Source organism: Nonomuraea sp. NPDC049646 (assembly GCF_044465525.1).
In the GTDB taxonomy this organism is placed as follows: domain Bacteria; phylum Actinomycetota; class Actinomycetes; order Streptosporangiales; family Streptosporangiaceae; genus Nonomuraea.
Map to the genome: position 1 here is coordinate 501,070 of NZ_JBITLU010000001.1, position 228,931 is coordinate 730,000.

Below are 228,931 nucleotides of genomic sequence, written 5' to 3' on the forward strand. Positions count from 1 at the left end.
GGCGCGGCGGAAGATCGCCTCGCGCAGGCCGGGCAGCCCGCCGAAGTGGTAGTGGATCAGGCCGGGGTTGGTGCCGGCCCGCTCGGCCACGGCCCGCGTGGTGACTCCGGGCCACCCGTGCTCGCCCAGCAGCGCGATTCCGGTCTCCACCAGCTGCTCGCGACGGCGGTCGCCGCGCGCCGAATTTGGCCGGTCGGCCAAGTTGGTCATACGGCCAAGTTAGCACGGCGAAAATGGCGTGCGCCACGGCGGCGGCCGGTGTTGCATGTCCGGATGATCGACGAACCGCTGGACCGCCTCCGCGCCGCCGCGCGACGTACCCGCGAACTGGCCCTGGACCGGGGGGCCACCGGCGTGGGCCACGAGGACGCCGACGACGACGCCGGCACGATCGGCACCGACGGCGCCCTCGGCTTCGACCCGTTCCCCCTGCTCGAAGCCCTGCACCGGCATGGCGTCCGGGCCGCGGTGATCGGGCAGGTCGCCGGCATCATGCACGGCTCCGCCGAGCTGACCGGCGACCTCGACCTGCTCTGGGACGGCCGCCCCGCCCACGCCCCGGCCCTGGCCGCCGCCTTCGCCTCGGTCGGCGCCCGGCTCGCCGACGAGACGGGCCGCCCGCTGCCCTTGCGCCCGGACTCCCTGCTGCGCCCGAAGACGCAGTTCACCTCGCCGGGGGCCGGCGGCGACTGCTGCACCCCGGCGCTGCCCTGGGGAGGGCTTCGGGTCGGCGAGTGCCTGGACCGCGCGCTGACCGCGACCGGCCCCGGCGGCCTGGAGGTCCACTACGTCACGCGCGAGGACCTGATCCGGATGCGCCGCGCCCTGGGCCGGCCGAAGGACCTGCGCCGGGCGGCCGAACTGGAGGCGTGACCAGCGGCGTCCCGGCGGAAAACGAGTCGTCGGGCGTGCGGCGTTCGAGTAGGTTCGCCGTTCATGACCCCTACTCTGCGCACCGAGCGGCTGCTGCTGGAGCCGTACGTCCCCGCCGACGAGGAGGCGTTCGTCGCCATGTTCCAGGATCCGCGGGTCACGCGGTGGATGGGGGACGGCACCGCCACCGAGGCCGAGGACCGCGCGCTGTTCGGCCGCATCTTCAGCAAGGTCTACGCCCAGGACCTGTTCGCCGTCTGGGCCGTGCGCCGGGACGGCGAGCTGGTCGGGCACGCCGAGATCAAGCCGACCGACACCGTGCCGGGCCACGAGCTCATCTACGCGCTGGTCCCGGCGGTGTGGGGGGTGGGCCTGGGCCGGGAGCTGGCCGAGGCGATCGTCGGCCACGGTTTCGGCGCCCTCGGCCTGACCGAGGTGCACGCCACCGTCGCGCCGGACAACCTCGCCTCGCTGGCCGTGCTGCGCAGGATCGGCTTCGAGCACGTACGCGACATCGCCGAGGACGACGGCGGCACCACCCGCGTGCTGACCCGCCGCCGTCCGCCGGTCACTCCACCGCGCCCGTCCGCGTGAGCAGGTCCTGGTACCAGGCGTCGTACGGACGGTTGGTGGCCGGGTAGTTCGCCGGCGGATCGGTCGCCTGGCCCGCCGAGTCGAAGTCCCAGCCGCGGACGAGCCGGCCCGCCCGCCGCGCGTCGGTGATGAACGACGACTGCCCGGCGGGCGCCGCGTAGAACAGCGCGTCCTGCCGCAGCTCGGCGCTGTCGCCCTGCTGGAACTCGGTGAAGGCGACCTGCCGGTAGCGGACGCGGTCGCCGGTGACCGCGTCGGTGTCCACCCGCAGGGTCCGCGCCGGGGTCGGGCCGTCGGCGCCGGTCCACACGTGCACGCGGGGCGCGCCGCCGTAGGAGGTGGTCTTGTCGTGGCGGGCGTCGGAGGTCCTGGCGTTGCCGCTCCACGCGACGCTCGCCGCGCCGGCGTCGAGCGTGCCGGACCACTCCCAGTTCTGGCTGTTGCTCTGGCTGCGGTGGATCTCCCGGAGCCGGGTCCCGCCCGCGTCGGTGAAGCGGACGGTCGGCAGGACGCCGTTGTCGTACTGGCGGCTGGCGGACCAGGTGATCTCGCCGGCGGCGTCCAGGCGTCCCACGCGGTACCAGAGCGTGGTGGCGTTCTGCGACTGGTGGACCTCGACCAGGTCGCCGTTGTCGTTCAGGGCGACGGCGGGGGTGAGGCCGCTGTCGTACCTGCCGTGGCGCAGCCAGGTCACCCGGCCGTCGGCGCCGTACGCGCCGGTCCAGTACCACAGCGCTCCGGCGCCGGAGTCGTGCACCTCCACGACCTGCCCGCGGGCGTTGGCCGCGACGGCCGGGTTCGAGCCGAGGTCGCGCTTGTACAGCGTGCGGGTCGTGCCGTCGCCGGAGATCACCGGGAGCACGCGGCCGCGCAGCGCGTCCACCGTGGGCGGGGTCGCCGGGTAGTCCTCGGCCCGCAGCAGCCGCGGCCCGAAGGCGGCCACGAGCTCGTCGTTCAGCGCGGCCGGGTTGCCCGCGGCGTGGGACGGGTTGTCGGTCAGGTCGTCCTTGAGGTCGAGGGCGACGACGATCGGCGCGGCCGTGGGATGCCCCGCCGACCAGCCGGCGATCACCGCGAGCCAGTCGCGGAGGAGGTTGGCGGCCGGGTTGCCCGCGTGGTCCACCTCGTCGCCGGGGGCGTCGTGGCCGACGGAGTAGTCGCGGGCGGTGGCGTACCCGTTGTCGTGCACGTCGAGCTCGACGAAGCGGACGCCGTGGTCGAGCTGGTAGGCGATCGAGTTCCGGGCGCCGTTGACGTTGCCCGAGTAGCTGTTGTGCGTGGCGCGGAAGACCGCCGAGGGTAACGGCACGTCCGCCGCCGCCTCGGCCGATCCGCTCGCCGCCAGGACCGTGGCCGCGGCGGCGAGGGCTGACAGGACGGCTCTCGAACGGGGCATGCGCTGATCCTCACGTGGGGGGGTGATCCCCCCAGACAATACGATCACGGCCCGCCGGCCAACCCCGCCGGACGAACCGGCGGGGCGGCACGGGGTGGCACGGGGTGGCACGGCGGGGCGCCGCGCGCCGGAGGTCAGCGGTCCTCGTGGACGCGGCCGAACTCGACCGCGGGCGCGGCGCCGGCGAAGTTGCGGTCCACCTCGGCCCGCTCGGCCGCGCTGGGGGTGGCGTTCGTGCAGCTCACGGGGGCGCTGGAGCCGGACATCAGGTCGCCGCAGAGCCCGGTGCGCCGGTCCGGCAGGCCGAGGATGTGGCCGATCTCGTGGGTGGCGATCCGCAGCGGGTAGTAGCCCTGGTCGACCGCCTGGCGGCCCATCCAGATCGTGCCGCGGCCGAGGCCGGTGGGCAGCGTCCTGGGCCAGTTGTTGTCGGCCAGGACGACGAAGCTGGCGGGCGTGCCCTGCATGAGCCGGACGTTCACCACGTTCGCGTTCCAGACCTGGGCGGCCTGGTTGACCACGTTGACGAACTCCGCCGACCGGGAGGCGTCGTACCGCAGCACCCGGACCAGCACGGCGGCCTGGGCCGGGGAGGTGACCAGCAGGAAGGAGAGGGCGAGGACGACGGAGAGCGTGACACGGAGAGACCTTGACACGGATCCTCCTCCAGAAGTTGGGGGGTCCTGTCACGGTAGGCGCGCGGTCACGGGTCGGAAAAGTAGCGATTAGTGCATATTGCCGCGATATGCCGACGACGGCCCCGGCTCGGCGGACCGAGGGATACTGAGGCGGTTTGCATGCTTAAAAGGAAGATTGTCCTGAGTTGATCAGGGCAGTGGGGCCGGGATGTCCACCCCCGATCTCGTCCTGGCCCTCGGCGGCGCCGCCGCGCTGCTCGCCGCCGTCCTGCCCGGCCTGCTCGCCCGCCGGGCCTTCTCCCCGCCCCTGGTCTACCTGCTCGGCGGCATGGGGCTGTACCTGCTGCCGATCGGGCTGCCCGAGCCCGACCCCGTCGCCCACCGGGCGGCCGTCGAGCACATCACCGAGATCTGCGTGCTGGTCTCGCTCATGGGCGCGGGGCTGGCGCTCAACCGGCGGATCGGGTTACGGAGCTGGTCGACGACCTGGCGGCTGCTCGGCTGGGCGATGCCGCTGACCGTCGCCGGGGTCACCGCGGCGGCGACCGGCGTGCTGGGCTGGCCCGTCGCCGCCGCGCTGCTGCTCGGGGCCGTGCTCGCGCCGACCGACCCGGTGCTCGCCTCCGACGTCAGCGTGGGCGAGCCCGCCGACGCCGAGAACGCCGACGACGAGGTCCGCTTCGCCCTCACCTCGGAGGCGGGCCTGAACGACGGCCTGGCCTTCCCCATCGTGTACGCCGCCATCGCCCTGGCCACCGCCGGCGGCCTGGGCTGGACGGGCGAGTGGGCGCTGACGGACGTGCTCTACCGGATCGTCGCCGGGGTCGTCTGCGGCCTGCTGATCGGCCGCCTGCTCGGCCGGCTGTTCTTCCACTCCCCCGCCGAGGAGCTGCGCCTGGCCGAGCGCCGCGACGGCTTCGTCGCCCTGGGCGCCACCCTGCTCGCCTACGGCGTCACCGAGCTGGTCAGCGGCTACGGCTTCATCGCCGTGTTCGTCGCCGCCTGCGCCATCCGCCGGGTCGAGCACGGGCACGGCTACAACAACGTCCTGCACGGCTTCGTCGAGCAGCTCGAACGGCTCTTCACCTCCTGGCTGCTGCTCCTGCTGGGCGGATTCGTCGCCGCCGGCGGCCTGGCCCCGCTCACCTGGCGCGGCGCCCTCGTCGGGGCGCTGCTGATCCTGGTCATCCGCCCGGTGGCGGGCTGGCTCTCCCAGGTGCGGGGCCCGGCCGGGCCCCGCGAGCGCCGGGTCATCTCGCTGTTCGGGATCCGGGGGGTGGGGTCGCTGTTCTACCTGGCGTACGCGCTGGGTCACGCCGACTTCGGGGTGCCGCCCGAGGAGCTGTGGGCGGTGACGGCCTTCACCGTGGTGCTCTCGGTCGTCCTGCACGGCATCACCGCGACCCCGGCCATGGCCCGCCTCGACGCCCTCCGCGAGCGCCTGACCACGGGCGCCCGGGGGTAGGACGCGGCCTCGCGGAGAGGGGGCCGCGAGGCCGCGTCACCATCCGGCTACCGCAGGACGGACGTCCACCCGGGGCGGCCGGGCAGCGGGCTCGGCGCCGGGACCCGCCTGAGCGACAGCTCGTCCGGCGGGACGGCCGGGCAGCGGGCGCCCCGGGCGGGCAGGTCACGGGAGACCAGGTAGCGGTCGAAGGCGGCCGTCGTGCACTCGCCGCGCCCGTAGATGCCGTGCCCCCACCCTTCGTAGGTCAGCAGCCGGGCCTGCCGGCCGGCCTGCAGCGCCGTGGAGGCCGCCCACACGTACGGCGTGGCCGGGTCGTGCAGGGCGTTGCCGAGCAGCAGCGCCGGCGAGCCGTCCACCCTGAGCCGGTGCTGCCGGTTGGGCGTGGCCGTGCCCTGGCAGGACAGCGCGAGCGGGTGCGCCGCGGCGCTGACCAGCATGTCCGGCGCGACGGCCGCCGACCTGCGGAGCAGCCGGTCCCAGTCGCGGTAGCCGCGGACGGGCAGCGCGTAGTCCTGGCAGAAGACGAAGGTGGCGTCGTTGACGGTCTCCCCGGCGGCCCGGACCGGCGGCGCGAACAGCGGGCTGACCGGGCCGGCGCCGCTCTCCATGGCGGCCAGCAGCTCGGCGAGCTGGCTCCAGGCCGGCCCGTAGAACGCGCCGAAGGCCAGGCCGATGAGGTCGAGTTTGCGCAGCTTGACGTCCGGCTGCCCGGGGAAGGTCAGCTCGCCCCGGTCGGCCCTGGCCAGCAGTTCGTGCCACACCGCGCGGACGTCCCGGCCGTGCAGCGCGCACGAGCCCGTCCGGCCGCACCAGGCCACGAACTCGTTGAAGGAGTCCTGGGAGGTCCATGCCTCGGTGTCCAGGAACGCCTGGGTGCCGAGGCTGTGGTCCATGTTGCTGTCCAGCGCGAGGGCGCGGACCCGGCGCGGGTAGCGCTCGGCGTAGAGCTGGCCGATCAGGGTGCCGTACGAGACGCCGTAGTAGGTGAGCTTGTCGTCGCCGAGGGCGGCGCGCAGGGCGTCGAGGTCGCGGATCACGTACCCGGTGTGGACGTTGTCGAACAGCGGGCCGGTGCGCCGGCGGCAGTCGTCGCTGTAGCGCCGGTTGAAGGCGAGCAGGGCGTCCCAGCCGGCCTGGTCCTTGATCGACAGCGGGTCGGGCGCCTGCTGGGCGAGCTCCAGCGAGCAGGTGACGGGATGGCTGCGGCCCACGCCGCGCGGGTCGAAGCCGACCACGTCGAAGCGGCTGGTGATCTCGGGGGTGAAGCTGAGCCAGTTGTTCACCACGACGTCCACGCCGGAGCCGCCGGGGCCGCCGGGGTTGATCACCAGCGACCCGATGCGGGCGGCCGGGTCACTGGCCCGGCGCCGGGCGAGGGCCAGCTCGAACGTCCCGGCGCGCGGGTCGTTCCAGTCGACCGGCACGGTCAGCGTCCCGCAGTCGACCGCGGGGTCCTCCGCGCATGGCGCCCACGGCACGGCCGGGGCGGCGGTGGCGGCGATGGTCGCGGCGGTGGTCGCGGCGGTGGTCGCGGCGGACGCGGGGACCGGCGCGAGCGGCGCCGCGAGGGCCGACAGGAGGGTGAGGATCAGGACTGGTCTTCGCATCGGCGACTCCGATCGTCGGGGACCTGATCATCGATCAGTTCCTCCGACAAGACCATCCGACTGGAGGAGGAGACCGGAGTCATCCCTGAGGACCTTCCGCCCCCGGCGGGGCAGCCTCACCCGGGACGCCGTGCGGTCAGCGGGTCACCACGACCACATGCCCACGCGTACGTCCACACCCGGGGAGGCGTGCAGGAGGGGCGGGCCGGCCGGGCCGGGCAGGCCGGCGGCCCGCAGCAGGTCCTGGTCGAGGCCGGTCAGCTCGACGTGCTGCAGCGGCCACGGCGGGTGCTCGACCTCGGCCGCGGCCAGCCGGCCCGCCACCCTGGTGAACAGCCGGTGGCGGGCGGTCAGGAAGTGCGCGAGCTCGTCCTGCTCGTCCTCCCGCAGGACGCCGCCCACCTCGGCCTCGGCGTCGCACCGCACGTCCGGCGTCCCAGGCCGGCGCCGGCGGCAGCGGTAGCGGCGGCGTCCCCGGTCGATCCGGACCGACATGTCGGACCAGTGGTAGGGCAGCCCGTAGCCGGCGCGCCCGCCGAGCGCGGCCGGCAGCCGTCCCGCGTCCAGGGACAGGAACCAGACGCCGGAACGGCCGCGCGCGTCCCGCACGTACGTGCGGCAGTTGGTCTCCGGGAACGTCGACAACCACGGCACGGCGGGCAGGCCGGGCACCCGTACGTCCTCCATGAGGAACGGCGTCACCCCCACCCACGCCGACCCGTCCATGGTCTCGACGGCGAGCTCGTCCGGCACCAGCTCACGGACCACCTCGGCGGGGTAGCGCCAGTGCAGGAACGTGATGTGCGCCCACCGGTGGCACATCACCGGCAGCGCCACGCGCGGCGACGGCGGCGCCTTCACGCGCTGCGGCGGTGCTCGGCGAGGACCCGGCCGTCCCGCCGGATCCGGGCGGCCCGGTAGGGCGGGACCGGGCGGGTGACGCACGCCCGCGCGGTCGACTCGGCCTCCGCCTGGTCGATCCCCCAGCCGATGGTGTGCCAGCGGTCGCCCGCCGCGTCCAGGGCGGTGATCTCGTAGAGCTGTCGCGCCGGACGCGGGGTGCAAGGGGTGTGGCGGTGCTCCATCCAAGTCTCCTCACGACGGGGGCGGACCGCCGCCTGCCCTACCCGGGGCGTTCCGTCCCAATCCCCCGTTTCCGGAACGCGTGACGGGAAGGCCGGAGGCGAGAGAACCTGAGGGCGGCGGCGAGGACGCGAGAGGGTCGGTGCACATGCCTGAGTGGCTGGAAGCGGGGACATGGGGGCTGGTCGCCGGCGGCGCGCTGGTCCTCGGCGCGGCCGTGGCGATGCTGGTGCGGGTCCCGGCGCGGGCGATCGCCACCGTCATGGCCTTCGGCGCCGGGGTGCTGATCTCGGCGCTCTCCTTCGAGCTGCTGGACGAGGCCGAACGGTCGGGCGGGCTGCTGCCCACCGCCGTCGGCTTCCTGGCCGGAGCCTGCGCGTACGTGGCGGCCAACGCGATCCTGGCGCGGTACGGCGCCCGGCACCGCAAGCGCTCCGGCGACCAGCAGCCCAGCGAGGCCGACGCGCAGGGCAGCGGCGCCGCCATCGCCGTCGGCGCGCTGCTCGACGGCATCCCCGAGTCGGTGGTGCTCGGGCTGTCCCTGCTGCACGGCGGCGAGATCGGCCCCGCCGTGGTGGCGGCGGTGTTCGTCTCCAACGTCCCCGAGGGCCTGTCCAGCGCGGCCGGCATGCGACGGGCCGGGCGCAGCCCCGCGTACGTGTTCGGCGTCTGGGGCGGCATCGCCGTGATCAGCGGCGTGGCGGCCATGGCCGGTTACCTGACCCTCCGGTCGGCCTCCCCCGAGGCCATCGCGCTGATCACCGCGATCGCGGCCGGCGCCATCCTGGCGATGGTGGCCGACACCATGATCCCGGAGGCGTTCGAGCAGGCGCACGTCCTCACCGGCCTGATCACCACCGTGGGCTTCCTGTCCGCCTTCGCCATCGAGCGCCTGGCCTCCTGACGGCGTGCGCGGCTCACCCCGGCGTCCGGGGGCCGGGCGGGAGGTGGACCGTCATGATCATGTCGCAGGGGCCGTCGCCCTCGCCCCGGTAGCCGTGCGGGGCGTCGCCGTCGAAGGTGGCGGTCTGGCCCGCCTCGACGGGGTGCTCGACGCCGTCGAGGACGAGCGTCATCCGCCCGGAGACGACGCTGAGGGTCTCCACCACCCCCGCCTGGTGGGGCTGGCTGGGGTACTCCTCGCCGGGCTCCAGCCGCCAGCGCCAGACCTCGGCCGGGGCCGGGTCGGTGGTGGTCAGCATGAGCCGGGCCTGCCCGCCGCGCGGCCCGGTCCACAAGGGGGCCACGGCGTCGGCGGACACCACGCGCAGGCGGCCCTCCGGCGGCCCCTGCATGAGGGCCGAGACCGAGATGCCCAGGGTGTCGGCCAGCCGGACCAGGGTGGACAGGTTGGGGTTGCCCTGCGCCTTCTCCAGCGCCACCAGCGCGCCCTTGCTGACCTGGGCGCGCCGGCCGAGCTCCTCCAGGGACAGGCCGGCGCGGGTGCGGGCGGCCTTGACGTTGTGGGCGACCGTGCGCAGGGCGCGGGCCGGCTCGGCCATCTGTTCACCTTCCTCGCTTCGCGGGCGGACCGGTGAAATGTACTGCGCGGTCGGTCCGTTGCACTCCTGCGGTCATTCTAATGTACTCTCTGGTCGTTCCGTTGAATGTCCGGGAGGTGTCGTGATCGCTCTGCTGCTGGCCCTGGGCAGCTCGCTCGCCTACGGCTGCGCCGACTTCCTCGGCGGCCTGGGCGCCCGCAAGGCCCATGTGCTGCGTACCGTGATGGTCGCGGCCCCGGCCAGCCTCGTGGTCGAGCTGCTGCTGTGGCCGTTGCTCGGCGCGTCGTTCAGCCCCGCCGCGCTGGGCTGGGGCGCGGCCTCGGGCGTCGCCTCGGCCGCTGTGTTCGCCCTGCTCTACCGCACGCTGGCGATCGGCCCGATGAACGTGCTGTCGCCGGTGACCGCGCTGGTGTCGGCCGCGCTTCCCGTCGCCGTGGGGCTGCTCCAGGGCGAGCGCCTGTCGGCCGCCGGGCTGGTGGGGCTGCCGCTCGCGCTGGTGGCGGTCGTCCTGGTCAGCGCGGGGCACGGCGCGGGGTCGGCGCGACCGTCGCGGACGGCGCTGCTGCTGGCGTTCGGCGCCGGGTCGGCGATCGCCCTCCAGCTCGTCTTCCTGCACCAGGCGCCGTCCGGCAGCGGAGTGGCGCCGTTGATCGTGGGACGCGCGGTCTCCTCGGCCGTCACCCTGGCCGCGGCCGGGCTGCTGCGCCGCCGGCTGGGCCCCGACCGGCCCGCGTACGCGCTGTCGGCGACCGCTGGCGTGCTCGACTCGGTGGCCAACCTGCTGTTCCTGCTCGCCGCCCGCAGCGGCGACCTGGCCGTGGTGGCCGTGATCACCGCCCTCTACCCGGCCGGCACGGTGCTGCTCGCCCGGGGCGTGCTCGCCGAGCGCATCCACCGCGGCCAGCTCGTCGGCCTCGGCGCCGCCGCCCTCGCCGTCAGCCTCCTCGCCCTCCCCTGACCCCTGGCGGCCGGCGTCAGGAACGCGGCGCCGCCGGGGTGCCGGAACGGGCGCTGGGCGGGGTGCTCGTGCGGCAGGCGGTCATCGCGGCGGTGCCGGTGTGCGTGGTGGCGGCCGTCTGCGGGGTCGCCCTGGCGGCCCGCCCCCTGTTGCGCGGCGCGCTGCGGTCCGGCACGCGGACGTGACCGGCGTTCGCTGACACCGCCTGCTCCTGACCGGCTACCGGTGGGCCGCCTCCGCCGGGCGGGCGGCGACCGGCTGCCTGAGCAGCGTCTTCGGGTCGGGGTCGGTGAAGTCGGTGAGATAGATCTCGTGGTGCAGCCCGTTGGGCACCAGGCCGTGCTCGGCCATGAACGCCTCCATCACCTCCAGCGACCTCTTCTCCTCGCTGTAGGGCCCCTCGTGCAGCAGCTCCACGCACTCGCCCTCGGTGAAGGTGACGACCTGGACCCGGTCCACGGCCGCCCCGGACGGGCGGGCCCGCTCACGCGCCGCCTCGGCCGCCCCCGGCTCGGGCATCCCGGGCAGCGGCAGCAGCAGGTGCCACCGCCACTGGTCGCGCGGGGTCTCCAGCGGCGGCAGCGAGGTGTCCTCCACCCACCACCGCCCCTCCAGCGGCCCGGCGGCGCCGCCCATGGCGGAGGCCACGGCGTACAGGGCGCCGATGGCCGACAGGTGCTCGGCGCCGCCGGGCTCTCCCATGCCCGTGACGTTGAGACAGGTGACGGGATGGCAATGGACCAGTCGCGGGGTCATGGATCCTCCGGGTAGATCTGGGTGGAATCCCCCATAGCGTGGGGTCTCCCCGCGGGGGAGAGTCCAATCAGCGTCATCGTGGCGGCGACGTCCGTCCTGACGTTCGCGTTCGCCCGGCGCGCCCGGCGTGGCGGCGACCGGGCGCTGCTGCGCCTGAGGATCGTGCTCGTCGTGATCCTCGTCGCGGTGGTGGGAGTGCTGCTGTTCCTGCCGCTGCCGGGCTGGATGGTCGCCGAGCAGGGCGTCTGCGGGGTGCTGCTGCTCTGCGCGGCGGTGCTCGCCTTCCGCTTCCGCGCCACTCCCACCGGCTGACCCGCGGCCGGCCCCTAGGTTCGCCGGGGCCGTCGCGGGGGTGTGGGGGGTCGCCCACGCCGTCAACGGCGCCACGCAGGCCGGCGGGGAGATCGTCGTTCGGGTCGTCCCCCGCCCGGAGGCGGCCGAACTGCTCGGGCTGAGCGGGGTGAGGCTGCCCCGCGGCCTCTCCCTGGGCGGCGGGGAGCTGACGCTGCGGGCCTGGGACTCGACGGCGGCCGAGCAGGTGCTCTTCCGGGCGGACGTGCTGGTGGGCGGCCTGTGCGCGCTCGTCGCCGCCCTCCTGGTCGGGCGGCTGCTGACGTCGGTGTTCGAGGGTGAGCCGTACCGCGGGGGCAACGCGGCGCGGGTCGCCTGGCTCGCCGTCCTCGCGCTGGTCTCGGGAGCGGCCCAGGCGCTGCCCGCGCTCGCGGTGGCCGCGCTGCTCGACCGGGCCGGGGCCGGCGGGACGTTCGGGCCGCCGTCCGGGCTGTCGTGGCCGCCGTTCGCGGGCGCGGCGCTGCTGGCGGCGCTGGCCCTGGCGCTGCGGGCCGGACGCCGGGCGCGCGCCGACGTCGCATCCGTCACATAGTGTCGCGATCATGACGATCGAACTGCGTGCCGTCCGGGAGGACGACCTGGCGTTCCTGACCGGGCTGATCGGCGACCCGGACAGCAGCGGCGAGTACCAATGGTACGGCTGGCAGGACCCCCACCGCCTGCGCCGCCTGTGGGACGAGAACGGGATGCTCGACGAGGACGGCGGCATGCTCGTGATCGCCTCCGGCGAGGACCGGGCGGGCCTCGTGTCGTGGCGCAGGCAGCTCACCTCCCGGGTGTCGTACTGCTGGGAGATGGGCCTCATCGTGGCGCCCGGCTTCCGCGGCAAGGGGCACGGGACGCGGGCGCAGCGGCTGCTGGCGCGCTACCTGTTCGACCACTCGCCGGTCAACCGGGTGCAGGCGACCACCGAGGTCGGCAACGTGGCCGAGCAGCGGGCGCTGGAGAAGGCCGGGTTCACCCGGGAGGGCGTGCTGCGCGGCGGCGGCTTCCGCGCCGGCGAGTGGCGTGACGGCGTCATGTACGGCATCGTCCGCGCCGACCTGGACCGGATCCCGGCGTCTCCAGGCGCCTGACCGGCGGCGGCGCGGGCCTCGGCGGAGATCAACGCGGGCTCAACGGATCCTCAACACCGGCGCCCCTACGTTGCGATCACACGATCTCGCACCAAGGGGGAGCACATGCGTAACCTTGCCGCCCTGGCGGTCGCCGCGATGACGGTCAGCGGCGTCCTGACCCTCGCCTCGCCCGCCGGCGCCTCCGTCCAGGACGCCCGGCAGGCGTCGCGGACGCAGGCCGCCGGCCCGATCAACTACTCGTGCGGCGCGCGGCTGCGGGTCAGCCGGGACGTGCCCAAGCCCTGGCACCGCATGACGAAGGCGAAGGGCCGCCGCGGCATGGTCTACCTGTACGAGGCCGACGGCGTCTACCGCGGCCGGAACGTGTGGTGGGCGTGGGGCACCAGCCTGCGCTCCGGCGACCGCATCTCCATCGACTGGACCGACGACGGGGGCCGCACCTACCACGCCTGCCACGCGGTGGTCAGGGGCGGCGGACGCCGCAGCGTCACGTCCTTCGCGGTGGACGCCCCGGACGGCCGCAAGTTCCGCGCCTGCGTGAAGGCCGCGGGCAAGTGGTCGTGCACCCGCCGCTGGTGGGAGATCAGGTACTCCTGACCGACGGGTGCGCCGGGTAGGGCGTGCGAGCTGCGGCTTTGCGACCGCGACCGCTTGACATACCGGACAACCGGCACATAGTGTCCCGTCAATCGGCAGGCACAGACGAAGAGATCCCTGTCAGTGGTCTTCGTCTGTGCCTTTGTCGTATCCGGACCGCTGGCAAGGGATCACACCCCCCTGAAAGGCGGCTGGGCATGAGCGACGCCCCCGTGCAGAACACCTCGGTCACGCGGATCCGCAACGCCGGAGACGCGGCCGACGTCATCAACACCCTGACGAGGCTGGCCGGCCGGGCCAACTGGATCTGGTTCCTCGCCCTGGCGGGCCTGTTCCTGGACGCCTACTCCAACGCGGCCCTGGGCGCCGGCCTGTCCCCCATGGTCAAGCAGCTCGGCCTGTCGCCGGGCCAGGTGGGCGTGCTCACCGCCATGGCGCCGGCCATCGCCATCATCTCCAACCCGTTCGGCGGCTGGCTGGCCGCCCGGATCGGCCGGGTCAAGCCGCTGCTGCTGACCAAGGTGGTGTTCGCGCTCGGCGCGCTGCTGACCGCGGCCGGCTCCGACTTCCAGACCGTCTTCGCCGGCCGCGGCCTGGTCGGCATCGCGTACGGCATCGACTTCGCGGTGGCCATGGCGCTGCTGGCCGAGTACACGCCGTCCGCGCTCAAGGGCAGGCTCAACTTCTGGCAAGGCGTCTGGTACACCGCCACCACCACGAACCTGCTGCTCACGCTGGTGTTCTACCGTTTCGACGTGGGCGCGGACATCTGGCGCTGGTCGGTGGGCTCCTCGGCGGCCTTCGCCGTCGTGCTGCTGGTCCTGCAACTCACGTTCCTGGTGGAGAGCCCGACGTGGCTGGCCGCCAAGGGCCGGCTGCGCGAGTCCGCCGCGGCCCTGCGCCGCATGTACGGCTTCGCCGTCCAGGAGGACGGCCGCGAGGGCGGCGGACCGGCCGAGCAGGGACGCCAGGTGGGGTTCGGTGACGCGGGCGTGCTGTTCCGCAGGCCGTACCTGCCGCGCACCGTGTTGTCCACGGTCATCTCGCTCACCCAGGCCATGCAGTACTTCGCGGTCGGCTGGTACCTGCCGGTGATCAGCCTGGAGCTGTTCGGCAAGGAGTTCGAGAAGGCCACGATCGGGTCGATGGCGTTCAACGCGGTCGGCATCGTCGGCGGGTGCCTGGCCGCCTACACGGGCCGCCGTCTCGGCCTGCGGATCAGCTCGATGGCCGGGTACGCGGTGGTGTTCGTGGCGCTGCTGGTGATGGGCGCGACGTTCAAGGAGCTGCCGGTCGCGCTGGCCGCGCTGCTGCCCGTGCTGTTCATCTTCTTCCACTCCGCCGGGCCCGGCCCGAACGGCAAGTCGATCGCCGCGCTGTCCTACCGCAGCGACATCCGCACCCTGGGCACCGGCGTGACCGGCATGCTCGGCAGCCTCGGCTCGGTCGCCGGCCTGTACCTGTTCCCGCAGTTGCAGGCGGGCATCGGGGTCGGCGCCAGCCTCATGGTGCTGTCGGTGGTGCCGCTGGTCGGCCTGGTCACCTGCCTGCTGATCAAGTGGGACCCCACCCGCGTGGCGGTCAACCTGGAGGAGGAGGAGATCGCGCTGCGGAAGAGGGACGAGCGCCGATGACCGGCCCTACCCGGCGGGGGATCCTCAGCGTCGACGAGGGCACCACGGGCACGCGCGCCGCGGTCGTCCTGGACGACGGCTCGGCGGCCCCGCCCGCCTACCGGCCCATCTCGGTCCACTCCCCCGACCATCTGCGGGTCGAGCAGGACGCCATGGAGATCTGGGCGAAGACCGCCGAGGTCTGCGCGCAGGCCCTGGAGTGGGCGCGGGCGCACGACGTCGAGGTCACCGGCGTGTCGATCGCCACCCAGCGCGCCACCGTGCTGCTGTGGGACACCGTCACCGGCGAGCCGCTCACCCCCGCCGTGGTCTGGCAGGACCGCCGCTACGCCGCCCGGCTGCGCGAGTGGGAGCCCGCCTGGGACGCCCGCCTGGTCGAGCACACCGGCCGGCCGGTCGGCTCGCGCGCCCCGCTGCTGTGGGCCGCCGACGTGCTGCGCGACGACCCGGCCGCGCGCCGGGCGCACGAGGCGGGACGGGTGGCGTTCGGGTCGGTCGACACCTGGCTGGTGTGGCGGCTGACCGGCGGCGCGCGGCACGTCATGTCCGCCACCAACGCGGTCGCCGCCGGCGCCTACGACCTGCGCACCGGCGACTGGTACGAGCCCTGGCGGGACTTCCTCGGCTGCCCCCGCGACGTCCTGCCGCAGATCCTGGACGAGGACGGCGACTACGGCCACACCGACCCGTCCGTGCTCGGCGTGCGGCTGCCGGTGTTGTCGGTGATGGGCGACCAGCACGCCGCGATGATCGCGCTCGGCGCGCACCGGCCGGGCCAGGCGATGTGCGTGCACGGCACGGGAACGTTCCTGGACGCCGTGGCCGGCGACCGGCCGCCCGCGCATCGCCGGGCGGTGCCGGGGGTGCTGACGCTGGTCGGCTGGCGTTCGCGCGGCACGGCGGTGTTCAGCCTGGAGGGCTACGCCGCCACGACCGGCTCGGCGGTGCGCTGGCTGTGCGAGGAGATCGGGCTGTTCGACTCGCCCGCCCAGCTCACCGCGCTGGCCCGCGAGCATCCCGGGCCCAGCCGGGTGCGTTTCCTGCCCGCGCTGGCCGGGATGCGCACCCCGGTCTGGTCGCCGGAGGCCACCGGCGTCCTGACCGGGCTCAGCCTGTCCACCACCCGGGCCGAGCTGGCCCGGGGCGTCCTGGAGGGCATCGCGCACTCGGTGTGCGACCTGCTGGACGGGGTGGAGCAGGCGCTCGGCGCGCCGGTCACCGATCTGTTCTGCGGCGGCGGCCTGGCCAGCAGCGACGTGCTGATGGCGAGCCAGGCCGACCTCGTCGGGCGGCCGGTCCGCCGCGCCCGCGCCAACGAGACGGCCAGCCTGCGCGGCGCGGCCTACCTCGGGGGCGTGCGCGCGGGGCTCTGGCCCGACCTGCCCGCCGCCCTCGCCGGGCTCGGCGACGTCCCCGTCTTCGAGCCCACGATGCCCGACGCCGCCCGCGAGGAGGCCCGCGCCGCCTGGCGTGACCTGCTCACCCGGCACATCCCGTACCAACAGGAGGAATCCCCCTCGTGATCCGGCTTCCAGAACGCAAGCCCAGATCGGAGACCAGGAGCGCCATCCGGCGCACCCCGCTGCGGCTGGACCGTCAGGCGCAGATCGAGCGGCTGGCCGCCAGGCCGGTGGACGTGCTCGTCGTCGGCGGCGGCGTGACCGGCTGCTACGCCGCGCTGGACGCCGCCACCCGCGGCCTGCGCGTGGCGCTGGTGGAACGCGACGACTTCGCCTCGGGCACCTCCTCCAAGTCCTCCAAGATGGTCCACGGCGGCCTGCGCTACATCGAGCAGGGCAACCTGCCGCTGGTGCGCCGCTCGCTGCTGGAGCGCCAGCGCTTCCGCCGCAACGCCCCCCACCTGGTGCGGCGGCTGCCGTTCGTGCTGCCGATCCTGGCGGAGGACGGCGTCTTCGACGCCCGCATCGCCAAGGCGTTCGAGGGCCTGCTGTGGACCTACGACCTGGCGGGCGGCTGGCGCATCGGACGGCTGCACCAGCGGCTCAGCGTGGCCGAGGTGCTGGCCAGGGCGCCGCGGCTGCGCGCCGACCGGCTCAAGGGCGGCCTGCTCTACTACGACAGCCGCACCGACGACGCCCGCCTGACCCTGACCATCGCCAGGACCGCCGCCCACTTCGGCGCCACCGTGCTGAACGGCGCCACCTGCCGCGAACTGGTCAAGGAGGGCGGCCGGGTGCGCGGCGCCCGCGTCGAGGTGGACGGCCGCACGGTCGAGGTGCGCGCCGCGGTCGTCGTCAACGCCACCGGCGTGTGGACCGACACCGTGGACGCGCTGTCCGACCCGGCGCACCGGCCGCGGGTGCGTCCGGCCAAGGGCGTGCACATCGTGGTGCCGTGGACGCGGCTGCCGGTGGACGGCACGGTGACCGTCCCGGTGCCCGGCCGGGCCCGCCGCGCCACCTGCACCCGCTGGGGCGACGTGGTCGTGGTCGGCACCACCGACACCGACTACGACGGCTCGCCCGACGAGGTGCTGTGCACCCGCGAGGAGATGCAGTACCTGCTCGACGGCGCCAACACCGCCTTCGACGCCGACCTCACCCCGGACGACGTGATCGGCTCGATCGCCGGGCTGCGCCCGCTGGTCGGCGAGAAGGAGGGCGCCACGCTCGACATGAGCCGCGACCACCGGATCACCACCGACGGCTTCGGCCTGGTCACGGTCACCGGCGGCAAGCTGACCACCAGCAGGCACATGGGCGAGCTGGCCGTGGACGAGGCGCTGAAGGTGCTCGGCCGCAAGGCCCGCTGCCGCACCGCGCGGCTGCCGCTGCTCGGCGGCGCGGGCTACGACGCCGAGGCGACCACCGCGACCGGCGGGCTCGGCGCCCACCTGGGCGAGCGGTACGGCACCGAGGCCAGGTTCGTCGCCGACCTGATCGGCGAGGACCCGTCGCTGGCCGGGCCGGTCGTGGAGGGCAGCGAGTACCTGCGGGCCGAGGTGGTCTACGCGGCCCGCTGCGAGCTGGCCAGGAACGTGGACGACGTGCTGTCGCGGCGCACCCGGATGCGGGTCTTCGCCCGCGACCTGTCGGTCAAGGCGGCTCCCGAGGTGGGCCGGCTGCTCCAGCGCGAGCTCGGCCTCTCCGACGACGAGGTGGCCCGGCAGGTCGAGGACTACGTACGCGGCGTGGACCGCGAGAAGAGCGTTCTGATGGAGGGACTTTCATGATCAGCAGGCAGACCGTCACCCACCCGTTCAACCGCGGCGACTACGTCGTGGGCGCGCCCACGCCGCCGCGCTGGGCCGCCGACTGCCCGCCAGGGAAGGGCCCGGCCAGCCTGCAGGACCAGGTCGTGCCGGTTCCCGAGAGCGTCGTGGCCGAGCTGCGCGCGCTGGGCGTCGCCGTGCACACCGAGCGGGACGAGGTGGTCCTGCGCACCCGCGACTGGTGGGCGGGCACCTCCATCGGCGAGACCGACGGCCGCCCGGCCACGCCGGAGGCGGTCGTCGTCGAGGTGGACGACGAGCAGCAGGTGGCCGCCGTGGTGCGGATCTGCCACGAGCACCGCATCCCGCTGACCGTCTCGGCCGGCCGCAGCAACGTGCTGGGCGCCGCGCTGCCCGTGCACGGCGGCGTCGTGCTGGACGTGTGCCGGCTCAACCGCATCCTGTCCTTCGACGCCGAGTCCATGATCGTCGAGGTGCAGGCGGGCATGTTCGGCGACCTGTTCGAGAAGGAGCTGCAGGAGACGCACGGCGCCACCACCGGCCACTGGCCGTCGGCGTTCGCCATCTCCACCGTCGGCGGCTGGGCCGCCTGCCGCGGCGCGGGCCAGCTCTCCACCCGCTACGGCAAGATCGAGGACATGGTGGTCGGGCTGGACGTGGTGCTGCCCGACGGCACCACCGCCAGCTACGGCACCTACCCGCGCGCCGCGGTGGGCCCCGACCTGCGCCAGCTGTTCATCGGCTCGGAGGGCACGCTCGGCGTCATCACCCGGCTGCGGCTGCGCACGCACCGGCTGCCCGACTACGCGGTGGGCATCGCCTACGGCTTCGACACCTTCGCCGCCGGGCTCGACGCCTGCCGGGAGATCCTGCAGCGCGGCGCCACCCCGGCCGCGCTGCGCCTGTACGACGCCCACGAGAGCGGCACCCACTTCGGCGAGCCCGGCACCAACCTGCTGCTCGTCGCCGACGAGGGCGACCCGGTGCTGGTCGACGCCGTCATGAAGATCGCCGAGGAGGTCTGCGCCGAACGCGCGTCGGTGAAGCTGGACGGCGACGCCGTCTTCGCCCGCTGGCTGGACGAGCGCATGATCGTCGGCAAGGCCGCCGACGGCTTCGTCCGGGGGCCGGGGTTCGTCTCCGACACCTGCGAGATCGCCGGGCCGTGGGCCGCGCTGCCCGCCCTGTACGACGAGGTCGTGGCCGCCATCGAGGCCGTCCCCGGCACGCTGCGCGCCTCGGCCCACCAGTCGCACGCCTACACCGACGGCGCGTGCCTGTACTTCTCGCTGCGCGGCGACGTCGAACGCGACCAGCGGCGCGCCTGGTACCGGGCCGCCTGGGACGCCGCCGCCGAGGTGCTCGTCAGGCACGGCGCGGCGATCAGCCACCACCACGGCGTCGGCCTGCTGCGCTCGCCGTACATGCGGGACGCGCTGGGCAGCGGCTATCCCACGCTGGTGGCGGTCAAGCAGGCGCTGGACCCGCGGGGCATCATGAACCCCGGCAAGCTGGGGCTGCCCGCGTCCTTCGAAAACCCGGCGCACTAAGGTGGATGCGGTGAACGCTCGACACAAGGCCCCGCTGGATCAGCGCCTGCTCGCCGCGCTGGCCGAGCATCCCGTCGCCGCGTCGCTGGTGGGGGTGGAGATGGTCGAGCGGTTCACCGCCTCCCCCACGCCGATCGGCATCCTGGCCTCGATCCCGCTCGGCGACCTGGCGGCCACGGTCAGTCGCACGGTGGCCGCCCGCAAGATCGGGCTGGTCAACATCGACTCGACGCCCGGCCTGGGGCACGACCCCGGTGCGCTGGCGTACCTGCAGAGCATCGGCGCGGTCGGGATCGTCTCCACGCGGCAGGCGATGATCGAGCGGGCCGCCGGGCTCGGGCTGCTGACCATGCAGAAGGTGTTCGTCACCGACCGGTCCAACCTGCGGCGCAGCCTGCAGTCCATCACCCGGTCGCGGCCCGACCTGGTGCAGCTCATGCCGGCCATGGTGCTGCGGCACGTCGAGCGGCAGGTGCGGGCGGTCGGCGTGCCGTGCCTGGCCGCGGGGTTCGTGCAGAGCGCGGACGACGTGGTGGAGGCGCTGCGGCACGGGGCCGTCGGCGTGTGCACCTCCGACGAGGAGCTGTGGGGGCTGCGCCGCTCGGCCCTGCGCGCCTCCTGATCCGTCTTCATCCGGAAGGACCTTGCGATGACGCCTGCCCGCGTGCGGGAGACCGCCGCCCCCACGGCGCCCGTCGGGCGCGCCGGGAGGCGGTGGCCGGTGGCGCCCGGGGTGTTCGTCGTCCTGTGGAGCAGCGCGTTCATCGCGGGCATCCCGGGGGTCAGGGCGGCGCCGCCGCTGTTGCTGATGTTCGGCAGGTTCGCCGTCGCCGGGGTGCTGCTGGGGGCGTACGCGCTGGTCAGGCGGGTGCCGTGGCCCCGGGGGCGGGACCTGGCGCACGTGGCCGTGGCCGGGCTGCTGATCCAGGCCGTGCAGTTCGGCGCCTTCTACAGCGCGCTCGGCGCCGGCCTGCCGGCCGCGGTCGTGTCCCTGGTGCAGGGGCTGAACCCGGTGGTCATCCTGCTGGTCGGCCGGGTGCTGGGCGAGCGGGTCGGCGCCGGGCAGTGGGCCGGGTTCGCGCTCGGCCTGGCCGGGGTGGTCCTGGCGGTGGCCGACCGGATCAGCCTGTCCGCCTCCGGGGTGGCGCTGTGCCTGCTGGGGCTGGCCGGGCTCAGCGCGGGCACCCTCTACCAGCAGCGGTACGCCCCCCGCATGGACGCGCTGAGCGGCACCGCGGTGCAACTGCTGGTCAGCGCCCCCGCCGCCGGGCTGGCCTGCCTGGCGCTCGGCCCGGTCCGGGTGTCGGACTGGACGGCGTTCGGGCTGTCGGTCGGCTGGATGGCGCTGGTCAACTCCATCGCGGCGTTCATCCTGCTCAACCGGATGCTGCTGCGCTCCCCCGCCAGCCGGGTGAGCACGGTGTTCTTCCTGACCCCGGCCGTGACCGCCGTCCTGGCCTGGTCGCTGGCCGGGCAGCCGCTGCCCCCGCTCGCCGTGGCCGGGCTCGTCCTGGGCGGCTGCGGGGTGCTGCTGGCCAACCTCTCGACACGAAGAAGGGCGAACTGATGCGCATTCGCGGCGCGGTCCTGGAGGAGATCGGCCGGTCCCGGCCCTACGCCGGGTCGCGGCCCCTGACGGTCTGCGACCTCGAACTCGACCCGCCGGGGCCGGGCGAGCTGCTGGTGCGGGTCGAGGTGGCCGGCGTGTGCCACTCCGACCTGTCGGTGGTGGACGGCAACCGGGTGCGTCCCACGCCCATGCTGCTCGGCCACGAGGCGGCGGGCGTGGTGGAGCAGACCGGGCCGGGCGTCGACGACCTCGCCCCCGGGCGGCGCGTCGTGATGACCTTCCTGCCCAGGTGCGGCGGCTGCGCCGGCTGCGCCACCGAGGGCGTGACGCCCTGCGTGCCCGGCAGCGCCGCCAACAACGACGGCACCCTGCTGAGCGGCGCGATCCGCCAGCACAGGGACGGCGTCGCCGTGCTGCACCACCTCGGGGTGTCGGCGTTCGCCACGCACGTGGTGGTCGACCGGCGCTCGGTCGTCCCGGTCGATCCCGACGTGCCGGCCGAGGTCGCCGCCCTGCTCGGCTGCGCCGTGCTGACCGGCGGCGGCGCCGTGCTCAACGCCGGCCGGCCGCGCCCCGGGCAGACGGTCACGGTCGTCGGGCTGGGCGGCGTGGGCATGGCGGCGCTGCTGACCGCGCTGGCCCTCGACGGCGTCCGGGTGATCGGCGTGGACGCCAACCCGGCCAAGCTCGCCACCGCCCGCGAGCTGGGCGCGCACGAGGTGTACGGCCCGGACGACCTGCCCGGCGAGGCGGACGTCGTGGTCGAGGCGGCGGGCAGCGCGCGGGCGTTCGAGACCGCGGTGACCGCGACGGCCCCCGGCGGCCGCACCGTCAGCGTGGGCCTGCCCGCGCCCGGCGCCCGCGCCTCGATCTCGCCCCTCGCGCTGGTGGCCGGCGGGCGCAGCATCATCGGCAGCTACCTGGGCTCGGCGCTGCCCGCCCGCGACATCCCGGTGTTCGCCCGGATGTGGCGCGAGGGCCGGCTGCCGGTCGAACGGCTGGTCTCGGCCCGGATCGGCCTGGCGGCCGTCAACGAGGCGATGGACCAGCTCGCCGAGGGCGCCGCCCTGCGCCAGCTCATCGTCTTCGACGGCTGACCGCCGGGCCGGGCGCTACGCCGAGGCGACGACCAGCGTCTGGGGGGCCGCCTGCTTCATCCGGCCGCGGGCCCACGTCATCTGGGTGGCGGTCTCGTCCTCGCAGTCGCGGACCGCCGCCAGCAGCGGCTCGTCGCGGGCGCCCTGCGCGGCCTGGCCGATCAGCGTCCAGCAGACGTCGCACTCGGCGGCCATGAGGTAGAGGTCGTGCAGGTCGCGCAGCAGGCCGAGGCCGCCGCCGCGGGTGCCGGAGAAGAGCGTCGAATGCAGCCGCTCCGGCTCGTCGGGGGCGTCCTCGGAGTAGCGTGCCACGAACGGCCGCAGCCGCCGTACGTGCTCGTCGCACTGCTCGGCCAGCCGCCGGCAGATGTGCACCACGTCCGGCTCGTCGCCGTGGGCCGCGGCCACCTCGCGGTAGGCCGCCGCCAGTTCCTCCTCGGATCGGTGCAGCAGCCCCAGGTAGTGAGCCAGCAGCACGGTCATCCTCCCGCTCTGGTCACCCGGACCGCGGTGACCTTGTAGATCGGTTGCTTGGAGACGGGGTCCCAGGTCGTGTTCGTGACCTCGTTGGCCGCCCGGGGGGCCGCTCCCGGCTCCAGGTCCCAGTAGCCGTAGTGGAACGGCACGAACACCACGCCCTGCCGGATGCCGGTGATCCGGGCCGGGGCCTCCAGCCGGCCGCGCGGTGACTCCACCCGCACCAGGTCGCCTTCGCCGATGCCGAGCCCGGCGGCGTCGGCCGCGTTGAGCTCCACCCACGGCCCGGGGGCGGCGGCGTCGAGCTGCGGGACGCGGCCGGTCTTGGTCCGGGTGTGGAACTGGTGGACGGTGCGGCCGGTGGTCAGCAGCAGCGGCAGGTCCTCGCCGGTCACCTCGGGCGAGGGGTGGTAGGCCGCGGCCCGCAGGAAGGCCCGTCCGCCGGGCTCCTGGGCGACGTACTGCTCGCGGGTGTGCTCGGCGCCGGTGACGAGGTCCTGGCCGTAGGTCTCGCAGTAGTCCGGGTCGGTGTTGAAGCGGCCGTCGCCGTACAGGCGCTCGGTGCCGCCCGAGCCCGGCGGGCACGGCCACTGGACGCCGCTGCCGCCGCGCAGGCTCTCGTACGTGATGCCGGTGTAGTCGCAGGGACGGCCGGCCGAGCACGCCTTCCACGCCTCGAACGCCGACTCCGCGTCGTGCCAGCCGATCAGCGGCTTGCCGTCGCGGTCGCGGAAGTCCATGCGGCGGGCGTAGTCGAGGAAGATGTCCAGGTCGGCCCGCGCCTCGCCGGGCGGTTCCACGGCCTTCTCCGACAGGTGCACGGTCCGGTCGGCGTTGGTGAAGGTGCCCGGCTTCTCCCCCCACGTCGCCGCCGGCAGCACCACGTCGGCCAGCTCCGCGGTCTCGGTGCGGAACAGGTCCTGCACCACGACGAACAGCTCCTCCCGGGCCAGGATGCGGCGCACCCGGCCGAGGTCGGGCAGCGAGACCGCCGGGTTGGTGCCCGAGATCCACAGCAGCTTGACCGACCCCTGCTCGGCGTACCGGAAGACCTGCATGGCGTGGGTCGGCGGCGCCCAGTGCGGGATGACGGCCGGATCGACGTTCCACAGCTCGGCCAGCTCGCGGATGTGTGCGGGGTTGTCCCAGTTGCGCAGGCCGGGCAGGTCGCCGTCGGCGCCGGTCTCGCGGGTGTTCTGGGCGGTGGGCTGGCCGTTCATCTGCAGCACCCCGGCCCCCGGACGGCCCAGCATCCCGCGCAGCAGGTGGAGGTTGTTGACCTGGCAGGCGGCGGCCGTCGCCTGGTTGGACTGGTAGAAGCCCTGCAGGACGGTCGAGACCAGCCGCTCGCCGGCACCCAGGATCTCGGCGGCCCGCTCGATCAGGGCCACGGGCACGTCGCAGATCTCCGCCGCCCGTTCCGGCGGGCACTGCTCGACCACCCGGCACAGCCGCTCGAACCCGATCGTGTGCTGCTCGACGTAGCGGCGGTCGATCCAGCCGCGTTCGATCAGCCGGTGGATCAGGGCGTTCATCAGGGCCAGGTTCGTGCCGGAGCGCACCGGCAGGTGCACGTCGGCCTCGCGGGCGACGGGCGTGGGGCGCGGATCGACGGCGATCATGGCGGGCGCGCGCGGGCCGCGGCGGCGGTCGAGCATCCGGTCCCACAACACCACCTGGGTCTCGGCGACGTTGTGCCCCCACAACGCGATCACGTCGCAGTGGTCGATGTCGGTGTACGAGCCGGGCTGCCCGTCGGTGCCGAAGCTCGCCTTGAGCGCGGCGGCGGCCGTGGCCGTGCACAGCCGGGTGTTGCCGTCCATGTGCGGGGTGCCGAGGCCGGCCTTGCCGATCACGGCCAGCGTGTAGTACTCCTCCAGGAAGAGCTGCCCGCTGGTGTGGAAGCCGAAGTGCCCCCATCCGCCGGGGCCCCGCAGCAGCTCCTTCGACCGGGCCACGATCCGGCCCATCGCCGTCTCCCAGTCGGTCTCCACCAGCGTGCCGCCCTCGCGGACGAGCGGGCGCAGCAGCCGGTCGGGGCTGTTGTTGGCCTGCCAGCCGTACAGGTCCTTGGGGTCGAGCCGGCCGTGGTTGACCCGGTCCACGGCACGGCCGCGCACGCCGACGATGCGTCCGCCCTTGACCGCGATGTCCATCGCGTCGCCGTTGGAGTGCAGGACGGACGCCGACTGGGCCCACGACTCGACGTCCTGCTCGGTCAGCCCGTCCGCCAGGCAGGCGTCCACCCGGACCGGCCAGTCCTCGGCGCTGCCGTCCTCGCGCGGCCCGTACGGCGTGCGCGAACCCCACGGATCGGCGATGCGGTCAGACATTCCGGCGGCTCCTTCCGGGGCGGGAGATCCGGACCGCATACCCTCACCTGGCCGTCCCATGCCTGCGCCGTGGCCCGGCCGGAGAAAACGGGATGCGGGCGGCGGGCGTCCGGGGTGAGGATGGCCGCGCACGGCCGTCGGAGCCGTCCCCCGGGCGAGGAGCGTGCCATGAGCGCCGCCGGAACCGTTCATCCGCAGGTCACCGTGCGCACGGGCCGGCTGCGCGGCCGGTTCGAGGGCGGCGTGGCCGTCTTCCGCGGCGTGCCGTACGCGCGCCCGCCGGTGGGCGGCCTGCGGCTGGCCGCCCCCGCGCCGCCCGAGGCGTGGGACGGCGTGCGCGAGGCCGCCGCGTTCGGCCCGCCGCCGCCGCAGTCCAGGCTGCTGGGCGCGGCCGCCCCCGGCACGGACGGCGACTGGCTGACGGCCAACGTGTGGACCCCCGACCCGGGCGCGGCCCGGCTGCCGGTGATGGTGTGGATCCACGGCGGCGGCTACATGTACGGCTGGTCCGGCGACCCGCTCTTCGACGGCGGCGTGCTCGCCCGCGACGGCGTCGTCGTGGTCACCGTCAACTACCGGGTCTCCGCCGAGGGATTCGGGCACTTCCGCGGCGCGCCCGCCAACCGCGGCCTGCTGGACCAGGTGGCCGCCCTGCGGTGGGTGCGCGAGAACGCGGCGGCCTTCGGCGGCGACCCCGACCGGGTCACCGTCTTCGGCGAGTCCGCCGGAGCCGGGAGCATCGCGGCGCTGATGGCGATGCCCGGCGCGGCCGGCCTGTTCCACCGGGCGATCGCGCAGAGCGTGCCGGGCCTGTTCTTCACCCCCGAGCTGGCCGCCGACCTCGCCGCCGCGGTGGCCGCCGAGCTGGGAGCGGCCCCGCACGCGGACGAGCTGGCCCGCCTGCCGCCGGAACGGCTGATCGAGGCCGGCGACGCGGTGGCGGCCGGGATGGGCGGCAGCCCGCGCTGGGGGCCGGCCGCGCACGTCCGCACGCCGTTCGCGCCGGTCGTGGACGGCGAGGTGCTGCCCGCGACGCCCTGGCGGTCGACGGCGGGCGGGGTGGACCTGATCGTGGGGCACAACCGCGAGGAGTACCGGCTGTTCATGGCGCTGGGCGGCGAGCTCGGCCAGGTCACCGCCGAGCAGGCGGCCGCCGCGCTGCGGGCGCTGGCCCCCGACCCGGCGGCCTACCGGGCCGCGTACCCGCAGGCCGGCGACGAGCGGCTGTACGAGCTGGTCCACTCCGACTGGCTGTTCCGGATGCCGTCCGTACGGCTGGCCGAGGCCCACGGCGGGCACGGCCGGGCCCACCTGTACGAGCTGACCTGGCCGGCCCCCGGCATGGGCGGGACGCTCGGCGCCTGCCACGGGCTGGGCCTGCCGCTGACGTTCGGCAACCTGAGCGCGGGCGTGGCCGGGCTGCTGCTCGGCCAGGAGCCGCCGCCGGAGGCCGCCGAGCTGTCGGCCCGGGTGCGGGCGGCGTGGACGGCCTTCGCCGCGACCGGGGACCCGGGCTGGCCGGCGTACGAGCCGCGCGAGCGGCTGACCTGGATCGTCGACGCCGAGCCGGGCACGGCGGCCTACCCGGAGGAGGCGTCGCGCCGGTTGTGGGCGGGGCACGCCTTCGACCCGCTCCCGCTGCCGGCGTCCGGGCGGGCGTGAGCGCCGGTCGCCGCGGGGGCGGGCCGGGGTCAGTCGCAGGACTGGGTGCTGACGGAGTTCGTGGCCGTGGCGGCCTGGCGGGCGTCCGGCGCGACCTCGCCGGCGGTCAGCGCGTAGCCGGACTCCACCTGGCCGGCGACGGCGGCGAAGATCACGCCCAGCACGCGGCCGTCCACGGCGAGCAGCGGGCCGCCGGAGTTGCCCTGCTGGATCTTGCCGCGGACCTGGTAGACGTCCCTGGTCACCTGCGAGGTCCCGTAGATGTCGGGGCTGCCGGCCCGCTGCCGGGCGGCGACGCGGGCGGGCTCCGGCGTGAAGCCGCCGCCGTTCGGGTAGCCGGCGACCAGCGCGTCCTGGCCCTCCCTGGCCCGGAGGTCGAAGGAGAGCGGGGGCAGCCCGAGGCCGGGGACGTACAGGACCGCGACGTCCCGCCGGGGGTTGTACCAGACGACCTGCGCCGGGTGCGGCCGCTGCTCGTGGTCGACCACCTGGAGGTCCGTGTCCACCCCGGCCACGACGTGCGCGTTGGTCATGATGTGGTCGGGCGCGTACGTGAAGCCGGTGCCGGTGATGCGCTTGCCGCAGGAGGAGGCGGTGCCCTGGACCTGGAGGATGCCCGTCCTGGCCTGCCGCAGCGCCGGGCTGCGCAGCACGGCCACGTCCGGCGGCGGCACCCGGACGGGGCTCATCCCGGCGATGGTGTCGAGCACCGGCGGGAAGCCGGACCGGTCGATGAAACGCTTGAAGGGCCGCTGCCAGTTCCGCGCCGCCTCGGGGGCGGCCGCGTCGAGCGTGGACAGCAGCGCCGAGCCGCGGATCTGCTCCACCACCAGCGTCCACGGGCCGGCGACCAGCAGGCTGCCCAGGAGCCAGGCGACCAGCAGCACGAACGTGGCGTTGACCAGCCCGCCGCCCAGGGAGTCCAGGATCCGGGCCGGTTCGCCGCGCAGGTACGTGCGTAACCGGGCCCCCAGCGTGGACGCGGCGAACTGGCCGGCCAGCGCGATCAGGAAGACGATGACGACCGCCAGGGCCGTCTGCGGGACGTCGCCGGTCACGAGCACGTCCGTCACGGCGGGGGCGACGGCGATGCCCAGCACGCATCCGGCGACGAACCCGATCGAGCTCGTCACCCCGACGACGAACCCCTGCCGGAACCCCGCCACGCCGAACCCGACCACCAGAACGACCAGGACGACGTCGAGCAGATCACCGGACACAAGCAAAGACAATCATCTTTTCCCCCACAAGGGAGGATCCAGTCCGGTACGCCGGATTTCCTTGATCGGCGGAGTGTCCCCCCGGCGAGCGGCCCGAGCTCAGAGCCCGGCCGTGACGTCGGGGACGTACCCCCCGGGGCGGCGCGGCGGACGCCGGTAGCCGGTGGCGGGCGGTCGCGGGGGGATCTCCAGCGGCGTCCGCTCGATCCGCCGGTAGGGGATGGTGGACAGCAGGTGCGCGATCATGTTGATCCTGGCCCGCCGCTTGTCCTCGCTCTCTACCTCGTACCAGGGCGCCTCGGGGATGTCGGTGTGCACCAGCATCTCGTCCTTGGCGCGGGAGTACTCCTCCCACCTGGTGATCGACTCCAGGTCCATCGCCGACAGCTTCCACCGGCGCATCGGGTCCGCCAGCCGGTCGCGGAAGCGCCGCTCCTGCTCGGCGTCGCTCACCGAGAACCAGTACTTGCGCAGCAGGATCCCGTCCTCGACCAGCAGCCTCTCGAAGATCGGGCATTGGTGCAGGAAGCGCGTGTACTCCTCCTGCGTGCAGAACCCCATCACCCGTTCGACCCCGGCCCGGTTGTACCAGCTCCGGTCGAACAGCACGATCTCCCCCGCGGCCGGCAGGTGCTCGACGTACCGCTGGAAGTACCACTGCGACCGCTGCCGGTCGGTCGGGACCGGCAGCGCCGCGATCCTGGCCACCCGCGGGTTCAGGTACTCGGCGACCCGCTTGATCGTGCTGCCCTTGCCCGCAGCGTCGCGCCCCTCGAAGATCACCACGACGCGCCGCCCCTCGGCCCGCACCCACTCCTGCAACTCCACCAGCTCCTGCTGGAGCCGGAGGAGTTCCTTCTCGTACGGCTTGCGGCGCAGCCTGTCAGTCCCCATGCCTGCGGATTCTAGAAGGACGCCGCGCTCACTCCAGGACGTCGGAGAGCGGACGCCGGGGCGTGCCCTTCTCCTCGAAGGTGACCCCCAGCCGCATGATCATCTGCGGGTGCTCGCCGGAGAACAGCTCCAGCCGCAGGAACTCGCGCAACAGGTCCAGCTCCAGGGCCTGCGTGTGGAAGGCGGCGCTGACCCCGTGCGCCGACGCCTGCAGCAGCACCCGCTGCAACGCCTGCCCGGTGGCCAGCCAGTCCCGCCGGTCGTCCGCCCGCGTGGTGAGCACGGCGACCACCCCGACCGCCGTCTCGTCCTGGCCGCCCGGCGCGCCCCAGCCCTGCCGCCACGCGTAGTGACGCTGGGGGAAGACCGCCTCGGTCGGCGCGGCCTCGCTCGGGTAGCTCCCGGCCGGCACCCCGTCGCCCCGCGTGCTGCCCGGCGGCCTGGCCCACCGCACGACCTCCAGGCCGAACCGCTGATCCTGCTCCTGCACGCCCTGCGCCGCCCGGGTCAGCGCGGCCAGCACCTCCACCGCCTCCGCCGACCGGACGGGCGTCAGCCTGACCCCCTCGCTCATCGCCGCCCGCACCAGCGACTCCACGAACCGGTCGGGGACCGGGACGTCGGCGAAACCCGCCCGATGCGTGTGACGCCGCTCGATCTCGCCCCCCAGCACCCGCGTCACCTCGTCCGGCTCGCTCTCCCGGCCCGGCCTGACCGTCGCCAGCAGCCCGGGCCGATCGGGATCCGGCAGGACCCGGACGACCGGCTCGAACCCCGCGCATCGCATCGCGACGCACATCGTGAACAGCGCCGCGCCACAACTGATCACCAGCTCCCGCCCGGTCACGTCACCGGCCTTGAGCTGCCTGCCGGTGTCGGCCTTCAAGGCGATCTCCACGTCGGAGACCGAGAAGGTCCACGGCTGGGTGTTGTGCACGGAAGGGGCCCATCGACCGGCCTCGACCGCCGCGTCCATGGCCTGTCTCGGCGAGCACGTGCTCATGGTCCACCTCCAGAAGACGACCGCGTCGAAATGTTCGGTCTTCTCTGTCCGGACTACCCCGCCAGGATGCGACCTCCCAGGACGCCCGCCACAGGGCCGGAGGACCCGCGCCACGGGGGTCCAAGGACCCTGCCGGGGCGCCGGGGCCGGTGCCGGAAGGCCACGGAGTTCAGGACGTCCGGCGGTGTCGTCCCGCGGTCGCGCGCGTCAGGCTGGGAGCAGGATCGTTCACGGGAAAGAGATGATGATCATGGTCCCGATCCGTTCCCTCGTCGCCGCCGCCCTGGCGGTGACCGTCACCGGCGTGCCGGCCTTACCCGCGCGGGCGGCGCGGCAGGCCGCCGTCCCCGTCCTGGCCGGCATCCGGGCCGCGCACCTGCCCGGCCTGGACCGGCTGGTCTTCGAGTTCCGCGGCCCGGTCCCGGCCCGGCACGACGTGCGCTACGTGTCCCGGCTGATCGCCGACGGCTCCGGACGGACGGTCGGCGCGGCCGGCGACGCCCTGCTCCAGGTCCGCTTCGACCAGGCCGACGGCCACGACCGCCGGGGCCGGGTCACCTACGGCCCCACCCGCCGGGCCTACGCGCTGCCCGGCGTCGTCCAGGTCGTCAACACCGGCGACTTCGAGGCCACGCTCACCTTCGGCGTCGGCCTGGCCAGGCGCGTGCCCTATCAGGTCCGCACGCTCACCCGGCCGAGCCGGGTCGTCGTCGACCTCACCACGTCCTACCGGACCGTGCCCGTACGCGAGCACTTCCTCGACACCACCGCCCGAAGCCCGCGCACGGCGGCCGTGACCCGCCCGGTGGCCCCGCCGGCGACCGCCTACGGCGCGCTGCAACGGCTGTTCGCCGGCCCGACCGAGGCCGAGCGGGCGCGCGGCCTGCGCTTCGTCAGCTCCGGGGCCACCGGCTTCGGCAGGCTGACCGTCGCGGACGGGATCGCCAGGGTCCACCTGACCGGCCCGGTCGACGGCCGCGGGTCGGCCTTCACCGTCGCCGACCAGATCAGGCCGACGCTCAAGCAGTTCTCGGCGATCCGGTGGGTCAAGATCTATGACGCGGCGGGGCGTACCGGGCATCCCGCCGGGCCGTCGGACTCGATCCCCCGCTCGCTGGAGCCCGGCTGAGCCCGGCGGGGCGTCTCGTGGCACGTCTTCCCAGGAGAACGGCCATGTTGATCTTCTTGGGTCGTTCATGATGGCGGGGTGACCACGCCTTGTCCTCCGTGATCCCGGACGCGGGGCCGCCCCGTCCGTCATGACGGCTCGGGACGAAGGTCCTCCCGTCAAGAGCCGCCCGCCCCTGCCGCCCCCGCCGCGGCGCCCGCACAGTGCTTCAAGGAGGTGCCCGTTGAAAGCGTTGATCGACCTGCTGGCCCGGCGCGTACGCCTGTACCGTCCCGACGGCAATCCCCTGCGCCGCCGTTCCGACCGGCTGGAGGCGCTCGCGGTGCTGGTGACCGGGCTCGTGGTGCTGGCGGGCGTCTGGCCCGCCGTCCTGGTGGGCCGGCTGGCCTACGAGGGCGCGCTGCGCGAGGAGAGCGCGCACGCCGTGGGGCGGCACCAGGTCAGGGCGACGCTGCTGGCCGACGCGCCGGCCGCCCGCGTCGCCCTCACCGAGATGCCGGTGGGCGAGCAGCGGGCGATGGCGACCTGGACGACGTCCTCGGGCGTGGCGCGCAGCGGCCCGCTGCCCGTCCTGGGGGTGGCCAGGGCCGGTTCGACCTTCCCGTTGTGGATCGACGCCGCCGGCCGGCCCGTGCCGCCGCCCACCGCCCGCGCGGTCCTGCGCACGAGGGGCGTGGCGACCGGCCTGCTGCTCATGTCCATGATCGCGCTGGCCGCCGCGGGCGGGTTCGCGGCGTTCCGGTGGTGGACGGACCGCAGGCGGTACCGGGAGTGGGAGGTCCAGTGGGCGCGAGCCGGCGAGGACTGGGGACGCCGGCGCAGCCCCTGATCGCCCCGCCTCGCGGCCTCAGGCGTCGTCGGCGGGACGGATCACCGCGACCGGGCAGCGTGCGTGGTGGAGCACCCCTCTGCTGACCGAGCCGAGCAGCAGCGAGCCGAACGCGCCCCGCCCGCGGGAGCCGACCACCAGCAGGTCGCAGGGCGAGCCGGTGAGCGCCTCGACCGGGTGGGCGCTCTGCACGTCCTCCCAGATCGTCACGTCGGGATGCCTCTCCCGCCAGCCGGCCGTCCGGTTCCTGATCACCGCACGCTGGGCGGCCCGGACCTCGTCCACGTCGTAGGCGATCTCCGGCGCGAAGGCGTGCACGGGGACCTGCCAGGCGTGGATCAGGCGCAGCGTGGCGCCGCGCAGCCTGGCCTGCTCGAAGGCGTAGCCGATGGCCGGCTCGCAGACGTCGGAGTCGTCGATCCCGACGCCGACCTCGCCGACCCGCTCCGGCGGGTCCGCGCGCACCACCACCACGGGACACCGCACCTGACCGGCCACCTGCATGGTCACCGACCCGAGCAGCGCCCCGGCGAACCCGCCCAGGCCCCGGTTGCCGATGACCACCTCGTCCGCCTGCCGCGCCTGGTCCTGCAGGACGGCCGCGGGCGTCCCCTCCACGATCTCGGCGTGCACCGGCACGGACGGCTGCCGCGCCCGCACGGCCGCCTCGGCCCGCTCCAGCACCCTGGACGCCGCCAGCAGCAGGTTGTTCCACTGCCCGAAGTCGGGGAACCTGCCGACGCTGTACGGCTGCCGGTCCAGGGCGTGCAGGATGTGCAACTCCGCGCCCGTACGCGCCGCGTCGTCGGCGGCCCACCCCAATGCGGCGTCCGACGGCGCGGAACCGTCCACGCCGACCATGATCCGTCCCGGCATGCTGCCTCCCGGACGTGGATCTTCCTCGGCCCTCGCCTGCCCAAAGTCAGGAGCGGGCGACGAAACACCAAGTTCGCGGGCCGGAAGCCGTGCGGAGCCGTCCCGGATCGCCGCCGCCGCCAGATTTCTCCAAGTTTTGGGGCTGGCGATCCTGTCCGCTCACCTCCCGGACGGCTGAATGAGTAAGGGAGGTATGAGCGATGTCTGAGCTGGTCGTGGTGGGTGTCGACGGATCGCCGTCCGGGTTCGACGCCGTGGCGTGGGCTGCCGATGACGCATTCCGGGCGGGGGCCGCGCTGCGGATCGTGTCCGTGGTGGAGACCTGGCCCTACCAGGTTCCGCAGATCGCCGCCGTCGAGTGGGAGAGCTCGATGACCGAACGCGCGCGGGAGATCCTGGCCAAGGCCCAGGAGATCGCCGGCGAGCGCCGGCCCACGGTCGAGGTGAGCACCCGGGTGATGACCGGGAAGGCGTCGGTCGCCCTCCGGGAGCAGGCGGCCGAGGCCGCCGAGCTGGTGGTGGGACGCCGGGGGGCGGGCGGCTTCGCCGGCGCCGTGCTCGGCTCGGTCAGCATGAGCGTGGCCGGTCAGGCGCCGGGCCCGGTGGTCGTCGTCCGCGACGGGGACGCCGCCGCCCACGACGAGGTCGTCGTCGGCGTGGACGGCTCCCCCGCCTGCGAGCCGGCCCTCGACTACGCCTTCCGGCAGGCCGAGCTGCGCGGCGGCAACCTGCGGGCGGTGCACGCCTGGCCGCTGCCGTTCGCGCTGGCGCCCGACTTCTCCTGCGACATCGAGGCCCTGCGGGAGAGCCACCTGCGCGTCACCCGGGAACAGCTCACCCCGTGGCAGGAACGGCATCCCGACGTCCGGGTGATCGCGGACGTCCAGTGCGGCCATCCCGTCAAGACGCTCGTCGCCGCGGGCGACCGGGCCGACCTGCTGGTGCTCGGCTCGCAGGGCAGGAGCGGGCTGGGCGCGTTCGTGCTCGGCTCGGTCATGCGCGGCGTCCTGCACCACGCGCGCTGCACCGTCGCGGTGGTGCGCGAGCGCCCCTGAACCGGTGGCGGGGACTCCCGGCCCGCCGTCCAGGGACCAACGCCCCTACGGCGGGACCGCCAAGCCGGATGGGATGGAGGCAGGACCGAGAACCCCCGAGGTGAACGATGAACCTGACCGTCGAGGACGTGATGACACGCGAGGTCGTCTCCGTGGACGCCGCCACCCCGTTCAAGGAGATCGCCGAGGCGCTGGCCGGCCGCGGGATCGGCGCCGTGCCGGTGCTCGACGACGACCGGCACGTCATCGGCGTCGTCTCCGGGTCCGACCTGCTGTGCAAGGAGGAGTTCCGCGAGCAGTTCCCCGGCGAGGACTACCGGCCGCCGCTGCTGTCCCGGGTGCGCCACCGGCCCGGCAGCAGGAAGGCCACCGCGGTCACGGCCGCGGACCTGATGACGAGCCCGCCGGTCACGATCACCGCCGAGAGGTCGGCGGTCACCGCCGCCCGGCTGATGAACGCCCGCGACGTGCGCCGGATCCCCGTGGTGGACCACAACGGCCGCCTGGTGGGCATCCTCAGCCGCGGCGACCTGGTCAGGATGTTCCTGCGCGGCGACGAGGAGCTCGCCGCCGTCGTCCGCGACGACGTCCTGCACCGGGCGTTGTGGATGGACACCGCGAACGTGCGGGTCTCGGTGCGGCAGGGCGTGGTCACCCTGTCGGGCCGGATGGACCGCCGGTCCGAGGCCGCGCACGCCGTCCGCCGGACCTGCGGCGTCAACGGCGTCGTCGGCGTGGTGGACGAGCTGTGCTGGCGGCTGGACGACGTGCCCGCCTGACTCCCGGCCCGTCAGGCGGTGCCCGGCGTCACCAGCCCCGACTCGTAGGCCAGGACCACGAGCTGGGCCCGGTCGCGCACGCGCAGCTTGGCCATCGCCCGGTTGACATGGGTCTTGGCGGTCATCGAGCTGATCGCCATGTGGGCGGCGATCTCGTCGTTGGACATCCCCCGCGCGACCAGGACGACGGCCTCGCGCTCGCGGTTGGTCAGCTCGCGCAGCTCCTCGCCGGCGGTGGCGGCGGGCGGCCGGGTGACGTACCGGTCGATCAGCATGCGGGTGATCGACGGCGCGAGCAGCGCCTCACCGCGGGCCGCCACGCGCACGGCGTGCAGGAAGTCCTCCGGCACGACGTCCTTGACGAGGAACCCGGCCGCGCCGGCGCGCAGCGCGTTGAAGACGTACTCGTCCAGGCCGTAGTTGGTCAGGATGACCACGCGCACGCCGGCCAGGGCCGGATCGGCGGCGATGCGGCGGGTCGCCTCGATGCCGTCCACGACCGGCATCTGGATGTCGATGAGCGCGACGTCCGGCAGGTGCTCCCTGGCCAGCGCCAGGCCCTGCGCGCCGTCGGCGGCCTCGGCGACCACCTCGATGTCGTCCTCCAGGTCGAGCAGCGCGCGGAACCCGCCGCGCAGCAGCGGCTGGTCGTCCACCAGCAGGACCCGGATCACGGCGTGCGGTCCATCGGCAGCTCGGCCTGGACGGTGAAGCCGCCCGCGCCGCGCGGGGCCGCCCGCAGGCTGCCGCCGAGCGCGGTGACGCGTTCACGCATGCCGATCAGGCCGACGCCGGGCACGGGGGCGGCGTCCGGCGTGGCCGTGCCGTCGTCGTCCACGCGGATCGCCAGCGCGTCCGGACGGTAGTCGATGCGGACCTCCGCGCTCGCGGCGGCGGCGTGCCGGGCGATGTTGGTCAGCGACTCCTGGACGATCCGGTACGCGGTCCGGTCCACCGCGGCCGGCACGTCCCGCCGTTGCCCCTCGATCGTCAGCGTCGCGTCGAGACCAGTGGTCCGGGCCCGTTCCAGCAGCTCGGGCACCCGGTCGAGGCCGTGCGGCGGAGCCGTGTCGTCGCGCAGCGCCTCCAGGGTCGCGCGCAGCTCCCTGGTCGCCTCGCGGCCGGCCTCCTGGATCACCAGCAGGGCCTGCGGCACCTGCTCCCCCTTCCTGCGGGCCACGTGCACGGCCACCTCGGCCTGCACCTTGATGACCGAGATCTGGTGGGTGAGCGAATCGTGCAGGTCCCGCGCGATGCGCAGCCGCTCCTCGTCGGCACGCCGCCGCGCGGTCTCCTCCCGGGTGCGCTCGGCCTCCTCCGCCCGTCCCTCCGCCTGCCGCAACGCCTCACCGGCGGCGCCGGCCGCGACCAGCCAGGCCAGCTCCAGCGCGCCCCTGGCCTGCGCGAACGCCTCGCCCGTGTCGTGCAGCCCGGAGGCCAGCGCGGCCAGGGGCAGCAGGGCCAGCACGAGCACGCTCGCGGCCACGGTGACCAGCCGCCTTCCGGCCCGCATCGCCGCGTACACCGCGAACAGGTACGCCACCGCCGGCACGTCGAACCCGGCCGCCTGGTACCCCACCGCGCACAACCCCGTCACGGCCAGGACGGGCACCGGCGCCCGGCGGCGCGCGGCCAGCGCCAGCCCGCCGGCCGCCAGCAGCGCGTAGCCGAGCGGCGCGAGAGAGGGGACGGAAGGCTGCCCGGACAACCCGGTGACCACCAGCGCCGCCGCCACGCCGGCCGCGATCAGCCAGTCGATCACCCCGGCTCCGACGCCGAGCCGCCTCATGCCCATACGCGCACCATAGCCGCATGTCCGGCGGTACGACTCCGGCAGGAGGATCACCCGCCGCCTACCGCGGACGCGGTACGCCCGCGCCCGCCTGCCGCCCCTGCGGTACCCGGCTGCGGCGCCGGCGGCACCCCGACAAGCCCGCTCCCGCCGGACGACCGGCGGCGGCCCCGGCGGCCATGCTCTTCCACGTCGACGTCCACGTCCACGTCCAGCCGAAAGGGACCTGCCATGTTCATCGACCACCTGCTCGCCGCCCAGGCCGACCCCGTCGCCGCGTACGCCATGACCACCGGCCGGATGTGGTCCCTGATCGCCGCCGGGGTGGGCCTGGCCGGCATCGCCGCCGGCGGCCTCGCCCTGGCCCGCTCCACCGGCCGCCTCCCCCGCCGCACCACCCCCGGGACCGGGAACGGTCCCGGCACCGGCACCGGCACCGGCACCGGCACCGGCACCGGGACTGTGCCCGCGACCGGGAAGCGCGGGGCCGTCGTCGCCCTGGCCGCGGGGGTGACCAGCATCGTCATCGGCGGCTGGGTCATCGGGGCCGCCAAGGGCGGTCCGGGCACCGGCTACGGCATCGTCGGCGGCTACCTGGACCTGATCCTCGGCCTGGCCGCCGTCGTCCTCGGCGTCCTCGTCCTGAACCGCGCCCGCCGCCCGACCTGACCGCCCGACCTGACCGCCGGGCGGCGCTGGCCGCGCCGGGCGGGGCCGCTGTACGCCGCGGCGTGCAGCCACCCGGGCCCGAGGAGCTGGCCGGATGGCTCGGCTCGTGAGCCGCGGGCCGCGCCCCCGTCAGATGCCGAGTTCCAGGACCTCGGTGTCGATGTCGTAGGCCTCCTGGAAGCGGCCCGTCGCGAAATGGTCGCCGGCCAGGTTGGTCCTGGCCGGCAACGTGCGCGGATGGTCGGGCTTCAGGACGTCGCTGAGCCCTCGACGGCCGTGCTGTCCCGCTCGAACGCCTCGGACGTCGTTCAGGAGGTCAAGGTCAGGGCAGTTGCGGGTCATGGACGAACAGGACAAGCTGCCCGAGGACATGCCGCCCGCGGTCGGACGGGTCAACGGGGAGAGCGACACCACCGCCGCGCGGGCGGCGGTCGAAGTCAGGGACACTCCCCGGCCGATCCCCGCCGAGCCGGTCGAGCCACCGCCGGACCCGGAGGAGAAGGTCGCGCAGGAGCGGCGCGAGGTGGCCGAGCAGTCCGGCGAGGACGAGGAACCGGACGTCGAACCGGACGCGGAGCCGACCGACTGATCCCCCTCCACCACCCGCCTGCCGGGACGATCCGCCGGGTCGTCAGGAGGGCAGGAGGGCGTGGGAGAGCTGGTCGGCGCTCCAGCTCTCCCATTGCGCCGGCGTCCAGCCGCACTCGCGGGTCATCACCAGGAACAGGTCCGGTGACAGCAGCCCGACGGTGATGTCGGTGGCCCGGCCGGCGGTCAGGCCGGGCCGCAGGGCGCGCAGGCGGTCGAGGATGGCGACGACCTGCCCGTGGGCGGTGTGCCGCTGCTCGCTGTTGACGGCCCACTGGGCGGCCATGTCGGCGTCCGTGGCCGCCGCGTCGCGGACCACGGCCAGGACGGGAGCGACCCGGCCGAGGATGACGCCGCTCTGGTGCACCCACCCCGTCACGACCTCCCTCGGGTCCCGCGACGCCTGCAAGGCCGCGAACCAGGGACGCTCCAGCAGCGGCACGGGCTCGTCGTCCCCGGCCGAGGCGACGTCGACCACGTGCTTGAGCAGCCCGCTCTTGGTGCCGTAGTGGAAGTACACCGTCTGCACCGAGACCTCGGCCGCGTCGGCGACCTGCTGGAAGGTCGTGCCGGCGTAGCCCCGCACGACGAACAGCCCCTGGGCGGCCCGCACGATCCGGCTTCTGGTCTGGGCCGAGCGCCGCTTGGGGCTCTTGACGTCATCCATCGATTTAGAGTACCACTTTAGAGTAGCACTTTAGAGTGATGCTACAAAGGGTGGTGAGGCATGACGTCCATCGCGATCCGGCTCCACACGCTGCGCAGACGACCATGAGCGCGCTCCATCTGCCCGCCGGCGGCGGCGCCGTCCATCCGTTCCTCAGCACCGCCATGACCGTGAAGGCGGGCGGGGCGGAGACCGGCGACCGGCTCACCGTCATCGAGCAGGAATGCCCGCCGGGCTTCGCCACGCCGCTGCACGTGCACCGGGACGACGACGAGGCGTTCTACGTGCTGTCGGGGACGGCCCGGATGCACTGCGGCGAGCGGTCGTGGCAGGTCGCCGCCGGGGCGTTCGTCCTGCTCCCCCGGCGGGTGCCGCACGCCTTCGCCAACGGCCGGGACGCTCCCCTGCGCCTGCTCCAGCTCACCTGGCCCGCCGGCTTCGAGCACTTCGCCGCCGAGGTCGCGGCCGGGGACGTCGATCCCGGCCGCCTCGCCGAGATCGCCGCCCGCCACGGCTACCAGGTCATCGGGCCGCCCCCGGACGACGCCGGCTGACCTCCTGCACACCTCTTCCCCCCCCAATGCCCCGAGGAGTCCTCATGAAAGGCGTCCGCAAGACCGCCGGCGTGCTCGTGTCCGCCGTCGTCCTGACGCTGTCCGTCACCGCGACGGCCGGCGCGTCCGCCCTGGAGCAGAAGACGTACGTCTGGCGCGGCTACCTCTCGGCGGGCCGCTGCACGATCGAGCCCGGCGCGACCTGGACCCTGTACTCGAACGGCACGGCGCGCCTGGACGCCACCGTCTCCAGCCTCGGCGACGAGGACGCCTGGCTGATGTGGGCGCACCTGAAGGACGGCGCCGGCGCCCTGCTCGGCGACATCCGGGTGTACGGCAGCACCAGCACCAAGTTCGTCAAGAACCTGCACGACCGCAGGACCTATCGCTGGATCGCCAGGGGACAGTTCGACCCCGACCTGTTCGACCTGGTCAAGCGCATGTCGCTGAGCAAGCACTGCTGAGCCCGCGCACGCCCGCCGCCACCTTCGACCGAGAGGACGCCCATGAGCCGCGCAGCCCCACCATCCCGAACCGGCCCGGCCGCCGCCGCCCTGCTCGCGGCGGCCTTCTGCCTCACCACACCGGCGCCCGCGGCGGCGGCCGGCAGCGCGTGCGACCCGTCGCTGGTGGCGCCGTCCGGCAGTCTCATCGGCGGCCTGTGGCGCTCCAACGGCGGCGAGCGCAGCGTGTACGGCTGCCCCACCACCAAGGAGTACGGATACCCGGACAAGAAGGGCTCCTGGCAACGCTTCACCAACGGCAAGATCGTCTGGTCGCCGAACCTGGGCGACGGCACGCTGGTCCGCGTCTACCAGAAGGGCCAGAACCTCGTCTTCAAGTGGAGCGGCCTCGGCCGTGACTGGGACTTCTTCAACGTCCGCTGGAGCAAGGACGGCGGCCGGGCCACCCAGGTCCGGACGGGCCGCCTGACCGCCTGGAGCGGCCAGTACGTGATGGCCCCCTACGTGCGGGACGGCGTCGGCACCACGACCAACGGCCACGAGGTCAACACGTTCGCCTTCGTCGTCCAGGGCTGCGACAGGGCGACCTTCGGCTCCGACTGCGGCCCCTGGAGCATCCCCACCTCCATCAGCCTGGCCCACTGACCAGGCCCTACGCCGGACGCCCGCCGCGCCGAACAGCGCGGTGGGCGTTCGCGCGGGGCATGGCGTCAGTGGGACAACGACGCGTCCGTGGTGTCGACCTGCTCGCAGTCGGCCACGGCCCGGGCGCACAGCGCGAACACGTCCTGCTCCTGCTTGCGGAGCCTGCCGAGCGCCCGCCGGACTTCGCCCAGCCGTTCGGCGTCGTCGATGCGCCCGACCAGTTCCTCGGCGAATGGTCGCGACGCCGAGCAGCCACGGCCGCAGCAGGTAGCCGTCGGGGTCGATCTTCGCCCGTAATCGCCAGGCGTCCAGGAACGTCAACGTTCACGACCGCGTTCGACGGCCCCCTGGAGGAACGGACCGATGCCCGCACGCCGCACGGAGAGGGCATCGGCCGATCCTGACTAGCGCCGGGGACGGCCGGCTTCACCGATGAAGGGCTCCTGACCACGGCCGAGGGCCTTCACCGGCGTCCTGCCGTCTTCCGGTTCAGACGCGGCGCTCGTCGACGCCCACCGCGCCGACGCCCGTGCCGAGCCGGCCGCAGACGCCCTGGGACTGCCCCGAACGACCCGGCGGCAGGTCGACCCAGTCGCCGACGACGTCGGGCGCCCAGCCGCAGGTGACCACGGCCCGGAACCGCCAGGTCTGGCCCGTCGGGTTGCTGCACATCGCGATGCCGAGGTAGTTGTCGTTGTTGTGGACGAAGGTGTCGCAGTCGAGCACCGTGGCGGCCGACGCCGGCGTGGTGAAGCCCAGCGACAGCAGGGCGACGGACCCGGCGACGACCGCCGCGACATGCCTTGTCTTGCGCAATGCCCCTCCTGAACGGGTGTTTGCCTGTCACTTACCGTCATGCAGCGTACGCAAAGAGTGGCGGAGGCGGAAGGCGCGGTCTCGTCAGGAGTCGCTTCCCCCGGAGCGTCGGCGGCAGGGAGGCGGGGGTTCAGGCCGTGTTGGTCGGCGAGGGCCGCGAGCGCCCGTTCCCCTGCCACGGCTGGTCGCCGAAGGGCGGGGTGAGCTCGTACAGGAGCCGTTGCGGGCCCTGGTAGAAGGCAGCGAGCAGCGGGGGCGCCGCCTCCAGCTCGGCGGCCAGGACGTCGAGCGCGGCGGGCAGGTCGACGTCCGCGGTCGCCACCGCGACGCAGGCACAACCGGTCAGCTCGGCGGCCAGCGGCTGGATCGTCTCCGTGAACAGGCCGGCGATCGGGTGCGGCACCACTTCCTGGCGCAGCGCGTCCAGGACGAGGGCGGCGATGCTGCGGAGGTGCGGGAAGCGTGCCGCGGTGGCGATCATCGCCTCGTGCACCGGTCCGGCGTCGGGGCCGGGACGGGCCACCACCCGCAGGTGCCGGGGCGTCAGGGGGAGCCAGGTCCAGTCGATGGTGTCGGCGTCGGCCACCACCACGTCGTCCCGGTCGTCGGTCAACGCCCGCAACGCCAGGACGTCGGCCCCGCCGCACAGCAGCAGCGTCGCCGGAGGCAACATCCGGTCGACGAGCGGAAAGACCGGCGGCGCAGGCGCAAGCCGCGGCCGCACCCCCTCCCCGACAACCGCACCCCCGCCCATACCCAACCAGCCCGCCACCTGCCCAAGAGGCGCGCCACCCCCCGCCGACCGATCTGCCTCCTGCCCGAGAGGCGCACCACCCCCCACCGACCGGCCCGCCACCTGCCCGAGAGCCGCGCCACCGGACGTCCCTGACCGGCCCGTCTCCTGGTCGGCGTCGCCCGGACGGGCCGGGGCTGGCACGAGGCCGGCACCGGCCCGCGGCAACGCGACCCGGTCCGCCGCCGCCCCAAGCTCGCCGAACGCCGCGGGCCCATCGGGCTCTGCGGGCCCGTCGCGCCACGGCGGTCCGGCCTGGTTGGCGGGCAGGGTTGGGCCGGTGTGCGTGGCGCGGTCCGGTGTGGGGGTGGAGCCGTTCGGGGCCGGTACGGGGGCGTTCGGGGCGGCGGCGGCGCGGAGGGGCTCGCCTGGCCGCCAGGGCCCGCCGGCGGCGAGCGGGGATGCGGCGGTGGCGGCGGGGACGATGGCGCGGACCAGCGCGACCGCGTCCTCGCCCGCCCCGCACTCCAGGAAGGCCTCCGCGCCGCGGGCGGCCAGCCCCCGGACGGCCTGCTGGAAGTGCACGGTGACGACCATGGCGTCGGCGGTGACGGCGACGGGGTCGTCGTCGGGGGTGAGCAGGCGTCCCAGCGCCGGCGAGAACACCGGCCAGCGCGCCGGAGCCGTCCTGACGCCGGACAGGCGGCCCCTCAGGTCGGCGGCCGCGGCGGCGACGGCGGGCGTGTGGGCGGGGTGCGGGACCTGGAGTGCGGCGCTCGTCCAGCCCAGGTGTCCGGCGATGCGGGCCGCCTGCGGCATCAGCTCGCGCGGCCCCGCCAGTACGCACCGCCGCGGCGCGTCGTCGCAGCCGACCACGAGATGGGGATGGTCGAGCAGCGCGACCAGCCGCCGGGCCTGCACGGCCGAGACGTCGAGGGACAGCATCGTGCCCGGCCAGTCCAGGCCGGTCAGTGCGCGGCTGCGCGCGCAGGCCAGGCGCGCGCCGTCGCCCGCGCTCAGCACCCCGGCGGCGACCAGGGCCCACAGCTCCCCGAGGCCGTGGCCCACCAGCGCGTACGGCTGGAGCCCTTCCCGTACGAGGGTGTCGAAGGTGGCTAACGACACCGCCATCAGGGCCAGGTAGTGGCTCTCGGGGCCGGGCGGGCGGGGGACGTCCGGGGTGAGGAGGTAGGCGCCGAGCGGTGGCGAGCCGTACTCGGCGGCGACGGCGTCGATCTCCCGCAGGAGCTCCGGGACGGCCGGCGTACGGGCGGCCAGGGGCGCCAGCACCCCGGCGGCGGGCATGGCTACGCTGCCCGGGAAGACCGCGACGACTTTGCTGCGCATGTAGTCCCTTCCTGGAGGCGGGGCTTTGCGGCACACGGGAAAGGACCGGCGAAGGGCGCGTCTCGGCGAACTGCTCGCGCCCGTCGCCGGCGTCCGTCCGGCCGAACGACTGATACCGCTCGCACACGATAAGTAGTCGTGTCATCGCGACACGTCACCCTATCGACGGAGAAACTCGCCTATAGCCGTCCGCACGTCTTGCGACCCGGGCCCCGAAGTGTGCACTCGCCTCGTGGCATCACGTGGAGCGATGGGTTAGTCACTTATGGCGGTCGGGATTCTGGGGAGCGCGTCCGTCGTGGTGATACGAACGGGTGGGTCAGTGCGACCCGGGGGGTGCGCGATGGAGATCTGCCCGGAAGAGCTCGGCGGCGGCCACGGTGACGACGTACGCGCCGGGCCCGCCGCCGGGCGCGGGGTGCTGCACGGCGCGTTCGCGGTGCTGGAGGAGCTCGCGCGGGTGGAGGAGGCCGGGCTGACGCAGCTCGCCGTGGCCACCGGCCTGCCCAAGGCGACCGCCCACCGGCTGCTGTGCCGGCTCACCGACCTCGGCCTGGTCCACCGCGAGGACGGCGGCCGCTACCGCATCGGCACGCGGATGTTCCGCTGGGGTCAGCGCTGGTCACCGGCCCAGGTGCTGAGCACGGCCGCCGTGCGACCGCTGCGCCGGCTGGCCGCCGCCGGATGCGCGGTGACCATCGCGGTCAGGGACGGCGACGACGTCATCGTCGTCTCGGGGATCGGCGACCCGGCCGTGGACGAGGTCTTCCGCATGCGTCCCGGCCTGGTGCTGCCGGTGGCCAGCGCCGCCGAGGTCGTGCTGGCGGTGGGCAACCCGGCGTCGGGCCGCCGTCCCGATCCCGGCTGGAGCCTGCCGGAGGGGCACTCCCCCGCCGAGTGGGCGCGGCGGGTCGGCGACGCCCGCGAGCGGCGGGTGGCGTTCGACTTCGAGGCGGCCCTGCCGCCCCTGGGATGCGTGGCCGCCCCCGTGCGGGCGCCGACGGGGGCCGTGGTGGCCGCGGCGGCCGTCGTGGTGGTCGGCACGAGCCGGCTGCCCTTGCTGGCCGACGCCGTACGCGAGACCGCGGCGTGCATCAGCGCCAATCTGGCCCGGGTGCCGGGAGCGGGCCGCGCCCTGAGCCTGCTGGCCGCCCCGGAAGGCCCGCCACCCGACCGGTAGGCCCGCCACCCGGCCGGTGAGCCCCGGCCGTCCACCGTCCCGAGGCCGTGAGCCGCGCACCGTCCCGAGGCCATGAGCCGCGTACCCGAGGAAGCCGTGACCGGCGGGGGGGGGCCCCCGGGCCCCCCCCGCCCCCCCCCGCCCGGGGGGCGGGGCGGGGGGGGGGGGGGGGGGCCCCCCCCGCCGCCCCCCCCCCGGGCGCGCGCCCCCCCCCCCGCCCCCGCCCCCCCGCGCCCGCCCCCGCCCCCCCCCCGGCCGGGGGGCCCCGCCCCCCCCCCCCCGCCCGGGCGGCGACGGCCAGGTGTGCCGTCCTGTGAGGTGGGTTCGGGTACGCGGCCGGCGGGTGGCTAGGCGTCGAAGTCGATCACCAGCCGCCCCAGCCGGGCGCGCAGCGGGACGCTGTCCGCGTGCGCGAGCCGCTCGCCCACCGGGATCCGCTCCGGCGCGCCGCCCCCGGCCGCGTCGAGGACGACCGTCTCGTCGGCCGTGCCGGGGGCGATGCGGTAGCGTTCGCGCTCCTCCACCAGGAGGCGGTACTGCCAGACGATGTCCAGCACCGCCGGGGGGATCACCGCCGACCACTGGTAGCCCGTCTGGGCCGTGCCGCAGGTCAGCTCGGCCGTGATCGGCGTGTCCGTCCAGTCGAGCTCTTCGGCGCTGGTGAAGGGCCGCCGCTGGACGGTCGCGGTCACACGGTGACTCGCCGCGACCCCGGGCAGCCCGGCACCGGCCCGCGTGCCGAGCTCGGTGGCGGCGGCGGGCCCGGCCAGGACGACGCGCAGCCCCCCGCCGGACACCTCCTCGACCGTCAGCGTCCGGCGCGGCACGAGCTGCGCGAACTCGGCCTGCACCACCGGCGACAGCTCCAGCCCGGTCAGCGCGTGCGGCTGGTAGCGGGCCAGGGCCAGGCGCAGGTACGGGAAGCAGGCCGACGCCTGCCCGGCGGCGCCCAGGTCCACGTCCACGTCGGCGGACCACAGGCGCTTGGCCGGGTCGTAGGACGGCTCGTACGCCACGACGGCCCCGGTCAGCTCGCGCCCCTCCCCGGACTCGGCCAGCCGCAGCCCGACGGCGGTGACCGGGCCGGGGAAGTTGCCGGGAGCGGGCGGGGGCAGCACGGTCGCGTCCGACCGGACGGGATCGCTGCCCCACCGGGTCGCCAGCCGGCCGGGCAGCGCGTCGCCCCCGGGCGGGTCGAGGACGACCGCCAGCAACTCGTCGTCGCCGGAGGAGAACCACGGCCGCTCCAGGTGGACCCGGACGCCGGCCCCGTCGCGTACCGACACGAAGCGCCGCTCGCGGCGGTCCTCCTGCCGGCTCCACCGGAAGGTGGGCAGCAGGTACGACGGCTTCGGCGGCTCCGGCCGCCTGCTCGCGGGCACCGGCCAGCCCCGCCCGGACGGCCCGGCGCTCGGCTCGCCGGCGCTGGTGACCAGGCCGGGATCGGCGGTGATCGACGGGTGGAAGTACTCGCGGAACCGGGTGGTGGCGGTCGGCCGGTAGACGACGTTGCGGTGCAGCGTGTCGCCGAAGTCGTGGCGGACCGGGGTGGCCGAGTGCGGCAGGCGCACCTCCTCGCGGTCGGAGTGGTCCAGCTCCACCTGGCCGACGTGGGCGTGCTCCCTGATCCGGCGCGGGGCCGGTTCGGCGAGGTCGTCGATCCAGCGCGTCCAGGTGGCGTCGATGTCGACGTGCCCGGTGCTGCGGGGGTGCGCGCGCAGGGTGCCGTGCAGGTCGGCGAAGGTCTGCTCGGGGTCGCGGGCGAAGTCCAGCCCGGCGAGCGCGGGCGGCGACAGCGGGCGTTCCACGGCGTGCACGAGACGCAGCTCCGTGTACGGGGTGAGCAGCCAGTTCAGCCCGGCGACGGTCTCCTCGGCGATCAGCTCGCGCTCGGCGTCGGTCAGGTCGCGCCAGAAGTCCGAGACGAGCAGGCGCTGCCAGACGGGCAGCAGGGCGAGGTCGGCCGCGGTGAGCCGGCAGCTGAGCCGTACGGTCGCCATCTCGGCCTTGGGCAGGTGGACGGTGAGCCGGCGCGGGACGTCCTGCCAGCGTGGCGGCCCGTCCCCCTCCTCGATCCGCAGCGTGAACGGCGCGGCGTCCGGCCAGACGTCGTGGAAGCCGTCGTAGAAGGAGACGGGGTGGATGGGCGGCGCGCCCGGCAGGCCGTACAGCGTGACGCCCCTGGCCAGGACGTCGGGCAGGTACGGCAGGATCAGCTCGGCGGCGGTGTGCACGACGAACTCGCCCCGCTTCAGCCCGGCGCCGCGCGGCACGGGGAGCTGGGTGACCGGCTCGGGGTCGGCGGCGTCGTGCTTGGCGACCGCGATCTCGCCGAAGAACAGCAGGTCGCGGGTGCGGCGCGGGTCGTCGGCGCAGCTGACCACGGTGTCGAGGAACGTGCCGGCCTCGCGGGCGGCGGCCGTGAAGAACCGGCTGCGCATCTCCTGCGGCCGGTCGCCGCCGATGGCGTCGTCGAACCGGCCGTGCCGCTCGGCCATCTGCAGCGACGTCTTGGGCGGGGCGACGAACCGCTCGTCGTAGTAGACGTACCGGCGGCTCAGGCCGTCGGCGGCGGGCGGGTGGTCGGTGTGGCCGGGGACGTCCTGCCGGTCGAGGGCCCACTCCCAGGCGGGCACGTCCCGTCCGGCGGCCGTGACGGTGCTCCGGATGACCAGGCACTGGCTGGACTCGCCCTCGTTGAACGGCTTGCGCTCGACGATCACGGGCGGCGGCACCGGCTCCCACCGCGAGTACGTGATCGCCCGCGACACCGCCGACGCGGGCGCCTCGGCCTCCGGGGCCAGGGCGTTGCCCGCCAGGTCCACGACGCGGGCCCGCAGCCGGTAGGTGCGCCCGTACCGGAGCGCCGGCAGCGAGCCGGGCACCGGCGTGAACTTGGTGTCGAGCGGGAAGTTCGCGTCCACCTCCGGATCGGCGACGACCGGCCGGCCGAACCTGTCCAGCGTGCGGCCGGGCAGCGGGGCGGCCAGGCTCCAGCCGTCCCAGCCGAACAGCGCCTGGTGCACGTACAGCTCGTCGGCCCTGGTGGCGTCGCGGGTGACGGCGCTCGCCCGGACCGCGCCCTCGTCGTCGGCGATCCCCTCGATCCAGTACGGCGGCTGCCCGCCGCGGCGGATGAGGTAGGAGCCGCGGCGGCGGCACAGGGAGAGCCAGCCGGTGACGGCGCCGTCCGGGCCGACGATCCCGGCGTCCACATGGAACCCGCGGACCAGGTGCCCGGCGTGCAGCTCGGGCACCGCGTCGTCCGATCCCCGCTGGTGGGCGGCGTCGTCTCCGATCTGGGCGGCCAGCCAGGCGTCGCGTCCGCGGTGGAAGACGGTGAGCCCGGCGCCCTGGAGCGCCGTCGTGCCGGCGCCCAAAGGCTGGGCGCTCGGCCGGCCGCTCGGCCCGCTCAGGCCGTGCATGCGCTCGATCAGCGCGGTGAAGTCGGCGGCCTTGATGGCCGCGCCGTCGATGTCGGCGTCGGTGACCGTCCAGTCGTCGCCGCCGAGGCCGAACCAGCCGCCCTGGACGGGGTGACCGGGCGGCGACGCGGCGGTGAAGCGCTGCTCCGGGGCGAAGTCGTAGAGCGTCCACGGCCGCAGCCGGTCGGTGTCGAACGGCGGGGGCACGTCCTCGAACGCCACCCGGAGCCGTCCGGCGGCGGCGAGCCCCGCAGGCACGGGGACGACGAGGTCGAGGACGAGCCCGAGCCGGCGGCACAGCTCCGGATAGTCGGCCAGGAAGCCGCAGACGCCGTGGAACTCGACCTCGGGCGGCTCCGGCCGGGGCCGGACGGCTTCCGCGTCCGCCGGGCCGCCGCCGTCGCCGGGGGGTTTGGGCCGGTCGCAGAACCTGACGGCCTCGGCCAGCGCGAACCGCGTCTCGTCGCCCCGGTAGGCCGCGCTCGTCCGGTCGAGGGTGGCTGGGCCCGGCTCGGCGGCGGAGCGGACGCCACCGCCGATCATGCCGTCGATGGCCCGGAAGGCGGCCTGGGGGTCGCCGCTGAACCTGCTCATCTCGCCGACCACAGGCAGTTCGCGGACCAGACCGGTGTACGGCTGACGCCAGGGCCGACGCGGGCGGCCGTCTCCGAGGGCGGCCTCGCCGCTTCCCGAAGGCGTGAGGCGGTCGCTGATCACGGCCTGGCCGATCTGGTCGTACAGCGTGGCGATGCGCTCGTGGACCAGCGCCGCGGGGAACGAGCGCAGCGCCCGCACGCCCGGCGAGCCCGCCGTGACCGCCGCGCCGAGGGCGCCGGCGGCGGCCAGGGAGCGCGACCGGACCGGCGAGGCGGCCGGGAAGAGTCTCCCCCACAGGTCGGAGTCGGGGGCCGGGGAGCGCGGGTCGGGGCGCGGGACGACCGCTGCGTGCCCGTCCCACACGATCCGCAGGGCCGGCAGCACCGTCTCGCGCAGCGTCCGCGGCCAGTCGGCGAACTCCGCGACGTCGTCGAGCCGGCCGCGCGGCGCCTCCAGCCGGGGCCCGACGGCGACCGACAGCCGCACCTCGCCCGGCCCGGCCGCCCCGGCCGGCAACGCCGTCCACAGAACCTTGAACGTGCCCATGCGCTCCCCCGTACTCTGTCCGGTCCGTTCGCTCATGTCAGACCACCTCCGCGAAGGCGGCGCACTACTCGGCCGACCGGGTCTCGTCGCGCGCCGGTGACCGGATCCCGGTACGGCGCCATCATCCGGGCGAAGGTCGCGGCGGAACCGGCCCCCTCGCCGCCGTCCGCGACCGCGTCCCCGGCGGGCTCCGCGGCGGCGGTCAGCGAGCGAGCGCCGCCGAACCGCTTCTCGCAGCCGATCTCGACGGACTCCTCGAAGAACCCGATCTCGATGGTGATCGTGATCCGCGCCCGGCCGACCGCGTCGCCGCCCTCGTACCCCAGCTCCAGGTAGAGCTCGATCGAGGCGGAGACCAGGCCGAGGGCGTCCACCCCGCCGCGGGCGCGGAAGTAGCGCAGCGCGCGGACCCCGTCGGGCGGCAGCACGATCCCGAACCAGCCGCCGCCGCCGAACAGCGAGACGGTGAGCCGGAACGGCGCGTCCCTGCGGCAGAACGCGAACCCGATCTCCAGCGGCCGGGTGCCCGCGAACGGCAGGTCCAGGTAGGCGTTCAGCGAGATGTTCTCCAGGCTGAAGACGCCGATCGCCAGGTTCGGCAGCGGCGTCCCGTACCTCGCCAGCACGCCGCGCGGGGAGACGTCGAGCGTCGGCGGGTCGCTGAACCCGTCGAGCGGGATGATCCGGCGCAGTGTCTCGGCGAACGACAGCGCCCCGACGAACTCGACGTTCCGGAACGCCACCTCGACGTCGGGCTTCTCACCGGCCCGCGCGGTGAACCTGATCCGCCGGAAGTCCAGCCGCATCGCCTCCAGCACGCCCGGCAGCAGCACCAGGTCGAACTCCTCCAGCGTGCAGGTCACGTCGGCGGCCGGGCGGATGTCGGGCCGCAGCGCGGCGCGCAGGTCGACGACCACGGAGAGGCGGCCCTCGCGCGCCGGGTCGCCGGAGCCGTCGTGCGGGACGAAGACCGGCTGCTCGCCCTCGCGCAACGACCAGGGCTGAATGCCGGGCGTCCACTCCAGCCGGACGGCGACGGACTCCGGCAGCCGCAGGCCGGCCCCGGCGCTCTCGATCGCCTGCCGCAGCGGCAGCACCCCGTCGGGGGCGTCGTCCCAGATGGCCAGGGCCTGCCGCAGGTGGCCGACCTCGACGGGCGGCGGCACGTACGGCCGGTGCCCCGGCTCGGTGAACGGCCCGCGGTCGCTGGTGAGGTGGACGAGCGCGGCCCGGTCGGTGGGCGTCAGCGACGTGGTGAGCGGGTCGGGCGGCGGATCGACCGGCGTGTCGCCGGGGAAGTCCCTGGTCCACACGGCCCTGGCCCGCGTGTCGCGCATCCGCGTGTGCCACAGCTCCACCCGGTCCGCGTCGTCGGCGGGGGCCGTGCGGTGGGTCCAGCGCGCGTCGGGGGGCGGTGACAGCAGCAGCCGGTACGGCAGCTCGATCGCGGTCCGCGGATCCCCCGCCGGGTCGCGCAGCGGGCCGGCCGGGCCCTCGTCGCCCACCGTGCGCAGCGGCAGCCGTCTCATGGCCGCCAGCAGGCCCTCGGCGGTGTACGGCACCTCGTCCTCGGGCCCCACGACGAAGACCAGCACGGTGCGCCCGCTGATCCGGGAGACGACGGGAGGCGCCGGATGGGGCTGCACCGGGACGGGATCGGGCGGCCCGGCCCCGGCCGACTCGAAGAACGCCTGCTCCACGACGTGCTGCGCGGCGAACGTGACGACGATCAGCCCCTCGCGCTCCGGCGCGGTCCTGACCAGGATCCGGCCGGCCGCCGGGCGCCTGAACGACAGGCCGGGAAAATCGAAGCGCAGATCCGCCAGGTCGGCGGTGCGGACCAAGCGGACCTGCTCCGGCTCCTCCGCGGGACCGGTCAAGGCTTCACCACCCTTTCCCGCTCAGCCGACGAAGGGGGACGCGAAGGCGAACTGCTCCCGGTGAACCAGGTCGGTGACCTGGACGGAGCCCACGGCGCGGTCGAACCGGAAGGGGTTGTCGTCCGGGATGCTCCGGGTGCCGCAGAACGCGGTCTGCCCGTTCTGGAGGTGGATGGCGGTGCACCGGGCGTTGCCGGGGAGCGGGTCGAGCGTGGCGGTCAGGGTCTCGACCTCCACCGCGGAACCCGTGCCGTTGAAGACCTCGGTCTGGGCCTGCTTCCAGGAGGCTCCGGTGCCCCAGATGCAGGCCCGGGCCGACAGGCCGGGGAAGACCGCGCTGGAGACCCAGCTCCCGCACGTCGGGTCGGCCGCCCGGACGCTGCTCGCCTGGGCCGCGCCGGGCGCCGTCATCGCCGCCCCTGCCACGGCCGTCGCGAGGAGGGCCCCGGACAGGGCCCTCGCCGTTCTGTCGTTCATCGTGCACGTCCTTCCGTGGGACGGTCCGATCGCCCGGGCAATCGTCGCTCTGCGTGAGTGATCGCTTACATCGCGTCCATGCTGTTGGTGCGGGAGGGCGGCGGGCAACGTTCGGTCCACTCAGTGGACCGGCCGCGCGCGGCGCGTCGGCGCAGCTCACAGGGGTATGGCCCCGGCATGCCCGAAGGACATCTCATCCACCGCCACGCCGCCGGGCAGCACGCGGACCTGGCCGGGCGGACGGTGCTCGCCGCGGGACCGCAGGGCCGGTTCGACGCGCGGCCGTGGGACGGGCGGGTGCTGACGGAGGTGGAGGCGGTCGGCAAGCACCTGCTGTACCACTTCGCGGACGCGCCCACCGTCCACGTCCACCTGGGCATGCGGGGCATCTTCCTGCGGTACGACGATCCGGGGACGTCGCCGCGGCCCGGCACCCGGTTGCGGCTGGCGACCGGCGAGGTGGCCTACGACCTGATCGCGCCTTCGCGGTGCGAGGCGCTGACCCGCGGGCAGGTGGCGGCGTTGCGGGACTCGCTCGGGCCCGACCCGCTGCGCGCGGACGCCGTGCCGGAGCAGGCCGTGGCCCGGCTGACCGCGTTCGGCGGGCCGGTGGGCGCGGCCGTGCTGGACCAGAAGGTGTGGTCGGGCATCGGGAACGCGTGGCGGGCCGAGCTGCTGTTCCTCGTCGGCCTGCATCCGAACGCCCGCGGCGTCTCCGCCGAGACCGCCGGGCGGCTGTGGGACACGGCGGTCAGGCATCTCGCTCTCGGCCGGGACGCCGGGCAGGTGGTGAGCGACCCGGACGCCCCCTCCGAGCGCTGGGTGTACCGGCGCGAGCACTGCCGAAGCTGCGGCGCACCCGTGCTGACCTGGCAACTCGCGTCCCGGACCGCATATTCTTGCCCCATGGAACAGCCGGAGCGGCCGTGACCGGCCTCCTCGACGTCCGGCGGATCTACGCCGAGCCCGCGGCGGCCGCGCTGCCGCGCGGCCGGGAGGTCCTCGCCAGGTTCCCCGGCGCGGAGATCGTCGAGGTCGAGAGCCACCACCGCATCCCCGAGCTGTACGGCGACGAGGCGAACGTGGCCCGCTGGGTGCGGATCAAGACCGAGGCGCTCGTGCTCGGCGTCAAGAAGTCGCTGACGGCCCGGCCCAACGGCCGCTCGGCCGACTTCATCGCGCCCTCCACGGCCAACGGCTGCGCGATGGCGTGCGCCTACTGCTACGTGCCCCGGCGCAAGGGTTACAGCAACCCGATCACGGTGTTCGCCAACATCGACCAGATCACCGGCTACCTGCGGCGGCACGCGGGCCGTCAGGGCGTCAAAACCGAGCCCAACCAGGTCGATCCCCGCCTGTGGGTGTACGACATCGGCGAGAACTCCGACTGCTCGCTCGACGCCACGATCTGCGACAACGTCCGGGACCTGGTCGAGCTCTTCCGCGACCTGCCCAACGCCAAGGCCAGCTTCGCCACCAAGTACGTCAACCGCGACCTGCTCGGCTGGGACCCTCGGGGGCGTACGCGGGTGCGGTTCAGCCTCATGCCCGCCGCCGACTCCAAGCTCCTGGACATCCGCACCTCGCCGGTCGCCGAGCGCATCGACGCGATCGACGACTTCGTCGCGGCCGGTTACGAGGTTCACGTCAACCTGAGCCCGGTGGTGGTCCGGGACGGCTGGCTGGAGGACTGGGCCGAGCTGCTGGAGCGGCTCGACGACGCGCTGTCGCCCGGGGCGCGCGCCCAGCTCGCCGCCGAGGTGATCTTCCTGACCCACAACGACCGGCTCCACCAGGTCAACCTGGGCTGGCATCCGAAGGCCGAGGAGGTGCTGTGGCGGCCTGAGCTGCAGCAGGCCAAACGGTCGGAGACGGGCGGCTGGAACGTCCGCTACCGCAACGGCCACAAGGGCCGCTACGTCGCCGCCCTCACCGGGCTGATCGCCGCCAGGCTCCCCTACTGCCGCATCCGCTACGCCTTCTGACGGCCTGACCCGGCCTCGGGCCCGGAAACCAGGCGCCGTCCGGGACGTCGAGCCAGTCGTGGGCGGCGGCCAGCTCGTCCCCGGCCTGATGGAGGGCGCGCAGGCCGGGATGGTCGTCGTCGGCGCGGAGTCGGCCGGGCAGCTGTGCGACCGCGCGTCCCGCGCCCTGGGGTGGCGCCGTCACGCCGGCGAACCGATCTGGGGCGCGCGGCCGGTTCTCGGACGGCCGCGTGACTCGCGGACGAAGGACAGCGCCACCGCGCCCGCCACCGGCCCGGCGGCCAGGGTGGCGAACGCGGCCGAGAAGGAGCCGCTGGCCTGGTAGACCGCCCCCACCACGACCGGCACGGTCACGCTGCCCAGTTGCGCCACCGCGTTCGTCGCGCCCGCCGCCGAGCCGGCCAGCGCCGTCCCCGACAGGCCGGGCACCATGGCGATCAGCAACGGCGAGTACAGGTACGCGCCCAGCCCCGCGAACCCGGCCGTCACCAGGAAGGCCGTCTCCGTCTCCATGCCGCCGAACAGCAGCAGGCAGCCGGCGAAGGCCACCAGCACGGCGACCGCCGGGCGTTTGCGTCCCCCTCCGGCCAGGTCGGTGGCCAGGCCGATGACCGGTTTGCCCACCGCGCCCGCCGCCGCGAACACCACGACGACCGTCCCGGCCGCCACCGGGTCGAGCCCGTGCCCCTTCACCATGAGGGTGTTGGACCAGGTCACGAAGCCGTACGTGCCCCACAGCCCGCCGAAGCCGGCCAGGCCGATCAGCAGCAGGTCGCGGTCGCGGGCCAGGCCGCGCACCGACGGGCGCGCGGCCGGCGGCTCGCGCCGGTCGCGCAGCAGTGTCAGGCACACCAGCGCGAGCCCCATCGACACGATCCCGAACAGGTGGTACGAGGCCCGCCAGTCGTACCACTGGATCAGCCGGGGCACGAGCACGTTGGCGATCATCGTGCCGAGCGAGGAGGCCATGGTGAACACCCCCATCGCCAGCCCGCGCTCCCGCTCGCCGAACCAGGACGCGATGAGCTTGACGCCCGCCGCGAAGTCGGCCCCCGCGCAGAGCCCGATCAGCGCCTGCACCGCGATCCCGGCCCCGGCGGACGGCACGGACCCGAACGCGATCATGAAGCCGCCCGCCGTGAACAGCGACCCCGACAACACCACCCGGCTGCCGATCCGGTCGCCGAGCAGCCCGCCGCCGAGGTTGGACAGCACGTAACCGACGTAGTACGCCGTCGCGAACGCCCCCAGGCCCGCCAGCGACACCCCCAGCGCCTCGCCCGCCTGCAACGACGCGGGCCCCCAGGTGGACCGGTCGACGGAGGTCATGGTGAGCGAGGCCCAGCACAGCAGCAGCACCACCCACCGCCGCAGGGACCTGGGCTCGACCGGCGGTGACACCGTGTAATCGCTCACGTGCGGTCACGCTACTGCCTCACCGCACGCCTTGTGACTCTCTGTACTTGAGACATGACAATCTGCTACTCTCGGCGATCCTTCCAGACCACGTCGAGGGGATCTCGAAATGTTCAAGAGAAGACGCGGATCAGCCGGTCTCGCGATCGCCGCCGCCGTGGCCGGCGCCCTGGCCTTCACCGCGCCGGCCGGCCCGGCCCACGCGGCCGCGCCCGTGCCACTGCCCCACCCCTACCCCGGCTTCGGCCCCGCCTGGCCGGCTCCGGCGGGCCCGGCTCACGCCCACAAGTCCGCCCCGGCCGCTTCCGACAGCCAGGGCCTGCTGAACAAGATCGCCTCCGGGGTGTCGTGACCCCCTGACCGGCAGGGCGCCGGGCGTCGGCGCACGACCACGCCCGGCCTGCCCACTCCCCCGCACCCCTCAGGCGCCCGGCGCCCCGGGGGCGTCGCCGGCGAAGTGCCGCAGAACCATCTCGATCAGCGCGTCGACGTCGGCCTCGACCATCGGCTCGCCGGTCATGCCCATCCGGTGGAGCAAGGTGCCGACGACGACGTCGATGTAGAGCAGGACGCGCTGCTCCGGCTCGCCGAGCGCCTCCTGGAGCGCGAGCCGGTACGGGTCCTGGAACCGGGTGGACAGGACCTCGCGCAGGGCCGGGTCGCTGACGGCGTCGCTGAACACCCCCGCGAACGCGTCGCCCGTGCCCGGCTCGCTGATCTTCCCCGCGATCCAGCGGATGGTCGAGGACATGATCCCGGCCCGGTCGGCGCCCTCCAGCGGCGCCGGGCCGAACGCGTCGAGCAGGCAGTCGACGATCAGCTCGCCCTTCGTCGGCCAGCGCCGGTAGACCGTCGTCTTCGCCACCCCGGCCGCGGCGGCGATGCGCTCGACGGTGGCCCGCGCGTAGCCGAGCTCGTGGACGGTGCGCAACGTGGCGGCGAACACCTCGGCGTTGACGCCGGCGCGCGGGCGACCGGGCGGTCTGGCGGGAGTGCTCGCTCGGGACATGCCTGAACGATATCCGATTGCGCTACCTTAAGTATCGATACTTCAGGTAGCGGAATTGGAGGACCCCATGACCGGCAGCCGCGATCCGAGCCGGGCACACCGTCCCGCCCCGAGCCGCCCGAGGCCGTCCCGCCGCCGGAGCCGGGCGGGGGCGGGCTGCTGCGGCCGCACGTCCCGGCGTTCGTCGCCGTCGTCGTGGCGCAGGTGATCGGCGCGGTCGCGGGCCTGGCGCCGCTGCTGGCGGTCGTCGAGGTGGGCCGCGTCCTGCTGTCGCCGGGCCCGGTGGACGCCGGGCGCGTCCGGGCCGCGGTGCTCGCGGGCGTGGCCGGGCTGTTCGTGCGGCTGCTGCTGACGGGCGCGTCGTCGGCGCTCGGGCACGTGCTCGACGGCCGGGTGCAGCTGTCGTTACGGCGGCGGCTGGCCGACCGGCTCGGGCGCGTGCCGCTCGGCTGGTTGTCCGCCCGCCGCACGGGCGAGCTGGCCAAGGTGGTGGGCGAGGGCGGGGCGCTGCTGTCCGGCGGTGAGCGTCAGCGCGTCTCGATCGCGCGGGCGCTGCTGAAGGACGCCCCCGTCGTGCTGCTGGACGAGGTGACCTCCGCGCTGGACCCGGTGAACGAGGCGGCCGTCCAGGAGGGCGTCGAGCGCCTGATGGCGGGGCGGACGGTGGTCATGGTCGCCCATCGCCTGCGGACCGTCCGGCGGGCCGACCGCGTCGTCTTCCTCGACGGCGGCCGGATCGTGGAGGCGGGCGGCCACGACGAGCTGCTGCGCCGCGGCGGCCGGTACGCCGGCTTCTGGAACGTCCCGGCGGCCGTCCCGGGCTCGAAAATGGAGTGAGCCGGCTGGATCACGTGCGTACTGTGATCAAGGTGGATCCAGCTGACTTCTACACCGGTCTGGTCGCGGAGCTCTACGGGCCGCTGAAATCCGTCTCCCAGGACCCGGAGCCCTATGCCGCCTTCGTCGAGCGGGCCGGCGTCCCCGCGCTGGAGCTGGGGTGCGGGGACGGCGATCCCCTGCTGGAGCTGCGCCGGCGCGGCCTGGAGGTCGACGGCGTCGACTCCTCCGCGGACATGCTGGCCCGGCTCCGGCGCCGGGCCGGCGAGCTGGAGGTGCCCGTGACGCTGTTCCACCAGCGCATGGAGAGCCTGCGCCTGCCTCGCCGCTACCGGGCGATCTTCCTCGCCGGGCCGACCTTCACCCTGCTCCCCGACGACGCCACGGCGCTGGCCGCCCTGCGGGGCATCCGGGCCCACCTGGACGAGGGCGGCGTCGCGCTGGTGCCGCTGCTCACCCCCGGCCCGGTCCCGGCCGACCAGCTCTGCCGGGCGCGCACGGCCGTCGCCCCCGACGGCGCCGCGCTGCGGGTGTCCGTCGTCTCCCAGCGCCGCGACGAAGCCGCCCGGACGCAGACGACCCTCCTGCGCTACGAACGCCACCACGGCCCGGACGTCACCGTCGCCGAACGCCCGTGGGTCCTGCACTGGTACCCCCGCGAGCTGTTCGCGGAGCTGGCCGCGGCCGCGGGCCTGGCCGTGACCGCCGTCACCGACCCGGACGGCCACCCCGCCCCGGCCCACGCCACCGACCTGCACGTCCACCTCGAACCCGCCGCCTGACGCGGCGGCGGGCCCGCGCGATGTCGTCGTGCGTCTTGGCGTGTTCGCGGCACGTCCACCGGGCCGCCCGAGGCATGATGCCCCATGCCGAACACGCAGGCCAGGAGCCTGTTTCCGGTCGAACTAGGGCGTAACGGGCTGCTGGTCATCGCGGCTCGGGCGCTGCGGACCTTCGGGTACGGATGCACCAGCGTGCTCCTCGCCGAACTGCTCACCCAGGACGGCGACGCCCCCTGGCAGACCGGCCTGCTGCTGGCCGTGGCCGCCGCCGGATCGGTGTTCGCGAGCCTGCTGCTGGGCCTGTTCGCCGACGCGTGGGGGCGGCGCCGGACGCTGATCGCCTGCGGCTGCCTGATGGCGGTGACCGGGGTCGTGTTCGCGCTCAGCGAGTCCTACCCCGTCCTGATCGCCGCCGCCTTCATCGGGACGATCTCGCCCTCCACCAACGACAACACGCCCTTCTCCGGGGTCGAGCAGGCCATCCTCGCCCAGACCTGCGCCCCGGCCCGGCACACGTCCGTCTTCACCTGCTACAACGTCACCGCGCTGGCCTCCGGCGCGCTGGGCGCGCTGGCCGCCGCCGCGCTCGGGCTCCAGACCTGGACGTCGGCCCCCGACGCCGCCTTCGCCCTCTACGCGCTCCTGGCGGCCGGGACGGTGACGCTGTTCTGGCGCCTGACGCCGCAGGCCGAGCCGCCCCGGACCGCGGCCCCCGGCCAGGACCGGCGTCGCGGGCGGGCTCCCGGCCGGATCCGGCTGCTGGCCGGGCTGTCCGCCCTGGACGCGCTGGCCGGCGGGCTGGCCGTCCAGGCGGTGCTGGCCTGGTGGTTCGCCCATCGCTTCGGCGCGACGACCACCCAGCTCGGCGTGGTGTTCTTCGCCGCCAACCTGCTGCCCGCCCTGGCCCAGCTCACCGCGCCGCTGCTGGCCGCCCGGCGCGGCCTGCTGGCCACGATGCTCCTCCCCCACACCGTGGCCAACCTGCTGCTGGCCTGCATCCCGTTCGCCCCGGACCTGGCCACCGCCGTCGTCCTGCTGCTGCTCCGGCAGACGGTGTCCAAGATCGACGTGCCGGCGCGGCAGGCGTTCACGGCCGCGGTCGTCCCGCCGGGGCAGCGTACGGCCGCCGCCAGCATGACCAGCCTGGCCCGCAGCGTCGCCGTCTCGGTCGCGCCGATCGCCGCCACCACCATGCTGACCGGCACGCTGGCCGCGCTGGGCGCTCCCCTGCTGCTCGGCGCGGCCCTGGGCCTGGGCTACGACCTGGCGCTCTGGCGCGCCTACCGCGGCGTGCCGTTGTCCTGACGGTCACCGCCGCAGCCTCGGGTCGCGGGTCGGGTCGGCGTACATGCGCGGGCAGCCGCGCTCGACGGCATTCGGGCGCAGTTCGTAGTGCCAGGGCTCGTTCCGGTAGATCTGGCACAGCCCGTACGCGGCGCCGTGCGCCGACAGCCATCCGGCGGCCTCCGCACCCAGGTCGACCGCGTCCCCCGACACGTGCAACGACGTGTCCGGGGAGGCGACCCATCGGGCGGCCTCCCGCTCCGAGCCGTACCGGGCGACCGCCTCCCGGCGCAGCCGTTCCTGGTAGGCCGGGGAACGCCGGCCGCTGTTGACGACGAACTCGACCCCGTCGCCCGCGGCCCCGGCCGCCGCCCGGCGCAGGGCCCCGAGCAGCTCGGCGTCGAGGCCGGCGACGGCCGGGATCCCGTCGTCGAAGACCGTCACACCGTCGGGCACGGCCCCCTCGGCCGCGACGGTCTGTGACGCCGCCCGGTGGACGACGACGCCGGCCGCGAGCGTCACGCCGAGGACGACGAGCGCGGCCACCGGGGCCGACCGGGTCCGGCGGGCTGCCGTTCGTGCTGGTCCGCTGGTCATCATGCCGCCAGTCAAGGCAGCGGGCCGTTGCCGGCCCGTATGGGATTTTTCATATGCCGGCGATAGGCCCCGGGCCGTACGGTCAGGGGTATGCGGGTACTGATCGTCGAGGACGAGCCCTATCTGGCCGAAGCCGTCCGCGACGGCCTGCGCCTGGAGGCGATCGCCGCCGACATCGCCGGCGACGGGCACACCGCCCTGGAGCTGCTGAGCGTCAACGCCTACGACATCGCCGTCCTCGACCGGGACGTCCCGGGCCCCTCGGGTGACGAGATCGCCGGGCACATCGTCGCCTCCGGCAGCGGCATGCCCATCCTCATGCTCACCGCCGCCGACCGGCTCGACGACAAGGCCAGCGGGTTCGAGCTGGGCGCCGACGACTACCTCACCAAGCCGTTCGAGCTGCGCGAACTCGTGCTCCGGCTCAGAGCGCTCGACCGCAGGCGGGGCCACAGCAGGCCGCCGGTGCGCGAGATCGCGGGCCTGCGCCTGGACCCGTTCCGCCGCGAGGTGTTCCGCGACGGCCGCTACGTCCCGCTCACCCGCAAGCAGTTCGCCGTGCTGGAAGTCCTGGTCGCCGCCGAGGGCGGGGTCGTCAGCGCCGAAGAGCTCCTGGAGCGGGCGTGGGACGAGAACGCCGACCCCTTCACCAACGCCGTCCGCATCACGGTCTCGTCCCTGCGCAAGCGCCTCGGCGAGCCCTGGGTGATCGCCACCGTGGCGGGGGTCGGCTACCGCATCGACACGGCGCCCGCCGCCGGGCGCGAGGGGCAGGACCATGGATAGGGCCCCCGGCCTGAGCGTGCGGCTCAAGCTCACCCTGAGCTACGCCGGGTTCCTCCTGGTCGCGGGCCTCCTGCCGCTCGGCGCGGTGGGGGTCTACTACATGCGCGGCCTCCCCGACGACGCCATCTACTCCACCGGCGACTTCCTGATCAACCGCTCGGCCATCGTGCGGTCGTTCGCCCCGGTCGCGGCTGTCGTGCTGGCGTTCCTGCTGGTCTTCGGGCTGGTGGGCGGGTGGCTGCTGGCCGGGCGGATGCTCGCGCCCCTGACCCGCATCACCGACGCCGCCCGCAGGGCCACCGGCGGCTCGCTGTCCCACCGCATCCGGCTGCCGGGCCGCGCGGACGAGCTGCGCGAGCTCGCCGACGCCTTCGACACCATGCTCGTCCGGCTCGAAGCGCACGTCGCCGAGCAGCGGAGATTCGCCGCCAACGCCTCCCACGAGCTGCGCACCCCGCTCGCCGTCGCCCGGACGCTGCTCGACGTCGCCCGCACCGACCCCACCCGCGACCCCGCCGAGCTCGTGGACCGCCTCCACCTGGTCAACACCCGGGCGATCGACCTCACCGAGGCGTTGCTCCTGCTCAGCCGCGCCGACCAGCGGTCCTTCCCGCGCGAGCGCGTCGACCTGTCGCTGATCGCGGAGGAGGCCGTCGAGACGCTGCTCCCCCTGGCCGAGCGGCGCGGCCTCGCCGTCGAGACCGCCGGCGACCCGGCCCCCGCCACCGGCTCACCCGCGCTGCTGCTCCAGATGGCGACGAACCTCGTGCACAACGCCATCGTGCACAACCTGGCCGGGCAGGGCACGGTGTGGGTCACGACCGCCGTGCACGCCGGGACGGCGACCCTCGTCGTCGAGAACACCGGCGACGAGCTGCCCCCGGCCGTGGTGCCCACGCTGGTGGAGCCGTTCCGGCGCGGCACCGAGCGGGTCCGCGCCGATCACGCGGGGGTCGGGCTGGGGCTGGCGATCGTCGGCAGCATCGTCCGGGCGCACGACGGGACGCTCGACCTCGTCCCCCGCCCGTCCGGCGGCCTGCGCGTCACCGTGCGCCTCCCGGCGGGCGTCACGGCGGGCATCCCCCGTCGGCGGTCGCCCGCCGTCTGAACTCGGTGGGGGTCAGGCCGGTCGACTCGCCGAAGGCGCGGTAGAAGCTCGACCGCGTCTGGAAGCCGCTGGCGTGCGCGACCCGGTCGACGCCCCAGCCGGTGACCAGCAGCAACCGGCAGGCGTGGGCGACCCGCAACCGGGTGACGTACTGCCAGACGGGCATGCCGAGGGCCTGTTTGAAGGCCAGGGCCGCGTAGGTGGGGTGCACCCCGGCGGCTTCGGCGATCTCCTCGACCGACAGCCGGTCGGTGTAGCGGCGGGCGATCACGGCCAGCATCCGCTCGGCCGATCCGGCCGCCGCCGCCTCGGCAGGCGCCGTCCCGCGCGGCCCGCCGGTCAGGCGGGCCAGCCGGGCGTGCATCTCCAGCAGGCAGACCTCGGCCACGTCGGGGGCCGGCTCGTGGCGCAGCTCCCGGTCCCAGCGGCTCATGAGGAAACGGTCGTGCTCGCCCTCGGCGGCGGTGCCGTACAGGAACTCTCCCGACAGCGCCCGCTCGACCGCGCCGCGCAGCGGGTCGTGGCCGATGACGGCGCTCAGCGGGACGGTGGCCCAGAGGAAGTCCACGCCCTCGGCCGTGAGCAGCCGGTGCGGGTAGCCGCCCCAGAAGACGGCGAGCCGGCCGGGCGGCAGGTCCACCTCGCCGCCGGCGGTCGCGTACCTGGCGGTGCCCGACAGGACGAGGTTGAACTCGACCTCGGGGTGGAGGTGTGAGCGGGGCATGGGGCCCGACGTCACGTGGAACGCCTGCAGGCCGATGACCTGGGCGAGGGATCGCACACCTTGAGGATATGCGACATCTCCGATCTTCCGGGTGGATGACCGGAATGAGGTCGTCGCGGCAGAGTGGCGGCATCTCACCACACCCCGGAGGTTCCACCATGTCCGAGCTGGACGACTTCCTGTTCGACCTCAACGGCTATCTGATCCTCAGGAACGCCGTGGACGCGGATCTGCTGCGGCGGCTCAACGAGGAGTTCGACGCCTTCCCCCGCCACCTGGCCAGGGGCGAGTGGTACCGGGGCGCCCAGCGCCGCGACTACACCCCGGAGACCGGCTTCGAGCTGCACCAGGCGGTGGCGGCGGGCCGGCCGTTCGAGGAGCTGGTCGACCACCCGAGCTGGTTCGACCTGGTCAGGCACTACGCGGGCGAGGAGGACAGCTACATCCCCGGCGTCTTCGTGGACGAGACGATCGCCTCGATCCGCGAGTCGGGCGGCCACCACCCCGTGCACTCCGGCGGCTACCGGACCGCGCTGCGCTGCGGCTACCGCTACGACCACGGCGTCTTCCGCTGCGGCCAGGTCAACATCATCCTCGCGCTGACCGACATCGGCGAGGGCGACGGCGCGACGATGGTGGTGCCGGGCTCGCACAAGTCGAACTTCCGGCACCCGCTGGGCGGCGACTACGCCAGGGGCGACCGCATGGACACCCTGCCGGGCGCGATCCCCGTCCACCTGGAGAAGGGCGACGCGCTGCTCTTCGTGGACGGGCTCATGCACGGCGGCTCCACCCGGACCAACCCCGGCGAGCGCCGCGTGGTCATCTACCGCTACGGCCCGGTATGGGCGGGCAGCAGGTACGGCTACGTCTACGACGAGTCCTGGCTCGGCGGACTGACCGAGCGGCGGCGAAGGGTGCTCCACCCGGTGCCGCACGTCCACGTCGGCGACCCCTGTCCCGCGGAGCCCGGCGACAGGTGAGCGACGGTCCTCCCGGGGGCGGCGGCGGGGTCGGCGGGTCAGCGGCGGGGGCAGGCGAACTCGTCGTGCGGGCCCCAGGTGGTCTTCACGTCGCCGCCGTCGCGGCGGCCGCACTCCATGGCCACCACCGGCCCTTGGGGGGTGTCGCGCAGGATGAGGAACCGCTTGTCGGACGGCACGACGGTCACCGCGCCCGACGCGTTGCGGGGATCGCTCGGGTAGACGATCGTCCCCGTCGCGCCGCGCAGGCCGGCGTCGCCGCCGACGCCGAAGGAGGACAGGACCTGCACCGAGCCCCGCCCGCACCCCGCCGCCTTGTTGAGCTGGCAGACGGTGTTGACGGCCGTGGCCATGGTCATGAGGGCGTCGTAGGCGAGCGGCCCGCGCCAGTGGTCGTACCAGGCGTCGTGGCCGTAGGCGGCGGAGTAGCGGGCGAGGTACTCCTTGCCCATCTCGTTCGGCGGCCGGCTGGGCAGCGCGTGCGCCGAGTAGTACAGCGTGACGCCGTCGAACGACAGTTGCTGCGCCCGCGTCACCGTGGTGGTGACGTCGGCCCCGGCCAGCACGGTGAGGGCGCTCGGGCAGGCGTTCTTGCCCTTGACGGTCTGCAGGAAGTCGCGCAGCCGCTGGGCCCGTCCCGGCCACAGGACCAGGGTGCGCCGCGGGTCCTTGGCGACGATCGCGCAGGTCTCGTCGGCCAGCGCCGGCAGGCTGTACACGGTCTTGCCGCCGGGCTGCGGGCTCTTGTTCGACGGCGAGAACCACAGCCGGGTGCTCGGCCGGAACTCGGCGGCGAAGTCGTCGCTGAGGGTCTTGCTGTAGTCGTCGTCGGGATCGCCGATGACGACGGCCGACGCGGCGGGGGCGCAGGTGCCGTCCGCGGCGGGGATGACGCCGGCGTTCCTGACGAAGGCCGCGATGAGCCGGGCCTGCTCCGGGTTGTCGTAGGAGACCTGGTGATAGAGCGGGTGCGACTGGAAGGTCTCGGAGGTGGCGCCGATGCCCAGCATGGGCAGGCCGCCGTCGCCGAGGATCCGCTGGGCCTCGATCGTCTCCTTCCTGCTCTCGCCCAGCCCGATGACGCCGAGCACCTTCCGGTCCGGCTGGGCCGCGATCCGGCGCGCGATCTCGGGCGCCTTCGCGTACCCGGCCCCGGCCTCCTGGACGTTCACCCGCACGAAGACGTTGCCGTCGTAGTTGCGCCGGCTGTGCGGGGTGGCCTCCGCCATGTCGTTCATCTTCTGCTGGGCCAGCCGGATCCCGCGCAGCTCGGGGAGCACGCCGTTGTACTCGGGGTGCTCGAAGGCCGCGACGCCGGAGCCGAGGTACACCACGGTCTTGACGGTGTATCCCTGCTTCTCCTTGGCCTCGACCCTGGCGTTCTCGGCCTCGATCCGCTGCTTGTCGGCGGCGTAGAGGCTCTTCGCCCCGGCGGCGTCGGGGACCGGGGAGGTCGGGCTCGCCTGGCCGGGCGCCGGTCGCGCGAGGCACGAGGTGTCCGGCGGCCGGATCGGGGGCAGCCAGGGGATCGCGAGCACCGCCGCCAGGCCGACGGCGGCCAGGCCCTGCGCCACGGCCTCCGTCGCGGCGAGCGCGGGGCTGCCGAGCCGCACGGGGATCCTGGTCCGGCCCGCCAGGGCGGCGGCGTCGAGGCCGCCGGTCCCCTGGATGACGCCGTCCGCCGGGTCGAGGGCGGCCTTGCCGCCGGGAGCGGTCGCCGTCCACCGCAGGTCGGGGCCAGGGGTCTCGGCGTCGGACGCCGGCGCGGCGATCACGACCGTGCGACGTACGCGGGTGTCCCGTACGGCCTCGGCGACGCGGTCGGTGAGCGCGGCGTCGCCGGTGACGAAGAGCACGAACCTGCTGCGGCGACGCCGCCGCCACGGCGACAGCCTGGGCGTGAAGGCCGCCTCCAGGTCGCACAGGAGCGCCCGGAGCAGGGCCCCCTCCTGCCTGTCCAGGTCGGGGCCCCACATGAGCCGGCCGGCTTCGGGGAAGAAGTCGGCCTTGTCGTGCCCGATGTAGCCGGGGAACCAGCCGCGGGTCCGGCGGCGCCACGACCAGCGGAAGACTCCGCGGATCGCCCAGCCCGCCACGATGAACAGCAGAACCTGGAAAAACAACGACAATCCGCCTACTTGGTTGGCACTCCGTACGAAATAGGCGAGATTTGGGTGAAGGTCGTGAAATGCCAGCTCTAATGCGCCGGTTGCCGGGTCACCAGCCTTTATCGCTTTTATGGCTCGATAACGGGGAAAACGTACTGTGCCCCAGCCGCGTGGCGTCGTGTTGCCGAGCTGGACGACGATCCCGCCCAGGTCAACGGCCCCGTCGATCTCGGCGTACGGGACGAGGGGCCGGTCGTCCGCCGTGCGCAGCCGGCGGGCCAGCGCCTCGACCACGACGCCGGGGGCGGCCGCCCGGGCGCCCTTGAAGATCCGCACGACCAGCGCCGGAACGCCCCCGCGGGCCGTCACTCTTTCGTCGATCATCGAGGCGAACGCGTCGAAGTCGCCGTTCGAGGGAGCCATGCACCCAGTATTGGGGGCGCGGATGATCCGGCCCGCCCGCGATACGAAAGTGAAATCCAACCGGGCGGCGCACGATCCCGCTCATCGGCGCTCGCGCAGGAGCGAGCGCAGCCCGGCGGTGTCGACGAGGTGGGCCAGTCTCGGGAACACGCCGCTCATCAGCGCCTGGTGGACGTGCCGGTCCGGGTCGGCGACCCCGTCCGACAGGACGTGCAGCCGGTAGTCGCGGTCGGCGGCGTCGGCGACGGTGGACAGCACGGCGCCGCTGGTGGTGAGCCCGGCGACGACCAGGGTGGTGACACCGCGCGCCCGCAGCCGGCGGTCGAGGTCCGTCGTGGACAGCGCGCCCACCCGGGTCTTGCGGACGACCAGGTCCCCGGGCTCGGGCGCGACCCGCCGGTGGAAGTCCGCGCCGGGGTCCTCATGATGCAGCAGGCGTCCGCGCCCGATGAGCGAGAACGTCGGGTTGGCGGCCGGGATCGCCGCCCAGTCGGCCTCGGTGAAGCCGAGCCGCACGTGGACGACGGCGGCGCCGTGCGCGCGCATGCCGGCGGCGGCGTCGGCCACCCGGGACAGCAGCGCCTCCCGCTCCTCCGGGCCGGGGAGCGAGGCGAGCACGCCCTGCTGGAGGTCCAGGACGAGCAGCGCGGCCGTGCGGGGGTCGAGCTCGGGTGACGTGACGGTCATCGTCGTCTCCTTGGTGATGAGGGGTTTCAGGAGTGGGGCGCCGGCGCCGGCTCGGGAAGGGCCGCGGCGGCGCGCCGGGGAAGCAGCAGCGGGGTCGCCAGCACGAACAGGCCGGCCAGGCCGATGGCCGTACGGGGGCCGAGCAGCGCGCCCAGCACCCCCCACAGGGCCGTCAGCAGCGCGGTCGACGCCTTGGTCGTCACCGACCAGGCCGACAGCGTGCGGGTGACCCGGTCGTTCGGGGTGCGTTCGAGGCGGTAGGTGGCCGAGACGGGGTTGAAGACGCCGCAGCAGAAGATGAGCCCGAGTTCGACGCCCATCACCAGCAGCAGCCCTCCGGTGCCCGGCCCCACGAAGGCCAGCCCGACGGGCCACACCGCGCGCAGCGTCCCGGTCGCGACCAGGACGCGGTGCTGCCCGAACCGGGTGACCAGCGGACGGGCCAGCCGCGCCCCGAGCAGCCCGCCGATCGCGGGCACGGCGAAGGCGAGTCCGTACTGCCAGGAGGTGAACCCCAGCCGGCCGAGCATCAGGACGGCCAGCAGCGCGTCGGCGGCCATCAGCAGCCCGTTGAACAGGGCGGTGTTGAGGAACAGCGGGCGCAGCGCGGCGTCGGCGAGGATGTGGCGCCAGCCGTCGAGCAGGTCGCCCGCGCGCACGCGCGCGGGCTCCCGGCGTCCGGGGCGCGGCTCGCCGCCGCCCGTCGCGCGGACGCCCAGGGCCGACAGCAGGTAGCTGACCGCGTCGGCCACCACCGTCGCGACCGGGCCGAGGAGCGCGATGGCGGCGCCGCCCAGGGGCGGCCCGACGATGGTGGTCGTCCAGGTCGTGGACTCCAGGCGGGCGTTCGCGACGAGCAGGTGCTCGCCGGGCAGCAGCGCCTTGAGGTACGCCCCGGAGGCGGCGCGGAAGGTGATGTCGGCCGCCGCCACCACGACCGAGACCAGCAGGAGCTGGACGAAGGTGAGCACGCCGAGCGCGAACGCGGCGGGGATCGTCAGCAGCGCCGCGAACCGCGCCAGGTCCGCCCCGATCAGCACGGGCCGCTTGCGGCGGAACTCCACCCACGGGCCGAGCGGCACCGCCACGGCCGCGCCCACCGCCGCGCCGACGGCCGACAGCGCCGCGACCTCCGCCGGCCCGGCGTGCAGCACCTGGACGGCGATCAGCGGGAACGCGCCGAAGGCGAGCCACGTGCCGAGCGCGCTGGTGCCGTACGCCGCCCACAACCATCCGAACCGGCGGCCCAGCCGGTGCCCGTCCCTCATGTGCGATGCTTCCCGTCACTCGTACAACCGATATGCGATCGGGAGCATCCAATCGGGCCGGTGAACAGGAGATCAAACAACCGGACGGCCCGATCCGCACAACCGTTGGTTGTGTCCGTAAGGTGTGCGCATGGACCTCGACATCGTCCGGACCTTCGTCGCCGCCGCCGAGGCGGGGCAGTTCCAGGAGGCCGCCGCCGACCTGGCGGTCACCCAGCAGGCCGTCTCCAAGCGCATCGCCGCCCTGGAACGCGACCTCGGCGTGCGGCTGTTCACCCGCACCCCGCGCGGCACGAAGCTCACCATCGACGGGCAGGCGTTCCTGCCGCACGCCCGCGAGCTGCTGCGGGTCGCCGAGCGGGCGGTCGCGTCCGTACGGCCGGGCAGCCGTCCGCTGCGGGTGGACGTGCTGGCCTCGCGCGGCGTGGGGTCGGGCCTGATGCGCGGCTTCCATCACGCCTACCCCGGCATCGACCTCGACGTGGTGATGCTGTTCGACATCGACGCGGCCGTCTCCGCCATCCGGTCCGGCACGATCGACGCCTCCTTCCGCGCCGTCGCCATGCCCGGCCGGCCCCTTCCCGACGACGTCGAGTCCGCCTGGGTGGCCGACGAGGCCCTCCAGCTCCTCACCGGCCCCGCCCACGCGCTGGCCGACGCCCGCTCGGTGACCCTCGGACAGCTCGCCGGACACCGGATCTGGATGCCCGGCCTCGCCCCCGGCACGGAGTGGACCGCCTTCTACGACGACCTGGTCGCCGAGTTCGGCCTCAGCATCGAGGCGACCGGCCCGAACTTCGGCTCCGACGTGCTGCTCGACACCATCGCCGACACCCCGGCCCTGGCCACGTTCATGGGCGACCGGACCCGGCTCGTCTGGCCCGCCGGTCACGGGCTGCGCCGCATCCCGGTGACCGGCCCCACGCCCGTCTACCCGCACTCGCTCCTGTGGCGCCGCGACAACCCGCACCCCGGCGCTGGCCACCCTGCGCGCCCACCTGGCCGCCACGGCGGGCGAGCGCCAGGCCGGGACGTGGGCCCCGGCCTGGACGCGCGCGGGGGACGGCCGCCGGACGGGCTGACCGTCCCCTCGCCGGTCAGCCCTCCTGAGGTCCCTGGGTGACCCGGTAGTCGTGGAGCAGGGTGTTCTTGGGGCACCACTCCTCCGAGACCGACGTGCCGCCCACCATGGGCCCGGGCCGCTCCGGCTCGATCCCGCAGCGGATGTGGACCTGGTGCCAGTGCTGGTAGGTGCCGGGCGGGCAGACGGACCGCGCCCCGAACTGCTCGTACTTGATGACGCCGCCGCCGACGCGGTGGGTCTGCTCGGCCCGGCACGGCCCGTCGGCCGCCCGGAGATGCGGCCCGGCGTGCGCCGGGCCGGGGGGCGATGTCAGGGCGGCGGCGACGGCGGCGGCTGTGAGTGCGCTGCGTGCGCGCATGGTGGTCTCCTTCGGTCGGGGTCGGCGCAAGCGGCCGACGCGCTCCGGGGCGCGGCCGGGCGTGCCCGCCCGCGTCCGGTGGACGACAGCGAAGCCGTCCCGGCGCGGTGTCCAACAGCGTCTCGGCCGTAGTCGGCCGGACCCGTCCGGCGTGGGACGGCGCATCGGCGGCTCCCTGGCCCTCCTACGCCCCGGTAGGGTCATCCGGGCATCTCCGGACAGAAGGACCCCCTCTGGTGAATCTGGGCATCGTCGGGCAGGCCGCGGGGCTGTTCGCCGTCACCAACATCGACGACATCCTGATCCTGGCGTTGTTCTTCGCCCAGGGCGCGGGCAGGCGGGGCGCCGCCGTCCGGATCGTGGCGGGGCAGTACCTGGGGTTCCTCGCCCTCGTGGCGGTGGCCGTGGCGGCGGGCTTCGGGGCGACCTTCCTGCCCGGGTCGCTGATCCCGTACTTGGGGCTGCTTCCCCTCGCCCTGGGCGTCAAGGCCGCCTGGCAGGCGTGGCGGAACCGCCGCGACGGCGACGACGGCGAACCGGACGGCGAAGCGGACGGCGGCCCGAGGATCCTGGAGGTCGCCGCCGTCACCTTCGCCAACGGCGGCGACAACATCGGCGTGTACGTGCCGGTCTTCGCCACCGCCGGGCCGGGCGGCACCGGCGGGTACGTCGCCGTGTTCCTCGTCCTGGTCGGCGTGTGGTGCGCGGCCGGACGGCTCTTCGCCACCCGTCCCCTGGTCGCCCGCGCCCTGAGCCGGTGGGGGCACGTCCTGTTGCCCGCGGTGCTGATCGGCCTGGGCCTGCTCATCCTCGTCGAGGGCGGGGCCTTCGGTCTCTAGATCCGGGCGAACTTCGGCGCGGCTCCGAACCAAGGGCCGGGCGGGGGCGTCCAACAAGATCACGGCATCGGAAGGGGGTCCGGATGGTGATCCGCTCGGGCGGCGACCCGGGGGCGCGGGCATGGTGAAGCGCGGGCGTGCCGCCCGTCCGGCGCCGCGGATCGACGTGGGCCGCCTGCCCGAGGACGTCGTGGCGCTCGTCGACGCCCTCGAACCCGGCGAGAGCCTGGTCCTCACGCGGGACGGCGCGTCGATCGCGTCGATCTCCAGCACCGTCGACGTGGTCCAGGGCGCCGTGGTGGACCGCACGGCGCCGGACGAGCCCCGCGAGCCGCCGCCGGTCGACCACGACAGCGTGACGGTCGTGGCCACCGCGATGGAGTTGTCGAACGCCGCCCGGGTCGCGCTGTCCGACCGGCTCGGGGCCGACTACGTGGTGCTCGACATGCACGCCGCCCCGGCGACGGCCGACGTGCTGCTGGTGCCCGCCGGCAGCCCACAGCTCATCGGCGGGCTGCGGTCGATGTTCCCGAAGGCCCGCGTGGTCGTCACCGAGATCGAGGACCCGGAGCTCGGCGTCCGGTACGACGGCCCGGTCCGGCGGCTGCTCGACGCCGGCGCGGACGCGTACCTGCCGCCGGCGACCGTCCCGGCGCTGGCCAGGCAGCTCGGCCACGTCCTTGACCAGGGGCGCGAGCTCACCGGCGGGGCCACGGCGCCGCTGCAGATCGCCCCGCCCCCGGCGGCGGACGGCGACCCGGAGGAGCGGGTCTAGCCCCGTCAACCGGAAGATTGCCGGAAATCGATCATCAGGCGACGATTGGCTCATGCGTCTGAACTTCCAGGTGGGCGACCTCGCGGCCACCCGGTTCGTGGTCTCGCCCCTGACCCACGCGATCTTCGCGGCCTTCAGCGTCCACCATCCCGAGCTGACCGAGAAGGGCTCGATCTGGCGGGACATCGCCGGGGCCGTGCCGCGCCGGACGCTGCCGCTGCTCGACATCCTCAACCGCGGCGCCTCCCGCGTCACCCTGCACGAGGGCCTGGTCACCTCGGAGGTGGCGCCGCCGATCGAGACCGCCGCGCTCTCCGACGAGCTCGACGCGCTCGCCGCCCTGGACACCCCGCCCGAGGAGCGCGAGTTCGGCGGGGACCTGTGGCGCTTCAGCGGGGTGCCGGGACGGCCCGACCTCGACATGGACCCGGCGCGGTTCCGCCGGGCCCTGGCCGACAGCATGTACGTGCTCTTCCACCGGTTCCTCGCCCCGGAATGGCCCGGCATGCGCCGCCGGCTCGAAGCCCGCCTGGCCGCCTACCAGGAGACGGTGGCGCGGATCGGGCTCGGCTCCGCGCTCAGCACCCTCAGCCCGCGGCTGTCCTGGGACGGCGGCGGCATGGTCGTCGCGGGCGGGCCGCCGATCACGGTCGATCTCGGCGGACGCGGCCTGCTGCTCCATCCGATCTCCGGCGCCTCCCCCCGCTACCTGGGCATCGCGACCACCCGGGACCGGCGCAGCTCGGTGCTCACGGTCCCGATGCCCGACGGCGGCCGCCAGGTGCTGCCGTCACCGCCCTTCGACACGCTCGCCGCGCTGGTCGGGCGGGCGCGGGCGCGGGTGATGCGGGCCGTCGGCGGACACGGCTGCCGTACGGACGAACTGGCCGGGCGGCTCAGGGTCAGCGCCTCCACCGCCTCCGAGCACGTCACCGTGCTGCGCAACGCCGGGCTGATCGCCACCCGCCGCGACGGCCGGGCCGTCCACCATCACCTGACCTCCCTCGGCGCCCGCCTGCTGGAGGCCAACGGCTGAACCCGAAGGCGTTGGCGAAGGCGAACTCCGAGCCGTAGCCGACCGCGGCGGCGACCGTGCTCAGCGCGGCGTCGGAGTCGCGCAGCATGCGCGCGGCCGTGCTCAGCCGCCACCAGGTCAGGTAGGACAGCGGCGGCCGGCCGACGAACTGGGTGAACCGGCGGGAGAACGCCGCGCGCGACAGCCGGGCGCGGCGGCCGAGTACCGCGGGCCTTCCACGAGACCCGCGCGTGAACGGGCGGCCCGCCACCGGTCCGGGGGCTCAGGCCGGGGAGGCGTCCGGGGAGAGGAAGTCGCGGACGAGACGGTCGTAACGGGCGCGGTCCACGTTCCACGCCTCCGTGTGCTCGCCCCGCTCGAACGGCTCGAACCGGATCTCCCACCCCAGCCGCCCGCCCGCGGCCACGAGCCCGTACGCCTCCCGGATCGGGTGCTCGGCGTCGGGGACGGTGTGGATCAGCAGCAGCGGCGGCCGGACCCGCGGCGGACGCCGGATCAGGCTGAGCCGGTCCGGATCGACCCCGGTGCGCCACCGGACGACCTGGTTCGACAGCCCGGCCAGGAAGCCGGGCAGGTGATGGTTCTTGACGCCCTGTTCTGCGGTCATGCCAACGTCGATCATGGGGGCGTCCATGACGACCCGGTCGACCAGGGACGCCAGCGGCGACCGGTCCAGGAACTGGCCGACGACCTGGCCGCCCATCGAGGTGCCGTACAGGACGAACCGCCGCGCTCCCATGGTCCGCGCGTGGCGCAGGGCGGCCTCCAGATCGCGCCACTCCGAGTCGCCCAGGTGCAGCAGCCCGTCGGGCGAGGCGGGCGCGCCCTGGTCGTTGCGGTAGCTGATGTCCAGGAAGGGCAGCCGCAGCCCGTGCACGACGGGCAGGACCTTCAGCTCCGCCTTGCGCCGCCCGTTCTGGCCGTGGACGGCGACCACCCAGGTGTCGCCCTGGCCGGGCACGTACCAGGCCGGCGCGGGGCCCAGCTCGGTGGGCACCATGATCTCGCTGTAGCCGATCCCCCAGGCCACCTCGGGATCGCCGGGCGGCACGTTGCCGAACCAGCCGGGCGTGCCCGCCGAGGGGACGTGACCGCGCAGCACCTTGCGCGTCACCCGGTCGGCGGCGCCGGAGACGACGTCCCCGAGCATGGCGTACGAGCCGGTCCACTCCAGCCAGTACGTGCCCGGCTTGCCGGTCTCCGGCGTGCGGGTGAGCGTCACCAGGTCGCCCCGCACGGCCAGGACCTCGGTGTTGCCCGCGCCGTGGCGGACGACGCCGACCGACTGCTCGCTGCCGAACCAGGCCCCGGCCCCTGCCGCCCCGGCCAGGACGACGACCACCGCCAGGCCCGCGATCCACAACCGCCGCTTCTTCAGTGCTCGCATGTATACAGAGTAAACTATCGGCGTTTACGGCGTATACAGCGTCTGCTCAGGGGGTTCCGGCCAGGAGGTCCGAGAGCCGGTGCAGGCCGCGCGAGATGCGGGCCTTGACGGTGCCGATGGGCACGCGCAGGTGCTCGGCGATCTCCCGCTGGGTCAGGTCGGCGAAGTAGGCCAGCTCGATGGCCTGCCTCTGGGCGTCCGACAGTTCGGCGAGCGCGCGGTCGATCTGGTCGCGGTCGCCGAGCGCGTCGGGCGCCGGGCGGGCGCGTCCCGGCAGGTCTCCGGCCTCCTGCAGCGGCACGGTCAGCAGCCGCCGCGCCCGCAGATGGTCGACGGCGCGGCGGTGGGCGATGGCGAAGACCCACGCGGCCTGGCTGCGCCCGGGGTCGTACCGCCCGCGCGAGCGCCACACGTCGGCGAAGACGACCTGCAGCAGGTCCTCCACCTCCTGGGCGGGCACGAACCTGCGCAGGTAGGAGCGCACGGCGGGAGCGTGCGTGCGGTAGCACTCGCCGAGCGCTTCCTCGTCACTGGTGTCCATGCGCCTGCCCCTCACCGCAAAAACCTATTCAAAACTTATTCATACCGAGGCGTGGCAGGCGATCACAAGCTCATCGGGGGAAAGGGCGGCTCAAATCAAGGTCGACATGACGCATGCGACGGCGTCGGGCAGCGTCGAGACCCTGACGACGCCCGCGGGGACCGCGCCCTGCCAGCCGCGCCCGCCGACGACGATCCGGCAGGCCGGGCGCACCTGCGGCAGGGCGGCGAGCGGCGCGGTGTCGCCGGTCTCCGCCCGCTGAGACCAGACGAACACCGCCGCGGGAGCCAGCCGCCGCATCGCGTGCGCCAGCGCCGCGTAGGGGGTGCGGGCGCCGAGCACGCGGGTCTGCACGCCGCGCTCGGCGAGCGCGGCGGCCAGGGCGTGCACCGGAAGGCTGTGCTGCTCCTCCTCGGCACAGGCCAGGAGCACCGGCCGGTCCGGCCGCGGCGGCACGTCGCCGGCGAGCCGGTGCAGCGCCGCCTGGAGGTGGCCGGACAGCAGGTGCTCGGCGTCGATGCCGGAGCCGGTCGCGTCCTGGCCCCGGCAGACGGCGTCGAGCGCGGGCAGGAAGAGGTGCTCCCACGTCCACACCACGCCCTGCGCGGCCAGCGTCTCCTCGACCAGGGCGGCGACCGCGCGGCCGTCGAGCATGACCGCGGCGCGGGCCAGCGCGGCGACGACCTGCCGCGGCGCGGGCCGCCCGCCGGGAGGCCGCGGCGTGCGCCGGCCGCCGGAGGGGACGGCCGCCGGCCGCGCGCCGGACGGCGGCGCGGCGGGGGTGTCGGGGGTGTCGGGCAGCGCGAGGGCGAGCCTGGCCGCCTCGGCCGGCACCAGACCGGTGGCGATCAGGCGTTTCATCTCGGCCAGCCGCCGCACGTCGGCGCTGCCGTAGCGGCGGTGGCCGCCGGGGCTGCGGCGGCTGGGGCCCAGGCCGTAGCGCAGGTTCCAGGTGCGCAGCGTCGGCGCGGGGATGCCGAGGCGGCGGGAGACGGCTCCGATGCCGAATCCCGCCTCCTCCTCGCTGACCGGTGTGTCCTCGTCCATGGTGTTCCCGCTGCCGCTCGACGTGTCCGACTATCTTTTCGCGCTTGCGGGGTCCTTGGGCGCATGGCTGGGCGCGTCCGGCTTGATCCCGTTGTCCGGTGACGTGCAACCGGGCGCGCTCCTGGCACGAAAGCTGTTGATAGCGACAGAAGGAGCTGCGTGCATGGACACGGTGACCCCGCAGGCCGGGCACGTGCGTGGGACGGCCGCCCGATGAGCCCGGTGGTCGTCGTCGGGGCCGGGCTGGGCGGGCTGGCCGCGGCCGTCCACCTGGCGGCCGCCGGCCGTCAGGTCACCGTGGTCGAGGCGCTCGACGAGCCCGGGGGCTGCTGCGGCACCGCCCGGCTCGGGCCGTTCCGCTTCGACACCGGCCCCTCGGTGCTGACCATGCCGGGCGTGCTCGCCGAGGTCTTCGGCGCGGCCGGGCAGGAGCTGCGGCACTGGCTGCCGTTGCGCCGCCTGGACCCGTCGTACCGGATGGTCTTCGACGACGGGTCGCGGCTGGACGTCCTGCCCGGGCGCGAGGCGATGGCCGAGCAGGTGCGGACGGTGTGCGGGCCCGCCGAGGCGGCGCGCTACGAGCGCTACCGCGCCCTGCTCGACGAGCTGTTCCGGGTGGAGTGGCCGGCGTTCATCGACGCGGACATGACCCGGCTGCGTTCCCTGGCCCGGCCGGCCGCGCTGCTCCGGCTGGCCCGGCTGGGCGGCTTCCGGCGGCTGGACCGCCTGGCCGCCCGGTACCTGCGCGACCCCCGGCTGATCAAGGCCCACACCTTCCAGTCCCTGTACGTGGGGCTCGCCCCGCAGCGCGCGCTCGGCATCTACGCCGTCATCGCCCACATGGACACCGTCGGCGGCGTGTACTTCCCGCGGCGCGGCGGCATGCACGCCATCCCCTCGGCCATGGCGGCCCTGCTGGCGAAGCTGGGCGCCGACATCCGCTACGGCGCCCGCGCCGACAAGGTCGAGACTGACTCCGACGGCGTCACCGGCGTGCTGCTGGCGGGCGGCGAGCGGCTCGCGGCGCGGCAGGTGGTCGTGGCCTGCGACCGCCTGGCCGCCCGGCGGCTGCTGCCCGGCCCGGCGGCCGACTGGCGGTTGCGCCGCCCCCACCACTCCCCCTCCTGCCTGGTGCTGCACGTCGGCCTGGACCGTCCCCTGGACGGCCAGGCCCACCACACCCTGCATTTCGGCCGCGCCTGGCGGGAGACCTTCACGGCGCTGGCCGCCGGCCGTCCGCAGCCCGATCCCAGCCTGCTGATCACCCATCCCGAGCCGGACGGCGAGGCCGCGCCGCCCGGGCAGGCCACGCTCAGCGTCCTGGAACCCGCGCCCAACCTGCGGACCGCAGACTGGGAGCGGTTGCGGCCCGAGCTGGAGACGCGGCTGCTCGGCCGCCTGGCCGCGCTCGGCCACGGCGACCTGTCCGGCGCGCCCCGGCTGGTGCTCGACCCGCCCGCCTGGGCGGCGCGCGGGCACAGCGCGGGCACCCCGTTCGCGCTGGACCACCGCTTCACCCAGACGGCGTGGCTGCGGCCCTCGGCCGTCGCCCGGCGGGTGCCAGGACTGCACTTCGCCGGCATGTACACCGCGCCCGGCGTCGGGATCCCTCCGGTGCTGATCTCCGGCCGGCTCGCCGCCGAACGCATCCTGAAGGAGGCCCGTTGACGCTCACCGCCAGCTACGAACGCTGCCGACAACTCCACGCCCGCTACGGCCGCTCCTACTACCTGGCCACCCGCCTGCTGCCCCAGTGGAAACGCCGGCACGTGCACGCCCTGTACGGCTTCGCCCGCTACGCCGACGAGATCGTCGACTCCTTCACCATGACCGGCGACCGCGCCCGCGCGCTCGACGACCTGACCGCCAAGGTCGAGGCGGGGCTGGCCGGGGCGGCGACCGGCGATCCGATGCTGCCCGCGTTCCTGCACACCGTGCACTCCTTCGGCATCGAGCACGGCGACGTCCGCGCCTTCCTGGCCTCGATGCGCGCCGACCTGTCGGTGCGGCGGTACGCGACCTACGACGACCTGCTGGGGTACATGTCGGGATCGGCCGCCGCGATCGGCACGATGATGCTGCCGGTGCTGGAGCCGGCGCCCGGCCAGGAGGAGCGGGCCCGCGAGCCGGCCCGCCAGCTCGGCCTGGCCTTCCAGCTCACCAACTTCCTGCGCGACGTCGCCGAGGACTTCGCCCGCGGCCGGGTCTACCTGCCGATGGAGGACCTGGACAAGTTCGGCGTCGTGCCCGGCATGCTGGGCGAGCGGCGGACCCGGCGGGCGGTGCGCGACCTGCTGGCCTTCGAGGCCGGGCGGGCCCACGAGCACTACCGGGCCGCCGGCGAGGGCATCGGCCTGCTCGTCGCCTCCTCGCGGCCGTGCGTGCGCGCCGCCTTCGAGCTGTACGGCGGCATCCTCGCCGAGATCGAGCGCCGCGGCTTCGACGTCCTGGCCGGGCGGGTGCGGGTGCCGCGCCGCCGCAAGGCCGCCGTCTTCGCCCGGCACCTGCTGGCCTCCGCCGAGTCGGGCCGGGCCGAGCGGCGCGTCCGCGTGGAGCTGCCGTGACCGGCGCGGCCCCCGTGGTCCTGGACGCGATGGGCGGCGACCACGGGCCCGCCGAGGTGGTCGCGGGGGCGGTGCTGGCCTGCCGCGAGCACGGCGTGCCCGTCGTCCTGGTGGGCCCGGCGCCGCGGCTGGAGGAGGAGCTGCGGCGGCACGGCGCCGCGGGCGAGCTCGCGGTGGCGCACGCCGAGGACGCCGTGCCCATGACCGAGCGCGGGGCGGGCGCGGCCGCGATGGCCGCCTCCAGCCTGGCGATCGGCTGCGACCTGGTCGGACGGGGCGAGGGCGGGGCGCTGGTGTCGGCCGGGTCCACCGGCGCGGTGGTCGCCTGCGCGGTGCGCGGCATCGGCCGGGCGATCGGCGTGCTGCGGCCCGCGCTGGCCGTGGCGCTCCCGTCGCTGGCGGGCGGGGCGAGCGTGCTGGTGGACGCCGGCGCGATCACCGATCCGAGCCCCGCCATGCTGGCCCAGTTCGCGCTGCTGGGCGTGGGGTACGCGCGGGCCGTGCTCGGCGTGGCCGATCCGGTGGTGGGGCTGCTGTCGATCGCGGCGGAGCCGGGCAAGGGCAACCGGCTGGCCCGCCAGGCCGAAGAGCTGCTGGGCGGGCTGCCGGTGCGCTTCCACGGCCCGGTCGAGGGGCACGACGTCCTGGCCGGCACGGTGGACGTGATCGTCACCGACGGCTTCACCGGCAACGTCGTGCTCAAGAACGTCGAGGGCTGCGTGCGCACGGCGCTGACCATGGTGGCCGACGCCGGCATCGCCGCCCCCGACCGGCTCGCCGAGGTGGCGCGCCGCTACGACCCGCAGACGCACGGCGGCGCCGTCCTGCTCGGCCTGCGCGGCACCGTCGTGGTCGCGCACGGCTCGTCGCGGGCGGCCACGATCGCCCGCGCCTGCGTGGTGGCCCACACGCTGGCGGGGCGGGATCCGGCGGCCGGGATCGCGGCGGCCGCTGTCCCGGCGGCGGGATGAGGGGGTCAGCCCAGCGGGTCGCGCCCGTCCCAGCGGCCCTCGCTGGCATAGGGGACGAACCGCGCGAACAGCTCTTCGGCGTACCAGTCGCGGGCCCGTACCCGCTCGATGACCCGCCGGTGGGCCTGGCCCCGGTAGGCGAAGTCCCGTACCGCCCGCCGGTCGCGCCACAGCGAGAAGGTGGCCTGCCGGGCGAGCGGCCACTCCCCCATGCCGACCGAGGCCAGGCAGCCGTCCTGCCGCCGCAGCAGCTCCTCGACCGGCGGGACCGACCGGTAGAAGGCGACCAGCCGGCCGGGCCTGATGGACGCCCTGGTGAGCACCGCCACCGGGCCGGGCCCGCCGTCGTCGCGGTCCGGCACGCCGCCGAACGGGTCCCGGCCGCCCCACACGCCGCGCGAGGCGAGCGGGGCCAGCCGGGTCTGCCAGTACTCCGCGGACTCCGCCCGCCAGCGGGCGGCGATCGGCGAGTCGCGCAGGAACTCCTCCAGGTCGCTCTCCCGCCGCCAGACGGCGAACAGCGCCCAGCGCCGCAGGTCGGCGCCCAGCGACATCGAGCGTCCCCGGCCGGTGCCGAGCAGCCGCCAGAAGCGCGGGCCGCCGGGGCGGCGCAGCAGCGGCCGGTCGAAGGCCATGTGCTTCATCGCCCCCCTGCCCCCGTACCGGACGAGGTGGAACGACGCGATGGTTGAGGTGCTGGTGTCGGTCGTCATCGGCTACCTGCTGGGGTCGGTGCCGGTCGCGGTCCTGGCGGCGCGGGCGCACGGCGTCGATCCGCGCGACGTCGGTGACCGCAACCCGGGGTACTGGAACGTCAAGGAGCAGCTCGGGCGGTGGGCGGGCGTGCCGGTGTTCGCCGGCGACACGCTGAAGGGCGCGCTGGCCGCCCTGGTCGCGCTGGTGATCAGCGGCGGCCACACCGCCGCCTTCGGGGTGGTGTCGGGGGCGAGCGTGGCGCCGGTGTTCCTGGCGGTGGCGGCGGCCATGGCGGGGCACGCGTGGCCGCTGTTCGCCGGGTTCCGGGGCGGCCGGTGCGTGCTCACCTTCGCCGGCGGGGCCGCGGTCGTCTGCCCGCCGGCGTTCGGGCTGGCCGTGGCGGCGCTGACGCTGGCGGCGCTGGCGACGCGGTCGTTCGCGGCGGGCGCGCGCCTGGCGGTGTTCGGGCTGCCGCTGCTGCAACTGCTGTTCATGCCGGCCGAGCTGGTGGCGGCCACCGGGGGGCTGATGTGCCTCATCGGGCTGCGTTTCGGGCAGGCCGCGCTGGCCGGCCGCCGCCGCTCGTCCCGCCGCTGAATCCGCCGCCGACCCCACTGCTGACCCCACTGCCGACCTCGCCGTAGGTGCGTCCGCGCCAGTTGCGCACCGGCCGTACGGTGGCCTGCGTCAGGCGGAACGCGGTGGCCGGGTCCAGCAGCGGCGACAGCAGCAGCCCCGCCCCGGGCCGCCGGTAGCTGCCCCGCAACGCGGCCGTCAGGGACACCCGCAGCCCCAGCAGCGCCAGGTCCAGGCCGGTCGGGCGGCCCGCGGCCAGCCGCAGCACGGGCAGCGCCGCCGTCAGCCAGACGACCGCCAGGTCGGCCGCCTGCCAGGCGGGGCCGGTCACGTCGGCCAGCGGCAGCGAACGGCCCCACTCCCGCCACAGCTCGCCCGCCGAGTCGTGCATGTCGACCTCCAGCAGGTCGCCGGCGTCCAGGAAGCCCACCGACCAGCCCTGTGCGGCCAGGCGGCGGGCCAGCGCCACGTCGTCGGTCATCCGGTCGTGGACGAGCGCGAAGCCGTCCGCCTCGGTCATCCGGGACCGCCGGAAGGCCATGCACTGGCCGTTGGCGATCGCCCGGTGCGGCGGCGGCGGGCTCGGCGGGCCGACGGGGCCGAACCTGTAGACCAGCGTCGCCAGCATCGAGGCGTGCAAAGCCTGCTCCAGCGCGCCGTCGCAGACGAAACGCGGGCCGGCGCTGACCAGGTCGTAGCGGTCCAGGGCCGCGGCCAGCGCGCCGAACAGGCCGGGCGCGGGCCGGACGTCGGCGTCCAGCGTGACCACCACGCCGGCGCGGGCGGCGGCCACCCCCTGCCGCAGCGCCCACTGCTTGCCGACCCAGCCGGGCGGCAGAGGATCGGCGGTGACGACGGTGGCGCCCAGCGACGCCGCCAGCTTCGCCGTGCCGTCCCGGGAGCCGTCGTCCACGACGATCACCTCGCGGACGCCGGGGTCGGCCAGCGCGGCGCGCAGGCACGGCCCGATCCTGGCCTCCTCGTCGCGGGCGGGGACCACCACCGAGACCGGCTCGCCCTCGACCGGACGGGCCCGCAGCGCGGGCAGCCGCCGCCGCCCCCGCGCGAGCCGGGCCGCCACGACGGCCGCCGCCACGCCCTGCGCGACGGTGAGCGCCCTCATCGCGACCCGCCCGCGAGGTCCTGGGACACCAGGCCGGCCACGATGCGGGCGCCCAGCGTCACCATCGGCAGGCCCCCGCCCGGGTGGGCCGAGCCGCCCACCAGGTACAGCCCGCGCCTCGGCCCCCGGTTGCCCGGCCGGGCGAAGGACGCCAGCCTCCCCCGGTAGGCGCTGCCGTAGATCGCGCCGCCCCAGGAGCCGTACCGGTCCCGCAGGTCGGCGGGGGTGAAGACGTCGACGAAGCGCAACCGTCCGGCCAGGTCGAAGCCGCGCCCGGCCAGCCGCTCCAGCACCAGGTCCCGGTACGCCTCGACCCCGATCCCCCACCGGGACGGATCCCGGGCGGGCACGTTGACCAGCATCGTCCAGTTCTCCGCCGCGCCCGGGGCCTGGGAGGCGTCGTCCACCGCCGAGCAGCCGACGTAGACCGTCGGGTCGAGGGGCGGACGGCCCCGGTCGAAGATGTCGGCGAACTCGCGCTCGTAGTCGGCCGAGAACAGCACCGAATGGTGCGGCAGCCTCGGCGTGCGGCCCTCCACCCCGGCCAGCAGCAGGAAGGCCGAGGACGAGGTGCCGAGCCGGGCGATCCGGCGCAGCCTCCGCCGGTCCGGCGACAGGCGGCCGTACAGGGCGGCGGCGTCGGTGCCGGCCACCACGACGTCGGCGCGCACCCGTTGCCCGCTCGCCAGCCGCACCCCGGTGACCTTGGACGCGTCGGCCTCGACGGCGGCGACGGGCTCGGACAGGAAGATCTCCACCCCGGCGGCCTTCAGCAGCAGCGCCAGGTCGTCGGCCAGGCGGGCGAGGCCGCCTGGCGCGTACCAGACGCCCTGCCCGTGCTCCAGCGCCGTCACGCAGCCCAGCGCCGCCGGCGCCCGGTACGGGCTCGATCCGGCGTACGTGGCGTAGCGGCCGACGTACTGGCGGAGGCGGGGGTCGCGGAAGTGGCGCCGTGCCAGCCCGGCCAGGGTGCGGGCGGGGGCCACGGCGGTCAGGTCCGACAGCCGCGGCCGTCCCTGCCGCCGGATCGGCGGCCCGGCGAACACGGTCCGCTCGGCCGCCCGCAGGCAGCCCTGCGCCCAGTGGTGGAAGGCCGTCCAAGCCCGGCCCTCGCCCGGCGCCAGCCGCTCCACCTCGGCGGCCATCCGCGCCGGGTCGCGGTGGGCGTCCAGGACCGTGCCGTCGGCGAAGCGGTACCGGCACAGCAGGGCGGGCTCGACCAGCTCGCGCTCCAGCCCGAGCTCGCGTAGCACCCGTGGCATGGTGAGCAGCGACGGGCCGAGGGAGAAGGTGAAGCCGTCCCGGCGATGCTCGGCCAGCTTGCCGCCCAGCCGCGGCAACTGCTCGTACAGCCGCACCTCGTGACCCTGGCGGGCCAGCAGCAGCGCGCACGCCATGCCGCCCATGCCGCCGCCGATCACCGTCACCTCGGCCATGACCGCCTCCAGGCCGGCGCGGCGAACGCGCCCATCGCGATTCCTCCGGCGGCGGCGACCAGCAGGTCCGGCGGCCGGAACACCGCCGCGAAGCCCACCGTCTCCATCACCGCCATGACCGTGTACAGCGCCAGCAGCCCGCGCGCCGGTGCGCCGGGCCGGACGATCCGCCCGACCACCACCATGACCAGCGCCGACACCAGCAGCCAGCCGGCGAAGTTGCTCAGCGGCACGCCGCGGTAGAAGCCCTCCCGCGCCCACGTCCACAGGCCGAGCCGGACCATCTGGGGGTCGAGGAACAGGTCCCACGCCGTGAGCGCGCCCGCGCCCGCGCACACCCGGGCCACCCCGCCGGACGGCACGACCGCGACCGCCACCGCGTAGGCCGCCAGCCCCATGCCGCCCCACGCCAGCACCACCACCGCGGGGACCCCGGCCACCTGCGGCCACAGCGCGTCGCTGTAGCTGTAGGAGCCGAACGGGAACCCGGTCAGCAGCCCCGTCAGCTCGGCGGCGTACCCGGTCAGCGCCGCGCCGGCGAAGGCGGCCGCCGCCCTGGCCGTGCCCCAGGCGTCCGCGGCGAAGGCCAGGGCGCACGCCGCCAGCAGCGCGACGATCAGTCCGGTGAGCCGTTCGGGCCGCGCGGACAGCCCGGACGCCACCTGGCAGCCCATCATGGCCAGCACCGACAGCACGCCGAGCGCGCGGGCCGGGCGCAGCGCCGGGCCCGCGCCCGTCGCCTGCCGGTCCGGTGTGCGTTCCACATAGCTGTGTTTCGCACGGGCCGCCCGCGGGGTTGCACGAGCCGCGAGCCGGTACGGGATGAAGAGGATCTTTGCCGCGTTCCCCGCGCACGACGGGCGCCCGCTTTGGAATGCTGGGACCGTGAGCCGGCGGACGAAGACATGGTGGTTCCGGGCGGGCGTGGCAGCCGGGATGGTCCTGCTGGTGGCCGCCGCGCTGCGGCTGTGGACGCTCTACCCCGGCGACGTCGACCCGGTCGGCGCGGGGCTGGCGCTGGCCGGGACCGGCATCGCCGCGCTGTCCTGGTGGCAGGCGCAGCGGCTGGCCGACACCGACGTGCAGGCGGCCGCGACCCTGCTGGCCCGGCGGGTGCTGGCCGAGGAGCGGGCCCAGCGGGCACAGCTGCTGGGCGGCAAGGGCAGCGACGCGGTCATCGACGTCGGCTTCTCCTTCCACCCCGCCGGCGGTCCGGTCTCCGCGCCGCCGGCCGGCACCCTGAAGCAGGTGGCCGCCTACTTCCGCGAGCTGGGCGGCCCGGGGCGGCTGGTGATCACGGGGGTGGCGGGTTCGGGCAAGACCGTCCTGGCCATCGAGCTGATCCTGCGGCTGCTCGACGGCCCGCGGCCCGGCGACCGCGTCCCGGTGCGGATCACCGCGTCGAGCCTGGACCCCGACGTGCCGGTGCGGGTCATGCTCGCCCGGCACCTGACCGCCGCGTACGGCCTGAAGCCGGTGACCGCCCGCACGCTCGTGGCGGCGGAGCGCATCCTGCCCGTCGTGGACGGGCTTGACGAGATGGACGAGACCGACGAGCCGGGCTACGGGTCGCGGGCCGCCCGGGCGCTGCGCGCGCTGGAGGACTACGAGCACGGGCTGGATCGCTGCAGCATGGTCCTGACCTGCCGCACCGACCAGTACGACGCCCTGGTCGCCGACCGGGCCGTCCCCCGCGGGATCGTCCGGGTCGACGTGGGCAAGGTGGGCGGCGACCAGGCGTGGCGGTTCATCCAGGCGGTCACCGACCAGGAGGACCCCGACCGCTGGCGGCCGGTCCTGGACGCGCTGACCAGCGACGGCCACGTCCTGGCCGAGGCGCTGAACACGCCGTGGCGGCTGACCCTGGCGGTCAGCGTCTACGAGCAACGCGACCCGGTCACCGGGCGCTACGTGCGCTCCCCCGAGGCCCTCACGCGCTTCGCCGACCAGCGGTCCGTACGGGAGCATCTCCTCGGCCTGTTCATCCCCGCCCGCCTGGCCGCGGCGGACCCGGCGGGCAAGGGGCCCGACGCCGGGCGCACGCACGCCTACCTGGCCGTCCTGGCCGCTCACCTGCGCGCGAACACGGGCCGGCCGCCGTTGCACGGGCGCGTGCTGTCCGGCACGGATCTCGTGCTGCACCAGTTGTGGCCGCTGGCCGGAGACCGGGCGCGGCTCTTCGGCGCGCTGGTGGCCCTGGCGACCTGCCTTCCCGCGGTCGCCGCCGCCGTCGTCGCGGCCGTCGTGGTGTTCTCGCAGGTCGAGATCGTGGACGGCAAGATCTCGGGCCCGGCGGTGACAGCGATCGTCCTGCTCACGATGCCCGCCATGGTGGCGGCGGCTCTGCTGATCGAACCCGTCAGGGCCTGGCGGGAGGTGTGGTCCCCGGCGGACGAGGGCGGCCTGCGCCGGTTCCGCGGCGGACGCGGCCGCAGAAAGAGCGTGGTGGACGGCGTGCTGGCCGCCATGTGCGGCTGCGTGGCGGGCGCGGCGGTCGTCATGGAGTTCGACGCCGCCCTGCCGCTGTGGGTGCCGGTCGTCTTCGGCCTGCTGTTCGGAATCGGGATGGCGAGCGGCGGCGACGGCGAGAGCCGGCACGCCGGTTCCGGGGACGGCGCCGACCCCAGGGCGGTCATCCGGAACGAGGTCGGCTCGACCCTCGTGGCCGCGCTCACCTTCGGCCCCGGATTCGGGTTCATCCTGGGCATCTGGTTCGCGATGTTGCTGGACGGGGTCACGGTCGCCGCCGCGGTGGCCGTGGGCGCGGTGTTCGGCATGTCCCTGGTGGCGTCCTGGTCGCCGCTGCTGGCGCGCCGCTACCTGGGGCTGCTGCTGGCCACGCGGGGGCGGCTGCCGTGGCGGCTGGGCCGGTTCCTGCACCGCTGCTACGGCGCCGGGCTGCTGCGGATCTCCGGGATCGCCTACCAGTTCCGGCACCGCGAGCTGCAGGACTACCTGGCCACGCGCCCCCGGGCCGCCGCGGCGGACGAGGACCGGCGGCCCACGCTCCCGTGCCGGGAGCCCTCATGACGACTCGTGCGAGCGCCACACGCCCACGATGAGCGCGAGCGCCGACGTCACGACGATCAGATCGAAGATCACCTGCACGATGACCAGGGCCTTCGCCCCCTGCCCGAGGGGCACGACGTCGCCGTAGCCGACCGTGCCCAGGGTGATCACCGAGAAGTAGAGCGCGTCCACCCGCGTGCGCAGGCCGTGGAACTGGGCGGCCATCAGGAAGTACAGCGCCGCGAAGAAGACCACCACGACGATGACGACGGTCAGCAGCATCGCCAGTTGCTCCGCCAGGGACCGTCCGGGGCGCAGCGCGCGCGCCACCTGCCGTCCCAGGAGCCAGGCCAGCACGATCACCCCGGCCAGGCAGGCCAGGGCGCGCAGTTCGGGCGAGCCGTCCTGGAGTTTCTCGGTCGGCAGCGGCACGACGAAGTAGACGCCGGTGATCACGGCGGTCGCGGCCGCGCTCCGCACCCATGCCAGCACGCCGGCCGGAGAAGCACACATGACAGGAACGTTCCTCGCAGCGGCGGCCGCACCGCCGGGAATGCTCTTTCTTGAGGCTCTCCTTGCCCTCATCGCAGACTGCCGAGGGCAGGACGCTCACATGGCAGACCTTCCCTTCCAGGACCGGGCGGACTTCGGGCACGCCGATCGCGGCTTCGTCGCCAGGCTGACGCCCGGCGTGGTCAGGACGTCCGGGGGCGAGGTCGTCTGGGACAACGACGTCTACGACTTCCTGACCGGCGACTGCCCGCCGACCGCCCACCCGAGCCTGTGGCGGCAGGCGCAACTGTGCGCCCGGCAGGGCCTGTACGAGGTGACCGACGGCATCTACCAGGTGCGCGGCCTGGACCTGTCGAACATGACCCTCGTGGAGGGCGACACCGGTGTCGTCGTCATCGACCCGCTGGTCTCCACCGAGTGCGCCGCCGCCGCGCTGGCGCTCTACCGCGACCATCGCGGCGACCGGCCGGTCACCGGGGTCGTCTACACCCACAGCCACGTCGACCACTTCGGCGGCGTGCGCGGGGTCACCGACGGGAACGTGCCGATCGTGGCCCCCGCCGGGTTCATGGAGCACGCTGTCGCCGAGAACGTTTACGCCGGCAACGCCATGAACCGCCGCGCCCTCTACATGTACGGCCAGCTCCTCCCCCGGTCCCCCGAGGGCCAGCTCGGCTGCGGGCTGGGCATGGGCACCTCGCAGGGCACCGTCTCCCTGATCCCGCCGAACCTCGACGTCACCCGCACCGGCCAGGAGGAGACGATCGACGGCGTCCGCGTCGTCTTCCAGCTCACGCCGGGCACCGAGGCCCCCGCCGAGATGAACTTCCTGTTCCCCGACCACCGCGCCCTGTGCCTGGCCGAGAACGCCACCCGCAACCTGCACAACGTGCTCACGCTGCGCGGCGCGCTGGTCCGCGACGCCCGGGTGTGGGCCCGCTACCTGACCGAGGCCGTCGAGCTGTTCGCCGACCGGGCCGACGTCGCCTTCGCCTCACACCACTGGCCCACCTGGGGCCGGGACGACATCGTCACCTTCCTGTCCCAGCAGCGCGACCTGTACGCCTACCTGCACGACCAGACCCTCCGCCTGCTCAACCAGGGCCTGACCGGCCCCGAGATCGCCGAGGTCATGCAGGTGCCGCCCGCTCTGGAGCAGGTCTGGCACACCCACGGCTACTACGGCTCGGTCAGCCACAACGTCAAGGCCGTCTACCAGCGCTATCTGGGCTGGTTCGACGGCAACCCCGCACACCTGTGGGAGCACCCGCCGGTCGAGCTGGCCCGCCGCTACGTCGAGTCCTTCGGCGGCACCTCGGCCGTGGTGGCCCTGGCCGGCCGCTACGTCGAGGAGGGCGACCTGCGCTTCGCCGCGACCCTGCTCAACCACGCCGTGTACGCCGACGGGAACGACGCCTCGGCCCGCAGGCTGCTGGCCCAGGTCTACACCCGGCTCGGCCACGGCGCCGAGAACGCGACCTGGCGCAACTTCTACCTCACCGGCGCGGCCGAGCTGAAGGACGGCCCCGCACCGGGCGCCACCGACACCACCTCGCCGGACCTGCTCGCCGCGCTGTCCAGCGAGCAGATCTTCGACTCCCTGGCCGTCCGGGTGAACGGCCCCGACGCCTGGAACGAGCGCTTCGCCATCGACTGGCACCTCACCGACCTGGACGAACGCCACCGGACCACGATGTCCAACGGCGCCCTCATCCACCAGCGGTCACCGTCGGGCGACGGAGCCGACCTGACGCTGCGGCTCACCCGGCAGCGCCTGCTCACCCTGCTCTCCGGCGACGGCGGTGCAGACAGCAAGGGGCTCGACCACGACGGCGACCTGACCGTCCTGCGGCGCCTGGTCTCCCTGCTGGAGCAGCCCGAGCCGGCCTTCGCCATCGTCACCCCCTGACCGACGCCCGCGCCCGGCTCACGGGGAGCGGATGAGGCCCCGCTTCGAGGCCGCCGCGACGGCCGCGGTGCGGGAGTCCACGTCCAGCTTGGTGTAGATGTGCGCCAGGTGGGTCTTGACGGTGGTCTCGCTGAGGAACATCACCTTGCTGATCTGCCGGTTCGACAGGCCGGCGGCGACGTGCCCGAGCACCTCCAGCTCGCGCGGGCTGAGCGTGGCGTCGGGGGCCCGGACCCGGCCCAGCAGGCGGGCGGCCACGCTCGGCGCCAGGGCGCTGGCGCCCGCGGCGGCCGACCGGATGGCGGCGTGCAGGTCCTCCGACGGGGCGTCCTTGAGCAGGTAGCCGGTCGCGCCGGACTCGATGGCGGCCACGATGTCGGCGTCGGTGTCGAACGTGGTGAGCACCAGGACGCGGGGGCCGTCCAGGGCGACGATCCGGCGGGTCGCCTCGCTGCCGTGCATGCCCGTCCCCAGTTGCAGGTCCATCAGCACGACGTCGGGGGCGAGCGTGGCGGCCAGCCGCACGCCCTCCTGCCCGGTGGCGGCCTCGCCGACCAGGTCGAAGTCGGGCTGCCCGGCGAGCATGGCGCGCAGGCCGGAGCGGACCACGGGGTGGTCGTCCACCAGGACGATCCGGATCACGGCCCCTCCAGCGGCGGCAGCGGCAGGGTCGCCACGACGGCCGTGCCCTCGCCGGGGGCCGACTCCACGGTGAGGCTGCCGCCCAGGGCGCTCACCCGTTCGCGCATCGCGCGCAGGCCGAAGCCGGCCGAGCGGCCGGGGTCGAAGCCACGGCCGTCGTCGTACACGTCCAGCATGACCACGTCGTCCAGGTAGGTGAGGGTCACTCCGGCGTGGCCGGCGCCGGAGTGGCGGCTGACGTTGCCCAGGGCGCCCTGGGCGACGCGGAGCAGCGTCGCGTCGTAGTCGGCGGGCAGCGGCGCGGGGGTGCCGGAGACCTCGAAGCGCGCCTGGATGGGCGTGCCCGCCACGGCGGAGTCGCCGGCCCTACGCAGCGCGGCGGCCAGCGACGAGTGCCGCAGCGCCGCGGGGGCCAGGCCGCGGACGAAGTTCCTGGCCTCCTCCAGGTTCTCCTTGGCCGCGTCGGCCGCCTCGGCGATGCGGCGCTCGGCGGCCGGGAGGTCGTCGGCCAGGTCCCGCCGGGCCGCCCGCAGGAGCAGGATGATGCTGGACATGCCCTGTGCCAGGGTGTCGTGGATCTCTCTGGCCAGGCGTTCCCGCTCGGCCAGCCGTACGGCGTCGCCCTCCGCCTGGAGCAGTTTCCCCCGCGTGCGGACCAGGTCGTCGATCAGCAGGCGGCGCTGCTCGCTCTCGGCGTGCAGCGCCTTGTAGACCATCGCCATCAGGGTGGCCACCGCCGCGCCGATCGTCGGGCCGATGACCAGGGCGGCGGTCAGCCGGCCCTCGTGCCAGGCGGCGGCCAGGACGGCCGCGGCGGTCAGCGCCGCCACGCCCGGCAGCGCCACGGCCAGGGGCAGCAGGTGCAGGTAGGCGAAGAAGAGCGGGAAGGCCAGCCAGACGAACTGCGGCGCGGCCAGCGCCAGCAGCGCCCACCCGGCCGTGGTCAGCACCAGCCAGATCCGGCCCAGCAGCAGGTGCGTCGGCCCGCCGAAGTGCGGCAGCCGTCCCTCGATGGCGATGCCCGCCGCGTAGAGGGCGCCGAGGAGCGCTCCGCCCAGCGTCGGCGCGAGCCGTCCGGTGCCGGCGACGCCGGCCAGCGCGATCACCAGGAGGGTCGCGAACGTGCCGTGGACGGTCCAGCGGAGCAGGCGGAGGGCGGGCGGGAACGGATAGTCAGACATCTCTCACCAAGCGTATGCGACGGCCCTGCGCCACAAATCGTCCGAAAGAAGTATTACGGGCGGACCGCATGCACGATGCGCGGCCGATCCGGCGGCCCGCACGCTGGAGGACGTCAACCTGACCTTCAACCGCAACGGGGGACGCGCCGTGTTCGTGGCGCTCAGAGACCTGCGCTTCGCGAAGGGACGGTTCGCTCTCATGGGCGCCGTCGTCTTCCTCATCACCCTCCTGGTGACCATGTTGTCCGGCCTGACCGCCGGGCTGGCACGGGAGAACATCTCGGCCGTGGAGGGCCTGCCCGCCGGGCACCTCGTCTTCGCCGGCGGCGGGAAACCGTCCTTCGCCGACAGCCGCGTCACCGACCGGACCTGGCAGGAGTGGCGGCGGGCGACCGGCGGCGCCGCCGAGCGGCTGGGCGTCTCCATGTCGAGGCTCGGCCACGGCGACGGCGACCAGAGCGCGGGGGTGGCGCTCTTCGGCGTCCAGCCGGGCGGCGTCCTCGCCCAGGGGCGGCCCGTGGACGCCGGGAAGGTCGTGCTCTCCGCCGCGCTCGCCGCCGACACCGGGGTGGGCGCCGGGGACACGGTGCGGATCGCGGGCAGGGACTTCACCGTCGCCGGCGTCGGCGGCCAGGCGTCCTACAGCCACACGCCCGTCGTCTGGCTCGGCATCGGCGACTGGGAGCAGATGGGCCGCCAGGCCGGCGCCGACAGCGTGGCGACCGTCCTGGCGCTGCCCGACAGCGGCACGGCGCTGCCTTCCGGCGGCCTGGCCGCGGCCGACGCGCGGCTCGGCACCACGACCGTCCCGCTGTCGCAGGCCCCCGCCGCGATCGGCTCGTTCTCCTCCGAGAACGGGTCGCTCCAGCTCATGCGCGGGTTCCTGTTCGCGATCTCGGCCCTGGTCATCGGGGCCTTCTTCACCGTCTGGACGATCCAGCGGCGCGGCGACGTCGCCGTCCTGAAGGCCCTGGGCGCGAGCTCGGGCTACCTGCTGCGGGACGCGCTCGCCCAGGCGGTCATCGTGCTGCTGGGCGGCGCGGGCGCCGGCGGCCTGCTCGGCGCGGGCCTCGGCGCGCTGGCCGAGGGCACGGTGCCGTTCGTGCTGTCGGCGGCCACCACCGTGGCGCCGGTCGCCGTGCTGATCGTCCTCGGGGCCGCCGGGGCCGCGCTGGCCATCCGCAAGATCACCTCTGTCGACCCGCTGACCGCCCTGGGAGCCTCCCGATGACACTCAAGCTGACCGACGTCGTCCTGACCTATCCCGACGGCGACCGGACGCTGACCGCGCTCGACCACGTCAGCCTGGCCGTCGCGGCGGGCGAGTTCGCCGCGGTGGTCGGCCCGTCCGGCTCGGGCAAGTCGAGCCTGCTCGCCGTCGCCGCCACCCTGATCACGCCCGCCGCGGGCAGCGTGGTCATCGCCGGGCAGGACGTCTCCGCGGCCGGCCAGGCGTCCCGCACCAAAGTCCGCCGCGACCACGTCGGCATCGTGTTCCAGCAGGCCAACCTGCTGCCCTCGCTCACCGCGCTGGACCAGCTCCTGGTGATGGCGCACCTGGCCGGCGAGTCCCCGCGCGCGGCCGGCCCGCGGGCGCGGGACCTGCTGCTCGCCGTCGACCTGGGCGGCAAGGAGCACAAACGCCCGCACCAGCTGTCCGGCGGCGAGCGCCAGCGCGTCAACATCGCCCGCGCCCTGATGAACTCCCCCGAGGTGCTGCTGGTGGACGAGCCCACCAGCGCGCTCGACCGCCATCGGGGCGAGCGGATCGTCTCCCTGCTGGCCGGCCTCACCAGGACGAACGACCTGGCCACCGTCATGGTCACGCACGACCTGGCCACCCTGGACCAGGTGGACACCGTCCTGACCATGGACGACGGCAGGCTCGGCGAGCGCGCCGCGACCACGAGCGGGGTCAGCCTCGGGGGGTGAACTGGTCCAGGTCGTAGACGCCGAGCGCCCGCTCGATGTCGGCCACCCGCGCGACCACGCCGGTGAAGCCCGCCGCGCCGAACCGGCGGTGCTCCTCGTCCTCGAACCTCTCGGCCAGCTCGGCGAACTCCTTGGGCGGGATGACGGCCCGCATGGCGGGGAAGACCACGGTGTCCTCGCGGGCCTCGTGCGGCTCGTACATGCGGACGAAGGCGGCCAGGTCGGCGGCCAGGCCGCGGCGGGCGCTCTGGGGGACGGGCCGCGCGGTGACGTCCAGGATGCGGCCGGTCAGGACGCGTCCGCGCCGGTGCTGCCGGATCAGCACGGGCACGACGTCGGTGAGCTTGCCGGCCCCGACCAGGCGCGGGAAGACGTAACGCTCTTCGAGCCGCTCGTGGTACTCCTCGATGAACGTGCGGATGACCTCGGCGCCGGCGTGCAGGGGGCCGGCCGGCACCCGCTCCCCGGCGCCGATCCGCCGGACGCCCTCCCGGTAGACCAGCAGGACGCGCTTGAGGACCCCGTGCTCGCGCATGAGGTCCTCCGGCGGCGTGACCGGCACCTCCCCGGCCCGCTCAGGGCCGGGGGCGGGGCTGGCCGTCGCGGCGCCGCGGGCCGGCCGCGCGGACTCGCAGCCGGTCAGCACCGCCGAGCCGCAGGCCAGGGCGACGGGCATCGCCAGCATCTCGCGACGGCGCACGCTCGCCGGCCCGCCGCCTGCTTCGTCCCTCATCGCCTGCCCCCCGTTCCCGAGCCGCCCCTCCCAGGTGCTGCCCGTCGGCCGGCGTCCCGACGCGAGGGCGCGGGTAATCCTTGTGCCGGGAACGCGTCTGCCTGCGGGTTACCACTCCTCGTTCCAGGCCTCGTCAGGGTGGGGCCACTCCGGCGGCTGCGGGCAGCCGAAGGCCGACTTGTGGCAGACGTCGTGCCAGCCCGGGTGCTCCTCGCAGTGGTCCCAGTACGGATGCCCGCCGTGGCAGTGCCCCGGATGGGTCGGCGTGGGCTTCGGCGTCGGCGTGGGCTTCGGCGTCGGGGTCGGCGTGGGTGTGACGGTCGGCGGGACCGTGGGCGTCGGGGTGGGCGTCGGGGTCGGCGTCGGCGTCACCGTCGGCGTCACCGTCGGCGTCGGGGTGGGCGTCGGAGTGGGCGTGGGCGTGGGTGTCGGTGTGGGCGTCGGGGTCGGGCTGGGGGTGGGCGCGGGCGGACGGTTGTAGACGGTGCAGCTGACGGCCGCGTCGCTCGGCACCTCGACCGTGAAGCCGAGACCGCCGCTGTTGGTCACCGGCACCTCGACGCCGGTGTCGATCAGGCGGCAGACGGCGTTGCGCCCGTCCTGGGTGACCAGGGTGTGACCGGGGTGCTGGGCCTCGGTGACGGTGACGTCGGCCGACGGGGTCTGGCTGAAGGTGAGGTCGAAGTTGACCGATCCCGTGCCGTCGCCGGTCGTCGACTCGGTGGCGGGCAGCCCGCCGATGCCCGGCGTGGTGGTCTCGGCGGTGAAGTCCCAGCCGGGGCCGGCCGGGGTGGCGCCGGTGACGTCCTCACCGGTGTTGCCGGCCGGGACGAGCTGCTTGATCACCGACAGCGACCCCTCGCACTGGGCCCGGACGATCTCCCGCAACGCCTGCCCGGCGGCGGCGTAGTCGCTGGTCTGGAAGTAGTCGGCGGCGGCCGCGTTGGAGCCGTCGAAGGCGGTCGTGCCCGAGATGGCGCGCAGGTTGAGCGCGGTCAGGCCGGTCACGCCGTTGCCGACGCCGACGGCCAGCACGCGGGTGCCCTCGGCCTTGACCGCGTTGGCGGAGAAGATCCCGGCCTCCACCTCGGCGATGCGGGTGTTGCTGCCGTCGCCGAGCAGGGTGTCGTAGTAGGTGGGGTTGCCGTCGGTGAGCACCACCAGCAGGTCGTAGCGCGGCGCGGCCTCGGCGACCGCCCACAGGCCGCGGTCCCAGTTGGTGCCGCTGCCGAGTTGCCAGTCGGCGTACTGGTTCTTGAACGCCTCGGCGCCCGCCTCGGTGGACACCGGCATGAGCTCGGGGTTGTTCGTGGTGCCCGCGCTGGGCGAGTTGCGGTCGAAGGTGAACAGCGCCATCCGCGACGGCGTGCCGGTCAGCGCGTCGGTGAAGGTGTCGGCGGCCTCCTTCAGGTCGGGCAGCGCGCTGCCCACCGAGGCCGACAGGTCGAGCAGCAGCGCGACGTCGAGGCCGCAGGTCAGGTCGGGCCGGGGGTTGACCCGCGACTGCTGCCAGATCCCGGTCGAGGCGGTGGCGTCCGCGCGGGTGTTGTTGATCATGAAGTCGCTGGTGGAGGAGTACGTGGTGCCGCTCTCCAGCGCGGGGGTCTGGAAGACGTACGGCGTGGCGACGGAGTTCGACCCGCTGCCGCGGCCGGTGCGCAGCTCGGGGTTGGTGTACCAGCCGCCGGGGGCGGAGATCTGCTTGACGTAGAAGCGGGCGCCGGCGTTGTCGCCGCCCGGCTCGGTGCCGGGGACGACGAAGCTGCAGTCGCCGTCGCCGTCCGAGACGCACACCCCCCAGTCGGCGTCGACCGGGAGGTCGGCGTCGGGCGCGGCGAACAGGCCGAGCTCGACCCCGGCCAGCGGCCCCACGGTGGTGTCGCCGGTGCGGTCGCCGCCGGTCCGCACCGTCACCACCGAGGTGTCCGGCGACGGATCGGGCACGACCAGGTGGGACGACGGGACCGCGAGCAGCCCCGCGCACAACACTTTCGCCAGCCTGCCGGCGACTACGCGAACACTCTTCATCTTCCCCCCAGAGCGAGCCGATCACTACGGACTGTAACCAGGAGGGGATCAAAGGGTGCTTACGCCGTCCCCGGCCGCGCGATCAATGCCGACCGCACCTTGAAGCGCGCTTGACCTGCGACGACCCCGCCGTCAGCCCCCCGTCAACCCTCCCTGCTTTCAGTGATCCAGCGGGCGGCGAGCAGGCCGGAGACGGCGGTGAGGACGGCCCCCGCGACGACCGTGGCGCCGAGGCCGAGCACGTCGGCGAGCACCCCGGCGACCAGGGCTCCCGCCGCGTAGCCGACGTCGCGCCAGAAGCGGTAGGCGCCCAGGGCGTTGGCCCGCCAGGAGGGGTGGGCGTGGTCGGAGACCGAGGCGATGAGGGCGGGATAGACCATGGCCGTGCCGAGCCCGAGGACGACGGCGGACAGGACCCCGGCGAGCAGGGCGTCGCCCAGCGGCGCGACGGCCAGGAGGAGCCCGCCGGACTGGACGAGCATGCCGGTGACGATGAGGGGCTTGCGGCCGAGGCGGTCGGCGAGGTGCCCGGCGGGGATCTGGCCGACGCCCCACAGGAGCGGGTACAGGCCCTTGATCAGGCCGACGGCGGCCAGGCCCAGGCCGTGGTCGGTGAACAGCAGGGGGAAGACGCCCCAGGTGAGGCCGTCGTTGAGGTTGTTGACCAGCCCGGCCTGGCTGACGCCGCGCAGCGAGCGGTCGCGCCAGGACGTGCGGGCGAACGCGGCCGCCGGACCGGTGTCCCCGCCGGCGGGCCGGGGGTGCCGGTCGAGTTCGAGGGCCACGTGGGCGGCGGTGTCGCGGACGAGCAGGGCCAGGGCCAGCCCGGCCACGACGAAGACGACGCCGACCAGCTCGGGGACGGGACGCAGGCCGTGCCGGGTGGCGAGGTAGCCGGTGAGCAGGGCGGTGGCGCCGACGGCGGTGTACCCGGCGGCCTCGTTGAGGCCGGTGGCCAGCCCCCGACGGGCGGGCCCGACCAGGTCGATCTTCATGTTGACGGTCATCGACCAGGTCAGGCCCTGGTTGAGGCCGAGCAGCACGTTCGCGGCCACGATCCACCCCCAGGAGGGCGCCCAGGCCAGGACGAACGGGACGGGGATCCCGATCAGCCACCCGGCCACCAGGAGCTGCTTGCGGCGGAACCGGGCCGTCAGGGCTCCGGCGGCCAGGTTGGTGACCGCCTTGGTGAGCCCGAAGGCGACGATGAAGGAGAAGACGGCGAGGTCGCTGGTCAGGCCGAAGACGTGGGCGCCGATGAGCGGCACGGTGGTGCGTTCGAGGCCCACCAGGCCGCCGACGGCGACGTTGACGACGACCAGCAGCGAGAACTGGAGGGCGTTGGCCCGGAGCCCGAGGCGTACGGGCGGGCGCCCGGCCGGGGCGGGCGCGGAGGCGTTCTGCACGGCGGGGGTCCCTTCGTGCCTGGGACGAGTGGATATGTCCAGGTCACCATACCCCCCCAGGTATCGTTGGCAATACCACGGGGGGTATTTGACATCCTCTCCGAGGAGAACCTACTGTCGGGTAGCGATACCCCCGGGGGTATCAACCCACTGGCCGCGTTCCTCACGAAGGGATTGCCGTGTTCTTCACCCAGTACTACCTGGACTGCCTCTCGCAGGCGTCGTACATGATCGCCGACGAGGGGACCGGCCGAGCGGTGGTCGTCGACCCCCGGCGGGACGTCTCCGAGTACCTGGCCGACGCCCGCGCGCACGGCCTCACCGTCGTCGGCGTCGTCAACACCCACTTCCACGCCGACTTCGTCGCCGGCCACCTAGAGCTGGCCGACAGCACCGGCGCCTGGATCGGCTACGGCCGGCGCGCCGAGACCGAGTACCCCATCCGCAAGCTCGCGGACGGCGAGCGCATCTCCCTCGGCGACGTCACCCTGGAGATCATGGAGACGCCCGGCCACACCCCGGAGTCGATCAGCGTCCTGGTCTACGAACACGCCGAGGACCGGGTGCCGTACGGGGTGCTGACCGGCGACGCCCTGTTCATCGGCGACGTCGGCCGCCCCGACCTGCTCGCCTCCGTCGGCGTCACCCCCGGGGAACTGGGCGCGATGCTGTACGACAGCGTGCAGAACAAGCTCATGGGCCTGGCCGGCGAGGTGCGGGTCTTCCCCGCGCACGGCGCCGGCTCGGCCTGCGGCAAGAACCTCTCGACCGAGAAGCAGTCGACCATCGGCGAGCAGCGGGCCACCAACTACGCGTGCGCGCCGATGGACCGCGAGACGTTCGTCGCGCTCGTCACCGCGGGGCAGCCCGCCGCGCCCGGCTACTTCGCCTACGACGCCGACCTCAACCGCAGGGACCGCGCCCGCTACGACGCCTCGGCGGCCCCGGTTCCGCTGACCCTCGCCGGGTTCACCGGGCTGCGCGCCGCCGGCACGGTCGTGGTGGACGCCCGCGACCCGCAGGACTTCGCCGCCGGGCACCTGCGCGGTTCGGTGAACGTCCCCGCCGACGGGCGCTTCGCCGAGCAGGCGGGCACGGTGCTCGACCCGGCCGCCGAGCTGGTCGTCATGGCGCCGCAGAACCGCGAGGAGGAGGTCGTCACCCGCCTGGCCCGGATCGGCTTCGACCGCGTCGCGGGTTACCTGCGCAACCCCGACGACGCGCTGGTGGCCCTGGCCGCCGAGGTCGCCCCGGCCAGCCGCCTGACCGCCGCGCAGCTGCGCGCCGCGCTCGCCGGCGAGGCCCCGCCCGTCGTCGTGGACGTGCGCACCGCGGGCGAGCGCGAGGCGAACGGCTTCATCGACGCCGCGCTGCACATCCCGCTGAGCGAGCTGCCCGCCCGCAGCGGCGAGCTGCCCGCCGACCGGCCCGTCGTCCTGCACTGCGCGGGCGGGCACCGCTCCTCCGTCGCGGCGAGCCTGCTGCGGCACCGCGGCTTCCAGGACGTCTCCGACGTGCTCGGCGGCTACGCCGCGTGGGCCCTGTCGGCCGAGCCGGCCGGCGTCTGACCGGACCGTTCCCCTGTCCCCGTCCCACACGCTTGTCTCCACGATACCCCCCGGGGTATCAGCGAAGGATAGATCCATGAACACCTCCACCGTCCTCACCCCCACCGTGCTCCAGCGGCTCGTCCAGGAAGGGCGGGCGCCCCGCCTGCTCGACGTGCGCACGCCCGGCGAGTTCCGCACGGCGCACATCCCCGGCTCGTACAACGTGCCGCTGAACACCCTGCGCGAGCACCGGGCCGAGCTGCTGGCCCACCTGGACGAGGACGTCGTGCTCGTCTGCCGCTCCGGGGCGCGGGCCGCGCAGGCCGGGCAGGCCCTCGCCGAGGCCGGGCTGCCGAACCTGCGCGTCCTGGAGGGCGGCATCGTCGCGTGGGAGACGGCCGGCGCGTCCCTGGAGCGGGGGCCCGAGCGGTGGGACATCGAGCGCCAGGTGCGGCTCGTGGCCGGTTCCGTCGTCCTGGTCACCGGCCTGGCCGGGATCTTCCTGCCCGGCGCGCACCTGATCGGCACCGCGGTCGGCGCCGGCCTGACGTACGCGGCCGTCAGCAACTCCTGTGCCATGGGCGTCCTGCTGTCCAGGCTGCCCTACAACCGCGGGCCGCGCACCGACATCCGCACGGTGCTCGCGGAGCTGCGGAGCACCCCGTGACCGTGCTGATCGTCGCCGTGTCGCTGCTCGTCGGGGTCAGCCTCGGCGTGCTGGGCGGCGGCGGCTCGATCCTGACCGTGCCGATCCTGGCCTTCCTGGCCGGGCAGGACACCAAGGAGGCGATCGCCACCTCGCTGTTCGTCGTCGGCGTCACCAGCCTGGCCGCGCTGGTCCCGCACGCGCGGGCCCGGCGGATCCGCTGGCGGACCGGCCTGCTCTTCGGCGCGTTCAGCATGGCCGGCGCGTACGGCGGCGGGCGCCTCGCCGAGTTCGTCCCCGGCACGGCGCTGCTCGTCGCCTTCGCCCTGATGATGCTGGCCACGGCGGTGGCGATGCTGCGCAGGCCCCGCAACCCCAGGAAGCGGGCGCGGCCCGCCCACGGCGACCTGCCGCTGACGCACATCGCGGTGGAGGGCCTGGTCGTCGGGGCGGTGACGGGGCTGGTCGGCTCCGGCGGCGGCTTCCTCGTCGTCCCGGCGCTCGCCCTGCTGGGCGGGCTGCCGATGGGCGTCGCGGTCGGCACCTCGCTGCTGGTCATCGCGATGAAGTCGTTCGCCGGACTGGCCGGGCACCTGGCGGGCGTCGCGATCGACTGGCGTCTCGCCCTCATCGTGACGGCGTCCGCGGTGATCGGCAGCCTGGCCGGCGGCCGGCTCGCGGGCCGCATCCCGCAGGACGCGCTGCGCACGGCGTTCGGCTGGTTCGTCGTCGTCATGGGCGTGTTCGTGCTCGTGCAGCAGGTCGACGCCGCCGTCTGGAGCCATCCGGTGACGTGGGCGGGGCTGGTGGCCGTGCCGGCCGCCGCCCTGGCCGCCCGCCGGTGGCGCGCCTCAGGCGCCGGCTGACGGTTCAGGGGGACGGCGGCTCGTCGCGCACCTGGGCGGCCGTGACCGCCACGGTGGTGACGATGTCGGCCACGGTGGCGCCCCTGGACAGGTCGTTGACCGGCCTGCGCAGCCCCTGCAGCACCGGACCCACCGCGACCGCCCCGGCGCTGCGCTGGACGGCCTTGTACAGGTTGTTGCCGGTGTTCAGGTCGGGCACCACGAAGACGGTGGCGTGCCCGGCCACCTGGCTGCCGGGCATCTTGGCCCGCGCCACGGCCGGGTCCACCGCGGCGTCGTACTGGATCGGCCCCTCCACCTGGAGGTCGGGACGCCGCTCGCGGACCAGCTCGGTGGCCGCGCGCACCTTGTCGACCTCGGCGCCCGCGCCCGAGGTGCCCGTCGAGTACGACAGCATCGCGATCCTGGGCTCGACGCCGAACATCGCCGCGGTGCCGGCCGAGGCGATCGCGATGTCGGCGAGCTGCTCGGCGGTGGGGTCGGGGTTGACCGCGCAGTCGCCGTAGACCAGGACCCGGTCGGCCAGGCACATGAAGAACACGCTGGAGACCAGCCCGAGCCGCAGGATCTCGAACGCCGGCCTGATCGTGTGCGCGGTGGTGTGCGTCGCGCCGGAGACCATGCCGTCGGCCAGGCCGGCGTGGACCATGAGGGTGCCGAAGTAGGAGACGTCGGTGACGGTGTCGCGGGCCAGCTCGACGGTCATCCCCCGGTGCGCCCGCGCCTCGGCGTAGGCGCGGGCGAACCGCTCGCGCAGCTCCGGGTCGAACGGGCTGAGCACCCTGGCCGCGGCCAGGTCGAGGCCGAGCTGGGCGGCCTGGACCCTGATGCGTTCGGCGTCGCCGAGCAGGGTGAGGTCGGCCACGTCCCGGCGCAGCAGGATGTCGGCCGCGCGCAGGATGCGCGGCTCCTCGCCCTCGGGCAGCACGATGTGCCTGCGCCGGGCGCGGGCCCGGTCCAGCAGCTCGTACTCGAACATCAACGGCGTGACGACGTCGGTCTTGGCGATGTCCAGCCGTTCCAGCAGCAGCGGGCCGTCCACGTGCTCGGCGAACAGACGCAGCGCCGCGTCGATCTTGCCGCCCGCCTCGGGCGTGAACCGCCCCTCCACGGCCGACAGCCGGGTCGCGGTGTCGAAGGTGTCGTGACCGGTGGCGATCACCGGCAGCGGGATCTCCATGCCGCGCAGCAGCCGTTCCACCGGGCCGGGCAGCTCCGTGCCGCCGGTGAGCACCACCGCCGACAGGGCCGGGAAGCCCGGCGAGGTGTGCGCGGCGATCAGGCCGGGCAGCAGCGCGGCGGCCCGGTCGGACGGGATGATCACCGCCGCGCCCTCGGTGAGCCGCTCCAGGATGCCGGGCAGCGACATCGCGCCCACCATCAGCGCGCTCGCCTCCCGGCCGAGCCCGTCGCGCTCGCCGAGGAAGAACCAGCCGTCGCACGCGTCGAGCAGGTCGGCGACCGTGGGCGCGCGCAGCGAAGGGGTCTCCGGCAGCACGAACACGGGCGTCGCATGGCTGACCGTGAGCGGCCCGCCGGTCGAGCGGGTGACCACGACCGCGAGTTCCTGGGCGTGATGGTGGGCCAGCTCCCTGGAGGACACCTCGACCGCCGCGGCGGTGCGGGCGGCCGTCCGGCCCCTGCCGCTCACCACGTTGATCACGGGGGTGCCCAGGTCGGCGGCCAGCCGGGCGTTGAACCCGAACTCCGTCGGCGCGCCCACGTCGGTGTAGTCGGTGCCGACCACCACGACCGCGTCGCAGCGCCGGGCCAGCGCGCGGAAGCGGGCCACGATGTCGCCGGCCGCCCGCTCGACGTCGGCGTGCACCTCGTCGTAGGTGACCCCGGCGCACGCCTCGTAGGGCAGGGCGAGCTGGAACCGGCTGCGGATGGTGTTGACCAGGCCGTCCTCGCGCCCGGCCCGTACCACGGGGCGGAACACGCCCACGCTGCCCACCTGCCGGGACAGCAGCTCGACCAGCCCCAGGGCGACGGTCCCCTTGTTGCTTCCCGCTTCGCCGGCGGCGACATACACAGCTCGCGTCATGCCACTCATTCTCGACGCCCTCGGCACGTCCGGAACGCCATCGGGCCCGATTCGGTGCCGTACGCCCCCGGAAGGAGGGACCAACGTCCCTGTCTTGGGGGAAGGCAGGTGGGTAGCGTCATCGTCATGGCCGCCTTGACCTGGTGCGCGGGCTCGCGATGAACCCGTGGACGCTCACGTACGAGGGCTTCGCCCCGGCCTCGGCCGGGCTGCGCGAGGCGCTGTGCACGCTCGGCAACGGCCGCTTCGCCACCCGCGGCGCCACGCCCGAGGGGCGGATCCGCACGCCCGGCACCTACCACGCGGGCTGCTACGACCGCCTGGCCTCGCAGGTGGGCGGCCGGACGGTCGTCAACGAGGACCTGGTCAACCTGCCCGACTGGCTGCCGCTCGACTTCGCCACGCCGGGCCAGGACTGGTTCGGCCCGGAGCTGGCCGACCTGCTCGGCTACACCCAGGAGCTCGACCTGCGCCACGGCGTGCTGCGGCGGGAGCTGCGCTGGCGCGACGCGCTGGGCCGGATCACCCGGGTGCGGCAGCGCCGCCTGGTCTCCATGGCCGACCCCGCCCTGGCCGCCCTGGAGACGACCTTCACCGCGGAGAACTGGTCGGGCCCGCTGCGCGTCCGCGCCGGGCTGGACGGACGCGTCACCAACAGCGGCGTCGAACGCTACCGCGACCTGCGCGGCGACCACCTGACGGAGCACGCCACGGGCCACCGCGACGGGCTGACCTGGCTGACCGCGACCACCCGCTCCTCCCGCGTCACCGTCGCGCTGGCCGCCCGCGCCGACGCCCCCTCCCCCGGCTCGCCCGCCATGGAGCCCGACCACGTCGCCAGTGAGCACGTGCTGACGCTCGCCGCGGGCACGCCGGTGACGTTCACGAAGGTCGTCGCCCTGCTGACCTCGCGCGATCCCGCCGTGCACGACCCGCTGTCGGCCGCCCTGCGCCGCGCGGCCACGGCCCCGGGCTTCGCCGAGCTGCTGGAGGCGCACGCCGCGGCCTGGGAGCGGCTGTGGGAGCGGGCCGAGCTGAACGTGGACGGGCCCGAGCTGTCGCAGATCGTCCACCTGCACATCTTCCACCTGCTCCAGACCCTGTCGCCGCACACCGCCGACCTCGACGCCGGGGTGCCCGCGCGCGGCCTGCACGGCGAGGCGTACCGGGGGCACGTGTTCTGGGACGAGCTGTTCGTCCTGCCCTGGCTCAACCTGCGTTTCCCCGAGATCTCCCGCGGCCTGCTGCGCTACCGGTGGCGCCGCCTGCCCGAGGCCCGCGCCGCGGCCCGGTCGGCCGGGTACGACGGCGCGATGTTCCCCTGGCAGAGCGGCAGCGACGGCCGCGAGGAGACCCAGACCTACCACCTCAACCCCGACTCGGGGCGCTGGCTGCCGGACGTCTCCCACCTGCAGCGCCACGTCGGCCTCGCCATCGCCTACAACGTGTGGCAGTACCGCCTGGCCACCGGCTCCATGCCATCGTGGTGCGCCGACCTGCTGATCGGCATCGCGCGGTTCTTCGCCTCGCTGGCCGTGCTCGACCCCGTCTCCGGCCGGTACGAGATCCGCGGCGTCATGGGCCCGGACGAGTACCACACCGCCTACCCCGGCGCCGCCGAACCGGGCCTGGCCAACAACGCCTACACCAACGTCATGACCGTATGGCTGCTGCGGCACGCCCTCCGGCTCGGCGCGGCCGGCGAGCGGGAGGCGGCGCGGTGGGAGGACATCACCCGCCGCATGCGGGTCGACTTCCACGACGGCGTCATCAGCCAGTTCACCGGCTACGCCGGGCTCGCCGAGCTCGACTGGGAGCGGTACGCGGGCGTCCGCCGCCTCGACCGCGCCCTGGAGGCCGACGGCGACGACGTGAACCGGTACAAGGCGTCCAAGCAGGCCGACACGCTGATGCTGTTCTACCTGCTGGGCGCGGACGAGCTGCTGGCGATCCTCGACCGGCTCGGCTACCCGGCCGACCCCGGCCTGATCCCGCGCACGACCGCCTACTACCTCGACCGCACCAGCCACGGCTCCACGCTGAGCGCGGTCGTGCACGCCTGGGTGTTGTCGCGCTGCGACCGGGCGCGCTCCTGGCAGTTCTTCGCCGAGGCGCTGGTCGGGGACGTGCACGACGTCCAGGGCGGCACCACCGCCGAGGGCGTGCACCTGGGCGCGATGGCCGGGACCGTGGACATGCTGCAACGCTGCTACCTGGGCCTGGAGCCGAGGCCCGAGGGCCTGCTCCTCGACCCTCTGCTGCCCGGACGGCTCGGCACGCTCTCGCTGCCGGTCCTGTTCCGCGGCCGCCGGATCACCATCGAGGCCGGCCACGACGGCACGCGGGTCGACGGCGTCCCCGTGCCGGGCGGTGCGGGCCTCGTCCTCACGGAGAAGGAGATGATCATGACGAACAGTGGCGACTTCGGACGCCGGGTGACCTACCACCGCGACCGGCTGGGCCTCACCGTCGACCAGCTGGCCGAGCGCGCCGACATGTCCCCCGGGTACGTCACGTACCTGGAGGGCCACCTCGGCATCCCCGACAGGAACACGGTGACCCGCCTGGCCACGGCCCTGGGGACGACCCCGCAGGACCTGCTGGGCGGTGGCCGCGACCGTCCGCCGGGCCCCGGCGCCGGCCCGGACGAGCCGGTGCTGGAGGTCCTCGACCCCGAGGAGTGCCTGCGCCTGGTCGCGCCGGGCGGGATCGGGCGGATCGCGTTCAACGGCTCGCACGGGCCCACGGTGCTGCCCGTCAACTACCGGCTGCACGAGGGCGCCGTGCTGTTCCGCACGTCCCGCGGCGGCCCCATGGACCAGGACCTGCGCACCGGCCTGGAGGGCGTGGACATCATGATCGGCTTCCAGGTGGACCGGATCGACGAGGTGCGCAAGGAGGGCTGGAGCGTCCTGATCCAGGGGCCCGCCCACCACGTGCCCGAGGACGAGGTCGCCAAGCTGGCCGACGCGGGCGTCACGCCCTGGGCGGGCGGGGAGCGTCAGCTCTACATCCGGGTCGTGCCGCACCAGGTCACGGGCCGCCGCATCCACGGCCTGTGAACCGGCCGCCGCCGTGGACCCGCGTCAGACGGGGGCGGCGGGCCGCAGCAGCGCCTGTTGCAGCGCCCTGCCCAGGTCGGCGTCGGTGATCATGCCGGTGACCAGGCCGCCCTCGACGACCACCGCCGACAGGCCGCCCACCCGGGACGGGTGTTCCAGCAGGGCGGCCGCGTCGTCGTCCGGCGACAGGACGCGCGGCGGCCGCTGGGCCGCCACCAGCGTCTCCACCCTGGTGTCCCCCCTGCGCTCGGCGGGCACGGCGAGCAGGGTCTCCAGCGAGACGCCCCCGAGCGGCGCCCCGTCGAACCCCACGACGGGGAAGACCGACTGGTGCGAGCCGAGCACCACCGTGTCGACCAGCCCCTGCACGGTCAGCCACGCGGGGGCCAGGTCCGGCGTGGCCGTCATGACGTCCCGCACCCGCACTCCCCCGAGGCCGCGCCGGGCCGCCCTGCTCATGATCTCGCCGCGGGCCGCGCCCGCGATGTACCAGCCGGTGATCACCACCCACATCCCGCCCAGCGGGTTCCACACCCAGATCACGACGAACCCGGTGAAGGTCAGCATGAGACCGATCGCGTAACCGGCCCGCGCGGCGCCGGCGTCGGCGCGGGCGCGGTCGCCGTGGCGGCTCCACATCAGGCCGTGCAGCACCCGGCCGCCGTCGAGGGGGCTGCCGGGCAGCAGGTTGAACACGCCCAGGACCAGGTTCATCATGGCCAGCCACGCCGCGGCGGCCCTGGGCACCCCCGGCGGCAGCACGGCCGTGACGGCGAGCGCGAGCCCGCCGAGCAGCAGGCTCGCGGCGGGGCCGGCGGCCGCCGTCACCACCTCGGTCCGGGGCGTCCTGGCCTCGTCGCGGAACTGCGTGACGCCGCCCAGCGCCCAGAGCGTGACGGACTCCACCTCCATGCCGCACCGCTTGGCCACCAGCGCGTGCGCCAGCTCGTGCGCGAGCAGGGAGGCCATGAGCAGCAGCCCCGTGAGCGCGCCGGCGACCCAGTACGCCGTCCTGCCCGCGCCCGGGGCGGCGACGGCCAGGACCCCGGAGCCCAGTCCCACCGCCACGAGCGTGACGATGGCCAACGCGGACCAGTGAGCGCCGACGGGGATGCCCGCCACCCGTCCGAAGCGCAGGTTTTGCCTCATGATTCCAGCTTGCATGCTTCTCGACCCTCCTGACCAGGGACGACCTCTAGGGGCGGACCACCGCGACGGCGCAGCGGGCGTGGTGCAGCACTCCCCTGCTGACCGAGCCGAGCACCAGCGAGCCGAACGCGCCCCGCCCGTGGGAGCCGACCACGATCAGGTCGCAGGGCGACCCGGTGAGCGCCTCGACCGGGTGCGCGCTCTGGACGTCCTCCACGACCGTCACCTCGGGACACCTCTCGCGCCATGCGGCCGTCCGGGCGCGGACCGCCTCGTGCTGGGCGGCGCGGACCTCGTCCAGGTCGTAGGCGATCTCGGGGGCGAAGGCATGCACGGGGATCTGCCAGGCGCGGATCAGCCTGAGCCGGGCGCCGCGCAGCCTGGCCTGCTCGAAGGCGTAGCCGATGGCCGGCTCGCAGACGTCGGAGTCGCCGATCCCGACGCCGATCTCGCCGACCGGCCCGCCGCCCTCGGCGCGCACCACCACCACGGGACAGGCGGCGTGCCCGGCCACGTGCATGGTCACCGACCCCAGCAGCGCGCCGGCGAACCCGCCCAGCCCCCGGTTGCCGATGACCACCTCGTCCGCCTGCCGCGCCTGGTCCAGCAGGACGGCCGCGGGCGTCCCCTCGACGACCTCGGCGTGCAGCCGCACCGACGGCTGCCGGGCGCGCGCGGCGGTCTCGGCCGCCTCCAGCACCTTGGCCGCCGCCATCAGCAGGTAGTTGCCCTGGCCGTAGTCGGGGAACCTGGTGACGGCGTACGGCTGCCGGTCCAGGGCGTGCACGATCCGCAGCTGCGCGCCCGTGCGCGCGGCGTCGTCGGCGGCCCATCCGACCGCCGCGGCGCCCGGGGCCGAGCCGTCGGTCCCCACCACGATCACACCGGCCATGACGCCCCCTCCTCCTCCGGAGCCGGCCCGCCGCCGGTCCCGTCATCCCTTCTCCGCGCGCGGCCGTACCACCGCCACGGGGCAGGCCGCGTGGTGCAGCACGCCGTGGCTCACCGAGCCGAGCACCGCGGAGGAGAAGCCGCCCCGCCCGCGCGAGCCGACCACGACCAGGTCCGCGGCGGCGGCCGCCTCGGTGAGCGCGGCCACGGGGTGCCCGCGCACCTGCTCGTCGGTGATCACGACGTCGGGGTTCTCGCTCCGGCACGGGTTCACCCGCGCCTGGGCCGCCCTGGCCTCCTCCTCGAAGGAGTCGGCCAGCAGGTGGCTGTAGGCCGCCCAGTACGGCGAGACCGCCGGCGCCTCCCAGGCGTAGACCACGTGCAGGCGGGCGCGGCGCGCGCGGGCCTGCTCGACGGCGTAGGCCATGGCCTCCCGCGACGCCGCCGAGCCGTCGTCGCCGGCCACCACCAGGTCGTGCCGGACGGCGACCACCCCGCGGACGACCACGACGGTCCCCGCGGCGTGCCCGGCCACCGCCCTGCCCACCGACCCCAGCACCATGCCGGCGAAGCCGCCCATGCCCCGGCTGCCCAGCACCAGGCTGTCGGCCGCGGCCGATTCGACGATCAGCGCGTCGATCACGTTGCCCGCCAGCATCTCGGCGGTGACCTCGACGCCCCCGCCGATCGCGCGGGCCCTGCCGGCCGCCGCCTCCAGCGCGCCCATGCAGTACCGGGCGCCGTCCACGCCGAGCACCCACTGCTCGCACACGTGCACGAGCCGGAGCGGCAGCCCTCTGCGCTGCGCGTCGCCGGCGGCCCATTCCACCGCGGCGGTCGATGACGCGGAGCCGTCCACCGCGGCCACGATCGGTCCGCGCATCCTGCCTCCTTCGCGCCTTCGACGTCCCCATACCCGCCATAACGGATATAAGGGGCGTAAACACACCAAAAATCGCCGCTGTCCCCTCCAACTTCGGGCCGCGGCACGCGACGGGCAAGCAGGCCAGACCAAGAGTTTCCCCGCCTGTGGGGCTCGGCCCGCCGGTCCCGGGAAGGCTCATCCGCGCAGGTAACCGGACAGATTCCGCTCCCGGAGGCGGCAGTGATCGACGCACACGCCGGCCGGCCCGTGCTCGTGGGGTACGACGACTCGACCGAGAGCCGCCACGCGCTGCACTGGGCGGTCGCCGACGCGCGCCTGCGCGGGCTGCCCGTCCTGGTCTGCCACGCCCTGCACTGGCCCTACGCGCCCAGGCCCGTCGCCCAGGAGATCATGCGGCACGTCGAGCCGGTGGCGCTCGGCGTCGTGGACGAGGGCGTCCGGCGGGCCAGGGAACTGGCGCCGGAGCTGGACGTCCAGCCGCTCCTGGGCCGGGGCACCCCGTCGGCGGTGCTGCTGGAGGCCGCGCGCGAGGCGGAGCTGACGGTGCTCGGCTCCCGCGGGCAGGGCGGGTTCGAGGGCCTTCAGGTGGGGTCGGCCGCCGTCCAGGTGCCCGCGCACAGCGTCACGCCGGTCGTGGTCGTCCGGCCGCCGCTCCAGCCGCCCGCCCGCCAGGACGTCAGGATCGTGGCCGGGCTGGACGGCTCACCCGCCAGCCTGGCCGCCTTCGACCTCGCCCTGGACGAGGCCGCCCTGCGCGAGGGCACCGTGACGGCCCTGTGCTGCTGGGCCGACTGCGGGTCGTCGTCCTGGCAGGAGCCGCTGCCCTTCGTGGACTCGCACGCGCTGCGCCAAGGCGCGGAGAACCGCTTCCGCGAGGTCGTCGCCCACCTGGCCCGCAGACGCCCCGAGGTGACGGTGGTCACCGAGTTCCTGACCGAACGCCCCCAGCGCGTGCTGATCGAGGCCTCCAAGGACGCCACGCTCCTCGTGCTCGGCAACCGGGGGAACGAGGCCCCTCCCTGCCTGCTGCTCGGAGCCGTGACGCAGGCCGCCCTGCTGGAGTCCCGGTGCCCGGTCGCGGTGACGCCCGCGGCCGTGCTGAGCCCGCGGATGCCGCCCGCGTCCCGGTGACGCGGGGAGCTCAGGGGCGGTCGCCCGGCACCACCGCAACCGGACAGGGCGCGTGCTGCGGAAGGGAGCTCGCGGTGCCGAGATGCGCGGCGCGCGGCCGGCCGACCACGACCAGGGTCGCCCGCTCGTGCGGCTCGCCCTGCTCCACGTGGACCTCCGGCCGGCGGGCCGCCCACTCCCCCAGGTCGGCCGAGGCCGCGAGCGGCAGCCCGCGCATGGCCGCCTCGGCGAAGGCGAACTCGACGACCGCCGCGTCCGGCTCCCGCTCGGCCAGGACGACCGGGCCTGGACGGGTGGCCTTGGGCAGCGGCCCCGGCCCGCGTACGACGATCACCGGGCACTCGGCGTGCGCGGCGGCGTACCCGGCCACCGAGCCGACCACCACCCTGGGCAGCGCGCTCAGCCCGCGCGAGCCGACCACGACGAGCGTGGCGTCGGCCGACAGCTCCACCAGCCGCTGGGCGGCCGGGCCCTCGTACAGGTCGGTCTCCACGCGGACGCCCGAGCTGGTGGAGCGGGCGCACTCGGCCCCGTGCCACAGGACGTGCTCGGCCGCCTTGCGCAGATGGGCCTTGGCCTCCTCCTCCGCCTCGCCGTACGGCCATTGCCAGGCGTGGACGACGGTCAGCGGCAGGTTCCTGAGCTCGGCCTCGTCCAGCGCCCAGTCCAGGGCCTGGACGGAGAAGTCCGAGCCGTCGTAGCCGAGCACGATGCGATCCATGTCCGTGATCCCTTCAGACGTCGCTGGGATTCAGCCTCGGTCCCGCGAGGCCGGCCGCCCGTGGTGGAGCGGCCCTTCTTGACGGGACCTTGGCCCGCCTTTTCCGGCCGCGCGGGGCCGGCGCGCTTCGCGGGTCACCACGTCCAGTCGCGGACGGCGGGGGCGTCCTCGCCGTGCTCGCGGGTGTACGCGCGGGCCGCCAGCCGGGCGTCGGCCATGCGCTGGCGCAGGTGCGCCTGGGTGGCGCCCAGGCCGGGCACCCGGTCGATGACGTCCATGACCAGGTGGTAGCGGTCGATGTCGTTGAGCATGGCCATGTCGAACGGCGTGGTCGTGGTGCCCTCCTCCTTGTAGCCGCGCACGTGGATGTTGGGGTGGCCGGTGCGGCGGTAGGTGAGGCGGTGGATCAGCGAGGGGTAGCCGTGGAAGTTGAACACGACCGGCCTGCCGGTGGTGAACAGGGCGTCGAACTCGGCGTCCGGCAGGCCGTGCGGGTGCTCCGACGGCGGCTGCAGCCGCATCAGGTCCACCACGTTGACGACGCGCACCTTCAGCTCGGGCAGGTGCTCGCGCAGGATGGCCGCGGCGGCCAGCGTCTCCAGGGTGGGCACGTCGCCCGCGCAGGCCAGCACGACGTCCGGCTCGGCCCCCTCGTCCGAGGACGCCCAGGGCAGGACGCCCAGGCCGCGGGTGCAGTGGGCGACGGCCTCCTCCATGGTGAACAGGTCCAGCACCGGCTGCTTGCCCGCCACGATCACGTTGACGTAGTCGCGCGAGCGCAGGCAGTGGTCGGCCACCGAGAGCAGGGTGTTGGCGTCCGGCGGCAGGTAGACCCGCACGACCTCGGCCTTCTTGTTGACCACGACGTCGAGGAAGCCGGGGTCCTGGTGGCTGAAGCCGTTGTGGTCCTGCCGCCACACGTGCGACGACAGCAGGTAGTTGAGCGAGGCGACGGGCCGCCGCCACGGGATCCTCTTCGCCGACTGCAGCCATTTGGCGTGCTGGTTGAACATCGCGTCGATGATGTGGATGAACGCCTCGTAGCAGTTGAACAGGCCGTGCCGGCCGGTCAGCAGGTAGCCCTCCAGCCAGCCCTGGCACAGGTGCTCGCTCAGCACCTCCATCACCCGGCCGCCCGGCGCCAGGTTCTCGTCCGTGGGCTCGACCTCGGCGTTCCAGGCCCGCGTGGTCGTCTCGAAGACGGCCTGCAGCCGGTTGGAGGCGGTCTCGTCCGGGCCCATCAGCCGGAAGTCGTGCGGATTGGCGGCGATCACGTCCCGCAGGAAGGCGCCCAGCACCCGGGTCGGCTCGGTCGACTGCGCCGCGGGTGACTTGACCTCCACCGCGTGGTCGCGGAAGTCGGGCAGCGCCAGCGGGCGCAGCAGCTCGCCGCCGTTGGCGTGCGGGCTCGCGCTCATCCGCAGCGGCCCCTCGGGGACCGTCCCCAGCAGGACGGGCGCCGGGCGGCCCTCGGCGTCGAACAGCTCCTGCGGCCGGTACGAGCGCATCCACTCCTCCAGCATCGCCAGGTGCGCCGGGTTGTCCCGGACGCCCGACAGCGGCACCTGGTGGGCCCGCCAGGTGCCCTCGACCGGCTTGCCGTCCACCTCGCGCGGGCCGGTCCAGCCCTTCGGCGTGCGCAGCACGATCATGGGGAGGCGTTCCAGGCGGCCCTCCTTGTAGGCGGCGATCTCGTCGAAGACGGTGTCGAGCGTGCGCGCCATCTCCTCGTGGTCGGGGCCGACGAGGTGGGGGCGGTAGCCGTAGCCCTCCATGAGCTTGACCAGCTCGTCCTGCGGGATGCGGGCCAGGACGGTCGGGTTGGCGATCTTGTAGCCGTTCAGGTGCAGGATCGGCAGCACGACGCCGTCGCGGTAGGGGTCCAGCAGCTTGTTGGAGTGCCAGCTCGCGGCCAGCGGGCCGGTCTCGGCCTCGCCGTCGCCGATGACGCAGGCGACCACCAGGCGCGGGTTGTCGAAGGCCGCGCCGAACGCGTGCGCGAGGGAGTAGCCCAGCTCGCCGCCCTCGTGGATGGAGCCGGGGGTCTCGGGCGCGACGTGGCTGGGGATGCCGCCGGGGAAGGAGAACTGGCGGAACAGCCGCCGCATCCCGGCGGCGTCCTGGGAGACCTCGGGGTACTTCTCCGAGTACGAGCCCTCCAGCCAGGCGTGCGCGACGGCGGCGGGCCCGCCGTGGCCGGGACCGGCGATGTAGATCATGTCCTGCCGGCGTTCGGCGATGATCCGGTTGAGGTGGGCGAAGCAGAAGTTCAGCCCGGGGGTGGTGCCCCAGTGACCGAGCAGCCGCGGCTTGACGTGCTCCGGGCGCAGCGGTTCGGTCAGCAGCGGGTTGTCCAGCAGGTAGATCTGCCCGACGGACAGGTAGTTCGCCGCGCGCCAGTAGGCATCGATGTGCTGCATCGTCGTCATGATGACGATGATTTCCCGAAGCGTTCCCGCGCCCTAGGGACCTTGGTCCCCTTCTCGGGGGGCGGAGGGCGGACGTCCGGCGGCGAGGGCGGCGGCCACCGTGCTGAACCGGTGGGCCCTGCGGTGCGTCGGGTGGGCGGCGGTGCGCCCGCCGCCGGCCAGGGTCTCCGGGGCGGCCCGGTAGAAACGGCGCTTGGCCAGCTCGACGAGGGCCAGGTAGGCGACCACCATCAGGCCCAGCACTGCGAAGAACGGGCCGGGCAGCGGCTGGAAGCCCAGTGCGCCGGCGAGCGGGGTGACCGGGATGACCGCGCCGAGCGCCACGACGCTCAGGGCGGCGACCGCCAGGGGCAGGCTCGGACGGCTGCGGAAGAACGGCACCCGCCTGGTCCTGATCGCGAAGACCACCAGCACCTGGGTGGCCAGGGACTCGACGAACCAGCCGGTGCGGAACAGCGGCGGCCCGGCGTGCAGGACGCCGAGCATGACGGCGAAGGTGGCGAAGTCGAACAGCGAGCTGACCGGCCCGAAGAACAGCATGAACCGCCGGATCGACGACACGTCCCACCGGGACGGGCGCCGAAGCTGCTCGGGATCGACGTTGTCGGTGGGGATGGCGAGCTGGCTGGAGTCGTAGAGCAGGTTGTTGAGCAGGATCTGGGACGGCAGCATCGGCAGGAACGGCAGGAACGCCGAGGCCGCGGCGGCGGAGAACATGTTGCCGAAGTTGCTGGACGTCCCCATCAGGACGTACTTCATGGTGTTGGCGAAGATCTGCCGGCCCTGGATGACGCCGTCGGCCAGGATGGCGAGGTCCTTCTCCAGCAGCAGCACGTCGGCGGCGTCCTTGGCGACGTCGGTGGCCGCGTCCACGGAGATGCCCACGTCGGCGGCGTGCAGCGCGAGCGCGTCGTTGACGCCGTCGCCGAGGAAGGCCACGTCCAGGCCGTTGCGCCGCTGGGCCCGCACGATGCGCGCCTTGTGCTCGGGGCTGACCCGGGCGAACACCACGGCCTGGTCGATGAGCGCGCCCAGCCGGGCGTCGTCGGCGGCCTCGACGTCCTGGCCGGTCAGCACCCGTCCGCCGGGCAGGCCGAGGTCGGCGCAGAGCTTGGCCGCGACCGCCGGGTTGTCCCCGGTGAGCACCTTGACGGTGATGCCGAGGCCGGCCAGGCGGCCCAGCGCCTGCCGGGCGCCGGCCTTGGGCGGGTCGAGGAAGACCAGCAGGCCGCGGAAGGTGAGGTCGTGCTCGTCGGCCTGGCTGAGGGTGGTCCGGCGGGCGGCGTCGCCGGTCAGCCGCCGGGTGGCCACCGCCACCACGCGGTTGCCGGCGGCGAACTCGGCCTCCAGCACGGCCGTGGCCCGGTCGGCGACCGGGGTGCAGCGCGCCAGCACGGCCTCGGGAGCGCCCTTGGTGACGATCATCCGGCCGTCGCCGTCCTCGACCAGGACCGAGGCGGTCCTGCGCTCGTGGTCGAAGGGCACGACGGCCAGCCGCCGGCCGGGCGGCCCCGGCCGGAGCGCGGCGGCGGCGGGCGCGTCCCACAGGGCGACGTCCAGGGGGTTGCCGCTCGCCGACCGGCCCGGCTCCCCGTCCTGGCCGCTGACGACGGCCTCGTTGCACAGCAGGCCCAGCTCCAGGACGCGGTCGTCGGGGCCGCCGTCCGGCCCGAGCGCGCGCGTGAAGCTGATCCGCCCCTCGGTCAGCGTTCCGGTCTTGTCGGTGAACAGCACGTCGATGTCGCCCAGGTCCTCGATGCAGACCAGCCGCTTGACCAGCACCCGGTGCCGGGCCAGCCGGTGGGTGCCGGCGGCCAGGCTGGTCGAGACCACGGCCGGCAGGAGCTGCGGGGAGATGCCGACGGCGATGGCGAGCGAGAACAGCAGCGCGTCCAGCACCGGGCGGTGCAGCACGAGGTTGACGACGAAGATCCCGGCGGTGAGCGCGGCGGCGACGCGCACCAGCAGCATGGAGAACCGGCGCAGCCCGATCTGGAACTCCGTGTCCGGATGGCGGTCGCCGAGCCGGAGCGCGATGCGCCCGAACTCGGTCCGTCCGGCGGTGGCCACCACCACGCCGGCGCCGGACCCGGCGTGCACGACGGTGCCCATCAGCGCGCAACTGGCCAGCTCGGCCAGCGCGCGGTCCGGCCCGACGGGCTCGACGGCCTTGGCCACGGGCAGCGACTCGCCGGTCAGCACCGACTCCTCGCACTCCAGCCCCGCCGACGACACCAGCCGCAGATCGGCCGGGACGATGTCGCCCAGCCGCAGCGTGACGACGTCGCCCGGGACCAGCGCGACCACGTCCACCAGCCGGGGAGCGCCGTCCCGCAGGGCCAGGCAGCGGTGCCGGATCTGGGAGTGCAGCGCCTCGGCGGCCTTCTCCGCCCGGTACTCGTTGAAGAAGCCCAGCCCGACCGAGACCGTCAGGATGACGCCGATGATGATCGCGTCCGTCGGCTCGCCGAGGAAGAACGACGCGGCGGCGGTGACCGCCAGCAGGATCAGCAGGGGCGAGCGGAGCTGGCGGCCCAGCACCGCGAGGCGCCGGGCCCGGTGGGTGCGCAGGGAGTTGGGGCCCACGGCGGCCAGGCGGCGCTCCGCCTCGGCCTGGGTCAGGCCGCCGTCCGTGCCGCCCAGCCGGGCCATGACGTCGTCGACCGGCAGCGCGGCCGCGACCGCGACGTCCAGCGCGCCCTGTCCGGTCATGTCACCGTCCGAGTCATCCCGCGTCCCGGCCTTCCGCTCGGCCTCCTCCTGGTTCTGGTAACCGGCCCGCCGCCAAGACAAAGGCAAAGGCGCTCCACGCCCGTCCCAACGCCCGTCCCGACGCCCGTCCCGAGGCCCGTGCCGACGCGGCGACGTGCCGTCAGTCCTGGGGCCGGACCACCGCCACCGGGCAGCGGGCGTGGTGCAGCACGCCGCGGCTGACCGACCCGAGCAGCGCCGACCCCAGCCCGCCGCGCCCGTGCGACCCCACCACCAGCAGGTCGGCGTGGTCGGAGGCCGCGGTGAGCGCGTCCACGGGGTGCGCCGACGGCGTCTCCCGCACGACGACGACCTCGGGGTAGTCGGCGGCGAACACCTTCACCAGGTCGTCCACGACCTGCTGCTGCGCCGCGCGGACCTCGTCCATGGCGTAGGCGGCCTCCGGCGCGAACGCGTGCACGGGCAGTTGCCAGGCGTGCAGCACCCGCAGCGTGGCGGCCCGCAGCCGGGCCTGCTCGAAGGCGTAGGCGAGGGCGGGCTCGCACTCCGGCGAGTCGTCCACCCCGGCCACCACCTCGCCGCGCACCTGCTGCCGGTCGCCGCGCACCACCACGACGGGGCAGCGGGCGTGCCCGGCGACGTGCGTGCCGACCGAGCCCAGCAGCGCGCCGGCGAACCCGCCGAGGCCGCGGCTGCCGAGCACGATCTCGGCGGCCTCCTTCTCCTGCCCGCGCAGCACGACCGCCGGCAGCCCTTCGACGTCCTGCGTCGTGACCTCGACGGACGGCTGCCGTTCCCGGGCCAGCGCCTCGGCCTCCCGCAGGATGCGCTCGCCCTCGTCCGCGAGCAGGTCGGGCACCCAGCCGGGGGAGAACCGGTGGATCTGGTACGGCGTGCGGTCCACGGCGTGCACGATCCGCAGCGGCAGCCGCATGCGGAAGGCGTCGTCGGCGGCCCATGCGACGGCGGCGCGCGAGGCCACCGAGCCGTCGGCTCCAGCAACGATCATGATGTTCCCTCCTTCGTCACCTTCCATGAGACCCGGCCTCCCGCCGTCCCCCGAAGAGCCGAAGGTCGGCCGGGCCAGGGCCGAAGGACCTTCCCCGATGCCGTCCCGCGAAGGCCGGCGGCCTGGACGGCGTCCCGCCGTCCGTCGCCGTGGCCTGCACCACGACCACGGGGCACGGCGGCCGGCGCAGGCACGACAGCAGCACCGCGCCGAGCCGCGCGTCCTCGGCGGGCCGCGCGGCGGAGCCGAGGACCAGCAGGCCGGCCCCGCGCGCGTGGTCGGCGAGCGCCGTCTCGGGGCGGCCCCGCACGAGCCGCGCCTCGACGGCGACACCGGGGAACCGGTCCATGACCAGGGCGGCCGCCTGATCGAGCACGGCGCTCGCGCGCGCCTCCTCGAACCCGGCGGGCCTGGACGGGCAGGGCGCGTACGGCGCCCTGTGCTCGTTCGCGGGCTCCCAGGCGTGCACCACGACCAGCCGCGCCCCGCGGCGGCCCGCCTCGTCGGCGGCCCACAGCAGCGCGGCCGCGCAGTCCTCCGTGCCGTCGGTCCCGGCCACGATCAGGCGAATGCTCATACCTCCACGTTCCGCCCACGAGCCCGGGGCGGAACAGTGCCGAAGGCCCTGCTTCCGGTGACTTTCGACCCTGCCGCCGTCCGGCCGGTCCCCCGAGGCTGGGGGAGCTGGACGACCTGCACGTTTACCGCCCTGAGCAGGGCGAAGACTAGATCCTGAAGACACCTCGCAGCGACTCCGCCGGCCCGAGGGCCAGGGCGGGCAGGAAGGACACCCGTGACGCCCTCGTCCTCTGGCCTGTCGTCGGCGGAGGCAGCCGTACGCCTGGAACGCGACGGCCCCAACCTGCTCCCGCGCAAACCGCCCACCCCGCTGTGGCGGCGCGTCGTCACCCAGCTCCGCGATCCGCTGATCATCGTGCTGCTGATCGCGGCGGCGCTGACCGTCGGCACCGGCGACTGGACGGACGCCGCGGTGATCGCGCTGGTCATCGTGGTCAACACGGCCGTCGGCGTGACGCAGGAGGTGCGCGCCGACCGCGCCATCACGGCCCTGGCCGAGCTGGCCACCCCGGAGGCCCGCGTGGTGCGCGACGGCCACCAGCGGCAGATCCCCGCGGGTGACGTCGTGGCCGGAGATCTGCTGGTGCTCGCCGAGGGCGACATCGTCCCGGCCGACGCCGAGGTGGTGGAGTCGGCGGCGCTGCTGGTCGACGAGTCGGCCCTGACGGGCGAGTCGGTCCCGGTGGACAAGGACGCGGGCGCGACGGTCTCCTCGGGCACCGTCGTGGCGCGCGGCAGGGGCCGGGCGGTGGTCACCGCGATCGGCGCGGCGAGCGCGAGCGGGCGCATCGCCGCGCTCATGGTCAAGGGCGCCGGCCTCACCCCGTTGCAGCGCCGCCTGGTCGGGGTCGGACGGCTGCTGGCCGGCGTCGCGGTGGTGCTGTCGGCGCTGGTGCTGGCCCTGGGCCTGGTCCGCGGCCAGCCGGTCGAGCTGATGGTGGTGACCGCGATCAGCCTGGTGGTCGCCGCCGTGCCCGAGTCGCTGCCCGCGGTCGTGACCCTGAGCCTGGCCCTGGGCGCCCGCCGGATGGCGGCCCGCGACGCGCTCGTCCGCAACCTGCCCGCCGTGGAGACGCTGGGCTCGGTGACCGTGCTCGCCACCGACAAGACGGGCACCCTCACCGAGGGCCGCATGGTCGCCCGGCACCTGTGGACCCCGGCCGCCGAGGCCCCGGTCACCGGCTCCGGCTACGCCCCCGACGGCGGGCTCGCCGCCGGTCAGGACCCGGACGAGTTCGCCGCGCTGCTGACCGCCGCCGCGTTGTGCAACGACGCCCGCCTGCGCCCGCCCCAGGAGAGCGGGGAGGAATGGACCGCGCTGGGCGACCCCACCGAGGCCGCGCTGCTGGCCGCCGCCGCCCGGCTCGGCCTCGACCGCGCGGCCCTCCAGGAGCGGTTCCCCAGGGTCGCCGAGCTGCCCTTCGACAGCGACCGCAAGCGGATGAGCACGGTGCACCTGCTGCCCGGCGGCGGCGCCCGGCTGATCTGCAAGGGCGCCCCGGAGGCGCTGCTGCGCCCGGACGTGCTGACCGGCGACCCGGAGCTGTCGGCCCGCGCCGCCGAACGCGCCGACCGGTTCGCCCGGGACGGCTACCGCGTGCTGGCGGTCGCCGCCGCCGACCTCGACGCCGTCCCGCATCCCGTGCGGGAGGAGGGGCTGAGGCTGATCGGGCTCGTCGCGATCCTCGACCCGCCGCGTGCGGCGGCGGCCGCGGCCGTGGCCGACTGCGCGCGGGCCGGGATCAGGACGGTCCTCATCACCGGCGACCATCCGGGCACCGCCCGCGCGGTCGCCGCCGACCTGGGCATCATCGGCGATGCCGACCGCGTCCTAGACCGCGTCCTCGACCGGGTCGTCGACTGCCGGGAGCCCGGCGCGCTCGCCGCGGGCCCGGCCGGCGTCTACGCGCGGGCCACCCCCGAGCAGAAGCTCGACATCATCGAGGGCCTGCGCGGCCGGGGCGAGGTCCTGGCGATGACCGGCGACGGCGTCAACGACGGCCCGGCGCTGCGCCGCGCCGACATCGGGGTGGCCATGGGCAGGCGCGGCACGGAGGTCGCCCGGCAGGCCGCCGACCTCGTGCTCGCCGACGACAACCTGGACACCGTCGTGGCGGCCGTCGAGGAGGGCCGCCGGGTCTACGCCAACATCCGCCGTTTCCTGGTCTACGGCCTGTCGGGCGGCGCGGCGGAGATCGCGGTGATGCTGCTGGGCCCGTTCGTGGGGCTGCCGCTGCCGCTGCTGCCCGCGCAGATCCTGTGGATCAACCTGCTCACCCACGGCCTGCCGGGCGTGGCGCTGGGCGGTGAGCCGACGGTGCCGGGAACCATGTCGCAGCCGCCGCGTCCGCCGGGTCAGAGCATCATGGGGGCGGGCCTGTGGCAGCGGGTCGTCCGCATCGCCGTGGTGCTCACCGCCGTCACGCTGGGCGTCGCCGTCTGGGGCTCGATGACCGGGCGGCCCTGGCAGAGCATGGCCTTCTTCGCCCTCGGCGCCACCCAGCTCGGCGTGGCGCTGGGCACCCGGACCCGCCCCGGCACCCTGGCCAACCCGATGCTGCTGTTCGCCGTGGGCGGCGCGTTCGTCCTGCAACTGGCCGGGGTCTACCTGCCGCCGCTGCGCGAGCTGCTCGGCACCCGGCCGCTCGCGCCGGGAGACCTGCTGGTCGTCGTCGCGCTGTCCACGCTCGGCTACGCCGCCGCCCGCCTGGACCGGATCCTGCACCCGTCCCCCACGCCCGAGCGGCACTGAAACGGCGCCCGGCGGGAACCGCCGGGCGCCGCTCTCCGGCGGGCCGTCAGGACGCGGGCACCGGGAAGGACGCCGCCAGGCTCTCGCCCCACTGCCTGGCCCGCTCCAGCTCGCCCGGCACCAGCGGCCCCTGCGTGCCGGTCACGTAGAAGCTGCACGGCGGCACGGCGAGCCGGACGCCGAGGCGGCGCAGCCGCTTGGCGACCGCCCGCCCCGCCGAGCCGGGCAGGCGGGGCCTGGCCACGCGGGTGTCGAACGCCGCCGAGCAGAGCCCGGCCGACGACGTGCTCAGCGTGGCCAGCCACTCGCGCACGCCCCTGCCGCGCGACACCAGCGGTCCGGCGGCCTGCTGGGCGGCCGACTCGCGGGTGGCGGCCCGGCTCATGGAGAAGGCGTGCGTCGGGCCGCCCACCACCAGCAGGGTGACCTCGTCCCCCACGTGCGCGGGGGCCGTGCCGACCTCGGCCACCTCGGCCCGCATCCGGGTGGCCAGCCCCTCCGCCACGGCCTGGGCGATCCGCTCGGTGTTGCCGTACATGGACTCGTAGACGACCAGGGCCTTCATCTCACGCCTCCCGCCGTCCCGGGCAGGATGGGTTCGAGGTGGAACATCCCGGTCACCACCTCGCTCGGCTCGGGGCGCGGCTCGATCCGGCCGGCGACCGCCGACAGGACGTCCCGGGCGGTGATCAGGCCCACCAGGCCGTCGCCGGACAGCACGGGCACGGCGTCCACGTCGGCGTCCAGCATGGCGGCGGCCACCCGGCTCAGCGGGGTGCCCGGCCCCACCCGGGGGGTGCGCGCGCCGCCGAGCAGGTCGCGCACCTCGCGGCCGGCCTGCTCCTGCGGCCCGCCGGACCAGGACGCGGCCAGGCACTCCCGCGTCAGGATGCCCAGCAGGCGCCCTCCGTCCATGACCGGCAGGTGGTGCACGCCGGCCCGGCGCATCAGCTCCCACGCCATCAGCGGCGACTCCTCGGCCTTGACGGCCACCAGGACGCGGCTCATCACCTGCCCGGCGGTCGGCGTTCCGTTCATGACCCCTCCTCCTCGCCCGGCCGGACCACGGCGACCGGGCAGGTCACGTGGTGCAGCACGCCGTGGCTGACCGAGCCGAGCACCGCGGAGGCGAACCCGCCCCGGCCGCGCGAGCCCACCACGACCAGGTCGGCCGAGCCGGCCACCTGCGTCAGGGCGGTGACCGGGTGGGCGCACGGCTGCTCGTCGGTGATGACCAGGTCCGGGTTGGCCTCCCGCCAGGGCACGACCCGCTCGCGCGCCGCGCCGGTCTCCTCGCGCATCAGGTCCTGGATCAGGCTGTTGTAGGTGACCGCGTACGGGGAGAAGACGGGCATCTGCCAGGCCGAGACGACGTGCAGCCGCGCCCCGCGGGCCCTGGCCTGCTCGACGGCGTACTCCATGGCCGCGTGCGCGTCCTGCGAACCGTCGTAGCCCACCACCACCCTGCCGTGCTCGGTGGCGGGGGCGGGGGCGCGGACGACCACGACCGGCCCCGACGCGTGCCCGGCGACCGCCAGGCTCACCGAGCCGACCGTCATCCCGGCGAACCCGCCGAGCCCCCGGCTGCCCAGCACCACACCGGCGGCCGTCGCAGACTCGCGGATCAGCTCCCCGGCCACGTTCCCGGACAGCAGCTCCGTCGTCACCTTGACGTCGCCGGCCAGCGCGCGGGCCCGGTCGGCGGCCTCCTCCAGCAGGCGGGCGCAGTGCCCGGGGTCCGCCTCGTGCAGCCACTGCGGCCCGACGTGCACGAGACGCAGGTCCAGGCCCCGCCGCCGCGCGTCGGCGGCCGCCCATTCCACCGCTCCGGTCGCCGGGACGGACCCGTCCACGCCGACGACGATGTGAGTGCTCATCGCGCATCTCCTTCACCGGTCGAAGCTCTCACCCTCAGGCTCCTACGGGCGTCGGCGCGGCGCCGGAGGAGGAAGTCCCGCCCGGCAGGGCCGTTGGTCCTCATCGGCGTCGCGGGGAGAAGATCTGGCACGATCCGGTCACGCCACCGGCCCACCCTCCCCACGCTCTGTAGTGTCGATGAGCGCCCCCTCCTCGCGCAGTAGCCCGCTCAACGTGAGGACGTCCTCATGACCGACGAAGCGGTTCCCCCCGTCGCAGCGCCCGCCCGCACCGGCGACCTGCTGGAGAAACCCCAGCTGGCGGAGATGTTCGCGCTGGCCAAGAAGCTGGACGGCACCTGGCCGGTCTTCGCCCGGAGCCTGGATCCCGCCGACGACCCGGCGTCCCTGCGCGGCCGCTACCGGGCGGTGGCCGCCTCCACCGCCCGCTGGTCGGTGCGGCGCAAGCACGTCGAGGACTGCGTGAGCGCCTGGGTCCTGCTGCCCATGCTCGGCGCGGCCGTCGTCTTCGTGGTCTCGGTGTTCTCCGTCACCTCCGTGCAGAAGATCTTCCTGGCGGTCGCGGGTCTCACGGTCTTCATCTGGGTCTCCGTCTGGATCGAGAACCGGCGGCACCGCCCGCTCTTCCGCTACCTCCTCGACCCGCTGATCACCATGCTGGGAATCGGCTGCCTCCCGGCCGTCCTGTTCCTCGGCCGCGCCACCGGCCCGGCGTGGGCGGTCGACCTGGCGAGCCGGGGATGGATGCCGATCCCCCAGAGCATCGGCACCGTGTGCTGCGCCCTGGTCATCGGGATGATCCCGGTCAAGGTGGTGATGTGGCAGTGGGACCGCGAGTCCCGCGCCTCGCCCACCGAGCCGCTCTTCGAGCAGCTGGCGGCCATCCTGGCCCGCGCCGAGCCCGACCGCCGCGGGCAGCTCCCGCCGGGGACGCGCAGGGAGATCCTCGCCCTCCTGGGCCAGGTCTCCTTCCTGCTGCGGGTCGGCATCCCGACCGCCGCCCGGGGCGGGACGCCGCTGACCAGGGCCGTGGTCCGCGCCCGCGCGGTCGAGGCGTCCAGGGCCGTCATCGACCTCCAGCTGGGGGTGGCGCTGCCGTCCCCGACCGCCTACCACGACCTCCGCGCCCGTGTCGCCGCTCTGACCCGCACCGTCATCACGGGCGAGTACGACCGGCTCCCCACCCGCGACACCACCCCCGAGGCCACCCGCCGGACGTGGCACGCCCGCGTCCTGGAGACCGTGCGCACGCTGGTGATCGCCCTGCTCCCGGCCGCCGGCCTGGTGGCCGCCGACCGGCTGGGCCTCAGGCTTCCTGCCCCCTTCGACGACGGCGCCATGATCGCCGTCGTGGCCTGGGCCGTCGTGCTCCTGGGGCTGCTCGACCCGAACTTCTCCGCCCACCTGGCCGCCGCCCGTGACCTGACCACGCTTCCCGCCTTCAACCGGAGCACCGACAAGGGCGCGTAGCGCGGCCCGGTCAGCGCGGCCCGGTCAGCGCGACGTCAGCCGCGCGAACGTCTGGTGGGCGATCTCCCACTCCTCGTCGGTGGGGATGACGAGGACGGGCACCTCGGCGCCGGGGACGGACACCGGGCGCTCGCCGGACGCCCGCGCGGCGTTGAGCGCGGGGTCCACCGCGACGCCGATCCGCTCCAGCCCCGCCAGGCAGGCGGCGCGGGTGGCGGCGTCGTGCTCGCCGACGCCGCCGGTGAGCACGATCGCGTCCACCCGGCAGCCGAGCAGCGCGTGGTAGGCGCCGACGTACTTGCGGATGCGCCGGGTGTAGATCTCCAGGGCCAGCCTGGCCTCGTCGTCGTCGCGGGCGCGTACCTGGCGCATGTCGCCGGAGCCGGTGAGCGCGAGCAGGCCGCCGCGGTGGCTGAGCTCGTGCTCCACCTGCTGGGCGTCCAGGCCGCCGGTGCGGGCCAGGTACGCGGCCAGGGCCGGGTCGACGTCGCCCGAGCGGGTGCCCATGACCAGCCCTTCCAGCGGCGTCATGCCCATGGAGGTGTCGACGCTGCGCCCGCCGGAGATCGCCGTGGCGCTGGCGCCGTTGCCGAGGTGCAGCACGATCAGGTTGAGCCCGGCCAGGTCGCGGCCCAGGACGGCGGCGGCGCGGCGGGAGACGTACGCGCACGAGGTGCCGTGGAAGCCGAACCGCCGCACGCCCTGCTCCCGCCACTCGCGCGGCACCGCGTACGTGTACGCCTCCGGCGGCAGCGTCCGGTGGAACGCGGTGTCGAACACGGCCACCTGCGGCACGTCCGGGAACACCTTGAGCGCCAGCCGGATGCCGGTCAGGTTGACCGGGTTGTGCAGCGGCGCGAGCGGGGCCAGCTCCTCGATCGCGGCGATGACGTCGTCGTCGATGAGCACCGCCTCGGTGAACCGGGTGCCGCCGTGCACCACCCGGTGCCCGACCGCGACGGGCGCCGGCTCGGGCCCCGCCGCGGCGAACGCCGCCAGCATCGCCTCCAGCCCGTCCCCGTGGCTGGGGAAGGGACGTTCGCGGACGTACGGCGGCCCGTCCCCGCCGTGGTGGGTGATCCGCCCGCGTTCCTCCCCGATGCGCTCGACCAGCCCTCGGGCGGCGCGCTCGCGGGTGTGCGGATCGACGAGCTCGTACTTGATGGAGGAGGATCCCGTGTTCAGCACGAGAATGGGGTCGGCCATGCCCATGACCCTAAGTCCGTTCCGGGGGCCGGGTGGCGGCGCGGAGGCCGTTCGGGACTTCCGGCCCTACCGGCCGGGCCGCACCGCGCGCTGTGATGGGAGAGCCGCGAGGCCGCCACCCCGGGCGGAGCGGGCCGCGGGGACGACCGCCGTGGCAAGCTGACCTGGGAAGACCGACGACTCCGAGTGGGAGGCCAGACAGCGATGCTCGTCCGCGAGGTCATGAGCGGCCCGGCCGTCACCGTCCGCGACACCGATCCGGTGCGGCGGGCCGTGCGGGTCCTGCACGGCCACGACATCACCGCCGCGCCCGTCGTCGGCGACGACGGCCGGCTCGTGGGCGTGGTCAGCGAGCTGGACCTGCTGCGGGGGGAGTTCGAGCCCGATCCCCGCGCGACCGTCCGCCCGGTCGCGGCGGCCGAGGAGCCGCCGCCCCGCCAGGTCATGGACGTCATGAGCCGCGACGTCGTCACCGTCACCGAGACCACCGACGTCACCGTCGCCATCGATCTCATGGTCCGCGAGCGGGTCAAGAGCCTGCCCGTCGTGACCGGCGGGCGGATCGCCGGGATGGTCAGCCGCCGTGACCTGATGGCCATGCTCGCCCGCCCCGACGAAGATTTGCGCCAGGAGGTCGAGGCCGCGCTGCGCGAGCAGTACCCGGCGGGCCCGCGCTGGGACGTCGCCGTCCGCGACGGCGTGGCCGAGCTGCGCGGTCCGTCCCGGCAGCAGGCCGACCACATCGCCGGCGTGCTGGCCCGCACGGTGCCCGGCGTCGTACGGGTCAGACATGTCCGGCCGTCACCGTGAGAACCGGCCATCCCGCATGCCTGCCGAACGCGACCGATGCCGCAGAACGGGAAGATCACCCGGCCGCCGCCAGCCCAGGACGCCCACTCCGGCAAGGGACTCGGTGGCCTTGGGTCCGCCCCAGGGGCAGGATCCATACTCGGGCGGTGCCCGATCTGATGACCACTGGACAGTTCGCCGCGCGGTCCGACCTGACGCTCAAGGCGCTGCGGCTGGACGGCCCCGCGGGGGCGGCCGGCGGCTGCCTGTCCGGGCCGCCGTTCGCCGTCTTCCACGGCACGGTGGGCGCGGACTCGAACGGCCCGGTGGAGGTGTGCCTGCCGACCGGCGGCCCGATCGAGCCCGCCGGCCGGATCGGGGTGCGGCTGGAGCCGTCCCACCGGGCCGCGTACGTCGAGGTCGGCAAGGAGCGGTCCCGGCACCCGGCGATCCTGCCGGCGTACGACACGCTCAGGTTCACGTCGTGGTCATCGCGTCCAGGTCCACCTCTGGTTGGTTCCGCCGTGGCAGGTGTAGAGCTGGAGCCGGGTGCCGTTGGCGGTGCCCTGGCCGACGGCGTCCAGGCACAGCCCTGACTGCACGCCCGCGATCGTGCCGTCGGGGTTCAGGCGCCATTTCTGGTTGTCGCCGCCCCAGCAGGAGTAGATCTGGATCCTGGCGCCGTTGCCGGTCCCGGCCGCGTCGAGACACTTGCCGCCGTAGACCCGGAGCTCGCCGGCCGAGGTGGCGGCCCACTGCTGGTTGCCCTGCCCGTTGCAGTCCCAGAGCTGGACCGCGGTGCCGTCGGCGGTGGCGGAGCCCGGGACGTCCAGGCAGCGCCCCGAGCCGGCCCCCTTGATCTGCCCGGCGGCCGGCGGGGTCGGCGTCGTGGTGGACGAGCCGCCGTCCAGGCCGAAGAAGTGGACGGCGAGCGCCGCCATCCCGGGATGAGGCAGGTCGTGCCCGGCGCCGGTGACGGTGTACGCCTCGACCTGCCCGGAACCGAAGACCCGCCGGGTCCAGCCGGGCTGCGGGCTGTCGGTGGAGGCGGGCGTCTGGCTCAGGCCGTGCACGTCGGTCCACTGGTCGACCTGCTCCTGCAACATCGTGTACGGCAGCACGGAGTCGGCGGTGCCGTGCCAGGCCATGACGCGCGGCCGGGGCCCCGCGTAGCCGGGGTAGGCGTTCCTGACCAGGTCACCCCACTGCCGCGGCGTCTTGTCGCCGCATCCGGCGGGCCCGAGGCAGCCGTAGGGGACGCCCGAGAACGGCGCGCCCGCCTTGAACACGTCGGGGTAGGTGGCGAGCAGGTTGCCGGTCTCCATCGCGCCGGAGGAGAAGCCGGTGGCGTACACCCGGTCGGGGTCGCCGTTGTAGCGTTGCAGCACGTAGTTCGTCATGGAGACGATCGACACCGGGTCGCTGCCGCCGCCGTGCCGCAGGGCCTCGTTCGACCATACGTCGAAGCAGTTCGACAGGCCGTTGGCGCTCTTGTTCGCCTGCGGGTAGATGACGACGAAGCCGTACCGGTCGGCCAGCGAGGCGAACTCGGTGCTCTGGTGGAAGCCGGGGGCCCAGCCGTTGCAGCCGTGCATCGCCACGAGGACGCCCGGCCGGGCGGCCACCCTGTCGGGGACGTAGAGGTACATCCGCAGGCCGCCCGGGTTCGTCCCGAAGTTCGTCACCTCGGTCAGGACCGCGGCCGACGCCTGCGGCGCGCCCACCAGCAGCATGGACAGACCGGTGACCGCCGCCGTGATCACAGCCGCCAGAGCGGCTCCGATGCCCGCGTGCCTTCTTCGCTTCATGGTTCCGCCTGTTCGTGTGTTAGCGCTAACAAGTCGCGGTGCTGGCGGGACGGAGCAAATACGAGCCGGACAACCCTGTCAAGAGCCCCCCGAAGCCCGCGCCGGCCGGGAACGCGCCCCCACCTCGAACGACCCGACCCGAACGCGCTCACTCCCGGACGAGCGTCGCGGTGAAACTTTCACGACCCGCCGGCCGAAAACTTTCGACAGGTGGAGGTCCTGGACGGCCTGCCTCCATCGGCAGGGCGACTCCGAAAGTTTTACCCGAATCTTGACAACTTTCGGCCAGATCCACACACTGAGTGCCCGAGCCCGGCTCCTCCCCACCCGCTCCCCGAGCGTCTTGGGCGCACCCCTCCGAAGTGCGTCCGCACGACCTTCCCCCTGATTCGCGTACGGAGGCTCCAGCATGCGTGTCAACGCCATGTCCCCACCGGCCGCAGGACGGCCGCCCGGCGCGCGCCGCCGGGCACTGATCACCGGCGCGATCGGCGCGCTCGGCCTGCTCACGGCACTGGCGACGGCGCTTCCCGCCGATGCCGCGGCGAGCACGCTCGGCGCGGCCGCCGCGCAGAGCGGCCGCTACTTCGGCACCGCCATCGCCGCGGGCAAACTCGGCGACTCCGCCTACACGACGATCGCCAACCGCGAGTTCTCCATGGTGACGGCCGAGAACGAGATGAAGATCGACGCCACCGAGCCCAACCGCGGGCAGTTCACCTTCACCAACGGCGACCGGGTCTACAACTGGGCCGTGCAGAACGGCAAGCGGGTGCGCGGGCACACCCTGGCCTGGCACTCCCAGCAGCCCGGCTGGATGCAGTCGCTGTCGGGCAGCTCGCTGCGCCAGGCGATGATCGACCACATCAACGGCGTCATGGCCCACTACAAGGGCAAGATCTACGCCTGGGACGTGGTCAACGAGGCCTACGCCGACAGCGGCGGCGGCCGGCGCGACTCCAACCTCCAGCGCACCGGCAATGACTGGATCGAGGTGGCCTTCCGCACCGCGCGCGCCGCCGACCCGGCCGCCAAGCTGTGCTACAACGACTACAACATCGACAACTGGACCTGGGCCAAGACGCAGGGCGTCTACAACATGGTCAAGGACTTCAAGGCCCGGGGCGTGCCGATCGACTGCGTCGGGCTGCAGTCGCACTTCAACGGCAACAGCCCGTACAACAGCAACTACCGCACGACCATCCAGAGCTTCGCCGCGCTGGGCGTGGACGTGCAGATCACCGAGCTGGACATCCAGGGCGGCTCGGCCACCACGTACGCCAGCGTCGTCAACGACTGCCTGGCGGTGCCGCGGTGCGCCGGCATCACCACCTGGGGCGTTCGCGACAGCGACTCCTGGCTCGGCTCCGGCGCCACCCCGCTGCTCTTCGACGGCAACGGCAACAAGAAGCCCGCCTACACGGCGGTGCTCAACGCCCTGAACGGCGGCGGCACGACACCGCCGCCCGGCGGCGGCGCGGGGCAGATCAGGAGCACGGCCGCCGGCCGCTGCGTGGACGTGCCCAGCGCCAGTACCACCGACGGCACCGCGGTGCAGCTGTGGGACTGCAACGGCCAGAGCAACCAGCAGTGGACGCAGACCTCGGCAGGGGAACTGAAGGTGTACGGCAACAAGTGCCTGGACGCCGGGGGCACGGGCAACGGCGCCAGGATCCAGATCTACTCCTGCTGGGGCGGCGACAACCAGAAGTGGCGCGTCAACTCCGACGGCACGATCGTGGGCGTGCAGTCCGGGCTGTGCCTGGACGCCGTGGGCGGCGGCACCGGCAACGGCACGGGGCTGCAGCTCTACACGTGCTGGGGCGGCAGCAACCAGAAGTGGACCTACAACGCGGGCGCCGCGTGAGCTTCACCGGCCCGTCGCGCCGGGGCCTGAGCGCCCCGGCGCGGCTCCACCCGCCGCCCGCGCCCCTCCCCCTGTCGGCGCCAGGCGTCTGCCGTGAAACTTTCACGACGACGAGCAGCGCGACACCGGCTCCGTGGAGGCGGAACTCCAGGCGGGAAGGCGTCCGCAGGGCAGAGTCCGGTTCGGCCGGCGCTTCTCCCATTGACGCCGGAACGGACGGTCGGATGTACTCCCCGAAACGGAGTCACCCCACCGGCAGGGCGATGTTAGCGCTAACAAAACCCCGGCCCACCCAAGGAGGCCTGACATGCCACAACCGGCGGCACGGGAAGCGACAGCGACCCGATCGGCCGGTTGTTAGCGCTAACAACGCGCCGAGCGACCAGGCAACGGCCCTTCGAAGGCCCTGACCTGCTGACCCCGTGACCGGCCCCGGCCGTTCACCGCCCCCCATCCCAAGGAGCTCCGCATGTCCTTGAGCCGCCGTCAGCTCTTCCAGGCCACGGGCGCGACCGCCGCGCTCTCCGTCGTCGGCCGGATGGCCGGCGCGTCCCCCGCCCTGGCCGCAGTCCCCTGGAGCAGGCCCGACATCGGCGTCTCGGCCTACGAGTTCGACCTCGGCCAGGTCCGGCTGACCTCCGGCCGCCTGCTGGACAACCAGAACCGCGCCCTCGCCTACCTGCGCTTCGTCGACGTCGACCGGCTGCTGTACGTCTTCCGCGCCAACCACCGCCTCTCCACCGGCGGCGCCGCGTCCAACGGCGGCTGGGACGCGCCCGGCTTCCCGTTCCGGTCGCACGCCCAGGGCCACTTCCTGACGGCGTGGGCGCAGGCGTACGCCGTGCTCGGCGACACCGCCTGCCGCGACAAGGCCCGGTACATGGTGGCGGAACTGGCCAGGTGCCAGGCGAACAACCCGGCCGCCGGGTTCACCGCCGGTTACCTGTCCGGTTTCCCGGAGTCGGACTTCACGGCCCTGGAGAACCGCACGCTGACCAACGGCAACGTGCCCTACTACTGCGTCCACAAGACCCTGGCCGGGCTGCTGGACGTCTGGCGGCTGATCGGCGACACCCAGGCCAGGACCGTGCTGCTGGCCCTGGCCGGCTGGGTGGACGCCCGGACGTCGCGGCTGTCCGCCGCCCAGTTGCAGGCCATGCTGGGCACCGAGTTCGGCGGCATGAACGCCGTGCTGACGGACCTGTACCAGGCGACCGGCGACCCCCGCTGGCTGGCCACGGCCCAGCGGTTCGACCACGCGGCCGTGTTCGACCCGCTGGCCGCCGGCCAGGACCGGCTCAACGGCCTGCACGCCAACACCCAGGTGCCCAAGTGGATCGGCGCGGCCCGCGAGTACAAGGCGACGGGCGTCACCCGCTACCGCGACATCGCCGTCAACGCCTGGGCCGTCACGGTCGGCGCGCACACGTACGTGAACGGCTCCAACAGCCAGGCCGAGCACTTCCGCGCGCCCGGGGCCATCGCCTCCTACCTGACCAGGGACACCGGCGAGGCGTGCAACACCTACAACATGCTCAAACTGACCCGGGAGCTGTGGCTGATGTCGCCCGACCGGGCCGACTACTTCGACTACTACGAGAACGCCCTGCTCAACCACCTGCTCGGCCAGCAGAACCCGGCGGACGCGCACGGGCACGTCACCTACTTCACCCCGCTCAACCCCGGTGGACGGCGCGGCGTCGGACCGGCCTGGGGCGGCGGCACCTGGAGCACGGACTACGGCACGTTCTGGTGCTGCCAGGGCACCGGGATCGAGACCAACACCAAGCTGATGGACTCGATCTACTTCCACGACGACACCACGCTGTTCGTGAACCTGTTCGTGCCCTCCGTCCTCGACTGGGGCGCGCGCGGCATCACGGTCACCCAGACCACCTCCTATCCGGTCAGCGACACCACGTCGCTGCAGGTCACCGGCAACGTGAGCGGATCGTGGACGATGCGCGTGCGGATCCCGGCCTGGACGCAGGGCGCGACGATCAGCGTCAACGGGGTCCGGCAGGACGTCGCGGCCGCGCCGGGCGGCTACGCCGTCCTCACCCGGTCGTGGTCGTCCGGCGACACCGTGACCGTGCGCCTGCCCATGCGGGTGGTCATGAAGGCCGCCCCGGACAACCCCGGCGTGCAGGCCGTCACCTACGGTCCGGTCGTGTTGTCCGGCGACTACGGCGACACCGCCCTGTCCTCGGCCCCGGCCCTGAACCCCTCCTCGATCACCCGGACCGGCGGCTCCTCCCTGGCCTTCACGGCCACGGCCGACGGCGCGCCGGTGCGGCTCGGCCCGTTCCACGACGCCGTCGGCCACAACTACGTCGTCTACTGGAACGTCCAGGGCGGGACCGGCGCGGCGAGCTTCCGGCTGGTCAACGCGGCCAGCGGGCTCGTCCTCGGCATCAAGGACATGTCGACCGCCGACGGCGGCCTGGCGCTGCAGTGGACCGACAGCGGCACCGCCGACCACGACTGGATCCCGGTCGTCGACGGCGGCGCCCTGCGGTTCCGCAACGCGCACAGCGGCAAGGTGCTCGGCGTCGAGAACATGTCGACCGCCGCCGGCGCCCGGGTGCTCCAGTGGGGCGACACCGGCACCGCCGACCACCGCTGGACGGTCACCGACGCCGGCGACGGCTCCGTCAAGATCCGCAACGTCAACAGTTCCAAGCTGCTCGGCGTCCTGAACGGCTCGACCGCGAACGGCGCCCAGGTCGTCCAGGACGCCGACGACGGCAGCCCGGACAACCAGTGGCGGTTCCTGCCGAACGGCGCGCGGCGCGTCCAGAACGTGGGCACCGGGATGGTGCTCGGGGTCACCGGCATGTCCACGGCCGACGGCGCGCTCGTCGTCCAGTGGGGCGACAACGGCACCGCCGACCACCTGTGGACCGCCGTCGCCGACACCGGCGGCTACCTGCGGCTGCGCAACTCCCACAGCCAGAAGGTGCTGGGCGTGGAGAACATGGGCACCGCCGCCGGCTCGCGGGTCGTGCAGTGGGCCGACAACGGCACCGCCGATCACCGCTGGCGGCTGCGGCACGGGGCGGGGGCGGCCTTCCGCATCCAGTGCGCGGGCGGCGGCCGGGTGCTCGGCGTCGCCGGCACGTCCCAGGGCGCGCAGGTCGTGCTCGCCGACGACGACGGCTCCGACGACAACCTCTGGAGGTTCCTGTGAGACGGGTGCTCGCGGCTGTCTCGGTCCTGCTTCTCGTGGGCGTGTTGCTCACCGCCCAGGAGGCGTCGGCCGCGACGGTCGACACCAACATCTGGTACGTCCTGGTCAACCGCAACAGCGGCAAGGCCCTGGACGTCTACAACCTGTCCACCGCCGACGGCGGCCGCATCACCCAATGGACCAGGAACAACCAGAACCAGCAACAATGGCAGTTCGTCGACTCCGGCGGCGGCTACTACCGCATCAAGTCCCGCCACTCCGGAAAAGTCCTGGACGTCTACAACTTCTCCACCGCCAACGGCGGCTCGATCGTCCAATGGACCGACCTCAACGGCGCCAACCAGCAATGGAAACTCACCGACAGCCCCGACGGCTACGTCAGGCTCGTCTCCCGCCACAGCAACAAGGCCCTGGAGGTCCAAGGAGCCTCCACCGCCGACGGCGCCAACATCGTCCAGTACGACGACTGGGGTGGCGCCAACCAGCAATGGCAGCTCGTCCCGGTCACCGGCAGCGGCGGCGGCGACTACGCCAACCCGGTCGTGTGGCAGGACTTCGCCGACGGCGACATCATCCGGGTGGGAGACGCCTACTACTACTCGGCCTCGACCATGCACTACTCGCCGGGCGCGCCGATCCTGCGGTCCTACAACCTGGTCGACTGGGAGTACGCCGGGCATTCCGTGCCGAGACTCGACTTCGGCTCCGGCGCCTACGACCTCAACGGCGGCCGGGCGTACGTGAAGGGCATCTGGGCCTCGGCCTTCAACTACCGGCCCGGCAACGGCACCTTCTACTGGCTCGGCTGCGTCGAGTTCAACCGCACCTACGTCTACACCGCCTCCGCCGTGGACGGCACGTGGACCAAGCGCTCGCAGATCAACAACTGCTACTACGACGCCGGCCTGCTGGTCGACTCCGACGACACCATGTACGTCGCCTACGGCAACAGCACCATCAGCGTGGCCCAGCTCTCGGCCGACGGTCTCAGCCAGGTGCGCGCGCAGCAGGTGTTCCAGACGCCCAGCAACGTCGGCACCCTGGAAGGCTCCCGCTTCTACAAGCGGAACGGCTACTACTACATCTGGCTGACCCGGCCCGCCAACGGCCAGTACGTGCTCCGCTCGACCTCGCCATGGGGCCCGTACGAGATGCGCCAGGTCCTGCTCGACCTGCCGGGCCCCGTCGCCGGCGGCGGCGTCCCGCACCAGGGCGGGCTCGTCCAGACCCGCGACGGCGACTGGTACTACATGGCGTTCGTCGACGCCTACCCCGGCGGGCGCGTCCCGGCCCTGGCGCCGATCAGCTGGACCGGCGACTGGCCGGTCGTGCGGACCGTCAACGGCGGCTGGGGCGTCAACTACCCCAAGCCGAACATCCAGACCAGCCGGACCGTGACGTCCATGATCGGCCCGGACACCTTCACCTCCGCCACGCTCGGCCCCCGCTGGGAGTGGAACCACAACCCCGACACCGGCCGCTTCTCCACCGGCAACGGCCTGCGCCTGCAGACCGCGACCGTCACCGGCGACCTGTACAACGCCCGCAACACGCTGACCCACCGCATCCAGGGCCCGTCCTCGACGGCGACGATAGAGCTCGACCCCTCGCAGATGGCCGACGGCGACCGCGCCGGGCTGGCGATGCTGCGCGACCAGTCGGCCTGGATCGGCGTCAAACGCGACAACGGCGTCAGCCGGGTCGTGATGACCAACGGCCTGACCATGAACGGCTCGTGGCAGACCACCGGCACCGGCGCCGAGGCGGCGAGCGCGAGCGTGCCGGGCGGCCGGATCTGGTTGCGGGTCAACGCCGACATCCGGCCCGGGTCCGGCCGTCAGGCCCGCTTCTCCTACAGCACCGACGGCAGCGCCTTCGTGCCGCTCGGCCCGGCCTTCACGCTGAACAACGCCTGGCAGTTCTTCATGGGTTACCGCTTCGGCATCTTCAACTACGCCACCAAGTCCCTCGGCGGCGCGGTCACCGTGCGCCGCTTCGACCTGACCACCCCCTGACACGGCATCGGAGCTCATGGTGAAGAGACACAGCCCCCTGACCGTCCTCGCGACGCTGGCCGTCCTGCTGGCGAGCCTGTTCGTCGCGAGCCCGCCCGCCGAGGCGGCCACCGTCGACACCAACGCCTGGTACGTCCTGGTCAACCGCAACAGCGGCAAGGCCCTGGACGTCTACAACCTGTCCACCGCCGACGGCGGCCGCATCACCCAATGGACCAGGAACAACCAGAACCAGCAACAATGGCAGTTCGTCGACTCCGGCGGCGGCTACTACCGCATCAAGTCCCGCCACTCCGGAAAAGTCCTGGACGTCTACAACTTCTCCACCGCCAACGGCGGCTCGATCGTCCAATGGACCGACCTCAACGGCGCCAACCAGCAATGGAAACTCACCGACAGCCCCGACGGCTACGTCAGGCTCATCTCCCGCCACAGCAACAAGGCCCTGGAGGTCCAAGGAGCCTCCACCGCCGACGGCGCCAACATCGTCCAGTACGACGACTGGGGCGGCGCCAACCAGCAATGGCAACTCGTACGGACGGACGGTGGCAACCCCGGCATGTGTGACCTCCCCTCGACCTACCGCTGGACCTCGACCGGCCCGCTGGCGACCCCGAAGGCGGGCTGGGTCTCGCTCAAGGACTTCACCGTCGCCCCCTACAACGGGCGGCACCTGGTCTACGCCACGACCCACGACACGGGGACCAAGTGGGGGTCGATGAGCTTCAGCCCGCTCGCCAGCTGGTCCGACATGGCCTCGGCGACCCAGAACACGATGTCCTTCTCCGCCGTCGCGCCCACGCTGTTCTTCTTCGCCCCCAAGAACGTCTGGGTGCTGGCCTACCAGTGGGGCGGGCCCGCCTTCTCGTACCGGACCTCCAGCGACCCCGCCAACCCCAACAGCTGGTCGGCGCCGCAGACGCTCTTCTCCGGAAGCATCTCGGGGTCCGGGACCGGGCCCATCGACCAGACGGTCATCGGCGACGGCACCAACATGTACCTGTTCTTCGCCGGGGACAACGGCAAGATCTACCGGGCGAGCATGCCCATCGGGAACTTCCCCGGCAGCTTCGGCACGGCCTCGACCGTGGTCATGAGCGACACGACGAACAACCTGTTCGAAGCCGTCCAGGTCTACAAGCTCCAGGGCCAGAGCCGGTACCTGATGCTCGTCGAGGCGATCGGCGCGCAGGGCCGCTACTTCCGTTCGTTCACCGCCACCAGCCTGAACGGTTCCTGGACGCCCCAGGCCGCGACCGAGGGCAACCCGTTCGCCGGCAAGGCCAACAGCGGCGCCACCTGGACGAACGACATCAGCCACGGTGAGCTGGTCCGCACCGGCGCCGACCAGACCATGACCGTCGACCCGTGCAACCTGCAACTGCTCTACCAGGGCCGCAGCCCCAGCTCGGGCGGCGACTACGGCCTGCTGCCCTACCGGCCGGGGGTGCTGACGCTGCAGCGCTGACGGCGCGGCGACCTCCTGGCGGTCACCTCGTGAAATGCCGCGGGCCCACCCCTCCGCCGAGGGGTGGGCCCGTGGCGGGTCCGATTCACCTGAGCCAGGCGTTGCGCCGGACGATCGGCAGGTTGCCCAGGCCGAGGGTGGCGCCCGCGCCGGCCATCGCCAGGCCGATCAGGACGATCGCGTAGATGATGTGCTCGTCCATGAACGGGTTGTTGGCCAGCGGGAGTTCCGCGGCCCACATCAGGGCCAGCATGAGCGTGCCGGCGACCGCGGCGATCCGGGTGCCGACGCCCAGCACCAGCGCCAGGCCGATCCCCGCCAGGCCGGCCATGAACAGCCAGTCCACCCAGACCTGTCCGGCCAGGTTCGAGAACAGGCCGCCCAGCGCGTTCTCGCCGGTGCCCTTCAGGAAGCCGGTCGTCGGGCTGCCGCCCGCGATCCACGCCTTGCCCGCAGGGGTCGCGAAGCCCCACCCGAACGTCTTGTCCAGGAACGCCCACAGGAAGATCCAGCCGATCGCGATCCGGGCGACGGCCCAGACGTAGTCGACCGGGGTGCGCGCCGCCTTCACGGGGGCGACGTCCATCACGGGCCGGTTGATGGTGGTGGCCATGGCGGGCCTCCCTTTCGGTGGGGGGTGTACGTCCTCGTCTCACCCCTATTCCACTGCGGGCGAGCGCTGCCGGTCAGTGTCGTACGCCCCCCGCTGGAAGGACCTTGGTCCTCAGCGCCGTCCGTCCGGGGCCCGCCCGGCCGGCCTCGGGCCTTCGGCTGCCGGAGGCGGGACTTTGGGCCCTATCCAGGCGGCCGTCGTTCTCGTAGCTTCGCGTCGGGGGCATCGTGCTTCCGCTGACGAACGCCGGCCACCGGCCGCCCGCCGAAGGTAAGGAGACGGACATGGGTTCTCAGGCGCGGCCGCGCACGGGCAGGCGGGCGGTGCTGAAGGTCTCCGGCGACCTGGACCTGGCCACGCAGGCGGGGTTCCGCGCCCGGATCGCCGCCGCCCTCGCCGAGCAGGGCACGCGTCTCGTCCTCGACCTCAGCGGGGTGACCTTCATGGACGCCCGCGGGCTGGCCGCGCTGGTGGCCGCGCGCGACCTGGCGGCCGCCCGCCACGGCAGCCTCCGGCTGACGGGGGTGACGCCGGCCGTCCTGCGGTTGCTGGAGGTGACCCGCCTCGACCGGACGTTCTCCCCGGTCTCCCTCGCGGACGTCCGCCCCGCCGCGTGAACGGCGGGCGTGCGGGGGCGGCATCCAGGCCGCCGAGCTGCCCGACGGCGTGCATGTACGGGCCGAGAGCGGTCTCGACCGCGCCGTGACGGTCCTGGAGTCCCTGGGCTGAGGCTCGCCCGGCGGAGCTGTTAGGGTGATCGCCGGGTGCGCCGGGAAGTCTGGTCGGCAATGTGTACGACGACGACCGGAGCCCCTTTCATGATCACTTCTGCGCGGCCCGCGTGACGGGCGCCCTGCTGACCGCGTTCGCGGGCCTGCTGCTGCTGGCGGTGCTGCTGTCCAGCCTGGCCCACCGCACCGTCCTGTCCACGGCGGCGCTGTTCCTGGTGGCCGGGTTCGTCCTCGGCGACGGCGTGCTCGGCGTCGTCTCGCTCAGGCCCGGCGACGACCTGGTGGCCACGCTGGCCGAGCTGGCCCTGTTCGCGGTGCTGTTCACCGACGGCATGCGCGTGGGCTGGACCGAGCTGCGCAGCGCGTGGCGGCTGCCCGGCCGCGCGCTCGGCTGGGGCCTGCCGCTCACCCTGGTCATCACCGCCGCCGGCGCGCACTACCTGCTCGGACTGGGCTGGGTCGAGTCACTGCTGATCGGCGCCATCCTGGCCCCCACCGACCCGGTGTTCGCCGCCGCCCTCGTCGGCAACGAGAAGGTGCCGCCCCGGCTGCGGCAACTGCTCAACGTCGAGTCCGGCGTCAACGACGGGCTCGCGCTGCCGTTCGTCATCCTGTTCCTGGCGATCGCCGCCGGCTCGGCCGACCTGCACCTCGGCGAGCTGGGGCTGGAGCTCGGCCTCGGCGTGCTCATCGGCGTGGCGATCCCGTGGACGGCGATCAAGCTGGAGCAGACCCGCTGGTTCGCCGCCTCCACCGCCTACGAACCGCTCAACGCCCTGGCCATCGGCCTGCTGGTGCTGGCCGTGGGCAAGGCCACGCACGGCAACCTGTTCCTGGCCGCGTTCTCCGCCGGGATCACGGTGGCGACCTTTGGGCAACGGCAGCGGGAATCGTTCGAGCACTTCGGCGAGCTCATCGCGGAGATCTTCAAGCTGGCCGCGCTGCTGGTGTTCGGGGCGCTCATCACGCCCTCGCTGCTGGGCTCGGTGGGCTGGCAGGGGTGGCTGTTCGCGATCCTGGCACTGGTGGTCGCGCGGCCGGCGGCGATCTGGCTGTCGTTCCTGCGGTCCGGGCTGACGGTGCGCGAGCAGGCGGCGGTGGCCTGGTTCGGCCCGAAGGGGTTCGCGTCCGTGGTGTACGGGCTGCTCGTGCTCGCCTCCGGGATCGCCGCCGCGCAGCAGGTGTTCCAGATCGTCGCCGTCACCATCGTGGCCTCGATCCTGCTCCACTCCTCCACCGACATCGTGGTGGCCCGCGGCTTCGACGACGAGCACGACGTCCCCGCCTGGTTCGGACGCCTCCGCAAACGCGACCGGACGCCCTGAGAGACGCCCTTCGGGAGATCGCCGCTACCGCAGGCCCGCGAGCAGCGCGTCGAGACCCGCCTTCACCGCCGGGGCCGTACGACCCCGGTGGACGACCAGGTTGGCCGTGAGCGCAGCAGGTCGAGCTGGGCGAAGGTGCGGCGGTCGCGACCTGCCCGCGCGGGCTCAGAGGGGGACGTGCCACCGCAGCCGGGTGCCGCCGCCCTGCGGGCTCTCCAGTTCGGAGGTGCCGCCGAGGCCGCTCGCGCGTTCCTCGATGTTGCGCAGGCCGCTGCGGCGGCCGGGCTCGTCCAGCCCGACGCCGTCGTCGGAGACCACGAGGGTGAGGCCCCCGGCGGCCACCTCGACGGACACCTCGGCGCGGCCGGCGCGGGAGTGGCGGACCACGTTCGACAGGGCCTCGCGCAACACCGCCAGCAGGTGCTCGGCCACGGCCTCGGGCACCAGCGTGTCGATCTGCCCTTCCATCCGCAGGCCGGGCATGAACCCCAGGTGCCCGCCCGCGCCCTCCACCAGCTCGACGATCCGGCCCCGCAGGCCGGGCGCCGCGCCCTCGACCGGCCCCTGGAGGGCGAAGATGGACGAGCGGATCTGCCGGATGGTCTCGTCCAGCTCGTCGATGGCGTGCTGGAGCCGTTTGCCCGCCTCCGGGCGTTCGACCAGCCGGACGGTGCTCATCAGCGTCATCGCGGTGGCGAACAGGCGCTGGATGACGACGTCGTGCAGGTCCTTGGCGATGCGGTCGCGGTCCTCCAGCAGGCCGAGCCGTTCGGCGTCGCGGCGGGCCTCGGCCAGTTCCAGGGCGAGGGCCGCCTGACCGGCGAACGCGTGCAGCATCTGCTGGTCCGCCCTGCTGAACGGCAGCCGTCCGCCGCGCTTGGCCAGCATGAGCACCCCGCGCACGTCCGGCGCCGCGCCCAGCGGGATCATGAGCCCGGGGCCGTAGCCCAGCCGGCGCAGCGGCGAGGCCGGGTAGGGGGCGCTGCGCAGGTCCGCGTCGGACATCGGCTCCCCCTGGGTGAAGACGTCGCCCGCGAGCGTGGCCGCGACCTCGAAGACGGTCCCCCGCAGCCCCTCGGCGCCCTCGCCCTCGGCGACCCGGGCGATCAGCGTCTCCTTCGCCGGGTCCGGCAGCAGCACCTGGACCAGGTCGGCGTCGGTCATCTGGCGGGCGCGGGCGGCCACCACGGTCAGCATCTGGTGCGGGTCCGCGCCGGACAGCAGGCTCGTGGTCACCTCCGAGGACGCCTGCAACCAGGTCTCGCGGCGGCGCGACTCCTCGTACAGGCGGGCGTTCTCCACGGCGACGCCGGCGGCGGTGGCCAGCGCGATCACGATGGCCTCGTCCTCCTCGTCGAAGTCGCCGCCGCCGCGTTTCTCGGTCAGGTAGAGGTTGCCGAACACCTCGTCGCGCACGCGTACCGGGACGCCGAGGAAGGTGCCCATCGGCGGGTGGCCGGGCGGGAAGCCGTAGGACTCCGGGTGGTCGGAGATGCGGCCCAGCCGGAGCGGGCGGGCGTCCTTGATCAGCAGGCCGAGCAGGCCGAGCCCGTGCGGCCAGTGCTCGATGCGGGCGATCTCCTCCTCGCTCAGCCCCACCGGGATGAACTGCAGCAGCGTCTGCTCCTCGCCGACCACGCCGAGCGCCCCGTAACTGGCGTCCACCAGCTTGGTGGCCGTCTCGACGATCCGGCGCAGCACCGTCTCCAGGTCGAGGTCGCTGCCCACCGAGACCACGGCCTCCAGCAGCGCGTGCACCCGGTCGCGGGTGGCCAGCACCGCGCTGAGCCGCACCTGCAGCTCGGCCAGCAGCTCATCGAGCCGCATCTGCGGCATCAAAGGACGGTGCGCGCCTTCCATGACGATCAGTCTGGCATCCCGACGGAACGACGCAAACCCCCGCCGAGTGGGCGGCTCCCCGCTCTATCGCAGCGGCGGAACGGTGACCAGGTCGTCGTGGTCGGCGCTCACCTCGCTGACGACGTCGACGACGCCCTCGACGCCGCGGACGGCCGCCACCGCCGCGATCGCCTGCGACCGGCGTGCCACCCGCCCGCCGAGCCGCACCACGCCCTGCTCGACCTCCACGGAGATCGCCCCGGACGCCGGGAGCACGGCTCGGACGTCGGCCTCCAGCTCCGCCCGCGGACGGGCGAAGACGCGCAGCACGTCGCGCCGGTGCAGGGTGCCGACGATGCGCCCGCTCGCCGGGTCGATCACCGGGAGCTGCTTGATGCGCCGGTCGTGCATGATCCTGGCCGCCTCGCGCACGGACGTGCCCGGCGTGACGCTGATCGCCGGGGTGGACATGAGCTGGGCCGCGGTGACGGCCGTCGCCCGGTGGTGCTCGTCGCGCCGGCGGTGGGGTTCGAACATCGACACGCTGTGCCGTACCGGGTCGATCTCCTTGAGCAGCAGGTCGTCCTCGGAGACCACGCCCACCGGGCGCCGGTCGGCGTCTATCACGGTGACCGCGCCCACCGCGTACCGCTTCATCGCGTTGAGGACGTCGGCGAACGACGCGTCCGCCAGCACGGCGATGGCCACCCGGCCCATGACGTCCTTGACCTCGATCGACATGGTGTACCTCCTTGCCCCTGTCTCCATCCTGCTCCTTGCGGGGCCGGTCCACGCAGGAGCGAACGTCCCCGGGCGGTGGGGCCGAAGGCACTCACCTGACGGGGCTTTCGTCCCTGTGCCGTGACGACGGCGGAACGCCCACCCCGGGTGCGGGGCGGGCGTCTGCTGCCGGGCACTACCTGAGCCAGGCGTTGCGGCGGACGATCGGCAGGTTGCCCAGGCCGAGGGTGGCGCCCGCGCCGGCCATCGCCAGGCCGATCAGGACGATGGCGTAGATGATGTGCTCGTCCATGAAGGGGTTGTTGGCCAGCGGGAGTTCGGCGGCCCACATCAGGGTCAGCATGAGCGTGCCGGCGACCGCGGCGATCCGGGTGCCGACGCCCAGGACCAGCGCCAGGCCGATCCCCGCCAGACCGGCCATGAACAGCCAGTCCACCCACGCCTGTCCGGCCAGGTTCGAGAACAGGCCGCCCAGCGCGTTCTCGCCGGTGCCCTTGAGGAAGCCGGTCGTCGGGCTGCCGCCCGCGATCCACGCCTTGCCCGCAGGGGTCGCGAAGCCCCACCCGAACGTCTTGTCCAGGAACGCCCACAGGAAGATCCAGCCGATCGCGATCCGGGCGACGGCCCAGACGTACTCGACCGGACGGCGTCCGGCGGCGGTGATGCCCGTGCAGGTGACGGGCCGGTCGATCGTGGCGGCCATGACGATCCCCTTTCAGCGATGGTTCGTCGTTCTCTTCCGCGCCTCCATCGCACAGTTTTCCGCGCTCCGCCGGCAGTGCCCTACGACCGTCGCTCGAAGGACCTTGGTCCTCGCCGCCATGCCGGGAGGAGGAGCCACACCGCGCCCCCGTTGATGACGTAAATATGGCCATTTGTCAACGCTGAAGTGACCGGCCGTAATGGCACCTTTCTCCCGAATTTACGGGCGGAGAAACGGGTGGATCTTGTGTCTTGACCTGGGTGATGGCGCGTGTAAGGCTTCGAGCCAAATGATCTAGCGCCCGCGATCTGCCACGAAAGGCTGGGGCTTAATGGCGCATTTATCCTCTCTTCGTACCGTCAAGAACTCTCTCCTCCAACTGGAGGTCGAGGACGCCGAGGCCGCCTCGCTGGCCGCCTGGACGGGCCACGTCCGCTACACCCCGAAATACGGGTCGCGGAAGACCACCGCGGAAACCTGGGGACTCGAACTGGCCCCCCTCTCCTCCCTGACGGCAGGCGTCAACTCGGTCCGCGGACGCGAACGAGAGCGCTTCTCCCTGGCGGGCGGCGAGGTCGTCGTCTACGACTGCGAGGACCCGTCCGACGCCCGATGGGCCGCCTGGCTCGGCCCCTGGCACATGGCGCACGGGCTCTTCTACTCCCCCGAGTGGGAGTCGTCCGACATCGTCGACATGTTCAGCCGCGTGACGTGGCAGGACACGCCCGATGGCATGGTGGCCGACGGCGGCAAGCGGTTCGACGTCTCCATGGAGCTCTACGCGATCTCGATCGCGGGCGTCGGCACCATGACGGTCGAGTCGAAGCAGGCGGGCATCAACCGCATTCCCAAGTGGCGGGGCTACGGAGCGCCCTCCGGCGAGCTGTGGCGGCTGCCCGCGCCCCCGTCCGACTCGGTGGCGCCCTTCCTCCTGGTGACCGACACCGCCATCGTCACCCTGCATCCCTGGAACGCCCCGAGCTACAACAAGACGGGCGTGGCGGCCCGCTCGGCCGCGGGCAGCCCGGAGACCGCCGCCGACTTCCTGAACAAGGTCAAGCGCGTCGAGTGGCGGGCCTGAGGTGGAACCGCTGACCGCGGTGGTCATCATCCTGGCCGTCCTGGTCGCCCTGCTGTTCGCGGCGGGCGCCGGACTCTACCGGCGGGTACGCGAACTGGAACTGGCCACCTACAACGGGGTCGGCGTGCGCTTCGCCGCGGCCGGGGCCGAGGCCCAGGCGAACGGGCTGGGCGTGCCCGGCGCCACGACCATGGTCATCAAGGTCAACCGTCGCTGCTCCATCTGCGACGACGTCCTGCTCGCCGCCGCCGGGATGGCGGCCGGCCTGCCCTCGGACCTGTCGTTCACCGTGCTGTCGGACGACCCCGGGTTCGACAAGTCCCTGCCCGGCTCCATCCGGGTGATCAAGGACCCGGCGATCTGGCGCGCGGCGAGCGTGCCCTACAGCCCGGCCCTGCTCGTCGTGGACGAGAACGGCGTCGTGGTGTTCACGGCTCCCGTCGGGTCGGGAGAGGCGCTCACGGAGATCGTCGAGCGAGCGGTTGCCAACAGAAAGGGAGTGAAGCTGTGAAGGCCGAGAAGCGGACCTCGATACTCGACCAGATACCCAGCGCCGAGGAGATGCCCGAGCAGGCGCTGCCGACGCGGGTGGGCGCCACGCGCGAGGGCTGGAGCAGGCGCCGCGTGCTCGGCATCGCCACCGGCGCCGCCGTGGCGACCGGGCTCGGCGTCCTCGACCTGCTGCCCTGGTCGAAGCCGCGCGGCGCGACGGCCGCCGCCTACACCGCGTGGGAGACCTGCCACGGCTTCGCCGACGCCGGTTCCGTCTGCGTGCCCTCCTCCGCGCTCTACTCGGGCAACTGCTCCGGCTCCTGGCACCGCAACGACGGCGCGTCCGGCACCTGCTACAACCTCCGCTACACCCACAACCCCTCCAGCTGCGACGGCAACAACGCCTGGAAGTGGTACGGCGGCGGCACCACCAGCACCCGCCGCATGTGCTCCGACGGCTGGTACGAGTACCACGACTGCGGCGGCGGCAACGTCTCCCGCTTCTCCATCTGCCGTACGGCGATCTGACCCGGGTCCATGAGCGACTCCGCCACCAGAAAATCCGTCCGCCTGCTGGTGCCCGGACTGGCACTGATCGTGGCGGCGGAGGCCCTGGTGCTGTACCTGAGGGTTGCGGGCGCGGACACGAAGGGCTTCACCTGGCTGGTGGCCGCCCTCGTCGCCGGCTTCTCCCTCTCGGGCTCCGTTTGAAGCCTGAACAGCGCCTGGGTGCTGTCCTCGTCGGTCCGGCGGGGTGCTGATGTCGCCGGCTTCATCGCCGGATTGTTCGTGGGAGCGGGCGCCGTCACGTTCGTGCTGGTGGTCGTCGGCTCCGTGCTGCGGGCTCCGTTCCCCGCAGTGGTTCTGCAGATCATGGTCGCCGCGGCTGCGGTGATCTTCCTGCTGCGCGAGCTGGACGTGCTGTCCTTCCCGTTGCTCCAGAACGCGCGGCTCGTGCCGCAGTTCGTCACCAGGATTCCCTTCTGGGGCGCCGTGCAGTTCGGCGCCGAGATGGGCACGGGGATGCGCACGTACTCGCCGACAGGGCTGCCGCACATCATGGCGGTGGCGATCCTGTTCCTGGCGTCCTGGCAGGAGGCGCTCCTGGCGGGCGCCGGCTTCGCGGCGGCGCGGGCGATGATGCTCCTGACCTTCGCCCTCGCGCGGGACCGGATGGAGGCGGACACGGCGTTCTACTTCACGTTGCCGAAGATGAAGGTCCTGTTCGTCGTGCTCGCGGTGCCCGTGGTGGCGATGCTGGTGATCGGATGATCGCCCTCGTCGCCCGCTACGGGCTGGGCCTCGTCCTGGTGCTGGCGGCGTTCGGGAAGGCGCGCAACCTCGGCGCCTTCCGGAGCGGCCTGGCGGCCTTCGGGCTCCATGGACGGGTGGCCCGGGCGGGCGCCTTCACGGTGGTGACCGTGGAGGCGCTCGTCGCCCTCGCCGCCTTCTCTCCCGTCGCCGGCGACGTGCTCGTGGGCGTGGCCGGGACGGGTCTGGGCCTGTCGTTCACGGTGGCGCAGACGTATCTTCTGGTCATGGGCGAGCAGGCGGCTCCCTGCCTGTGCTTCGGCACCGCCGAGCGGGCGTCGGTCCGCACGTTCGGCCGGGCGGCGCTGGTCCTGCTGATGGGGCTGGCGCTGTGGGGCGCCGCGGTCTGAGAACCGGCCCGGCCTTCCGCACCCTGCGCGCCCGCGGGGTGCTGGCCGCCGGATCGGCCGTCGTCATGATGGCCGTCGGCGGCCTCGCCGTCCTCCAGGCGCGTCCGCCCGCCGGTCCGGACGCTTCCGTGACGGTGGCCGCGCCGCCCCGCACCGTCCAGCCGCCCGCCCAGGCGCCGGCGCTGCCCGCCACCGGTCCCGCCGGGCGGGGCGTCCTGGTGTACACGGCCTGCCAGTCGCAGTGCCCCACCTTCCTGCTGCTCGCCGACGGCCGGCAGTTCCTGCTGGGCGCGCGGACCGTCAGCCCGCCCGGCAACATCACGCTCTCCCCCGACGGGCGCTGGCTCGGGCGACCCGTCAGGGGCGGGTACGAGGTCCGGGACCTGCTCGGGGTTGCGGTCCACCGGCTCGAACCGCCGTCCGGCGGCGGCGCGGACAGCGCGTACAGCCCATGGGCGTGGTCGGCGGACTCCCTGCGGCTGATCGTCGGCTACCACGCCAGCGGCGACGTGCGTTCCTACCGGACGCTGGAGCTCCCGAGCGGCCGCGCCCGCGAGCTCGACCTGCCGCCCGGACGGGAGCCGGTGGGCCTGCTGCCGTCGGGCGAGCCGCTCCTCCTCGACACCGGCCGGCACGACAGGCCGCCGCTCGACCGCGTCACGCTGGAGCACGCCGGCGCCGGTCGCCCCCTCGCCCTGACGTCCGGCGCGGGCGTCCTCAGCGACGCCGACCACGGGCTGTCCGTCCAGGTGAGCGGCGAGCGGATCTTCACCCTGGAGTACTCCGGCGACCGGATCACCGTCCTGGAGTTCGACGTCACGGGCCGGCGGGTGGCCCGGCTGCCGCTGGCGGCCGGGCGGTTCCCGGTCGGGCCGGTGGACGGGGGCTTCGCCGTCGTCCAGGTGCCCCAGGACCAGGTCCGCGGGAGGCAGGAGCTGGCGGTGCTCTCCCCGTCGGGCGACCGTCCGCTGTTCGACGTGCCCGGCCTCGCGGCCGTCGTCCTGCCGGGCGGGGCCCGGCACTAGGGGCTGTTTGAAGTTCGGATCTAGGTGAGGGGTGATGACGGGCTAGCCGTGGCTGGTAGAACTCGGATGTGGCGCGCTTCGATGTGACCGATGCCGAGTGGGCTTTGATCGAGCCGCATCTGCCGGTGGCGGCGACCGGGCCGCTGCCACGGCGGGTGCGCGACCAGTTCAACGGGATCTTGTGGCGGTTTCGCACCGGGTCCGGCTGGCGTGACGTGCCAGAACGTTACGGGCCTTGGTCCACCCTCTATTCCCGGTTCAACGGCTGGGCCAAAGCCGGAGTGTTCCAGGAGCTGATGGACGCGCTGATCGCCGAGGCCGCCTCGCGAGGACAGGTCGGGCTGGAACTGGTCAGTGTGGACTCCACGATCGTGCGGGCGCATCAGGACTCGGCCGGGCTGGCGGTCGCCGGAGAAACTCTGGATGCACTGGAGCAGGCGCTGACCGAGGAAAAGGGGGCTCCGCTCCCGGAGCAGCCGCCGGTACTGCGGGTGATGGCTCGCAGGCCACACCCGATGCCGACGCGTCGCCGACGGATGATCGCGTCGTCCTGCGGCGACGCCGTAAGGCGAGGGCGGAGGCGGCCGCGCTCGGCCGATCCCGAGGCGGGCTGAGCAGCAAGATCCATGCTGCGGTCGACAGCGCCGGATTACCGCTGGTCTTCGTGGTCACACCGGGGCAGGCCGCCGACTGCCCGCAATTCACCACCGTTCTGAACAAGGTTCGCGTGGCCGGGCCGGTGGGCCGGCCACGGACCCGCCCTGGTGCGGTGGCTGCGGACAAGGCCTACTCCTCCAAGGCCAACCGGGCCTATCTGCGTCGCCGTGGGATCAGCGCGGTCATCCCGGAGAAGAGTGACCAGCAGGCCAACCGGAGGAAGAGGGGGTCGGCCGGTGGGCGGCCCGTCACCTTCGTTCCGGAGCGTTACCGGCAGCGCAACACCGTCGAACGCTGCTTCCAGAAGGTCAAGACGTGGCGTGGCCTGGCGACCCGCTACGACAAAGCCTCGGAGAGCTTTGAGGCCGGCCTCTACCTCCGGGGCTCGATCATGTGGTTAAGACTCCTCACCTCAACCACATGATCTGAACTCTGAACAGGCCCTAGGCGGCCCGCGGGTTCCGCCCGGCGTCAGCGGGGCGGGAGCAGGGTCCGGCGGTCGTTGTCGACGCGCCGGGTGATCCCCCGGGCGTCGAGACACTCCAGCAGGGGAAGGGCGACGCGGCGGCTGGTGGCCAGGGCCACCCGGACGTCGCTGACGGTGAACGGCGCGGGCAGTCCCGCGAGCGTCTCCGCGGCCCTGTCCAGGGCGTCGGGCATGAGCACGACGTTCTTCCCGATCGACAGCACGGCGCCCGACCGGAGCACGGCCGCCAGCGCCCTGCCCGTGAGGCCGAGCTCCGCCAGGCGTTCGGCCGTCGGGGCGTCGAAGGGGCGTTCGGCCAGGTCGGCGGTGAGCTGCGCGACCGCCCTGGCGATCGCGGGCGGCAGCGACCCGCCGGCGGGCCGGATCCGCCCACCCTCGACCACCAGCGGCGGCCTGACGAGCGCCTCGGCGAGCCGCCGGTCGGGCAGCCCGAGCAGGTGGGCGGCGGCGTCCACGGTGATCCCCGGATCGAGCGCGGGCCGCCGCGCGACGTGCTCGGCGAGCCGGCGGGCCAGCGACGACCAGTGCCCGGGGTCGGCGTGCCAGTCGCCGGCCACCGGCGACCCGGCGGGCGGGCAGCCCATCGCCCGCAGGTCGCCTCCCGTCAGCAGCCCGTGCCAGCGCAGCAGCGCCGCGGCGTCGGGCAGCGGCGCCTCGCCGAGCGCGGCAGCCCTGGCGGCCGCGGCCCCCCGGCGCCGCAGCGCGGGGGGCCGGACGTCCAGCACCTGGACGCCGGCGACGATCTCCTGCCTGCCGGGGTCGCGCAGCAGGCCCCGGTCGCCGACCCTGAGCGGCAGCGGACGGCCGAGGGTGAGCCGGGCGGTGTCGGGCCCCAGGAAGCGGACCCGGACGGGAACGGCGGCCGAGCCGAGATGCAGGTGCGCCTCCTGCCTGCGGCGCTCCACGGCGGGGTTCAGCCGCACGTCCACGACCTGGGCCGGCAGCCACGCCCCCGGCGTCAGCAGCGCCGCGCCCCGGGACAGCTCGGCACGGTCGACGCCACGCAGGTTGACGGCGACGCGGGCGGTCGCCGGGACGCGCTCCGCCTGCTCGCCGAGCGTCTGGAGGCCGCGGATCCTGACCCGCCGCCCGCCGGTCTCCAGCTCGTCGCCGACGCGGAGGGTGCCCCTGGTCAGGGTTCCGGTGACGACGGTCCCGGCCCCGGTGACGGTGAACACCCGGTCGATCCACAGCCGGACGGCGTCCTCGGTGTCCGGCGCGGGAAGCGCGGCGGCGAGCCGGGCCAGGGCCTGCTCCAGCTCGCCGAGCCCCTGCCCGGTGCGTCCGCTGACGGCCACGCCGTCGATCCCCGCCAGGCCGGTCCTGTCCAGGTGCTCGCGGACCTGCCTCAGGGCGGGCCCGGGGTCGGCGAGATCGGCCCGGGTGACGACCGCGAGGCCGTGCCGTACGCCCAGGGCGTCGAGCGCCGCCAGATGCTCGGCCGACTGGGCCTGCCAGCCCTGGTCGGCGGCCACCACCAGCATCACCGCGGGACACGGCCCGACCCCGGCCAGCATGTTGGTGACGAACCGCTCGTGCCCCGGGACGTCGACGAACGCGATGCGCTCCCCGGAGCCGAGCGTGGTCCAGGCGAAGCCGAGGTCGATGGTCATGCCGCGGCGGCGTTCCTCGGCCCACCGGTCGGGCTCCATGCCGGTCAGCGCCCGGACCAGCGTCGACTTGCCGTGATCGACGTGCCCGGCCGTCGCGATCACGTGCACGCGGGCTCCGCGGCGGGTCGATCCGTGCGCAAACCATCCCCCGATTCGCCGATCAGCGGAGGCGGACGGGAATCGAACCCGCCGCGCCGAGATGCTCGGCGCCACTGGTTTTGAAGACCAGGAGGATCACCAGACTCCCAAACGCCTCCGGAAGAGATCATAAACCTGCGGAAGGCGTCGAACTCCCGCGTAGAACGCGAACCCGGCCCCGTTCAGGACCGGATGACGACGGTGTGCCCGGTGTGCTCGATCAGCTCGCCGACCACCGGGGCGCCGGGGATCTCCCCGGCGACCAGCAGCCCGCCCGAGGTCTGCGCGTCGGCGAGCAGCAGCAGGGTCTCCTCCGGGACGTCGCCGGGGTCGAGATGCGGGGCCACCCAGTCGAGGTTGCGCCGGGAGCCGCCGGGGACGAACCCCTCCTTCACCGCCTGCGCCGCGCCGTCCAGCATCGGGACGGCCGAGGCGTGCAGCACGGCGGTGACCCCGGAGGCGCGGGCCAGCTTGTGGAGGTGGCCCAGCAGGCCGAAGCCGGTGACGTCGGTGGCGCAGCGGATCCCGGCGGCCACGGCCCGGCGCGAGGCGTCCGCGTTCAGCCGGGTCATGGTCTCCACGGCGTGCGGGAACACCTCGCCGGTGCTCTTGTGCCGGTTGTTGAGCACGCCCAGGCCGAGCGGCTTGGTCAGGGACAGCGGCAGGCCGGGCCGCCCGGCGTCGTTGCGCAGCAGCCGGTCGGGGTCGGCGACGCCGGTGACGGCCAGGCCGTACTTGGGTTCGGCGTCCACGACGCTGTGCCCGCCGGCCAGGTGGCAGCCCGCCTGGGCGGCCACCTCCGCGCCGCCCCGCAGCACCTCGGCGGCCAGGTCGTAGGGCAGGAGGTCGGGCGGCCAGCACAGGAGGTTGAGCGCGACCACGGGACGCCCGCCCATGGCGTAGACGTCGGAGAGGGCGTTCGCCGCGGCGATGCGGCCCCAGTCGTAGGGGTCGTCGACCACCGGGGTGAAGAAGTCGGCCGTGCTGATGAGCACGGACCCGTCCTGGGTGCGGACCACGGCGGCGTCGTCGCCGGATTCCAGCCCCACCACGAGCTCCGCCTCGGGCTCTCGCGGGACCGGCATTCGCGCGTTGCCGAGCAGCGACTCCAGGTCCGCCGCGGGGATCTTGCAGGCGCAGCCGCCGCCCTGGGCGTACTGCGTGAGCCTCTTCATGATCACACCTTAGGACGATCAAGGCCGTCATGATCGGTTTTCTGGCGGTTGATCATATGATGCCTGATCGGCCCCGGTACGAGACCTGGAGACATCGTGCTTCCCACGCCGAATCGGACGTCCCTGGCATGACCGACCATCGTCGGTCCATCCCGCGGACGGACACGCTGCTCGCCGACCCCCGGCTGGCCGAGGCCCGGCGGCGGTTCGGCCACGCCCGGGTCAAGGCCGTGATCGTCGCGGCGCAGCGGCGGGCCAGGGAGGGAGAGCTCGCGCCGCAGGACGTCCTGACCGCGGCGCTGGCGGCCCTGCCCGCCTCCGCCGCCGGCCTGCGGCCGGTGATCAACGCCACCGGCGTGCTGCTGCACACCAACCTGGGCCGCGCCCCGCTGTCGGACGCCGCCCGCCAGGCGGTGGAGCTGGCCGCCGGGGTCACCGACGTCGAGCTCGACCTCGACACGGGCGGCCGGGGCAGGCGGGGACGTACGGCGCTGGCCGCCCTGGCCGCCGCGGTGCCCGCGGCCGAGGCGGTCCACGTCGTGAACAACAACGCGGCGGCGCTCGCGCTGGCGGCCACCGCGCTGGCGGCGGGCGGCGAGATCGTGGTCAGCCGGGGGGAGCTCATCGAGATCGGGGACGGCTTCCGCCTTCCCGACCTGCTCGTCTCCACGGGGGCCCGGCTGCGCGAGGTCGGCATGACCAACCGCACCGCCCTCGCGGACTACGCCGGCGCGATCGGGCCGCAGACGGGCCTGGTGCTGAAGGTGCACCCGTCCAACTACCGGATCGAGGGGTTCACGGCCGACGTCCCGGTGTCGCGGCTGGCGGCGTTGTGCCGCGAGCGGGGTGTCCCGCTCGTCGCCGACGCCGGCTCGGGGCTGCTGACCCATGAGCCGCTGCTGCCCCGCGAGCCCGACGTCACGAGCTGGCTGACCGAGGGCGCGGACCTCGTCACCACCAGCGGGGACAAGCTGCTCGGCGGCCCCCAGTGCGGGCTGCTGTTCGGCCGCGCCGACCTGGTGGAGCGGCTGCGCCGCCATCCCCTCGCCCGCGCGCTGCGGGTGGACAAGGTCACGCTGGCGGCGCTGGAGGCCACGGTCGCCGGCCCGCCGACGCCGACCTGGGAGAGCCTGCACGCCGACCAGGCCACGCTGCGCTCCCGCGCCGAGGACCTGGCGGCCCGGCTGCGTGACAAGGGGATCGAGGCCGAGGCCGTCGACAGCGGGAGCGTGGTCGGCGGCGGGGGCGCGCCCGGGGTGTCCCTGCCGAGCGCCGCCGTCGCGCTGGACCGGCGGGCGGCCGCCGCCCTGCGCCGGGCGCGGCCGCCCGTGCTCGCCCGGGTGGAGGGCGGCCGCTGCCTGCTCGACCTGCGCGCGGTGCCGTCCGGCCACGACGACATGCTGCTGGCCGCCGTCCTCACCGCGTGGCCGGAGAGCTGATCGGGCCCGCCGCGGACGGGGCGGTGGCCGGTCGCCGGAGACCGCCCCGGGAGAGGGAGCGGCCTCCCCCTCGCGGGGGAGCACACCGGACGGCCCCGGCGAAAGGCTGGCGGGCATGAGCACTTCCTCCCCGCTCGCGAGGGCCACACCGCCGAGCCGGCTCACCATCTGGGCCGGACGAGCCATGATCTTCATCGCCCTGGCGCACGTCGCCGTGTTCGCGCCCCTCGCCCCCTGGGCCGGCTGGCTCGCCGGAGACCTGCGCGACGGCCGCGCGGACGGCGAGTCGCAGGCCGTCTTCTGGGCGCTGCCCGGCGGGTTCGTCGTGGTGCTGGCGCTGCTGGGCCTGCTGGTGGCGCGGGCGGGACGGCAGGGGCAGCCGGTTCCCGGATATGTCGGCTGGGCGATCCTCGCCTGGGGGGCCGTCGGCGTCGGCCTGATCGGGATGAGCGGTTTCATCACCGCGATCGTCCCTTCCGGGCTGCTCATCGCGGCGAATGTCATCGCCGTGCGGGAGAATCGCGCCCGGCGTGCTGTCCGCGGCGGAACATGAACGGTCATGACCGCGCCGACCAGCGGTGGAGTCGAGGGCCGCTTTTCAGGTGTGTCGTTATCGGGTTTTCGCTCATTCGGCCGCTTAACGGCCTGGAGACGACATAGTAATTTTCACAAATGCCTCAATCACCTGGTAGGCGACGGCCGGTCATCGCACGATGGCTGGCCGTCCTCGTCATCGCCGCCGTCATCCCGGCGGGACCGGGCTCGTCGGCCGCGTACGCGTCGGGCCCGCAACCGCCCGAGAACGCGGTCGTCGTCTGGGACCGCAACGCCCAGACCGCCATCTGGGACGTCGCCGGCCAGCAGCCGCAGGTCCAGGCGCGCAGCTTCGCCATGGTGCACGGAGCCGTCTACGACGCGGTGAACGCGATCGCCGGCACCCCGTACCAGCCGTACCTGACCGCGCCCCAGGCCGACGGCGGGGAGTCGACGGAGGCCGCCGTCGCCACCGCGGCCTTCCGCGTGCTGAACAAGCTCTTCCCCGCCCAGCAGGCCCGGCTGACGACCCAGTACGACGAATACCTCGCCACGATCGCCGACGGCGACGCGAAACGACGCGGCGTCGCCGTGGGCGAGCAGGCGGCGGCCGCGATGATCGCCGCCAGGGAGAACGACGGCGCGTTCGGCGACCAGACCTGGCCGATCGGCACCCGGCCCGGCCAGTGGCGGCCGACGCCGCCCACCAACGCCTCGGACGGGGCCTGGGTCGGCGACCTCAAGCCGTTCCTCATCCCCAGCGCGTCGATGTTCCGCACCTCGGGGCCGCCCGCGCTGACCAGCTCCCGCTACGCCAAGGACATCAACGAGCTGAAGCGGATCGGCGGGGCGGACAGCACGGTCAGGACGCCGGACCAGACGCAGGCCGCGATCTGGTGGCACGACCGGCACCTGGCCGAATGGGAGATCAAGCGACAGCTCGCCACGACGCGGCGCCTGAACCCGCTCCAGGCGGCCCGCATGTTCGCCATGGTCGACCTGGCCGAGGCCGACGCCACGACCGCCTGTTACAACGAGAAGGCGGCGTGGGCCTTCTGGCGGCCGGTCACGGCGATCCGCCTGGCCGACACCGACGGCAACCCGCGTACCGCGGCCGACCCCGACTGGACGCCGCTGCTCGTCACCCCGCCGCACCCGGACTACACCTCCGGGCACACGTGCTTCACGGCGGCCAGCATGTCGGCGCTGGCCCACTTCTTCGGCAGGGACGACATCCCCTTCAGCGGCCACAGCTCCGACTCGGGCACCACCAGGAGCTTCCGCGGCTTCTCCCACGCCCTGGCCGAGGTCATCGAGGCCCGCGTGTGGGGCGGCATCCACACGCGCACGGCGGACGTGCAGGGCGCGAAGATCGGCGCTCAGGTCACCGCCTACATGGTGCGGCACTACTTCCGGCCGAAGCGGTGAGGCCGGAAGTGGTGAAGCCGGGAGCGGTCAGGCCGGGCGAGGCGCCCGCCCGCCGCTGAGACCGGAATCGCGGCGTTCCGAAGACCTCCCCGTGCGCGCCGAGCACGGGGAGGTCTTCCTGATTCCGGCCCTGACACGACGGGGGCAGGCGGATGTCAGCACCCCGCGGGGCCACTGCCAGCGGGATGACCGCCGATCTGACCGATATGGAGAATCGGACCCGACTCAATCAGTCAATAGGGACGGGGACCCCGTCAAACGTCAGGACCGAAACCCTAATTACGGGCATTCCATAGAGGGACAAGATCATCACGCAGGGTGGCAGAACCCCAGAACGCGAGGGCAGGCAGAGATCATCAGCCCAGCCGGGGAGGTCCGCCGTCCGTAGACACACCCACCGGAAGCCGGTTTTGTCGATGCCCGAAACCAGCATTCCATCATTGGTTTAAATTTCATCCCTTGACTGACTTTCGGACAAAATAATAGGAATGGCGTGGCTTCAGCCGTGAGCCGCCCCTCGCCGGGTCGAACCCTGACGAGCGGCCCGTCTTTCCTGCTGCCCGCGCGACGACCTCGCCCGGCGCGGCAGACCTGCCGGAGGGTGACTTCGCGTCGCGATGCCAGAAGAACAGCCGCTGTCCGAGACACCGTTCGCCTCGCTGACGCGATACCCGCCCGGCGCTCGGACCCTCTTCTGCCTCCCCTACGCCGGTGGGGACGTCACCGCCTTCTGGGCGTGGCGGCAGGCGTTCGACGGCATCCTGGACGTACGGGTGGCCATGCTGCCAGGCCGGGAGGGCCGGGTGGCCGAGCCCGGAGCCCTCTCCCCTGAGCTGATCGCCCGGTCCGTCGCCGCCGAGGTCGCCCGGCAGCGCACGCCGTACGCGATCTACGGGCACAGCATGGGCGGCCGGGTCGCCTTCGAGGTGGTCCGCGAGCTGCGGCGGCTGGGCGTACGGGCGCCCGAATGCCTCTACGTCGGCGCCGCGCACCCGCCGGAGCGCCAGGAGACGCTGGGACGGTGGACGGGCCTGGGCGACGAGGACCTGGTCGACGAGGTGATCCTGCGGCTCGGCGCGCCCGCGGAGTTACGGACGCAGCCCGAGGTCAAGGCCCTGCTCATCCCCGCCCTGCGGACGGACATGGACTGGCTGCGCCGCTACCGCTACACCCGCGAGGAGCCCCTGGACGTGCCCATCGTCGCCTTCGCCGGCGCGCACGACCGGGAGGTCGCCCACCCGAGCATGCTCGCCTGGGCCCGCCACACCTCCTCGGCCTTCCGCCTGCACACGCTCGACGCCGCGCACCTCTTCCTCGCCACGCACGGCGAGGAGGTGGCGCGGACGATCGCGGCCGGCCCCGAGCGGGCCATCGCCGCCGACGAGGTGCACGTGTGGCTGGCCGACCTCGACGAGCTGCCCGAGATGTGCGCGGCCCTCGACGAGCTGTCGCCGCGGGAGGCGGCGCGGGCGGCCCGGTTCCGGCAGGAGGACGGGCGGCGCGGGTTCGTCGGCAGGTCGGTGCTGCTGCGGCGGCTGCTCAGGGAGTACGGGGCCGACCCCGGCCTCGCCGAGCCGCCCGGCCGGTCCGGCGGCCTGCCGTACGGCGGGACCGGGCTCACCTACAGCGTCGCCCGGTCGGGCGGGCTCGTGCTGGTCGCGCTGACGACCGGCCGGGAGGTGGGCGCCGACCTGGAGCGCCTGCGCCCGCCGGCGGACGAGCAGACGTTCTTCGAGCGGATGCTGGACGAGCGGGAGCGCGCCGAGTTCGCCGCGCTGCCCGAGGAGCTGCGGCTGCACAGCGCGTTGCGCACGTGGACGGCCAAGGAGGCGCTGCTGAAGGCGTCCGGCGACGGGCGGCGGGTGGATCCGGCGCGGTTCGGGTTCGCCGGGCAGCGTCCGGGCCGGGCGTGGGTGCCGGAGGCGTCCCCCGAAGCGGGCCCAGAGACGGGCCCAGTGATGGGCCCAGAAATGGGCGCCGAGATGGGTGCTGAGACGGGTGCCGAGGCGGAGTGGCTGGCGGGGTGGCGGGTGACGCACCTGCCGCTGGGCCGGGCGATCGCCGCGATCGCCGTGCGCGCGCCGGGCTTCCTGCTGCGTTTCGAGACGGTACGGCGAGGCCGGCTGGTCCGGCCGGGTGTGGAGGCCGCAGGATGACACTCCTCAGCAGTCTGATCACGGCTCAGGCCGCGCGGACCCCGGACGCCCCGGCGGTCCGGCAGTGGGAGAACGTGCTCACCTACGCCGAGCTGGTCGAGCGGGCGTGGGCGCTGGCGGGCCGGCTGCGCGAGCTCGGCGTCGGGCCGGAGGCGCGGGTGGGGCTGTGCACCCGCCGCACCCCGCTGATGCCGGTGGCGGTGCTGGCCGTGCATCTGGCGGGCGGCGCGTACGTGCCGCTGGACCCCGGGCATCCGCGCCAGCGGCTGGAGGAGGTGCTGGAGGACGCCGGGATCGCGGTGGTCGTCGTGGACGAGCGCGGCCACGAGCTGCTGGACGGCTGCGCCGCCACGCTCGTCGACGCCTTCCAGCCGGGACCGGCCGAGCCCCGGGAGAGCGGCGCCGTCGCGGGCAACGCGGCGTGGGTGATCTACACCTCCGGCTCCACCGGACGGCCCAAGGGCGTGGTGGTGAGCCACGCCAACGCCGTCTTCTTCGTCACCGCGACCGTCGCGCGCTTCGGCCTGGACGCGAGTTGCAGCTCGATGGCCTTCTCCGCGCTGGGCTTCGACGCCTCGATCATGGACATGGTGCTCCCGCTGACCGTCGGCGGCTGCGTGCAGCTCGTGCCGGACGAGGACCGCGTGGACCCGGCCCGGTTGCAGCACTTCCTGGAGGGCCACGACGTCACCTGGGGCTACCTCCCGCCCGCGCTGCTGCCGCTGGTGGACCCGAGCCGGCTGCCGCACCTGCGGGACGTGGTGACGGCGGGCGAGCCGCCCCCGCCCGAGCAGGTGGCGCGCTGGTCGGCGCACACCCGCTTCCACAACCTGTACGGCCCGACCGAGCTGACCGTCGTCGTGGTGGGCGGCGAGTTCCGCGGCGTGTGGGAGCGGCCGCTGCCGATCGGCCGGCCGTTGACCGGCTGCCGGGCCTACATCGTGGACGAGGACATGAACCTGTGCCCGCCGGGCGTCCCCGGCGAGCTGCTCGTCGGCGGCCCGCAGGTCAGCCGCGGCTACCTGGACCGGCCGGCGCTGACGGCCGAGCGGTTCGTGCCCGACCCGTTCTCGGACGAGCCGGGCGCGCGGCTGTACCGGACCGGCGACCACGTGGCCTGGCAGGAGGACGGCCAGATCGCGTTCATGGGCCGCCTCGACCGCCAGGTGAAGGTCCAGGGGCAGCGCGTGGAGATCGGCGAGGTGGAGACCACGTTGCGCGCCCATCCCGGAGTGCGGCAGGCGGTGGTGGACTACGCGGGCGAGCTGGTCGCCTACGTGACGCCGCAGGACGCGCCCGACCTGGCCGCCCTGCGCGAGGACCTGGCGGTGCGGCTGCCGCCGTACATGCTGCCGACCAGGCTGGTCCGGCTGCCGCTCCTCCCGCTGAACGCCTCGGGCAAGGTGGACCTCGCCGCCCTGCGGGCGCAGTCGCAGCGGGAGCGGGGAACGGCGAGCGGGCTGGCCGGGATCTGGGCGCGGGTGCTGGAGGCGCCCGTCCCGGACGACGAGGACGACTTCTTCCAGCGCGGCGGCCACTCGCTGCGGGCCATGCGGCTGGTGGCCGCGGTGCGCGCGGAGCTGGGCCGGGTGGTCTCGGTCCAGGACGTCTACGAGGGCCGGACCTACGGCGCGCTGCGCGCTCTCGTTGCGGGCGCGGAGCGGGCCTCCGCCGCCGCGCCGCCCACCGGCAGCCCGGCCGCGTTCTCCCCCGCCCAGCGCCGGATGTGGTTCGTCGAGCAGCTCGCGCCCGAGTCGGCCGCGCACAACATCGCGATGGCCGAGCGGATCCGGGGCCCGCTCGACGTCGCCGCGCTCCGCCGGGCGCTCACCGCCGTGGTGGCGGCCCACGAGGCGTTGCGCTGGCGGGTGGCCTCGCGCGACGGGATCCCCGACGTGACGGTCGCGCCGCCGGGTGAGGTGCCGCTGCCGATCGACGACCTCTCCCCCGCCGATCTGGACGCGGCGCTGCAGAAGGAGGCGCGGGAACGGTTCGACCTGGCCGCCGGGCCGCTGTTCCGGGCGCGGCTGCTCCGGCCGGCCCCCGACGAGCACGTGCTCTGCCTGACCGCGCACCACCTGGTGTTCGACGGCTGGTCGCAGGACGTGCTCTTCCGCGGCCTGTCGGCCGCCTACCGCGGCGAGCCGGTCGAGGCGGGCGAGCACACGTTCGCCGACTACGTGCGCTGGCTGCGGGCGAACGGCGACGGCCAGGCGCTGGGCTGGTGGCGCGAGCGCCTGCACGACGCCCCGCTGGTGCTGGACCTGCCCAGGGACGCGCCCAGGCCGCCCGCGCAGACCTTCCGCGGCGCCGCCGTCCGTGGCGAGGTGGACGCGGAGCTGGCCGGCCGGGTGGCCGAGCTGGCGGCCGAGCTCGGCACCACCCCGTACGCGGTGCTGCTGGCCGCCTTCGCGCGCCGCCTGGCCACCCTCGCCGGACGGGACGACCTGGTGGTGGGCGCGGCCTACGCCGACCGGCCGCACGTGGCGTTCGAGTCGCTGGTGGGGATGTGCGTGCAGGTCCTGCCGCTGCGGCTGCGCCCCCGTGGCGGCTTCGCCGAGCAGGTGACGGCGTGCGCGGCCGAGCTGAACGCCGCGATCAGGCACCGGGACGTGCCGCTCGGGCAGCTCCTGGAGTCGCTGCGGCTGCCGCGCGACCTGAGCCGCAACCCGATCACGCAGGTCATGTTCAACATGTACAACTTCGCGCAGGCCCAGCTGGACCTGGACGGCTGCGCGAGCGAGACGCTGCGGCCGGGCCTGCCGGGCGCGCTGTTCGACCTGACGATGTACGTGGGCGAGCAGCGCGGCGGTTACGCGCTGGAGCTGGTCTACAACCCCGACCTGTTCTCCGCCGAGCGCATGACGGCGCTGGTGGACGGCTACGTCGAGCTGCTCGGCGAGTCGCTGACCGGACAGGCGCGCCCCGAGCCCCCCGACGCCGAACTGCCGGCCTGGGACGGGCCCGGCCTGCTGGAGCTGGCCGGCGACGCGCACGCCGGGGCGCGGCGGCGGACCGAGGCGGCGCTGCGGAGCGCGGGGGTCGAGCCGGGGGCCGTGGTGGCCGTCGTCGCCTCCCGGGTGCCCGAGCTGCCGGGGGTCCTGCTCGGCGTGCTGGCGGCGGGGGCCCGGTGGGTGGTGATCGACTCGGCCTATCCCGCCGCCGTCCAGGAGCGGCAGATCGCCGCCGCGGGAGCGCGGGCGGTGCTCCGGGACGACGTGATCGAGCTGCGCGAGGGCGGCGCCCCGCTGCCGGGGCCCGGCTACCTGTCGATGACCTCGGGCACCACGGGCGAGCCCAAGGCGGTCGTCACCGGCGAGCGGCCGCTGGCCCACTTCCTGTCCTGGTACGTCCGCACCTTCGCGGTCGAGCCGCGCGACCGGTTCGCGCTCCTGCACGGACCGGCCCACGACCCGGCGCTGCGCGACATGTTCGTGCCGGCCGTGGCGGGCGCCGAGCTGTTCGTGCCCGACCACGAGCTGGTCCGCGATCCCGGCAAGCTCGTCACCTGGCTGCGCGAGCACGCGATCACCGTCCTGCATCTGACGCCGCAGCTCGCGGCGATGCTGGCGGGCACCGGCGGCACGCTGCCCGACGTGCGGCTGGCCGGGGTGGGCGGCGACCTGTTCACCGGCGTCCAGGCGGCCCGGCTGCGCGCGTTCCTGCCCGATGCCCGGATCGTCGCCTTCTACGGCACGACCGAGACGCCGCAGGCGCACGCGTGGCACGAGCTCGCGGAGCCGTACCCGGAGGTCGTGCCGATCGGGCGGCCCGTCGAGGGCAGCGAGATCATCGTGGTGACGCCGGACGGCAGGCGGGCGGGCGTGGGCGAGCTCGGCGAGGTGGTCGTCCGCAGCCGCCACCTGTCCGACGGCTACCTGGATCCGGCGCTGACCGGCCGCCGCTTCACCGGCGACCGCTTCCGCACCGGCGACCTCGGCCGGCGCAACCCCGACGGCACGATCACCCCGGCGGGGCGCGCCGACGACCAGGTGAAGGTGCGCGGCTTCCGGGTCGAGCTGGGCGAGGTGGAGGCCGCGCTCGCCGCCTGCCGGGACGTGCGCGCCGCCGCGGCCAGGGTCGAGGGCGGCACGCTCGTCGGCTACGTGGTGCCCGCCCGGCCGGGGCTGGCGGCGCACCGCCTCCTGGACGAGCTGCGCGGCGCGCTGCCCGAGCACGCCGTCCCCAGCGAGGTGGTGACGCTGCCCGCGCTGCCGCTGACGCCCAACGGCAAGGTGGACCGCGCCGCGCTGCGCGGTCGGCCGGTCGAGCAGCCCAAGACCGGCGGCGGCCTCGACGGCCCCACCCAGAAGACGGTCGCCCAGGTGTGGCGCGCCGTGCTGGGCGTGCCGCGGCTCGGCCCCGACGACAACTTCTTCGAGATCGGCGGCCATTCGCTGGCCGTGGCGGCGGTGCAGGCCCGGCTGCGGGCGGCGACCGGCCGCGAGATCCCGATCACCGAGCTGTTCAGGCATCCCACGATCCGGACGCTGGCCGCGCATCTCGATGGCGCGGGCGGCAGTCCGGGACTGGACCGGGCGGCGCGCCGCCTGGCCTCACGGCGAGACAGGTTGAGGAACCGCAACGAGAAGGGGATTGCCCCATGACGGACGAGCCCACGGCCGAGCCGATCGCGATCATCGGCTTGTCGTGCCGAGTCCCGGGAGCGGGTGACGCGCAGCAGTTCTGGCGCAACCTCGCCGACGGCGTCGAGTCGCTGACCACGTACACCCTGGAGGAGCAACGGGCGCTGGGCACGGCGGAGAGCCTGCTGGCCGACCCGAACTTCGTGCCGGCCGCCATGACGCTGGACGACTACGAGGGCTTCGACGCGGCGTTCTTCGGCATGTCGATCAGGGAGGCCGAGGTGCGCGACCCGCAGCACCGGCTGTTCCTGGAGCTGTCGCACACGGCGCTGGAGGACGCGGGCTACGACCCGTTCCGCTACCCGGGCGAGATCGGCGTCTACGCCGGGACCGGGACGGACACCTACCAGTGGCGCAACATCCGCAGCAACGCCCAGGCGCACAAGAACGCCGGCTGGCTGGCGGTCATGGTGGGCAACCACGTGGACTACTGCGCCACCCTCACCTCCTACAAGCTCGACCTGCGCGGCCCCAGCTACACCGTGCACACCGCGTGCTCGACCGCGCTGGTGGCCTTCCACATCGCGTGCGAGGCGCTGCGCAACGGCGAATGTGACATGGCGCTGGCCGGCGCGGCCATGCTGGACCTGCCGCAGGGCGAGGGCTACATCTACGACCAGGACGGCATCGTCTCCCCCGACGGGCACACCCGCTCCTTCGACGCCGACGCCGGCGGCACGACCTGGGGCAGCGGCGGCGGCGTGCTCGTGCTGAAGCGGCTGTCGGAGGCGATCGAGGACCGCGACAACATCCGCGCGGTGGTCCTGGGCAACGCGATCAACAACGACGGCGCGGGCAAGGTCGGCTTCTCCGCCCCCAGCCTGGACGGCCAGGCCGCGGTGATCGCGCAGGCGCTGGGCGTCGGCGGCGTGGATCCCCGTACGGTCACCTACGTCGAGGCGCACGGCACCGGCACGGCGCTCGGCGACCCGATCGAGGTGGCCGCGCTGTCCAGCGTGTTCGCCCAGCACACCAGCGACACCCAGTGGTGCGGCATCGGCTCGGTCAAGAGCAACATCGGCCACCTCGGCCAGTCGGCCGGCATCCCCAGCCTGGTCAAGACGGTGCTGGCGCTGGAGAACAAGCTGATCCCGCCGACGCTGCACTTCAAGAGCCCCAACCCGAAGATCGACTTCCCGGCGAGCCCGTTCTACGTCGTCTCCTCGCCGACGAAGTGGGAGCGCGACGACTTCCCGCGCCGCGCGGGGGTCAGCTCGTTCGGCATCGGCGGCACGAACGCGCACGCCGTGCTGGAGGAGGCCCCGCCGCGCCCGTCGCTGCCCCGTGAGCGGCCCGCCCACCTGCTGAAGCTGTCGGCCAGGACGGAGTCGGCGCTGGCCGCGGCGCGCGAGCGGCTGGCCGCGCACCTGGCCGCGCACCCCGAGACGGACCTGGCCGACGCCGCGTTCACGCTGCGCGTGGGCCGCCGGGAGCTCAAGCACCGGGCCGTCGTCGTCGCCACCTCGCCGGGCGACGCGGTGGCCGCGCTGTCCGACCCCAGGCGGATCGTCACCGGCGCCAAGCCGAAGCGACCGGCGCAGGTCGCCTTCCTCTTCTCCGGCCAGGGCGCCCAGTACGGCGGCATGGCCGCGGAGCTGTACCGCAACGAGCCGATCTTCCGCGAGGCGGTCGACGAGTGCGCGGCCGTCCTGGACGTGCGCGAGGAGATCTTCGCCACCGGCGAGGAGGCGGACGAGGCGCTGCGGCAGACCTCGCTCACCCAGCCCGCCCTGTTCACGGTCGAGTACGCGCTGGCCAGGCTCTGGCTCTCGCTGGGCGTCGAACCGGCCGCGATGATCGGCCACAGCATCGGCGAGTACGCGGCGGCCACCATCGCCGGCGTCTTCACCCTGCCCGACGCGATGCGGCTGGTCGCGGCGCGCGGCCGGCTCATCCAGGCGCTGCCGCCCGGCTCCATGCTGGCCGTGCAGCTCATGCCCGACGAGATCGCGCCGATGCTGCCCGACGACGTCTCGGTGGCCACCGTCAACGGCCCCGGCACGTGCGTCGTGTCGGGCCCGTCGGAGTCGATCGCGGAGCTGGCCGAGATGCTGGAGGAGGAGGGCATCGGCTGCACCCGGCTGCGCACCTCGCACGCCTTCCACTCGGCGATGATGGAGCCGATGCTGCGCGAGTTCCGCGAGCTGGTCGCGGCGGCCCGGCCGGCCGCGCCGAGCCTGCCGTTCCTGTCCAACGTGACCGGCACCTGGATCACCGCCGCGGAGGCCACGGACCCGTCCTACTGGGCCAGGCACGTGCGCGAACCGGTCCGCTTCGGCGACTGCGTCTCGACGCTCCTGGCCGACGGCGAATGGATCATGATCGAGTGCGGGCCGGGCCGGCAGCTGTGCGGTCTGGCGGGCACCCAGCTCGCCGCCGGCGCGATCGCCCCGCTGCCGTCGCTGCCCGGCCCGCGCGACCGGGCCGGTGACGTCGCGGTCTTCTCGCAGGCCGTCGGCGCGCTGTGGGTGCACGGCATCGAGCTGAACGACTTCGGCGCCCCCGGCTTCCGGGTCTCCCTGCCGGGCTACCCGTGGGAGCGGCAGCGCGCCTGGATCGACCCCGACCCGCAGGGCGCCTTCGCCGGCGGCGTCGCCCATCCGCAGCAGGCCGGCGGCCCCCTGCCGCCCGAGCGGTGGTACGGCGTGCCCGTCTGGCGCCAGGCGCCGGCCCGTCCGGGGACGCCGTCGCCGGTCACGCGCTGCCTGGCCTTCGTGGACGAGGGCTCGGCCGCGCTGGCCGACGCGCTGCGCGCCTCCGGGGCCGAGGTGCTGGAGGTGCGGCCGGGCGCCGCGTTCGGCGCCTTCGACGGGCACTTCACGGTGCGGCCGGCCGTACGGGAGGACTACGACGCGCTGCTCGAAGCGGTCGGCGAGATCCCCGAGCGGATCGTGCACGCCTGGGCGCTCACCGGCGGCGAGCAGACGTGGGCGGCGCAGGACCGCGGCTTCTTCGGCGTCCTGGGTCTCGTGCAGGCGCTGTCGGCGGCCCAGCCTCCGGGCGGGGTGCAGCTCGACCTGGTGACCGCGGGCACGATGGACGTCGTCGGCGGCGACCTGACCAGGCCGGAGCACGCGACGCTGGCGGCCTTCGCCCGGGTCGTCCCGCTGGAGACGCCGTGGCTGCGCGTCCGGCACATCGACGTGCCGGACGGTGAGGCGAACCGGCCGGCGGCGGCGCGGAGCCTCGCCGCCGAGCTGGGCCGCGCGGCCGAGCCCGGCGAGGCCGGGCTGCTGGCCCCGGTCGCCCTGCGCGGCGGGAAGCGGTGGCTGCTCGGATACGAGCAGGTCGAGGTGGACAGCGAGCCGGGCGAGCCGCGCGACGGCCAGGTGTACGTGATCACCGGCGGTCTGGGCGGCATCGGCATCTCGCTGGCCGAGGACCTGGCGGCGCGGGCCCGCGTCAACCTGGTCCTGCTGTCCAGGAGCGGGCTGCCCGGCGGCCCGCCGCGGTCGGCCCGCGAGGCGCGCGCCGCCGAGGCGATCGGCCGGATGGAGGCCGCCGGGGCGCGGGTGCTGACCCTGGCCGCCGACGTGACCGATCCGGCGGACATGCGCCGCGCCAGGGACGAGACGCTGGCCGCCTTCGGCCGGGTGGACGTGCTCGTCCACGCGGCCGGCCTGCCCGGCGGCGGCATGGCCCAGATCAAGGAGCGGGAGGCGGCCGAGGCCGTGCTCCGGCCCAAGCTGCTCGGCACGCTGGCGCTCCAGGAGGCGTTCGGCGACCTGGAGCTGGAGGCCGTGGTGCTCTGCTCGTCGATCACCGCGGTGGCCGGCGGGTTCGGGCAGATCGACTACTGCGCGGCCAACAACTTCCTCGACGCGCACGCCCGCGCCGGACGAGGCTGGAACGCCGCCCAGGTCGTCAGCGTCAACTGGGGCAGATGGCTGGAAGTCGGCATGGCGGTGGAGACGGCGGCGCCCGCCGGATTCGTCGCCTTGCAGCGCGGCGACCGGATCAAGGCGCTCGACCACCCGGTCCTCGACGCGCGGCACGCCGGAGAGATCGGCGGGCTCGACTGGTGCAGCGGCACGCTCTCGCCCGCCACGCACTGGGTGCTGGACGAGCACCGCATCGCCGACGTGCCGGTGCTGCCCGGCACCGGCCACGTCGAGCTGGCCAGGACGGCCGCCGAGGCGGTGCTGCCCGGCGACGGGGTCATCGAGCTGCGGGACGTGGTGTTCGTCGAACCGCTGTCGGTGGCCGACGGCGCGACCGCCGAGGTGAGGGTGCTCTTCACCCCGGAGGCGGACGGCGCCGAGTTCCAGGTGCAGAGCATCATCGGCGGCTCGCACCGCAGCCACGCCAGGGGCACGGCGGCCAAGGTGAGCCCGCCGCCCGCCGACCGCGTGGACCTGCGCGCCATCATGGACCGCTGCGTCTCCTCGGCGGACGAGCAGGGCGGCGTCCCGCTGTCGGGCCTGCTCACGCTGGGCGGCCACTGGCACCGGACGCTGACCGCCACGCACGTCGGGCAGCAGGAGGCGCTCGGCCTGTTCGAGGCCAACGACGTGCTGATGGCCGACCTCGACCGGTGGGGGCTGCACCCGGCCCTGCTCGACGCCGCCACCACCTTCAGCTGGGTCGCGGTCGAGGGCCACTACCTGCCGCTCGGCTACGGCCGCATCACCGTCTTCGGCGGCCTGCCCGAGGCGTTCTGGAGCCATCTGCGCATCACCAGCACCGACACCGACGAGGTGCTGGTCGTCGACGTCACGTTGATCGCGCCCGACGGCACGGTGCTGGTGCAGATCTCCGACTACGTCCTGCGCAGGATCGACACCGAGGCCGTGGTCTCCGGGGTCCGCTCCAGCGCCGGGTCCCAGGTCGCCGCCCCGGCCGGGGCCGCTTCGTCGGCGGCTTCGCCGGCGGCGGCCGACGACGTGGCCGGCATCAGGCCGGCCGACGGCGCCCTCTCCCTGCGCCGGCTGCTCGCCGCCCCGCTCGGCCCCCAGGTCGTGGTGGCGGCCAGTACGGTGGCCGAGCTCGTCGCCGGCGTCGGCTCGCTGACCCAGGAGACCGTCGAGAGCGAGCTCGACCCGGCGGCGGTCGCCGACCGGCAGGACAAGGCGCCCGCCGAGGGCTACGTCGCGCCGCGCAACGACGCCGAGGCCACGATCGCCCGCCTGTGGGGCGAGGTGCTCGGCGGCGACCACATCGGCGTCGACGACGACTTCTTCGAGCTGGGCGGCAACTCGCTCATCGCGGTCCAGCTCATCGCCCTGATCCGCAAGGAGCTGGGGGTGCGGCTGCCGATGCGCAACCTGTTCGAGGAGCCGACCGTGGCCGGGGTCGCCGCCCTGATCGAAGCCGCCACGGCCGCCGCCCCCGAGCCCGCCCCGGCCGGGCCCGCCACCCAGACCATCCCCCGCCTCCCCCGGAGTTCCGCATGAGCGCAGAGACCAGCACAGTAACCAGCACAGAGACCGGCACGGACACCAAGGTCGTACGCAACGACGAGGAGCAGTACTCCATCTGGCCGGCCGGCCGGGACAACCCCTCCGGCTGGTACGACGCCGGTTTCTCCGGCACCAAGGACGCCTGTCTGGCTCACATCGAGCAGGTGTGGACCGACATGCGGCCGAAGAGTCTGCGAGAGGCCATGGACAGTGAGTGATGCCTTCCCCGCCTCCTCCGGCCAGGAGCGGATGTGGTTCCTTTCGCGCTTCGAGCCCGATCTGGCCGTCTACAACATCGGCATGGTCATGCCGATGGCGGCCAGGCAGCCGGTGGACCCCCGCCGGCTGGAGCGGGCGATCGATCTGGTGGTGCGGCGTCATGAGGCGCTGCGCACCACGTTCGACTTCCGGGAGGGGCAGGTCGTGCAGATCGTCCACCCCGGCGCGCCGCCGACGGCGCTGACCGAGACGGACCTGAGCCACCTTCCGCGGGCCGCCGCCGAGGCGGAGCTGGCCCGCCTGGCCAAGGCGGACGCGGTGCTGCCCTTCGACATGGAACGGGCGCCGCTCTACCGCGGCAGGCACGTCAAGCTGGCCGAGGACGACCTGCGGCTGGCCGTCGTCTTCGACCACACGATCTTCGACGGCGTCTCGTCCATGGTCTTCATGGACGAGGTGGAGGAGTGCTACGACGCGCTCGGCGAGGACCGTCCGCCGAAGCTGCCCGAGCTGCCGATCCAGTTCGCCGACTTCGCCGTGTGGCAGCGCGGCAGGTTGTCCGGCGAGTTCCTGGAGACCGAGCTGGTGCACTGGCGGGAGCGGCTGGCCGGGGTGCCCGCCGACCTCGCCCTGCCGGGCGACCGGCCGCGGCCGGCCCGCCGCAGCTACCGGGGCGGGATCCGGCTCGGCGTCTACTCCCCCGAGCTGTCGGCGGGCGTGGAGCGGCTGGCCAAGGAGCTCAACACGACGTTGTTCACGGTGATGCTCACCGCGTACGCCGCCGTGCTGTCGCGCTGGTCGGGGATCGACGACATCGTGGTGGGCACGCCGGTCGCGGGCCGGCTGCTGCCCGAGACCGAGCCGGTCATCGGCATGTTCGTCAACGCGGTGCCGCTGCGCGTGGACCTGTCGGGCGCGCCCGGCTTCCGCGAGGCGGCCGGGCGGGTGCGGGCGACGGTGGCCGAGGCGCTGGACCATCAGGAGCTGCCGTTCGAGCGGCTCGTGGAGGACCTGCAGCCGGCCCGGGACCTGAGCGTGCCGCCGATCTACCAGGTGATGTTCAACCTGGCGATCCGCACCAACGAAGGGCAGATCGCCAACGGCACCGCCAAGGTGGATCTCCAGCTCGACGTCAACATGCGCGACGGGCTGCTGCACACCCGGCTGGAGTACGCCACCGACCTGTTCGACCCCGAGACGATCGAACGCTTCGAGGCGAACCTGCGCACGCTGGTCGAGGCGGCCGCCGCCGACCCCGGCCGGGCGGTGCCCGAGCTCCCCGTGCTCGCCGCGGACGAGCGGGCGCGCGTCCTGGCCCTCGGGGACGGCGGCCCGCAGGCCGGGCCCGGCACCCTGCACACGCTGATCGAGGCCCGGGCCGCCGCGACCCCCGACGCCCCCGCGGTGGTCTTCGGCGACGTCACGCTCACCTACGCCGAGCTCAACGGCCGCGCCAACCGGCTGGCCCGGCGGTTGCGGCAGATCGGCGTGGAGCGCGGCCGGCCCGTCGCGGTCTGCGCGGAACGCTCGCCCGAGCTGGTCGTCGCGCTGCTCGCGGTGCTCAAGGCGGGCGGGGCGTACGTGCCGCTGGACCCGGAGTACCCGCGGGACCGGCTGGAGTTCATGCTGTCCGACTCCGGCGCGGGGGTGCTGCTCACCCAGCGCCACCTGCCGTCCTTCGGGCCGGTCGAGACGGTGCTGCTGGAGGACGACCACGACCTCGGCTCCGGCGACCTCGACCCGGTGACCGGGCCGGACGACGCCGCGTACCTGATCTACACCTCGGGCTCGACCGGCCGGCCGAAGGCCGTGGTCAACACCCATCGCGGCATCGTCAACCGGCTCGCCTGGATGCAGGAGACGTTCGGCCTGACGGCCGGCGACGTGGTGATGCAGAAGACGCCGACCAGCTTCGACGTGTCGGTGTGGGAGTTCTTCTGGCCGCTGTTGCAGGGCGCCTGCCTCGTGCCGGTGCGGCCGGGCGGCCACCGCGACCCGGCTCACCAGCGCGACCTGGTCAAGCGGCACGAGGTGACCACGATGCACTTCGTGCCGTCGATGCTCGCCCTCTTCCTGGAGGAGGCGAACATCGAGTCGTGCACGTCCCTGCGGCGCGTGGTGTGCAGCGGCGAGGAGCTGCCGCCCAGGACGGCGGCCCGCTTCTTCGAGCGCCTGCCCGGCGTGGAGCTGCACAACCTGTACGGCCCCACCGAGGCGGCCGTCGACGTCTCCTGGCACGCCTGCCGTCCGGGCGAGACGGTGATCCCCATCGGCCGCCCGATGCCCGGCTGCCGCCTGCACGTGCTCGACGAGCGCCTGGAGCCGCTGCCCGTCGGCGTGCCAGGGCAGCTGCACATCGGCGGCGTCCAGGTGGCCCGCGGTTACGCGGGACGGCCGGGGCTGACGGCCGAGCGCTTCGTCCCCGACCCGTACGGCCCGCCGGGCGCGCGGCTGTACGCCACCGGCGACCTGGCCAGGCTGCGCGCCGACGGGGAGCTGGAGTTCCTCGGCCGCATCGACGACCAGGTCAAGGTGCACGGCTGGCGGGTCGAGCTGGGCGAGGTCGAGGCGGCGCTGGCCGCGGACCCGCGGGTGCGCGGGGTGGTCGTCGCCCTGCGCGACGACGCGCCGGGCGGCCGCGGGCTGGTGGCCTACGTGGACTGGACGGGCGAGCCGAGCCGGTTGTCGCACGAGCTGCGGACCGGGCCGGCCCGCACGTTGCCGGCGGCGCTGGTGCCGCAGGCGTTCGTGCAGGTCAGCCAGTTCCCCGTGGGCCCGAGCGGGAAGCTCGACCGGGCCGCGCTGCCGTCGCCCACCGGGCCCGGCCGCAGCGATCTCGGCACCACCTACGTCGCGCCGGAGACGCCGCTGGAGGAGGAACTGTGCGCGCTCTGGGGCGAGCTGCTCGGCCGTGACCGGGTGGGCGTCGAGGACGACTTCTTCGCGCTCGGCGGGCACTCGCTGCTGGCCGTCCTGCTGATCACCCGGTATCGGGAGGCGTACGGGATCGAGATGGACCTGCGGGTCTGCTTCGAGCTCACCACGGTGGCCGAGCACGCGCTGGCCGTGCTGGAACTCCAGCTCGGCGACGTCGAGCTGGACGATCTCCTGGCGGAGGACGCGGACGGATGAGCGAGGTGAGAGGGCGGCTGGCCCGCCTCAGCCCGGAGCAGCGCGCGGCGCTGGAGCGCAGGCTCCAGCGGCAGCCGAAGGCCCGGCCCGCCGGGATCCCCCCGCGCAGCGACCCGGACGCGCCGGCGCCGCTCTCCTACGGGCAGGAGCGGCTGTGGTTCCTGCAGCGGCTCGACCCCGCCGACGCCTCCTACAACATGTACATGGTGCAGCGGCTGCGCGGCGAGCTGTCCGTCCGCGACCTGGCCGGGGCGCTGTCCACCGTGGCGGCGCGGCACCCGATGCTGCGGGCCCGCTTCCCCGCGGTGGAGGGCGGCCCGGTCCAGGTCGTGGAGCCGGAGCTGAAGCTCGACCCGGTGCTGGTGGACCTCGCGGACCTGCCCGCCGCCGAACGCGAGGCCCGCGCCACGGAGATCGTGGCCGAGCTGACCAACACGCCGTTCGACCTGGCCACGGGGCCGCTGGTACGGGTGCACCTGATCACGCTGTCGGCCACCGATCACGTGCTCTGCCTGGTCCTGCACCACATGGTGGCCGACGGCTGGTCACTGAAGATCATCTTTTCCGAGCTGGCCGCCTGCTACACCGGGAACGCGGCGGGGCTGGGCGTCCCGTCGATCGACTACCGCGACTTCGCGGCCTGGCAGCGTGGCCGCGAGCCGGCGCGGGAGTCGCTGGACTACTGGCGCGCCAAGCTCGACGGCGTGCAGCCGCTGGACCTGCCCACGGACCGGCCGCGGCCGGCCGTACGGGTGGCCAGCGGGGACTACTGCGCGCGGCGCATCGGCCCCGAGCTGACGGCCCGGCTGGAGCAGCTGGCCAGGGACGAGCGCGGCACGCTGTTCATGGTCCTGCTGGCCGCCTACCAGCTCCTGCTGGGCACGCACTGCGGCACCGAGGACCTGACGGTCGGCTCGGTCATCGCCGGCCGCGACCGCCCGGAGCTCCAGGACGTCGTCGGCTTCTTCCCCGAGACGCTCGTGCTGCGCGGCGACCTGTCCGGCGACCCGTCCTTCCGCACGCTACTCGCGCGGACCAGGGCGACGGTGCTGGACGCGTTCGCGCACCAGGACATCCCCTTCGAACGCCTGCTCAACGACCTCGGCATCCGCCGCGACCTGAGCACGACGCCGCTGTTCCAGGCGATGTTCGTGATCCAGGACAAGGAGGCCGGCGCCCTGCCGCTGCCCGGCATCGAGGCGGAGATGTTCGACCCGGGCGCGACCCAGGCGAAGTTCGACCTGATGCTGGACGTCACCCAGTTCGACGGCTCCCTGTGGGCGATGTTGTCCTACGCCAGCGACCTGTTCGAGGAGGAGACCGCGACGCGGTTGCTGCGGCGGTGGGAGCGGGTGCTGGAGGCGGTCGTGCGCGACCCGGGCACGCCGCTGTCCGCGCTGCGCGCGGCCATGCTGCTGCCCGAGGACCGGCCGCCGGTCCTCGACACCCCGCAACCTCCCGCGCGCGACGTGCTCGACCTCTTCCAGGAGCGCGTCCGGCTGGCTCCCGGCGCGACGGCGGTGAGCCACGGCGACCGCCGGGTCAGCTACGCCGAACTGGACGCCATGGCCGCCGCCCTGGCCGGACGCCTGGCCGCGGCCGGGGTCGGCCCGGACACGGTCGTGGGCCTGCGCGCCGGGCGCTCGATCGAGCTGATCGCCGGGATGCTCGCCGTCGGCCGGGCGGGCGGGGCCTACCTGCCGCTCGACCCGGCGTACCCGCCGGAGCGGCTGCGGTGGATGGCGGCGGACGCGGGCGCGGCCCTGGTGCTGGACGAGGACGAGCTCCGCGAGTCGCCGCAGGCGCCGCACGCCGAGGCCGCGGGGCCGGGCTCGCTGGCGTACGTGATCTACACCTCGGGCTCGACCGGGCGTCCCAAGGGCGTGGAGGTGCCGCGCGAGGCGCTGGCGTCGCGGGTGGGCTGGATGCGCGGCCACTACGAGCTCGGGCCGGGCGACCGCGTCCTGCAGTTCGCCTCGCCGAGCTTCGACACGCACGCCGAGGAGATCTACCCGGCGCTGGCCGCCGGCGCGGAGCTCGTCCTGTGCCCGGACGAGCCGCTGCCGGACTTCCTGAAGACGCCGGAGGGCGCCGCGCTCACCGTGCTGGACCTGCCCACGTCGTACTGGCAGGAGCTGGTGGCCATGGGCGTCGAGTGGCCGCCCGGCCTGCGGCTGGTCATCCTGGGCGCCGACCCGCTGCCCGGCCCCGCGCTGGCCGCCTGGTACGCGTCCGGCCCCCAGGGCGTGCGCCTGGTCAACAGCTACGGCCCCACCGAGGCCACGATCATCGCCGCCACCGCCGACATGGACCCCTCGGAGGCGCTGCGCCGCCCGGCCGTGGGCGTCGCCCTGCCCGGCACCACGCTCCAGGTGCTGGGCCCCGACGGGCTCCCGGTGCCGGCCGGCGTCGCGGGCGAGCTGCACATCGGCGGCAGCGGCCTGGCCCGCGGCTACCGGGGCGCGCCCGCCCGCACGGCCGAGCGGTTCGTCCCCGGCCCCGGCGGCTCGCGTCTCTACCGCACCGGCGACCGGGCCCGCTTCCGCCTGGACGGCAGCCTGGAGATCCTCGGCCGGCTGGACCGGCAGGTGAAGGTGCGCGGTTACCGCGTCGAGCCGGGCGAGGTGGAGTCGGCGCTGCTGGCCCACCCGTCGGTGCGGCAGGCCACGGTGGTGGTCCACGACGACCGCCTGATCGCCTACGCCGTCCACGACGCCGGGGACGCCTTACGCGAGCACCTCGCCGCCGAGCTTCCCCCGCACATGCTGCCCAGCGCGATCGTCTCGCTCGACCGCATCCCGCTCACCCCCGGCGGCAAGGTCGACCGGGACGCCCTGCCCGCGCCGGGCCGCCCGCGCGGCGCCGCCTACGAGCCGCCGGCCGGCGCGGCCGAGGAGCTCGTCTGCCTGGTCTGGGCCGAGGTGCTGGGGCTGGAGCGGGTGGGCGCGCTGGACGACTTCTTCCAGCTCGGCGGCCACTCGCTGCTGGCCACCAGGACCACGGCCCGCATCGCCGCGGCCATCGAGCTGGACGTGCCGCTCAAGCTGGCCTTCACCCACCCGACGCCACGCCTGCTGGCCGCGGCCCTGGAACACCTGGCCGAGGAGGCCGACGAGCGTGGATGAACGGAACGCGCGCGTGCAGGCCCGCTTCCGCAAGGCGATCGCGGGCCTGGGCGCCGCCGAGCAGATCCCGCGACGCGCCGAGGGCAGCGACCCGCCGCTGTCGTTCGCGCAGGAGCGGCTGTGGTTCATGGAGCAGTTCGCCCCCGGGACGAGCGCGTACGTGCTGCCCGTGTCGGCCCGGCTGCGCGGCCCGCTGGACGCCGGACGGCTGCGGGAGTCGCTGGACGCCGTGGCCGCCCGGCACGAGAGCCTGCGCATGACCTTCCCGGCCGGCACCGACGGGCGGCCGGAGGTGCGGGTGGCGGACCGGGTGCGGGTGCCGCTGCGCGTCGTGGACGTGCCGGACGAGACGGCTGCCAGGCAGGTGCTCAGCGCCGACGCCGCGCTCCCCTTCGACCTGGCCGACGGCCCGCTGCTGCGCGCCACCCTGGTACGGCTCGCGCCCGACGACCACGCGCTGCTGGTGGCGGTCCATCACATCGTCGCCGACGGCTGGTCGGCCGAGCTGATCCTCCGCGAGCTGCTGACACCGCCGCAGAGCGGGCCGCGGCTGGGTTTCGGCGACTACGCGGCCTGGCAGCGCGAGCGGCTGAGCGGCGACCGGCTGGCCGGCGACCTGGCGTTCTGGCGCGCCGAGCTGGACGGGTTGCAGGTGCTCGACCTGCCCCTGGACCGGCCGCGCCCGCCCCGGCAGACCTTCCGCGGCGGCTGGCACGACGTCGAGCTGGACGTGGCGGCCTTCCGCGAGCTGTGCCGGGCCGAGGGGGCGACCCTCTACATGGGGCTGCTCGCCGCCTTCCAGGTGCTGCTGGCCCGCTGGTCGGGCACGACCGGCTTCGCGGTGGGGTCGCCGGTGGCCGGACGGTCCCGGCCGGAGTTCGAGGACATGGTCGGGCTGTTCGTCAACCTGCTCCCGCTGCGGGCGCGGCTGGCGGGCGACCCCGGCTTCGCCGAGTTGCTGCGCCGGACGCGGGACGGCGCGATCGAGGTCTACGGCCACCAGGAGCTGCCCTTCGAGAAGCTGGTCGCCGAGCTGGACCCCGAACGCGACGTCAGCCGCCCGCCGCTGGTCCAGGTGCTGTTCGCGCTGCAGAGCTATCGCGGCGACGGCGAGGGCTTCGAGCCGGACAGCACGACCACCCGGTTCGACCTGGAGCTCTACGCCGCCGAGCGGGGCGACCTGCTGGAGGGCCGCTTCGTCTACAACGCCGAGCTGTTCCGGCCGGAGACGATCGAGCGGCTGGCGCGGCGGTTCGCCGCGCTCCTGCGTGCGGTGGTGGCCTCCCCCGACGTGCCGGTGGGGCGCCTGGACATCCTGCCGGACGAGGAGCGGAAGCAGCTCGCGCGGTGGAACGCCACCGACCGGGAGCATCCGGGCGGGACCCTGCACGAGCTGGTCTTCGCCCAGGCCGAGCGCACCCCGGACGCGACGGCGCTGGTGTTCGAGGGCGACCGGCTGACCTATCGCGAGCTGGCCGACCGGGCCCGCGCGGTGGCCGCCGGGCTGGACGTGCGGGTGGACCAGCCCGTCGGCGTCTGCATGGAACGCGGCCTGGACCTGCCCGTCGTCCTCCTCGGCGTGATGGCCGCGGGCGGCGCCTATCTGCCGCTCGACCCGGCCCACCCGGCGGAGCGCACGCGCGGCATGCTGGCCGACGCGGGCGCCGACCTGATGGTCACGGCGGCGGACGTGCGGCCGGGCCCGGCGTCCGTGGTGCGGGTGCGTGAGGACAACCTGGCCTACGTCATCTTCACCTCCGGATCCACCGGACGGCCCAAGGGCGTGGGCGTCTCCCACCGCGCGATCGTCAACCGGCTGCGCTGGATGCAGGACACCTTCCAGCTCACCCCGCACGACCGCGTCCTGCACAAGACACCCACCACCTTCGACGTCTCGGTCTGGGAACTGTTCTGGCCCCTCATCACCGGCGCCACCATGGTCATCGCCCGGCCCGGCGGCCACCGCGACACCGCCTACCTGCGCGACCTCATCAAGACCGAGAACATCACCACCACGCACTTCGTCCCCTCGATGTTGCAAGCGTTCCTGGAAGAAGAGGACATCCAGCTCCCACCCCGGATCATCTGCTCCGGCGAAGCCCTCCCACCCGGCCACGACATCCCCGGACTCCACAACCTCTACGGCCCCACCGAAGCAGCCGTCGACGTCACCTGGCACCCCTGCCAGCCCGGAGAACCCACCGTCCCCATCGGCAAACCCGTCGACAACACCACCCTGCACGTCCTCGACGAACACCTCCAGGACGTCCCCATCGGCACCCCCGGCGAGCTCCACATCGGCGGCATCCAACTCGCCCGCGGCTACCTCGGCAAACCAGCCCTCACCGCCGAACGCTTCCTGCCCGCACCCAACGGACAACGCCTCTACAAAACCGGCGACCTCGCCCGCTGGCTACCTTCCGGCGAACTCGAATACCTCGGCCGCACCGACCACCAGATCAAGATCCGCGGCATGCGCGTGGAGCTGGGCGAGATCGAGGCCGTGCTGCGCGAGCAACCCGGCGTGACGGCGGCGGCGGCCAAGCTGGTGAACGGCCGCCTGGTCGGCTACGTCGTCGGCGACGTCCCCGACCTGTCCGACGCGCTGCCGGACTACATGATCCCGACGGCGTGGGTGCGGCTGGACCGCCTGCCCGTCACCGCCAACGGCAAGCTCGACCGAGCCGCCCTCCCCGCGCCCGACCGCCCCGCCGACCTGCCGTGGGAGCCGCCGCGCGGCGCGGCGGAGATCGCCGTCGCGCAGGTCTGGCAGGAGGTTCTCGGCCTCGACCGGGCCGGCCGGCACGACACCTTCTTCGCCGTGGGCGGCGACTCCATCAGCAGCCTCAAGGTCGTGGCCCGGCTGCGCGCCACCGGCTACGACGTGGAACTGCAGCAGTTGTTCACCCATCAGGCGGTCGCCGAACTGGCCGCCGTGCTGCGGCCGCGGCAGGCCGTACCGGAGACCACGGCGGGAGCCTTCGACCTGCTCAGCGTGGCGGACAGAGAGAGGCTCACGCGATGATCATCGACGCCTACCCGCTCAGCGCCCTCCAGGCCGGGATGCTGTACCACAGCGAGCTGGACGGCGTGACCTTCCACGACCACACCACGCTCACGCTGCGCGGCACGTTCGACGAGAGGGCCCTGGTCAGGGCGCTGGACGAGCTGTCGGCCCGGCACGAGGTGCTGCGGACGTCCTTCGACCTGACCGGGTTCAGCGAGCCCGTCCAGCTCGTGCACGACCGCGCGGAGATCCCGCTGACCGTCTCCGGCGGCGAGCCGGAGTACGGGCCGTTCGACTGGACGCGGGCTCCCCTGCTCCGCGTCCACGTGCGGCCCGAGGCCGACCGGTTCGCGCTGACCGTCTACTTCCACCACGCGATCCTCGACGGCTGGAGCGTCGCGAGGCTGGTCAGCGAGCTGCTGGCACGCTATGCGACCCCCGGGCTGCCGGTGGAGCCGCCGGCGGCCCGCTTCCGCGACCTGGTGGCGGCCGAGAAGGCGATGCTCGCCCGGCCGGAGGCGGCGGAGTTCTGGCGGGAGGCGATCGCCGAGGCGCCGGAGGGCCGGTTGCCCCGGATGCCGGGCTACCCCACCGGCGGGCCGCGCGAGGTCGCGGTGCTCGCCACGGCGCTCCCCGCCGACCTGGCCAAGGCGCTGGCCGAGCAGGCGGCCGCCGCCCGGGTGCCGCTGCGCTCGGTGGTGCTCGCGGCGCACGTGCGCGTCATGGCCCTGCTCACCGGCGATCCGGACGTCCTGACGGGGATGCTCACGCACAGCCGTCCGGAGAGCGAGGCCGGTGACGAGGTGCTCGGGCTGTTCCTCAACACCGTCCCGCTGCGGGTGCGGGCCGACGCGCCCGACCTGGTCCAGCGGGTCTTCCGGGCGGAGGTGGCGGCGCTGCCGTACCGGCACTTCCCGCTCTTCGAGATCCAGCGGGCCAGCGGTCGCGCGCGGCTGCTGGACACGCACGTGGACTTCCGCGACTTCCACGTGAACGGCGCCGCCGCCACGCCCATCGAGGGCCAGGACTTCTTCGAGCAGACCGACTTCGCCTTCAGCACGGCCTTCGTCCGGACGCCGGGCCAGGGGCTGACGCTGACCATCTCCTACGACACCACGCAGTTCCCCGCCGATCAGATCGCGGCGATCCGGGACCACTACCTCCGCGCCCTGTCCGGGGAGGCCGGCGTCTCGCCGCAGGACGCGGCCCAGCTCGCGCGGTGGAACGCCACCGACCGGGAGCATCCGGGCGGGACCCTGCACGAGCTGGTCTTCGCCCAGGCCGAGCGCACCCCGGACGCGACGGCGCTGGTGTTCGAGGGCGACCGGCTGACCTACCGCGAGCTGGCCGACCGGGCCCGCGCGGTGGCCGCCGGGCTGGACGTGCGGGTGGACCAGCCCGTCGGCGTCTGCATGGAACGCGGCCTGGACCTGCCCGTCGTGCTCCTCGGCGTGATGGCCGCGGGCGGCGCCTATCTGCCGCTCGACCCGGCCGATCCCGAGGAACGGCGGCGCGGCATGCTCGCCGACGCGGGGGCCTCGACCGTGCTCACCGGCGCGGATCCGGGAGACCGCTTCACGCCGCCGACAGTGCGCGAGGACAACCTGGCCTACGTCATCTTCACCTCCGGATCCACCGGACGGCCCAAGGGCGTGGGCGTCTCCCACCGCGCGATCGTCAACCGGCTGCGCTGGATGCAGGACACCTTCCAGCTCACCCCGCACGACCGCGTCCTGCACAAGACACCCACCACCTTCGACGTCTCGGTCTGGGAACTGTTCTGGCCCCTCATCACCGGCGCCACCATGGTCATCGCCCGGCCCGGCGGCCACCGCGACACCGCCTACCTGCGCGACCTCATCAAGACCGAGAACATCACCACCACGCACTTCGTCCCCTCGATGTTGCAGGCGTTCCTGGAAGAGGAAGGGATTCAGCTCCCACCCCGGATCATCTGCTCCGGCGAAGCCCTCCCGCCCGGCCACGACATCCCCGGACTCCACAACCTCTACGGCCCCACCGAAGCAGCCGTCGACGTCACCTGGCACCCCTGCCAGCCCGGAGAACCCACCGTCCCCATCGGCAAACCCATCGACAACACCACCCTGCACGTCCTCGACGAACACCTCCAGGACGTCCCCATCGGCACCCCCGGCGAGCTCCACATCGGCGGCGTCCAACTCGCCCGCGGCTACCTCGGCAAACCAGCTCTCACCGCCGAACGCTTCCTCCCCGCACCCAACGGACAACGCCTCTACAAAACCGGCGACCTCGCCCGCTGGCTACCCACCGGCGAACTCGAATACCTCGGCCGCACCGACCACCAGATCAAGATCCGCGGCATGCGCGTCGAACCCGGCGAGATCGAGGCCGTCCTGCGCGCCCAGCCGGGGGTCCGCGACGCGGCCGTCACGGCGCACGGGCACAGCCTGGTCGGCTACGTGGTGGGCGACGTGCCCGACCTCCAGGACGTCCTGCCCGACCACCTGATCCCGCGCCGGTGGGTGAGCCTGGACGCCCTCCCCCTCACCCGCAGCGGCAAGCTCGACCGGGCCGCGCTGCCCGCGCCGGAGACGGCGGGCGGCCGGCCGTACGTGCCGCCTCGCGACGAGGTGGAGGCGCGCCTCGCCACGCTCTACGAAGAGGTGCTGCAGGTGCCCGCGGCCGGGATCCTGGACGACTTCTTCGAGCTCGGCGGCCACTCGCTGAGCGCCCTGCGGCTGGCCGCCCGCATCCGCCAGGAGCTGGGGCGGAGCCTGCCCGTGGGCACCGTGCTGACCGCGCCGACGATCAGCAAGCTGGCCAGGGTGCTCCGCCAGCCCGGGGACCTGGCGCCGCCGAGCCACGTCGTGCCGCTCAACCCGGACGGCGACCGCACGCCGATCTTCTTCATCCACGCGCTCGGCGGGCAGGTCTTCCGCTACCACCCGCTGGCCCGCCGCCTCGGCCCCGACCAGCCGGTGTACGCCATCGCCGCGCGCGGGCTGGTGCCGGGCGAGGAGCCGCACGCCACGCTCGCCGAGATGGCCGACGCCTACATGGCCGACCTGCTGGAGGTGCGGCCGGCGGGACCGTACGTGCTGGGCGGGTTCTGCATCGGCGGGAACATCGCCCTGGAGGTGGCCCGGCGGCTGCGCGAGCGCGGCGAGCAGGTGCCGCTGGTCGTGCTGCTCTACGCCAACGCCGAGGAGCCCGTGGCCGAGGCGTCGCTGGAGGACGACACGGTCCTGCTGTTCCACGCGCTGGCCGGCGGCCCCGAGGAGACCCTCGGGCTGGACCCGGCCGAACTGGCCGCCCGGCCGCCGGAGGAGCAACTGCTCACGGTCATGGGCGCCGCCTCCGCCGCCGACCGGCTGGCGCCCGACACCGCCGAGGTCGAGCAGGCGCGCCGCTACCTGGCCGTGTTCCGGGCCAACGCGCACGCGGTCGGCGGCTTCCGGCACGAGCCCTACGACGGCGACGTCGCGCTCTTCGCGCCCAGGCGCGAGGACGGCAACTGGCCCTCCGTCGCCAAGGGGCGGCTCGCCCACGTCGCGATCCCCGAGGAACGCGTCCCCATCCTGTACGAACCCCTGGTCGCCGGAGCGGCCACCGAGATCAGAAGGTGGATGGATCATGGCATCCCCGACCAGTGAGCAGACGAGCCTGTGGAAGCACCCCGACTTCCTGCGGCTGTGGGCGGGCCAGAGCCTGTCGCAGTTCGGCTCGGCGATCAGCCTCTTCGCGTTCCCCGTCATCGCGGTCACCGTCCTGAACGCCTCCGAGGCGGAGATGGGCGTCGTCGGCTTCCTGCTGCGGCTGCCGATGGTGTTCTTCCTGCTGTTCGGCGTGCTGGCCGACCGGGTGCGCAAGCGGCCCATCCTGATCTGGACGGACGTGGCGCGTTTCGTGCTGCTGATGCTGATCCCCGTCGCCTGGTTCGCCGACCTGCTCACGCTGACCTGGCTCTACGGCGTCATCTTCGCGCTCGGCCTGCTCAGCACGCTCTTCCAGACGGCCTACCGGAGTTACTTCCCGTTCCTGGTGCCGCGGGAGAACTTCATGGAGGGCAACTCCAAGCTGCAGCTGACCGAGTCGGCCGCCCAGACGTTCGGGCCCGGCCTGGCCGCCGCGCTGCTGAAGGTGCTCGCCGCGCCCGCGCTGCTGATCATCGACGCGGTGTCGTACCTGGCCTCCGCCATCGCGGTGTCCCTGATCAAGCGGCCGGAGGCCCGTCCCGAGCCGGACGACAGCACCCCCGGGCAGGTGCACAAGGCGATCTGGCAGGGCATGGGCTGGGTGATGCGGCACGAGCTGATCCGGCCGCTGGCCGTCTCCTCGGCCGTGTACTCGCTGTTCATCCTGGGCTCGATGAACTCGATCTACGCCCTGTACGTGATCCGCGACCTGGGCGTGCCCGCGGCCTGGTTCGGCAGCATCCTGGCCGGCGGCGGCGTGGGCGCGATCATCGGGGCGCTGGTCGCCGTCAAGGTGATGCGCCGCTACGCGATCGGCAAGGTGCTGGTGTGGTCGATGGTGTACGGCAACCTGGCGCTCTTCCTCATCCCGCTGGCCGTCGGGCCGGTCTGGGTGTCGGTCGCGATGCTCGTCGTCGCGCAACTGGTCAGCGGCGTCAGCTCGCAGATCTTCTTCGTCACCAACACCAGCCTGGTGCAGACGGTCACCCCGCCGCACCTCCAGGGCCGGGTGGTGGCCTCGATCTACTCCCTGGGCCTGATCCCCGCCCCGCTGGGCGCGCTCGGCGCCGGCCTGCTGGCCGGCGCCGTGGGGACGCGCACGACGCTGTGGGCGGTCATCGCCGTCGGCGCGCTGGTGCCGATCGCGGCGATGGCCTGGTCGCCGCTGGCCAAGCTCATCGGGATGCCGCAGCCAGACTCGCAATGAGCCGCAGCTGACGGCTGCGCAGCCGCCGGGTGGGCGTGACCAGGCCGACGATCAGCGTGGTCGCGCCCGCCTCCTGGTAGGCCGCCATCCGCTCGCGCACCTTGCCCGCGGGGCCGCACATGGTCATCGCGTCGACGAGCGCGTCGGGCAGCATCGCCATGGCCTCGCCCTGCCGCCCGTCCAGGAACGCCTCCTGCATGCGGGCGGCCTCCTGCTCGAAGCCGAGCGTGGCGGCCAGGCGGTTGTAGAAGTTGGTCCGGCGCGAGCCCATGCCGCCGAGGTAGAGGGCGAGCATGGGCCGCATCATGTCGTAGGCCAGCTCCTGGTCCTCCTCGACGAGCGTGAGCACCATGGGCGCGACGTCCAGGTCCGCGCCGTTCAGGTGCTTGGCCATGCGGGCCAGGTGGTCGGGCGGGAAGTGGATGGCCAGCCAGCCGTCGGCCAGCTCGCCGGCCAGCGCGACGGTCTTCGGGCCCATCGCGGCCAGGTAGACCGGCAGCCGCTCCTGCACCGGCGCGACGGCCATCGTCAGCTCCTTGCCCTCGCTGCCGGGCAGGGGCAGCGTCATCGTGGGCCCCTCGTGCCGGACCGGCTCGCCGTCCAGCGCCTTGCGCACCACCTGGAGGTAGTCGCGGGCGCGGGCCAGCGGCCGTTCGAAGCGCTCGCCGTGCCAGCCCTCGACCACCTGCGGGCCGGACGGTCCCACGCCCAGCCGGGCGCGGCCGCCGGAGACCTGGTCGAGGGTGGCCGCCGTCATCGCCGCGACCACGGGCTTGCGTCCCGACATCTGCAGCACGCCGGTGCCGAGCGCGATCCGCTCGGTCTGCCCGGCGATCCAGGCCAGCAGGCTCGCCGGGTCGGTCCCGTAGGTCTCGGCCGCCCACACGGACGAATAGCCCAGGGCCTCCGCCTCGCGGACCAGCGCCAGGTGGTCGGCGGGGCCGAGGCCCGCGCCGCCCCAGTAGCTCATGCTGTAACCGAGGCGCATCCCATCTCCTCAACGATCGCGGCGGCCAGGGCGTCCGGGGTCTCCTCGGCCAGCCAGTGGGTGGAGTCGAGCTCCTTCAACGCGGGCCTGTGCACGCTCTGCCGCCGCCAGCCCAGGAGGCCGCCCCGGGTCAGCGAGGCGTCCCTGGCTCCGTACAGGACGGAGATCGGCACCGGCAGCGGCGGCCCCGGCCGGTGGTGGTAGCCGGCCAGCAGCCCGAAGTCGGCGCGCAGCGCCGGCTCCAGCACCGGCCAGAGCGCCTCCCGGTCGGCCAGCTCCGGCGGGACGCCGCCGAGCTCGATCAGCTGCTCCCAGAACAGCCACGACGGCAACGACGGCAGGCGGCGCAGCAGCAGGGTCACGTCCGGCGCGGCGAACGAGCCCACGACCAGCCGTTCCGGCCGCCCGCCCAGCTCGACCACGCGCCGGCAGACGAGGAAGGCCAGCAGCGCCCCGCTGCAGTAGCCGAACAGCGTGTACGGCTCCCGCCATCCGGCCAGGTCGCGCGCCAGGTCGTCGACCAGCCCTTCGAGGTCGGTCCGCGGCTCTTCGGCGAGCCTGGCCTGACGTCCCGGCAGGTTGACCGACCACAGGCCCACCTCGGGCGGGAGGTGCCCGGCGAGCTCGCCGAGCGAGGCCGGGCCGCCGCCCGCGTGCGGGAAGGCGATCAGCGCCCGCTCCCCCTCCTTGACCTGGACGTACCACGGCGTCATCGGGCTTCCCCCAGGTGCAGGGCCAGTTCGGCCGGCGTCGGATGGTCGAACACGGCCCGTACCGAGACGGCGCGGCCCGCCAGCTCCTCCAGCGGGCCGATCAGCCGGACGGCCAGCACGGAGTGGCCGCCGTTGAGGAAGAAGTTGTCGTGCGGCCCGAGCCCCGGCCGGTTCAGCGCCTCGCTCCACAGCGCCACCACCTGCCGGACCAGCCCGTCGCCCGCCTCGCGCGCCGGGGCGCGGCCCTCGTCGGGCACCTTCAGCTCGCGGTAGGCGATCTTGCCGTTGGCCGTGGTGGGCAGCCTGCCGGTGACGACGTACCGGGTGGGGACGGCGTAGTCGGGCAGCCGCGTCCTGGCGAAGCGCCACAGCTCCTCCTCGGCGGGCTCGCCGGTGACCTCCAGGAAGGCGGCGAGCCGTCCGTCGGTCTGCGGGTCGCCGTCGAGGATCACCGCGGCCGTGCGCACCGCCTCGTGCTCGTGCAGCGCGGCCTCGACCTCGCCGAGCTCGATGCGGTGGCCGCGCAGCTTGATCTGCCGGTCGTCGCGGCCGAGCAGCTCCAGCCCGCCGTCGTGGCGGATGCGCGCGCGGTCGCCGGTCCGGTAGAACCGGCCGTACCGGCCGTGGTGCCCGAAGCGCTGCGCCGTCAGCTCGGGACGGCCGAGGTAGCCCGCGCTCACCCCCGCGCCGGCGACGCACAGCTCGCCCGGCACGCCCGGCGGCAGCTCGCGGCCCGCCGCGTCGGTGACGAAGATCTGGGTGTTGGCCAGCGGCTCCCCGGCGGGCACCGGGTCGGACGGCGGCTCGCGCAGCTCGGCGGCGGTGGACCAGATGGTCGTCTCGGTCGGCCCGTAGACGTTGAACACCCGGCAGCCCAGCTCCAGCAGGTCCCTGGCCAGGACGGCGGGCATCGGCTCGCCGCCGCACAGCACCGTGCGCCCGGCCAGCTCGCGCCCGGCCTCCGGCGCGATCAGCCGCCACGCGGTGGGGGTGGCCTGCACGACCTGGACGCCGCTCGCGGCGATCAGCTCCAGGAACCTGCCCGGCTGGAGCTGGTCCTCGTCGGAGGCCACGACCACGGTGCCGCCGGAGGCCAGCGGCAACAGCAGTTCCAGCCAGGAGATGTCGAAGGAGGTGGTGGTGGACCACAGGACGCTGGTGGGCGCGCCCAGCCGGTCGGCGAAGTCCAGCACGAGGTTCGTCAGGTTCCCGTGCGTGACCTGCACGCCCTTGGGCTGTCCGGTGGAGCCGGAGGTGTAGATGACATACGCGATGTTCCCGGCCTCGGCGGGTCCGGGCTCCCCCGGCGTGCCGGGCATCGGCACGACCGGCGTCCCGCCCGCCCAGTGCGGGCTGCCCGCCGCGACGACCAGCCGCGCCCCCGAGTCGGCCACCTGGTAGGCCAGGCGCGACTCCGGTTGCCGCACGTCCAGGGGCAGGAAGGCCGCTCCGGCCTGCCACACGCCGAGGACCGCCGCCACCAGGTCCGCCGAGCGTCCCAGGGCCAGGGCGACGACGTCGCCGTCGCCCACCCCCCGCTCGCGCAGCAGGTCGCGGACGGCGGCCGCGCGTCCCAGCAGTTCGTCGTAGGTGACCTCGTGCCCGCCCTCGCGCACCGCCACGGCCGGGCCCGGCAGGATGTGCCCGGCCAGCGTGCCCGGCCAGGTGCGGCCCGTGTCGTTGATCCGGTCGAGCAACGCCCGGTCGGCCGGGGAGAACCCGTCCGGCACGCCGCCGCGCGCCGCCTGCCGCACCACCGCGCACAGCCTGGCGGTGAACGCCGCGATCTCGTCCTCGTCGTGCACCTCGGTGCTGTGCACCATGCGGACGGTGAGCCGGTCCGGCTCCTGGATGACGTTGCACTGCATGTCCAGGCGGCTGCGGTCGATCAGGTCGTCGACGTATCCGGGCACCTCGCCCTGGATGTGCACCTTCTCGTCGCTCCAGGGCCGGTAGTTGAACATGTGCCGGAACAGCGGGACCCGCCAGTCGTCCGTGCCGTGCCCGCGGCGGGTCAGCACCGCCTCCACCGAGGCCCCGGCGTGCTCGACGCCCTCGGCGAACGCCTCCTCCACGCGCCTGGCGACCTGCTCGAAGTCGTCGTCCAGCTCGACGCGGACGCGCAGCGGCAGGGTGCTCACGGCGTAGCCGACGCGCCGGTGCTCCTCGCCGGTCTTGGTGCTGACCGGCATGCCGACCACCAGGTCCGGGCCGGCGCCGTGCCCGCGCAGCGTCAGCAGGAAGGCGGTGGCCAGCACGATGTTGCCGGTGGTGCGCAGCCTGGCGCGCAGCTCGTCCAGGGCCGCGACCGTCTCGGCGTCCACCTGCCAGGAGCAGGTGTGCCCGGCGAACGTCGGACGGCCCGGCGAGTGCCGGCTGCCCGGCAGCACCATGGCGTCGGGGTCGACGCCGTCGAGCCGGTCCAGCCAGTAGGCGATCGACTCCTCCGGCGACTCCCCCGGCTCCAGCATCGGCGCGGGCCCCGCCAGCTCCGGGGGCAGCGGGCCGTGCCCGGTCTGGCTGTCGTAGAAGCGGCCCAGCTCCTCCACCAGGAGCTGCATGGAGGTGCCGTCGATGATGATGTGGTGGCCGGCCAGGCACACCACGGTGCCCGCGCCGTCGGGCAGGGTGAAGTGTCCCACCCTGATGAGCAGGTCGCGGCCGAGGTCGAAGGGCTCGTCCAGGAAGGACCGCAGGTCGGCGACCAGCGTCTCCTCCGTCGTGGCCCGGGTCTCGACCTTCAGCTGGGCGTCCTGGGGCGCCACCAGGTGCCGGACGGGCGTCCCGTCCACGACGGGGAACCGCAGGCGCAGCGCCGGATGCCGCTTGACCAGCCGGTTCGCCGCGATCTGCAGCGGCAGCCGGCGCAGCGGCGTCGCGAACCTGAGCGCCACCGCCAGGTTCGACACGCCGCTGTCCGGCGCGAGCTGCTCCAGCACCCAGAACGAGTACGGCACCGCCGACAGCGGGCGCGGCTCCTCCACGGAGGCGGGCAGCTCCGGCTGCGGCCGCGGGACGGGGACGCGTTGCAGCGGATGGTCGGGGTCGAGCGCGGCCCAGTCCACCCGGCCGCCGCCCGTCCAGAACCTGGCCACGGCGGCCAGCAACCCCGCCCGGTCGGGGCCTGCCTCGACCTCGGCCCCGGCGTTCGCCCGCGTGAGGGCGGCGAGCGTGTCGTGCGGCGCGGGGTCGTCCGCGAGGGCCGCCGGGTCCGGGACGTCCGGCAGGACGCCCCAGGCGGCGAGGGTGGCGGCCAGCCCGTAGGCGGCGGTGAGGGCGGGCGACGCCTGGACGCCGCGGGCTTCGAGGACCTCTTCGCACACGTCCACGGCCTCGGTGAACACCGGTTCCACGCCGTACAGGCCGGCTGTCTCGGCGGAGAGGGCCGGGCGGACCGGCTCCTGCTCGTAGGCGTGCTCCCGGCCCAGCGCGCGGGCGGCCTCCGCGGCGCTGCGGCAGACCACCGCGCCGCGCACGGGGTGGTGGACGCGTCCCTGCTGGAGGGTGCCGGCCACGTCGGCGTAGCGGTCCTCCGGCAGCCCGGCGAGGAAGCCGGCCAGGCCGCGCCGTACCGACTCGGCCTCCTCCCGGGTGCGGCCGGACCACACCACGACCCGCGGACGGCCGTCGCCCGGCGCGTGCACCTGCGGGTAGCCTTCCTCGACCGCCAGGTCGTCGGGCCAGATCACCCGGTGCACCAGGTCGCCGTCGAGCAGCGCCCGGTCGAGCAGCCGCAGGACCAGGGTGCCGCGCAGCGTTCCCGGCGGCAGCTCGGCGGCGTCGGTCACGGCGAGCTCGCACTCCCCGGCCAGCAGCGCCGCGCACGCCTTGCCCACCCCGCCGAACACCCCGACGGCCTGCGCTCCTGGATCGTGCCCGGCCTCCTCGGCGGCCCCCGGCTCCAGCGGGAAGCGCCCCACCGCGATCACCGCGACGGGCTGTTCGTGCGAGGTCACCGACCTTCCTCGCGGATCCTGGCGCGCACGTCGCGGCGGCTGCCGCCCAGCGGACGGCGGCGGACGCCGTCCTGCCGGGCCGGGGCGGCCGTCTGGCCCTTCGCGATCAGGTGCGAGAGCGCACGCAGGTTCGGGTGGGTGAACATCGCGGTGACCGGCAGCTTCAGGCCCAGCGCCTCGGTGATCTCCTCGTGCAGCTCGACCAGCGCGAGCGAGTCGAAACCGGCTTCGAAGAAGTTGAGGTCGGGGTCGAGGGCGCGGCCTAACCTGCGCTCCACGAGTGATGCAACCGCGTCGGCCTGGGTCATCCGGCGTCCTTCGTCTCGCCTGCGATCGGACGGGATCACCGTCCGCCTCCCAGCATCCTTCCCGAGCGCCGTAATCCACCACAAGCCCGTATTTATCGGGATTTCGGTCACGCAATAAGTCCGTGGAGCCGCCGCGCCGGGCCTGACATGGCGCGACGCGGCCGGGGAGCACGCACCGAGCAGGACCGCTCGCCGACCGTACGCACCGCACCCCCGGGAACGCGCACCGGGAGCGGCGGCGGGGGCGGCGGGGGCGGCGCTCACCCGGTGGCGCCGCCGGGAGGCTCGGCCTTGAGGCGGTCGGCGATGTCGGTCCTGAGGGCCTTCTTGTCGATCTTCCCGACCTTGGTCCAGGCGAGCTCCTCGACGACGACCAGCCGCTCGGGCAGCTTGTAGCGGGCGACCTCCGCGCGCTCCATCCCCGCCCGGATCTCCTCCAGCGTGACCGTCGCCCCGGCCCGCGGCACGACGTACACGCACACGCGCTCCCCGAGCACGGGGTCCGGCATGGCCACGGCGGCGACCTGGCTCACGGCGGGAAGCCGGTACACGAGGTTCTCGATCTCCTCGGCGGAGATCTTCTCCCCGCCCCGGTTGATCATGTCCTTGTCGCGACCGGCCACCACGAGGTTGCCCTCGGGGGTGCGCAGGCAGATGTCACCCGTGCGGAACCAGCCGTCGCCCGTGAACGAGCGGGCGTTGTGCTCGGCCGCCCGGTAGTACCCGCGCGGGGTGTACGGGCCCCGGGTGAGCAGCAGCCCCGCCTGGCCGTCCGGCACGTCCCGGTCCTGCTCGTCCACGATCCTGATCTCGTCGGCGGGGCACAGGGGACGGCCCTGCGTGCCGCACACCGTCTGCGCGGGGTCGTCGAGGCGGGTGAAGTTCAGCAGGCCCTCCGCCATGCCGAACACCTGCTGCAACCTCGCCCCGAGCACCGGCTCGACCTGGCACGCCAGCTCGTCCACGAGGCGGGCGCCGCCGACCTGGACGACCCGCAGGGTGGCGAGCTGCCCGGCGCCGTACTGGGCGGCCCGCTCCAGCCAGCGGCCGGCGACCGCGGGCACCACCGCGGTGTGCGTGACGCCTTCCGCCTCGATCGTGGCGAAGGCCCGTACCGGCTCGGGCGAGGGCAGCATGACCACCCGGCCCCCGGCGAGCAGGACGCCCAGGATCCCCGGGCAGGCGAGCGGGAAGTTGTGCCCGGCGGGCAGGCTGACCAGGTACACGGAGTCCTTGGTGACGCCGGCGACCTCGGCGCTGGCCCGGGCGTTGTAGGCGTAGTCGTCGTGGGTGCGGGCGATGAGCTTGGGCAGGCCCGTCGTGCCCCCGGACAGCAGGAAGACGGCGACGTCCCGGGAGGAGGGAGCGGGCAGGTCGAAGCCGGTCCGGCCGGTGGGCGGGCCGCACAGGGCCCGCAGGTCGACGCTGCCGGGCGCGACGTCGTCCCCGGCGACCAGCACCCGCCATCCGGCCCCGGTGGCGGCGCGCACGTCGGCCGCCAGGTCGTGGGCGAGCCGCTGGTGGTCGAAGTCCCTGCTCCGGTCGGGGACGGCGATCGCCACCGCCTCGGCGTGCACGGCCAGATACGTCAGCTCGGCCCGGCGATGGGCGGGCAGCGCCATCACCGGCACGACGCCCGCGCGCAGGCACGCCAGCAGCAGGACGACGAACTCCCACGAGTTGCCCAGCTGCATGACGATCCGCTCGCCCGGCGCGATGCCGAGGTCGCGCAGGCGCACGGCGGCGGCGTCGGCGCGATCGGCCAGCTCGCCGTACGTGAGGCGCAGGTTCGGCCCGTCGACCAGCGCGACGGCGTCCGGATCGCGGTCGGCCGCCTCGCGCAGCAGGGTGCCGATCGCGACCCCGGCCCAGTAGCCCTGCTCGGTGAATCGGGTGACGTCGGCGTCGGGCCAGGGCACGGTGTGCTCAGTGATCGGTGCGGGCATCGTCGGCCTTCCTGGTGAGGATCACGGCGTCAAGCGCGATCAGACCTCGCTGCGTGAGCCGGAGCGGATTGACCTCGATCTCGTCCAGGAGCGGGTTGGCGACGAGCAGGTCGCCGAGCCTGGAGACGATCGTGCCGAGGTCTTCGGGGTCGAGGACGGGGCCGCCACGCCACCCGGCGAGCAGGGCCCGCCCGGCCAGTTCGGCCGCCATGCCGGCGGCTTCGCCGGGAGACAGCGGGGCGAGCCGGACGGCGACGTCGGCCAGGGCCTCGGCCACCGTGCCGCCCAGCCCGACGAGCACCACGGGCCCGAAGACGGGGTCGCGCCGCGCGCCGGCCACCAGATCGACGCCGGCCGGCGCCATGGCCTCCACCAGGTAGCGGCGCGCGCCCGCCGCGTCCAGGGCGTCGAGCGCGGCGTCCAGCTCGGCGTGGGTGGACACGTCCAGGTGCACGCCGCCGATCTCCGTCTTGTGCAGGACGTCGGCGTCCAGCAGCTTGACGGCCGCCGCCGTCCCGAGGGAGCCGAAGGCGGCGTGGGCGGCGGCCCGGCCGGCGCAGGCGTGGCGGGGCATGGTCGTCACGCCCAGCCGTCCGAGCAGGGCCTTGCCGGTGTGCTCGTCGTACCGGGCGGCCGGGACGGCCGGGGCCCGCCAGAGGGCGGAGGCGGCCGGGCGGGGCGTCCGCGCGCGGGCGTCGGCCAGCAGCGCGGCGGTGGCGGCGGCGACGCCCCGGGCGTCGGCTGCCACCGGCACGCCCGACCCGCGCAGGGCCGCCCGGTCGCGGACGACGTCGTCGCCGGTGCCCGCCAGCCCGAGGACGACGGGGACGCCGCCGCTCAGCCCCTCGGCGACGGCCGCGACGACGTCGGCCGCGTCCGGTTCGTGCAGGACGTACCCCGCGACGACGTGGACGCCGGGGTCGGCGCCGGTGGCGGCGAGCACCGCGCCCAGCTCGGGCCCCGGACGGCCGGTGTCGACCGGGTTGCGCTGGAAGGTCAGCGGCGGCAGCAGCCCGGCCAGGGTCTCCCGGGTGCCGGGAGCCAGCTCGGGCACCCGGATCCCGCGTCCGCGCAGGTCGTCGAGGAGCAGCAGGCCGGGACCCGCCTGGGCGGTCACCACCCCCACCCCCGGGTCGGCGCACGGGCGGGCCCGCGTCACCGCGAGCGCGCCGACGGCGTCGACGAGTTCGCGTTCGTCGTCCACGAGGACCGCCCCCGCCTGGGCCAGCGCGGCGCGCGTGGTGCGCCAGGAGGTCGCCAGCGCCCCCGTGTGCGAGGCGGCGAAGGCCCCGACGTCGTGGCGGCCGACGACCAGGGCGACGACCGGCCGGGTCGCGGTGAGGCGGCGCACGCTCTCGACCAGCCGGGGCCCGTCCGCCACCGACTCCACGTGCAGCGCGACGGCGGCGGTGCGGGGGTCGTCGGCGAGGTGGTCGAGGACGTCGGGGGCGGTGACGCCGGCCGCGTTCCCGAGGCCGACGGCGAGGCTGACGCCGTGCCCCGCCTCGGTCAGCGCGAACGCCAGGGCGTGGTTGACGCCGCCGCTGGCGGCCACGACGGCGACGGCGCCCGGCCGCACCCGGTGGGCGCCGGGGACGAAGCTGGCGGTCAGCCGCGCGTGCGGGGCGAGGAAGCCGCTGGTGTTGGGGCCGAGGAGGCGCAGGCCCGTGTCACGGGCGATGGCGGCGAGCCGTCGCTGGTGCTCGATCCCGGCGCCGCCCGCCTCGGCGAACCCGCCGCCGCACACGACGGCGGCCCGCACGCCCGCGTCCGCCGCCTCGGCGAGCACGCCGGCGCAGGCCGCGGCGGGCACGCAGAGCAGCGCGAGATCCACGGGGCCCGCCGCGGCGGCGGCGCCGACGGAGGGGTACATGGCGTCGTCGCGCGCGTTCACCAGCGCCAGGAACCCGCCGAAACCGGACAGCGAGCGGGCCATGGCGGCGCCCAGCTTGCCCGGGTCCCTGGACGCGCCGACGACCGCGACACCCCGCGGCCCGAACAACGGCCCAAGACCGCCCACGCGAGCACCCCGGTCGGGGCCGAGGCCGCCGACGTGCGCACTCCGATCGGATCCGAGGCCGCCCTCGCGGGCCCCCCAGTCGGGGCCGAGGCCGTTCATGAGAGCACTCCGACCAGGTCCGCGCGGCCGGAGAGGACCGTGGTCAGCGCCCGGTCGCGGTCGGCTTCCGGTTCGATCAGCAGGGCGGGCAGTCCCGCGCGCATCCGTGCCTCCTCGCACAGCCGGGTACGGGTCAGGGCCGTGCCGCCGTGCACGGCGACCAGGGTCGCCCCGGCCGCCGCGAACCCGGACAGGTCGAGCAGGCCGTCCTCGGCGTCCGGCGCCTCCAGCAGGGCGCCCCACGCGCCGGGCAGCGGCGTCGCCGAGAGCGGCAGATCGTTCTTCCCCCGGACGGCGGCGGGAGCGCCGTCCGCGCCGGGCAGGACGTCGAGCAGCCGTCCGGACGCCGACCACCCGGCGGCCTCGAAGCCCGTCTCCAGGGGCGCGGCGCCGTGCAGGTCACGCCACCGGCGATGGGCCGAGGCGACGAACCGCGGCGCGCGTCTGGCCAGGCGCGCGTCGGAGATGCTGCGGGACAGGAAGTGGTAGGCGAACTGCCACGGCTCCAGGGCGTCGTGGTAGCTGCCGAAGCTCTCCCACCAGGCGAGGCTGGGCCGCGCGGAGTCCTGGATGTGCCGGACCGGCGGCTGGGCGGCCCGCTCGTAGCCCGCGAGCGCGGCCGCCAGGTCGCCGGGGTGGTCGGCCAGCGCCCGCGCGAGCGCGACGGCGTCCTCCATGGCCATCTTGGTGCCCGAGCCCACCGAGAAGTGCGCGGTGTGCGCGGCGTCGCCGAGCAGCACGACGGGCCGCGGGGCCGTCGTGTGCCAGTGGCGGGTGCGGCGGGTGCGGAAACTGGCCCAGCGGGAGTTGTTGGTGAGCAGCCGGCCGCCCGCGATGTGCTCGGCGAACAACGTCTCCAGGTACGCCTTCGAGCGCAGGTCGCTCTCCCCGGGCGGCAGGCTCTCGTCGAACGCGTCGAGACCGGCCCGCCGCCAGGACGCCTCGTCGGTCTCCACGATGAACGTCGACATGGTGTCGGAGATCGGATACCCGTGCACCGCGAAGACGCCGTCGGGGCCGCGTTCGTGGACGAAGGTGAGCCCGTCGAAGAGGTGGTCGGTGCCGAACCAGATGAACTTGGCCGCGGCGGTCTCCACCTGTGAGCCGAGGCCGGGGCCGAGCTCCTCGCGGATCCGCGAGGAGGCCCCGTCGGCGGCCACCACCAGGTCGTAGCCGGTCAGGTCGGCGAGCCGCGCCTCGGTGGAGAAGCGCAGGTCCGCCCCGACCGCGCGGGCCCGTTCCTGCAGGAGCAGGAGGAGGGTGCGCCGGACGACCGCGGCCATGCCGTTGCCGCCGCACCTGATCCGCTCACCCTTCAGCCGGACCTCGATGTCGTCCCAGTGCCTGCCGTGCTCGGCCAGGGCCGCGCGCAGCACGGGGTCCGCCTCGTGGATCGCCTCCAGGGTCCGGTCGGAGAAGACCACCCCGAAGCCGAAGGTGTCGTCGGCGCGGTTGCGCTCGAAGACGGTCACCTCCGACGACGGGTCCGCCTGCCGGATCAGCGCGGCGAAGAACAACCCGCCGGGCCCGCCGCCGGCCACCGCGATGCGCATGGCCCGCTACTCCTTGGTCGCCAGGCCGAGGATCCGGCCGAGCACGGCGCTCAGCGCCGCCTCCGGATCATCCGCCATCGACGCGGACCGCCAGGCCACCATGTGGTCGGGACGGACCAGGAGCACCCCGTCCTCCCCGACCTCGGACAGGGCGCGGTAGTCGCCGTAGCCGTCCTCGTAGTCGCAGCCGCGGCCGATCGACCGCACCCGGACGGGCACGCCCAGCCGCGCCGAGACGCGCTCGGCCGCCTCCCGCCAGGCCGCGCCGCCGACGCCGGTGAGCAGGGTGAACCGGCCCCGGCCGCACAGGTCGAAGGTGGAGACGCGCTGCTGGTCCCGGGTCAGCCACACGTGCGGCAGGTGGCGTCCCGGACGGGTGGAGGCGAAGTAGTAGACCTCCTCGTCCCGCGGCGCGGACTGCTCAGGCGTGCCGTCGGGCACGATCGCGCCGGAGGCGTAGTGCTGGTTGGTCTCGACGCCGTGCGTGTTGAAGCACATGATCGTGGCCTGCATCGCGGCGTCGAACGCCTGCCGCCGCTCGGCGCCCTCGGCCGTCGGCGGGAGCAGGCCGTCGAGGGCGGCGCGCAGTTCCTCGGCGCCGGAGGCGGGCGGCAGGCGCAGCGCCATGAAGAGCTGCGGCATCAGCCCGTCGCTGCGCTTGGCGCGCTGGACGATCTGCCTGGCGACCGGCAGCCGCTCGTCCCGGTAGCTGTCGAGCAGCGCGGGCGTGGCCTCGCCGCGCACCACCATGGCGAGCTTCCAGCACAGGTTGTAGCTGTCCTGGATGGAGGTGTTGGAGCCGAGGCCGTTCATCGGCGAGTGCCGGTGCACGGCGTCGCCGACGCAGATGACCCGGCCCGCCATGTTGTCGGCGGCGTAGACGTCGTTGACCGCCCAGGTGGAGATCGACTCGACCTTCACCGGCACCTGGTCGTCGCCGATCAGCTGGTGGGCGATGCGGACGCCGTCCTCCTCGGTGAGCGAGGGCCGCCCGGCCTCGACGTCGTAGCCCCAGACGCCGACCCACTTGGTCCACGGGCGCACCATGCGCAGCACGCCGATGCCGTTGCCGTCGTGGCCGACGCCCGGCTGGATGAACCAGTACATGTCGCCCGGACGGTGTTCGACGAAGCGGGTGAGGTCGGCCTCGAACACCACGTTGATCGAGCCGCCGAGCCCCATCTTGCCGACCAGCGGCAGGCCCGCCTGCGCGGCGACGGTCGAGTTGCCGCCGTCCGCGCCGATCAGGTACTTGCTGCGGATGCCGTACTCCTGGCCGGTCAGCCGGTCCTTGACCAGGGCGGTCACGCCGTCGTCGTCCTGCGTGAACGTCAGCAGCTCGGTGTTGAAGCGCACGGACGACCCGCGCGCGGCGGCGGCGTTGACCAGGATGGGCTCCAGCACGTGCTGCGGCAGGTCGCACACCGAGCACGGGCTGGCCAGGTCGTGCTCGGCCTTGAAGTGCGGGTGGGTGTACCAGGTGCGCAGGCGGCCGAGCTCCTGGCCGGCCAGGCTGGTGGCGTACACGTGCTCGCCCATCAGGTGCTGCGGGGTGGCGTTCTTGGTCACCTCGCCTTCCAGCCCGAGGTCGCGCAGCACCTCGACGCCGCGCTGGTTGGTGATGTGCGCGCGCGGCGTGTTCGAGACCCCGGCGTACTTGTTGAGCACCACGTTGGCGATGCCGTACGTCGAGAGCAGCGCCGCGGCGGTGGCGCCCGCCGGGCCGGCGCCGACGATCAGCACGTCCGTCTCCACGACGGGGGTGAGGGTTTCCATGTCAATGGCTCCTAGAAGGGGGGACGTCAGTGCCGGTGGCCCCAGAGGTCGGGCCCGGGGATCTCGGTGACCTGCCAGGTCGCGTCGTCGATGAGCACGCCGCCGCTGCCGAACTCGGTGTGCACCCCCACCGGGGACTCGGCGTAGAAGGAGAACATCTGGTCGTTGCTGTGCCGGCCGAGCGTCATGGTGACCGGGACGTCGCGGTCGAGCACCAGGTCGTAGGTCCGCCCGACCTGGTCCATGTCGGGGACCTCGAGCATGAAGTGGTGCAGGAACGGCTGGTGGATGCCGAAGAACGGGCCGTCCACGAAGGCGATGCTGTGGTGGCGCGGGTTCGTGTGCAGGAACGTGGCCTGGAACGGCCTGCGCATCGTGTCGCTGATCTTGAAGCCCAGGACGTCGGTGTAGAACCGCTGCTGGGCGGCCACGTCCGGGCTGGCCAGCACCACGTGGCCGAGGCCGAGGTCGCCCGTGACGAACCGCTCGATGTCCCGCGCCGAGGTGAACTGCCCCTCGCCCGCCGACGCCCCGTGGAACAGCTCCACCCGGTTGCCCGCCGGGTCGAGGAAGTGCGCCATGCCGGCCACGCGGCGGATCTCCAGCTCGCGCTGGGTCGCCTGGTGGGCCACGACGCCGTGGTCGCTCAGCTCGTCGAGCGCGGCGCTCAGCGCGCCGGCGTCGGCGACCTCCCAGCCGTAGTAGGCGCCGCCGTCCTGCTCGCCGGCCTCGACGGTGATGCGGTGGTGCACGTCGTCGATGCGGAAGTGGGTGGCGCCGTCCTCCCCCGCGACCCGCTGCATGCCGAGGATGTCCGTGGCGTAGGCGGTGAAGGCGTCCGGCTCGCGCGCGGACAGGCCGAGGTAGCCGAGCTGCTTGATGTCCATGCCTGATGTCTCCTGTCGTACGAGGTCAGAACGCGTCGGTGAGGAAGCCCCGCAGCAGCGCCGCGTACTCGGCGGCGCGCTCGATCTGCACCCAGTGGCCGCAGTGCGGGAAGACGTGCAGCTGCGCGTTGGGCAGGTGCTGCTGGAGGAAGACGCTGGAGTCGGGGGTGACGAACCGGTCCTCGCGGCCGTGCACGATGAGGAACGGGTGCGGCATACGGCGCAGCGCCGACGGCGGCACGGCCATCTCGGCGGGCGAGGAGGAGAAGAAGCGCTCGAAGGACCGCCGCACCTCGGGCCGCATGACCTCCTGGTAACGCGTCTCGGTGATCTCCGCGATCGACGTGCCGAGCGCGTCCTCGTCGTGGACGAACCACCTGGTGAGGTTCTCCAGCGCGCTGATCGTCGGGTCCTTGTAGAAGGACACCATCCGCATGACCTCGGGCGTCGGCTGCGAGTGCCCGCCCGCGCTGCCCATCAGGGAGATCCGGGCGAAGCGCTGCGGCGCCGTCATCACCAGGTGCATGGCCAGGGCGCCCCCCATCGAGTTGCCGACCAGGTGCGCCCGCTCGACGCCGCGGGCGTCCATCAGGGCGAGCACCTGCTCGACCCGCATGCGCATCCAGCCGGTCAGGCTGCCCGGCATGTCCTCGGGATGGTCGGTGCGGCCGTAGCCGACGAGGTCGGGGGCCAGCACGTGGTAGTCGTCGCCGAGTGCGGGGATGAAGCCGCTCCAGTTCGACACCGCGTTGGCGCCGGGGCCGCCGCCGTGCAGCAGGATCACGGTCTCGCGGTTGTCGTCGCCGCTTTCCAGAAAAAACGTGGAATAGCCGTTGGTCTCGACGGTGCGCTCGGTCACTGGAATGGTTTCCTTCCCGTGCTGTACGGGCATTGCCCGGCATGATCTGTTGATCGGGCGGACGGCTGTGATCGGCCCGCGGGGCGACGGCGGGCTTGCCACTCGCACCCCTCGCATTGCTAACTTGTGCGCTGTCGCACCACCGTAGACGGACACCACGTTGATGCGCTTCGTACGATCTGTCGTTAGTTGTCGGCGCCGATCCGACGCTGTGTCGCAGGAGAGGAGCAACCCCGGTGAGCCTTGATGACGCCGTGCAAGATCTGGCCGATCGCCTGGGCGTGGCGCTCGTGGTGGTCGATCGCGACCTGAGGACCGCGGCGTTCAGCGTCCACGACACCGACGCGCGGCTCGCCCGGCTGGCCCGGTTGCTCGCCGGCTCGACCGCCCCGCTGACGAAGCCGCTGGTGGAGCAGCATCGGCTGCGCCAGGCCAGGCACGGCGTCCGGGTCCCCCAGGACGACGGCGAGCTGGTCGTGCTGCCGTTGCGCCATGAGCAGCAACTGCTCGGCTACGTCTATTACGTCGAGGACCGGGAGACGCCGCGGGCCGACGACCTCGCGGTGCTGGAATCGGCCGCGCCGGAAATGGGCGCGCTGCTGTCGTTGCGCATATCCGACCGCCGGCACGGCACCGAGAATTCCCGTCAGCTGCTCGCGGAATTGCTCGGAGAATCGCCGGAGAAACGCGCGGAGGCGGCCGGGAAACTCGTCCGGGACAATCTCATCGACGATGTCGAGCATTATTCGGTGCTCGTTCTCCGGGCCCCTGAGTCGGCGCCCAGATCCATTACCCGGCTGGCCGTCGAGGCGACCCTCGAATTCACCACGAGATCGACCACGGTGAAAATCGTCGGCGCGGTCCTGGGGGCCGAGGGAATTGTGCTCTTCCCGCGTCCGGTGAATCACGACAGGCTCGAACGCGCGCTCGCCGGGCCGGGTCTGGAGGCGGTCGTGGCGGGCGTGGGCAGCGTGAAGCCGTCGCTGGCGCAGGCGGTCGACTCCTACCACGAGGCCCGCCTCGCCCAGCGTGCCGCGCGCCTCGATCCGCAGCGGTACGGCAAGCGCGTCTTCTGGGACGAGCTGGGCCTCGACCGCCTGTTCCTGCAACTGCCGCTCGACCGGCTGACGCCGAGCCAGTTCCCCGACGGGGTGCGGCGCCTGCTGGCCGCGCCGCACGGCGTCGAGCTCGCCGCGACGCTGGAGGGCTACCTCGACAGCGGCGGCGAGGTCCAGAGCGCGGCACGGCGGCTGCGCGTCCACCGCAGCACGCTCTACTACCGGCTCGACCGCATCCGCGAGGTCATCGGCTGCGACATCACCGACGGGGCCGTCCGCCTGGAACTGCACGCCGGTCTGCGCATCGCCCGCCTGGCCGGACTGTGGCCGCACGAGTGAGCGCCGTGGCCGCGCTGTAGGACCGTTCCGGAGGGCGAGACGGGTCCTGCCGTCATGTTGCCGTCGTGTTGCCGCCCGCTTGCCCGCCACCGGCAAGCCCGGCGTCGACCGGCGCGCAACCGGCTCCGCCGATCGTGGTCCGGACCGCGATCGGAAGGGACGGCCGCCATGGAACAGCGCAGGGTGATCGAACGGCACGGCGTCTCGGCCATGCCCGAGCATCGCCGCACCGCCCGCCCCGCGAGCGTGACGTGGGTGCTGGTGGGATCGAACCTGTCGCTCAGCGCGACGGTGTTCGGCTGGCTGCCCGTCACGTACGGCCTGAGCTGGTGGCAGATCGTCGCGGCCGCCGTGACCGGCACCGCGCTCGGCCTGCTGGCGGCGGCGCCGCTGGCGCTGCTGGGCTTCCGGGCCGGGACGAGCAACACGGTGGCCGCGGGCGCGCACTTCGGCGTGCGCGGCCGGCTGGTGGGCTCGCTGATCGGGCTGCTGCTGTCCCTGGGATACACGGCGGTGGCGATCTGGACGGGCGGCGAGGCCGTCGTGGTCGTCCTCGCCCGGGTGAGCGGCGCGATGCCGGGCGAGGCGGCCCGCGCGGCGGCCTACGCGGGCATCGCGGTGCTGGTGGCGGCCCTGGCCGTCGGCGGGTTCGAGCTGATCTCCCGGATCAGCGCGCTGCTGGTGGCGCCGATGGCGCTGGTGCTGGCCACCGGGGTGGTCGCGTACGCGCCGGGCTTCGACCCGTCCTGGTCCGCGGCCGTCGCGGACGGGCCGGGCGGCGCATCGGCGTGGATTCTCGCCCTGGTCACGGCCGGGATCAGCGGCCCGGTCGCCTACGCCACGATCATCGGCGACTACACGCGTTACCTGTCGCCCAGACGGCACAGCGCGGCGAGCGTGGTGTGGTCGTCGGCCGCCGGGCTGTTCTGCGGACTGCTGGCGCCCACGTTGTTCGGCGCCTTCGTGGCGATCTCGACGCGGGCGGGGAGCGCGTACCTGGAGAGCCTGGTACGGGCGGCCCCGGCCTGGTACGTGCCGCTGCTGCTGTTCGCCGGCGTGGCCGGGTGCCTGGGCGCGGCGGGCGTGCCGCTGTACAACATGGGGCTGGAGCTGCACGGCCTGTTCCCGCGCACGTCCAGGACGGCGGGGGCGGCGGTGGCGACGGCGCTCACGGTCGGGCTGGTGTTCGCCGGCCGTTCCACGGTGGGGGTGGAGCAGGCCGTGACCGGGTTCGTCGTGGTGCTGACCGTGCTGGCCACGCCCTGGGCGGTCATCGCGCTGATCGGCCACCTGCGCTGCGGACGGGTGTACGACGTGCGGGACCTGCAGGTGCACAACAAGAGCCTGTCGGGCGGCCGCTACTGGTACGCCGGCGGCTGGAACCCGCGCGCCTGCGCCGCCTGGCTGGCCGGCGCCGCCGTCGGCCTGCTGGACGCCGACAGCCCCCTCTACACCGGCCCGCTGGTCGGCCTGACCGGCGGCCTGGACGTCGGCTTCCTGCTGTCGGCGCTGGTCGCGGCCTGCGTCTACCTGCTGCTCGGCACCGGGCACCGGGCCGGCGAGCCGATCCCCGACTGGCGGCAGACGTACCTGTGGCCCGCCGCCGGCCGCTGAAGCCTGGAAGGAGAACCGAGATGACGGTCATCGTCGTCCTGTCGGTCGCGGTGGTCGCCGTGCCGATCGCGGTGTGGGCGCTCGTCCGCGACCGGCTCAGGGCGTCCGGCGCGGCGTGCACGGAGGCGCTGGCCGAGGCCGGCCGGCGGCTCGACCCCGACGCGGGGAAGAGCCCGCCGTGCCTGTTCGACCCGGCGCACGGGCCGTCCACGGAGACGGTCGTGTGGCGGCCGGGCGGGAACTCCCGTCCTCGCCCGGTCCCGTGCTGCGCCCTCGACGCGGCCGCGGTGGAGGCCGGCCGCGTCCCCGCCTACCGGTACGTGACCGGCGGCGACGGAGAGGTGCGCTACTTCGACGCCTACGGGCTGTACGCTTCCTGGCTGCTGGGCCACTTCAGCGGCTTCGACACCGACCTCACCGCCCGGCTGCTGGCCGGCACGCCGCTGGGCGCCCACCTGCCCGACCTCATCAGGGGAGCGTCATGAGCCTCGATCACACCCGAGCGACCCGGCTGTGCCCGGTGGACGACCTGGACGACCGTCTGCGGGCCGCGGTCACGGACTACGCCGCGCAGCAGCTTCTCGGCGACCTGGCGGAGACGGCCGACGTGTGCTGCGAGACCCGCAGCGTCCCCGTCCCGCAGCCGGGCCGAGGGCGGCGCGGCCTGCTGAACGGGCTGTTCGGCGCCGCGTCCAGGGCGGCCGGGCTGGAGATCGGGCCGTTCACCACGGCGGCCGTCGTCACGCCGGGCGTGATCGTGATCGCCACCGTCACCGACCGGGGCACGCAGGTGCGGCTGGGCGCCCGGCTGGCGGACGTGTCGCTGCACGTCGCCGGCCCCGTGCCGGACGGGCGGGCCGCGGGGGTCGACGTGCAGGCGCGCTGGTTCGGGTCGTCGGAGGCCAGCTCGTACCTGCTGCCGCTGGACACCGGGCCCGCCGGGCAGGCGTTCCTGGCCCGGCTGCGCGAGCTGACCGCCGCGGCCCGGCACAGGTGAGCGGTCAGGCGCGGCCCGTGCCCGCGTCGTCGCCGAACCGCACCGCGAGCTGCGTGCGGCCGCGCACGCCCAGCTTGCGGTAGGCGCTGGACAGGTGCGTCTCCACGGTCTTCACATCGATCACCAGTTCCTCGGCGATCTCCCGGTTGGACCGGCCGCGCGCCGCGAGCACGGCCACCCGTCCCTCCGACGGCGTCAGCCCGTACGGCTCGGCCGGGCGGACGGGCTGCGCCGCCGCCTCGGCCCAGCGGTCCGCGCCGAGCCCGGCGAAGACGGCGGCGGCCCGCTCGGCGCTCTGCCTGGCCGCGGCCCGCTGCCGCAGCCGCGTCTGCGCCTGGGCCAGCGCCAGCAGCGTGCGGGCGAGCTCGAACGGCATGCCCGCGGCGGTGAACTCCGCGCAGGCGGCGCGCAGTTCCTCGGCGGCCCGTTTGGGCGAGCCCGTGGCGACGAGCAGCAGGCCGCGGGCCCGGCCCGCCACCCCTCTGGCCAGCGGCCGGCCGATGAGCCGCGCCGACCTGGCGGCCCGCTCGGCCAGCTCGGCCGCCCGGTCGAGGCGGCCGAGCGCCACCAGCGCCTCCACGTGGTCGCACACCGCGGTCGGGCACACCACTTCGAGCGCCGCTCCGAGGGCCGTGGCCGCCTGCTCCATGTGCTCCAGGTGCCGTGCCGCCTCGGCCGGGTCGCCCGCCGCCAGCTCGACGAAGCCGAGCAGGGCCCGCAGGCACAGCGCGCCCGTGCCCATGCCGGACCGCAACGCCACGGCCAGCCCCTCCTCGGCGATCGGCCGCGCCCGGTCCAGCTCGCGCCGGTGGGCCAGCACCAGCGCCTCGGTGAACAGGGCGGACGTGGACGGCGTCCCGGTCTCCTGCCCGGCGCGGCGGGCGAGCGCGGCGCGTTCGGCGGCGGCGTCGAGGTCGCCCGCCAGGCACTCCACCTCGGTGGCCCACATGAGCGCGGACGGGATGTAGGCCTCCACGCCGGCCGCCACCGCCGCCGTGCGGACGGTGTCGAGCGCCGCCCGCGCCGCCGGCAGGTCGCCGAGCGAGCGGTACAGGTAGCCGGCCACGTGCAGGGCGGCGAACGGCGAGCGGTCCAGCGGGTTGTCGTAGGACGGCTCGGGCACCGCGGCGGGCGGCCTGGCGGTGCGCATGAACTCGATGGTGATCGTGGCGATGGTGGCCTCGTCGCGCAGGGCGGCGTCCCCGGTGCGGGCGGCCACGGCCAGCAGCTCGCGGGCGTGCCCGGCGGCTCCGGCCAGGTGGCCGACGTGCATGCGCGAGTACGCGAGGTCGGCCAGGATCGGCACGAGCAGCTCGGTCGACTCCCCCGCCTCCAGCCTGGCCTGCTGGTTGGGGACGAGCGCGCCGGCGTAGTCCCCCTCGCAGAAGATCGCCCGGTTCAGCAGGAACAGCACCTCGGCCCTGACCGGCCCGGACGGGCACCGCTGCGCGACGTCCTCCAGCAGCGCGCGGGCCCGGGACGCGCCGCCGCTGGTGATCAGGTTCGCCGCGGCCTCGATCCGCCGCCTGGTGGCCAGGTCGTCCTGCTCGGACGGGGTGAGCCGGGCGGCCCACTCGGCCAGCTCGCCCGCCGTGTACGGCGCCCCGCGCGCCACCGCCGCCCGCGCCGCCTCGTGCAGGGCGTCGGCGGCGACCGCGTCGGGACCGGTCGCGGCCAACGCCAGGTGCCTGGCCCGCTCCTCCGGCCCGGCCGCCGTACGGGCGAGCCTGGCGTGCATCTCGCGCCGCCTCGCCGCTCCGGCCGACTCCAGGACGGCGGCGCCGTACAGGGGGTTGGCGAAGCGCGGGACCGGGCCGCCGGTGACGACGACGTGCCTGGCGACCAGCTCGGCCAGGCCCTCGTGCGCGGCGGGCAGTCCGTCGAGCAGCCCGGCGTGGGCGCGGGAGGCGGAGGCGAGCATCAGCGCCACCTCGGCCGCCGCCTCCGACAGGCCGTCCATCGCGGTGCGCAGCAGGTGCCGCAGGCTCTCCGGGACGGGCAGCCGCGCATCGGGGTCGAGCCGGTCGTCCAGGGTTCTGGCCAGCTCCAGCGCGAACAGCGGGTTGCCGCCGCCGGCCTCGTGGACGACCCGCAGCAGGGCAGGCCGCGGCGGCCGGCCGTACCGGGCGGTGAGCAGGGCGCCGATGGCGTCGGCGTCCATGGGGCCGAGCTCTTGCCGGTCGACCCGGTCGGGGGGCACGGCGTGGGCGAGCGGGGGGCGGGACAGGTCGCCGGCGCCGGTGCGGACCGTGGCCAGCACGCCGGCGGGCTGCTCCAGCCGGCGCAGCGCGAAGCCGAGCACCGCCTCGGTGGACGGGTCGAGCCATTGCAGGTCGTCCACGCCGACGATCAGCGGCCCCTCGTCGGCGTACCGTCTGAGCAGGTGCAGCACGGCCAGCGCGACCGCCCGCTGGTCCGGCGGCGTGGGACCGGGCTGCCGCCAGAGCAGCGCCACGCCCAGCGCGTCCCGCAGCGGCGCGGGCAGCGCGCGCACCGCCGCGGAGTCCTGCTGGCCGTCGAGCAGGTCGCCGAGGCCGGAGTAGATCAGCCCGGTCTCCGTCTCCCCCGGGCGGCAGGCGAGCACCCGGCCCGCGCCGGCCCTGACGGCGGACAGCGCGGCCGTCCACAACGACGTCTTCCCCATGCCGGCCGCGCCGCTGATCATGAGCATGCGGGGGCCGGCGTGCGGAAGATCGAGCCATGCGCGCACCGAGTCCAGCTCGGCGTCTCTTCCGAGGAGGCGTTCGCCCATGTTCTCCTGCCGTGGAACCGCCCCTCGGCGCCGCCGGGACGGTTGGGGCATCGTCCCGTCACGGCTCGTGGAGCGTAACAAAGCATGATCCTCGGGGAAAACGTCCCGCGGGTTCAGGGGTTTCCCTGAGGACGTGACAGACCCCGGCGCCTTTACTCGTCGTCGACGATGTCAGCCCCCTGCCCGGAGGTAGCACCCGGTGGCCGCAAACATCCGCGTGGCCGTACTCGGACCCGTCGAGCTCGTCGCCGGACACCGGCGTACCGGCCTGCCACGATCCCGCCTGCGCGCGGTGCTCGGCCTGCTGGCGTTCACGCCCGGCCGGGTGGTGTCGGTGGAACGCCTGGTGGACGGCCTGTACGGCGAGCAGCCGCCGGCCGAGGCCGTGCGCACGCTGCACACCTACATCTCCCACCTGCGCCGCAGGCTGCGCGAGGCCGGCCTGCCCGGCGTGCTGGAGACCCGCGCGCCCGGCTACCGGCTGGCGCTCGTGCCCGGCGAGGTCGACGCCGCCGTCTTCGAGTCCGAGGTGCTGCTCGGGCGCGGGCTGCTGGCGGAGGAGGTCTCGGACCGGGCGGCCGGCGTGCTCGCGGGCGCGCTGGAGCTGTGGCGGGGCGACGTGCTCGCCGACTGCCAGGTGCACGGCTGGGCGCACGGGGAGATGGAGCGGCTCAGGGAGATGCGGCTGTCGGCGACGGAGGACGTCCTGACCGCGCGGCTGCGCCTCGGGCTGCACCGGGCCGCCGCCGAGCAGCTGGAGCACCTGGTCGTGGAGCATCCGCTGCGCGAGCACCTGTGGGAGCTGCTCATGATCGCCCATGCCCTGTCGGGACGGCAGGGCGACGCCCTGGCCACCTTCCAGCGGGCCCGCCGGGTGCTCGACGACGAGCTCGGCGTCGAGCCCGGCCCCGCGCTGCGCGCGATCGAGGCGAACGTGCTGCGCCGCCGGCTCGCCGCCGAGGACCTGCTGCCCCCCGGCGGCGCGCCGGTCGTGCGGCAGGTGACGGCCGCGCCGGCCGTCCCGGCGGGCGGGCGCACCGGCGTCCCGGCTCCGATCACCCGGCTCGTCGGACGTGCGGCGGACCTGGCCGAGCTGCGTCCCCTCGTCGAAGGCCACCGCCTGGTGACGCTGACCGGCATGGGCGGCGTCGGCAAGACCCGCCTGGCCATGGCCGTGGCCCTGTCCATGGAAGCGACCCTGGACGCGGCCGTGGACGCGGGCTTCGACGGCGTGCACTTCGTGGAGCTGGCCCGGGTCGAGGACCCCGAGCTGGTGGCGCCGGCGATCGCCGACCTGCTCGGCGTGCACGCCGCCGGCGGCCACTCCACGCTGCGGGCGCTGGCCGAGCACCTGGGGACGCGGCGCGTGCTGCTCGTGCTGGACAACTGCGAGCACCTGGCCGACGCCTGCGCCGCCGTCGCGCACGAGCTGCTCACGAGCTGCCCGTCGGTGCACATCCTGGCCACCAGCAGGGAGACGTTGCGCGTGGGAGGCGAGCTGGTGTGGCGGGTGCCGCCGCTGGGCGCGCCGCCGTCGGCCGAGCTGTTCCTGGAACGCGCCGGGCTCGGCCCCGCTGCCCGCCTGGACGACGACCAGCGGGCCGCGCTGTCGCTGATCTGCGCCGACCTGGACGGGCTTCCGCTGGCCCTGGAGCTGGCCGCGGCCCGGGCCAGGGTGCTGACGCTGCCCCAGATCGCCGAACGGCTGCACGACCACTTCACGTTGCTGACCGGCGGCCCGCGCACCTCGCCGCCGCAGCACCGGACGATGCGGGCCGTCATCGACTGGAGCCACGCCCTGCTCGACGCCGGCGAGCGCGAGCTGCTGGGCGCCCTGTCGGTGTTCCCCGGCGGCTGCGACCTGTCGGCCGCCGCCGCGGTCTCGGCCGAGCCCGACGTTCTCGACCTGCTGGGACGGCTCGTCGACAAGTCCCTGCTGACCGTCGAACCCACGCCGGCCGGCGCCCGGTACCGGATGTCGCAGACGATCCGCCAGTTCGCCGCCGGGGAGCTCACCCCGCAGCGGCGCGACCTGATCGCGCGGCGGCACGCCGAGCACTACCTGGCCTTCGCCGAGAAGGCGGAGGGCGAGCTCAGGGGGCCGGGGCTCGGCGCGGCGCTGGACCGCATCGCCGCCGAGCACGACAACCTGCGCGCCGCGTGCACCTACGGCGCGGCCGACGAGGTGGCGCTGCGCATCGCGGGGGCCGTCTGGCGCTACTGCCACCTGCGGGGTCACTACTCCGAAGGCCGCCACTGGCTGGAGACCGCGTTGCGGCACGCCGGGGCCGCCCCGGAGCCGTACGTGGCCAAGGCGCTGGGCGGCGCCGCGACGCTGACCGCCTACGAATGCGACTACGCGCCCGCCACCGGGTACGCCGAACGCGCCCTGGCCGCGTGCCGGCGGCTCGGCGACGCGGCCGGCGTGGCGCGGGCGCTGAGCATGCTCGGCGAGATCGCCCGCGAGACCGGCGACTTCGACCGCGCCCTGCGCACCCACGAGCAGGCGCGGCAGGAGTACCGGACCGCCGGGGACGCGTGGGGCGAGGCGTTCCAGGTCGAGCTGCTCGCCCTGGCCTCGTGGCTGGCCGGGCGCTTCACCGAGGCGCGGGCTTGGGCACGGGAGGCGCACGACGAGTTCGTCCGGCTGGGCGACAAGGAGCGCATCGGCTGGACCCTGCTCGACCTGGCCGCCTGCGACCTGTACGACGGCGACCCCGCACACGCGCGTGACCTGCTGCTGGAGGCACTGGCGCTCTTCGAGGACGTCGGCTTCCCCGAAGGGCTCGGCTGGGCCGACAACCTGCTGGCCCTGGCTGACCTGGCCGACCTGACCGGCGCCGGGTCGTCCGGGGCGGACCTCGGGGCCGCGGCCCGGCGGCTGGGCCGCGCGCTCGACGTCCAGCACCGCCTGGGCGACCTGTGCCGGTCGTCGAGCGTGGTGGAGGCCATCGCCCGCACCCTGCACCTGGACGGCTCCCACGCCGCCGCGGCCGAACTGCTCGGCGGCGCCGCGGCGATCCGCGAGACGATCTCGGCGCCCGTGCCGCCGTGCGAGACGGCCGACCTCGCCGCGTTGGAGACCGGCCTGCGTACGGCCCTGGGCGCCGACGCCTACCAGGCCCGCCACACCACCGGCCGCCGCCGCACCATCGCCCGAACCGTGGCCACGGCCCTGTCCGCCACCGAAGAGGCGGCGACGTGACGCCCGGCGGGCCGACGCGAGGTGACGCGGACCACGTCACGCCCGGGGGCCGCCGCGACGCGACGCGGGCCACGTCACGCCCGCGCCGCCGCCGAGCCGGTGGCGAGGAACCGGCGGCCGGGCGGCCGGATCTCCACCGGCCCCCCACCGCCTCCAAGCGCCTCCCCATCACCTCCGGGCGCCTCCCCACCGTCTCCCGGCACTTCACCGCCGTTTCCGGGCGCCTTCTCGGCGGGTTCCCGTGGCGCGTCTTCACCCGGCTCTCGTGACAGCCCCTCGTCGGGCCTTCGCGGGGCTGTTCGGTGTGGGGTGGGTGGTGTTCGCTGATCGGGGGTGTGCTGGGATGCCACCTCGGTGCCTCCTTCGACGTTCCGTGCCGTCGTCCTCAGGACCAGGGCTACGCGGCCGCGGTTGCCGGAATGTTGCACCGCTGCTCCCCCATGGGCGCAACGGCTACATCGGCGCCGAGCGGACGACGCAGCGAGGGGCGGGCTCCTGGGCGGTGGCGAAGAACGCCGCGAACACGACCTGGTCGTCCTTGCGGCCGGTGTTCGTGACGAGCGGCCGCCCGCCGTCGACCAGCGGCAGCGCGGTGTACGTCGTGCCCGGCTCGACGGTGCGCTCGAAGGCCCAGGCGTTGCGGTAGCCGTCCCTGATCCGCATCTTCACCACGGTCGTGGACCCGCCGTGGTTGACGCGGAAGGTCAGCCTGTGCCACGCGCGGCCCCCGCCCGGCAGGTTCTCGAAGGTGGCGGTCGCGTCGAGCTCGTACCGCAGCGCCGTGCCGCCGTAGGTGTGGCAGTCGAGCTTGATGTCGGTCGCGGCCTGCGCCGGCGATGCCATCGCGAGCAGCAGAGTGCTCGCGGCGACGGCCGCCCCGGCCGCCCCGGCCGCTCTGCCGGTTCCGGTCACCGATCTGGTCATGGGTCCCCCTTGTGAGACTGACGTCGGACAGCCTCAGCAAAGAGGACCGCTGTTGCGCGGGGCTGCCCCCGCGCTTGCACCGCCGGTCAGCGCGCTCGTCGGCCGTCCCGGGTCAGTCTTCGAGGGCCTGGTAGAGGGTGGTCCAGAAGTCGTTCATCACGTGGGCCGGGTTCGGGACGGAGTAGCCGAGCTGGCAGAGCAGGATGCCGGTGAGCCCGTTGACCGGGTCGGCGTAGGCCGAGGTGCCGCTGCCGCCGTCCCAGCCGAACTGACCCACCGGGGCGTAGTCACCGCGGTAGGTGCGCACCGCCATGCCCATGCCCCAGCCGCCCTGCTGCCCCTGGCCGAAGGAGATGTGCACGTTGTTCCTGGCCAGGGCGGTACGGGCGTCGTTCTGCTGCGGAGTGAGCCGGTTGGTGGTCATCAGCTCGACGGCGGGCCGGGACAGGATGCGGGTGCCCTGGTGGGTGCCGCCGTTGAGCAGCATCCGGAAGTAGGCGTGGTAGTCGTCGGCGGTGGAGACCAGGCCGCCGCCGCCTCCCTGGAACGCCGGCGGCGTGCTCCACCGTCCGCCCTCGGGCTCGTCCCAGACGAGGAACTCGCCGGTGACCGGGTCGGGGGCGTACAGGGCGGGCAGCCGGTCGATCTGGTCGGCGGGCACGTGGAAGCCTGTGTCGGTCATGCCGAGCGGTTCGAAGACGCGCTCGCGCAGGAACTCCTCGAACGGCCGGCCGGTGACCCGGGAGACGAGCACGCCGACCAGGTCGCTGCTGATGTGGTACTGCCACTGCTCGCCCGGCTGGTACATCAGCGGCAGCTCGCCCAGGCGGCGCATCCACTCGTCCGGCCCGGGCATCTCGACCGGCAGGTTCGGGGTGAGGCCCCGCTCGAAGATGGCGTTCATGATCGGCTTGCCCAGCGCGGTGAAGTCCATGCCGAGCCCGAAGGTGGAGGTCAGCACGTCCCGCACGGTGATCGGCCGGTTGGCCGGGACGGTGTCGTCCAGCGGCGCGCCGGGGCTGGTGAGCACGCGCCGGTCGGCCAGCTCGGGCAGCCACGGGTCGACCACGTCGTCCAGGCGCAGCCGGCACTCGTCCAGCAGCACCATGGCCCCCGCGATCGAGACGGGCTTGGACGTGGAGGCCATCCGGAAGACGGTGTCGCGGCGCATGGGCGCGCCGCCGTCGTGCCGCATCGTGCCCAGCGCCTCGACGTGGGTCTCCTCGCCGCGGCTCACCAGGGCGACCAGGCCCGGGATCCGCCCGGAGTCGACGTGCCGGGCCAGCACCTCGCGCAGCCTGCGCAGCCCCTGCTCGGAGAAGCCGTTCCCGCCGATTGCCATGATCGTGTCTCCTTGTCGCGGTGGTCGATCCGCCGGATCCGTTCCGGTCCGGCGTTCATGGGTCAACCCTGGCGAGGAGCCCTGACACGGGGCCGTCACCGCACTGACGCCGCCGCTGACACGACCGGGCGCCGGCCGTCCTGGAGCGGGTCCGGCCGCCCTTCGAGGGACGTGAGGCTAGCGCTTGACGGAGACCAGCCGGTCCACGGCGAACGGGACGACCTGCGGCTGCGCCGCCTTCGTGCGCGCCGCGCTCTCGCCGCAGAGCCCGAGCAGCAGGTAGTCGACGGTGGCGTAGTCGATCGGGCTGATCACGATGTTGCCGTTCTCGTCCAGGCTCTGGTACTTCGTGCGGTTGACGCCCATGGAGAGCTGGCGGGCGCCGTCCGGGCTGGTGTAGGAGTCGGTGGCCATGCCGAAGACGCCGCCGCTGTGCCCCCAGAACCGTCCGCACGGCAGGTCGGTGGCGTAGATGCCGAGGCCGTAGGCCCCCGACACCCCGGCCACGGGCACCGTCTTCTGCATCTCGGCCAGCTCGGCCGGGCCGATCAGGCCGCCGCGCAGCAGCACCCGGTAGAACTGGTTGAGGTCCTCCATCGTGGACACGACGGCGCCCGCCGTGGTGATCCACGACATGTTGTAGACGCTGTAGTCCTTGGGCGGGTCGATGAAGCCGAACATCGACTCGTACGCCTTGGAGTGCGGGCCGGGGATGACCGGCGTGCGCGGGAACGACGTGTGCCGCAGCCCCGCCTTGCGGATGACGTTGCGGGTGATGTACCGCTCGGCGTTCTCGCCCGTCACCTTCTCCAGGAGCAGGCCGGCGATCAGGTAGTTGGTGTTGGAGTAGATCCCCGGCGTGGCGCCCGGCTCGCCGGTGGGCGTGGCGGCCAGGCCCAGCTCGACCAGCTCCCGGCGGGTGAAGGTGCGGAACCTGTTGTCGTCGAGGCTCTCGAACGTGCCCCGGAGCAGCGAGGGGAAGGCCGGGCCCACGTGGTCGGCGATGTGGCTCGTGTGGTTGAGCAACATCCGCACGGTGATCTTCTGGCCGCGCTCCCCCGGCACCACGTCGGGCAGGTAGCGGGCGATGGGGGCGTCCAGCTCGACGGCGCCGCGGGCCACCTGCTGGAGCAGGGCCACCGCGGTGAACGTCTTGGTGATGCTGCCGACCCGGTGCAGCATGCCGGGGCGCACGGGGCGCTTCGTGGCGACGTCGGCCACGCCGGAGGCGCCCCGCCAGCCGCGCTCGCCGTCGCGGACGGTCGAGTAGATGCCGTACATCCCGGCCTCGTGCACGGCGTCCAGCGACTGCCGCAGCGCCTGCCGGTCGAGCCCGGTCTCCCGCGCAGGGGCGGCCACTGCGGCCTGGGCCGGGGTGGCCGCCAGCACCATTCCGGCGGTCAGGGCGGCGGCCGTGGCGTTCTTTCCAAGCGTCCGGATGTTCATGGCCCCAGCATGATCGAGACGCGGTTGCGGGGGTCAGTCCCGGCTGTCATCGGCTGCACATGACAGGAGTCATGAAGGGCTCCGGGCAGGGCGGCGCGCGTTCGCCGGAGCCGGGCCTGGATGCGACCCCCGCCAGCCTCGCCGGCCTGCTGGACGCCTCGCTGACTGGGCTCGAACCAGCGTCCACCCGGTCCGAAGAGCCGGGCGCTCTACCACTGAGCTACAGCGAGATCCTCCGAGCATCGCGCATCAGGGCTCGTCCTCGCCACCCGGAATCGGAGGCGACGGGAGATCCGACACGACCACGCCGGCGGCCAGGCCGTGAGCGGCGTCGTCGGCCAGGTCGGGCCTGATCCGCCTGCCGCTGAACACTCCGGCCCGGCGCAGCAGCGACGCCCACACCGGATCGGCGATCGTCACCCCGTGCACCAGCTCCGGCGTCGGGGCGAACCGCGCCACCCGGTGCCCGGCGGGACCGGCGGTCCAGCCGCTCTCCGCCGGGTCGAGCCCCGCTTCCCGGCACGCCCGCTCCACATCCGCGCGGGTGCACGTCACCCGCCCGGACAGCACCTCCCACGGCAGCGGCAGCGCCGCCCAGACCTTCGTGTCCGGGTTCAGGCCGCCGCCGGTCCGCTGGTGCCACCAGGCCAGGTCCGCGGCCATGAGCCGCATCGCCTTGCCGGGGCAGGCCGCGTCCAGCAGCGGCAGGGCGTCCATCGACTGGAGGCAGGCCAGCCAGCCGGCGCGGGCCGCGTTGTACGCCTGGGCGACGGTGTTCCAGGTGGAGGAGTCGTCGCCGCGGCGCACCACCATCGACTGCCGGTCGGGCGGACGGGCCGGCCACGCCTTCTCCAGCCGCTGCGCGCACTGCCGCATGACCGCGTACCAGGCGCCCAGCATCTCCCCCCGGTCGGCGTCGGACAGCCGGGCGAGGACGGACGGCTTGGCGTACACGAGCGCGATCATTGCCCAGTCGGTGTCCGGGTTCTTCTCGCAGCGGGCCAGGAGCGTCCGCGCGACGTCGTCGAACGGGTTGTCCTTGCCGTGCAGGGCGAACTGGCGGCGCAGGTTGCGGCGGGCGGTGAAGTAGGCGACGAAGCAGGCGGCGTCCGGATCCGCGGCGAACCTGTCCCAGGAGATGCCGGCGGCGAAACCGCCGCGGCCGACCAGCACCAGCCGCCGCAACTCCTGGCCGTCGCTGAGCTTGGCGGACTTGGCCGAGAGGCGGCCGAGCGCGCGGAACCGCCGGTTGTACTGCCGCTTGGGCAGGTCGATGCCGCTTTCCCGCCGGGCCGCCCGGTTGAGGCGGTCGTACTTGTAGTCGGCCCGGTCCGGGCTCCACCCGATCTCCTGCCCGGCGAGCCGCGCCACCTCCGCCAGCGACACGGGGTCGTCGGCGTTCCGCACCGTCCACTCCGGGTGGGTGAACAGCCGCGCCACCGCGGCGAGCTGCTGCCCGCCGCCCCGGGGCCGCACGAACTCCTCCGTCATGGAGCTGACGTGGCCGCGGCGCCGCTGGGAGCGCGTGGCCGCCCGATCGAGCGTCAGCCGCTCCGGCGAGGAGAGCGAGCCGTCGAGAGCGAGCGAGATCAGGTCCGCGACGTCTTCGGGACGCATGCGGCGGTCGAGCGAGCGGTGCAGGTCGAGCAGAGGCGTGGCGGTCATCGTGCGGGCTCCCTGAGCAGTCATGGGGAGGTTAGCCCGCAGGTGCCACCGGGCGCGACGCCGTTTCGGCCCCGGCGGCCGCGCCCGTGCTCGGACCGGCCTGCTCAGCGCGTTCCCGGCTCGTCCGGCAACCGTACGACGGCGGTGCCGGCCTGCGACTCGCCGAACCCCCAGCCCGCGACGACGGTGCAGCCGGCCGCTTCCACGACGTCGGACCACGGCCACTGACCGGCGTCGCAGTAGAAGCCGCCCTCGCTGCGCGCGTCGTTCTCGCCGAGGCAGAGCATGCGCAGGTGGTCGCGCAGCGCGGGGTGCGTGACCGCGCCCAGCCGTTCTTCCCAGGGCTCGGCGGCGGAGCGGGGGCGTCCCCTGTCGGAGATCGACACCAGGTGTCCGGGGCCGCGTTCGGTGAACGTGGCGGCCCGCATCGCGTCGTCCAGGGTGCCGTCGGTGGCGACCCGCAGCAGCACGCTCAGCCAGCCGTTCAGCTTCTCGGCCTGCCGGCCGGTCAGGTCGACGCCGTGACGGTCCAGCAGCGGCCCCAGCAGCGCGCCGCGCACCAGCACGCCGTCGGCCTCGTCGACCCAGGAGACGGCCCGCAGCCCGGCGGCGAAGGCGTCGTCGAACGGCCGCGGGCCCTTGTGCCCGCCGTCACCCCACGCCCCGGTTCCCGCCACGAGTTCGGCCTCGAACCGGAACAGCGACTCGCTCAGGTCGAACCGCCAGGTCCAGGGAGAGAAGGGGTGCTCGCCGTCGGAGTCCGGAAGGTGCCTGGCCTTCCGGTCGGACAGCGCCGCGGGGGTGGCCCAGGGGTTGGGGAACAGGAACTCGTCGAAGGTGTCCGAGGCGTAGTACACGCCGTACCCGGCGGCAGGGTGGGCGGCCGGTTCGCTGCCCAGCAGGATCGCGAAGGCATCGGCCAGCGCGGCGTCCCATTCTCGGGGGTCAGGCGCGGGAACCGTCTGGGATGTCACGATGAACGCTCCTTCATGTCGTGTCGCGCGGGTTGTCGCAAACTATCGGCATTTCCCGGCGGGCCGGGATCACCGCTCACGGCGGCGGCCGAGTTGCCGGCGGTGCACCACGAGCCCGGCCAGCGTCAGCAGGGAGACCAGAGCGAGCTGCCACCAGTTGTCCGGGTTGCCGCCGAGGTCCAGGTCGGCCGCGTGGTTCACCGCGTGCAGCGTGTTGGCGACGAGGAAGCCGACCAGCACGACCGACAGCACGTCGCGCCACACCAGCGCGCTCAGCATCGTCAGCCCGATGCCGATCTGGAAGACCCCGGCGTCGTGCAGGAAGTGCACGTGATTGGGGAAGCGGGCGAAGACCGCGAACCCCGCCGGGTCGAGGCGCATCCACACGCCGAAGCCCAGCATCATGAGCGCGCCGACCGCCACGGCCGCCTGGACGAAGATCCTGGCCGGCCTGCTGTAGCCGTTCGTCATGTCATGTCCCTTTCGTGGATTTGCTCTGCGAGAGGAGGGCACCGGCCGGGCGGGTGCTCAGCGCGCCTTCAGCCCGTCGGGCACGCTGCGGTGCACCGGGATCCAGCCCAGGTCCCGGGTGGCCTTGGCGTGCGAGACCCGCGTCGTGGTGTCCATCAGCAGGCAGCCCAGGTACGGCACGGTCAGCCTGACCAGCCATCTCGGAATCACGACGGGACGCGGCGTCCCGTGCGCGCGGGCGACCGCGGTCAGGAAGTCGCGCCAGCTCATCGGCCGGTCGTCCACGACGTTGTACGCCTGCCCAGCGCCGCCGCGTTCCATGGCCGCCGACAGCGGCGGGGTCCCGATCGCGCCGGTCGCCCCGGCCAGCAGTGCCTTCATCGCCCCTGCTCCTTCGCCCGTCGCCCGTGGTGGTGTGTCACGGGGGTCTCCTCAGCCGGATGGACAGCACTGGGAGGACGGGACAGCCGGTCCCGATGTGACAGGCGCTCGGGCGGTCGTCGACCGCTAGTGGCCGCCCGCCTGTTCGCCCAGGTCGGAGGCGCACGAGATGATCAACGTGATGAGGTCGCGCATGGGGGTCAGGAGCTCCGGATAGGCGTCGGCGTTGAGGTCGTACAGGCGCAGGGTGCCCTTGCGCCGGACCGTCACCAGATTCGCGTCGCGCAGGATCTTGAGGTGGTGGGAGGTGGCGGGCTGGGACAGCTCCAGGTGCGCGGCGATGTCGCCGACGCTGCGGGGGGACGCGGACTCCAGCAGGTGGACGACGATCTCCTGCCTGCGCTCGTCCCCCAGGGCGGTGAACAGCGGCCGGGTCCGCGCGAACAGCGCGAGGACGTCCCGGGCCTCGATCGAGCCGCTCATGCGGGCAGCGAGTCGCGCACGGCGGACAGGCGGCCGACCGGCAACGCCCTGGCGGACCCTTCGGCGATCCAGCCGTCCAGCATCAGCCGCGTCTGCGCGCCCACCTTCGTGAAGTGCGTCTCCAGGTAGCGGCGCAGGTCGAACGGAAGCAGCCGGGGCAGCACGCGCAACGCCAGCCCCACGGCCCAGGACGGGACGGCGACGGGAGCGCGCAGCCCGTGCTGGGCGCAGACCACCGCGACGGCCTCCCTGACGGCCGCGGCGGCGCCCCGCAACCGCGTGCCGGACGCGGGCAGCCGCCAGCCGGAGGACTCCAGCGCGGCGATGTAGGGAATCATCCGGGCGGCGGTCAGCTCCCCCGCGCCGGCCCGCGTCACCCGCCTGGCCCGCACGCCGCCGGCCCGCAGCGCGGCGACGACCTGCGGCGCGCGCGCCCCGGTGACGCCCGTCGCCGTACCGGGCGGCACCCAGTACGCCACTCCCGGCGCGGGGACCTCGCGCTCCAGCGGCGCCTGGTAGGCCAGCAGCGTCGGGGTCACCTGGACGATCTGCTCCCGCGGCCAGATCCCGGCGAGGGTGCGCAGGTCGCCCGGGTCCTGGCCGATGGTGACCACCGTGGCCGCGCCGGTCACCGCGCGCAGCGCGGCCGTCCAGTCGCCGCGCAGCGCCGGGGAGTCCACGCAGAGCCACACCATGTCCCACCGCTCGCGGGGCGGCTCGCTGCGCACCTCGTGCGGCTCGATCCGCTCGGTCACCGGCGCCCGCCCCCGCCTGAGCCGGTACAGCGGGCCCCCTTCCCAGCCCTCCCGGCCCGGCCGCACGAGATAGCTGACCCGGGCCCCGCCCGCGGCCAGCCACGCCCCGAAGACCTGCCCCAGCGCGCCGGCACCGACAATCAGCACCTTCGTCATTCGTACTCCATACATCTAAATATTTGGATGTATAGAACATTATCACCGCCAAGATCTCCGGCGTCCGCGACGTCTTTTCCGCGCCGGCGACACCTTGACAGCGGGCCCCGGGCTGCCGATGATCGAGGCGCTATACCGATTTATCTCCAGCCCTCCCGCAGCGTCGCCAGAACGAGTGGACTGGACTTAACCGATATAGCAAATCATCCCCCCATGCCCTGAGGAGCCGATCGTGAGTTCACCGCTCATGCGGAGAAGGACCCTGCTGTCAGCGCTGGCCGCGGCCGCCGCCGGTGCCGCGTTACCCACCGCGGCACATGCCGAGCGCCGCACGGCCGCCAAGACCGGCCCGCTCTCGGTGGTCTACATCGAGGTCAACAGCGAGAGCATGACCAACGTCACGAAGTACACGCTCGCCAGAGGCGGCGCGCAGGTGTTCGACATCGCGGTCATCTTCGCCGCCAACATCAACTACGACGGCACGAAGGCCTACCTGCACTGCAACGAGAACGTGCAGCGGGTGCTCGACAACGTCGCGACCGAGGTCCGCCCGCTGCAGCAGAAGGGCGTCAAGGTCCTGCTGTCCATCCTCGGCAACCACCAGGGGGCCGGCTTCGCGAACTTCCCGTCCCAGCAGGCCGCCGACGCCTTCGCCCAGGAACTGGCCGACGTGGTGACGACGTACGGGCTCGACGGCATCGACTTCGACGACGAGTACGCCGAGTACGGCAACAACGGCACCGGCCAGCCGAACGCCTACTCCTTCGTCTACCTGGTCAAGGCCCTGCGCCAGAAGCTGCCGAACAAGCTCATCACGCTGTACGACATCGGCCCGGCCGCCGACCGCCTGTCCTACAACGGCGTCAGCATCAACAACACCTTCGACTACGCCTGGAACCCCTGGTACGGCACCTGGTCCGTGCCGAACGGCCCGACCTCCAAGTCCCGCCTGTCGCCGGCCGCCGTGTCGTTCACCGGCACCGGCTCGTCCACCGCCGCGTCCCTCGCCCGCCGAACGGTCAACGAGGGGTACGGCGTCTACCTCACCTACAACCTCACCTCGGCGAACACCGCCTCCTACATCTCGGCGTTCACCAACAAGCTGTACGGGAGCTCCGCGGTCTACACCCCCTGACCCGGACGCGAACGAGGGGCACCCCGACGGGTGCCCCTCACCGGGAACGCGCGGTCAGCGGCCGAGCCGCAGGGTGACCAGCTCGAACGGCCGCAACGTCACCGGGATCGACCGGCCGGGCCGCTCCGGCTCGGCCAGCGGGCGCTCCAGCAGGTCGGTCACGGTCACCGAGGTGACGGGGAAGCCGGCCGTGAGCGTGGCCGCCGCCCGGCCGCCGCGCGACTCGTGGAAGCGCACCACGACGTCGCCGCTGCCGTCGTCGGCCAGCTTGACCGCGGTGATCACGACCGCGTCGTCGTCCACCGTGACCAGCGGCGCCACCTCGGCGGCGCCGGTCAGCACCCGCTCGGGCAGGTTGAGGAACCAGCCCTCGCGGACCGCGTCGCCGATCGTCGCGCCGGGCAGCAGGGCGTGCCGGAAGGTGTGCCTGCCCTGGTCGGTCTCGGGGTCGGGGAAGCGGGGGGCGCGCAGCAGCGACACCCGCAGGGTCGTGGTGGTGCCGCCGTCCTCGCGCACGGTCCTGGTCACGTCGTGGCCGTAGGTGGAGTCGTTGACCACGGCCACGCCCCAGCCGGGCTCCTCCAGGTGCACGAACTTGTGGTTGCACGCCTCGAACTTGGCCGCCTCCCAGCTCGTGTTGGTGTGGGTGGCGCGGTAGGCGTGGCCGTACTGGCTCTCGGCGGCGTAGCGCTCGGCGCGCACGTCCAGGGGGAAGGCCAGTTTGAGGAACTTCTCCGTCTCGTGCCAGTCGACCTCGGTGGCGATGTCGACCCGCCGCCCGTCCAGCGCGATCACCTGCGTGACGGACGAGCCGCCGAACGAGCGGGTGACGCGGACCGAGCCGGGCCGCTCGCCGGCCGTCACCTCGTCGGCCGCGGTGAGGTCGGCGACGGTGTTGCGGTAGAACTCGTCCACGTCCCAGGCGTCCCACATGTTGGGGAAGTCCTGGTGCAGCTGGAGCAGGTTGGCGGCCTGGCCGGGAGGCAGGGTCTCGCGCCGGGCCCGCAGGTCGTAGGCGGAGACGATCAGGCCGCGCCCGTCCACCTCGACCCTGAGCAGGCCGTTGTCCAGCACGAAGCCGCCGCCCTCGCGCGGTTCCACGGCCGCCGGGGTCGCCGGTGCGGCCGGGGCCGCGCCGCCGGCCGGGACACCGTTGCGGGCGTGCGGGGCCGCGTTGAAGACCAGCTCGTGGGGGCCGTCTCCGGCCAGCGCCCGCTGGGCGTCGTCGATCAGGCCGGTCAGCTCCTCGGCCAGCGCCGCGTAGGTGGCCCTGGCCTCGCGGTGCACCCAGGCGATGGACGAGCCGGGCAGGATGTCGTGGAACTGGTGCAGCAGCACCGTCTTCCAGATGCGGTCGAGCTGCTCGTACGGGTACGGCGCGCCGGCCCGGACGACGGCCGTGGCCGCCCACAGCTCGGCCTCGCGCAGCAGCGACTCGCTGCGCCGGTTGCCCTGCTTGGTCTTGGCCTGGCTGGTCAGCGTGGCCCGGTGCAGCTCCAGGTAGAGCTCGCCCACCCAGACCGGCGGGTCGGGGTACTCGGCCTCGGCCTTGGCGAAGAAGCCTGCGGGGGTCTCCCACGTGACGGTGGCCGAGCCCTCCAGGTCGCGCAGCCGGGCGGCCTTGGCCACCATCTCGCGGGTGGTGCCGCCGCCGCCGTCGCCCCAGCCGGTGGGGGCCAGCGAGTGCCGGGCGACGCCCTTGTCCTTGAAGTTGCGGGCCGCGTGCGCGATCTCCCGGCCGGTCATCGAGCAGTTGTAGGTGTCGACCGGCGGGAAGTGCGTGAACACCCGCGTGCCGTCGATACCCTCCCACAGGAACGTGTGGTGCGGGAACGTGTTCGTCCGGCTCCACGAGATCTTCTGGGTGAGCAGCCGCTTCGAGCCCGCCGCCTTGATGATCTGCGGCAGCCCGGCCGCGAACCCGAAGGTGTCCGGCAGCCACACCTCCTCGTTGTCGACGCCGAACTCGTCGATGAAGAAGCGCTTGCCGTGCACGAACTGGCGGGCCATGGCCTCGGAGCCGGGCATGTTCGTGTCGGACTCCACCCACATGCCACCGGTCGGGACGAACCGCCCGGCCGCCACGGCCTTGGTCACCTTGGCCCACACCTCGGGCCGGTGCTCCTTGAGCCACGCCCACTGCTGGGCCTGCGACATCGCGAACACGAACTCCGGCTCGTCGGCCAGCAGCGCCGTCATGTTGGCGGCCGTGCGGGCGACCTTGCGGACGGTCTCGCGCAGCGGCCACAGCCAGGCCGAGTCGATGTGGGCGTGCCCGACCGCGCTGATCCGGTGCGCCGAGGGCACCGCGGGCGCGGACAGCACGCCGGCCAGCTCGCCGCGGGCCGCCCCGGCGGTGGCGTTGACGTCCTGGAGGTCGATCGCGTCCAGGGCGCGGTCGATCGCCCGGGTCAGCTCCGCGCGGCGGCCGCTGTCCGCGGGCAGCTCGTGCATCAGCTCGCCGGCCACCTCCAGGTCGAGGATCAGGTTCCACACCGTCTCGTCGAACACGGCCAGGTCCATGCGCGCCAGCCGGTACTGCGGCTCGCTGCCCGCCGTCTCCTTGTCGCCGAGCAGGGTGGGCACGAACGGCTTGTAGTCGAGCACGACCGGGTTGGAGGCCGCCTCGATCCGCAGCTCGACCTGCTCGCCGCCGGTCACCGGCGCGCCGACGCGCACCCACTGGTTACGCGGGTTGAGCCCCTTCACGGGCGTGCCGTCGGGCAGGTAGACCAGGCCCTCGCACTGGAAGCCGGGCATGTTCTCGTCGAAGCCGAGGTCGAGCACCGCCTCGACGGTCCGGCCCGTCCAGGACAGCGGGACGGTGCCGGTCACCGTGAACCAGCTCGTCGCCCACGGCGCGCCCCACGCCGCGCCGACCGCGATCGGCTCGGTGGGAGCCGCGAGCCCTTCGGCGACGGGGACGGGCTCGCCCGGCGCGGTCCAGACGCGCACGTCCATCGGCACGGACTCGGGGTAGAGGGCCGGGCGCAGACGTTCGTCCAGCACGCGCTTGAGACGGGCTTCGACCAGTGTGCGGTCGTCATGCATGGAGAGAGACTCCTCGTTCTCGGAACCGGCTCAGCCCTTGATCGCGCCCTCGGCGACGCCACGGAAGAAGAAGCGCTGCAGCGAGGCGAACAGGAGCACGATGGGCAGGAAGGAGATCATTGTCCCAGCGGCGATGAGACGGGGGTTGGCGCTGAACGTGCCGTTGAGGTACTGCAACCCGACGGTCAGCGTGAAGTTCTTGGGGTCGTTGAGCACGATGAGCGGCCACAGGAAGTCGTCCCACGCGCCGATGAACGCGAAGATCGTGATCACGCTCAGCATGCCGCGCACGTTCGGCAGCCCCAGCCGGACGAGCCGCTGCCAGGGGGTCGCCCCGTCGATGACGGCCGCCTCGTCCATCTCCTTGGGGATGGCCTGGAAGGCGGTGCGCATCAGCAGCACGTTCAGCATGCCGATCGCGCCGGGCAGCGCCACGCCCAGCAGCGTGTCGGCCAGGCCCATGCCGCGGACGGTGACGTACTGGGAGACGATCGTCACCTCGCCCGGCAGCACGAGCGTGGACAGGAACAGCACCAGGAGCAGCTTGGCGCCCCGGAACTCCAGCCTGGCCAGCGCGAACCCGGCCAGCGTCGCGCCGACCGCGTTGCCGCCCACCACGATGACCGCCACGATCACCGAGTTGAGCGCGTACGTCCACACGGGGATGGTGTCCGCGACGCGCGCGTAGTTCTCCAGCGTCGGCTGGTGCGGGACGAAGCTCGGGGTCTGCGCGAAGACGTCCTCGAACGGGCCCTTGAGCGAGGTGGACAACTGCCACAGGAACGGCAGGATCGTGATCGCCAGGACGAGCAGCAGCAGCGCGTACCGCAGGACCAGCTCGCCCGGCGTGGTGGCGCCGAACCCGCCCCGGCCCCGGCTGCGGCCGTGCCGCCCCGGGCGGGCCGTCCGGGCCGTCGCGGCGGGTGGCGCGCTCGCCTTCATGGCCGCCATGTCAGTCCGCCTTCCTGTTGAGCCGGGTCAGCAGGAGCATCGGGCCGATCGTGATGACGAAGAGCAGGATGCTCAGCGCCGAGGCGTAGCCGAAGTGGCCGTAGAAGCCGCGGCTGTACATCTGGATCAGCATGACCAGCGACATCGCCCGCCCGCCGGGGCCGCCCGTGCCGTTGGACAGCACGAACAGCTCGGAGAACACGCGCAGGGCCGACACCGAGACCAGCACCGACACCAGCAACATCGTGTTGCGCACGCCGGGCACCGTCACGCTCCAGAACCGGCGTACGGCCCCCGCCCCGTCCACGGCCGCGGCCTCGTGCAGTTCGCGCCGCACGTTCCCGAGCGCCGACAGGTAAATGATCATGTAGTAGCCCAGCCCCTTCCACACCGTCAGGGTGATGGCGCTGAGGACCAGCAGCCACCGGTCGGTCAGGAACGGCAGCGGCCCCTGCAGCACGCCCAGCGCCTGCATGAGCCCGTTGATCAGGCCCCGGTCGCTCAGCAGCCAGCTCCAGATCAGCGCGACCACGACGGCGGAGGCGACGACCGGGGTGTAGAAGGCGGTGCGGAAGAACGTGATGCCGGGGATCTTCTTCTGCACCAGGATCGCCAGCAGCAGCGGCAGCAGGGTGAGCACCGGCAGGCAGACCAGCATGAAGACGACGCTGTTGAGCAGCGCGTCGCCGAGCTGGTCGTCGTCGAGCATGCGGCCGAAGTTGGCCAGCCCGGTGAAGTGCCCGCCGCTGAGCGGCTTGGCGTTGGTGAAGGCCAGCACCAGCGTGTTCAGCGAGGGCCAGACGTTGAAGACGAGCAGCCACAGCGCGGCGGGCGCCACCAGCAGCCAGGGGGTGAGCCGGCGGCGGAGGGCGCCCTGCGCGGGGAGAGCGGGGGTGATCACTGGTTGAGCAGCTCGTTGCACTTGGCGACCGCGGCGTCCAGCGCCTCCTTGGCGGAGACGTCGCCGTTGAGCGCGAGGGCGATCTGCTGGCGGACGAACTTGCTCATCGCGTCGGTCACCTCGACCGGCTGCAGCATCTTGGCCGTGGCCAGCGACCTGAAGGCGATGACCTTGGCGTCGCCGGCGTTGGTGCCGTCGCTCTGGGTGAAGAACGGGTCGCCGGCCGAGGCCTTGGTGCTGGGGAAGACGCTGACCTCGTGCGCGAACGCCGCCTGGTTCTCGGCGCTGGTCACCCAGCGGGCCAGCGCGATCGCCGCCGCCGGGTTCTTGCTCTTCTTCGACACCGACAGGCCCTGCACGTACAGCGGCGGGGTGCCCATCGCGGTCGAGGGCACGACCTTGGGCGCCAGGGAGGGGTTGTCGGTCTTGACGGCGATGATGTGGTTGGCGCCGGCCGTCGTCCAGGCCACGGTGCCCTCGTTGAACAGCTTGGCGTTGCCCGCGTAGGTGTCGGTCAGCACGTCGCGCGGCAGTAAGCCCTCCTTGAAGGCGGCCCGGTACTTCTCGATCACCGCGACGGCCTCGGGGGTGTTGAAGACGAAGCTCTTGCCGTCGTCGGACAGCAGTTTCACGCCGGCCTGGGCCAGGTCGCCCAGCTCGGGGCGGCGGCTCATCAGGTAGGTCTTGCCGCCGGACTTCTCCTTGTAGGTCCGGGCCTGCGTGACCAGCTCGTCGAACGTCGTCGGCGGCTTGGCCGCGTCGAGGCCGTTCTTCTTCATCAACTCCGAGTTCCAGTAGTTGACGTCGGTGTTGAGGTACCAGGGATAGCCGTACGTGCCGGGGTAGCCGCGGAAGGTGTAGGCCTCGATGCCGCCCGCGACGTACTCGTCGGCGAGCTTGGGGTCGGCGGCGGCGACGTCGAGCAGCATGCCCTGCTGGACCAGGGGCCTGGCGAAGTCCGGGGGCAGGTTGGTGACGTCCGGGAGTGTTCCGGAGGCGGCCTGGTTGAGTACCTTCTCGGAGTAGGCGTCCGCCGGCTGGTCGAGCCATTCGACCTTCGTGCCGGGGTACTTCTTCTCGAAGGCGGCGACGACGCCCTCGACGTACGCCGTGAACTTGGGCTTCAGCGCCCACGTCTGGAGGCTGACAGTGCCCTTCACCTCTCCCGTGGCCGCGGCGGTCGGGGCGGCGGCTCCCGACTCGCCGGACCCGCCGAGGCCACAGCCCGAGACGACCATGACGGCTGCCACCGCCGGTCCCGTCCAGTACCTACGCATGGCGCTCTCCTTGGTTACTAAATCGCTCTAGTTGCGGGACTATTCACCTGGCTAGACTCGTGTGTCAATAGCTGAGACGAATTCGTGAAGGAGCAGTGGTGCGCCGACCGACGATCACCGACATCGCCGAGCGGGTCGGGGTTTCCAAGGGCGCGGTGTCCTTCGCGCTCAACGGCCGCCCGGGGGTCGGAGAGGCCACCCGCGCGCGAATCCTGCAGGTCGCCAAAGAGATGAACTGGCGTCCGCACAGCGCCGCCCGCGCCCTGGGCGGGGCCCGCGCGGAGGCGGTGGGCCTGGTCATCGCCCGGCCCGCCAGCGCCCTCGGCGTGGAGCCGTTCTTCGCCCAGTTACTGTCCGGCCTGCAGTCGGGGCTGTCGGCCCAGGCCGTCGCGCTGCAACTGCTCATCGTGGAGGACGCCGAGGCCGAGATGGAGATCTACCGCGAGTGGACCTCCGCCCACCGGGTCGACGGCTTCGTCATGGTGGACCTCATGGTCCGCGACCCGCGCATCGCCGTGCTGGAGGAGCTGGGCGTGCCCGCCGTCGTCCTGGGCGGGCCGGGCAGGCACGGGTCGCTGTCGAGCGTCTGGGCCGACGACCGGGAGGCCATGCTGTCGATCGTGGACTACCTGGCCGCGCTCGGCCACCGCAGGATCGCGCACGTGGCGGGCCTGCCGGCGTTCCGGCACACCCAGCGGCGCGCCCGCGCGCTGCGTGACCGGGCGGGGCGGCTGGCCCTGGAGGAGGCGGTGTCGGTGCACACCGACTTCAGCGACTCCGAGGGCGCCGCCGCGACGCGCGCGCTGCTGTCGCGGCCCCGCCGGCCCACGGCCATCGTCTACGACAGCGACGTGATGGCCCTGGCCGGGCTGGGGGTGGCCGGCGAGATGGGGGTGAAGGTGCCCGACGACCTGTCCATCGTGGCCTTCGACGACTCGGTGCTCACGCGGATCACCCACCCCGCGATCACCGCGCTCTCCCGCGACACCTTCGCCTTCGGCAAGCGGCTGGCCGAGGTGATGCTGGAGGTCATCGCCGACCCCGGACAGCGCAAGGACGTCAAGACCGAGACCCCCCGGCTGACCGTCCGCGAGAGCACGGCGGCGCCGGGGACTTGGCAGGGCGACTAAATCGCTTTAGGCTCCGCCGGGAGATCGTACGACCCCCGGAGGACGCGTGCCCCTGCTCGACCCCATCCGCCACGGCGCCAACTACGTGCCCTCCGCCGGCTGGTTCCACAGCTGGCTCGACCTGTCGCTCGACGCGGTCCGCCGCGACTTCGAGGACCTGGCCTCGATCGGCCTGGACCACGTGCGCGTGTTCCCGATCTGGCCGTGGATCCAGCCCAACCCGGGGCTGGTCCGGCAGCGCGGCGTGGCGGACCTGCTGGCCGTGATCGACGTCGCGGCCGAGTTCGGCCTGTCCGTCGCCGTGGACCTGCTCCAGGGGCACCTGTCCAGCTTCGACTTCCTGCCGTCCTGGGTGCTCACCTGGCACCGGCGCAGCCTGTTCACCGACCGCGGCGCGCGCGACGCCGTCGCCGCCTACGCCGACCGGCTCACCCGCGCCGTCGCCACGCGCGGCAACGTGTTCGCCGTCACGCTCGGCAACGAGGTCAACAACCTCTACCCCAGCAACGCCACCACCCCCGAGGCGTCCACGGCGTGGGCCGCCGAGCTGATCGACGTCGTGCGCGCGGCCGCGCCCGGCCTGCTCGCCCTCCACTCCCTGTACGACGCCACCTGGTACGACCCGGAGCACCCGTTCCTGCCCGCCGACAACGTGGACCTGGGCGACCTGACCACCGTGCACTCCTGGGTGTTCAACGGCGTCTCCGCCATCGACGGCCCGCTCGGCCCGGCCACCGTCTCGCACGCCGACTACCTGGTCGAGCTGGCCGCGGCCACCTCGCTCGACCCGGCCAGGCCCGTCTGGCTGCAGGAGATCGGGGTGCCGAGGCCCGACGTGCCCGAGGCCCGGACGGCCGAGTTCGTCCGCCGCACGCTCGACGCGGTGACCGCCAACCCCGCCCTGTGGGGCGTCACCTGGTGGTGCTCCCACGACCTGGACCGTTCCCTCTCCGACTTCCCCGAGCGGGAGTACGAGCTGGGCCTGTTCACCGTGGACCACCGTCCCAAGCCGGCGGCCAAGGAGCTCGCCGCGATCATCGACGAGCGCCGCGGCCGTGCCGAGGCGCCGCGTCCGGCCCTGCGGTGCGACGTGGACCTGCGGACCGAGCCCGGACGCCGGGCCGAGGTCGCGCCGGGCAGCGCCTTCCACGCCGCGTGGGTCCGGCTGCGCCAGGCCGGGCCCGTGGCCATCGTGGCCGGCGACCGCGCCGACGACCCCGGCCACCTCGCCGCCCGGGGGATCGGCACCGTCCTCACTCCGGAGTGACGCCAGGCCGACCATGTGATCACCGACTCAGAGAGGACACCCGTGTCAGTCACCATCGTCTCCGTGGAGTCCACGGACCTGTTCGCGGGCGCCGAGCACGCCCCGCGCCAGGTGCTGCGCGTGACGCTCGACGGCCCGCCCGCCCAGGTCACCGTCACCGGCCCGGGCGTGTCCGGGGAGGCGGAGGGCTCGGGCCAGGTCGAGGTCCCGCTGGAGATCGCCGACCCGGTCCCGGGGGCCGAGCTGCCGGTCGTGGTGACGGCGGGCGGCGCGCGGGCCGAGGCCGTGGTGGTCGTGGCCGAGCCCGGCTGGACGATGTTCCTGGTCTCCCACTTCCACTACGACCCGGTGTGGTGGAACACGCAGGCGGCCTACACCTCCCCGTGGGAGCTGCTGTCCGGGGACGCCACCACCCGCCCGCTGTGGGAGCGCAACGGGTTCGCCCTGGTGGAGGCGCACCTGGACCTGGCGCTGCGCGACCCGGTCTACAAGTTCGTGCTGGCCGAGATCGACTATCTCAAGCCGTACTTCGACGTCCATCCCGAGCGCCGGGCCGACCTGCGGCTGCTGATGGAGCGCGGGCAGGTCGAGCTGGTCGGGGGGACGTACAACGAGCCCAACACCAACCTGACCGGCGCCGAGGTCACGATCAGGAACATCGTGTACGGCATCGGCTACCAGCGCGACATCCTCGGCGGGGATCCGGCGACGGCGTGGCAGCTCGACGCGTTCGGGCACGACCCGCAGTTCCCCGGATACCTGGCCGCGGCGGGGCTGACCGGCAGCGCGTGGGCGCGCGGGCCGTTCCACCAGTGGGGGCCGATCCAGAAGAACTTCGGCGCGGCCAAGGACGACGCCCGGGTGATGCAGTTCCCGAGCGAGTTCGAGTGGATCGCCCCGTCGGGGCTCGGCGTGCTGACGCACTTCATGCCGCACCACTACTCGGCCGGCTGGTGGATGGACTCCGCCGCCGACCTGGCGAGCGCCGAGCAGGCCGTGTACGAGCTGTACCGCAAGCTCAAGCCGGTCGGGGCGACGCGGAACCTGCTGCTGCCCGTGGGCACCGACTACACCCCGCCCAACAAGTGGGTCACCGAGATCCACCGCTCCTGGAACGCCCGCTACGTCTGGCCGCGCTTCGTCTGCGGCACCCCGCGCGACTTCCTCGACGCGGTCCGGGCCGAGCTGGCGGCCACCGGACGCCGTCCCAGCCCGCAGACCCGCGACATGAACCCGGTCTACACCGGCAAGGACGTCTCCTACATCGACACCAAGCAGGCACAGCGGGCGGGCGAGGTGGCCGCCGTGGACGCGGAGAAGCTGGCCACCCTCGCCGCGCTCGAAGGGCTCGGGACCTACCCCGAGGCGGCGCTGGACAAGGTGTGGCGGCAGCTCGCCTACGGGGCGCACCACGACGCGATCACCGGCAGCGAGTCCGACCAGGTCTACCTGGACCTGCTGTCCGGCTGGCGCGAGGCGTACGACCTGGCGGGCGCGGTGCGCGACGTCTCGCTAGCCTCGCTCGTCGCCCGCGTGGACACCGGCGGCGAAGGCGTCGCGGTGGTCGTGGCGAACACGCTGTCGTTCGACCGGTCGGCGCCGGTGGCCGTACGGCTGCCGGCCGGGATCGACGGCGGACGGGTGCTCGACGATGCCGGCGCGGACGTGCCGTGCGTCGTGGACCGCGGGACCCTGCGTTTCCTGGCCGAGGACGTGCCCGCCACCGGGTGGCGCACCTGGCGCCTCCTCCCGGGACCGTCCCGGCCCGGCGCGTCCGCATGGACGCCCGCGCCCGGCGTCACCGTCGAGAACGCCCGCTACCGCGTCACCGCCGACCCCGGCCGCGGCGGCTGCCTGTCGGCCGTCCTGGACAAGAAGGCGGGGCGCGAGCTGCTCCGGCCCGGCTGCGTCGGCAACGAGCTGCGCGTCTACGAGGAGTACCCCGCCCATCCCGACTTCGGCGAGGGCCCCTGGCACCTGGTGCCCAAGGGCCCGGTCGTCGGCGCTGCGGAGGGCGCGGCCCAGGTGCGGCGCGAGACCTGCCCGCTCGGCGAGCGCCTGGTGATCACCGGAACGGTGGACGGCATCGGCTACGAGCAGACCGTCACGCTCTGGGACGGCGTGGACCACGTGGACCTGACCACCCGCGTCCTGGACTACCGGGGCGCGGACCGGCTGCTGCGGCTGAGCTTCCCGGCCGACCTGCCCGGCGCGCTGCCGGTGAGCGAGGTGGCCGGTGCCGTGGTGGGGCGCGGGTTCGCCCTGCCCGACGTGGACGCCGCCGAGGCGCCGTGGACCCTCGACAACCCCGCCAACACCTGGTTCGGCCTGGGCTCCACCGCCCGCGTCACGCTCACCGGCCCCGGCGGCCGGCCGCTGGGCGAGCGGGCGCTCGGCGTGGCCGAGGTGGTCGTCCCCGGCCCGGACGGCCACTCTCCGGACGAGCAGGCGCTCGGCGCGGCACAGGCGATCGTCCCCGGCCGGGACGACGGCGCTGAGGTGCGCGAGCTGCTGGTCGCGCTGGTCAGGGCCGGGGTCACCGCGACCACGGCCGGTGCGGACTGGTCCCGGTACGGCTGGCTCGACGTCGACTCCAACCTCCCCGACTTCCGCATCATGATCGGCGGCCCGCGGGAGAACGACGCGGTGCGCGAGCTGCTGGACCGCGCCGGCCCGGCCTATGCCGAGGTCCTGGAGCGGGACGGGCGCGTCTGGGTGCCCGCCGCCCGGCCGCTGCGCGAGGTCTGGCGGCCCAACGCCGACCTGCGCGACCTGCGGGCGCTGCCCGCCCTGGTCACCACCGACCCCGCCGCGCTGGCCGCCGACCTCGCCGACGCCCGCGTGAGCTCCGCCTGCCCCGGCGAGGTCCCGGAGTCCGAGCTGCTCACCGGCCACACCGTCGCGCTGCTCACCTACGGCCTGCCGGGCTTCGCCGTCGATCCGGCCGGCACGTTGCACCTGTCGCTGATGCGCTCGTGCACCGGGTGGCCGTCCGGGGTGTGGATCGACCCGCCCCGCCGTACGCTGCCCGACGGGGCCGGCTTCCAGCTCATGCACTGGACCCACGAGTTCCGTTACGCGCTGGTCTCCGGCGAGGGCGACTGGCGCGCGCTGACGCTGCCCGCCCGGGGGCAGGAGTTCAACCATCCGCTGTACGCCGTGCTCGCCGAGCCGCACGAGGGGCCGCTGCCGCCGACCCGGTCGTACCTGAAGGTCGAGCCGGCCCGGGAGGTGCTGGTCGGCACCGTCAAGCCGGCCGGGAACCCGACCGCGCACGGGTCGGCCGCCGCGGCGGACCCGGCTTCGGGGGTGACCGTGCGCCTGATGGAGTCCACCGGGCTCGGCCGCGACGCCGTCCTTTCCGGTGCGCTCGCCCTCACCGAGACGCACCGCGCCGACCTGCTCGAACGGCGGCTCGGCCCCGTCCATGGCGCCGTCGCCCTGGACGGGGCCGAGGTCGCCACCGTGATCGCCGTCCCCGGCCTGCCGGCGGTGCCCGGCCCGCCGACCGAGGCCGCCCTCCCGCTGCGTGAGGCGGCCCGCGGTGGTGCGGTGCTGGGGCCCGCGGCCGAGGTGGCGCAGCCGGTGCATGCGCGGTACTGGCTGCACAACCGGGGGCCGGCGCCGATGGGCTACCTGCCGGTGAGCGTCACGGCGTCGCCGGGCCTGGTGCGGACCGAGGGCGAGCCCGCCGACCTGTCGGTGGTGCTCTCCTCGCACCTGCTCGACGCCGACGTGGAAGGAGCCGTGGAGATCCTCGTCCCCGAGGGCTGGACGGCCGGTCTGACGCGGCGGCCGTACCGGCTGGTGGCGGGCGGGCACGTACGGTTCCCGGTCACCGTGACCCCGCCCCGTGGCGTCGAGCCCGGCCTGTACTTCGTCGCCGCCCGGATCCAGCACGACGGCCAGACCGTCGAGGACGTGGTCACCATCGCCGTCGGCGACCTGTCCGACGGCTTGTCCGGCGAGCTGCCCGGCGTGCTGCCCGTGCCCGGTGACGTCCCCGAGGACTGGGTGGCCGCGCAGGGCAGCAAGGACCGTCCCGGCCGCGACACCGGCCTGTCGGTGGGCGTGACGACGCCGTCGGTGCGCGTCGCTCCCGGCGGGCGTGCCGTGCTGGGGCTGGCGTTGCACAATCGCACGAACGGTGAGATCCGGGGCGAGTTGCAGGTCGTATCGCCCTGGGGCACGTGGGACCTGATCGCCGCCCCGGTGCGCGGGTTCGTCCTGGCGGCCGGTGAGAGCACGGTCGCCGAGTTCGAGGTGTCCGCACCCCGCGACGCCGCCCCGGGCTCCGCGTGGGCACTGGGCAAGGTCATGTGGTTCGGCCGCTGCCAGTACGCCCCGACCGTCGAACTGCTGGTGACCCCATGACCCCCACTCCCCACCCCACCCCTCCCTCCTCCCACCCCGAACCCCCCGCCCCCACCCCCCAGACGAACCACCCCACCTCCGCCCACCCGCCTCACGTCGGCCATCCGACCTCCGCCCATGCGCCCGTCACCGGCGAGCCGGTCGCGCCTGGTGTGGGGCCGGTGCTCGGGTGGCTCGACGGCCGCCCGCTCCCCCGCTCCGAGCTGGACCGACGGCTCGCAGCCCTGCGGGACGGACCGAGGTCATCGGCGCTTCCGGCACCGGGCACGGCCGAGGACCGGCAGCTCACGCGCTGGGTGGCCCAGGTGGTGCTGACCGAGCAACTGTGCGCCGCCGAGGCCACAGCCCGCGGACTCCCCCTGGAGCAGCCCCCACCACCCCGCCCCGACCAACCCACCACCGACGCCATGGGGGCACGGCCCGACCAGCCCCCCACCGACGTCATCGCGGTACGGCTCGACCAGCGGGCGGCTGTCGAGCTGGGTTCGATCGCGGCGGCGGCCTACGAGGGCAGCGCCGCCGTCCGGGCCGTCTACGAGGCCGTCACCGCCGACGTCACCGTCTCCGCGTCGGAGGCGTCCGCGTACCGGGAGGCCACCGCCCGACCGCCCACCGGACCGGCATGGCGGCTACGCACCCCGGACGGCGAGTTCGACGCCGACCCCGCTTCGCTGCCCGTCGCCCTGGCCGAAGCCCTGGCCGCCGCCGTACCGGGCCAGACGGTGACGGCCGGCCCTTGGACCGCCACCCTCGTCACCTGCCACGCCCCCGTCCCGGCGAACCGAGATGCGCCCGCCGACGGCCTCCTCGACTCCGCGCGCAGAGTGGCGTTCGTACGCTGGCTCGACCACGCCCGCGCCCACCGCCTGCGCCTGGTGCCGGGCCTCGAACACCCCGGCGACCCCGCACAACCCGACAACCACCACCGCCACTGATCCCGCCATCGCCCCAGCCGGACCCGTCCAAGCCCCTCGCGCTCGACCGGGCGACGGCACTGTCCGACGCGGCCGGGCGCCCCTGTGGCGCTCCCGCTCGCCGCCCGTACCGAGGACGTCAGCCCGATGCGCCCGAGCGCCGGGCGCTCCGGCGCGCTTCGAGGGCGTCCAGGATCAGGTCGAGGCCGTAGCCGAACTCGCTGGTGTGGTCGTAGTCCGGGCGCAGGGCGTGGTCGCGGATCATCTCGGTGAGGTACGGCAGCTCATCCTCCGGCAACTGCCGGAGGAGGTCGCCGGCCACGTCCTCGACGTCGTCCGGCGTCGTCATCGGCAGGTTCGTCTCCTGCAGGACGAACCCGTAGACGTAGCTGTCGATCAGCGACACGGCGTGCGCGGCCATCGCAAGCGTGAACCCCGCCTCCCGCAGGACGCCCAGGACGGCGTCGTGGTGGCGTAGCGTCGCCGGCCCCGGGTCGCGGCGGGAGTCCATGAGCCCGAGGGCCCAGCTGTGCTGCGACAGGACCGCGCGCGCGGAGACGGCTCGCGTACGGATGGCATCGCGCCAGTCGTCGCCCTCGGCGCCCGGCAGCTTGATCTCCGCGAACACCATGTCGACCACGCCGTCGAGGATCGCGTCCTTGTTCGGCACGTGGTGGTACAGCGACATCGCCTCCACGCCCAGTTCCTGCGCCACCCGGCGCATCGTGATCGCCTCCGCGCCGCCGCGATCAGCGACCCGGATCGCGGCTTCCAGGACGAGGGCTCTGCTGAGCGGTTGCGGCGGCATGACGGCTCCGGGGTGTGGACGGGTTGACAGCCTTACGAGCGTAAGCCAGCCTTACACCTGTAAGTGGCCTTACTGGTGTAAGGCTCCCCTGATGCACTTGGTCCGTGTCGAGAGAAAGAGATTTCCATGCCGATGCCGAAATGGTGGGGGCGCGTCAACAAGAAGGTGTTCAACCCCCGCGCGATAGCCGGCGGCAAATGGCCGGTGCTGATTCACGTCGGCCGCGTTTCCGGCGCCACGTACCGCACGCCGCTCGACGCCCATCCCGTCGACGGCGGTTACCTGTTCGTCCTGGTGTACGGATCGCGTTCGGACTGGGTGCAGAACGTCCTGGCGGCCAGAAGTGCGCGCCTCCGGGCCGACGGAAGGGAGGTGGAACTCACCGCCCCGCGCCTTGTCGGCAAGGACGAGGCGTTCCAGGCCCTTCCCGACAAGGTGGCGCGCCCGCCGAAGGTGCTCCGCATCACCGAATTCCTGCGCATGGACCTGCGCACACGCTGACCACCACGACATTTTCGGGACCACAATCGTGCACACCAACAGGCGGGCAACCGCAATCGCCGGCGCCCTGGTCATCCTGGGTATGATCGCCGGCGCGCTGAGCGTCGTTCCCGCCGTCGACGAACCACGCCGTCTTGTGCTCATTTCCGCACACGAGGGCCAGGTCATCCTCGGCGCAGTCGCTCAGACGGTCATGATCCCGTCCTATGTCGGGTTCGCACTGTACCTGTATCCGATTTTACGGGCGGAGAACGAAGCACTCAGTCTGGGTTTTCTCGGGTTCAGACTGATCGCGGCGACGTTCCACTTCATCGGCGTCATCCTCCTGCCCTTGTTTCTCGTGCTGGGCCAGGAACTCACCCAAGCCGACGCCGCGGCAGCATCCAGCATCGAGGTCGTCGGCGAATTACTGTGGACGGCTCGCGACCTGGTCAATCACGTCGCATTGATCGTCGCGCTGAGCCTTGGAGACCTGCTGCTGTTCCACATTCTGTGGCGGTCGAGATCTGTCCCACGATGGTTGTCCGGGTGGGGATTCCTGGCGATCGCAGCAGCCGTGTCCGCGAGTCTCCTGGTCCTGCTCGGCGTGGTCGACGTCGTCACGCCGCTCTACCTGGCCATGAATGCGCCCCTGGCCCTGCAGAGCTTCGTCTTCGCCGTGTGGTTGATGACCAGGGGCTTCGTCACGAAGATCCGTGACGCCTGAGGTTCGTCAGGTAGGAGAGGGCCTTGGCGAAGGCGGCGTCGTGGTCGCCGTTCAGTTCCTCGTCGCTGAGGACGCCGGGAACGGACAGGTGCGGCGGGATGCCGGTGACGTCGAAGGAGGTCCCGTCGCGGGTCAGGAAACGTTCGTTGGGCAGTGCGAAGCTCCACCCGTTCGGCAGCTTCCGCCACAGAAAGTCGGAGAAGGCTCCCTGGGTGTTCTCCCCGATCCGCTCGGGCCGGGGCGTCCGTCCCGTCATGGCCTGGGTGAAGGTCTCGCCCGCGCTGATGGTCAGGCTGCTGGTGAGCAGGGCGATCGGGCCGGTGTACACCGGGGCGGTCGCCGGCCGTACGCGCACCGGCCGGGGGCGGGTGAACCCGGGCGGATCGCCGGGGGTGTTGCGGGCCTGCTTGGCGTACGCCTGGAAGGCCTGCCGGTCGGCCTGGCGGCGAGCCGCAGGCCGAGCGCGTCGTAGCCGCCCAGATTGACGCGCACATCGAGGACGAGACCGCGCAGCCGGCCGGGCCCCGAGGTGCGGGACACGGTGAAGATCTCGTCGAGCGCCCGGTCCAGCTCGGCCGCGTTGGGCTCGTAGCCGCCGTCGGCGTAGCCGTCGAACGCGCCCAGCCGCAGGTAGCCCAGGCCGTCCGGGAGGTCGGCGTACCCGATCACGCCTCGTCCCCACTGTTGCAGGGGTTTGCGGGTGTCGTTCTTCTCGACGAACTTCTGGACGCGTTCGTTGAAGGCGATGAAGGCCGGCACCCCGTCCAGTTGCCTGGTGCCCGGACGCAACGGTCTGGCGAACTGCCTGCCGCCCGCGATGAGCGCGGTGTGCGCGTCGCCGAGCTCCTTGAGGACGTCGCGCAGGACGGCGAAGAGCTCCTCGTCCCCGCTGCTCGGGCCGATCCTGGACCGGTACCGGTCCCGTACGGCTCGCCAGTCGACGCCCTTGGTGGCGAAGAACGGGTAGTTCTCGGCGAAGGTCGTCCAGAAGACGTCGAACACCTGCACCGGGTCAGCGGGCGTCGGGGTCGCGCAGGCCCGGGGCAGGCGGGGCAGCCTCCGCAGGTCGATGGCGCCGACGCTGCCCGCATACCCTAGCCGCGCCCGGCCGGGCCCCCGCGTCTCGACGACGATCCGCCGCCCGCCTTCCCGGGCCGTGAAGGGCGCCGAGTCCCGGGTCCGCGCCGTCTGTTCCGCCGAGAGCACTCCGCGCAGGCAGCTGATCGCCGTCGTGTCGTAGGTGGTGAGCCGCCCCTGGCCGATGCCGAAGACGGTGCCGTGACCGTCGGCCCGCCAGAGGCCGTCCAGCGGCTGCCGTCCGGCGGCGGCGTCCGCGGGCGTTACCGCCCCTGGCCCTACTGCCGTCACTGACCCCTGCCGTCGCCGTCACCGTCACTGCCCCCTGCTGCCGTCGCCGCTGTAGCGCGGCTTTACGTTGCTGCTGTTAGCGACGAGAACATGCTGTCCGTGGTCCTGTGCCTGCGGGCGCGGAGCCTCGGTCTGGGCCGCAGCG

The 228,931-nt window shown here is 74.1% G+C and carries 187 protein-coding genes, 2 tRNA genes and 1 pseudogene (1 of these 190 cut by a window edge); 95 read left to right on the forward strand and 95 right to left on the reverse strand.

What is annotated here, in order from left to right; translation table 11 throughout:
* On the reverse strand, positions 1-210 hold the 5' portion of the coding sequence (locus tag ACIBQ8_RS02355) for a TetR/AcrR family transcriptional regulator (RefSeq protein ID WP_397168361.1). The gene continues 405 nt to the left of window position 1, outside the view; only the first 210 of its 615 coding nucleotides appear in the window; its start codon is at positions 208-210; its stop codon lies off the left edge, out of view.
* Positions 211-273: 63 nt separating this feature from the next.
* Here ACIBQ8_RS02355 and ACIBQ8_RS02360 point away from each other — a divergent pair, with 63 nt between their 5' ends.
* Both ACIBQ8_RS02360 and ACIBQ8_RS02365 read left to right on the forward strand, forming a co-directional pair.
* A complete protein-coding gene (locus ACIBQ8_RS02360) occupies positions 274-873 on the forward strand; it encodes a hypothetical protein (RefSeq protein ID WP_397168363.1) in 600 nt (199 codons plus the stop codon).
* 63 nt (positions 874-936) lie between these two features.
* Positions 937-1,467: a GNAT family N-acetyltransferase gene (locus tag ACIBQ8_RS02365; protein WP_397190777.1), complete on the forward strand. Its 531-nt coding sequence runs from the start codon at positions 937-939 to the stop codon at positions 1,465-1,467.
* Here the strand turns inward: ACIBQ8_RS02365 and ACIBQ8_RS02370 are convergent.
* Positions 1,442-2,863: a hypothetical protein gene (locus tag ACIBQ8_RS02370; RefSeq protein ID WP_397190778.1), complete on the reverse strand. Its 1,422-nt coding sequence runs from the start codon at positions 2,861-2,863 to the stop codon at positions 1,442-1,444. The two genes, ACIBQ8_RS02365 and ACIBQ8_RS02370, sit on opposite strands and share 26 nt — an antisense overlap.
* A 134-nt stretch (positions 2,864-2,997) precedes the next feature.
* Positions 2,998-3,519 (reverse strand): snapalysin family zinc-dependent metalloprotease, encoded by a 522-nt coding sequence (locus ACIBQ8_RS02375; RefSeq protein ID WP_397168368.1) that lies wholly within the window; start codon positions 3,517-3,519, stop codon positions 2,998-3,000.
* Positions 3,520-3,709: 190 nt separating this feature from the next.
* Here ACIBQ8_RS02375 and ACIBQ8_RS02380 point away from each other — a divergent pair, with 190 nt between their 5' ends.
* The gene (locus ACIBQ8_RS02380) at positions 3,710-4,966 is read left to right on the forward strand and encodes a cation:proton antiporter (RefSeq protein WP_397190779.1); all 1,257 of its coding nucleotides are present in this window, start codon (positions 3,710-3,712) and stop codon (positions 4,964-4,966) included.
* A gap of 47 nt (positions 4,967-5,013) precedes the next feature.
* Here the strand turns inward: ACIBQ8_RS02380 and ACIBQ8_RS02385 are convergent, their stop codons facing one another.
* The 3 genes from ACIBQ8_RS02385 to ACIBQ8_RS02395 all read right to left on the reverse strand — a co-directional run bounded on the left by ACIBQ8_RS02385 (position 5,014) and on the right by ACIBQ8_RS02395 (position 7,661).
* A complete protein-coding gene (locus ACIBQ8_RS02385) occupies positions 5,014-6,576 on the reverse strand; it encodes an alpha/beta fold hydrolase (RefSeq protein ID WP_397190780.1) in 1,563 nt (520 codons plus the stop codon).
* Between the two features lie 144 nt (positions 6,577-6,720).
* Positions 6,721-7,437 (reverse strand): YqjF family protein, encoded by a 717-nt coding sequence (locus tag ACIBQ8_RS02390; RefSeq protein WP_397168373.1) that lies wholly within the window; start codon positions 7,435-7,437, stop codon positions 6,721-6,723.
* The gene (locus ACIBQ8_RS02395; protein ID WP_397190781.1) at positions 7,434-7,661 is read right to left on the reverse strand and encodes a hypothetical protein; all 228 of its coding nucleotides are present in this window, start codon (positions 7,659-7,661) and stop codon (positions 7,434-7,436) included. The genes ACIBQ8_RS02390 and ACIBQ8_RS02395 overlap by 4 nt, the downstream gene beginning before the upstream one ends.
* 146 nt (positions 7,662-7,807) lie before the next feature.
* Between ACIBQ8_RS02395 and ACIBQ8_RS02400 the strand changes: the two genes are divergently transcribed.
* Complete coding sequence (locus tag ACIBQ8_RS02400; protein WP_397190782.1) at positions 7,808-8,563, forward strand: ZIP family metal transporter; 756 nt, start codon at positions 7,808-7,810, stop codon at positions 8,561-8,563.
* A 13-nt stretch (positions 8,564-8,576) separates the two neighbouring features.
* Here the strand turns inward: ACIBQ8_RS02400 and ACIBQ8_RS02405 are convergent, their stop codons facing one another.
* Positions 8,577-9,161 (reverse strand): helix-turn-helix domain-containing protein, encoded by a 585-nt coding sequence (locus tag ACIBQ8_RS02405; RefSeq protein ID WP_397190783.1) that lies wholly within the window; start codon positions 9,159-9,161, stop codon positions 8,577-8,579.
* Between the two features lie 121 nt (positions 9,162-9,282).
* Between ACIBQ8_RS02405 and ACIBQ8_RS02410 the strand changes: the two genes are divergently transcribed.
* Positions 9,283-10,119, forward strand: coding sequence for an EamA family transporter (locus tag ACIBQ8_RS02410; protein ID WP_397190784.1), 837 nt, complete (start codon positions 9,283-9,285; stop codon positions 10,117-10,119).
* Positions 10,120-10,135: 16 nt separating this feature from the next.
* Here the strand turns inward: ACIBQ8_RS02410 and ACIBQ8_RS02415 are convergent, their stop codons facing one another.
* Together ACIBQ8_RS02415 and ACIBQ8_RS02420 are read right to left on the reverse strand one after the other, a co-directional pair.
* A complete protein-coding gene (locus tag ACIBQ8_RS02415) occupies positions 10,136-10,321 on the reverse strand; it encodes a hypothetical protein (protein WP_397190785.1) in 186 nt (61 codons plus the stop codon).
* Positions 10,322-10,338: 17 nt separating this feature from the next.
* On the reverse strand, positions 10,339-10,875 hold the full coding sequence (locus ACIBQ8_RS02420; RefSeq protein WP_397190786.1) for a hypothetical protein: 537 nt from the start codon (positions 10,873-10,875) through the stop codon (positions 10,339-10,341).
* 78 nt (positions 10,876-10,953) lie between these two features.
* Here ACIBQ8_RS02420 and ACIBQ8_RS02425 point away from each other — a divergent pair, with 78 nt between their 5' ends.
* The 11 genes from ACIBQ8_RS02425 to ACIBQ8_RS02475 all read left to right on the forward strand — a co-directional run bounded on the left by ACIBQ8_RS02425 (position 10,954) and on the right by ACIBQ8_RS02475 (position 21,946).
* On the forward strand, positions 10,954-11,187 hold the full coding sequence (locus tag ACIBQ8_RS02425) for a hypothetical protein (protein WP_397190787.1): 234 nt from the start codon (positions 10,954-10,956) through the stop codon (positions 11,185-11,187).
* Between the two features lie 40 nt (positions 11,188-11,227).
* The gene (locus tag ACIBQ8_RS02430; RefSeq protein ID WP_397190788.1) at positions 11,228-11,758 is read left to right on the forward strand and encodes a hypothetical protein; all 531 of its coding nucleotides are present in this window, start codon (positions 11,228-11,230) and stop codon (positions 11,756-11,758) included.
* A 10-nt stretch (positions 11,759-11,768) separates the two neighbouring features.
* Positions 11,769-12,302, forward strand: coding sequence for a GNAT family N-acetyltransferase (locus ACIBQ8_RS02435; protein WP_397190789.1), 534 nt, complete (start codon positions 11,769-11,771; stop codon positions 12,300-12,302).
* Positions 12,303-12,407: 105 nt separating this feature from the next.
* Positions 12,408-12,902: a hypothetical protein gene (locus ACIBQ8_RS02440; RefSeq protein WP_397168391.1), complete on the forward strand. Its 495-nt coding sequence runs from the start codon at positions 12,408-12,410 to the stop codon at positions 12,900-12,902.
* A 197-nt stretch (positions 12,903-13,099) separates the two neighbouring features.
* Positions 13,100-14,536: an MFS transporter gene (locus ACIBQ8_RS02445; protein WP_397190790.1), complete on the forward strand. Its 1,437-nt coding sequence runs from the start codon at positions 13,100-13,102 to the stop codon at positions 14,534-14,536.
* Positions 14,533-16,059 carry an FGGY family carbohydrate kinase gene (locus ACIBQ8_RS02450; RefSeq protein ID WP_397190791.1) on the forward strand — a complete coding sequence of 509 codons (1,527 nt, stop codon included), beginning with the start codon at positions 14,533-14,535 and terminating at the stop codon, positions 16,057-16,059. The genes ACIBQ8_RS02445 and ACIBQ8_RS02450 overlap by 4 nt, the downstream gene beginning before the upstream one ends.
* Complete coding sequence (locus ACIBQ8_RS02455; RefSeq protein WP_397168396.1) at positions 16,056-17,729, forward strand: glycerol-3-phosphate dehydrogenase/oxidase; 1,674 nt, start codon at positions 16,056-16,058, stop codon at positions 17,727-17,729. The genes ACIBQ8_RS02450 and ACIBQ8_RS02455 overlap by 4 nt, the downstream gene beginning before the upstream one ends.
* Positions 17,726-19,279 (forward strand): FAD-binding oxidoreductase, encoded by a 1,554-nt coding sequence (locus ACIBQ8_RS02460; protein ID WP_397190792.1) that lies wholly within the window; start codon positions 17,726-17,728, stop codon positions 19,277-19,279. The genes ACIBQ8_RS02455 and ACIBQ8_RS02460 overlap by 4 nt, the downstream gene beginning before the upstream one ends.
* 10 nt (positions 19,280-19,289) lie before the next feature.
* A complete protein-coding gene (locus ACIBQ8_RS02465; RefSeq protein WP_397168398.1) occupies positions 19,290-19,901 on the forward strand; it encodes a glycerol-3-phosphate responsive antiterminator in 612 nt (203 codons plus the stop codon).
* A 27-nt stretch (positions 19,902-19,928) separates the two neighbouring features.
* Positions 19,929-20,846: a DMT family transporter gene (locus ACIBQ8_RS02470; RefSeq protein WP_397168400.1), complete on the forward strand. Its 918-nt coding sequence runs from the start codon at positions 19,929-19,931 to the stop codon at positions 20,844-20,846.
* Positions 20,846-21,946, forward strand: a complete 1,101-nt coding sequence (locus tag ACIBQ8_RS02475) for an alcohol dehydrogenase catalytic domain-containing protein (protein WP_397168402.1) — start codon at positions 20,846-20,848, stop codon at positions 21,944-21,946. Before ACIBQ8_RS02470 ends, ACIBQ8_RS02475 begins: the two co-directional genes overlap by 1 nt.
* Positions 21,947-21,961: 15 nt before the next feature.
* Here ACIBQ8_RS02475 and ACIBQ8_RS02480 read toward each other — a convergent pair whose 3' ends face one another.
* Positions 21,962-22,429: a hypothetical protein gene (locus ACIBQ8_RS02480; protein WP_397190793.1), complete on the reverse strand. Its 468-nt coding sequence runs from the start codon at positions 22,427-22,429 to the stop codon at positions 21,962-21,964.
* Positions 22,426-24,756 carry a molybdopterin oxidoreductase family protein gene (locus ACIBQ8_RS02485; protein WP_397190794.1) on the reverse strand — a complete coding sequence of 777 codons (2,331 nt, stop codon included), beginning with the start codon at positions 24,754-24,756 and terminating at the stop codon, positions 22,426-22,428. Before ACIBQ8_RS02485 ends, ACIBQ8_RS02480 begins: the two co-directional genes overlap by 4 nt.
* A 168-nt stretch (positions 24,757-24,924) precedes the next feature.
* Between ACIBQ8_RS02485 and ACIBQ8_RS02490 the strand changes: the two genes are divergently transcribed.
* A complete protein-coding gene (locus ACIBQ8_RS02490) occupies positions 24,925-26,418 on the forward strand; it encodes a carboxylesterase/lipase family protein (protein WP_397190795.1) in 1,494 nt (497 codons plus the stop codon).
* 29 nt (positions 26,419-26,447) lie between these two features.
* Here ACIBQ8_RS02490 and ACIBQ8_RS02495 read toward each other — a convergent pair whose 3' ends face one another.
* The 3 genes from ACIBQ8_RS02495 to ACIBQ8_RS02505 all read right to left on the reverse strand — a co-directional run bounded on the left by ACIBQ8_RS02495 (position 26,448) and on the right by ACIBQ8_RS02505 (position 29,535).
* Positions 26,448-27,638, reverse strand: a complete 1,191-nt coding sequence (locus ACIBQ8_RS02495; RefSeq protein ID WP_397190796.1) for a MarP family serine protease — start codon at positions 27,636-27,638, stop codon at positions 26,448-26,450.
* A 99-nt stretch (positions 27,639-27,737) separates the two neighbouring features.
* The gene (gene ppk2 / locus ACIBQ8_RS02500) at positions 27,738-28,532 is read right to left on the reverse strand and encodes a polyphosphate kinase 2 (protein WP_397190797.1); all 795 of its coding nucleotides are present in this window, start codon (positions 28,530-28,532) and stop codon (positions 27,738-27,740) included.
* A gap of 28 nt (positions 28,533-28,560) precedes the next feature.
* Positions 28,561-29,535 (reverse strand): Acg family FMN-binding oxidoreductase, encoded by a 975-nt coding sequence (locus ACIBQ8_RS02505; protein ID WP_397168414.1) that lies wholly within the window; start codon positions 29,533-29,535, stop codon positions 28,561-28,563.
* Positions 29,536-29,785: 250 nt separating this feature from the next.
* On the opposite strand from ACIBQ8_RS02505, the gene ACIBQ8_RS02510 reads away from it, so the two are divergent.
* Both ACIBQ8_RS02510 and ACIBQ8_RS02515 read left to right on the forward strand, forming a co-directional pair.
* The gene (locus ACIBQ8_RS02510) at positions 29,786-30,664 is read left to right on the forward strand and encodes a hypothetical protein (protein WP_397190798.1); all 879 of its coding nucleotides are present in this window, start codon (positions 29,786-29,788) and stop codon (positions 30,662-30,664) included.
* Between the two features lie 223 nt (positions 30,665-30,887).
* Positions 30,888-31,493 carry a hypothetical protein gene (locus ACIBQ8_RS02515; protein WP_397190799.1) on the forward strand — a complete coding sequence of 202 codons (606 nt, stop codon included), beginning with the start codon at positions 30,888-30,890 and terminating at the stop codon, positions 31,491-31,493.
* Positions 31,494-31,511: 18 nt separating this feature from the next.
* On the opposite strand, the gene ACIBQ8_RS02520 is transcribed toward ACIBQ8_RS02515, so the two are convergent.
* Positions 31,512-32,369, reverse strand: a complete 858-nt coding sequence (locus ACIBQ8_RS02520; RefSeq protein ID WP_397168418.1) for a universal stress protein — start codon at positions 32,367-32,369, stop codon at positions 31,512-31,514.
* Between the two features lie 200 nt (positions 32,370-32,569).
* On the opposite strand from ACIBQ8_RS02520, the gene ACIBQ8_RS02525 reads away from it, so the two are divergent.
* Positions 32,570-33,424, forward strand: coding sequence for a universal stress protein (locus ACIBQ8_RS02525; protein ID WP_397190800.1), 855 nt, complete (start codon positions 32,570-32,572; stop codon positions 33,422-33,424).
* 107 nt (positions 33,425-33,531) lie between these two features.
* Positions 33,532-34,203, forward strand: coding sequence for a CBS domain-containing protein (locus ACIBQ8_RS02530; RefSeq protein ID WP_397168422.1), 672 nt, complete (start codon positions 33,532-33,534; stop codon positions 34,201-34,203).
* An 11-nt stretch (positions 34,204-34,214) separates the two neighbouring features.
* Here the strand turns inward: ACIBQ8_RS02530 and ACIBQ8_RS02535 are convergent, their stop codons facing one another.
* Together ACIBQ8_RS02535 and ACIBQ8_RS02540 are read right to left on the reverse strand one after the other, a co-directional pair.
* Positions 34,215-34,877 carry a response regulator gene (locus tag ACIBQ8_RS02535; RefSeq protein ID WP_397168424.1) on the reverse strand — a complete coding sequence of 221 codons (663 nt, stop codon included), beginning with the start codon at positions 34,875-34,877 and terminating at the stop codon, positions 34,215-34,217.
* Entirely contained in the window at positions 34,874-35,998 is a 1,125-nt protein-coding gene (locus ACIBQ8_RS02540; RefSeq protein WP_397190801.1) for a sensor histidine kinase, read from the reverse strand. The genes ACIBQ8_RS02535 and ACIBQ8_RS02540 overlap by 4 nt, the downstream gene beginning before the upstream one ends.
* Positions 35,999-36,226: 228 nt before the next feature.
* Here ACIBQ8_RS02540 and ACIBQ8_RS02545 point away from each other — a divergent pair, with 228 nt between their 5' ends.
* Positions 36,227-36,664, forward strand: a complete 438-nt coding sequence (locus ACIBQ8_RS02545; RefSeq protein ID WP_397190802.1) for a DUF6223 family protein — start codon at positions 36,227-36,229, stop codon at positions 36,662-36,664.
* Between the two features lie 129 nt (positions 36,665-36,793).
* Here the strand turns inward: ACIBQ8_RS02545 and ACIBQ8_RS02550 are convergent, their stop codons facing one another.
* Positions 36,794-37,006, reverse strand: a complete 213-nt coding sequence (locus ACIBQ8_RS02550; protein WP_397190803.1) for a hypothetical protein — start codon at positions 37,004-37,006, stop codon at positions 36,794-36,796.
* Between ACIBQ8_RS02550 and ACIBQ8_RS02555 the strand changes: the two genes are divergently transcribed.
* Positions 37,005-37,253 (forward strand): hypothetical protein, encoded by a 249-nt coding sequence (locus tag ACIBQ8_RS02555; protein WP_397168440.1) that lies wholly within the window; start codon positions 37,005-37,007, stop codon positions 37,251-37,253. The genes ACIBQ8_RS02550 and ACIBQ8_RS02555 overlap by 2 nt on opposite strands.
* A 42-nt stretch (positions 37,254-37,295) precedes the next feature.
* On the opposite strand, the gene ACIBQ8_RS02560 is transcribed toward ACIBQ8_RS02555, so the two are convergent.
* Positions 37,296-37,919, reverse strand: a complete 624-nt coding sequence (locus tag ACIBQ8_RS02560; protein ID WP_397168441.1) for a TetR/AcrR family transcriptional regulator — start codon at positions 37,917-37,919, stop codon at positions 37,296-37,298.
* 104 nt (positions 37,920-38,023) lie between these two features.
* Here ACIBQ8_RS02560 and ACIBQ8_RS02565 point away from each other — a divergent pair, with 104 nt between their 5' ends.
* Genes ACIBQ8_RS02565 through ACIBQ8_RS02575 form a run of 3 tightly spaced genes read left to right on the forward strand, consistent with a single transcriptional unit; the run spans position 38,024 to position 39,582 of the window.
* Complete coding sequence (locus tag ACIBQ8_RS02565; protein ID WP_397190804.1) at positions 38,024-38,473, forward strand: cupin domain-containing protein; 450 nt, start codon at positions 38,024-38,026, stop codon at positions 38,471-38,473.
* A gap of 44 nt (positions 38,474-38,517) precedes the next feature.
* A complete protein-coding gene (locus tag ACIBQ8_RS02570) occupies positions 38,518-38,937 on the forward strand; it encodes a DUF6294 family protein (RefSeq protein WP_397168445.1) in 420 nt (139 codons plus the stop codon).
* Positions 38,938-38,979: 42 nt separating this feature from the next.
* Positions 38,980-39,582 (forward strand): LGFP repeat-containing protein, encoded by a 603-nt coding sequence (locus ACIBQ8_RS02575; RefSeq protein ID WP_397168447.1) that lies wholly within the window; start codon positions 38,980-38,982, stop codon positions 39,580-39,582.
* Between the two features lie 489 nt (positions 39,583-40,071).
* On the opposite strand, the gene ACIBQ8_RS02580 is transcribed toward ACIBQ8_RS02575, so the two are convergent.
* Positions 40,072-40,398, reverse strand: a complete 327-nt coding sequence (locus ACIBQ8_RS02580; protein WP_364334628.1) for a hypothetical protein — start codon at positions 40,396-40,398, stop codon at positions 40,072-40,074.
* 130 nt (positions 40,399-40,528) lie between these two features.
* Positions 40,529-42,478, reverse strand: coding sequence for an acyltransferase domain-containing protein (locus tag ACIBQ8_RS02585; protein WP_397190805.1), 1,950 nt, complete (start codon positions 42,476-42,478; stop codon positions 40,529-40,531).
* A 343-nt stretch (positions 42,479-42,821) separates the two neighbouring features.
* On the opposite strand from ACIBQ8_RS02585, the gene ACIBQ8_RS02590 reads away from it, so the two are divergent.
* Positions 42,822-43,658, forward strand: a complete 837-nt coding sequence (locus ACIBQ8_RS02590) for an IclR family transcriptional regulator (RefSeq protein WP_397190806.1) — start codon at positions 42,822-42,824, stop codon at positions 43,656-43,658.
* Positions 43,659-44,005: 347 nt separating this feature from the next.
* Here the strand turns inward: ACIBQ8_RS02590 and ACIBQ8_RS02595 are convergent, their stop codons facing one another.
* Genes ACIBQ8_RS02595 through ACIBQ8_RS02605 form a run of 3 tightly spaced genes read right to left on the reverse strand, consistent with a single transcriptional unit; the run spans position 44,006 to position 50,583 of the window.
* Positions 44,006-48,262, reverse strand: coding sequence for a hypothetical protein (locus tag ACIBQ8_RS02595; RefSeq protein WP_397190807.1), 4,257 nt, complete (start codon positions 48,260-48,262; stop codon positions 44,006-44,008).
* Positions 48,259-50,106, reverse strand: a complete 1,848-nt coding sequence (locus ACIBQ8_RS02600; RefSeq protein ID WP_397190808.1) for a hypothetical protein — start codon at positions 50,104-50,106, stop codon at positions 48,259-48,261. The genes ACIBQ8_RS02595 and ACIBQ8_RS02600 overlap by 4 nt, the downstream gene beginning before the upstream one ends.
* A gap of 21 nt (positions 50,107-50,127) precedes the next feature.
* Positions 50,128-50,583 (reverse strand): hypothetical protein, encoded by a 456-nt coding sequence (locus ACIBQ8_RS02605; RefSeq protein WP_397190809.1) that lies wholly within the window; start codon positions 50,581-50,583, stop codon positions 50,128-50,130.
* A gap of 177 nt (positions 50,584-50,760) precedes the next feature.
* On the opposite strand from ACIBQ8_RS02605, the gene ACIBQ8_RS02610 reads away from it, so the two are divergent.
* Together ACIBQ8_RS02610 and ACIBQ8_RS02615 are read left to right on the forward strand one after the other, a co-directional pair.
* Positions 50,761-51,513, forward strand: a complete 753-nt coding sequence (locus tag ACIBQ8_RS02610; RefSeq protein WP_397168457.1) for a DNA-formamidopyrimidine glycosylase family protein — start codon at positions 50,761-50,763, stop codon at positions 51,511-51,513.
* The gene (locus ACIBQ8_RS02615; RefSeq protein ID WP_397190810.1) at positions 51,510-52,568 is read left to right on the forward strand and encodes a spore photoproduct lyase family protein; all 1,059 of its coding nucleotides are present in this window, start codon (positions 51,510-51,512) and stop codon (positions 52,566-52,568) included. The genes ACIBQ8_RS02610 and ACIBQ8_RS02615 overlap by 4 nt, the downstream gene beginning before the upstream one ends.
* A 180-nt stretch (positions 52,569-52,748) precedes the next feature.
* Here the strand turns inward: ACIBQ8_RS02615 and ACIBQ8_RS02620 are convergent, their stop codons facing one another.
* A complete protein-coding gene (locus ACIBQ8_RS02620; RefSeq protein ID WP_397190811.1) occupies positions 52,749-53,984 on the reverse strand; it encodes an MFS transporter in 1,236 nt (411 codons plus the stop codon).
* A gap of 109 nt (positions 53,985-54,093) precedes the next feature.
* Between ACIBQ8_RS02620 and ACIBQ8_RS02625 the strand changes: the two genes are divergently transcribed.
* On the forward strand, positions 54,094-54,336 hold the full coding sequence (locus ACIBQ8_RS02625) for a hypothetical protein (RefSeq protein ID WP_397190812.1): 243 nt from the start codon (positions 54,094-54,096) through the stop codon (positions 54,334-54,336).
* Between the two features lie 69 nt (positions 54,337-54,405).
* Here ACIBQ8_RS02625 and ACIBQ8_RS02630 read toward each other — a convergent pair whose 3' ends face one another.
* A complete protein-coding gene (locus ACIBQ8_RS02630; RefSeq protein WP_397190813.1) occupies positions 54,406-54,993 on the reverse strand; it encodes a TetR/AcrR family transcriptional regulator in 588 nt (195 codons plus the stop codon).
* Positions 54,994-55,188: 195 nt separating this feature from the next.
* Here ACIBQ8_RS02630 and ACIBQ8_RS02635 point away from each other — a divergent pair, with 195 nt between their 5' ends.
* From ACIBQ8_RS02635 to ACIBQ8_RS02645, 3 genes are all read left to right on the forward strand, one after another.
* Entirely contained in the window at positions 55,189-55,830 is a 642-nt protein-coding gene (locus ACIBQ8_RS02635) for an ATP-binding cassette domain-containing protein (RefSeq protein ID WP_397190814.1), read from the forward strand.
* A gap of 32 nt (positions 55,831-55,862) precedes the next feature.
* Positions 55,863-56,612 carry a class I SAM-dependent methyltransferase gene (locus ACIBQ8_RS02640; protein ID WP_397190815.1) on the forward strand — a complete coding sequence of 250 codons (750 nt, stop codon included), beginning with the start codon at positions 55,863-55,865 and terminating at the stop codon, positions 56,610-56,612.
* An 84-nt stretch (positions 56,613-56,696) separates the two neighbouring features.
* Positions 56,697-57,917: an MFS transporter gene (locus ACIBQ8_RS02645; protein ID WP_397190816.1), complete on the forward strand. Its 1,221-nt coding sequence runs from the start codon at positions 56,697-56,699 to the stop codon at positions 57,915-57,917.
* Positions 57,918-57,920: 3 nt separating this feature from the next.
* Here ACIBQ8_RS02645 and ACIBQ8_RS02650 read toward each other — a convergent pair whose 3' ends face one another.
* Positions 57,921-58,496, reverse strand: coding sequence for a D-alanyl-D-alanine carboxypeptidase family protein (locus ACIBQ8_RS02650; RefSeq protein WP_397168469.1), 576 nt, complete (start codon positions 58,494-58,496; stop codon positions 57,921-57,923).
* Between the two features lie 87 nt (positions 58,497-58,583).
* Between ACIBQ8_RS02650 and ACIBQ8_RS02655 the strand changes: the two genes are divergently transcribed.
* Together ACIBQ8_RS02655 and ACIBQ8_RS02660 are read left to right on the forward strand one after the other, a co-directional pair.
* Complete coding sequence (locus ACIBQ8_RS02655; protein ID WP_397190817.1) at positions 58,584-59,279, forward strand: response regulator transcription factor; 696 nt, start codon at positions 58,584-58,586, stop codon at positions 59,277-59,279.
* Positions 59,272-60,387 (forward strand): sensor histidine kinase, encoded by a 1,116-nt coding sequence (locus tag ACIBQ8_RS02660; RefSeq protein WP_397190818.1) that lies wholly within the window; start codon positions 59,272-59,274, stop codon positions 60,385-60,387. The genes ACIBQ8_RS02655 and ACIBQ8_RS02660 overlap by 8 nt, the downstream gene beginning before the upstream one ends.
* Here ACIBQ8_RS02660 and ACIBQ8_RS02665 read toward each other — a convergent pair.
* Entirely contained in the window at positions 60,347-61,168 is an 822-nt protein-coding gene (locus ACIBQ8_RS02665) for a helix-turn-helix domain-containing protein (protein ID WP_397190819.1), read from the reverse strand. The two genes, ACIBQ8_RS02660 and ACIBQ8_RS02665, sit on opposite strands and share 41 nt — an antisense overlap.
* Positions 61,169-61,269: 101 nt before the next feature.
* Between ACIBQ8_RS02665 and ACIBQ8_RS02670 the strand changes: the two genes are divergently transcribed.
* On the forward strand, positions 61,270-62,094 hold the full coding sequence (locus ACIBQ8_RS02670; RefSeq protein WP_397190820.1) for a phytanoyl-CoA dioxygenase family protein: 825 nt from the start codon (positions 61,270-61,272) through the stop codon (positions 62,092-62,094).
* Positions 62,095-62,132: 38 nt separating this feature from the next.
* Here ACIBQ8_RS02670 and ACIBQ8_RS02675 read toward each other — a convergent pair whose 3' ends face one another.
* The 3 genes from ACIBQ8_RS02675 to ACIBQ8_RS02685 all read right to left on the reverse strand — a co-directional run bounded on the left by ACIBQ8_RS02675 (position 62,133) and on the right by ACIBQ8_RS02685 (position 66,580).
* Positions 62,133-64,625, reverse strand: coding sequence for a hypothetical protein (locus ACIBQ8_RS02675; protein ID WP_397190821.1), 2,493 nt, complete (start codon positions 64,623-64,625; stop codon positions 62,133-62,135).
* 81 nt (positions 64,626-64,706) lie between these two features.
* The gene (locus ACIBQ8_RS02680; RefSeq protein ID WP_397168479.1) at positions 64,707-65,312 is read right to left on the reverse strand and encodes a cysteine hydrolase family protein; all 606 of its coding nucleotides are present in this window, start codon (positions 65,310-65,312) and stop codon (positions 64,707-64,709) included.
* Positions 65,313-65,338: 26 nt separating this feature from the next.
* Positions 65,339-66,580, reverse strand: coding sequence for an MFS transporter (locus ACIBQ8_RS02685; RefSeq protein ID WP_397190822.1), 1,242 nt, complete (start codon positions 66,578-66,580; stop codon positions 65,339-65,341).
* Positions 66,581-66,710: 130 nt separating this feature from the next.
* Here ACIBQ8_RS02685 and ACIBQ8_RS02690 point away from each other — a divergent pair, with 130 nt between their 5' ends.
* On the forward strand, positions 66,711-67,703 hold the full coding sequence (locus tag ACIBQ8_RS02690; protein ID WP_397190823.1) for a LysR family transcriptional regulator: 993 nt from the start codon (positions 66,711-66,713) through the stop codon (positions 67,701-67,703).
* Here ACIBQ8_RS02690 and ACIBQ8_RS02695 read toward each other — a convergent pair.
* A complete protein-coding gene (locus tag ACIBQ8_RS02695) occupies positions 67,678-68,022 on the reverse strand; it encodes a hypothetical protein (RefSeq protein WP_397190824.1) in 345 nt (114 codons plus the stop codon). The genes ACIBQ8_RS02690 and ACIBQ8_RS02695 overlap by 26 nt on opposite strands.
* 236 nt (positions 68,023-68,258) lie before the next feature.
* Between ACIBQ8_RS02695 and ACIBQ8_RS02700 the strand changes: the two genes are divergently transcribed.
* From ACIBQ8_RS02700 to ACIBQ8_RS02710, 3 genes are all read left to right on the forward strand, one after another.
* Positions 68,259-68,861: a cadmium resistance transporter gene (locus ACIBQ8_RS02700; protein WP_397190825.1), complete on the forward strand. Its 603-nt coding sequence runs from the start codon at positions 68,259-68,261 to the stop codon at positions 68,859-68,861.
* 121 nt (positions 68,862-68,982) lie between these two features.
* Entirely contained in the window at positions 68,983-69,636 is a 654-nt protein-coding gene (locus ACIBQ8_RS02705) for a hypothetical protein (protein ID WP_397190826.1), read from the forward strand.
* Between the two features lie 52 nt (positions 69,637-69,688).
* Positions 69,689-70,672, forward strand: coding sequence for a hypothetical protein (locus ACIBQ8_RS02710; protein WP_397190827.1), 984 nt, complete (start codon positions 69,689-69,691; stop codon positions 70,670-70,672).
* Here the strand turns inward: ACIBQ8_RS02710 and ACIBQ8_RS02715 are convergent.
* From ACIBQ8_RS02715 to ACIBQ8_RS02730, 4 genes are all read right to left on the reverse strand, one after another.
* Positions 70,566-70,922, reverse strand: coding sequence for a helix-turn-helix domain-containing protein (locus tag ACIBQ8_RS02715; RefSeq protein WP_397190828.1), 357 nt, complete (start codon positions 70,920-70,922; stop codon positions 70,566-70,568). The genes ACIBQ8_RS02710 and ACIBQ8_RS02715 overlap by 107 nt on opposite strands.
* A gap of 12 nt (positions 70,923-70,934) precedes the next feature.
* Positions 70,935-72,059 (reverse strand): hypothetical protein, encoded by a 1,125-nt coding sequence (locus ACIBQ8_RS02720; protein WP_397168490.1) that lies wholly within the window; start codon positions 72,057-72,059, stop codon positions 70,935-70,937.
* 46 nt (positions 72,060-72,105) lie between these two features.
* Complete coding sequence (locus ACIBQ8_RS02725; protein ID WP_397168492.1) at positions 72,106-72,600, reverse strand: RNA polymerase sigma factor; 495 nt, start codon at positions 72,598-72,600, stop codon at positions 72,106-72,108.
* 90 nt (positions 72,601-72,690) lie between these two features.
* Positions 72,691-73,647 carry a MerR family transcriptional regulator gene (locus tag ACIBQ8_RS02730; RefSeq protein ID WP_397190829.1) on the reverse strand — a complete coding sequence of 319 codons (957 nt, stop codon included), beginning with the start codon at positions 73,645-73,647 and terminating at the stop codon, positions 72,691-72,693.
* 159 nt (positions 73,648-73,806) lie between these two features.
* Between ACIBQ8_RS02730 and ACIBQ8_RS02735 the strand changes: the two genes are divergently transcribed.
* From ACIBQ8_RS02735 to ACIBQ8_RS02745, 3 genes are read left to right on the forward strand one after another with little or no spacing between them, the layout of a single operon-like run.
* Complete coding sequence (locus tag ACIBQ8_RS02735; RefSeq protein WP_397168495.1) at positions 73,807-75,315, forward strand: phytoene desaturase family protein; 1,509 nt, start codon at positions 73,807-73,809, stop codon at positions 75,313-75,315.
* Complete coding sequence (locus tag ACIBQ8_RS02740; protein ID WP_397168497.1) at positions 75,312-76,211, forward strand: phytoene/squalene synthase family protein; 900 nt, start codon at positions 75,312-75,314, stop codon at positions 76,209-76,211. The genes ACIBQ8_RS02735 and ACIBQ8_RS02740 overlap by 4 nt, the downstream gene beginning before the upstream one ends.
* Positions 76,208-77,182: a phosphate acyltransferase gene (locus ACIBQ8_RS02745; protein ID WP_397190830.1), complete on the forward strand. Its 975-nt coding sequence runs from the start codon at positions 76,208-76,210 to the stop codon at positions 77,180-77,182. Before ACIBQ8_RS02740 ends, ACIBQ8_RS02745 begins: the two co-directional genes overlap by 4 nt.
* Before the next feature lie 5 nt (positions 77,183-77,187).
* On the opposite strand, the gene ACIBQ8_RS02750 is transcribed toward ACIBQ8_RS02745, so the two are convergent.
* The gene (locus ACIBQ8_RS02750; protein WP_397190831.1) at positions 77,188-77,826 is read right to left on the reverse strand and encodes a spheroidene monooxygenase; all 639 of its coding nucleotides are present in this window, start codon (positions 77,824-77,826) and stop codon (positions 77,188-77,190) included.
* Between the two features lie 40 nt (positions 77,827-77,866).
* Here ACIBQ8_RS02750 and ACIBQ8_RS02755 point away from each other — a divergent pair, with 40 nt between their 5' ends.
* On the forward strand, positions 77,867-78,475 hold the full coding sequence (locus ACIBQ8_RS02755; RefSeq protein ID WP_397168502.1) for a glycerol-3-phosphate acyltransferase: 609 nt from the start codon (positions 77,867-77,869) through the stop codon (positions 78,473-78,475).
* Here the strand turns inward: ACIBQ8_RS02755 and ACIBQ8_RS02760 are convergent.
* Genes ACIBQ8_RS02760 through ACIBQ8_RS02770 form a run of 3 tightly spaced genes read right to left on the reverse strand, consistent with a single transcriptional unit; the run spans position 78,414 to position 81,777 of the window.
* Positions 78,414-79,577 carry a glycosyltransferase gene (locus ACIBQ8_RS02760; RefSeq protein WP_397190832.1) on the reverse strand — a complete coding sequence of 388 codons (1,164 nt, stop codon included), beginning with the start codon at positions 79,575-79,577 and terminating at the stop codon, positions 78,414-78,416. The two genes, ACIBQ8_RS02755 and ACIBQ8_RS02760, sit on opposite strands and share 62 nt — an antisense overlap.
* Complete coding sequence (locus tag ACIBQ8_RS02765) at positions 79,574-81,013, reverse strand: phytoene desaturase family protein (protein WP_397190833.1); 1,440 nt, start codon at positions 81,011-81,013, stop codon at positions 79,574-79,576. Before ACIBQ8_RS02765 ends, ACIBQ8_RS02760 begins: the two co-directional genes overlap by 4 nt.
* On the reverse strand, positions 81,001-81,777 hold the full coding sequence (locus ACIBQ8_RS02770; RefSeq protein WP_397168508.1) for a carotenoid biosynthesis protein: 777 nt from the start codon (positions 81,775-81,777) through the stop codon (positions 81,001-81,003). The genes ACIBQ8_RS02765 and ACIBQ8_RS02770 overlap by 13 nt, the downstream gene beginning before the upstream one ends.
* A 121-nt stretch (positions 81,778-81,898) precedes the next feature.
* On the opposite strand from ACIBQ8_RS02770, the gene ACIBQ8_RS02775 reads away from it, so the two are divergent.
* Positions 81,899-84,043, forward strand: coding sequence for an NACHT domain-containing protein (locus ACIBQ8_RS02775; RefSeq protein WP_397190834.1), 2,145 nt, complete (start codon positions 81,899-81,901; stop codon positions 84,041-84,043).
* On the opposite strand, the gene ACIBQ8_RS02780 is transcribed toward ACIBQ8_RS02775, so the two are convergent.
* A complete protein-coding gene (locus ACIBQ8_RS02780) occupies positions 84,038-84,535 on the reverse strand; it encodes a potassium channel family protein (protein ID WP_397168511.1) in 498 nt (165 codons plus the stop codon). The two genes, ACIBQ8_RS02775 and ACIBQ8_RS02780, sit on opposite strands and share 6 nt — an antisense overlap.
* Before the next feature lie 100 nt (positions 84,536-84,635).
* On the opposite strand from ACIBQ8_RS02780, the gene ACIBQ8_RS02785 reads away from it, so the two are divergent.
* Entirely contained in the window at positions 84,636-86,444 is a 1,809-nt protein-coding gene (locus ACIBQ8_RS02785) for an alkyl/aryl-sulfatase (RefSeq protein WP_397190835.1), read from the forward strand.
* A gap of 18 nt (positions 86,445-86,462) precedes the next feature.
* On the opposite strand, the gene ACIBQ8_RS02790 is transcribed toward ACIBQ8_RS02785, so the two are convergent.
* Together ACIBQ8_RS02790 and ACIBQ8_RS02795 are read right to left on the reverse strand one after the other, a co-directional pair.
* Positions 86,463-87,086: a response regulator gene (locus ACIBQ8_RS02790; RefSeq protein WP_397168514.1), complete on the reverse strand. Its 624-nt coding sequence runs from the start codon at positions 87,084-87,086 to the stop codon at positions 86,463-86,465.
* Complete coding sequence (locus ACIBQ8_RS02795; RefSeq protein ID WP_397168515.1) at positions 87,083-88,267, reverse strand: sensor histidine kinase; 1,185 nt, start codon at positions 88,265-88,267, stop codon at positions 87,083-87,085. Before ACIBQ8_RS02795 ends, ACIBQ8_RS02790 begins: the two co-directional genes overlap by 4 nt.
* A gap of 148 nt (positions 88,268-88,415) precedes the next feature.
* On the opposite strand from ACIBQ8_RS02795, the gene ACIBQ8_RS02800 reads away from it, so the two are divergent.
* Both ACIBQ8_RS02800 and ACIBQ8_RS02805 read left to right on the forward strand, forming a co-directional pair.
* The gene (locus tag ACIBQ8_RS02800; RefSeq protein ID WP_397168516.1) at positions 88,416-89,498 is read left to right on the forward strand and encodes an ABC transporter permease; all 1,083 of its coding nucleotides are present in this window, start codon (positions 88,416-88,418) and stop codon (positions 89,496-89,498) included.
* Complete coding sequence (locus ACIBQ8_RS02805) at positions 89,495-90,199, forward strand: ABC transporter ATP-binding protein (RefSeq protein WP_397190836.1); 705 nt, start codon at positions 89,495-89,497, stop codon at positions 90,197-90,199. The genes ACIBQ8_RS02800 and ACIBQ8_RS02805 overlap by 4 nt, the downstream gene beginning before the upstream one ends.
* On the opposite strand, the gene ACIBQ8_RS02810 is transcribed toward ACIBQ8_RS02805, so the two are convergent.
* The 3 genes from ACIBQ8_RS02810 to ACIBQ8_RS02820 form a co-directional block, all read right to left on the reverse strand.
* The gene (locus tag ACIBQ8_RS02810) at positions 90,183-90,932 is read right to left on the reverse strand and encodes a hemerythrin domain-containing protein (RefSeq protein ID WP_397190837.1); all 750 of its coding nucleotides are present in this window, start codon (positions 90,930-90,932) and stop codon (positions 90,183-90,185) included. The genes ACIBQ8_RS02805 and ACIBQ8_RS02810 overlap by 17 nt on opposite strands.
* A 108-nt stretch (positions 90,933-91,040) precedes the next feature.
* Positions 91,041-92,960, reverse strand: a complete 1,920-nt coding sequence (locus ACIBQ8_RS02815; RefSeq protein WP_397190838.1) for a vWA domain-containing protein — start codon at positions 92,958-92,960, stop codon at positions 91,041-91,043.
* A gap of 143 nt (positions 92,961-93,103) precedes the next feature.
* Positions 93,104-94,366, reverse strand: a complete 1,263-nt coding sequence (locus tag ACIBQ8_RS02820; RefSeq protein ID WP_397190839.1) for an MFS transporter — start codon at positions 94,364-94,366, stop codon at positions 93,104-93,106.
* A gap of 179 nt (positions 94,367-94,545) precedes the next feature.
* Between ACIBQ8_RS02820 and ACIBQ8_RS02825 the strand changes: the two genes are divergently transcribed.
* The 3 genes from ACIBQ8_RS02825 to ACIBQ8_RS02835 all read left to right on the forward strand — a co-directional run bounded on the left by ACIBQ8_RS02825 (position 94,546) and on the right by ACIBQ8_RS02835 (position 97,428).
* Positions 94,546-95,934, forward strand: coding sequence for a rhodanese-like domain-containing protein (locus tag ACIBQ8_RS02825; RefSeq protein WP_397190840.1), 1,389 nt, complete (start codon positions 94,546-94,548; stop codon positions 95,932-95,934).
* 76 nt (positions 95,935-96,010) lie between these two features.
* The gene (locus tag ACIBQ8_RS02830; protein ID WP_397168526.1) at positions 96,011-96,583 is read left to right on the forward strand and encodes a rhodanese-like domain-containing protein; all 573 of its coding nucleotides are present in this window, start codon (positions 96,011-96,013) and stop codon (positions 96,581-96,583) included.
* Positions 96,580-97,428 (forward strand): sulfite exporter TauE/SafE family protein, encoded by an 849-nt coding sequence (locus ACIBQ8_RS02835; protein WP_397168528.1) that lies wholly within the window; start codon positions 96,580-96,582, stop codon positions 97,426-97,428. The genes ACIBQ8_RS02830 and ACIBQ8_RS02835 overlap by 4 nt, the downstream gene beginning before the upstream one ends.
* 4 nt (positions 97,429-97,432) lie before the next feature.
* Here ACIBQ8_RS02835 and pta read toward each other — a convergent pair whose 3' ends face one another.
* Entirely contained in the window at positions 97,433-99,475 is a 2,043-nt protein-coding gene (pta, locus tag ACIBQ8_RS02840; RefSeq protein ID WP_397190841.1) for a phosphate acetyltransferase, read from the reverse strand.
* A 143-nt stretch (positions 99,476-99,618) separates the two neighbouring features.
* On the opposite strand from pta, the gene ACIBQ8_RS02845 reads away from it, so the two are divergent.
* Complete coding sequence (locus ACIBQ8_RS02845) at positions 99,619-102,537, forward strand: pyridoxamine 5'-phosphate oxidase family protein (RefSeq protein WP_397190842.1); 2,919 nt, start codon at positions 99,619-99,621, stop codon at positions 102,535-102,537.
* Between the two features lie 24 nt (positions 102,538-102,561).
* Here ACIBQ8_RS02845 and ACIBQ8_RS02850 read toward each other — a convergent pair whose 3' ends face one another.
* From ACIBQ8_RS02850 to ACIBQ8_RS02860, 3 genes are read right to left on the reverse strand one after another with little or no spacing between them, the layout of a single operon-like run.
* The gene (locus ACIBQ8_RS02850) at positions 102,562-103,686 is read right to left on the reverse strand and encodes a M50 family metallopeptidase (RefSeq protein ID WP_397190843.1); all 1,125 of its coding nucleotides are present in this window, start codon (positions 103,684-103,686) and stop codon (positions 102,562-102,564) included.
* Positions 103,687-103,732: 46 nt separating this feature from the next.
* Positions 103,733-104,578 carry a universal stress protein gene (locus ACIBQ8_RS02855; RefSeq protein ID WP_397190844.1) on the reverse strand — a complete coding sequence of 282 codons (846 nt, stop codon included), beginning with the start codon at positions 104,576-104,578 and terminating at the stop codon, positions 103,733-103,735.
* A 42-nt stretch (positions 104,579-104,620) separates the two neighbouring features.
* Positions 104,621-105,460, reverse strand: a complete 840-nt coding sequence (locus ACIBQ8_RS02860) for a universal stress protein (RefSeq protein ID WP_397190845.1) — start codon at positions 105,458-105,460, stop codon at positions 104,621-104,623.
* 222 nt (positions 105,461-105,682) lie between these two features.
* On the opposite strand from ACIBQ8_RS02860, the gene ACIBQ8_RS02865 reads away from it, so the two are divergent.
* Positions 105,683-106,594, forward strand: a complete 912-nt coding sequence (locus ACIBQ8_RS02865) for a universal stress protein (protein ID WP_397190846.1) — start codon at positions 105,683-105,685, stop codon at positions 106,592-106,594.
* A gap of 10 nt (positions 106,595-106,604) precedes the next feature.
* On the opposite strand, the gene ACIBQ8_RS02870 is transcribed toward ACIBQ8_RS02865, so the two are convergent.
* The 5 genes from ACIBQ8_RS02870 to ACIBQ8_RS02890 form a co-directional block, all read right to left on the reverse strand.
* Positions 106,605-107,315, reverse strand: a complete 711-nt coding sequence (locus ACIBQ8_RS02870; protein ID WP_397168538.1) for a universal stress protein — start codon at positions 107,313-107,315, stop codon at positions 106,605-106,607.
* Between the two features lie 134 nt (positions 107,316-107,449).
* Positions 107,450-109,735, reverse strand: a complete 2,286-nt coding sequence (locus ACIBQ8_RS02875; RefSeq protein WP_397190847.1) for a phosphoketolase — start codon at positions 109,733-109,735, stop codon at positions 107,450-107,452.
* Positions 109,736-109,777: 42 nt separating this feature from the next.
* Positions 109,778-112,543 (reverse strand): magnesium-translocating P-type ATPase, encoded by a 2,766-nt coding sequence (gene mgtA, locus ACIBQ8_RS02880; RefSeq protein WP_397190848.1) that lies wholly within the window; start codon positions 112,541-112,543, stop codon positions 109,778-109,780.
* A 73-nt stretch (positions 112,544-112,616) separates the two neighbouring features.
* Positions 112,617-113,465 carry a universal stress protein gene (locus ACIBQ8_RS02885; protein WP_397190849.1) on the reverse strand — a complete coding sequence of 283 codons (849 nt, stop codon included), beginning with the start codon at positions 113,463-113,465 and terminating at the stop codon, positions 112,617-112,619.
* A 16-nt stretch (positions 113,466-113,481) separates the two neighbouring features.
* Positions 113,482-114,042, reverse strand: a complete 561-nt coding sequence (locus ACIBQ8_RS02890; RefSeq protein ID WP_397168545.1) for a universal stress protein — start codon at positions 114,040-114,042, stop codon at positions 113,482-113,484.
* Between the two features lie 216 nt (positions 114,043-114,258).
* Between ACIBQ8_RS02890 and ACIBQ8_RS02895 the strand changes: the two genes are divergently transcribed.
* Positions 114,259-116,796 (forward strand): cation-translocating P-type ATPase, encoded by a 2,538-nt coding sequence (locus ACIBQ8_RS02895; RefSeq protein WP_397190850.1) that lies wholly within the window; start codon positions 114,259-114,261, stop codon positions 116,794-116,796.
* Positions 116,797-116,842: 46 nt separating this feature from the next.
* On the opposite strand, the gene ACIBQ8_RS02900 is transcribed toward ACIBQ8_RS02895, so the two are convergent.
* From ACIBQ8_RS02900 to ACIBQ8_RS02910, 3 genes are read right to left on the reverse strand one after another with little or no spacing between them, the layout of a single operon-like run.
* Entirely contained in the window at positions 116,843-117,361 is a 519-nt protein-coding gene (locus ACIBQ8_RS02900) for a flavodoxin family protein (protein ID WP_397190851.1), read from the reverse strand.
* Entirely contained in the window at positions 117,358-117,834 is a 477-nt protein-coding gene (locus ACIBQ8_RS02905; RefSeq protein WP_397168549.1) for an HPP family protein, read from the reverse strand. The genes ACIBQ8_RS02900 and ACIBQ8_RS02905 overlap by 4 nt, the downstream gene beginning before the upstream one ends.
* On the reverse strand, positions 117,831-118,673 hold the full coding sequence (locus ACIBQ8_RS02910) for a universal stress protein (protein ID WP_397190852.1): 843 nt from the start codon (positions 118,671-118,673) through the stop codon (positions 117,831-117,833). Before ACIBQ8_RS02910 ends, ACIBQ8_RS02905 begins: the two co-directional genes overlap by 4 nt.
* Before the next feature lie 228 nt (positions 118,674-118,901).
* Here ACIBQ8_RS02910 and ACIBQ8_RS02915 point away from each other — a divergent pair, with 228 nt between their 5' ends.
* Complete coding sequence (locus ACIBQ8_RS02915) at positions 118,902-120,143, forward strand: hypothetical protein (RefSeq protein WP_397190853.1); 1,242 nt, start codon at positions 118,902-118,904, stop codon at positions 120,141-120,143.
* Positions 120,144-120,167: 24 nt separating this feature from the next.
* Here ACIBQ8_RS02915 and ACIBQ8_RS02920 read toward each other — a convergent pair whose 3' ends face one another.
* Positions 120,168-121,349 carry an acetate/propionate family kinase gene (locus ACIBQ8_RS02920; RefSeq protein WP_397190854.1) on the reverse strand — a complete coding sequence of 394 codons (1,182 nt, stop codon included), beginning with the start codon at positions 121,347-121,349 and terminating at the stop codon, positions 120,168-120,170.
* A 204-nt stretch (positions 121,350-121,553) separates the two neighbouring features.
* On the opposite strand from ACIBQ8_RS02920, the gene ACIBQ8_RS02925 reads away from it, so the two are divergent.
* Both ACIBQ8_RS02925 and ACIBQ8_RS02930 read left to right on the forward strand, forming a co-directional pair.
* Positions 121,554-122,159 carry a CBS domain-containing protein gene (locus ACIBQ8_RS02925; protein ID WP_397190855.1) on the forward strand — a complete coding sequence of 202 codons (606 nt, stop codon included), beginning with the start codon at positions 121,554-121,556 and terminating at the stop codon, positions 122,157-122,159.
* A gap of 146 nt (positions 122,160-122,305) precedes the next feature.
* The gene (locus ACIBQ8_RS02930) at positions 122,306-122,734 is read left to right on the forward strand and encodes a hypothetical protein (protein WP_397168557.1); all 429 of its coding nucleotides are present in this window, start codon (positions 122,306-122,308) and stop codon (positions 122,732-122,734) included.
* Here the strand turns inward: ACIBQ8_RS02930 and ACIBQ8_RS02935 are convergent.
* On the reverse strand, positions 122,627-123,946 hold the full coding sequence (locus tag ACIBQ8_RS02935) for a PHB depolymerase family esterase (protein ID WP_397190856.1): 1,320 nt from the start codon (positions 123,944-123,946) through the stop codon (positions 122,627-122,629). The two genes, ACIBQ8_RS02930 and ACIBQ8_RS02935, sit on opposite strands and share 108 nt — an antisense overlap.
* Before the next feature lie 409 nt (positions 123,947-124,355).
* Between ACIBQ8_RS02935 and ACIBQ8_RS02940 the strand changes: the two genes are divergently transcribed.
* The 4 genes from ACIBQ8_RS02940 to ACIBQ8_RS02955 all read left to right on the forward strand — a co-directional run bounded on the left by ACIBQ8_RS02940 (position 124,356) and on the right by ACIBQ8_RS02955 (position 132,486).
* Entirely contained in the window at positions 124,356-125,813 is a 1,458-nt protein-coding gene (locus tag ACIBQ8_RS02940; RefSeq protein ID WP_397190857.1) for an endo-1,4-beta-xylanase, read from the forward strand.
* A 469-nt stretch (positions 125,814-126,282) separates the two neighbouring features.
* Complete coding sequence (locus ACIBQ8_RS02945) at positions 126,283-129,003, forward strand: beta-L-arabinofuranosidase domain-containing protein (RefSeq protein WP_397190858.1); 2,721 nt, start codon at positions 126,283-126,285, stop codon at positions 129,001-129,003.
* Positions 129,000-131,018, forward strand: coding sequence for an RICIN domain-containing protein (locus ACIBQ8_RS02950; protein WP_397190859.1), 2,019 nt, complete (start codon positions 129,000-129,002; stop codon positions 131,016-131,018). The genes ACIBQ8_RS02945 and ACIBQ8_RS02950 overlap by 4 nt, the downstream gene beginning before the upstream one ends.
* 16 nt (positions 131,019-131,034) lie before the next feature.
* Positions 131,035-132,486 carry a non-reducing end alpha-L-arabinofuranosidase family hydrolase gene (locus ACIBQ8_RS02955; protein ID WP_397168565.1) on the forward strand — a complete coding sequence of 484 codons (1,452 nt, stop codon included), beginning with the start codon at positions 131,035-131,037 and terminating at the stop codon, positions 132,484-132,486.
* An 85-nt stretch (positions 132,487-132,571) separates the two neighbouring features.
* Here ACIBQ8_RS02955 and ACIBQ8_RS02960 read toward each other — a convergent pair whose 3' ends face one another.
* Entirely contained in the window at positions 132,572-133,099 is a 528-nt protein-coding gene (locus tag ACIBQ8_RS02960; RefSeq protein ID WP_397190860.1) for a hypothetical protein, read from the reverse strand.
* Between the two features lie 284 nt (positions 133,100-133,383).
* Here ACIBQ8_RS02960 and ACIBQ8_RS02965 point away from each other — a divergent pair, with 284 nt between their 5' ends.
* Together ACIBQ8_RS02965 and ACIBQ8_RS02970 are read left to right on the forward strand one after the other, a co-directional pair.
* Positions 133,384-133,716, forward strand: a complete 333-nt coding sequence (locus tag ACIBQ8_RS02965) for an STAS domain-containing protein (RefSeq protein ID WP_397168568.1) — start codon at positions 133,384-133,386, stop codon at positions 133,714-133,716.
* A gap of 173 nt (positions 133,717-133,889) precedes the next feature.
* The gene (locus tag ACIBQ8_RS02970) at positions 133,890-135,155 is read left to right on the forward strand and encodes a cation:proton antiporter (protein WP_397190861.1); all 1,266 of its coding nucleotides are present in this window, start codon (positions 133,890-133,892) and stop codon (positions 135,153-135,155) included.
* Between the two features lie 165 nt (positions 135,156-135,320).
* Here ACIBQ8_RS02970 and ACIBQ8_RS02975 read toward each other — a convergent pair whose 3' ends face one another.
* The 3 genes from ACIBQ8_RS02975 to ACIBQ8_RS02985 form a co-directional block, all read right to left on the reverse strand.
* Positions 135,321-136,991, reverse strand: coding sequence for a GAF domain-containing protein (locus ACIBQ8_RS02975; protein ID WP_397190862.1), 1,671 nt, complete (start codon positions 136,989-136,991; stop codon positions 135,321-135,323).
* Between the two features lie 87 nt (positions 136,992-137,078).
* Positions 137,079-137,735, reverse strand: coding sequence for a CBS domain-containing protein (locus ACIBQ8_RS02980; RefSeq protein ID WP_397190863.1), 657 nt, complete (start codon positions 137,733-137,735; stop codon positions 137,079-137,081).
* Positions 137,736-137,910: 175 nt separating this feature from the next.
* Positions 137,911-138,438, reverse strand: coding sequence for a hypothetical protein (locus ACIBQ8_RS02985; protein WP_397168575.1), 528 nt, complete (start codon positions 138,436-138,438; stop codon positions 137,911-137,913).
* 331 nt (positions 138,439-138,769) lie between these two features.
* On the opposite strand from ACIBQ8_RS02985, the gene ACIBQ8_RS02990 reads away from it, so the two are divergent.
* The 8 genes and pseudogenes from ACIBQ8_RS02990 to ACIBQ8_RS03025 all read left to right on the forward strand — a co-directional run bounded on the left by ACIBQ8_RS02990 (position 138,770) and on the right by ACIBQ8_RS03025 (position 143,778).
* Complete coding sequence (locus tag ACIBQ8_RS02990; RefSeq protein ID WP_397190864.1) at positions 138,770-139,519, forward strand: hypothetical protein; 750 nt, start codon at positions 138,770-138,772, stop codon at positions 139,517-139,519.
* Between the two features lies 1 nt (position 139,520).
* Entirely contained in the window at positions 139,521-140,030 is a 510-nt protein-coding gene (locus ACIBQ8_RS02995; protein WP_397168577.1) for a hypothetical protein, read from the forward strand.
* Complete coding sequence (locus tag ACIBQ8_RS03000; RefSeq protein WP_352328891.1) at positions 140,027-140,539, forward strand: hypothetical protein; 513 nt, start codon at positions 140,027-140,029, stop codon at positions 140,537-140,539. Before ACIBQ8_RS02995 ends, ACIBQ8_RS03000 begins: the two co-directional genes overlap by 4 nt.
* Before the next feature lie 9 nt (positions 140,540-140,548).
* Positions 140,549-140,722 carry a hypothetical protein gene (locus tag ACIBQ8_RS03005; protein WP_397190865.1) on the forward strand — a complete coding sequence of 58 codons (174 nt, stop codon included), beginning with the start codon at positions 140,549-140,551 and terminating at the stop codon, positions 140,720-140,722.
* Between the two features lie 18 nt (positions 140,723-140,740).
* Entirely contained in the window at positions 140,741-141,283 is a 543-nt protein-coding gene (locus ACIBQ8_RS03010; protein ID WP_397168580.1) for a hypothetical protein, read from the forward strand.
* Positions 141,280-141,672 (forward strand): MauE/DoxX family redox-associated membrane protein, encoded by a 393-nt coding sequence (locus tag ACIBQ8_RS03015; protein ID WP_397168582.1) that lies wholly within the window; start codon positions 141,280-141,282, stop codon positions 141,670-141,672. The genes ACIBQ8_RS03010 and ACIBQ8_RS03015 overlap by 4 nt, the downstream gene beginning before the upstream one ends.
* Positions 141,654-142,697, forward strand: coding sequence for a hypothetical protein (locus tag ACIBQ8_RS03020; protein WP_397190866.1), 1,044 nt, complete (start codon positions 141,654-141,656; stop codon positions 142,695-142,697). Before ACIBQ8_RS03015 ends, ACIBQ8_RS03020 begins: the two co-directional genes overlap by 19 nt.
* Positions 142,698-142,765: 68 nt before the next feature.
* A pseudogene (locus tag ACIBQ8_RS03025) lies at positions 142,766-143,778 on the forward strand (IS5 family transposase).
* Positions 143,779-143,825: 47 nt separating this feature from the next.
* Here ACIBQ8_RS03025 and selB read toward each other — a convergent pair.
* The 3 genes from selB to selD all read right to left on the reverse strand — a co-directional run bounded on the left by selB (position 143,826) and on the right by selD (position 146,767).
* On the reverse strand, positions 143,826-145,562 hold the full coding sequence (gene selB / locus ACIBQ8_RS03030; RefSeq protein ID WP_397168585.1) for a selenocysteine-specific translation elongation factor: 1,737 nt from the start codon (positions 145,560-145,562) through the stop codon (positions 143,826-143,828).
* A 55-nt stretch (positions 145,563-145,617) separates the two neighbouring features.
* Positions 145,618-145,711, reverse strand: a tRNA-Sec gene (locus ACIBQ8_RS03035).
* A 63-nt stretch (positions 145,712-145,774) separates the two neighbouring features.
* Positions 145,775-146,767: a selenide, water dikinase SelD gene (selD, locus tag ACIBQ8_RS03040; RefSeq protein WP_397190867.1), complete on the reverse strand. Its 993-nt coding sequence runs from the start codon at positions 146,765-146,767 to the stop codon at positions 145,775-145,777.
* Between the two features lie 128 nt (positions 146,768-146,895).
* Here selD and selA point away from each other — a divergent pair, with 128 nt between their 5' ends.
* The 12 genes from selA (at position 146,896) to ACIBQ8_RS03100 (ending at position 176,736) form a co-directional block, all read left to right on the forward strand.
* Positions 146,896-148,206, forward strand: a complete 1,311-nt coding sequence (gene selA / locus ACIBQ8_RS03045; RefSeq protein WP_397190868.1) for an L-seryl-tRNA(Sec) selenium transferase — start codon at positions 146,896-146,898, stop codon at positions 148,204-148,206.
* 115 nt (positions 148,207-148,321) lie between these two features.
* Positions 148,322-148,759 carry a DUF6463 family protein gene (locus ACIBQ8_RS03050; RefSeq protein ID WP_397168590.1) on the forward strand — a complete coding sequence of 146 codons (438 nt, stop codon included), beginning with the start codon at positions 148,322-148,324 and terminating at the stop codon, positions 148,757-148,759.
* Positions 148,760-148,878: 119 nt separating this feature from the next.
* On the forward strand, positions 148,879-150,168 hold the full coding sequence (locus ACIBQ8_RS03055; protein WP_397190869.1) for a phosphatase PAP2 family protein: 1,290 nt from the start codon (positions 148,879-148,881) through the stop codon (positions 150,166-150,168).
* A 617-nt stretch (positions 150,169-150,785) separates the two neighbouring features.
* The gene (locus ACIBQ8_RS03060) at positions 150,786-152,324 is read left to right on the forward strand and encodes a thioesterase domain-containing protein (protein ID WP_397168593.1); all 1,539 of its coding nucleotides are present in this window, start codon (positions 150,786-150,788) and stop codon (positions 152,322-152,324) included.
* On the forward strand, positions 152,321-156,931 hold the full coding sequence (locus ACIBQ8_RS03065) for an amino acid adenylation domain-containing protein (protein WP_397190870.1): 4,611 nt from the start codon (positions 152,321-152,323) through the stop codon (positions 156,929-156,931). Before ACIBQ8_RS03060 ends, ACIBQ8_RS03065 begins: the two co-directional genes overlap by 4 nt.
* On the forward strand, positions 156,928-162,363 hold the full coding sequence (locus ACIBQ8_RS03070; RefSeq protein ID WP_397190871.1) for an SDR family NAD(P)-dependent oxidoreductase: 5,436 nt from the start codon (positions 156,928-156,930) through the stop codon (positions 162,361-162,363). Before ACIBQ8_RS03065 ends, ACIBQ8_RS03070 begins: the two co-directional genes overlap by 4 nt.
* A complete protein-coding gene (locus ACIBQ8_RS03075; RefSeq protein WP_397168597.1) occupies positions 162,360-162,587 on the forward strand; it encodes an MbtH family protein in 228 nt (75 codons plus the stop codon). Before ACIBQ8_RS03070 ends, ACIBQ8_RS03075 begins: the two co-directional genes overlap by 4 nt.
* Complete coding sequence (locus tag ACIBQ8_RS03080) at positions 162,580-165,720, forward strand: amino acid adenylation domain-containing protein (protein ID WP_397190872.1); 3,141 nt, start codon at positions 162,580-162,582, stop codon at positions 165,718-165,720. Before ACIBQ8_RS03075 ends, ACIBQ8_RS03080 begins: the two co-directional genes overlap by 8 nt.
* Positions 165,717-168,845, forward strand: coding sequence for an amino acid adenylation domain-containing protein (locus ACIBQ8_RS03085; protein WP_397190873.1), 3,129 nt, complete (start codon positions 165,717-165,719; stop codon positions 168,843-168,845). Before ACIBQ8_RS03080 ends, ACIBQ8_RS03085 begins: the two co-directional genes overlap by 4 nt.
* A complete protein-coding gene (locus ACIBQ8_RS03090; protein WP_397190874.1) occupies positions 168,838-171,870 on the forward strand; it encodes an amino acid adenylation domain-containing protein in 3,033 nt (1,010 codons plus the stop codon). Before ACIBQ8_RS03085 ends, ACIBQ8_RS03090 begins: the two co-directional genes overlap by 8 nt.
* Positions 171,867-175,487 carry an amino acid adenylation domain-containing protein gene (locus ACIBQ8_RS03095; protein WP_397190875.1) on the forward strand — a complete coding sequence of 1,207 codons (3,621 nt, stop codon included), beginning with the start codon at positions 171,867-171,869 and terminating at the stop codon, positions 175,485-175,487. The genes ACIBQ8_RS03090 and ACIBQ8_RS03095 overlap by 4 nt, the downstream gene beginning before the upstream one ends.
* The gene (locus tag ACIBQ8_RS03100) at positions 175,468-176,736 is read left to right on the forward strand and encodes an MFS transporter (RefSeq protein WP_397168606.1); all 1,269 of its coding nucleotides are present in this window, start codon (positions 175,468-175,470) and stop codon (positions 176,734-176,736) included. Before ACIBQ8_RS03095 ends, ACIBQ8_RS03100 begins: the two co-directional genes overlap by 20 nt.
* On the opposite strand, the gene ACIBQ8_RS03105 is transcribed toward ACIBQ8_RS03100, so the two are convergent.
* The 10 genes from ACIBQ8_RS03105 to ACIBQ8_RS03150 all read right to left on the reverse strand — a co-directional run bounded on the left by ACIBQ8_RS03105 (position 176,705) and on the right by ACIBQ8_RS03150 (position 191,841).
* Positions 176,705-177,724: an LLM class F420-dependent oxidoreductase gene (locus ACIBQ8_RS03105; protein WP_397190876.1), complete on the reverse strand. Its 1,020-nt coding sequence runs from the start codon at positions 177,722-177,724 to the stop codon at positions 176,705-176,707. The genes ACIBQ8_RS03100 and ACIBQ8_RS03105 overlap by 32 nt on opposite strands.
* Complete coding sequence (locus ACIBQ8_RS03110; protein ID WP_397168608.1) at positions 177,703-178,437, reverse strand: thioesterase II family protein; 735 nt, start codon at positions 178,435-178,437, stop codon at positions 177,703-177,705. Before ACIBQ8_RS03110 ends, ACIBQ8_RS03105 begins: the two co-directional genes overlap by 22 nt.
* Entirely contained in the window at positions 178,434-182,393 is a 3,960-nt protein-coding gene (locus ACIBQ8_RS03115; protein ID WP_397190877.1) for an amino acid adenylation domain-containing protein, read from the reverse strand. The genes ACIBQ8_RS03110 and ACIBQ8_RS03115 overlap by 4 nt, the downstream gene beginning before the upstream one ends.
* Positions 182,390-182,701, reverse strand: a complete 312-nt coding sequence (locus ACIBQ8_RS03120; RefSeq protein WP_397168612.1) for an acyl carrier protein — start codon at positions 182,699-182,701, stop codon at positions 182,390-182,392. The genes ACIBQ8_RS03115 and ACIBQ8_RS03120 overlap by 4 nt, the downstream gene beginning before the upstream one ends.
* A 260-nt stretch (positions 182,702-182,961) precedes the next feature.
* Positions 182,962-184,647, reverse strand: a complete 1,686-nt coding sequence (locus tag ACIBQ8_RS03125; protein WP_397190878.1) for a (2,3-dihydroxybenzoyl)adenylate synthase — start codon at positions 184,645-184,647, stop codon at positions 182,962-182,964.
* Positions 184,628-186,667: an acetate--CoA ligase family protein gene (locus ACIBQ8_RS03130; protein ID WP_397190879.1), complete on the reverse strand. Its 2,040-nt coding sequence runs from the start codon at positions 186,665-186,667 to the stop codon at positions 184,628-184,630. Before ACIBQ8_RS03130 ends, ACIBQ8_RS03125 begins: the two co-directional genes overlap by 20 nt.
* A 95-nt stretch (positions 186,668-186,762) precedes the next feature.
* Complete coding sequence (locus ACIBQ8_RS03135) at positions 186,763-188,319, reverse strand: FAD-dependent monooxygenase (RefSeq protein WP_397190880.1); 1,557 nt, start codon at positions 188,317-188,319, stop codon at positions 186,763-186,765.
* A gap of 6 nt (positions 188,320-188,325) precedes the next feature.
* Positions 188,326-190,095 (reverse strand): FAD-dependent oxidoreductase, encoded by a 1,770-nt coding sequence (locus tag ACIBQ8_RS03140; RefSeq protein ID WP_397190881.1) that lies wholly within the window; start codon positions 190,093-190,095, stop codon positions 188,326-188,328.
* Positions 190,096-190,121: 26 nt separating this feature from the next.
* Complete coding sequence (locus ACIBQ8_RS03145) at positions 190,122-190,982, reverse strand: VOC family protein (RefSeq protein WP_397168620.1); 861 nt, start codon at positions 190,980-190,982, stop codon at positions 190,122-190,124.
* 25 nt (positions 190,983-191,007) lie between these two features.
* A complete protein-coding gene (locus tag ACIBQ8_RS03150) occupies positions 191,008-191,841 on the reverse strand; it encodes an alpha/beta fold hydrolase (RefSeq protein WP_397190882.1) in 834 nt (277 codons plus the stop codon).
* 236 nt (positions 191,842-192,077) lie between these two features.
* On the opposite strand from ACIBQ8_RS03150, the gene ACIBQ8_RS03155 reads away from it, so the two are divergent.
* The 4 genes from ACIBQ8_RS03155 (at position 192,078) to ACIBQ8_RS03170 (ending at position 195,849) form a co-directional block, all read left to right on the forward strand.
* A complete protein-coding gene (locus ACIBQ8_RS03155; RefSeq protein WP_397190883.1) occupies positions 192,078-193,238 on the forward strand; it encodes a PucR family transcriptional regulator in 1,161 nt (386 codons plus the stop codon).
* Positions 193,239-193,406: 168 nt separating this feature from the next.
* Positions 193,407-194,852: a purine-cytosine permease family protein gene (locus tag ACIBQ8_RS03160; protein ID WP_397168625.1), complete on the forward strand. Its 1,446-nt coding sequence runs from the start codon at positions 193,407-193,409 to the stop codon at positions 194,850-194,852.
* Positions 194,853-194,872: 20 nt separating this feature from the next.
* A complete protein-coding gene (locus tag ACIBQ8_RS03165; protein ID WP_397190884.1) occupies positions 194,873-195,337 on the forward strand; it encodes a hypothetical protein in 465 nt (154 codons plus the stop codon).
* Positions 195,334-195,849 carry a hypothetical protein gene (locus ACIBQ8_RS03170; RefSeq protein ID WP_397168628.1) on the forward strand — a complete coding sequence of 172 codons (516 nt, stop codon included), beginning with the start codon at positions 195,334-195,336 and terminating at the stop codon, positions 195,847-195,849. Before ACIBQ8_RS03165 ends, ACIBQ8_RS03170 begins: the two co-directional genes overlap by 4 nt.
* Positions 195,850-195,853: 4 nt before the next feature.
* Here ACIBQ8_RS03170 and ACIBQ8_RS03175 read toward each other — a convergent pair whose 3' ends face one another.
* Complete coding sequence (locus ACIBQ8_RS03175; protein WP_397190885.1) at positions 195,854-198,601, reverse strand: AAA family ATPase; 2,748 nt, start codon at positions 198,599-198,601, stop codon at positions 195,854-195,856.
* Between the two features lie 199 nt (positions 198,602-198,800).
* On the opposite strand from ACIBQ8_RS03175, the gene ACIBQ8_RS03180 reads away from it, so the two are divergent.
* Positions 198,801-201,806, forward strand: coding sequence for a BTAD domain-containing putative transcriptional regulator (locus tag ACIBQ8_RS03180; protein WP_397190886.1), 3,006 nt, complete (start codon positions 198,801-198,803; stop codon positions 201,804-201,806).
* Positions 201,807-202,259: 453 nt separating this feature from the next.
* On the opposite strand, the gene ACIBQ8_RS03185 is transcribed toward ACIBQ8_RS03180, so the two are convergent.
* The 10 genes from ACIBQ8_RS03185 to ACIBQ8_RS03230 all read right to left on the reverse strand — a co-directional run bounded on the left by ACIBQ8_RS03185 (position 202,260) and on the right by ACIBQ8_RS03230 (position 210,403).
* Positions 202,260-202,730, reverse strand: a complete 471-nt coding sequence (locus ACIBQ8_RS03185) for a hypothetical protein (protein WP_397190887.1) — start codon at positions 202,728-202,730, stop codon at positions 202,260-202,262.
* 112 nt (positions 202,731-202,842) lie between these two features.
* Positions 202,843-204,072, reverse strand: a complete 1,230-nt coding sequence (locus tag ACIBQ8_RS03190) for a serine hydrolase domain-containing protein (protein ID WP_397190888.1) — start codon at positions 204,070-204,072, stop codon at positions 202,843-202,845.
* A gap of 177 nt (positions 204,073-204,249) precedes the next feature.
* Positions 204,250-205,518, reverse strand: a complete 1,269-nt coding sequence (locus ACIBQ8_RS03195) for a serine hydrolase domain-containing protein (RefSeq protein WP_397168634.1) — start codon at positions 205,516-205,518, stop codon at positions 204,250-204,252.
* A gap of 156 nt (positions 205,519-205,674) precedes the next feature.
* A tRNA-Lys gene (locus ACIBQ8_RS03200) sits at positions 205,675-205,748 on the reverse strand.
* A gap of 19 nt (positions 205,749-205,767) precedes the next feature.
* Positions 205,768-207,183, reverse strand: a complete 1,416-nt coding sequence (locus tag ACIBQ8_RS03205) for a hypothetical protein (RefSeq protein ID WP_397168636.1) — start codon at positions 207,181-207,183, stop codon at positions 205,768-205,770.
* A 104-nt stretch (positions 207,184-207,287) separates the two neighbouring features.
* A complete protein-coding gene (locus ACIBQ8_RS03210; RefSeq protein WP_397190889.1) occupies positions 207,288-208,157 on the reverse strand; it encodes a hypothetical protein in 870 nt (289 codons plus the stop codon).
* 69 nt (positions 208,158-208,226) lie between these two features.
* Positions 208,227-208,628, reverse strand: a complete 402-nt coding sequence (locus ACIBQ8_RS03215) for a hypothetical protein (RefSeq protein ID WP_397168638.1) — start codon at positions 208,626-208,628, stop codon at positions 208,227-208,229.
* 57 nt (positions 208,629-208,685) lie between these two features.
* On the reverse strand, positions 208,686-209,009 hold the full coding sequence (locus ACIBQ8_RS03220) for a hypothetical protein (RefSeq protein ID WP_397190890.1): 324 nt from the start codon (positions 209,007-209,009) through the stop codon (positions 208,686-208,688).
* Between the two features lie 126 nt (positions 209,010-209,135).
* Positions 209,136-209,492, reverse strand: a complete 357-nt coding sequence (locus ACIBQ8_RS03225) for an ArsR/SmtB family transcription factor (RefSeq protein WP_397168640.1) — start codon at positions 209,490-209,492, stop codon at positions 209,136-209,138.
* On the reverse strand, positions 209,489-210,403 hold the full coding sequence (locus ACIBQ8_RS03230; RefSeq protein WP_397190891.1) for a ketopantoate reductase family protein: 915 nt from the start codon (positions 210,401-210,403) through the stop codon (positions 209,489-209,491). Before ACIBQ8_RS03230 ends, ACIBQ8_RS03225 begins: the two co-directional genes overlap by 4 nt.
* A 232-nt stretch (positions 210,404-210,635) precedes the next feature.
* Between ACIBQ8_RS03230 and ACIBQ8_RS03235 the strand changes: the two genes are divergently transcribed.
* On the forward strand, positions 210,636-211,538 hold the full coding sequence (locus tag ACIBQ8_RS03235; protein ID WP_397190892.1) for an endo-beta-N-acetylglucosaminidase H: 903 nt from the start codon (positions 210,636-210,638) through the stop codon (positions 211,536-211,538).
* Positions 211,539-211,592: 54 nt separating this feature from the next.
* Here the strand turns inward: ACIBQ8_RS03235 and ACIBQ8_RS03240 are convergent, their stop codons facing one another.
* The 4 genes from ACIBQ8_RS03240 to ACIBQ8_RS03255 are packed head-to-tail and all read right to left on the reverse strand — an operon-like array spanning position 211,593 to position 217,718.
* On the reverse strand, positions 211,593-214,589 hold the full coding sequence (locus ACIBQ8_RS03240; protein ID WP_397190893.1) for an alpha-mannosidase: 2,997 nt from the start codon (positions 214,587-214,589) through the stop codon (positions 211,593-211,595).
* Positions 214,590-214,619: 30 nt separating this feature from the next.
* Entirely contained in the window at positions 214,620-215,540 is a 921-nt protein-coding gene (locus tag ACIBQ8_RS03245) for a carbohydrate ABC transporter permease (RefSeq protein WP_397190894.1), read from the reverse strand.
* 1 nt (position 215,541) lies between these two features.
* On the reverse strand, positions 215,542-216,441 hold the full coding sequence (locus ACIBQ8_RS03250; RefSeq protein ID WP_397190895.1) for a carbohydrate ABC transporter permease: 900 nt from the start codon (positions 216,439-216,441) through the stop codon (positions 215,542-215,544).
* On the reverse strand, positions 216,438-217,718 hold the full coding sequence (locus ACIBQ8_RS03255; RefSeq protein ID WP_397190896.1) for an ABC transporter substrate-binding protein: 1,281 nt from the start codon (positions 217,716-217,718) through the stop codon (positions 216,438-216,440). Before ACIBQ8_RS03255 ends, ACIBQ8_RS03250 begins: the two co-directional genes overlap by 4 nt.
* A gap of 98 nt (positions 217,719-217,816) precedes the next feature.
* Between ACIBQ8_RS03255 and ACIBQ8_RS03260 the strand changes: the two genes are divergently transcribed.
* From ACIBQ8_RS03260 to ACIBQ8_RS03275, 4 genes are read left to right on the forward strand one after another with little or no spacing between them, the layout of a single operon-like run.
* The gene (locus ACIBQ8_RS03260) at positions 217,817-218,848 is read left to right on the forward strand and encodes a LacI family DNA-binding transcriptional regulator (RefSeq protein WP_397168647.1); all 1,032 of its coding nucleotides are present in this window, start codon (positions 217,817-217,819) and stop codon (positions 218,846-218,848) included.
* A 46-nt stretch (positions 218,849-218,894) separates the two neighbouring features.
* Entirely contained in the window at positions 218,895-220,115 is a 1,221-nt protein-coding gene (locus ACIBQ8_RS03265; RefSeq protein WP_397168648.1) for a glycosyl hydrolase, read from the forward strand.
* Between the two features lie 42 nt (positions 220,116-220,157).
* Complete coding sequence (locus tag ACIBQ8_RS03270; protein ID WP_397190897.1) at positions 220,158-224,489, forward strand: NEW3 domain-containing protein; 4,332 nt, start codon at positions 220,158-220,160, stop codon at positions 224,487-224,489.
* Positions 224,486-225,424, forward strand: coding sequence for a hypothetical protein (locus tag ACIBQ8_RS03275; protein WP_397168651.1), 939 nt, complete (start codon positions 224,486-224,488; stop codon positions 225,422-225,424). Before ACIBQ8_RS03270 ends, ACIBQ8_RS03275 begins: the two co-directional genes overlap by 4 nt.
* A gap of 118 nt (positions 225,425-225,542) precedes the next feature.
* On the opposite strand, the gene ACIBQ8_RS03280 is transcribed toward ACIBQ8_RS03275, so the two are convergent.
* Positions 225,543-226,211, reverse strand: coding sequence for a TetR/AcrR family transcriptional regulator (locus tag ACIBQ8_RS03280; RefSeq protein ID WP_397190899.1), 669 nt, complete (start codon positions 226,209-226,211; stop codon positions 225,543-225,545).
* 126 nt (positions 226,212-226,337) lie between these two features.
* On the opposite strand from ACIBQ8_RS03280, the gene ACIBQ8_RS03285 reads away from it, so the two are divergent.
* Together ACIBQ8_RS03285 and ACIBQ8_RS03290 are read left to right on the forward strand one after the other, a co-directional pair.
* Entirely contained in the window at positions 226,338-226,712 is a 375-nt protein-coding gene (locus tag ACIBQ8_RS03285; RefSeq protein WP_397168655.1) for a nitroreductase family deazaflavin-dependent oxidoreductase, read from the forward strand.
* Positions 226,713-226,740: 28 nt separating this feature from the next.
* Positions 226,741-227,418, forward strand: coding sequence for a DUF4386 domain-containing protein (locus ACIBQ8_RS03290; RefSeq protein ID WP_397190900.1), 678 nt, complete (start codon positions 226,741-226,743; stop codon positions 227,416-227,418).
* Here the strand turns inward: ACIBQ8_RS03290 and ACIBQ8_RS03295 are convergent.
* A complete protein-coding gene (locus tag ACIBQ8_RS03295) occupies positions 227,396-227,773 on the reverse strand; it encodes a S41 family peptidase (protein WP_397190901.1) in 378 nt (125 codons plus the stop codon). The two genes, ACIBQ8_RS03290 and ACIBQ8_RS03295, sit on opposite strands and share 23 nt — an antisense overlap.
* Positions 227,707-228,786, reverse strand: coding sequence for a hypothetical protein (locus tag ACIBQ8_RS03300; protein ID WP_397190902.1), 1,080 nt, complete (start codon positions 228,784-228,786; stop codon positions 227,707-227,709). The genes ACIBQ8_RS03295 and ACIBQ8_RS03300 overlap by 67 nt, the downstream gene beginning before the upstream one ends.
* Positions 228,787-228,931 lie beyond the last annotated feature (145 nt).

Coding starts and splice junctions, on each gene's coding strand:
- ACIBQ8_RS02360 (WP_397168363.1), top strand. CDS start 274: ATGATCGACGAACCGCTGGACCGCCTCCGCGCCGCCGCGCGACGTACC.
- ACIBQ8_RS02365 (WP_397190777.1), top strand. CDS start 937: ATGACCCCTACTCTGCGCACCGAGCGGCTGCTGCTGGAGCCGTACGTC.
- ACIBQ8_RS02370 (WP_397190778.1), bottom strand. CDS start 2,863: ATGCCCCGTTCGAGAGCCGTCCTGTCAGCCCTCGCCGCCGCGGCCACG.
- ACIBQ8_RS02380 (WP_397190779.1), top strand. CDS start 3,710: ATGTCCACCCCCGATCTCGTCCTGGCCCTCGGCGGCGCCGCCGCGCTG.
- ACIBQ8_RS02385 (WP_397190780.1), bottom strand. CDS start 6,576: ATGCGAAGACCAGTCCTGATCCTCACCCTCCTGTCGGCCCTCGCGGCG.
- ACIBQ8_RS02395 (WP_397190781.1), bottom strand. CDS start 7,661: ATGGAGCACCGCCACACCCCTTGCACCCCGCGTCCGGCGCGACAGCTC.
- ACIBQ8_RS02400 (WP_397190782.1), top strand. CDS start 7,808: ATGCCTGAGTGGCTGGAAGCGGGGACATGGGGGCTGGTCGCCGGCGGC.
- ACIBQ8_RS02405 (WP_397190783.1), bottom strand. CDS start 9,161: ATGGCCGAGCCGGCCCGCGCCCTGCGCACGGTCGCCCACAACGTCAAG.
- ACIBQ8_RS02420 (WP_397190786.1), bottom strand. CDS start 10,875: ATGACCCCGCGACTGGTCCATTGCCATCCCGTCACCTGTCTCAACGTC.
- ACIBQ8_RS02435 (WP_397190789.1), top strand. CDS start 11,769: ATGACGATCGAACTGCGTGCCGTCCGGGAGGACGACCTGGCGTTCCTG.
- ACIBQ8_RS02440 (WP_397168391.1), top strand. CDS start 12,408: ATGCGTAACCTTGCCGCCCTGGCGGTCGCCGCGATGACGGTCAGCGGC.
- ACIBQ8_RS02445 (WP_397190790.1), top strand. CDS start 13,100: ATGAGCGACGCCCCCGTGCAGAACACCTCGGTCACGCGGATCCGCAAC.
- ACIBQ8_RS02450 (WP_397190791.1), top strand. CDS start 14,533: ATGACCGGCCCTACCCGGCGGGGGATCCTCAGCGTCGACGAGGGCACC.
- ACIBQ8_RS02460 (WP_397190792.1), top strand. CDS start 17,726: ATGATCAGCAGGCAGACCGTCACCCACCCGTTCAACCGCGGCGACTAC.
- ACIBQ8_RS02470 (WP_397168400.1), top strand. CDS start 19,929: ATGACGCCTGCCCGCGTGCGGGAGACCGCCGCCCCCACGGCGCCCGTC.
- ACIBQ8_RS02475 (WP_397168402.1), top strand. CDS start 20,846: ATGCGCATTCGCGGCGCGGTCCTGGAGGAGATCGGCCGGTCCCGGCCC.
- ACIBQ8_RS02480 (WP_397190793.1), bottom strand. CDS start 22,429: ATGACCGTGCTGCTGGCTCACTACCTGGGGCTGCTGCACCGATCCGAG.
- ACIBQ8_RS02485 (WP_397190794.1), bottom strand. CDS start 24,756: ATGTCTGACCGCATCGCCGATCCGTGGGGTTCGCGCACGCCGTACGGG.
- ACIBQ8_RS02490 (WP_397190795.1), top strand. CDS start 24,925: ATGAGCGCCGCCGGAACCGTTCATCCGCAGGTCACCGTGCGCACGGGC.
- ppk2 (WP_397190797.1), bottom strand. CDS start 28,532: ATGGGGACTGACAGGCTGCGCCGCAAGCCGTACGAGAAGGAACTCCTC.
- ACIBQ8_RS02505 (WP_397168414.1), bottom strand. CDS start 29,535: ATGAGCACGTGCTCGCCGAGACAGGCCATGGACGCGGCGGTCGAGGCC.
- ACIBQ8_RS02510 (WP_397190798.1), top strand. CDS start 29,786: ATGGTCCCGATCCGTTCCCTCGTCGCCGCCGCCCTGGCGGTGACCGTC.
- ACIBQ8_RS02520 (WP_397168418.1), bottom strand. CDS start 32,369: ATGCCGGGACGGATCATGGTCGGCGTGGACGGTTCCGCGCCGTCGGAC.
- ACIBQ8_RS02525 (WP_397190800.1), top strand. CDS start 32,570: ATGTCTGAGCTGGTCGTGGTGGGTGTCGACGGATCGCCGTCCGGGTTC.
- ACIBQ8_RS02530 (WP_397168422.1), top strand. CDS start 33,532: ATGAACCTGACCGTCGAGGACGTGATGACACGCGAGGTCGTCTCCGTG.
- ACIBQ8_RS02540 (WP_397190801.1), bottom strand. CDS start 35,998: ATGGGCATGAGGCGGCTCGGCGTCGGAGCCGGGGTGATCGACTGGCTG.
- ACIBQ8_RS02545 (WP_397190802.1), top strand. CDS start 36,227: ATGTTCATCGACCACCTGCTCGCCGCCCAGGCCGACCCCGTCGCCGCG.
- ACIBQ8_RS02555 (WP_397168440.1), top strand. CDS start 37,005: ATGGACGAACAGGACAAGCTGCCCGAGGACATGCCGCCCGCGGTCGGA.
- ACIBQ8_RS02550 (WP_397190803.1), bottom strand. CDS start 37,006: ATGACCCGCAACTGCCCTGACCTTGACCTCCTGAACGACGTCCGAGGC.
- ACIBQ8_RS02560 (WP_397168441.1), bottom strand. CDS start 37,919: ATGGATGACGTCAAGAGCCCCAAGCGGCGCTCGGCCCAGACCAGAAGC.
- ACIBQ8_RS02565 (WP_397190804.1), top strand. CDS start 38,024: ATGAGCGCGCTCCATCTGCCCGCCGGCGGCGGCGCCGTCCATCCGTTC.
- ACIBQ8_RS02570 (WP_397168445.1), top strand. CDS start 38,518: ATGAAAGGCGTCCGCAAGACCGCCGGCGTGCTCGTGTCCGCCGTCGTC.
- ACIBQ8_RS02575 (WP_397168447.1), top strand. CDS start 38,980: ATGAGCCGCGCAGCCCCACCATCCCGAACCGGCCCGGCCGCCGCCGCC.
- ACIBQ8_RS02585 (WP_397190805.1), bottom strand. CDS start 42,478: ATGCGCAGCAAAGTCGTCGCGGTCTTCCCGGGCAGCGTAGCCATGCCC.
- ACIBQ8_RS02590 (WP_397190806.1), top strand. CDS start 42,822: ATGGAGATCTGCCCGGAAGAGCTCGGCGGCGGCCACGGTGACGACGTA.
- ACIBQ8_RS02595 (WP_397190807.1), bottom strand. CDS start 48,262: ATGAGCGAACGGACCGGACAGAGTACGGGGGAGCGCATGGGCACGTTC.
- ACIBQ8_RS02605 (WP_397190809.1), bottom strand. CDS start 50,583: ATGAACGACAGAACGGCGAGGGCCCTGTCCGGGGCCCTCCTCGCGACG.
- ACIBQ8_RS02610 (WP_397168457.1), top strand. CDS start 50,761: ATGCCCGAAGGACATCTCATCCACCGCCACGCCGCCGGGCAGCACGCG.
- ACIBQ8_RS02625 (WP_397190812.1), top strand. CDS start 54,094: ATGTTCAAGAGAAGACGCGGATCAGCCGGTCTCGCGATCGCCGCCGCC.
- ACIBQ8_RS02630 (WP_397190813.1), bottom strand. CDS start 54,993: ATGTCCCGAGCGAGCACTCCCGCCAGACCGCCCGGTCGCCCGCGCGCC.
- ACIBQ8_RS02645 (WP_397190816.1), top strand. CDS start 56,697: ATGCCGAACACGCAGGCCAGGAGCCTGTTTCCGGTCGAACTAGGGCGT.
- ACIBQ8_RS02650 (WP_397168469.1), bottom strand. CDS start 58,496: ATGATGACCAGCGGACCAGCACGAACGGCAGCCCGCCGGACCCGGTCG.
- ACIBQ8_RS02655 (WP_397190817.1), top strand. CDS start 58,584: ATGCGGGTACTGATCGTCGAGGACGAGCCCTATCTGGCCGAAGCCGTC.
- ACIBQ8_RS02660 (WP_397190818.1), top strand. CDS start 59,272: ATGGATAGGGCCCCCGGCCTGAGCGTGCGGCTCAAGCTCACCCTGAGC.
- ACIBQ8_RS02670 (WP_397190820.1), top strand. CDS start 61,270: ATGTCCGAGCTGGACGACTTCCTGTTCGACCTCAACGGCTATCTGATC.
- ACIBQ8_RS02675 (WP_397190821.1), bottom strand. CDS start 64,625: ATGGCTCCCTCGAACGGCGACTTCGACGCGTTCGCCTCGATGATCGAC.
- ACIBQ8_RS02680 (WP_397168479.1), bottom strand. CDS start 65,312: ATGACCGTCACGTCACCCGAGCTCGACCCCCGCACGGCCGCGCTGCTC.
- ACIBQ8_RS02685 (WP_397190822.1), bottom strand. CDS start 66,580: ATGAGGGACGGGCACCGGCTGGGCCGCCGGTTCGGATGGTTGTGGGCG.
- ACIBQ8_RS02690 (WP_397190823.1), top strand. CDS start 66,711: ATGGACCTCGACATCGTCCGGACCTTCGTCGCCGCCGCCGAGGCGGGG.
- ACIBQ8_RS02695 (WP_397190824.1), bottom strand. CDS start 68,022: ATGCGCGCACGCAGCGCACTCACAGCCGCCGCCGTCGCCGCCGCCCTG.
- ACIBQ8_RS02705 (WP_397190826.1), top strand. CDS start 68,983: ATGGTGAAGCGCGGGCGTGCCGCCCGTCCGGCGCCGCGGATCGACGTG.
- ACIBQ8_RS02710 (WP_397190827.1), top strand. CDS start 69,689: ATGCGTCTGAACTTCCAGGTGGGCGACCTCGCGGCCACCCGGTTCGTG.
- ACIBQ8_RS02720 (WP_397168490.1), bottom strand. CDS start 72,059: ATGCGAGCACTGAAGAAGCGGCGGTTGTGGATCGCGGGCCTGGCGGTG.
- ACIBQ8_RS02725 (WP_397168492.1), bottom strand. CDS start 72,600: ATGGACACCAGTGACGAGGAAGCGCTCGGCGAGTGCTACCGCACGCAC.
- ACIBQ8_RS02730 (WP_397190829.1), bottom strand. CDS start 73,647: ATGGACGAGGACACACCGGTCAGCGAGGAGGAGGCGGGATTCGGCATC.
- ACIBQ8_RS02750 (WP_397190831.1), bottom strand. CDS start 77,826: ATGAAGCACATGGCCTTCGACCGGCCGCTGCTGCGCCGCCCCGGCGGC.
- ACIBQ8_RS02755 (WP_397168502.1), top strand. CDS start 77,867: ATGGTTGAGGTGCTGGTGTCGGTCGTCATCGGCTACCTGCTGGGGTCG.
- ACIBQ8_RS02760 (WP_397190832.1), bottom strand. CDS start 79,577: ATGAGGGCGCTCACCGTCGCGCAGGGCGTGGCGGCGGCCGTCGTGGCG.
- ACIBQ8_RS02765 (WP_397190833.1), bottom strand. CDS start 81,013: ATGGCCGAGGTGACGGTGATCGGCGGCGGCATGGGCGGCATGGCGTGC.
- ACIBQ8_RS02780 (WP_397168511.1), bottom strand. CDS start 84,535: ATGTGTGCTTCTCCGGCCGGCGTGCTGGCATGGGTGCGGAGCGCGGCC.
- ACIBQ8_RS02785 (WP_397190835.1), top strand. CDS start 84,636: ATGGCAGACCTTCCCTTCCAGGACCGGGCGGACTTCGGGCACGCCGAT.
- ACIBQ8_RS02795 (WP_397168515.1), bottom strand. CDS start 88,267: ATGTCTGACTATCCGTTCCCGCCCGCCCTCCGCCTGCTCCGCTGGACC.
- ACIBQ8_RS02805 (WP_397190836.1), top strand. CDS start 89,495: ATGACACTCAAGCTGACCGACGTCGTCCTGACCTATCCCGACGGCGAC.
- ACIBQ8_RS02810 (WP_397190837.1), bottom strand. CDS start 90,932: ATGAGGGACGAAGCAGGCGGCGGGCCGGCGAGCGTGCGCCGTCGCGAG.
- ACIBQ8_RS02815 (WP_397190838.1), bottom strand. CDS start 92,960: ATGAAGAGTGTTCGCGTAGTCGCCGGCAGGCTGGCGAAAGTGTTGTGC.
- ACIBQ8_RS02830 (WP_397168526.1), top strand. CDS start 96,011: ATGAACACCTCCACCGTCCTCACCCCCACCGTGCTCCAGCGGCTCGTC.
- pta (WP_397190841.1), bottom strand. CDS start 99,475: ATGACGCGAGCTGTGTATGTCGCCGCCGGCGAAGCGGGAAGCAACAAG.
- ACIBQ8_RS02850 (WP_397190843.1), bottom strand. CDS start 103,686: ATGAGGCAAAACCTGCGCTTCGGACGGGTGGCGGGCATCCCCGTCGGC.
- ACIBQ8_RS02855 (WP_397190844.1), bottom strand. CDS start 104,578: ATGGCCGGTGTGATCGTGGTGGGGACCGACGGCTCGGCCCCGGGCGCC.
- ACIBQ8_RS02860 (WP_397190845.1), bottom strand. CDS start 105,460: ATGCGCGGACCGATCGTGGCCGCGGTGGACGGCTCCGCGTCATCGACC.
- ACIBQ8_RS02870 (WP_397168538.1), bottom strand. CDS start 107,315: ATGGATCGCATCGTGCTCGGCTACGACGGCTCGGACTTCTCCGTCCAG.
- ACIBQ8_RS02875 (WP_397190847.1), bottom strand. CDS start 109,735: ATGCAGCACATCGATGCCTACTGGCGCGCGGCGAACTACCTGTCCGTC.
- ACIBQ8_RS02885 (WP_397190849.1), bottom strand. CDS start 113,465: ATGATCGTTGCTGGAGCCGACGGCTCGGTGGCCTCGCGCGCCGCCGTC.
- ACIBQ8_RS02890 (WP_397168545.1), bottom strand. CDS start 114,042: ATGAGCATTCGCCTGATCGTGGCCGGGACCGACGGCACGGAGGACTGC.
- ACIBQ8_RS02900 (WP_397190851.1), bottom strand. CDS start 117,361: ATGAAGGCCCTGGTCGTCTACGAGTCCATGTACGGCAACACCGAGCGG.
- ACIBQ8_RS02905 (WP_397168549.1), bottom strand. CDS start 117,834: ATGAACGGAACGCCGACCGCCGGGCAGGTGATGAGCCGCGTCCTGGTG.
- ACIBQ8_RS02910 (WP_397190852.1), bottom strand. CDS start 118,673: ATGAGCACTCACATCGTCGTCGGCGTGGACGGGTCCGTCCCGGCGACC.
- ACIBQ8_RS02915 (WP_397190853.1), top strand. CDS start 118,902: ATGACCGACGAAGCGGTTCCCCCCGTCGCAGCGCCCGCCCGCACCGGC.
- ACIBQ8_RS02920 (WP_397190854.1), bottom strand. CDS start 121,349: ATGGCCGACCCCATTCTCGTGCTGAACACGGGATCCTCCTCCATCAAG.
- ACIBQ8_RS02925 (WP_397190855.1), top strand. CDS start 121,554: ATGCTCGTCCGCGAGGTCATGAGCGGCCCGGCCGTCACCGTCCGCGAC.
- ACIBQ8_RS02935 (WP_397190856.1), bottom strand. CDS start 123,946: ATGAAGCGAAGAAGGCACGCGGGCATCGGAGCCGCTCTGGCGGCTGTG.
- ACIBQ8_RS02940 (WP_397190857.1), top strand. CDS start 124,356: ATGCGTGTCAACGCCATGTCCCCACCGGCCGCAGGACGGCCGCCCGGC.
- ACIBQ8_RS02945 (WP_397190858.1), top strand. CDS start 126,283: ATGTCCTTGAGCCGCCGTCAGCTCTTCCAGGCCACGGGCGCGACCGCC.
- ACIBQ8_RS02955 (WP_397168565.1), top strand. CDS start 131,035: ATGGTGAAGAGACACAGCCCCCTGACCGTCCTCGCGACGCTGGCCGTC.
- ACIBQ8_RS02960 (WP_397190860.1), bottom strand. CDS start 133,099: ATGGCCACCACCATCAACCGGCCCGTGATGGACGTCGCCCCCGTGAAG.
- ACIBQ8_RS02965 (WP_397168568.1), top strand. CDS start 133,384: ATGGGTTCTCAGGCGCGGCCGCGCACGGGCAGGCGGGCGGTGCTGAAG.
- ACIBQ8_RS02975 (WP_397190862.1), bottom strand. CDS start 136,991: ATGCCGCAGATGCGGCTCGATGAGCTGCTGGCCGAGCTGCAGGTGCGG.
- ACIBQ8_RS02980 (WP_397190863.1), bottom strand. CDS start 137,735: ATGTCGATCGAGGTCAAGGACGTCATGGGCCGGGTGGCCATCGCCGTG.
- ACIBQ8_RS02985 (WP_397168575.1), bottom strand. CDS start 138,438: ATGGCCGCCACGATCGACCGGCCCGTCACCTGCACGGGCATCACCGCC.
- ACIBQ8_RS02990 (WP_397190864.1), top strand. CDS start 138,770: ATGGCGCATTTATCCTCTCTTCGTACCGTCAAGAACTCTCTCCTCCAA.
- ACIBQ8_RS03005 (WP_397190865.1), top strand. CDS start 140,549: ATGAGCGACTCCGCCACCAGAAAATCCGTCCGCCTGCTGGTGCCCGGA.
- ACIBQ8_RS03015 (WP_397168582.1), top strand. CDS start 141,280: ATGATCGCCCTCGTCGCCCGCTACGGGCTGGGCCTCGTCCTGGTGCTG.
- selD (WP_397190867.1), bottom strand. CDS start 146,767: ATGAAGAGGCTCACGCAGTACGCCCAGGGCGGCGGCTGCGCCTGCAAG.
- selA (WP_397190868.1), top strand. CDS start 146,896: ATGACCGACCATCGTCGGTCCATCCCGCGGACGGACACGCTGCTCGCC.
- ACIBQ8_RS03050 (WP_397168590.1), top strand. CDS start 148,322: ATGAGCACTTCCTCCCCGCTCGCGAGGGCCACACCGCCGAGCCGGCTC.
- ACIBQ8_RS03055 (WP_397190869.1), top strand. CDS start 148,879: ATGCCTCAATCACCTGGTAGGCGACGGCCGGTCATCGCACGATGGCTG.
- ACIBQ8_RS03060 (WP_397168593.1), top strand. CDS start 150,786: ATGCCAGAAGAACAGCCGCTGTCCGAGACACCGTTCGCCTCGCTGACG.
- ACIBQ8_RS03065 (WP_397190870.1), top strand. CDS start 152,321: ATGACACTCCTCAGCAGTCTGATCACGGCTCAGGCCGCGCGGACCCCG.
- ACIBQ8_RS03070 (WP_397190871.1), top strand. CDS start 156,928: ATGACGGACGAGCCCACGGCCGAGCCGATCGCGATCATCGGCTTGTCG.
- ACIBQ8_RS03075 (WP_397168597.1), top strand. CDS start 162,360: ATGAGCGCAGAGACCAGCACAGTAACCAGCACAGAGACCGGCACGGAC.
- ACIBQ8_RS03085 (WP_397190873.1), top strand. CDS start 165,717: ATGAGCGAGGTGAGAGGGCGGCTGGCCCGCCTCAGCCCGGAGCAGCGC.
- ACIBQ8_RS03095 (WP_397190875.1), top strand. CDS start 171,867: ATGATCATCGACGCCTACCCGCTCAGCGCCCTCCAGGCCGGGATGCTG.
- ACIBQ8_RS03100 (WP_397168606.1), top strand. CDS start 175,468: ATGGCATCCCCGACCAGTGAGCAGACGAGCCTGTGGAAGCACCCCGAC.
- ACIBQ8_RS03105 (WP_397190876.1), bottom strand. CDS start 177,724: ATGCGCCTCGGTTACAGCATGAGCTACTGGGGCGGCGCGGGCCTCGGC.
- ACIBQ8_RS03110 (WP_397168608.1), bottom strand. CDS start 178,437: ATGACGCCGTGGTACGTCCAGGTCAAGGAGGGGGAGCGGGCGCTGATC.
- ACIBQ8_RS03120 (WP_397168612.1), bottom strand. CDS start 182,701: ATGACCCAGGCCGACGCGGTTGCATCACTCGTGGAGCGCAGGTTAGGC.
- ACIBQ8_RS03125 (WP_397190878.1), bottom strand. CDS start 184,647: ATGCCCGCACCGATCACTGAGCACACCGTGCCCTGGCCCGACGCCGAC.
- ACIBQ8_RS03135 (WP_397190880.1), bottom strand. CDS start 188,319: ATGCGCATCGCGGTGGCCGGCGGCGGGCCCGGCGGGTTGTTCTTCGCC.
- ACIBQ8_RS03140 (WP_397190881.1), bottom strand. CDS start 190,095: ATGGAAACCCTCACCCCCGTCGTGGAGACGGACGTGCTGATCGTCGGC.
- ACIBQ8_RS03145 (WP_397168620.1), bottom strand. CDS start 190,982: ATGGACATCAAGCAGCTCGGCTACCTCGGCCTGTCCGCGCGCGAGCCG.
- ACIBQ8_RS03160 (WP_397168625.1), top strand. CDS start 193,407: ATGGAACAGCGCAGGGTGATCGAACGGCACGGCGTCTCGGCCATGCCC.
- ACIBQ8_RS03165 (WP_397190884.1), top strand. CDS start 194,873: ATGACGGTCATCGTCGTCCTGTCGGTCGCGGTGGTCGCCGTGCCGATC.
- ACIBQ8_RS03170 (WP_397168628.1), top strand. CDS start 195,334: ATGAGCCTCGATCACACCCGAGCGACCCGGCTGTGCCCGGTGGACGAC.
- ACIBQ8_RS03175 (WP_397190885.1), bottom strand. CDS start 198,601: ATGGGCGAACGCCTCCTCGGAAGAGACGCCGAGCTGGACTCGGTGCGC.
- ACIBQ8_RS03185 (WP_397190887.1), bottom strand. CDS start 202,730: ATGACCAGATCGGTGACCGGAACCGGCAGAGCGGCCGGGGCGGCCGGG.
- ACIBQ8_RS03190 (WP_397190888.1), bottom strand. CDS start 204,072: ATGGCAATCGGCGGGAACGGCTTCTCCGAGCAGGGGCTGCGCAGGCTG.
- ACIBQ8_RS03195 (WP_397168634.1), bottom strand. CDS start 205,518: ATGAACATCCGGACGCTTGGAAAGAACGCCACGGCCGCCGCCCTGACC.
- ACIBQ8_RS03205 (WP_397168636.1), bottom strand. CDS start 207,183: ATGACCGCCACGCCTCTGCTCGACCTGCACCGCTCGCTCGACCGCCGC.
- ACIBQ8_RS03215 (WP_397168638.1), bottom strand. CDS start 208,628: ATGACGAACGGCTACAGCAGGCCGGCCAGGATCTTCGTCCAGGCGGCC.
- ACIBQ8_RS03220 (WP_397190890.1), bottom strand. CDS start 209,009: ATGAAGGCACTGCTGGCCGGGGCGACCGGCGCGATCGGGACCCCGCCG.
- ACIBQ8_RS03225 (WP_397168640.1), bottom strand. CDS start 209,492: ATGAGCGGCTCGATCGAGGCCCGGGACGTCCTCGCGCTGTTCGCGCGG.
- ACIBQ8_RS03230 (WP_397190891.1), bottom strand. CDS start 210,403: ATGACGAAGGTGCTGATTGTCGGTGCCGGCGCGCTGGGGCAGGTCTTC.
- ACIBQ8_RS03240 (WP_397190893.1), bottom strand. CDS start 214,589: ATGCATGACGACCGCACACTGGTCGAAGCCCGTCTCAAGCGCGTGCTG.
- ACIBQ8_RS03245 (WP_397190894.1), bottom strand. CDS start 215,540: ATGGCGGCCATGAAGGCGAGCGCGCCACCCGCCGCGACGGCCCGGACG.
- ACIBQ8_RS03255 (WP_397190896.1), bottom strand. CDS start 217,718: ATGCGTAGGTACTGGACGGGACCGGCGGTGGCAGCCGTCATGGTCGTC.
- ACIBQ8_RS03275 (WP_397168651.1), top strand. CDS start 224,486: ATGACCCCCACTCCCCACCCCACCCCTCCCTCCTCCCACCCCGAACCC.
- ACIBQ8_RS03280 (WP_397190899.1), bottom strand. CDS start 226,211: ATGCCGCCGCAACCGCTCAGCAGAGCCCTCGTCCTGGAAGCCGCGATC.
- ACIBQ8_RS03285 (WP_397168655.1), top strand. CDS start 226,338: ATGCCGATGCCGAAATGGTGGGGGCGCGTCAACAAGAAGGTGTTCAAC.